A 222,672-nucleotide genomic window follows, 5' to 3' on the forward strand; every position below is an offset into this window, starting at 1 on the left:
CGAAGCGCTTCGAAGGCACCAGCTCCTATATCGCCACCGATGACCTCAAGGTCGCCGTGGATGCGGCAGTGACGCTGCGCCGCCCGCTGCTGGTCAAGGGGGAGCCGGGTACCGGCAAGACCGTGCTGGCCCACGAAATCGCCAAGGCTATCAATGCCCCCTTGATTGAATGGGGCATCAAGTCGACCACCAAGGCCCAGCAGGGCCTCTATGAATACGATGCGGTCGCCCGCCTGCGCGACGGCCAGCTCGGCGACGAGCGCGTCCATGACATTTCGAATTACATCAAGAAGGGCAAGCTGTGGGAGGCTTTCACCTCTCCCCAGCTCCCCGTCCTGCTGATCGACGAGATCGACAAGGCCGATATCGAGTTTCCGAACGACCTGTTGCAGGAACTCGATCGCATGTCGTTCTATGTGTACGAAACGCATGAAACGATCACGGCAGTCGAGCGCCCGATCGTCGTGATCACCTCGAACAACGAAAAGGAACTGCCCGACGCCTTCCTGCGCCGCTGCTTCTTCCACTACATCAAATTTCCCGATCGCGAGACGATGCAGGACATCATCGACGTGCATTTCCCCGGCATCCAGAAGATGCTGGTGAAGAAGGCGATGGATGTCTTCTACGAAATTCGCGAAGTGCCGGGCCTGAAGAAGAAGCCTTCGACCAGCGAATTGCTCGACTGGCTCAAGTTGCTGCTGAACGAGGATATGCCGCTCGAGGTGTTGCAGGATGCCAATCCGAACAGTGCGATCCCGCCGCTGCATGGCGCGCTGCTCAAGAACGAACAGGACGTAATGCTGTTCGAACGTCTTGCCTTCATGGCGCGGCGGCAGAGCTAGGTCAGCTCACTGCGAAGCAGGCGATCCCTGCCTGTTTCATCGCCGTGCATCTTGCGTGCGCATCTGCGGAATAGGCGCGCAAGCGATAGAAGCCCTGTCCGCCGACCACTGCGTGTTCGATCGCGCGTCGCATCTCGCCGATCTCGGGGCGCTGCCTCACGAGCGATTCCCAGAGCGAAGATGCCTCTGCCGACGATAACGCGGCAGCTAGCTGGATGCCCTGTTCGCCCTCTCGGGGCGTTCCAGTCCTGCCGGGATCGGGTGGCCGTGCCTTTGCGAGCCGGGCACCTTCGGCAAGCCTGATCGCCTCCGCCCATTTGGGATCGAGCACAGCCGGGTCGATGGGAATTGTCCCGCCGGTGGTTCTGGCGAGCCGAAGCGCTTCCTGCCCCGTGCCCACCGGTTCATCGGTGACGATCACCCCGGTCGTGGTGAACCCGGTCAGGTCGAACAGCTCCTTCGCAAAATCGGCCGGCAACCGGATGCAACCGTGCGAAGCAGGGTAACCGGGTACATGCCCGGCATGGATGGCAATGCCGTCCCACGTCAGTCGCTGCATGAAGGGCATCGGCGCATTGCTGTAGACGTTGGAGCGGTGGAAGGTCTTTTTCTGCAGTATTGCGAAGACACCGGATGGCGTCTCCTTGCCCTTCTTGCCGGTCGAAACCGGACTGCTGCGCCAAAGTGCGCCATTGGCAAAGACATGCATCTGCTGAGATGGCTTGCTGACGATTACGACGACGCCGGTCTGCAACGCGTCGGCAAAAGTTTTTTCCGGCGGCGGTTCAGGCGTGGCAGCCGCCACGGGTTTGGGCGGAACTGGCCTTGGAGGTATCTCTTGAGCAGGAACGATCAGGCTCGACAGCATGATCCATACTGTTACCCAGCCTGCCGTCCTCCCGATATTCTGCACCGCCCCCTCCGTTAGTCCGCTCGGCTAACAGGTTAGGTGCTCGCCCCTATGGCATCAAGTGCGGCTTTTCTACGATGCCCCGCTCGGGAACAGCTTGGCGCTTGGCTCAGAAAGCGTAGGCGAGCTCGGAATCGCCCCACCGACGTCCGTTGATCACTAGCGGCACGTAGACGTTGCGGACAACTTCGTAGCGTTTCCCATCGCCTTCCTGGCGATAGACCGCCATCATGAAGGGATCGGTGCTCTGTTTGGCTTTGAGGTCGATGGCACCGAAGAGAATGCGCCCGTTGCGGCAGTACTTGGTGTCATGCGCCAAGTCGCCAGTGGGACGGCGCGATCGCTCGGAAATGTGGGTGGGCAGGAAGCCGTTCATGTCTGCCGGGGAGGCGATCTTCACGGCCCCCGCTTCTGCCACCATGGCATCGAGAATGGGGCGCCAATTGCGATCAGCCCAGTCGCTCAGACGTGTTCTGTAAAGTTCCGGATTGCTGCCCGGGACCAGCTGGTAATCCTGATCGAAAAGGTCGTCCATCCGGAGTGCCCCGGAAGCTATTGCCTCTTCGGCGATGGACGCGAGACGTTCGGCATGGGCCTGCGCCTTCGCAACCATTTCGCTGTCGCGCGGCGACAGCCCGGCCTTTACGATACTGTCGAACATCTCGCTGGCGGTAAGTTCGAGGTCTTCCATCCGCTCGTGCGCGCTTTGCAGTTTGCGTTCATTGGCCAGCGCCGCCGTATCGAAGCTGACCAGCACATCCTGAACCTTGGTAACATGACTGCTGATGGTGCCGGTTGCGCGAGCGATCTGATCGTTCTGGCGGTCGACTTCCTCGACCAGTTCGGACACGCCCGAAAGCGTGTCCTCAATCTTCGCGACCGATTCCTTCGCCTCGGAGGAAGCCGCAGCGCCGCCTTCGATCTGTCCGATGACGGCCCTCGCCTCACCCTCGAGGGTTTCGATGGTGCGCGAAATCTCCTCGGTCGCCTTGCGGGTGGCGCCGGCCAGGCTCTTCACTTCCTCTGCTACAACGGCGAATGCACGGCCGGCTTCGCCTGCACGCATGGCTTCGATTGTCGCATTAAGGGCCAGGATATTGGTCGTCTCGGCAATATCCTCGATCCGCTGCGAACTGCGCTTCACTTGCTCCATCGCGGATGCAAAGCCGGTGACATGACGCGTCAGCGTCTCGACAAGGTCGAGCAAGTTGGTGATCTGGGATAGAGACGAACGGATCAGCGCATTCCCGTCGCCCAGGCGCGCAATCGCCCTTTCCGACAGCAGCCTGGCCTCGTCGCTCGCTTCGCTGACGCGGGCCTGATCTGCTTCCAGCGCGGCTATGGTCCCGTGCAGTGCCGTGTGCTCCTCGCGCAGCTTTTCCGACGACTGGATGACGGCTTCGACCACCCCGGCGACATCGGTGCAGCCGACGGTCACGTCGCCGCACTTGGCCGGAATCAGGTCCAGCGCGCTCTGGTCAGCGGAGACAATCTTGCTAAGTTCCATGCGATCCCTCAAAGCTTGTTCTGCTCGCCTAGAGGCACATGGTTACCATGACGTAAAACAGGCTGGAAAAGGCTGCCGGGATGTTCTTCAATTTCATCGACGAGCTGCGCGAGGCCGGGATCGGGGCCAGCTTTAAGGAACATCTCGTCCTGCTGGAAGCGCTCGACAGGGATGTCATCGAGCAGACGCCCGAGGCGTTCTACTATCTGTCCCGCGCCACCTTCGTGAAGGACGAAGGCATGCTCGACCGGTTCGATCAGGTCTTCAACAAGGTCTTCAAGGGGCTGCTGACGGACTACGGCCAGAACCCGGTCGACATTCCCGAGGACTGGCTCAAGGCGGTGGCAGAGAAGTTCCTGACCGAAGAGGAAATGGCCGCGATCGAGAAGCTCGGTAGCTGGGACGAGATCATGGAGACGCTGAAGAAGCGGCTCGAGGAGCAGGAAAAGCGCCACCAGGGCGGCAACAAGTGGATCGGCACCGGCGGCACATCGCCCTTCGGCAATTCCGGCTACAATCCGGAAGGGGTGCGGATCGGCGGTGAGAGCAAGCACAAACGCGCCGTAAAGGTCTGGGAAAAGCGCGAATTCAAGAATCTCGACAACACCAAGGAACTGGGCACGCGCAATATCAAGATGGCGCTGCGCCGCCTGCGCCGCTTCGCCCGCGAAGGAGCGCAGGACCAGCTGGATATCGACGCGACGATCGAAGGCACCGCCAAGCAAGGGTGGCTAGACATCCACATGCGCGCCGAGCGCAGGAATGCGGTCAAGCTGCTGCTATTTCTCGATGTCGGCGGGTCGATGGACCCCTTCATCAAGCTGTGCGAGGAACTCTTCAGCGCGGCGACGACCGAGTTCAAGAACCTGGAGTTCTTCTACTTCCACAACTGTCTCTACGAAGGCGTGTGGAAGGACAACAAGCGTCGCTGGCAGGAACGCACCAAGACATGGGACGTGCTGCATAAATACGGCCACGATTACAAGATCGTATTCGTCGGCGACGCGGCGATGAGCCCATACGAGATTACCCACCCCGGCGGCAGTGTCGAGCATATGAACGAGGAAGCGGGCGCGGTGTGGATGCAGCGCGTGACCAACACCTATCCGGCGACGGTATGGCTCAATCCGGTGCCGGAAAAGCAGTGGGGATACTCACAGAGCACCAAGATCATCAAGCAGCTGGTGGGCGACCGGATGTATCCGCTGACACTTGACGGTCTCGACGATGCAATGCGAGAATTGAGCCGCAAACACGGACAATAATCAGGGAGATCTTCCATGTGCCGGATCGCCTACATTTCCGCCGCTCTGGCCCTTGCGGGTGCTACCGATCTGGAGAATGGCACGGTTGTGGCTCCGTCCTTCGATAATCCTGCTTACGTCACACCCAACGGCCCATGGAAAGAGGTGCCGGCAACCGATTTCGATGAGGCCAAGAAATGCGCCGACACAATCCGCGAAGCAAGGGACAGTGCAGGCCTGCCTGCGCTCGACAGGCGTACGGCTGCGCCTGATAAGCCAGAATTGATCTGGGCGGTCGATCATCGGCGCGACGGATGCGGCGTGCTCGTAATGCGTGGTGACCCGCAAGATATTCGCCCCATCCCCGAACCTGCTGATGACGCAACCATCATTCCTGCCGGGTCGGGCGAACAGTATTGATGATACACACGAAGTTCTTGCAGCCGCAGTGACTCTTGCGGTCTTTGCGTCCGTCAACCTTTCCGATCGAGTTCGGCGTTTAGCCTGAGGCTTGCGCGCCAGAAGAAGAATGCCGGGATAAACCCGAGCCATGCGGCGCCGAAAAGAACCCAGCGGACGCTTTCGGTGCCAGCCATGGGCTGGAGCCAGTCCGACAGCGCGCCGAACACGAATGGGCCGAGCCCGAGGCCGATCAGGTTCTGCCCGAACAGCATTACCGAGGCGGCAACGGCGCGCAGTTCCTTGCGCACCAGCCCCTGTACGCAGGCGTAGGCTGGCCCGTAGTAGGCCGCGTTCAGGATTGTCGGAACGAGGATCAGCAGCCCTGCCACCCACCAGACGGGCGCGCCATATCCGAAGAACTGGATTGGCGCGGCGATGGCCATGCCCACGGCAGGAAGCGTCAAGATATGACGACGGTTCGTCTGGCCGAAGCGATCCGCCGCCCATCCTCCCAACCAGGTTCCGAACACGCCCGCAATGCCCAGTGTGACCGAGCCGATCAGCCCCACTTCGGTGGTGGTCATGCCGTGGCTGCGGATGAACAGCGACAGGGTCCAGAGGCCCTTGCCGTAGCTGAGGAAGGCCGCGAAGGAGGCGGCGAAGAGCAGCAGTACATAGGCTCGCGAGGTGAAGACCTCGGCGATCGCCTCGCGGACCGGCATAGGCGGTGGACCGACCGGCACGGCATCACCCTTGACCAGTCCCAGGCGGCGTGGCTCGCGTAGCAGCAAGGGCAGCAGCAGCGCGAGCAGGATGCCGGGAGCGCCGACAAGCATCAGCGCCGCACGCCAGCCCCAGATGTCGTTCACTACCCCGCCAATGACGAGACCCAGGAGAGTTCCGATCGGTACGCCCATGCCATAGAAGGCGATGGCGGACGCCCGCTTCTCCGGCGCAACCGCATCGCTGATCAGGCTGTGCGCGGCTGGCGTGCATCCAGCCTCGCCGACGCCGACACCGATCCTCGCCAAGGCCATCTGCCAGAAATTCTGGGCGAAGCCGCAGATCACCGTCATCCCTGACCAGACCACAAGCGATACCGAAATCAGTGAAATCCGGTTGGTGCCGGAGCGATCGGCATACCGCGCGATGGGAATTCCAAGAACGGCATAGAACACGGCGAAAGCGGGGCCAGCGAGGAGCCCCAGCTGGGTATCGCTGAGCCCCAACTCGCCCTTGATCGGCTCGGCCAGGATGTTGAGGATCTGGCGATCGAGGAAGTTGAGGATGTAGACCAACAACAGGACCCACAGGGTCAGGCGAACCGAGGGTGCGGTATCGGCTGTGCGCGTCGCTGCGGTCATATTGCGGGGTCTCTCCTCATGCGCGGATGTATCCGTCGCGAAAAGAGAAGGTTGCCGACGCTGGCAGCTTCGTCAACACTCAAGCGCCCGGTCAATAGAGCAAATGCTCCCGCACCCCGGCGATCCATGCCGCTTCGTCGACCGTTGCAAGCGCGTCGAGATCGTGCGGAGTGGAGGCTTGATCGTCGACCCATTCGCGAAGGGCCGGACCACCATTGATAACATCGATTGCCAAAACACCCTCGGTGTATTCGTACTTGAAGTCGGTGCCGCGCCAGATCGGGTAATCGGGATACAGGTTGCGGATCGCCTTGAAGGCAAGCGCCTGCAGTCGCCATGGACGGAACGCATCGTGCCGGTAATGCGGGCCTTCGGCATGGATCATGAGGGCCTGGCAGAGGCTTCCCCGGTGTTTGTGGAAGGTCGGCTCGAACCAGCATTCGCGGATCGCGCAGCCGGCAAGCCAGTCGGGTGCCAATTTCGCCATCTGCGCGTGCACTGCGCGCGCGTCGATATCGGGCGCGCCGAACAGGACCTCAAGGGGGCGGGTTGTCCCCCTGCCCTCGCTCAACGTCGCGCCCTCGATCATCACGGTGCCGGCGTAGGCGCGGGCCATGTTCAGGCTGGCGGCGTTGGGCGACGGGTTGATCCAGATGCGGCTGTCCGGCCAGCCGAAACCGGGGGCGGATTCCGGCAGCCAGTAATGCATGTCAATGACCCGGTAATCGATATCGAGCCCGAAATGCCGGATGAACCAATGGCCCATTTCGCCCATGGTCAATCCGTGCCGCATCGGCATCGGCGCCGCCCCGACAAAACTTTCGTGGCCCGGCACCAGCAACGTTCCTTCGACGGGGCGACCGGCAGGGTTTGGCCGGTCGAGGACCCAGACGGTCTTTCCGTGCTTCGCAGCCTCCTCGAGAAGGTAGAGCAGCGTGGTGACGAATGTGTAGATGCGGCAGCCCAGGTCCTGCAGGTCGAACAGGAAAACGTCGGCTGTGGACATCATCTGCCCGGTGGGACGGCGCACTTCGCCGTACAGGCTGAACACCGGAATGCCGTAAACGGGATCCGTTTCGTCGGCCGTTTCGACCATGTTGTCCTGCTTGTCGCCCTTGAGCCCGTGTTGCGGGCCGAAAGCGCTGGTGACGTTGACGCCGGCGGCAATCAGCGCATCGAGACTGTGCGTCAGATCGGCCGTCACGGATGCCGGATGAGCCACCAGCGCCACGCGTTTTCCTTCGAGCGGCTTGCGCAGTTCGGGCTCGCCAAGAAGGCGGTCGATGCCGAACTTCATCGGTCCTGCTCCAGAGTGAGCGCCCGGCAGACCGTGCTGTGGAACTCCGGCTTGCCGTCTTCGAATGCGAGCGCCCAGAACTGGATGTTGCCGTGCCTGTCCTCGACGATGGCGTTAAGGGCAACAGCGGCGGGAAGAGGCAACTCGCTAGCGATGTCGGCCGCCAGATGCAGTTCGTGATTGTTGGCCGAGAGCGCAATCGCGATGGCGCCAACCGGCGCATCGCGGCTGTTGAGCCGGAAATCGTCGAAGTCATAGCACGCCCAGCGTGATGACGGGCTGAGATTGAACTCGCGATAATAGGTGTCGCCGGCCGGTTGCCAGAATATCTCGAAGCAGGTCGTCTTCCAGAGATAGTCGGTTCGCAGGGATTGCGCCGGCTCCGGGACCTTGATGGCCGTTATGTCGCCCTCGAACCGGAAATCGGCCCGGCACCCCTGCGATGTTGCAAGGATGGTGGCGGAAACGCGCTTTATCGGCCCCGGCGTGCAATCGGGGTGAAGGACCAGTTCATGCATGGCTTTCGTATTGCCTGCGCCCCGCCCTCCCCGCAAGTGACTTGGACGGGCTTCTCCCCCCTGCTAGGGCCCGCCCACCATGCAGACCTTCGAATCCGATCTTCTTCGCCTCCTCGACGAGCGGGGCTACATCCACCAGCAAACCGATGCGGCCGGCCTGGACGCTCTGGCCGCGCGCCAGGTGGTGCCGGGCTACATCGGGTTCGACGCGACCGCGCCTTCGCTCCATGTCGGCAACCTCGTGTCCATCATGCTGCTCCGCCGGCTCCAGCAGGCCGGTCACAAGCCGGTAGTAGTCATGGGCGGAGGCACCACCCGCATCGGGGATCCCACCGGCAAGGATGAAGTCCGCAAGATGCTGACTGACGAGGCGATCGAAGCGAACATCGCCTCGATCCGGACTGCGTTCGAGCGGTTCCTGACGTTCGGCGACGGTCCGACCGATGCGGTGATGGTCAATAACCACGACTGGCTCGGCCAGCTGGGTTACATCGAGATGCTGCAAAAGGTCGGCACCCATTTCACCGTCAACCGCATGCTGTCGTTCGATTCGGTAAAGCTCCGGCTCGAGCGCGAGCAGCCGATGACTTTCCTCGAATTCAACTACATGATCCTGCAAGGCTACGATTTCCGTCATCTCTGCCAGACCATGGGCGTGCGGCTGCAAATGGGTGGCAGCGACCAGTGGGGGAACATCGTCAACGGAGTCGAGCTCAGCCGCAGGATGGACGGGGTGGAAGTCTTCGGCCTGACGACGCCGCTCATCACCAAGGCTGACGGCAGCAAGATGGGCAAGTCCGTTTCGGGGGCCGTGTGGCTGAACGAGGCGCAGTTGCCGAGCTACGACTACTGGCAGTTCTGGCGCAATACCGACGATCGCGACGTAGGCAAGTTCCTGCGCCTGTTTACCGACTTGCCGATTGAAGAAATCAGTCGCCTCGAATCCTTGCAGGGCAGTGCTATCAACGATGCCAAGATCGCACTGGCCAATGCCGCCACTGCGCTGTGCCGGGGCGAGGAAGCGGCCCGTTCGGCTGCGGCGACCGCACTGGCGACCTTTGCCGGGGGCGGTGCCGGCGGCGACCTGCCCGGCCTTGCCGTCGGACCGGCGGGAATGGCGCTGACCGCGGTGCTGACGGGCCTCGGGTTCACGGCATCGAACGGCGAGGCCAAGCGGAAAATCTCCGAAGGAGCGATCAGGCTGGACGGGGAAACCGTATCGGACCCGGTATTCATCGTGACAGTGCCTGAAGGCGAAGAGCGCAAACTCAGCCTCGGCAAGAAAAGACACGCAATTCTTACCCGGTAACCCCGCAAGCGCCGCAGAAATCAGCCGAAATGTGCCAAATCAGGACATGCGCGCTTAACCGAAAATTGGCGATTTTTCATTATTTCGAAACTCCGAACCAAAGCTACGGAGGGTCGTCCAAACATGGCAAACGGAGCTCAGCTCTCGGTAACCGATCAGCGCCGCGCGACGCGGCACCCGGTCGATTTCCCGGTCATTGCCGAACATCATTCGCACGGCGACCTGAAGATGCACATCAGCAATCTTTCAGCGCATGGCTACATGATCGACAACGCCCAGGGCCTGTCCCGGGGGGATCGCGTGATTGTTCGTCTGCCCGTTATCGGCCGTATCGAGGCCTATTGCATCTGGGTGCGCGAAAACCGCGCCGGATTCCAGTTCGAGCGGATTATCCGGCTGGACGATTTCGTGAGCATCATCGACGAACTTCAGCCGAACCCGCGCCTTCGCCGTCCGCGCTAGGCCGGTCACCGCCTAAAGAACAACTTGCTTCCCTCGCACCGGCGCGCCTGCCAAGGCTGCGCCGGTGAACGAGTCGACCGCCCAGGCGTCCCACCCCTTCAAGGTCGCGGATTTTCGCGCCTACTGGCTGGCGCGTCTCGCAATGACGCTCGGCCAGTATGCCATGATGCTGGTGATCTCGTGGCAGACCTACGACATTTCGCGAACTGCAGGAATGAGCGTCCAGGGCGCTGCCGGCCAGCTCGCATTGATCGGCCTGCTCCAGTTCGTACCCCTATTCCTGCTGACGCCCTTCACGGGCCTTGCCGCCGACCGTTTCGATCGCCGACGACTGGCGCAGGCGACGATCATGCTGCAGTTCGTTTGTGCCATCACCTTGGCCTGGCTGACATGGAACGGGGCGATTACGGTCCCATGGCTGTTCGCCATCGCGGTCGTGCTGGGGGTCGTCCGGGCGTTCAACGGACCCGCGCTGTCGGCCCTGTCGCCCAATCTCGTTCCCAAGGCCATCCTGCCCACCGCGATCGCGCTGAGTTCGATTTCGTGGCAGGTCGGGATGATTGTCGGACCCGCGCTCGGGGGATACCTCCATGCGATCGTGCCGGCCCTCCCCTACGGGATTGCGGCCACCCTGTTTGCGCTCGCCTTCCTTGCCCTGGGCACGATCAGGAAGGTGCCGCAGGCCAATATCGTCGGTGTTGCGCATCCCGTTCGCCAGATGGTCGACGGCTTGCAATATGTGGTCAGGAACAAGATGGTCCTCGGTTCGATCACGCTCGACCTCTTCGCGGTTTTCCTGGCGGGCGCGACCGCCCTGTTCCCGGTCTATGCGCGCGACATATTGAACGTCGGCGAAGAAGGGCTGGCGCAGCTCGCCATGGCGCCTGCCATCGGGGCGACACTTACCGGCCTGTTCTTCTCCTTCCGTCCGCTCGCCAATAACGTCGGGCCGGCCATGCTCATCGCCGTGGCCGTATTTGGCGTTGCCACCATCGTGTTCGGGCTTTCGACCTCGATGCCGCTCAGCCTTGCAGCCCTGTTCGTCGTGGGATCGGCCGACATGTTCAGCGTGTACATCCGGCAGTCGCTTGTCCAGCTGCACACGCCGGACGACAAGCGTGGCCGGGTATCGTCCGTCAGCCATCTTACGATCAGCGCCTCAAACGAGTTCGGCGATTTCTTCTCCGGGACGCTCGCCTGGCTCATCGGCCCGGTGAGTGCGGTCGTGCTAGGCGGGGCGGGCGCAATAGCCACCGTCGCTATCTGGAGCCGGATCTTTCCCGTGCTCCGCACCACACGCACTTTCGACCCCCCTGTCGAATTGCTAGATACCATTCCAGAAAACACACCGAGGAGCCTGCCATGAAAGCCGACACCATCCTTCAGACCATCGGCGGAACACCGCATGTTCGCCTCAGTCGGCTCTTCCCCGATCATGAAGTCTGGGTGAAGTCCGAACGCAGCAATCCCGGCGGTTCGATCAAGGACCGCATTGCGCTCGCGATGATAGAGGATGCTGAGGCCTCCGGCGCGCTCAAGCCCGGCGGTACGATCATTGAGCCGACCAGCGGCAACACCGGCATCGGGCTGGCGATGGTCGCTGCGGTCAAGGGCTACAAGCTGATCCTGGTCATGCCCGACAGCATGAGCATTGAGCGGCGCCGTCTCATGCTGGCTTATGGTGCCAGTTTCGACCTGACCGATCGGGCCAAGGGAATGAAAGGCGCCATCGAACGCGCGACCGAACTGGTCGAGCAGACCGACGATGCGTGGATGCCGAGCCAGTTCGACAACGAAAGCAACTGGAAGGTCCACGTCCGCACCACTGCGCAGGAAATCCTCGCCGACTTCCGGAACACGCCCATCGATGTGATGATCACCGGCGTCGGCACCGGCGGCCACCTGACCGGTTGCGCCGAGGAATTGAAGCGGCACTGGAGCGGGATGAAAGCCTACGGCGTCGAGCCCGAGCTTTCGCCGGTCATCAATGGCGGCCAGCCCGGACCGCACCCGATCCAGGGCATCGGTGCAGGCTTTATCCCGGCCAACCTCCACACCCAGTCCATCGACGGGGCGATCCCTGTCGATGCCGAAGCGGCCAAGGAAATGGCGCGCCGCTGCGCGCGCGAAGAAGGTATCCTCGTGGGAATTTCCAGCGGCGCGACGCTGGCGGCGATCGCCAAGAAGCTGCCCGAGCTTCCGGCGGGCGCGCGCGTGCTCGGCTTCAACTACGACACTGGCGAGCGCTACCTGTCGGTGCCGGAATTCCTTCCGGAGGAGTAAGATTCTAGCCAATTGTACATACCGAAGGCGGGTTGCCGCTGATCGGTAGAGACGGGCGGCCACGAAAACGCTGTCTGATCGAGCTCTGTCATGACCCGCCTTTGTCCCGCTAGAGCAGGCGGAAGGTCAGGCTGCGCGCGGAAGACCATTCGCTGTGGAACTGTCCGTCCCCCTTCGCGCGGAGGTCGTAGATGCCGAATGGTGTGACCAGGCCTGCGCGCGAAAGGCCACCGTCGAAGCCGAGACCGATAATCCTCATCGTCTTGCTTGTCGGTTGAGGGCCGCGATCGAAATAGGATCCCAGAGCGCCGCCAATTTCAAGCTCGCCCTGGCAGATGCCATTGACCATTTGAAAGCGCGCCGAACCGCCAACCGCCTCTCCCCCCAGCGTGCCTGTGAACTGTTTCGACAGCACCGGGCAAGCGGCAGGAACCAGGCCTTGCGGTACATCGCGAAACGGTGCCGCCAGCATCTGGCTTGTCGAGTCTATCGACGATGTCCACGATGCGTTGGACAGTATGGCTGCGGCGGTATTTTCCTCGCGCCACAGCACCAGCGAGGAGCGTGCGCCGATTGCGGTGCCGTTGTGGAAGGTGATGGGATGCCCGTCGCCATCCTTGGCAATGCGCCAGCCGAAGCCGACCTCATATTCACTTTCCCCTGCAGTTTTGCCTGATGCCATGACAAAAGGTTTCGTCATGTCGTCGAAGGTCTCTTTGCCGACGATCCTGTCCTGAAGCATCGCCCCACCGAACCGGACGAGCCCTTCGACGCTGGCCATGAGGCCGCCGCCGCCCCAGGTGTAGCTGTAGTCATGCGACGAAGCAGGCTGGGGCTCGCTGCCGACAAACTCGTACGCCCTCGTCGCCCGGGGATCGCCGGTATCGGTCGTGTCCAGACCGATATCGAGACCGGGTGTGATCGCGGAGGCGAGGTAGTCTTCGAACGCTTGGCCCGATACCTCCTCCACCAATGCGCCCAGCAGCGTGTAGCCCCAAGAGGAATAGCTGTATCGCGTACCGGGTTCGGACAAGAGGGGTCGGTCCGAGAAGAGCGCAACTGCCGCGCGGCCCGTGGGGTAGCGGACGGCTCCGCGGCCCGCGTCGATGTCCTGGTAGTGCGGCAGGCCGGAGGTGTGGGCGGCAAGTTGCCTTGCGGTGATCGCAGGCCAATCGTTTGCCAGCCATGGCAGGATCGACGAGACGGGGGCGTTCAGATCGATCTTCCTGTCTTCCGCAAGTTTCGCAAGGGCCGTCACGGTCACCAGCTTGGACACGGAAGCAAGCCGGAAGCGGGTGTCCCGTCGGACAGGCTCGCCTTGCTCGAGGTTGCTTGAGCCGGCCGTCCCGCTCCAGACGATTGACCCGTCGCGCCAGACCGCGGCGGACATACCGGGTACGCCGCTGACTTCCTGCACCGCGTCGAGCATCGCTTGCGAGATGGCAGCGGCTTCGGCCGGCCTGGCAGGCTCGGCGCGAACATGGCCAGTCCATAGAATTGAGAGGGCACCAAAGGCGGCAAGTCTCGGAATCATCATCGCTTGTCCCCGAACAGCAAAAGGCGCCCCCGGACTAGACCGGGGGCGCCTCGTTTCCAGCCTCACTGTGTGACGGCTTGTCGCCGCGTGTATCAGGCCGCTGTTGCGAAGGCTTCCGCGCCCAGTGCCATCATGCTGTCCGCGCCGGTTTCCAGCTTGCGGCGCAGCGCACCGGCGTCGGGGAGGAAACGGTCCATGTAGTAGCGGGCGGTCGCAATCTTGGCTTCGTAGAACGCTTTGTCGTCGCTGCCGGCAGCGAGCGCCGCTTGCGCCACTTTCGCCATCCGCAACCACATCCAGCCCAGCGTCACGATGCCCATGATTGTCATGTAGTGATGCGCGCCCGCGCCCAGGTGGTTGGGGTTGGTCATGGCATTCTGCATGAACCACATGGTCGCCGCCTGCTGCTGGCCGAGCGCCTTTTCGAGATCTTCCGCCAGCGGGCCGAGCTCGGCGTCACCCTTCGCCGCAGCGATATCGTCGCCAACGGCCTTGAAGAAGGCCTGGATTGCCGCGCCGCCGCCCTGGGCGAGCTTGCGCCCGCATAGGTCCATCGCCTGCACGCCGTTGGTGCCTTCGTAGATCATGGCGATGCGGGCATCGCGCACGAACTGGCTCATGCCCCATTCTTCGATATAGCCGTGGCCGCCGAAGACCTGCTGCATGTTGGTGGCGACGTCATAACCCTTGTCGGTGCCGTAGCCCTTGATGACTGGGGTCAGCAGGCCGATCATCGCGTCCGCTTCGGCACGCTCTTCCTCGGTCGGGGCCTTGTGGCTGAGGTCGACCAGCAGGGCGCCCCAGAGGCACAGGGCGCGCATGCCTTCGGTGAAGGCCTTTGCGTCCATAAGCATACGGCGGACGTCGGGGTGCACGAAGATCGGGTCGGCCTGCGCGGTGGGATCGGCCGGGCCGGTCAGCGCGCGACCCTGGCGACGATCGAGCGCATAGGCGACCGCATTCTGGTAGGCGGCTTCGGCCTGCGACAAGCCCTGGATACCGACACCGAGACGCGCAGCGTTCATCATGATGAACATGGCGGCAAGGCCCTTGTTCTCCTCGCCGACGAGCCAGCCCTTGGCGCCATCGTAGTTGAGGACGCAGGTCGAGTTGGCGTGGATGCCCATCTTGTGTTCGATCGAACCGCACATCACGCCGTTGCGCTCACCAAGCGATCCGTCGTCATTGACGAGGAACTTGGGCACCACGAACAGCGAGATGCCCTTGGTGCTGTCGGGCGCGCCCGGCGTCTTGGCAAGGACGAGGTGGATGATGTTCTCGGCCATGTCGTGCTCGCCGGCCGAGATGAAAATCTTGGTGCCGGTGATCGCATAGCTGCCGTCGGCCTGCGGTTCGGCCTTGGTTCTGATCATGCCGAGGTCCGTGCCGCAATGCGGCTCGGTCAGGTTCATGGTGCCGGTCCACTCGTTGGAGATCATCTTGGGGAGATATTTCTCCTTCTGCTCCTGCGAACCCTTGGCGATCAGGGCAGAGACTGCGCCGTTGGTGAGACCCGGATACATGCCGAACGCCTGGTTCGAGCCCGAGATGAACTCCTCCATCACCATGCCGAGGACGTGCGGCATACCCTGCCCGCCGAATTCCTCGGGGGCCGACAGCGTGCCCCATCCCGCGGCGCGGAACTGGTCGAAAGCTTCCTTGAAGCCCTTGGGCGTGGTCACCGAACCGTCGGAATGACGGGTGCAGCCTTCCTGGTCGCCGGACTGGTTGATCGGGGCGAGCACTTCGGAACAGAAGCGGCCACCTTCGTTGATTACCGCGTCGGTGACATCGGGAGTGGCCATCTCGAAGCCAGGCAGGTTGCCGTAGCTGGCGAGATCGAGGACTTCATTGACGATGAAACGGGTGTCGCGAGTAGGAGCGGTATAGACAGGCATCGGGTGGTCCTTGCAGCGTGGGTGCGAAAGAGATTTCAGGAAAGGTCGAGGTTTTCGATCAGGTTTACGAAATCCGTAAGTTCCTTGATCGAGGAATCGATGTCGGCGCGCTGGCGCTTGAGCTTGGCGATGTGGTTGCGGCACTTTTCGACCGTGACCCGGCGCTGTTCGACACGGCCGTCGCCCAGGTCATAGAGATCGATCATCTCCTTGATTTCGCCCAGGCTGAATCCGACGTTCTTGGCCCGCATGATCCAGGCCAGGCGAGCCCTGTCGCGCTTCGAATAAACCCTGGTCAGGCCGACGCGGGATGGGTTGATGAGCCCTTCGTCCTCGTAGAAGCGAAGCGCGCGGGCCGTGCACTCGAACTCCGTCGTCAGGTCGGAGATCGTGAAATGTTCGCGGTCGAGCTTATCCGGCCGGTCGAGATGCGCCCCTGCGTGGGGCTGCTGGTCATTGGTTGCAACATGCGCCATGACCAGCGCCTTATCTAACCTTTACGTAAAGGTCAAGTGTTGACGGGAGCGAGAGACTCCTTGCCCAACGCTCGGTAGAAGCAACTCTGTGCGCCCGTGTGGCATGTAGGCCCAGCCGGCAGTGCTCGAACCAGCAAGGCGTCCTGGTCGCAGTCGACCCTGATCTCGACCACTTCCAGCACGTTTCCCGACGATTCGCCCTTTTTCCAGAGCCTGCCGCGCGAGCGTGAATGGAAGTGGGCAAAGCCGGTCGCACGGGTAGCGGAGATGGCCTCGGCGTCCATGAAGGCGACCATCAGGACTGCCCCGGTTTCGGCATGCTGGACGACAGCCACCAGCAGGCCGTTGGAATCGAACTTGGGCAGGAATTCGACGCCCTGTTCGCGCAACTCCTTGCCTGTCGTGTCGGTCACTGCTGGAATCTCCGGTCGTCATTTGCATCATTGCGACAGATTTGTTGCAATTTCAGCACAGCCCGGTGCCAAAACGGAACGGGTGTGGCAATGCCCCTTTTCTGTCGCTCCGATGAATGGAAGACATCGGCACACGGCCACTCCAGCCGTCCACCGGAATTCCGGCCCGCAAGAGGTCAGGTTCAGGGGGTTGGCCGGGAACGATCGCATCATGGGGGTGATGCTGTTCCCGGAACAAAGACGATGAGGGAGTGGACCCTCGTGCGGCCATCGGGGGACGGCCGCCGGGTCCCACGAATTTCGTCACGAGGCGCCCGAGGTCCCAGTGGCCTCGGGCGTTTTGATTCCAGCCGTGCGAGCAGTCCGAGGCAAGCCTTCCTCCAGCACCCTGGCAAAACAGGCGATGCGCACGCTCGATGCGCCGTCGCGCAGCAGCACGCGAGTGCAGGCGGCGGTTGTTGCGCCGCTTGTGAGCACGTCGTCTACGAGAATGACCGGACGCCTTGCGATGAGCTCGCGTCGTCGCGGGTTGACAGTGACCGCCCCCGCAAGCGCCTTCTGCCGGGCCTTCCGGCCGAGGCCACCGAGGGCCGGCGTCGGCTTTATTCTCAGGAGCGCGTCGACGCATGTCTCGCGATCGGTAAGCCGCGCAATCTCGTGCGCCAGCAGCGCTGCCTGATTGTATCCCCGCCGCCACAGCCGCCAGCGATGCAGCGGCACGGGAACCAGAAGGGCGTCGACCGGAACCGGCCCGAGTTGCGCGACCATCTGGCGCGCCATGACCGTTGCGAGCGAGATGCGGCCGCCATGCTTGAATCGGAGGACCAATTGGCGCGAAGTGTCGTTGTAGATCGTCGCTGCGGCGATGCCGGAATGTTTCGGTGGTGTTGCCAGGCAGGAAGCGCACAGCGCATCCGCAAGCGGGCCTGTCGCGATAGGACGCTGGCACTGCGCACAGCAGGGTTCCGACGGAACCAGCAGCCCGTGCCAGCATGCTGTGCAGAGACCGGTTTGTGCCTCGATACCGTCACCGCACAGCGGACAGCGCGGCGGATATAGCAAGTCCGTGATCGGCCGGAGCGCACTGGAAAGTTGCTTGAGCAAGTTCATGGCAATCCGCCCGGCGCCGGCCTTGCCAGAACCCGCCGCGTGCGGCAGGGCGCGGCCATGCCGTCCGCGCGCATCCCCAACATCTTCTCGCGCCAGCGCACTCTGGCCAAGCTGGCCCGTGCAGTGACCCGGCAAAGGCGACCCGGCGCGGCGACATATGTCGCTGACGCGATTGCGGAGGACATCATCGAACGCCTCGAATTCATGCGCGCGGAGCCGAGAAACGCGCTGGTAATCGGGGATACGACCGGCAAGCTGGAGCAATGGCTAGTCGAGCAAGGCGGGGTAGGAAAGGCCTTTGATCTCGGCAGCTTCGACGAGGCACAGCCCTGGCCGGAAGGCGGATTCGATCTTGTTGTTCACCTGATGGGGCTCGGGCATGTCAACGACCTGCCGGGTGCCTTGCTCCATGCCAGGGGTGCCCTTGCAGCGAATGGCATTCTGATGGCGGCTTTCCCGGGGGCGGGTTCCCTGCCGGCCTTGCGCCGGATCATGCTGCAAGCCGACGGCGATCGGCCCGCTGCGCGGATGTATCCCCTCGTCGACAACCAAGCCGGCGCCGCCTTGATGCAGAGGGCGGGGTTCAAGCGACAGGTGGTCGACAGCTATCCCCTTAACGTGCGCTTCGGCTCATTCCAGCGGATGGTGAGCGACCTGCGCGACCAGGGACTTACCTCGGCGCTCGCGATCGATCCTGCCCCTTTCAACAAGGCAGCCTTCGGGCGAGCGACGGAAGCCTTCGATGCCCTCCGCGACGAGACCGGCAAGGTCCGCGAAACCGTCGAGATATTGACCCTGACCGGCTGGCGTTAGGTCACTTCCTCCGCAGCGAAGCCTGCGCCGCCGCCAGCCGCGCGATGGGAACGCGGTAGGGCGAGGCGCTGACGTAGTCGAGCCCGATCTCCTCGCAGAAGGCGATGCTCGCCGGGTCGCCGCCATGTTCGCCGCAGATACCGAGCTTGAGGTCGGGCCGCGCTTCGCGGCCGCGTTCAGCGCCCATCCGGACGAGCTGCCCCACGCCTTCGACGTCGAGGCTGACGAAGGGATCGCGGGCGTAGATGCCCTTGTCCACATAGGGCGTCAGGAACCGGCCGGCATCGTCTCGGCTGACACCGAGTGTGGTCTGGGTCAGGTCATTCGTGCCGAAGCTGAAGAAGAGTGCCTCCTCCGCGATTTCGGCTGCCATCAGCGCGGCGCGCGGCAGTTCGATCATGGTGCCGACGAGATAATCAACCTGCTGGCCCTTCTCGGCAAAGACTTCCTCCGCCACCCGGTCGACGAGTGCCCGCAGGATCTCGAGCTCGCGCCTGGTGCCGACCAGCGGGATCATGACTTCCGGCACCGGTGCCTCGCCCGATTCTGATGCGACCTCGCAAGCCGCCTCGAAGATGGCGCGGGCCTGCATCTCGTAGATCTCTGGATAGGTGATGCCCAGGCGGCAACCACGGTGGCCCAGCATCGGATTGAATTCGTGCAGCTCGTCAGCGCGGCGGCGCAGGTGTTCGACGGGGTGGCCGGTCGCATTTGCCAGGTCCGCGAACTCGGCATCGCCATGCGGCAGGAACTCGTGCAGCGGCGGGTCGAGCAGGCGGATCGTGCACGGCAGGCCGGCCATGACCTCGAAGATCGCCTTGAAGTCGCCGCGCTGTTCCGGGAGCAGCTTGGCCAGCGCCTCGCGCCGTCCGGCCTCGTTGTCGGCCAGGATCATCTGGCGGACCGCGCTGATGCGGGCGGCGTCGAAGAACATATGCTCGGTGCGGCACAGGCCGATGCCTCCCGCCCCGAACTGGCGCGCCATGCGGCAGTCGGCGGGCGTTTCGGCATTAGTGCGCACGCCCATGCGGCGGTGGCGGTCGGCCCATTCCATGAGCGTGCCGAAGTCGCCCGCAAGCTCGGGCTCGATGGTCGGCACTTCGCCCGCCATGACCTGCCCGTTGGAGCCGTCGATGGTAATGACGTCACCTTCGCTGAGATCGCGGTTACCGATCTTCAGCGTGCGGCCCTCACGAGCAATCATCACGCCCGACGCGCCGGAGACGCAGGGGCGGCCCATACCGCGGGCCACCACGGCGGCGTGTGACGTCATGCCGCCACGCGCAGTGAGGATCCCCTTGGCCGCGTGCATGCCGTGGATGTCTTCGGGGCTGGTCTCGACGCGGACGAGGATGACGCTCTCGCCCCGCCCGGCCCAGAGCTCGGCGGTGTCGGAATCGAGCGCGATCTTGCCGCTGGCCGCACCCGGCGACGCGGGAAGCCCGGTGGTGAGCACGTCGCGCGGCGCCTCCGGGTCGAGCGTGGGGTGCAGCAACTGGTCAAGCGCCATCGGATCGACCCGCAGGATCGCCGCATCCTCGCTGATCAGGCCCTCGCCGACCATGTCGACCGCCATCTTGAGCGCGGCCTTGGCGGTGCGCTTGCCGCTCCGGGTCTGGAGCATCCACAGCGTGCCGCGTTCGACGGTGAATTCGATGTCCTGCATGTCGCGGTAGTGCCGCTCGAGCAGGTCGAACACGCGGGCGAGCTCGGTGAAGGCCTCAGGCATGGCTTCTTCCATGCTGGCCTTGTCCGCCCCGGCATTCTCGCGCGCAGCCTTGGTGAGGTATTGCGGCGTGCGGATGCCCGCCACCACGTCCTCGCCCTGGGCGTTGATCAGGAACTCGCCATAATAGGCCTTCTCGCCCGTCGCCGGATCGCGAGTGAAGGCGACGCCGGTAGCCGAGGTGTCGCCCATATTGCCGAACACCATCGCCTGGACGTTCACCGCCGTGCCCATGTCGTGCGGTATGTCATTGAGACGGCGGTAAACCTTCGCCCGCTCGCTGTCCCAGCTGTCAAACACGGCGCGGATCGCGCCCCACAGCTGTTCGGTCACATCCTGCGGGAAGGGTTTGCCGTCGCGCTCGTCTTCGGCGATCTGCTTGTACTCGGCGACGAGGGCCTTCCAGTCTTCAGCCGACATCTCGGTATCGGCGTAAAAACCCTTGTCTTCCTTGGCGATCTCAAGCGCTTCCTCGAACAGGCCGTGGTCGAGCCCGAGGACCACGTCGGAATACATCTGGATGAAGCGGCGGTAACTGTCCCAGGCGAAGCGCTCGTCGCCGCTGACCCGCGCCAGCCCCTCGACAGTCTCGTCGTTGAGGCCGAGGTTGAGGACCGTGTCCATCATCCCGGGCATCGACTGCGCCGCACCGGATCGGACCGAGACAAGCAGCGGATTTTCCTTGTCGCCCAGACGCTTGCCGACGGTTGCTTCGATATGGCCAAGCGCTTCGGTGACATCGGCGCGCAGCTTTTCGGAGAAGTCAGCGCCCTTGCGCAGATACTCCAGGCATTCCTCGGTGCTGATGGTGAAGCCCGGGGGGACCGGCAGGCCGATCGAGGCCATTTCGGCGAGGTTTGCACCCTTGCCGCCGACAACGGTCTTGTCCTTCTGGCGCGGGTCCGAATGGTCGGCTGACCCGCCGAAAGTGTAGACCGTCTGCTGTGCCATGTCGGCTCCTGTCAGGGTTACGAAGGTTACAGCGCGTAACCTTCAAGTCTGTCGCTCATCAATCTCAAAAGTAACGCGAATATCTGGTCCAGAGCAAGCGGCGGACAGCTCGTCGGGCAGTCATCCTTCGATCCGGCTGAAATCGGCGACCCGGTGCACCGCGTCGCGGAAGCGCGCCAGCAGGCCCAGCCGCGCGGTGCGCTTCGTCTCTTCCTCGGCGTTGACAATCACATCTTCAAAGAACCGGTCGATCGGCGCGCGCAGGCTTGCCAGCGCAGACATGGCGGCGGCGAAGTCCTCCGCCGCAATCGCCGCGGCAGCGCGCGGTTCAGCCGCATCGAGCGCATCGATAAGCGCCTTTTCTGCCGGTTCGGGGGTGTAGGAAAGCGATTTCGCATGACGCTCGGCCATCTTCGCGTCGATCACCGCCTTCATGTCGGGATTGTCAACCAGCGCCAGCGGGTCTTCCTCGCCGGTGCGGCTGATCTCGCCCTCGATGCCGTGCCAGTCCTCCTTCTTGAGGATATTGGCCGCGCGCTTGTAGCCGGCAAGGAGGTTGGCACCGTCCTCGGTGGCCATGAAGGCCTGCAGCGCATGGACGCGGGCGAGCAGGCGGACGAGATCGTCCTCGCCGCCGAGTGCGAAGACAGCGTCGATCAGGTCGTGACGGACCCCGGCTTCACGCTGCTGGACCTTGAGGCGGTCAATCAAAATTGCGCTCAGTCCCTCAACAACTTTCGGCTCGGGCACGATATTCGCGACAACTCCAGGAGTAACGCTTCCCGAGGCCGAAATAAGTTTGGTACCTATGTGAATTTTGAAGTTTTTCGAATCTTTAAATTCGAAAACGACATCATCGCGACTTCGGACTAGCTCCAACCAGTATTCGTGCCGAGGCGCGTCTTTGAAGAACTGACCGCCGATGACGTTGAGTTGAGTAATCCAAGCCAGTGGTCGAAACGCTGCCACAAACATTGATACGAAAGAACCCCGAACAGCTGACGATCGAATCAGAGAAACAACGCCTAGAATGGCTCGACGGAGAGCGAAGGGGTCCTTCGAACCACTCGGTCTCTCATCGATTGCGAAGAACCCGACCAGCGTATCCAGCTTATCCGCCAAGCTCACCGCCACCGTAACCGGCGCGGTCGGTACGTCATCGCCCTGCCCGACCGGCTTGTAGTGGTCGCGGATGGCGTCGGCGACGGCGTCCGGCAGGCCCTCGGCGCGGGCGTAGTAGCCGCCCATCAGGCCTTGGAGCTCGGGGAACTCGCCGACCATCTCGGTGACGAGATCGGCCTTGGCGAGCCGCGCGGCCTGTTCGGCTCGGTCCGGGTCGGCGCCCTTGACCACACCCTCCTCGACCAGCCAGCGGGCCAGCTTCGCCACCCGCTCGACCTTGTCGGCCACGGTGCCGAGCTTCTCGTGGAAGGTGATCCGCTCCAGCTTTTTGGCGTGCTCGGCCAGCGGGGTCTTGCGGTCCTGCTCCCAGAAGAAGCGCGCATCCGACAGCCGCGCGGCGAGGACCTTGCGATTGCCATCCACGATCGCCGCCCCGCCGTCCGCCGCCGCGATATTGGCGGTGCAGACGAAGGCGTTGGCGAGTTTTCCGGCGCTATCTTCGCAGACGAAATACTTCTGGTTCACCCGCGCAGTCAGCTGGATGACCTCGGGCGGAACGTCGAGATAGGCCTCGTCGAAGCGCCCAAGCAGTGGCACAGGCCACTCGGTAAGGCCCGCGTTCTCGATAACCAGGCCTTCGTCCTCGACCAGTGTCAGGCCCGCATCGGCAGCAACTTTGGCAGCGCCGGTGCGGATGATGTCCTGTCGCTCGGCATGATCGACGATGACATGGCAGGCCCGCAGCTTTTCGGCATAGTCATGCGCGCCGCCGATGGTGATTTCGCCCGAATGGTGGAAGCGGTGGGCCATGGTGGCGTAGCCCGAACGGATGCCGTCAACCTCGCACTCGACCAGCTCTTCGCCAAGGATGGCGACGATGCCCGAAAGCGGGCGGACCCAGCGCAAGGACTCGGTGCTGAGCGAGGCCGCGCCCCAGCGCATCGACTTGGGCCAGCTGAAGGTGCGGATGATCGCGGGTATGGCGTCGGCGAGGACGTCCTTCACCGCGCGGCCCGGCTTCTCGATCACGGCGAACCATGTGCCCCTGCCTTTCACATCGCGCAGGGTCAGCTGGTCGCGCGTCACGCCGTTCTTGCGGCAGAAGCCGTCGATGGCGGCATCGGGCGCGCCTTCGGGCGGGCCCTTGGCTTCCTCGCTGACGGCCTCGGTCGCCTGCGGCAGGTCAAGCGCGATCAGCGCGAGGCGGCGCGGCGTCGACCAGACAGTGAGATCGCCGACGGAAACACCTGCAGCCTCCATCTCGCGACGGAACAGGCGGGCAAGCTCGTCGCGCGCCCCGGCCTGCATCCGGGCGGGGATTTCTTCGGAGCGGAGTTCGAGGAGGAAGTCGCTCATTTCGACCACTCCGGATACTTCTCGGCCCAACCGGCGGCTTCCTTCGCCATATGCGCTTCGCAGCTGCCGCGAGCGAGGTCGCGCACCCGGCCCATGTAGCTGGCGCGTTCCTGCACGCTGATCACGCCGCGCGCTTGCAACAGGTTGAAGATGTGGCTCGCCTCGACCGCCTGTTCATACGCCGCGATGGGGACCTCTGCGGCGAGAGCATTGCGGCACTCGGCCTCGGCCTTGTTGAACAGGTCGAACAGGGCATCGGTGTCAGCGACCTCGAAGTTCCACTTCGACATCTGCTTCTCGTTCTCGAGAAACACCTCCCCGTATGTGACCCCGCGCCCGTTGAAATCGAGATCGTACACGTTGTCGACGCCCTGGATATACATCGCGAGGCGTTCAAGGCCGTAGGTCAGCTCGCCTGCCACGGGCTTGCAGTCGAAACCGCCCATCTGCTGGAAATAGGTGAACTGGGTCACTTCCATCCCGTCGCACCAGACCTCCCAGCCGAGGCCCCAGGCGCCCAGCGTCGGGCTTTCCCAGTCATCCTCGACGAAGCGGATATCGTGCTTGAGCGGGTCGATCCCGATCACCCGGAGGCTTTCGAGATAGAGTTCCTGGATGTCGGGCGGGCTCGGCTTGAGGATCACCTGGTACTGGTAATAGTGCTGCAACCGGTTCGGGTTCTCGCCATAGCGCCCGTCGGTTGGGCGGCGACAGGGCTGGACGAAGGCGGCGTTCCACGGCTCCGGCCCCAACGCGCGCAGGGTGGTGGCGGTGTGGAAGGTGCCCGCGCCCATGCGCATGTCGTAGGGCTGCAGGATGAGGCAGCCGTTCGCGCTCCAGAAATCGTGGAGCGCGAGGATTATGTCCTGAAACGACTTTTGCGGATTCCGGTCCATGGCGCGCGCTTTGGCGGAGCGGCGAAAACGCGTCAATGCCGCAGTGCAGCAACCGCAGCTGTGGGCTTGCCTTGGCGCCAATGCGCGTTACGACTGCGGAATGCTTGGAATCCTGCGGTCGCTCGCCCTTCCCGCCCTTATCCTGTTCGCGTCGCAACCGGCGCTGGCCGACGCGCCGGACACACGCGAGAAGAACCTGCCGGCCGAGGCCTGGCAGCCACCCGAAAAGCCTGCGCCGCCGGTCATCGTCCAGGACTACGAGCCCGATCCCGCCATGTGGCGCCTGGCGGACGAGGATACCACGCTGTATTTCTTCGGCACCTATCACGTCCTGCCCGAAGGCTTCCGCTGGCGCAGCGCCTTGCTGGAGAAGGTCATTGGCGAAGCGGACGAAGTGGTGTTCGAATCCCGCAGCGACGACGAAGAGGAGATCGATTTCGAGGCGATCTTCGGCGGGTCGGCGGAAAGCATATTCGCGCGCGAGCCGGTTTCGGCCAGCCTGTCGGAAGAAAACCAGCAGAAGTGGCGCAAGCTCGCCTCCGACATGGAGATGCCCTTCTTCATTTTCGATCGCATCCCGCCGGTCCTGACGATGCTGTTCGTCGGGGTCTCGATTTCCGAGATGGAAGGTTCGCAAAGCGAACTGGGCGTCGAGACGATCCTGGAGAACGAGTTCAGGACTGCAGGCAAGCCGATATCCGCGATCGAGGACCCCGAGCAGGTCATGCGCAATGTGCTGGCCATCGACGAGCAATCGGCCATCGCCCTGCTGGAACAGACGCTGACGGAATGGGACGGGGAATCGCTGCGCGCCTTCACCGGCGACGAAGCGGCGGAACAATGGGCGATGGAGCACAGCTGGGCGCGCGGGAGGCTGGAAGACGAAGGCTTCGAGGATTGGGGCGAGGATCCCTTCTCCCGCACGCTCTACCAGGTGTTGCTGGTGGACCGGAACCGCGAATGGGCGGGCTGGATCGAGGAACGGATGAAACGCCCGGGCACAGTCCTCGTAGCAGTCGGCGGCGGGCACTTCGTGGGGCCGGATTCGGTCCAGGCCATGCTCGAGGCGCGCGGGATGGAGGTCGAGCGGCTGAACCCTGCCCCCGCCGTGCCCGAAATCGAGATCGTGCCCGTCGCTCCCGACGCGGGTTAGGCGCTACTCGGCGGCTTCGCTGGCGGCAGCGGGCTCCACCGACACAGGAGTTCCGTTAAGCACGGCATTACCGGTCAGCCTGTCGTAGCGATCGGGGTCCGTCAGGTCGTTGAGCGATACACCGGCATGAGCGGCGGCGGTCTGCCAGCTCACCCCTTCTCGGTGGTGGCCCCAGCCATGCGGCAGGCTGACGACGCCGGGCATGATGTCGTCGGTCACCTCGACGGCGACTTCGACCGCGCCGACGCGGCTTGCCACGGTAGCGAGTTCTCCGTTCTCCAGTCCCCGCGTGGCCGCATCGCTCGGGTGGATCATCAGCGTGCAGCGGTCCGGCCCCTTCACCAGCCTTTGCGCATTGTGCAGCCAGCTGTTGTTGGAGCGGACATGGCGGCGGCCGATCAGGCTCAGCTCGCCCTCGCCGCGTTCGCCGAGGCGGGTGCGGAACCGTTCGATCTCTTCGGCTAAATCGTCGGAAAGGACGTTGATCTTGCGGTTGTCGGTCAGTAGCCGGTGCTTGAGGCAGGGCTGCAGCGGGCCGAGATCGACCCCGTTGGGCTGCGCCTCGACCTCGGCCAGCGACATGCCGGCAGGCGAGGCGCGCAGCATGGCGTCGAGCCGTTCGCGCGGGGTCTCGAAATTGGGCACTGCCTTGCCGCGTTCGGAGAAGATCGCCTGCGCCAGTTCGCCTGCAATCTGCCAGTCGGCCTTGGCGCCTTCCTCCATCGGCAGGGTGGCGGGCGAATAGGCCCCGAAATTGCGCACCGCGAGCGGGCCGAAGAAGAAGGTGAAGTGATCTTTCTCCAGCGGCCCGCAAGGCGGTAGGATGTAGTGCGCGTGGCGGCTCGTCTCGGTGACCTGCATGTCGATACTGACCATCAGGTCGAGATTGGCCAACGCCTGCTCGGTGCGTCGGCCGTCGGGCGCGGAAAGCACAGGGTTGCCCGCAACGACGAACAATGTGCGGATGCGCTGGTCGTCCTCGCGGCTGAGTTCGTCGGCGAAGGCGATGGTCGGGATCTCGCCCATCACCGACGGCAGCGGGCCGCGCGCGGTCTCCACGGTCTTGACCCCTCCACGCCCGACCTGCCCCACGAGGTCGAGCAGCGGCTGCGGAAACATCGTCCCGCCCTCGCGGTCGAGATTGCCGGTGGCGAGGTTGACCAGCTGGATGAGCCACTGGTTGAGCGCGCCGAACTCGCAGACGGAAACGCCCATGCGGCCATAGAGCGCGGCAGGCTGGCCATTCGCAAGCTCGCCCGCGAGCCGGCGGATGGTGTCGGCAGGGATGCCGCAATGGGCGGAAAGCGCATCCAGGTCGAAGCTGTCGACCAGCGGCTTGATCCGCCCCCAGCTGTCGTCGACCAGCTCGGCAAGACCCGGTCGCAGCGTGTCGCCATCCGCCAGCACGCATTGCAGCAGCCCGATCAGCAGTGCGGTGTCGGTGCCGGGAACGACTGGATGCCATTCGTCCGCCACCCGCGCGGTTTCGGTCTTGCGCGGGTCGATGACGACGAGCCGGCCGCCGCGAGCCTGCATCTCCTTTACGCGGTTGCGAAAGTCGGGGACGGTCCACAGGCTGCCATTCGACGCCATCGGATTGCCGCCGACGATGACGATCAGTTGCGAGCGATCGATATCGGGCACCGCCGCCAGGCTGACATGGCCATAGAGCTGGTATTGCGCGTAATGATGCGGGATCTGGTCGAGCGTCGAGGCCGAGAACGTCCCTCTCGCCCCTGCAGCGCGCTGCAAATAGCCCGACTGGGTCGAGAGCGCATAATCATGCGCCCCCGGATTGCCGCGGTAGAACGCGGCCCGTGCACCTTCGTTTTGCAGCGCCACGACCTTCTGCGCGATTTCCCGGAAGGCTGTGTCCCAGCCGATTTCCTGCCAGCCATCGGCGGTTCGCCTGACGGGCCGGCGCAGGCGGTCGGGATCGTCCTGAAGATCGGCGATTGCGGTCGCCTTGGGGCAGATATGCCCGCGGCTGAGCACATGGTCGGGATTGCCCCTGATCGAGACGACCCTGCGCCCGTCGAGCTCCACCAGCACTCCGCAATTGGCTTCGCAGATGTGACAGGTGCGATGATGGACGATGGTCATGGCGGGCTCTCCTCAAGGCGGCGATACCAGAGCCCTGGCCGCAGCGCCACACGACAATAAGTCAGCTCGATGCGACTTTTTGTCAGGTAGTGTTGACATGGTCAGCGAATCGCGACATATAGTCAGGACAACCTGACAAAAAGGAAGGTTGACGCAACCACTGGACCCAATATCCATCTGGAGAACCGACATGAACAAGCCTGCCATTCTGATCGCCGCTGCCTTGGCCGTTTTTACGGTTCCCGCCGTGGCTGGAGAGGCCACGACGATTACGGTCAGAACGGGCGATCTCGATCTCAACAAGGCTTCCGATCTCGATAGGCTCGACCTCCGGATCAACCGCGCCATTCGCAGCGCCTGCGGCACGGGCAGCAGGAGGGTCGAGGATATTCGGGCCGAGCAAGCCTGCCGCGCGACGCTGCGCAACGCCGCCGAGGTCGAGGTCCGCCTTGCCGTGTCCGCCGCGCGCGAGCAGCGCCTGGCAGTGCTTTCCGTTTCGAACCAGGGCTGACTTGCTTCACCCATCCCGCGCCGGGACTTCACATCCCGGTCGGGAGCGAAAGCGAGCATCAATTACCGATCTGCAAGGACACGTTTCGATGACCAAAATTCCGCTGACCCTTCGCGAAAAGCGGGTGCGCCGACACAACTGGGCAACCGGGATCGCCTTGCTGTCCCTGACGGCGTTCGGGGTGCTCGCGGCAGCGCAGGTGGGCGGCGGTTTCCGCGGATTTGCGCTGGTCCTTCTTTTCCCCTCGGTCGTCATCATGTTTCTGACCCGCGATGCCGACGAATATATCGCTGCAATCTGGCAGTATGGCACGAGCGTCGCGTTTGTGGTGACGGTAGGCGCGATGCTATTCGTGCCTGCAATCGAAGGCTTTCTGGACGGCCTGTTCGAAGGCTTCACCGAACGCCCGACAGAGCAGGACATCGACATAATCGGGCTGACGCCCGTGATAGGCGTGGCCTCGTTTTTCCTCGCGAGCGCATGGGCGCGTATCCGCGGAACAGCGTGACCGTTTGACACTGGTGAACCACGGTCTTTCGGTCGCGCATCTCTAGGAAGCATTCTCATGCCTTATGATCCCAACCCCAAAGTAGATAAAGCTAGTCTCGATGCCCAGCAGCGTGTCCGGGTTTACTGGATGACGCTGGTGAGCGGCGCTGCCAATGTGCTCGCCCTGGTGCTGCACCTGCAGTCGATCGATGACTTCGCCCTTCGCGGTCCCCTGGTTGGCGCGGTAGCGGGTGCGATCATCCTGGCGGGGATCAGGGGCAACACCGACGGCTATTACCAGCAACTCGTCAATATCGGTGTCCGGTGGACCATGATCGCACTCGGCATCGCCGTGCTGGTCCTGTGGGCGCATCGCGAGACTTCGCTGGTCGGCCGGCTCCTGCCCGGAATCGAGCGACTGGCTGCAGACCCCTACCTGCTAGCGCTGCTGCTGGGTGTCATCTTCCACGCAGGTTACGCCTTTGCGTATGTGCGCGACCTCGCATCGGACGCAGGTGATTCATGAACAACCGCCTCAAGGTCCTGCGCGCGGAGCGCAACTGGAGCCAGGCCGAACTCGCCGGGCATCTGGATGTTTCGCGCCAGGCGGTCAACGCCATCGAGACCGGCAAGCACGACCCGTCCCTGCCGCTCGCCTTCCGCATTGCCCGCCTCTTCAACATGCCGATCGAGGAGATCTTCCAATGCGGCGAGTGAATGGGGGCGGGACTCGCCATATCGCGCCGCCTCCGATTGTTATCCCTTCCCCCACCAACCCCTGACGAGTAGGAATTCTGCCATGATCTTTCGCAAGTTGACCTTTGCCGCAGCCGCCTCTTGCTTCGCGCTGGCACTGTCTTCGCCTGTGTCGGCCGAGACAGTGGAGACACCCGCAGCCCCCGGCCCTGCCCTGTGGAAACTCGCCGACGAGGACACGACCATCTATCTGTTCGGGACGGTCCATATCCTGCCCAAGGACAAGGTGTGGTTCGGTCCGGTGATCGATCAGGCGCTCGACAGTTCCGACGTGCTGGTCACTGAAATCCCGTCGGGGCCGGAAACCGACGCGAAGGCCGCAGCTCTGATTGCCGAGAAGGGTACCCTGCCCGCCGGCACCACCGTGCGCAGCCTGCTCGATCCCGAGCAACTGGCCACTTACGAGGCAGCCATGAGCAAACTCGGCATTCCGGCCGAGTCGTTCGACAGCTTCGAACCCTGGATGGGAGCGCTCAACTTCAGCCTGCTTCCTTCGATGATGGCGGGGTATTCGCCCGAAGTCGGCGTGGAAACGGTGCTGGAGCGCGAGGCCGCCCCGACTGTCGGACGCGGAGCTCTCGAAACGCTCGAATTCCAGTTCTCCGTGTTCGACGAACTGCCGATGGAAAAGCAGGTCACCTACATGATCACCGCTGCCGAAATGGTGGACGAGATGGCACCTTTCCTCGATTCCATGGTCGCCGAATGGATTGCCGGGGATGCAGAAGGGCTGGCCGAACTGATGAACGAAGGCATGGACGACGACCCCGTCATTGCCGAGCGATTGCTGTTCAGCCGCAATGCGAACTGGGCCGAGTGGATCGACCAGCGGATGGACCAGCCAGGGACCGTGTTCATCGCGGTCGGTGCCGGCCATCTCGCGGGCGAGCGCAGCGTGCAGGACCTGCTCGAACAGCGCGGCTTCACAATCGACCGGGTGCAATGATCGCCCACCGTTTGCAGGCAGCACTTGCAGCCATGCTGCTGGCTGCCTGCAGCGGTGACCCCGCGCCCCCGCCCGCGCCAACGGCAGATAATCCGCTGCTGTGGGAAATTGCCGGTGCCGACGGCCGGGTCGAGGGTTGGTTGTTCGGCACCATTCATGCCCTTCCAGACGGCACCGAATGGCATAGCGGGGCCGTTGCCGAGGTAACAGGCAAGGCGGATTACCTGGTGCTCGAAGTTGCCGCTCTCGACGATAGCGACGCCATTCGCCGCAGCTTCATGGCGTTGGCGCAATCGCCCGGGCAGCCGCCCCTTGCCCTGCGCCTCGATCCCGGCAGGCGCCAGGCACTCGGCGACCTTATCGCCAGTACGAGCTATGACGCCGACGATTTCGAGACCATCGAAACCTGGGGCGCCGCCCTGATCATGGCGCAGGCGATAGCGTCGGATGCCAAGCCGGCAAATGGCGTCGACCGGGCCCTGCAGCGGCATTTCGCCGGTCGGCGGATCGAGGAATTCGAAGGGGCGTCGGCACAGTTCGCCATCTTCGATCGCCTGGCGGAGGAAGACCAGCGGGCGATGCTGGCAGCCGTCGTGGACGAAGCCGGCCTGAGCAAGGGGCGTCGTTCGCCGGCCCAGATCTGGCTGGCTGGCGATCTCGCCGCGCTGGAGAGGGAAACGACGTCGGGCATTCTCGCTGACCCCGAGGTGCGCGAGGCCCTGCTGGTCGAACGAAATGCCGCCTGGGTGCAGCGGACTGTGAACCTGCTGCGCGCTGGCGAGCAACCCTTGATCGCGGTCGGCGCGGCGCACCTGCCCGGTTCCGACGGGATGATCGCACTGCTGGCGGCAGAGGGGTACACGCTTCGCCGGATCGGACAGGGCCCTTAAGTCTTGCATCGCACAGCCCTTCCCTCTAAGGGCCCGCCCTTCGGACGCCATGGTCATCCCTGGAGGCGTGGCGGATCCGGATTGAACCAAGCAAAGCAATTCGAAAGGTATGTGACATGAGCGACGCTCTGACCCTGCCGGCCGAAGCGCGCGAACGGGCAGGCAAGGGAGCCTCCCGTGCACTGCGTCGCGACGGCCGTGTACCCGCTGTGATCTACGGCGGAAACGAACAACCGATGATGATCCACGTCGAAGCCAAGGAACTGGTCCGCCAGCTGGGCACCGGCCACTTCATGAACTCGATCGTCAACATCGAAGTGGGCGGCAAAACCATCCGCACGCTGCCCAAGGACGTCGCTGTCCATCCCGTATCCGATCGCCCCGAACACGCCGACTTCCTGCGCCTGTCGAAGGATTCGAAGGTCGAAGTGAACGTGCCGGTCGTCTTCATCAACGAAGAAAAGAGCCCCGGCCTGAAGAAGGGCGGCGTGCTCAACATCGTCCGCCACGAGCTCGACCTGTTCTGCGAGGCCGACAAGATCCCGAGCGAGATCGAGATCGACGTGACCGGCAAGGATGTGGGCGATGCCATCCACATCAGCGAAGTCACGCTCCCGGCCGGTTCGGCCAGCGCGATCACCGACCGCGACTTCACCATCGCCACGCTGGTCGCCCCGTCGGCGCTCAAGAAGGCCACCGGCGCTGCCGCTGCCGAAGGCGAAGCGGAAGAGGCCGGCGAAGAGTAAGCTCTTCCCCGTTCGAGAATGCATGCGCCGGGCTTCGCAGGAAGTCCGGCGTTTTGCTTTTCAGGGAGAGAGCATTAGGGGACCGTCATGCAAATCTGGGCAGGCCTTGGAAATCCCGGACCGGGATATGCGATGCACCGGCACAACGTCGGTTTCATGGCGTGCGACGTCATTGCCGAGATGCATGGCTTCGGTCCGGTGCAGAAGAAGTTCCAGGGCTGGGTCCAGGAAGGGCGGATCGGTACTGAGAAGATCCTGCTGCTCAAGCCGGCGACCTTCATGAACGAAAGCGGCCGCAGCGTCGGCGAAGCACTGCGCTTCTACAAGCTCGATGTGGACGCGCTGACGGTCTTCCACGACGAGCTCGACCTCGCTCCGTTCAAGGTCAAGGTAAAGCGCGGCGGCGGGACCGCCGGGCACAACGGCCTGCGCTCGATCGACAAGCATCTCGGCCCGGAATTCCGCCGAGTACGGATCGGCATCGGTCATCCCGGGCACAAGGAGCGTGTGCACGGCCACGTGCTCGGCAACTACGCCAAGGCGGAAATGGACAACCTTGTCGCCATGCTGGGCGCCATCGGCAGCGAGGCGGATTGGCTGGCCCGGGGCGACGATGCCCGCTTCATGAGCGAACTTGCGCTGCGACTGCAGGATTGACCGCCGCGCAACTGTCTGTATCACCGTATTGTATCGGTAATACGGAGTAGGCTTGGTATGAGTTACGTTCAAGGGATCATCACCGGCGCTGCGCTGGTCGGAATGGCAGTCGCATTGGTCGCTGCCGCAAAGCCCCGATCGGGCAAGACTATCGATGTAGAGCGCATCAATATCCGCGAGCCGGACGGAACCCTGCGCATGGTCATCTCCAACCGCGATGGTTTTCCGGGTTCCTTCTACAAGGGAAAAGAAATCGATCGGCCTGACCGAAGGCACGCAGCTGGACTGCTGTTCCTGAACGACGAGGGCACGGAGAATGGCGGACTGATCTGGGCTGGCAAGACCGTCGATGGCAAGCCCGATGCCGGTGCCAGCCTTACCTTCGACCGGTACGAGAACGATCAGACGATCCAGATCTTGCAACGCGATGGCGGTGATCGGGATCTCGCGGCGCTGATTTTCAGTGACCGGCCGGCGGAGCCCCTGTTCGAGATCAAGGATGGCAAGGCATCGGTTCGCGAATCCGCCGGCAAGGGCGCGCCCCGCATGTTCATCGGCAAGTCGATGGACCGTGCCTCGGTCGTGATGTTGCAGGATGGGAACGGAACCCCGCGGCTGATGCTCAAGGTCGACCCCGATGGAACCAGCTCGATCGAGTTCCTCGACGAGCAAGGCAAGGCAGTCAAAACCATCGGCCCGAACGACTGACGCATCGAGCTTGTCGCCCTTGGCTGCGCAGCGGTCTATGACGGGGCGTGCCCACGGACCGGAGCCACGCCGACCCATGCAACGTGTGATGATCATCGGCCCCTGCGGATCGGGCAAGAGCACGCTCGGGTTCGAGCTGGCGCGCCGGCTCGAGCTACCGCTGGTCCACATGGACAAGCTCAACTGGCAGCCCGGCTGGGTCGAAAGCCCGGACGACGTTCTCCTTACCCGAGTCCGCGAGGAAGCGGCGCGCGAGCGCTGGCTGATCGAGGGCAATTACGGCGGCACGATGGGCCCCCGGCTCGAGCGTGCCGACACGGTAATCTATCTCGATTACCCGGTGCCGCTGTGTTTCTGGCGGATGCTGCGCCGGGTATGGCATTATCGCGGCACGGTCCGGCCGGATATGACCGAAGGCTGTCCCGAACGCTTCGATCTCGAATTCATGTGGTACCTCGCCAACTGGAGCCGCGGGCCGCGCCAGCGGACTGAGGCCCGACTCGTGGGGCACGAGGACAAACTGGTCCGATTGCGCAGCCCCCAGGCGCTGGCACGGTGGCTGGACAGCTTGCCGCCTGATGCGGCATCCTAGGCTCCAAAAAGGAGACGCCTCATGCCAGCCATCGATCGCCGCACCCTTCTCGCAGGTGTAGCAGCCACTACCGCGCTTTCCGCCACCTCCCCTGCCCGCGCTGCCGCACAGGCATCGGGTGTCGATCCCGAGCTTTCCGGCAAGAGCATCCTCATCACCGGCTGTTCGTCGGGTTTCGGCCGGCTGGGGGCTGAACACTACGCACGCCTCGGCGCGCGGGTGTTCGCCACCATGCGCAATTTGCCCCGGCCCGAAGCGGATGAACTGGTGGCGCTGGCAAGGGATGCGAAGCTCGACCTCCATGTGCTGGAACTCGACATCACCAGCGACGAGCAGGTTCTTGCCGCGGTGGCGGAGGCGGAACGGATCAACGGCGGCGGGCTGGATGTGCTGGTCAACAACGCCGGGATCGGCATCTCCGGCCCGGTCGAGGTACAGGACATGGAGGCGACCAGACTCGCCTTCGACACCAATGTCTTCGGCTGCCACCGCATGGCCCGCGCGGTTCTTCCGGGCATGCGGGCGAAAAAGAGCGGGCAGATTTTCCAGATCTCGAGCCAGCTTGGCCGCGTCATCGTGCCCTACGGCGGGCATTATTCCGCCACCAAGTTCGCCCTCGAGGCGATGGGAGAGCAACTGGCTTACGAGCTTGTCCCGCACAATATCGAGGTCACCATCGTCGAGCCGGGCGGCTATCCGACCAAGGTGTGGGTCAACCGAAACGCCTACACCGGCGCGCTGCGCGACCGTGCGGAGGAGCGGCACACGGCCGGATACGAGCAGGTGGTCGCGCGCATGGGAACCGAGGACGGTTCCGGTCGCACCGCCGATCCGATGGATGTCCCGCGCGCTATCGCCGCGGCCATTGCCATGCCCGCGGGGACGAGGCCGCTTCGGCTGCCGGTCAGCGGCGGCACGATTCCCCAACTGCGCATCAACGAGGTGACTGCTGAAACCCAGGTTCAGTGGCTTGGCGGCAGCGGCCTCGGCCCGTTGATCAGGGCGGCGCACAACGTCTGACTGGCATTGGAGGTGAGGCACCGCTAAGGGCGCCCCATATTCATTTCCGGAGTTTCTCATGGGTTTCCGTTGCGGGATCGTCGGTCTGCCGAATGTCGGCAAGTCCACCCTGTTCAATGCACTGACCGAAACGCAGGCCGCGCAGGCCGCGAACTATCCGTTCTGCACCATCGAGCCCAATGTCGGGCAGGTGGCGGTCCCGGACGAGCGCTTGCAGAAAATTGCCGCGATTGCCGGCAGTGCCAAGATCATCGAAACCCAGTTGGGCTTCGTCGACATCGCCGGACTGGTGAAGGGCGCGAGCAAGGGAGAGGGACTCGGGAACCAGTTTCTCGGCAACATCCGCGAGGTCGACGCGATTGTACACGTGTTGCGCTGCTTCGAGGACGACGACATCCAGCATGTCGCCAACCGCGTCGACCCGCTGGCCGACGCGGAGGTGGTCGAGACCGAGCTGATGCTGTCGGATCTCGAAAGCCTGGAAAAGCGCGTCCCCGCCGCGGCAAAGCGCGCCACCGGCGGCGACAAGGAAGCCAAGCTCATGGCCTCTGTTCTCGGGCAGGCGCTGGAACTGCTGCGGGAAGGAAAGCCGGCGCGCCTGACCGAGCCCAAGGACGACGAGGAAGCACGTATTTTCCGGCAGGCCCAATTGCTGACGGCAAAGCCTGTCCTCTATGTCTGCAATGTTAGCGAAGAGGACGCGGCGAACGGCAATGCCCTGTCAGCGCAAGTGTTCGCCAAGGCAGCGGCCGAAGGGGCCGAGGCCGTTGTCGTTTCTGCCGCGATCGAGGCCGAACTGGTCGGGATGGAGGCCGGGGAACGCGCCGAATACCTCGAATCGCTAGGGCTCGAGGAAAGCGGACTGTCCCGCGTGATCCGCGCCGGCTACAAGCTGCTCGGGCTCAAGACGTTCTTCACCGCAGGACCGAAGGAGGCGCGCGCCTGGACCTTCCATGACGGCGCCCGGGCCCCGCAGGCGGCGGGTGAAATCCACACCGATTTCGAACGCGGCTTCATCCGTGCCGAAACCATCGCCTACGACGACTATGTGACGCTCGGCGGCGAGAGCGGGGCCAAAGAAGCGGGCAAGCTGCGCCAGGAAGGCAAGGAATATGTCGTGCAGGACGGCGACGTGATGCTGTTCAAGTTCAACGTCTGACCCCTCGCCCGATCCGCACCTCTCAACCGGATCGTTCCGGCGATCCGGAACGCTTTGCCCCGTTTTGCCGTTGGGCCTGAAAGCAACGGCATCGAGGCGCAGTAACATGGTCGACAAATCGGAAAAGTTCAGCTGGCTCGTACGGCTGGGATATGCTGCGCGCGGCGTCACCTATGTCCTGCTGGGCTATATCGCCCTCAGCACCGCCGGCGAGGTCCAGTCGGGCGCGGCGGCCGTTTACGACTATCTTCAGGAAGTGCCCTTCGGAACCCCGCTGTTGTGGCTGATGGCAATCGGCTTGCTCGCCTACGGCCTGTTCAAGCTCTTCTCGGCCATTTCCGACATCCAGAATCGCGGCGACGATGCGAAGGGGCTGCTGGTCCGTGTCGGTGACGGTGCCAGCGCGGTTGCGCACTTCTTCCTTGCCTTCGCCGCCTATCAGTTCGCCAACGGGACAAAAAATTCCGCAGCGGGCGAAGGCAGCGGCAGGGAAATGGCCGGCTCGGTGCTGTCGATGGAACTGGGGGCCATCGTCATCGGCATTATCGGGATCGGTTTCCTGGTCGGAGCGGTCATGCAGGCGAAGAAGGCATGGACCGGCAGCTTCATGCACCACATCAGCGGACGTGCACCCCAGGGGGTGCGCACGGCTGGCAAGATCGGCCATGCGGCGCGCGCAGTCGTGTTCCTGCTGATCGGCTTGTCAATGCTCGAAGGGGCATGGCTGTCCAGCGAAGGCAGGGTCAAGGGCCTCGGTGAAGCTATCGTGTCGTTGCGCGATACAGGCGCGCTCTACACCGCCGTGGCAGTCGGCCTTGTGATGTTCGGCGTCTTCAGCCTCGTCACCGCCCGCTACCGCATCATCCCGGATGTCGACCGCCAGTCGCTGAAGCCGAGCCTGCCCGGCTAGCGCCCTAGTGGCGACCGAACAGCTTCTCGACATCAGCCATGCTGAGCTTCACCCACGTCGGGCGACCATGATTGCACTGCCCCGAGCGCGGGGTGCGCTCCATCTCGCGAAGCAGCGCATTCATCTCGTCGACGCGCAACGGGCGACCTGCCCTGACCGACCCGTGGCAGGCCATGGTGGCGAGCACCAGGTCCAGCTTCTCCTCCAGCAGCAGCGCCTCGCCATGCTGGGCAAGATCGTCCGCAATGTCCTGCAGCAGCTTGTGCGGATCGCTGCCGGCCAGGGCGTGGGGGAGCGAGCGCACGAGCATCGCCGCCGGACCGAAGCGTTCGATCGAGAGCCCCAGACTGTCGAGCCGGGCGGCAGATAACTCCAGCCGGTCGCAGGCCGGCTCGTCCAGTTCGACCACTTCGGGTAGCAGCAGGGCCTGGCTGCGCGCGACAGCATCCCCGGCCCCTGCGGCCTTGAGCCTTTCCAGCACCAGCCGTTCGTGCGCAGCATGCTGGTCGACCAGCACCAGTCCGTCTTTCGCTTCGGCAACGATGTATGTGTTGGCGACCTGGCCCCGGGCGATGCCGAGCGGGAAATCCGTCACCTCGTCGGGGATCGTTCCGCTCTCGACCGCCCTGCCCTGCGGTGCGGCCATGACGCCGGCCTCGTATCCGCGCCATTCGCGTGCGGCATCGCGCACCGTGGCCGAAGGCGCCGACCAGTCGCGACCCTCGAAGATCGATCGTAACGCGGGCGCCGGCGCCTGCCCTTCCCACGCTCCTTTGTTCGCGGCGATGGGTTCCTGCTGCCACCTTGACATGGCCCCGGCATCGGGTGCCTGTGCACTGCGGCGATCGCCCGTCGATAGCGCCTGACGCAAACCAGAGACGATGAAGCCGCGTACGGCCGCCGCATCGCGGAACCGCACTTCGGTCTTTGCCGGATGGACATTCACGTCGACGTCGCCTGCGGGAATATGCAGGAACAGCGCCAGCACAGCATGGCGGTCGCGGGCCAGCATGTCGGCATAGGCCCCGCGGACAGCGCCGACGAGCAAGCGGTCCTTGACCGGGCGACCGTTGACGAAAAGATACTGGTGATCGGCCACGCCGCGATTGTAGGTCGGCAGCCCCGCGATCCCGGTCAATGCCATTTCGTCGCGTCGCATATCCAGCAGGACGCCGTTTTCCCTGAGTTCGCGGGCGACGATCCGGGCTACGCGGTCGGGCAGGTCCTCGTCCGGCTGGACCGCCAGCGTCCGACGTTCCTGCCCTTTTGCGCCATGATCGAGCGTGAAGCCGATGTCGGGCCGGGCCATGGCCAGCCGGCGCACGATATCGAGGCAGGCCGCATACTCGCTTCGCTCCGTACGCAGGAACTTGCGCCGCGCAGGCACCTTGGCGAAGACCTGCTCGATACGCGCCCGCGTGCCGGGCGGCAGGGCGGCAGGCCCTTCCTCTACCAGCACGCCATGATCGACCACGCGGCGCCATCCCTCGCCCGCATCGTGCGGACGGCTTTCCAGCGTGAAGCGCGAGACGCTGGCGATGGACGGCAGGGCCTCGCCGCGGAAGCCCAGGGTCGCCACCCGTTCGATCGCCTGCGCCTCGCCGATGAGGTCTTCGGGCAGCTTTGACGTTGCATGCCGTTCAAGCGCGAGGGCCATGGCGGCGGGATCCATCCCGCATCCGTCGTCGGTCACCTCGATACGGGTCAGCCCTCCATCGACCAGCCTGATCGCGATCCGCGAAGCGCCGGCGTCGATAGCATTTTCGACCAGTTCCTTCAGCGCGGCGGCAGGCCGTTCCACCACTTCGCCCGCGGCGATGCGGTTGACGAGTTCTTCCGGAAGTCGGCGGATCAGTGGCATCGCCCATGCCTAGCGGCGAGCGGACGGCATTTCGAGCCGAACGGCGGATTTTTACGCGCCCTTGGGGATAATTTTTTTCCCTTTTCGCGTGCGACTCGGTAAGGGGCGCGTTCCCTCACATCAGGGATTGCCTCCATCGCTGCTTTGCGCAGGCATATCCCGCCCAAGGCTACGGATTCCCGATCGCGATGAGCTTCTTTTCAAACCTGCTGAAATTCGGTTCCCAGAACATGGCCATCGACCTGGGTACCGCCAACACGCTGGTCTATGTGCAGGACCAGGGCATCATCCTCAACGAACCTTCCGTGGTCGCGATCGAGACCATCAACGGCCAGACGCGCGTCAAGGCCGTGGGCGACGATGCGAAGATGATGATGGGCAAGACGCCGGACAATATCCAGGCGATCCGCCCGCTGCGCGACGGTGTCATCGCCGACATCGAAATCGCGGAAGAGATGATCAAGCACTTCATCCGCAAGGTGCACGGCAAGAAGAGCCTGTTCCGCTATCCGGAAATCACCATTTGCGTGCCCTCGGGCTCGACGTCGGTCGAACGTCGCGCGATCCGCGATGCGGCCAGCAATGCCGGCGCGAGTGCGGTGTACCTGATCCTCGAACCGATGGCCGCCGCGATCGGTGCGGACATGCCGGTCACCGAACCTGTCGGCAGCATGGTGGTCGACATCGGCGGCGGGACGACCGAAGTCGCTGTCCTTTCGCTGCGCGGCCTGGCCTACACCACCTCGGTTCGCACCGGCGGCGACAAGATGGACGAATCGATCGTCTCCTACGTCCGCCGCCACCACAACCTCCTGATCGGGGAAGCGACTGCCGAGCGGATCAAGAAGGACTACGGCATTGCCGTCGCCCCGGCCGATGGCATCGGCGAGACGATCACCATCAAGGGCCGCGACCTCGTCAACGGCGTTCCCAAGGAAATCACCATCAACCAGGGGCACATCGCGGAAGCGCTGAGCGAACCGATCGGCGCCATCGTCGAAGGTGTCCGGATCGCGCTGGAGAACACCGCGCCCGAACTGGCCGCCGATATCGTCGACCAGGGCATCGTCCTGACCGGCGGAGGTGCGCTGATCAGTGGGCTCGACGAACATCTGCGCGAGGAAACCGGCCTTCCGGTCAGCATCGCCGAAGACCCGCTGTCGTGTGTCGCGGTCGGCACGGGACGGGCGATGGAGGATCCGATCTATCGCGGCGTCCTGATGACCGCCTGAACCGAGGGAGGAGCAGGACATGGCGCCGCCTTCCGCACGGCGCTCCGGGCATTCTCGCAGGGCGCAATACGGACAGTTTACCGGCTACGTTCTCGCCGCCATCGGTGCGGTCGTGGGCGCCATCCTGCTTGCCATCTCGCTGTTCAGCCCGGGGGCTTTTGCCGGCATGCGCGGCGCGGCGACGGAGACAGTCGCGCCGGCCGGACGCGGGGTGGCGGTGGCCCGCTCGGAAGGGCGCGGCCTGATCGACAGCATTGCCGGCTACTTGCGTGCCGGCAGTCAGAACGCCGCGCTGAAGCAGGAGGTCGAGATCGCCCGCATCCGCCTCGCCGAAGCGAAGGCGCTGCAGGAAGAGAATGCCCGCCTCAAATCCCTGCTGAGGCTCGAATCGGGCGATCCGGAGCCGATCGTCGCATCGCGCGTGGTCGGGGCAACCGCGGCCAGTTCCCGCCGTTATGCCTACCTTGGCGTCGGTTCGAGCGACGGGGTCCGGCCCGGGATGCCGGTGCGCAGCCCGCGCGGCTTCATCGGGCGCGTGCTCGAAGTCTCTCCCAACACGGCCCGCGTGCTGCTCTTCACCGATACCGAGAGCGTCGTCCCCGTGCGCCGCGCGGAAGACGACCTGGTGGCCTTCGCCGAGGGGCGTGGTGACGGGCGGATCAATATCCGCCTCATCAATCTCGGCATCAATCCGCTCAAGGTCGGCGACATATTCGTGACCAGCGGCGCGGGCGGTTTCTTCCGGCCCGGCGTGGCGGTCGCGATCCTGTCCGAGAAGACCGATGACGGCGGCATTGCCCGGATCATCAGCGACCCGGCGGCGACCGATTTCGTCGTGGTGGAACCGGTGTACGAGGCACGCGCGCTCAAGGCGGCGCAGACCCCGATCGAGCGCGATCTCGGCCCCACCGCGCCCGGGGCCGCCCCCGGATCAGCGCGCGTGCCGGCGGACCAGTAGGGCGGAGCGCGGCGATGGATCGGTACCAGCACGCCACTGCGCGACGCGACCAATACGGAAGCCGCATCAACCGCGAGCCTTCGCCGGTGCTGCTGGCGCTGGTGCCATGGGGCTCCATCATGCTCGCGGCGATCGCACCGTTCTTCTTCCTGACATCGGCCATACCGCTGGTGCCGCCGCTGGCGCTGCTGTTCCTGCTTGCCTGGCGACTGGTCCGCCCCGGCGTGATCCCCGTCTGGGCCGGTCTCCCGCTCGGTTTTTGGACCGACCTGTTCAGCGGCCAGCCAATAGGATTTTCGATCCTGGTGTTTTCGTTGTCGCTGCTAGCCATCGAGATCCTCGAAAGCCGTTTCCCGTGGCGCGATTTCTTGCAGGATTGGATGACGGCCACCCTGGCCATCGTTGCCTATGTATTCTTCGGCGTCATCTTCTCCGGCGCCAATGTGACGCCCGTCACGATTGCGGCGACGTCGCCGCAGGCCTTGCTCTCAATCCTCGCCTATCCCATTGTCGCGCGCATGGTCGCTGCACTGGATATCGTCCGCCTGCTGCGCGTGAAAGTGATCGACTGATGCCGCTTGGCAAGGGCAAGCTGCCGGTCAGTTCCACGACGCTGAGAAACCGGTTCGATCGTCGCAGCATGCTGCTCGGCGGTGTGGGCGCGGGCGTCGGCATGCTGCTGGCATCGCGCATGGCCTATCTCGCCATTGCCGAGAACGAGAAATACGCGACGGAAAGCGAAAGCAACCGGGTCAACCTCACCCTGATCCCGCCGCGCCGGGGCTGGATCCTCGACCGCGACGGCTCGCCGCTGGCTTCCAACCGGGCTGATTTCCGGGTCGACATCATACCGGAGCGCATTGCCGACCGCGAACGCACGCTGTCCACGCTCGCCTCCCTCCTGTCGCTGGAGCCCGACAAGCTGCGCGACCTGCGCAAGAAAATGGACGAATCGCGCGGATACGCGCCGATCGAAGTCGCCAGCGGCCTCGCCTATGACCAGTTCGCTGCGGTGTCGCTGCGCCTGCCGGAGCTGCCCGGTGTAGTCCCGCAACGCGGCTATTCGCGTTATTACCCGACCGGGCCGTCCGTCGGCCATCTGATCGGCTACGTCGGCGCTGCTTCGGCGGAGGAATACGAGAAGGAGCCAAACCCGCTGCTCATCACGCCCGGCTACAAGACTGGCAAGGACGGGATCGAGAAGCAGTTCGAGCTGGTCCTGCGCGGCGAGCCGGGGGCGCGGCGGGTCGAGGTTACGGCATCGGGCCGCATCGTGCGCGATCTCGAAAGCCGGGCCGACGTCCAGGGCAATCCGGTGCAACTCACCATCGACGGGCCGCTGCAGGACTATGCCGCGCGCCGTATCGGCCTCGAATCCGGATCGGTCGTGGTGATGGACTGCACCAATGGCGACGTCATGTGCATGGCGTCCATGCCCAGCTTCGACCCCAACAGCTTTTCCGACGGCATCGGCAGCGTCGAATACGCCATGCTGGGGGACGACGAGCGCGTGCCGCTGCGCAACAAGGTGCTCAAGGGCCTCTATCCGCCCGGTTCGACCGTCAAGCCCATGGTCTCCATGGCCTTCCTGAAGGCCGGGATCGACCCAGAAGAGACGGTTTTCTGCGGCGGTGGCCTCAGGGTCGGCAACCGCGTGTTTGGGTGCTGGAATCGCCGGGGGCATGGCGCGGTCAACATGGCGAAGGGCATCTACCAGTCCTGCGACGTCTATTTCTATGCGATGGCGCAGCGCATCGGCATGGATCCCATCGCCGACATGGCACGGCGATACGGCATGGGGCAGGAATTCGAGCTGCCCGTGATCAGCCAGTTCTATGGCACCGTCCCTGACCCCGCCTGGAAAATGAAGAAATTCGGCCAGCCCTGGGCTGCGTTCGACACCGTCAATGCGACCATCGGGCAAGGCTACATGCTCGCCAATCCGCTCCAGCTGGCGGTGATGGCGAGCAGGCTTGCCACCGGCAACTTCGTCACGCCGCGCCTGATCAAGTCCCGGAAGAATCCCGCATTCCGTTCGGAGGGGTTTCCGGAAGAGCAACTGACCTACATCCGCCAGGCCATGAGCGATGTGGTGAACGGCCCGGGCACGGCCGGTCGCGGGCGTTTGCCGCTCGAAAACGTCAAGATCGCCGGCAAGACGGGCACGGCACAGGTCGTCTCGCTGAGCATATCCGACGGCAAATCGGGCCCGTGGAAGTATCGCGACCACGGGCTGTTCATCTTTTTCGCCCCGTTCGACAAGCCGCGTTACGCCGGCGCCGTCGTGATCGAGCATGGCGGAGGGTCAGGTGCTGCCTATCCCATCGCGCGCGATGTCATGACCTACATGTTCGATCCGGCCAAGGGGCTGGAGGCGCTCAATGCGCTAGAGGCGCAATGGGGCGGCAACGCCCAGGAACGGCTCGCCAGGCGCTATGCGACCTACGCTGCCGCTGCGGGCGAAAGCGTGCCTGCGCCGCCGCGCCGGGACGAGGATATCTTCGCGCGCGTCGATGCCGAAGCCCGTGTAGCAGCGGCCCAGTCCGAAAAACTGGCCAAGACGGCAGGTGCGGTTCGGCCGGAGAATATCGTCGACGATGCCGCAGCCACGAACGGACCGGAGCCGCGATGAACTCCGTCATCCCGGCTCCGATCGCCCGCCAGCCCTGGGCCATGTTGATCCCGCTCCTGCTGCTCGTCGGTTTCGGCGCGCTGGTGCTGTTCTCGGCCGCCGGCGGCAATTTCCAGCCCTTCGCCTCGTCGCACTTGCTGCGGTTTGCCATCTTCATGGTCATGGCGATCGTCATCGCGCTTATGCCGCGCGATTTCATCCGCTGGGCGGCCTATCCCGCCTACGGGGTGGTGCTGCTGTTGCTGCTCGCGGTCGAGGTCGTCGGGGCGGTCGGCGGGGGTAGCCAGCGCTGGCTCGAAGCGGGGCCGATCCGCATTCAGCCGTCCGAGCTGATGAAACCCGCCGTCGTGCTGGCCATGGCGCGGTTTTACGAAACCCTGCCCGTCGGCATGATCGGCACCTGGCGCTCGCTCGTGCCGGCAGGACTGCTGATAGCGCTGCCGATCGGCCTCGTGTTGATGCAGCCGGACCTCGGCACGTCCGTCGCCATCGCCTTCGGCGGCGTCATCGTCATGTTTCTCGCGGGCCTTCCCCTGTGGTGGTTCCTATGCGCAGGGGGAGCGGCCGTGGCGGCAGCGCCGCTGATCTACTTCTTCGCCCTGCACGATTACCAGCGCGCCCGCGTCACGACCTTCCTCGATCCCGAGAGCGATCCGCTGGGTGCAGGCTATCACATCGCCCAGTCCAAAATCGCCATTGGATCGGGCGGTCTCACCGGCAAAGGGTTCAATGCCGGAACCCAGAGCCATCTCAACTACCTGCCCGAACCGCATACCGACTTCGTGTTCTCCACCATGGCGGAAGAGTGGGGCCTGCTCGGCGGGCTGTTCGTGCTGCTGATGTACGGCCTGATCCTGCGCTGGGGCATGGGAGTCGCTGCACGGTCGCAGGACCGGTTCGGATCGCTTCTGGCAGGAGGGGCGACCGCCACGATCTTCTTCTACATCGCCATCAACCTGCTGATGGTCATGGGCCTCGCTCCTGCCAAGGGCATCCCGCTGCCGTGGATGAGCCATGGCGGATCGTCGATGATGACGAACATGATCTGCATCGGCCTGCTGATGATGCTGTACCGCTGGCAGGCCGGTCGCGGCCGGAACTGACCGGGAAATTCTTCAGTCACGCGTTTCCGTGGCTAGATGTGGACGATGCCGAGTTTGAGCGCACGCACCACGGCACCGATGCGGTCGTGCACGCCCAGCTTCTGATGGATCCGCGCGCGATAGGTTTTGACCGTTTCCGGAGAGATATCGAGGATGGTGGCAATGTCGGCGATGGATTTGCCCCGCGCCATCCATTCGAGCACGGCCCCTTCCCGGTCCGACAGTTCGACAGCGGTGCGATCCTCGTCGATCAGCTTGCACAATCGCTGGTGCCCCATTTGGGCCATGGTGCGGACCTTTGCCAGCGTCTCCGGTGCGATTTCCCGCAGCGGTTCGCCGAAGTCCATCGATGCATAGGCTGTCCGACCGCGGGGACCGAATAGCGGCAGGCCAAAGCCGTGCTGCAGGCCCTCGGCCCGCATGGCGGCGAAATAGGCTTCCTCCTCCGGAGAGTTCTGCCAGCGCTCCATGGCATCCACCCAGGGTAGCAAGGTGCCGTGTTCAATCGTTCGTGCCGGTACCGGGTCGTGCTTGCGGAAATCCGCGCGCTCGTAAAGTGCCAGCCACTCGGCGGAAAAGCCATCGGCGTGCACCACTGTCCGCAGCGATGTGGGTTCGTCGAATATCGGGGAGAAATGGTAACTCTGACGGATGACCCCGAGCGCGCGGCACACATCGCGCGATTGTTCGAGGACCGATGTGAGGTCATTCAAACGGTCGTATCTGGCGATGGCGTCCCACATGATACATCGTTTTACCAGATGTCCCCCGGTTGGGCGACTGGAAGCATTGGCCCATCGCCAATATCTCGTCGCCGCTGCCCGGGTCGCAGGAGAGGTGTTCCTGCCGGAAACCGTCTCTCCGGGCGCAGAGTTTCGCCGTCGACCGGATTTCCCTCTTTCACCGGTCGTCGGCGACTTTGCCGGTTGATGGGGTGACGATCTTGGTCCTTTTCCGGAATAGCGCCTGGCGTCAGCTCGCGATGCGATTGACGGGGTTTTCCCGCGACCGGAACATTCCCGCCCGGCTCGGCAGCGAGGAAGTCTCGGTCTTGGTGGCGGTGTACCGGATGCAGTCGATGGGGCAACGCCCCTGTCTCGAAGACCTCCGGCGTGTCACGTCCATCGACGGGGAAGCCGTTTCGCAATTGGTGGCCGGTCTCGAGAAGCAGCAACTGCTGACGATCGACCGCTCTTCCGGAGACGGGAACGCTCTGCAAGTAGCGATAACCCATGGCGGTATCCGCAGCATCGACGGTCACTTGCCGGGCTAGATTTGCCCCTTTTCATTGCCGTCGGGGTCGCTATATGCAGCGCCTCGCGATTCGAACGGCACGGCCATTCCATCGCGCAGGCAGATTTGCCGGTGTGGACGCATAGCTCAGTTGGTAGAGCAGCTGACTCTTAATCAGCGGGTCCTAGGTTCGAGCCCTAGTGCGTCCACCACTCCTTTCCAACATCATAGGCTTGAAATTCCGCTTTTGCGATGTGGTGCCTCACATTATGATGTGATGAAGATCACTTGCCATCACATTATGATGTGATACACCTCTTGCATGAACATATCGACTATCGAAAAGGTGCGCCAGATCGTCGCGACCGGTGCCATGACCAAGGCGGGCCTTGCCCGCGCGGCAGGGCTTCACGCCAATACCTTGCGCGATTGCGGCGAAGCCGACTGGAACCCTACCGCCGAAACCCTCGCCAAGCTGGAGGCTCTGCTGCTGGACCAGGACGACCGGCCGGTGCTGGTCGGGGCCGAGGAGATCATCAACGAAGCGCGCAACGGTCGGATGTACATCCTCGTCGACGACGAGGACCGCGAGAACGAGGGCGACCTGATCATCCCCGGGCAGATGGCGACGCCGGATGCGATCAATTTCATGGCGACCCATGGCCGCGGGCTGATCTGCCTTGCGCTGGACAAGGCGCGCGTCGACGCTCTTGGCCTCCAGCCGATGAGCCGCAACAACAAGGAATCGATGCAAACCGCCTTCACGATCTCGATCGAGGCCAAGGAGGGCGTGACCACCGGTATTTCCGCCGCCGACCGGGCGCGGACCGTGTCGGTCGCGATCGATGCGAGCAAGGGGCCGGACGATATCGTGACGCCGGGCCACGTTTTTCCCCTCGCCGCGCGCGACGGCGGCGTGCTCGTTCGCGCCGGCCATACGGAGGCGGCCGTCGATATCTCGCGCTTGGCGGGACTCAATCCCTCGGGCGTGATCTGCGAGATCATGAACGAGGACGGCACCATGGCGCGGCTCGACGATCTCGTCCGTTTCGCTCGCAAGCACAGCCTCAAGATCGGGACCATCCGCGACCTGATCGAATACCGGATGCGTCACGACCATCTGGTCAAACGGGTCGACGATAGCGCCTTCGAATCCGATTACGGCGGTCAGTGGCGGATGCTGACCTATCGCAATACCGTAGATGGCGGCGAACACTACGTGCTGCAGAAGGGCCATGTCGTCTCCGGAACCCCGACCCTCACCCGGGTCCACCCGATTTCCATTTTCGACGACATCCTGGGCAAGCGCGGTCCGCGAAAGCGCACCTTGCAACGCGCGATGCTGGCGGTTGGCGAGCATGGTTCGGGCGTCATCGTGATCATCACCGGTCGCCGCGCCGCGGGATATGCGCCCGAAGACGAGGTTCGCAATGTCGGCATCGGCTCGCAGATCCTCGCCGATCTCGACGTGCACGAGATGATCCTTCTCAGCAACACGCAGCCAAACGTGGTGGCGATCGAAGGCTATGGCCTTGATATCGTCGGCCATATGCCCATCCCGGAGTAACCCATGGCCCGTTTCCTGATTGTCGAAGCCCGTTTCTACGACCACCTCAACGACATGCTGGTCGCCGGTGCCCGCACTGCGCTGGAGGCTGCGGGCCATGAGGTCGAGGTCGTGACCGTTCCAGGTGCGCTGGAAGTGCCCGGCACTATCGCCATGGCGGCCGAAAGCGACCGCTACGATGGTTTCGTCGCTTTGGGCGTGGTCATTCGCGGCGAGACCTATCATTTCGAGATTGTCGCCGGCGAGAGCGCGCGCGGAATCATGGCGCTGACCATGGACGGCATTGCCATCGGCAACGGCATCCTCACCACTGAGAACGAGGCGCAGGCGATCTACCGCGCCGATCCGAAGCAGGCCAACAAGGGTGCCGGTGCTGCCGAGGCGGCCATGGCGCTGCTGGCGATGCAGGAAAAGTTCGCATGAGCGGGCCCGATTTCATCGCCGGTATTCCACTGGTTCTCGGCGGGAATGTCTTTGGCTGGACCAGCAAAGGCGACGAGGCCCTCGCGCTGCTTGACGCCTTCTACGACGCGGGCGGGCGGATGATCGACACGGCCGATGTCTATTCGGCCTGGGTACCCGGGCACAAGGGCGGCGAATCCGAGTCCGTGCTGGGCGAATGGATGGCCAGCCGCGGGGTGCGGCCTGATATGCGCATTCACACCAAGACCGGAATGCTGGGCGGATCGGAGCTCTATGGTCCCGAGCGGATACTGCAATCGCTCGACGCCTCGCTCGAGCGGCTGCAATGCGAACACATCGATCTCTATTACGCGCACAAGGATTATCCCGATCTGGACATCGGCGCGATCGTCGATGCCTTCGATGGCGCGGTGCGGAGCGGGAAGGTCAAGGCGCTCGGGGCATCGAACTTCGATGCCGCGCGGCTTGGCGCCGCGCTCGATCATGCCGAAGCGACTTGCGCGAGGCCCTTCACCGCCTTGCAGAACGAATATAATCTCGTGGCTCGCAGCGCCTACGGCCCGGATTTGCAGGCGCTCGCCACGTCGAAGGGTATCGCCATGCTGCCCTTCTTCGGCCTCGCCTCGGGTTATCTGACCGGCAAGTATCGCACCGACGAGGATTTCGCCCAATCGATGCGCGGCGGCCGGGCCAAGGAACTGGCCGGGAGCAATGGTCCTCAGGTCCTTGCGGTGATGGACGAAATCGCTGCCGAAACGGGCGCGAGCCTGTCAGCTATCGCCCTCGCCTGGCTGGTGCGGCAGCCGGGCATTCCCGCCCCCATCGCCAGCGCGCGCACAGTGAAGCAGCTTCACGAGCTGCTTGAATTCACCCGGGTTGAGCTGAGCGAGGATCAGCTCGCTAGGCTCACCGCCGCAGCCTAGGCCGGGCCAGACAGTCCCTTTAGGCCCAGCGGCGCATAATCGCCGATTGCGAGTTGCTCGAACACGCCCATACCCACCTCGCCGCTGTCGCTGGTGACCCGGCACAGCATTTGCACGTGAAGGTGGTCGGGCCGCACGGGATCGCAGCTGCCGAGATCGATATCCTCGCGCTCGACCTCCAGCGTTCCGTGGTCGAGGCCGTGGTTCCACCTGGGAGAGGTGTAGCCCAGCCCGCGCATCTGGAACCTTCCGACCGGCTCGAAGGTGAAACTCTCTCCGCCCATCCTGAGCGTGCCGCCCGAAGGCCAGCGGGTGCCTGCCTCTAACGGAGTCACCATTTCCGGCTCGTGATGATCGGTAAAGGCTTCGGGCCCATTCCCATCGGGCGCCACCACCCCGCGCGTGTTCCAGGCCGTGCCGTCGGCGTGTGCATTGAGGTGGTAGTACAGGCTGCGACCCGGCAGGTTGACCGGGGTCCATTGCCAGAAGAACTGTGGCACAGCCGAGCCATTGCTGAATTGGGGATCGGACGCGCCGACTGGGCGCACGCCCCAGCTGCGGTCCCGCGTGCCGGCAGTTCCGGCGACCAACACCTTGCGCTTGCCGTCGACCTCGATCCAGCCTTCGTAATGGCCGTTCTGGGTCAGGCGGGTGTAATCCATCACTGTACGCGGGCCGACACGCCAGACGAAGCGCGGCTCCTCTATCGGGAACGCCCGACCGGTGAATGTGATGTCTGCCGCGAGCCCTTCACCTTCCACGACCACCCGCAGCTTGTGCAGCGGCTCGACGATCTCGATCCGCACCGGGCCACAGGCGAGGTCCATCCGCTCCATCCCCAACTTGCGACTGGCGTGGAGGCAGTGCTGCCTGCCGTTGCGCACGACGCAGAAATGCGCGTCGGCCACATCGAGATGCGGATAGACACCAAAGGCAACGGCGAAGAACTCTTCGCCAGCGGGCCCGTAGCCGTTGAAGAAATAGCGGTCGTAGAAATTGCGATCTGTGCCCGAATAGGCGACCGGCTCCGGTGTCTGGTGAATCGGATAATCGTCACCCTTGGTCAGGACCATCAATTCTCTCCCTTGAGCGCGCCGAGGCTGTCATGAGCGAGGGCCAGCGCGCAGGCACCCCGGGCCATGGACAGGAAATTGGCATCGCCCCGATCGGTCCGTTCGACGAAGGCCGCGCTGAAGACCGCCGTCGTCAGCCCGTGAAGCGCGCCGCGGCGGTAGTCGTCCCAGATCTCGCCACGGTTGAGCTTGACCCCGCGCGCCGCCATTTCGGACAGCCACAGGTCGATCAGCCGATCCTCGTGCTGGCTGCGCAGTTCGTCGCCGATGCCGCAGCCGAGGAAATAGCCGATGTCGGTCATCGGATTGCCGATGGTGACGGTCTGCCAGTCGAGCACCGCAATGGGTTCCGCACCGTCGTTGATGTCGAACAGCATGTTGTCCAGCCGGAAATCGCCATGCACCAGGCTGACAGGTGCGGGCGGCTCGGGGGTGAAAACGGTCGCGGTATGCTCCGCGACCGCCTCGCACAACTGCATGAATTCGGGCTCGAGCGTATCGGCATAGCGTTCGCGCCAGATCGCCTGCGCTTGCGGATAGAGCGTCCGGATCTGGGCGGAGACTTCGGGTTTGGTGACGAGCCAATCGGTGTCGAGTATCGCACGGTTGTGCCAGCTCGGTGCATGGATCGCCGCTGCCTGGCGGATCGCATGCTCGGCGTCGGCAAGGTCGCAGCCTGCGATCTGGTTGCCGCCACGACAGGGACCGAGATCCTCGAACAGCAAAACGAAGTCGCCGCCGTCGTCCGCCAGCCCGGAAAAATAGACATGGGGTACACGGACATCGAGGTGCGGTGCGATATCGCGATAGAAGGTCACTTCTTTCGCATAGAGCCCGAACATGGCCGCGGTGGAGCGGCTTGTCGGGTCGGCTGCTGGGAACTTCCCCGCCAGTGACGATAAAACCCTGTTTCCATCAGGGCAGGACAGGCGGAACCTTACGCTGTCGCCGACTTGCCCGGTGCCGATCGCTTCCCACGAGACGTCATATATCGGCCAGCCCGCGACCTTTGTCAGCCACTCGGGCGTAACGTCGGCCGGATGCGACGGAAAACGCTCCATGTCCCCTCCCTCTCTCGCGTGGGACTATGGCCTGCAGGGAAGGACCTGCCAAGATACCTCCGTATCCGAGGCATCGGCGCTCGCCAGCGGGGCCATCTCGCGCCATCGTCCTCCGTGGGACGCATGATCGCAAGTTGAGGACTGACGGAAATGGGTTTGATCGCACCCTCATCCGCCGTGCAATCGCACGCGGAAAAATTGCTGGCGCTTGCCGCCGTGCTCGAAGACGCGCTCGCATCGCTCGACCGGATGGGCGCACACATCGCGGCGGCGCATCTGGATGCGGCGATAGCCCGTATCAGGGCCGATGCAGCCTCGGGCTGAGGGTCAGCGCGCTAGCCGTCCGAAGCAAGCCGCACCGGCGTAATGCGCGCTGGCGCCCAGCTCTTCCTCGATACGGATAAGCTGGTTGTACTTGGCGAGCCGGTCCGAGCGGGCGAGCGAGCCGGTCTTGATCTGGCCGCAGTTGGTGGCGACGGCGAGATCGGCGATGGTCGCGTCTTCCGTCTCGCCCGAACGGTGGCTCATCACGCTGGTATAGCCGGCACGGTGGGCCATATCGACTGCCTCCAGCGTTTCGCTGAGCGTGCCGATCTGGTTGACCTTGACCAGCAGCGAGTTGGCGAGGCCTTTCTCGATCCCCATGCCGAGACGCGCGGGGTTGGTCACGAACAGGTCGTCGCCGACCAGCTGGACCTTGTTGCCGATCTTGTCGGTCACCGCCTTCCAGCCTTCGAAATCGTCCTCGCCCATGCCGTCCTCGATCGAAACGATCGGATAGTCGGCACACAGTGCGGCGAGGTAGTCGGCCATTTCCACCGGGCTGAGGGAGAGCCCTTCGCCGCTGATCTCGTACTTGCCGCCGTGGAAGAACTCGGTCGCGGCGCAGTCCAGCGCGAGCTGTATGTCGGTTCCCGCATTGAAGCCGGCCTTGCCGATCGATTCCATGATGAAATCGAGCGCCGCCCGGGTGCTGGAAAGGTTGGGCGCGAACCCACCCTCGTCGCCCACCGCCGTTGCCAGGCCCTTGTCGTGCAGGCCCTTCTTCAGTGTGTGGAAGACCTCCGAACCCCAGCGGACCGCCTCGGCCAGGGTCGGCGCGCCCACCGGCATGATCATGAATTCCTGGAAGTCGATCGGGTTGTCGGCATGTTCGCCGCCGTTGATGATGTTCATCATCGGCACCGGCAGGACATGCGCCGAAACCCCGCCGACATAGGCATACAGCGGCAGGCCGCGTGCCGCCGCAGCAGCCTTCGCCACGGCCAGCGAAGTGCCGAGCAGCGCATTCGCCCCGAGCTTCGCCTTGTTGTCCGTCCCGTCGAGGTCGATCAGCACGCCGTCGATATCCCGCTGATCCTCGGCATCGAGGCCCAGCAGCGTGTCGGCAATCGTGGTGTTGACCGCATCGACCGCCTTGAGCACGCCCTTGCCCAGGTAACGGCTCTTCTCGCCATCGCGCAATTCGACCGCTTCGTGCGCGCCGGTCGAGGCGCCCGAGGGGACAGCTGCGCGCCCGAAACTGCCATCCTCCAGCAACACGTCGACTTCCACCGTCGGGTTGCCTCGGCTGTCGAGGATTTCGCGGGCGTGAATGTCTATGATAGCGGTCATCGGGATTGGCTCCGGCGGACTGGTGTTGTATTATTCTAAGACACCACCATATGGTGGTGGTGCAGGTTGGCGGTGCTCTATGCGGCGGAACGGACCGGTGCAAGGCGCGTTCAAGACCTGCATGCGTATTCGCTTTGGCCCTGTCGGCGGATATGCTGAGCCAACGTGACAGCAAGGGATCGAATCATGGCCAAGACACCCACCGGCGGCGCCGTCGGCAAAACCCCCGCCGGCAAGACCCCCGCAAAGCCTTCCGCGGCGAAATCTGCCGTGAAGGCACCCCCCATCAAGCCCGTCCCGGCTAAGGAGCCTGAAGTGACCAACCGTGAAGAAGCGAAGTCCCGATTCAACGCCGCTTTGGAAGAGGCAAAAGCAGGTGCCGCTGCCCTGAAGGCTGAAGCCGGCCTAGTGGTCGGCGGATACCGCGACCAAGCCAAGGGCAAGAGCACGGATCTCGTGTCCGAAGCCCGCGTCTATGGCGACGAAGCCAAGGCGCGCGCGGGTGAGCTGGCCGTTGAAGGCAAGGCGAAGGCCAGCGACGCGCTCGCCGCTCTGGGCCAGCTGGTCGCCGACAATGCGGCCAAGATCGACGAGAACTTCGGCCCGCAATACGGCGACTATGCCCGTACGGCAGCCCGTAGCCTGCAGGAAAACGCAGCGAAGCTCGAAGCCAAGAGCCTCGAGGAACTCGGCGAGGATGCCAAGACTTTCGTGCGTGAAAAGCCGGCCACTGCCCTTGGTATCGCCGCCGTTGCAGGGTACCTCCTGTCGCGGATTTTCCGCCGTTAAGGATATGATCGGGGGGCTGCGCCAATGCTAGAGGATACACCCCGCACGGCGCAGTCCCCCGCCGATCTTGACGGACGTGATCCGTCCCACGTAGATGTGCCGGAGGGCAAGCCTTCGCTTGCCGACGATATCGGTGCCCTGGTCGAAGACGGGAAGACCTATCTCGCGGCCGAATTTGGATACCAGAAGACCCGGGCAGCCTATGCAGGGGAGCAGACCAAGCAGGCTGTCATCGCGGGATTGGCGGCGCTCGCCTTCCTTCATCTCGCGTTGATCGGGCTCGTCGTCGGACTGATTTTCTCGCTCGCTTCATGGTTGACGCCGCTCGGTTCGACTGCGCTTGTCGTCGGCCTGCTGCTGATCGGGGTGGCAATTTTCGGGCGGCAGGCGCTGCGCAGGGCCCGTGCGCTGGGCAAGGCTTTCGAAGAACACGAGCATGACGCGGCTTGAGGAACAATTGCGCGCCGACCGGCAGCTGCGCGACCAGGCGCGTTCGCTGGTCGAGGCTGATTTAGACCGGGTGCGCAGCGAGTGGAACGCACGGCCCCTCGGATCGCGCGCTTTCGACCGTATCAAGGACGGCGCTGCGGAACTGATCGAAACCGCGCACACCAAAACGGAAGGCAAGGCTGGCGTTGCAGCCCTTCTGTTCGGCGCGGTTGCGCTGTGGTTCGCGAGTAACCCCATTCGGGAAAGGTTCAGCCGCGATGGCCAGGATGAACCGACCCCTCCCCCATCCCCCGAAAGCGACGGAGACGCTACATGAGTGCCAGCGACAGCAGAGATGCCCTTCGAGCCAGGATCGAAGAGGGACAGGCGCGGTTGCAGCAACGCGATCTGGTCCGCGCCGCCGGCGATGCCGCCAAGAGTGCAGGTGATTTCGTGAAAGCCCATCCCGTTGCGTCGGTTGCTGGCGTCGCGGTTGTGGCCCTGCTCATCGGCGCAATGACCCGTCCCGGTCGCCGCTTCTCGAGCCGCGCCGCGGGTGTCGCGGGCTACGCGAAAGAGGCAGGCATCGCTTACGCCCTGGGCTTGCTCGATACTGTGGGCGATGCCGCCAGCGATGCGCGAAGGACCGGAGGCGACAGCCTGCAGGATGTGGGCGACCGGATCGACCGGACAGCGCGCAAGGCCCGGCGCGAGGGCCGCTACCTTGCGGCTACTGCGCGCGACGCAGTCCATTCCTTCGGGCGCACCGCCGGTCGCAAGGCAGGCCGTGCCATCCGCGACGGGCGGAGCGGGTTCAGCCGCTAGACTTCCTTATCCGATGGAATGGCGGCGCGACGGTATCTTTGCCTTCGCGCCGGGCTGGGCTATGGGCGCGCGCAGATTCCCTCCCCAGGAAAGACATTATGGAAGAAACCACTCCGAGCCAGAAGCTCCACCTCGTCATGGGCGGCCGCGTCAAGGATCCGCGTTCGCTTGAGTTCCAGGATCCGGAAAGCCTGCACGTTGTGGGCGTTTTTAGCAGCTACGATGCGGCGGTGGACGCCTGGAGGGCCCAGGCGCATCGTACGGTGGACGATGCGGAAATGAAATATGTCGTCGTCCATATCCATCGCCTGCTCACGCCGGACGACTGATCCGGCGATGACCTATGTGCTGCGTCCGTACCGCCACGCCGACGCGCACGCCCTCGCGGCGGTTACGCTGGCGGCGATCCGGCAGGTCGGGGCCGTTGCCTATACGCCCGAACAGGTCGCTGCCTGGGCGGCACGGCACCCGGGGCCCGGCAGGTTCGTGGAAAGGGTGGAGCGCGGCGCGACCATCCTCGTTGCAGCCGGAAAGAACGACATTCCCGTAGCCTATGCCCTGCTCGAGGTGGTAGATGGCCGCTCCGGCCATCTCGACATGCTTTATTGCGACCCAGGCCATACGCGCCAAGGGTTGGCCGACCGGTTGCTCGCAGCATCGGAGGAAGAGGCCCGTTCGCGTGAGCTGGTCAGGCTGTTCACCGAAGCGAGCGAGCTTGCCCGTCCGGCCTTTGCGCGCGCGGGCTATGCCGTCACCCACCGCCGCGATTTCGAGATCGACGGCGTGCCGATCCACAATTACGCGATGGAAAAGATGCTGGATTGAGCTAGCGCGACCGGAGCGCTGCGAAAACGCCGACAGCGGTCGCGATCACGATGGCACCTGCCAGCCTGCTGCGCCTGAAGCCCTTGCGGCGGTCCCAGGCCTGTTCGTCCAGGTACCAGCGGTCGCGACCGGCAGGACGGAGAACCTCGCTGCCTTTCAACCGGTCGAATGCGCGCCTTTCCGGCAGTCCGGCTGAGGCTTGATAGGGAATGGCGTCGGCCGCGCTGACCGCGCGGACGGACAGGAAATGCTCGACGATCCGGCGTTCCGCTTTCGCTTTAACCGGAACTGCCATTCCGCAAGCCCTTTCGGATCAGATGAATTCGATCTTGTCGACGAGGTAGAACTTGTCGCCCGACGGCACCGTCACCTCGATATCCTCGCCGACAGTCTTGCCGATCAACGCGCGGCCGATAGGCGAGTTATAGGAGATGCGTCCCTTGCTGGCATCGGCCTCGGTCTGGCCGACGATCTGGTAGCGGACCGGCTTGTCGTCTTCGTCGAGCAGGGTCACGGTGGCGCCGAAGACGATCCGGTCGCCAGAAAGGGTCGTCGGATCGATGATCTGCGCCCGGCTGACGCGGTCCTCGATGTCGGCGATCTGCGCCTCGATCTGGCCCTGGCGTTCCTTGGCCGCGTGATATTCGGCATTTTCCGACAGGTCGCCATGCGCCCGTGCTTCCTCGATCGCATCGACGATCTTGGGTCGTTCCGCCCGCAGCGCCTTGAGATCGGCGGTCAGCCGCTCGTAGCCTTCTGCCAGCATCGGCACCTTTTCCATTCCGGTCCCCGTTTCTTTCGTTGTTGGCCCTGCCCCACCACGGGCTACCGTCAATTCGACCCTTTGCCGCGCTTTGTTACGCGCGGACCAGCGAGCCGAACTGTGGGGGAGGAGCTTTGTTAGTCCGCGCTATAATAGTCTTGCAGCGAGCGTACTTCAAGCTTGCTCGCATTCGTGGTCGCAATCGCCTGCGCCACGGCGAGGCTGGCGGGCGCCGTGGTGTAGTACGGGAGCTTGGCTTCCAGTGCGCTGGCGCGGATCGACTTGCTGTCCGCGAGGCTCTGCCAGCCTTCGGTGGTGTTGAAGATCAGGTCCACCTCGCCATCGATGATGGCGTCGACGATATGCGGCTGGCCCTGCGCCACCTTGTTGACCCGCTCCACCGGGATGCCCTGCTCCGCGAGATAATCGTGCGTGCCGCCGGTGGCGATGATGCGGAAGCCCTGCTCGACCAGCGTCCTGACCGCCGGGACAATGACCGGCTTGTCGCTGTCCTTGACCGACACGAACAGCGTGCCGCTTTCGGGCAGCGCCATGCCGACGCCGAGCTGTGACTTGAGGAAAGCCTCGGGGAATGCCCTGTCGATGCCCATCACCTCGCCGGTCGATTTCATTTCCGGCGACAGCACGGGGTCGGCACCGGGGAAGCGCGCAAAGGGGAAAACCGCCTCCTTCACCGCCATGTGATCGGGGCGCAGGTTGAACGGCTCGAAATCGGCAAGCTTCTGCCCGGCCATGACGAGGCTGGCGATCTTCGCGATCGGTCGGCCGATTGCCTTGGCGACGAAGGGCACGGTGCGCGAGGCGCGCGGGTTGACCTCGATCAGGTAGACCGCACCGTCCTTGACCGCGAACTGCACGTTCATCAGGCCGACCACCTTGAGCGCGATGGCCAGTTCCTTCGCCTGCCGCTCCATTTCGGCAATGATGTCGTCCGGCAGGCTGTAGGGCGGCAGGGTGCAGGCGCTGTCGCCCGAGTGGACCCCGGCTTCCTCGATATGCTGCATCACGCCGGCAATGCGGACCTCCGCGCCATCGGAGACGACGTCCACGTCGCATTCGATTGCGTCGCGCAAGTACTGGTCGACCAGCACCGGGCTGTCGCCCGACACGTTGACGGCGGTCTTGATGTAGTCGTCGAGCTGCGCGAGGCTGTCCACGATCTCCATCGCCCGGCCACCGAGGACATAGGAAGGGCGCAGCAGCACCGGGTAGCCGATGCGCGCTGCCACGGCGGCTGCCTCGTCGCGGCTGTAGGCGATGCCGTTGTCGGGCTGCTTGAGCTTGAGCTTGTTGACCAGCTTGGCGAAACGCTCGCGGTCTTCGGCAAGGTCGATGGCGTCGGGTGAAGTGCCGAGGATCGGGATGCCGGCGTCTTCCAGCGCCTGCGCCAGCTTCAAGGGTGTCTGCCCGCCGAACTGGACGATCACGCCGACGAGCTCGCCCGATTGCTGCTCGACCCGCAGGATTTCCAGCACGTCCTCCGCCGTCAGCGGCTCGAAATAGAGCCGGTCGGAGGTGTCGTAATCGGTCGAGACAGTTTCCGGGTTGCAGTTGACCATGATCGTCTCGAACCCGGCCTCGCTCAGCGCGAAACAGGCGTGGACGCAGCAATAGTCGAACTCGATCCCCTGCCCGATCCGGTTGGGTCCGCCGCCGAGGATGACGATCTTGCGGCGGTCCGACGGCATGGCCTCGTTCTCGGGCTCGCCGAAGGTCGGGGCCTCGTAGGTCGAGTACATGTAGGGCGTGATCGCCTCGAACTCGGCGGCGCAGCTGTCGATGCGCTTGAAGACCGGGTGCACGCCCAGCTTGTGCCGCAGCTCGCACACTTCCTTCTGGCTGGTCGCCCCGGCCATGACCTTGAGCGCATCGTGCAGCAGGCCGCTGCGGCGCGCCTGCGTTTCGGCGAGGCCGCCTGCTACCCCGACCGATCGCACCGCCAGCGTTGCGAGCCGCTTGTCGGAAAAGCCCATCGCCTTCAGCCGCCGCAGCCCCGCCGCATCCTGCGGCAGGCCATTGGCGCCGATGTCCTTCTCGGCATCGATGATCGCCTCGATCTGGCGCAGGAACCACGGATCGTAGCTGGTGACCGCGTGCACTTCCTCGACGCTCAACCCTTCGCGGAAGGCCTGGGCGACCTTGAGCAACCGGTCGGGCGTCCGCTTGCTGAGCGAGGCGGTGATGGTGTCCTTGCCCACACCCTCCAGCTCGACCACGCGGTTGAAGCCGTCGAGATCGGTTTCCAGCCCGCGCAGCGCCTTCTGCATCGATTCCTGGAAATTGCGCCCGATCGCCATGACTTCGCCGACCGACTTCATCGCGGTGGCGAGGTTGTTTTCCGCGCCCTTGAACTTCTCGAAGGCGAAGCGCGGGATCTTTGTTACGACATAGTCGATGGTCGGCTCGAAGCTGGCAGGCGTCGCGCCGGTGATCTCGTTGGTGATCTCGTCGAGCGTGTAGCCGACCGCCAGCTTGGCCGCGACGCGGGCGATGGGGAAGCCGGTCGCCTTGGACGCCAGCGCGGAGGAGCGGCTGACGCGCGGGTTCATCTCGATCACGATCAGGCGGCCGTCCCTGGGGTTGACCGCGAACTGGACGTTGGAGCCGCCCGTCTCGACCCCGATCTCGCGCAGCACAGCGATGCTGGCGTTGCGCATGATCTGGTATTCCTTGTCGGTCAGCGTCAACGCCGGGGCGACAGTGATGCTGTCACCCGTATGGACGCCCATCGGATCGACGTTCTCGATGCTGCAGATGATGATCGCGTTGTCCTTGCGGTCGCGCACCACCTCCATCTCGAACTCTTTCCAGCCGAGCAGTGATTCCTCGATCAGCACTTCGGTGGTGGGCGAGGCGGCAAGCCCTTCGCGCACGATCCGCTCGAATTCGGCCTTGTTGTAGGCGATCCCGCCGCCAGTGCCGCCCAAGGTGAAGCTGGGGCGGATGATCGAGGGCAGGCCGGTGGTCTCCAGCACCGCGAACGCCTCTTCCACCGTATGCGCCACGCCGCTGCGCGCGCTTTCGAGGCCGATCTTGTCCATCGCCTCGCGGAAGCGCTGGCGGTTCTCGGCCTTGTCGATGGCGTCGGCCTTGGCCCCGATCATCTCGACCCCGTATTCGGCGAGCACGCCCATCTCGTCGAGCTTCAGCGCGCAGTTCAGCGCGGTCTGCCCGCCCATCGTCGGCAGCAGCGCGTCGGGGCGTTCCTTGGCGATGATCTTGGCGACGATTTCGGGCGTAATCGGCTCGATATAGGTCGCATCCGCCATCTCCGGATCGGTCATGATCGTGGCCGGGTTGGAGTTGACGAGGATGACCCGATAGCCCTCCTCGCGCAAAGCCTTGATCGCCTGCGTGCCGGAATAGTCGAACTCGCACGCCTGCCCGATGATGATCGGGCCGGCGCCGATAACGAGGATGGAGGAGATGTCAGTGCGTTTGGGCATTAATCAAGCCGCTTTCGGTCAGGATTATTCTCGAGATCTTCGAAATCTGATCGGTCGATTTTGCTCGTGTGGAGAGAGGGATCGTTTCCGGTACCCACGTTGAAATGCCTTGAGGTAGCTTTCAGGAAACACTCCACGACTGCGCGATCGTTCTGCGTCGAATGTGTTACAACGTGTGTGCTGTGCGACCAGACCGCGAGAAATTGCGGTTCAACAGCTCCACAACTTTCCAACAGGGCCGTTACCTCCCGCCGGGGACCAGATGATTCTGACGCCTCGCCCCGAAAGCGCCCGACGCCGCCTCGAACACCGTCTGGGAATTCGAAGATCAAATAACGCGTGGAATCACTCATTTTTTGCTTCGATGTCGTATCAGCAATTTCGTCACTTCCGCGTTTAATCGCCGGGCCATTTTCATCTTCTGACTGACTACAAGACAGAAGTGCACATGCCGCAATGATGGACAGAATATATTTCACCCCAACATCCCCACAAACTTCTCGAACAGGTAGAAGCTGTCCTGCGGCCCCGGGCTCGCCTCCGGGTGATACTGCACCCCGAAAGCTTTCTTGCCGGTGATGCTGATCCCGCAGTTGCTGCCGTCGAACAGCGAGACATGGGTCTGCTCCACACCCGCCGGCAGGGTGCCCGCATCGACCGCGAAGCCGTGGTTCATGCTGGTGATCTCGACAAGGCCGGAGGTCTCGCCCCAACCCTCGCCCACCCGCTGGACCGGGTGGTTCGCGCCGCGGTGGCCCTGGTGCATTTTGACCGTCTTCGCGCCCGCCGCCAGCGCCAGCATCTGGTGGCCGAGGCAGATGCCGAACAGCGGGATATCGCGATCGAGCAGCGCCTTGATCACCGGCACCGCATACTCACCCGTCGCCGCCGGATCGCCCGGCCCGTTGGAGAGGAACACGCCCGCCGGTTCCAGCGCGAGGATATCCTCGAGGCTGGTCCGCGCCGGGACCACCGTCACCTTGGCCCCCGCTTTCACCAGGTTGCGGAAGATATTGTCCTTTGCGCCGTAATCGATCGCCACGACATGCGGCTTGTCGTGCCAGTCGGCCCGGCCATAGCCGTGGCCCAAACGCCAGTAACCGCCGCCCCAGTTCTCCTGATGCTCGCGGCTGACCTTCTGGGCGAGGTCCATTCCCTCCAGCCCCGGCCAGTCCTGCGCCCGCTTGAGCAAGGCGGCGAGATCGAACTTGCCGTCCGCCGCATGGGCGATCACGGCGTTGGGCGCGCCGTTGAGGCGGATGAAGCGGGTCAGCGCACGGGTGTCGATCCCGGCAAGGCCGATCTTGCCGTTCGCCTCCATCCACCGGGTGAAATGTTCGGCACTGCGGAAATTGCTCGGCAGGGTCACATCCTCGCGCACCACGCAGCCGAGGGCACTCGCGACCTTGCTCTCGACATCCTCGGCATTGGTGCCGACATTGCCGATATGGGGGAAGGTGAAGGTCACCACCTGCCCGGCGTAGGAGGGATCGGTCATCACCTCCTGATAGCCGGTCATGCTGGTGTTGAAGCACACCTCGCCCACCGCGCTGCCTTCCGCGCCGAAGCCCTTGCCCCACAGGGCAGTGCCGTCGCTCAGGAGCAGGAGTCCCGTCGCACCTTTGGGTTGCGCAGGCGTAATGTCGGCGGTGGCCATGGGGCTCTCCGAGTCAGGGGTTTTCCGGCGATGTCGCTAAGCGTCGGTCGCTAGGGGCACCCTCCCCTTGCGTCAAGGGCCGTGCGGGGCCAATTGGGGGGCAATCCCGAAAACTCCGGAAAATCACAGGACGAACCATGTTGAGAGACGACATCAAGGCCGCCACCGTCACTGCCATGAAGGCTGGCGACAAGGACCGCACCGCCGCGCTGCGGCTGATCGGCGCCAAGATCAAGGACCGCGATATCGAGATGCGCACCTCGTCGAAGGAAATCGCCGACGACGACCTGGTGGTGGACGTGCTGCAGAAAATGGCCAAGCAGCGCCGCGAATCGATCCAGATGTTCGAGGACGGCGGTCGGCAGGAACTCGCCGACAAGGAAAAGGGCGAACTGGCCGTGATCGAGGAATTCCTCCCCGCGATGCTGAGCGAGGCGGACACATTGGCCGCGATCGAGGCGATCAAGACCGAGCTCGGCGCCTCGACGCCCAAGGACATGGGCCGCGTCATGGCCGAGCTGAAGGCCCGCCACGGTTCACAACTCGACATGAGCAAGGCGAGCGGGCTGGTGAAGGCGGCGCTTTCCTAATACGGTCGGGTGATGCTCTCACCCCAATGGCTTGACGAACTCCGCGCACGGGTGACGCTCTCCAGCGTCATCATGCGCACGGTCAAGCTGCAGCGGGCTGGCCGGGAATGGAAGGCGTGCTGCCCGTTCCACAACGAGAAAAGCCCGAGCTTCACGGTCAACGACGCCAAGGGGTTCTACCACTGTTTCGGGTGCGGCGCGCATGGCGACGTCATCCGCTGGATGACCGATCAGCGGGGCCTGCAGTTCATGGATGCGGTGAAGGAACTCGCGGCCGAGGCGGGGCTCGAAGTCCCCGCCGCCGATCCGCGTGCCGCGCAGCAGGCCAAGAAACGCGCCAGCCTGATCGACGTGACCGAAGCGGCGCAGCAGTGGTTCGTCCGCCAGCTGCAGGGCACCGAAGGAACGAGAGCGCGGGAATACCTCGCCTCGCGGGGGTTCTCGGACAGCGTCGTGCGCGAATTCGGGTTCGGCTATGCGCCTGAGGGGCGGCAGGCACTCAAAGGGGGGCTTGCGCAGTTCGACGAGGCAATGCTGGTCGAGGCCGGCATGCGGATCGAGACAGATCAGGGCGACCACTACGACCGATTCCGCGAACGGCTTATGCTGCCGATCCAGGACACGCGCGGGCGGGTGATCGCTTTCGGTGGGCGCATTCTCGACAAGCGGGACGGTGTCGCCAAGTACCTCAATTCGCCCGACACCCCGCTATTCGACAAGGGTCGCACGCTCTACAATTTGCACCGCGCGGGACCGGCCAGTCGCCAGAGCGGCCGGATGGTGGTGGTCGAGGGCTACATGGACGTGATCGCCCTCGCCAATGCGGGGATTGCCGATGCGGTCGCCCCGCTCGGTACTGCGCTGACCGAGCGGCAGATCGAGCTGCTGTGGCGCATGGTCGAACGGCCCATCCTGTGTTTCGACGGCGACGCTGCCGGCCAGCGCGCAGCCATGCGCGCGATCCAGCGCGCCCTGCCATTGCTCCGCCCGGCCCATTCGCTTGCTATCGTCAGCCTTCCCTCCGGTCTCGATCCGGACGACCTGTTGAAGCAGCGCGGTGCAAAGGCGATGGAGGAACTTCTCGCCAGCCCAGACAGCCTGCTCGAGACGCTGTGGCGGTTCGAGCGCGATGCGCAGCCGCTGGGCAGCCCCGAGGCCAAGGCAGGGCTCAAGGCACGGCTCAATGCGCATGTGGAAACCATTGCCGACCCCGACATCAAGGTACTTTACCGACGTGAATTGATGGACCGATTTTCCGCTTTCGCCTTTCCCCAGCGCGAACGCACGGCCTGGAAGCCGGGTGGTTTCCGCAAGGGGGCACCACACCCTCCCAAGGCTGATCCGGCCGCAATCCGCCGCCTCCAGAAACTCGCCAGCGGTGGCGGGCGCGACCGGCTCGCCAGCGCGGTTGTGGCCGGGCTGATCCGGTTTCCCGACCAGATCGACCGGCACGCCGATGCGCTGTCCGAAGCTGCCGAACGTGACGGGAAAGTCGCAAACCTCGTCAATCCGCTGCTCGACATGGCGGAAATGCTTGAACATGGCGGCGCATCGCCCATATCTGGCGACACAGGCCCCTCGGCCGCCCCGGATAAATCCCGTTTCGCCTTCCTGTCGGAAGCAACAGATCCGGAGGCTGCGCGCGAAGACCTGGCCGAAGCCGTATCGTTGCTGGTCGAAAGGCCTGCGCTGGAGGCTGCGCTTGCCGCAGCGACCGCGCGGTTCGAGATCGACCCCGAAGGCGCTTTCGCAGAGCAGCAACGGCTGCTCAAACGAAAGCTGGAATTCGAGGCGCGACTCGGCCAAATGGCGCAATTGAGGGCTGCACGCCGCACCAAGCGGACGCAGCCGGAAACGGGACATTCGCCGCAGCCGGAGCCGGCAGGCGACAAGGAAACGGACTGAAACGGAAATTATGGCGTCCGAAGCAAACAGCGCACAGAATGACGATGCACCGCTGATCGACCTCAACGAGGCTTCGATCAAGAAGCTGATCGCCAAGGCCAAGCGTCGCGGTTACATCACCTATGACGAACTGAACGAGGCACTGCCCTCGGGCGAAATGAGCCCCGACCAGATCGAGGACATCCAGACCGCCATCAGCGAGATGGGCGTGCAAATCGTCGAAAGCGACGAGGACGCCGAGGAAGGCGAACAGGACGAAAACGACGTCGACGAAATCGCCTCCGACGGGGACGATGACGACGAGGACGACGATAGCCCCAAGAAAGAGGCGCGGAAGGCGACCGCGGCCAAGAAGACCGCGACCGGCGACCGCACCGACGATCCGGTGCGGATGTACCTGCGCGAGATGGGCGCCGTCGAACTGCTCAGCCGCGAAGGCGAGATCGCCATCGCCAAGCGGATCGAGGCCGGCCGCGACACGATGATCATCGGGCTGTGTGAAAGCCCGATCACCTTCCACGCCATCATCCAGTGGTCGGAAGCGCTCAACAACGAGGAAATGCAGCTGCGCGAGATCCTCGATCTCGATGCCATGCTGTCCAAGGAGCCCCCCGTCGACAAGATGGAGGAAGGCGCCGAGGATGACGACGACGGCGAAATCTCCGAAGAGACCGCAGGTCCCACGATCCGCGACGACGACGAGATCGAGGAAGAGGAAGAAGAGGGCGCCGACGAGGACGAGGACGGCGAAGACGGCGAACGCAAGCGGCGCGACGACGACGATGAGGAAGACAACACCATGTCCCTCGCGCAGATGGAGGCCGCGCTCAAGCCCGAAGCCCTCGAACGGTTCGCACGCATTACCGACCTGTTCTCCAAGTTCGAAAAACTCCAGGCCGAGCGGGTCGAGACGCTTGCCGCCGGCAATGCCTTCCCCCCGGCCAAGGAAAAGAAATACGAACAGCTGCGCGAAGATCTCACCGCCGAGGTCGAAAGCGTCCAGTTCCACGCGACCAAGATCGAATTCCTGGTCGACAACCTCTACGCGTTCAACCGCCGCCTGACCGCGCTCGGCGGTCAGATGCTGCGCCTGGCCGAACGCCACAAGGTGAAGCGCGCCGACTTCCTCGGCAGCTACATCGGCAATGAGCTCGACGAAGACTTCTTCAAGGAAAAGGCCGCCAAGGACAAGAAATGGGCCGCCTTTGCCGAGAAGGAAGCCGACGCGATCGAGCGCATCCGCGTGGAAATCGCCGATATCGCCAGCCAGACCGGCATGTCGCTTCCCGAGTTCCGCCGCATCGTCAACATGGTCCAGAAGGGGGAGCGCGAGGCGCGCATCGCCAAGAAGGAAATGGTCGAGGCGAACCTGCGGCTCGTGATCTCGATCGCCAAGAAATACACCAACCGCGGCCTGCAATTCCTTGATCTCATTCAGGAAGGCAACATCGGCCTGATGAAGGCGGTCGACAAGTTCGAGTATCGCCGCGGCTACAAGTTCAGCACCTATGCCACCTGGTGGATCCGGCAGGCGATCACCCGCTCGATCGCCGACCAGGCGCGCACCATCCGCATCCCGGTCCACATGATCGAGACGATCAACAAGCTGGTCCGCACCAGCCGCCAGTTCCTCCACGAACAGGGCCGCGAACCGACGCCGGAGGAAATGGCCGAGCGTCTTTCCATGCCGCTCGAAAAGGTGCGCAAGGTGATGAAGATCGCCAAGGAGCCGATCAGCCTCGAAACGCCGATCGGCGACGAGGAAGATTCGCATCTGGGCGATTTCATCGAGGACAAGAACGCGATCATCCCGGTCGATGCCGCGATCCAGGCTAACCTCAAGGAAACCGTCACGCGCGTGCTGGCCTCGCTCACCCCGCGTGAGGAACGCGTGCTGCGTATGCGGTTCGGCATCGGCATGAACACCGATCACACGCTCGAAGAAGTCGGGCAGCAGTTCTCGGTCACCCGCGAACGCATCCGGCAGATCGAGGCGAAGGCGCTCCGCAAATTGAAGCACCCGAGCCGTAGCCGCAAGATGCGCTCGTTCCTCGATCAGTAGTCTGGGTTCAAAGCCTCGTCGTCCACCACTGCGATGCGACGGCGAGGCCAGCCTTTACCAGCACGGCATTTTTCAAATCGTCGGCCGCGGGGCTGACGACTATCAATTGCTCCCAGCCTGATTCCTCGGCCTTCTGCCTGATCGCGGCAAGAAGGGTTCTGCCGATATCATCCCACCGCGCGTCGTCCGCGACACCAAAATCGTCGAGTGTTCCCGTCTTGCCCGGCGCGTAGACCGGTGGTGCGGGTGTGTCGTATGCCAGAGCAAACCCGGCCACTTCATTGTGCACCTCGGCGACCAGAAAAATCGTCCCGTCCTTCTCGACCTGAGTTCCGAGAAAGAATGTCGACATCGTTGCAGCACCTGTCGCCGGTTGCCAGAATTGCGGTGACCAGCGGGCGAGCTTTTCCCGATATGCGCTCAGGATCGTGACGATTGCCGGAATGTCCGCCATTGTCGCCCGCCTGATAGTGGGGTTTGTCCCCGACGGCTTCGATGAAGGCATATTGCAGCTCCCGACCAAAATGCTTGCGCCAAGCAATGCAAGAACGTCGCGTCTCTGGCTGGAAACAAGCATCTCGATATCTTCCACAAGGTGCCCGGGAAGCGCCAGCCCAGCTTGATAAACTGGCAAATCCGGTCGATAGAAGTAGCCGGAGAGGCCATCTACGAATTTGCTGAGGGGTCTGTTTCCATGTCCGTCATCGCCATTATCAGCCAGAAGGGCGGGTCCGGCAAGACCACCCTCGCCCTGCACCTTGCCGCCAGCGCGACACAAGCAAAGCGGCCGGCCTGCATCGTCGATACCGATCCGCAGGCGACAGCGTCCGCTTGGGGCGACTGGCGCGGCGATTTCCTGCCAATCGTCGTCACCAGCCCGCCGGCGAGGCTCGCCAAAACCATCGAGCGAGCCCGCAGCCAGGACGATATCGAGGTCGTGATAATCGACACCCCGCCCCATGCCGAAGCGGCCATGCGCGAGGCGATCAAGGCGGCCGATCTGGTACTTATCCCGTCACGCCCGCGTGCTTTCGACCTCCATGCTCTGGAGGGTGTCGCCGACATGCTAAGCAATGCCGCTACGCCCGCCTTCGTGGTGTTCAATGCGGTGCCCGGCGGGGCTACCCGGCAGGTGGCCGATGCGTCGGAGGCCGCGAAGGCGCACGGTCTCGAGGTATGTCCCGTAACTTTCGGGGAACGCGCCGATTTTCATAAATCCTCGGCCAAGGGCGAGGTGGCATCCGAGATTGATGCCGATGGCAAGGCGGCAAAGGAAGCGAAGAAATTGTGGAAGTGGGTGGCGAAACAGCTGGGCTGACGCTCAACCCGGCTTGAGCGGCTCGTACACCGCCACCGTGGGCGGAACGGGATCGAAACGCACATACAGCGCCACCACCACTGCGGCGAGCATCAGGGCTGCGGCAAGCCAGCGCCATTTCGGCACCCCCTGCCACAGGGGAAGCCACATCAGCATGGCCAGGGCCATAAGAACGGTTGTGACCCAGGGCATGCTCGGGCCGACACCCTGCATGGCGAAAAAGCCCAGCGCGAGCAGGTAACCGGTCACTACCGCAGCGATTGCCGCGCATGCGCCCTCGCCCGCGAGCTTGCTTCCCAAAGTCCGGATTGCTTCGCCCAGTCCTGCCAGCATTACGGGTATGACCAGGAAATACGCCGCTGTCGGGGCAAGCGCCTGCATGGCGACAGCCAGCAGGATGAGCGGGATTGCCGCTCCGACCCGGCTCGCAAATCCGCTTCGCCTTTGCCCGAAGATCGCGATCGCGATGCCCGTCAAGGCGAGCAGCACCATGGCGATGAGCTTGGGAATGGCGGCCAGACGGTCGTAATATCCCGCGCCTGTCCCCGCACCGGATATCCAGTTGAGGGCGAAGAGCGCGATCCCGCCCAGCAACAGCAACGCCGTCATCCTTGAAGCGCCGGCCACGACGCTTCCCGAACGCTGCTTCCGGCGGGTCCATGCCGCCGCATAGGCCGCCGCGCCGACCAGCAGCATGACCCACCCCCATCCCGGGGCATAGACCACGACGAATTCGCCGAAGACATCGAAGAACACGGCGTCATGCGACTGGGGGGGTAACGGCTTCGGCGAAACCATCGCGCTCGTCAGCTCGAAGACATTGCCGAGCATCTGGTGGATCGAGCCGCGATCGACATTTTCGGGGATCGACAGCGGCGAATGGTACAGGCCGGACCGGCCGATGAAGGCGATGTTGTAGGCGGCATAACCGCCGCGCTCCAGCGCCGGGGAGAGGTCGGTATCGTTGGGCAGGACGGAATAGACGAAGGCGGACAGCGACGAGGTTGAGGGATGGCTGACCTCGCGGGCATAGAGCCGGGCTATCCCGGCATTGCCCGGCGAAGTCTGGAACATGTTGGCGATGCCGCCACCCCCCCGGGCCTCGACGTTGATGATGGCCCCGATCCTTCCTGCCAGAGAGTGCTTTGCATAGAAATCGCGCGCACCGTTGAGCCCCAGTTCCTCGGCATCGGTCAGGATAACCACGATGTCGCGCGCTTGCGGTCCCCTTGCCGTGATTGCCCGGACCGTTTCCAGGATGACCGCCACCCCGGTCGCATCGTCCGCCGCGCCGGGCGAACCCCAGACGCTGTCGTAATGCGCCATGAGCGCCACGGCCGGGAGCTCGCGATCCTTGCCCGGCAATGTGGCGATGATGTTGACAAATTCGGTCAGTCCGGAGGATTTTTGGCCGTCCCAGTGATCGAGCTTGTCCTGCGCCCGCCGGTCGATCGTGCCCGTGGTCGTCTCCACCGTCAGCCCCATCTTCTCCAGCTCGGCAACGAGATAGGCGCGCACCCGTGCATTCGCCGCGCTGCCGGTCGGGTGCGGCTCCTTCGCGATCTCCTCGATATGGGCAAAGGCGCGGCTTGCCGACGGTTCGGCGGGATTGCCGCTGGGCGTGGCCGTCGGCTCCGGCGGTGTCGTCGCCATGATGGCCAGAACCAGCGCCGCCACCAATGCGCTGCCCAACCACAACCACCTTGCTGCCATTCGATGTCCCTTCCTTGTGGGCACATGGGACGCCAGCCTGCCCGTGCTGTCAATAACCGCTATCCCCCGCCCGTCGAAAAGCTTCGCCGCAGGGGTGGAGAGAATCGCCGCCCTCGCCTATGGGGCCGCCATGCGTATCGCTATCGCCTCGGACCATGCCGCCCTCGCCCTCAAGGCGGAGTTGCGTGAATGGTTGATCGAACAGGGCCACGAGGTCGCCGATCTCGGGCCGGACAGCCCCGACAGCGTCGATTATCCGGATTTCGGATACAAGCTGGCCAGCGTCGTCGCGGATGGTACTGCGACGCGCGGGATTGCCCTGTGCGGCAGCGGGATCGGTATTTCGATCTCGGTCAACCGCAATCCGGCCGTCCGCTGCGCGCTGGTGTCAGAGCCGCTCTCAGCCGCACTGGCCCGCGAGCACAATGACGCAAACGTCCTCGCCATGGGCGCACGCCTGACCGGCAGCGACATGGCCAAGGCTTGTGTCACGGCCTTTCTCGAAACCGACTTTGCCGGCGGCCGTCACCAGCGCCGCGTCGACAAGCTTTCCAATCCTGAGGTCTGATCCATGAATACCGCCGAACAGACAAGCGCCGATATCATGCACCGTTTCTGGCACGACGATCTGGCCACTGCCGATCCGGAAATCGCCGAGGCCTGCGCCAGGGAATTGAAGCGACAGCAGGACAAGATCGAACTGATCGCCAGCGAGAACATCGCCAGCAAGGCCGTGCTCGAAGCCGCCGGCAGCGTCTTCACCAACAAATACGCCGAAGGCTATCCGGGCAAGCGCTATTACGGCGGCTGCGACTATGCCGATGTGGTCGAGACGCTGGCGATCGAGCGGGCCAAGGAGCTGTTCGGCTGCAACTTCGCCAACGTCCAGCCCAACAGCGGCTCGCAGATGAACCAGGCGGTGTTCCTCGCGCTGCTCAATCCGGGCGACACCTTCATGGGGCTCGACCTCAATTCGGGCGGCCACCTGACCCACGGTTCGCCGGTCAACATGAGCGGCAAGTGGTTCAACCCGGTTGCCTATGGCGTGCGCAAGGACGACGAGCGGATCGACATGGACGCCGTCGCCGCTACTGCGCGCGAACACAAGCCCAAGCTGATCATCTGCGGCGGTACCGCCTATTCGCGCACCTGGGATTTCAAGCGTTTCCGCGAGATCGCGGACGAGGTCGGCGCTTACCTGCTCTGCGACATGAGCCATATCTCCGGCCTCGTTGCTGGCGGCGCGCACCCATCGCCCTTCCCCCATGCCCATGTCGTGACGACCACTACGCACAAGAGCCTGCGCGGCCCGCGCTCCGGCGTTATCCTGTGGAATGACGAGGAGCTGACCAAGCCGCTCAACATGGCCGTCTTCCCCGGCCTTCAGGGCGGCCCGTTGATGCACATCGTCGCCGCCAAGGCCGTTGCCTTCCGCGAAGCGCTGCGCCCCGAATTCAAGGCCTATGCCCGCGCCGTGGTTGAGAACGCTCGCGCGCTGGCCGCCAGCCTCGAGGAAAATGGCCTGCGGATCGTTTCCGGCGGCACAGACAATCACTCGATGCTGGTCGATCTCACCGCCAGGGATGTAACCGGCAAGGATGCGGAGAAGGGCCTGGATCGCGCCTGGCTGACCTGCAACAAGAACGGCATCCCCTACGACACCCGCAGCCCCTTCGTAACCAGCGGCATCCGCCTCGGTACGCCAGCTGGCACTACGCGCGGCTTCGGCCCGGCCGAGTTCCGCAAGGTCGGCGCACTTATAGCGGAGGTGGTCGACGGTTTGTCGAAGAATGGGCCCGAAGGCGATGCGCAGGTCGAGGAAAGTGTTCGGCGCCGCGTCAGCGAGCTATGCTCGCAGTTCCCGGTCTATCCCGGGAATTGAGGAGACTGCAGATGCAAGACGACGAACCCAGAGAACCCAGGCACCAGGACCACCAGTTGCTGCCCGACGCCAAGGCCGAGGTCCAGGCCATGATGAAGGACGGTATGCACCACCCCTCGACCAAGCCGGTCTTGACCGGTGCGGCAGTCGGCGCGGTGGCCGGTTTCGTACTGCCCGTCGTCGGCCCGATCATCGGCGGGGTCGTTGGTGCCGGCTTCATGCTTTACAAACGCCTGCGGCCATGACGGATCTGCCCTGAATGCGCTGCCCTTTTTGTGCGCATGACGACAGCCAGGTGAAGGATTCGCGCCCGGCCGAAGACGGCGGGGCGATCCGCCGTCGTCGCCAGTGCTCGAGCTGCGGCGCACGCTTCACGACCTTCGAGCGGACGCAATTGCGCGAAGTGACCGTCGTGAAAACCGGCGACCACCGCGAGGCATTCGACCGCTCCAAGATCGAACAATCGGTCGCCCTTGCCTGCCGCAAGCGTGGGGTGACGCAGGAACAGATCGACCAGCTCGTCAGCGGCATCCAGCGCCAGGTCGAAACGACCGGCGAGAGCGAGATACCGTCCTCGCGCATCGGCGAGCTGGTGATGGACGGCCTGCGCCTGATCGACAGTGTCGCCTATATCCGCTTTGCCAGCGTCTACCGCGACTTCAGCGAAGCCCGGGATTTCGAGGAATTTGCCAGCACAGTGCAGGATGCTGCCCAGAACGGGCACGGGCGCGACTGACATGGCCGCCAAGCCGATCATGGTTCTCGTGCGCCCGCAGTTGGGCGAGAATATCGGCAAGGCGGCCCGCGCGATGCGCAATTTCGGACTGACCGAAATGCGGCTCGTCGCTCCGCGCGATGGCTGGCCCAATCCGGCGGCGGGTCCTGCCGCGGCCGGCGCGGACGACGTGCTTGAACAGGCCAGGGTGTTCGAAACCGTTGCCGATGCCGTCGCCGATTGCGCCCATGTCTATGCCACGACCGTACGCAAGCGCGGGGTTACCAAGCCTGTCGTCACACCCGAGCAGGCAGCGCGCGCAATCCATTCCGGGCCCGGTCAGTCGGCGATCCTGTTCGGTCCGGAACGCTCGGGACTGGAGACCGAGGATGTCGCATTGGCCCGCGCGATACTGACGGTGCCCATCGATCCGGAGTTCGGCTCGCTTAATCTTGCCCAGGCCGTGATCCTGTGCGCCTACGAGTGGTCGAAGAATGCCGGGCTCGTCCAGCCCACGCGCGAGGACCTGCTCCCCCCTGCGCCGCAGGAAGATCTTGACGGGCTGGTCGCCCATATTGAGGGAATGCTGGAGCCAAAGGGCTATTTCATGCCCGCGTCACGCGCGGCGGCCACCCGCCTAACATTGCGCAATGTCCTGACCAAGCCGGGCTGGAACCATCTGGAAATCAGGACCTTGCGGGGCGTGCTGTCCTCGTTGCAGCGGCAAGACTGGGCCGAGCGCAATGGCGACAAGGAACCGCTCGACACTTGCCCGGTTCCTGAATAGCCTCTTTGCCACCCCCATTTCGCACAGGAACGATTCGATGCTCTCGACCGTGGTCGCCCTTTTTCTTGTCGCCCTCGAACCGGCCGATGCGCCTGCAAGCCAGCCGGCGGAAAAGCCCGCCCCTGCGGCCGGCGCCGAACAGGTCGAGGAGAAAGTCTGCCGCTATATCCGCAAGGATCCGAGCAGTCGTCGCAAGGACAAGGTCTGCCTCACCGCCGAACAATGGAAGCAGCAGAACCAGGGCGAATAGCCCCGGTCCCCATCAGGCGTCGCTGCGCACCCTGTCCCACTCGCCGAGTTCATAGGCGATGGATGCTTCGACGAGTGCCTCCCAAATGACGGCTATGTCCTCAGCCGGAAGGCCCCGTGCCATGGCATCGGAGCGTGCGGCCTCGATGACCTGCCGTTTGCGGGCTTCGTCGCGCACGGTGCTCCGGTCCGTCTTGATCCGCGCCGCTGCACGCATATAGCCGAAGCGGCGGTCCAGCAGCTCCATCAGGGCACGGTCGGTGGCATCGACGCCGGCTCGCACTTCGGGCATGGACTGGCAATCGTCGGGACGCTTGGGGTCGGTCATGCCCGGCCCTGTGGCTGGCATGAGCGCCTTTGTCGAGGGGGCAATAGAGCCACGTGCCGGCTTGACTTGCCCGCGGCAAACGCTAAGGCGCGCCCTTCACTTCGGCACCGCGTGTTCCGCACGCGTCCGATTGGCCCCGCATCCCGGTGAAGCGGTGGCCGCATCCGTCCCAGTGGCTGGTGGTGCGTACCGGGTTCAAAGGTTGCCATAGGGCCGACCTCGCAAATCGAAGGAAAGACTTATGTCGAAGCGCAAGAGCGCCAAGTACAAACTCGACCGCCGGATGGGCGAAAACATCTGGGGTCGTCCGAATTCGCCGGTCAACAAGCGTTCCTACGGCCCTGGCCAGCACGGTCAGCGCCGCAAGGGCAAGATGAGCGACTTCGGCCTCCAGCTGCGCGCCAAGCAGAAGCTCAAGGGCTACTACGGCGACGTCACCGAAAAGCAGTTCAAGCGCACCTATCAGGAAGCGTCGCGCATGAAGGGCGATACCAGCCAGAACCTGATCGGCCTGCTCGAACAGCGGCTCGACATGGTCGTGTATCGCGCTAAGTTCGCCCCGACCATCTTCGCTGCCCGCCAGCTCGTCAGCCATGGCCATATCCGCGTCAACGGCGTGAAGTGCAACATCGCCAGCCGCCGTATCGTGGTCGGCGACGTCGTCAGCCTGGGCGGCAAGGCCAAGGAAATGGCGCTGGTTATCGAAGCCCAGAGCCTGCCCGAGCGGGACATTCCCGACTACGTCGCTCCCGACGGTAACGACAAGGTGACCTTCACCCGCGTGCCGAAGCTCGACGAAGTGCCCTATCCGGTCACCATGGAACCGAACCTGGTCGTCGAATTCTATTCGCGCTAAGCGACTGGAAGCACCGAATTCAAAAGGGCGGTCCTGCGGGGCCGCCCTTTTTCGTTCCGTCAGGCTGCCCTGACCCAGGCCATGGCAGCATCGAGACAGCGGTCGGTTCCCGCCGCGATGTCGACTGCGGTTCGCGGCACGAACACGTCGGGGTCTACGCCCGCATCAGGGCGAGTCCCTTTGGGATAATAGCCGATCAGCGGCACGTCGAACTCGATGCCCGTTCCTGGTAGCTGGACGAAGAAGTAGGCTCCCCCGTTGATCCCGCGCAGGTTTCCGCCTGAGGTTTCGCCGAACAGCCGCACCAGGCCCGACTCTTTCGCTCGCCGCGCGAAGGAGAAAGTCGCCGAACTGCAAACCGGCGAAATAAGCGCCGCCACGGGCACCGTGATGCGCGGGGCCTGCGCCGGAATGAAGTCGGTCGGTTCGGTTTCCTCCGCCATGCCGTAGAATCCGCCCTCGACCTCAACCCCGCCTTCGCCAATCGTGCAGAAACTACGGTCCCAGGTGTCGAGATAGGGATCGAGCCATTCCGGCGTGCGGCGATAACGGACCAGCTGGCGATAACCCGGAAACCGCAAGTCGCGGTCGGTCAGGCGCGAGAGAATGGCATTGCCGCATTCGTTGCCGCCCTCATTATCGCGTAGATCGATCACCAGCCCGCGCGCACCGGAAAGACTGGCGAGCCGCTCGTCGAGCCAGCCCTGCCAATCCCATTTGGTGTTGTACATCACCCAGGTCGGCATGGTCAGCAGCGCCACATCGCCCCGCATTTCCCATGTCCAGAACGGCCCCGGGCCTGAACTGTCTGCTGCCGTGCGTAGGCTGGCCTGCCTTTGCGCGAAGGTCCATACCGGCAGTTCGGCGGTGAATTCGGTCCCGTCCGGACGCCGCCCGGTGATTCGGTGGCTCTCCCCTTCAGGGGGCAGCAGCAGGCCCTGATAGATATCGAAATAGTCGAGCCGGTCGGTGTTGCGCATCTCCAGCTGCACCCGCCGTTTCGCGTCATTATGCCCGTCGGCCCGGGTCAGGGGCAGCAGGCAGTTGAGCACGTCCGATGCCGGAAGCCCGTTGAGCGACTCGATCTGGGTGCCCGGCATCAGCTGGCCCGTGCCGCTCAGATCCTGCGTCACCACCATGTCATTACCCAGCCAGGCAAAGGCAAAGGGCAGACGCGTGGGACGATCGAACAGTTCGGAGACGATGGCATCCGACTGGTTGTAGAAATTGCACTGGGTATGCCCGCAGCGTACCGTCGAGAGGAACCGCTGCAAAGTGACGAAGCTTTCGGCCCGGCTTTCGCTGCGGCCGAGGGCGACTTCAAGGCAGGCCAACCTGTCCTCGATTTCCGCTGGCGTGTTGTAGCGATAGAGCCCCGGATGCAGCGCCAGCGCGCCGCGGATGATCGCCATGTCGTCCGGCGCCGCGCTGCCCTCGATCGCCGCTGCCAGCGCGCCCGGCGTTGCCGCCAAGGCCGCGCCGCCTGCCACCAATCGTCCCACCCCGCCAATGAACCGCCTTCTGCTCAGCATGCCAGTCTCCTTCCGGGAGAGTGCTTGCCAGCAACCGCATGCGGCTGCGCTGCAAAAGCTGAAAATATTCGCCTATTCCGTTTTTGAGACGTGCGCCTTGCGGTACTCCGACGGTGTTACCCCGTAGCAGGCGAGGAAAGCGCGGTTGAAGCTGGCCTTCGAACTGAACCCGGCCTCCAGCGCGAGGTCGAGCAGGTCGTCCGCCCGGTTAGTATCAATCGCAGCGGCCACATCTTCGCACCGCAGGCGGTTGACGAAGGTTGCGAAGTTCATGCCCAGCCCGTCATTGAGCGCGCGCGAGAGATAGGCGGTGTTGGTGCCGAGCCGCCGAGCGAGCAGCGACAGGCTAAGCTCGGGATCGGTGTGCCAGCCGTTCTGGCGCGTCGCCGCAGCCCATTGCTCGCCCAGTGCCCGCCAGTCGCGTGGCGGCAATTCGGCCGGTTGCGGCTCCCCCATCGGGAAATGCCTGTCGGCGTGGCGCAGGCCCTGTATGCCGAGGAACAGCGCGATGACGGCAATGGCGACATAAAGCCCCATCAGCCCCCGGTAGCCGAGCGGCGTGAGCATATCCCATGCGCCGTAGAGCGTCCACACTGCCAGGAGGACGAACAAGGCCGCCATGGCTTGGCTGAGCCAGCGGGCGGCATAGCGGTGCTCGTCGCTGACCTGTTCGGGCAATTGCTGGCGATATTTCAGGATCAAGGCACGCGCTCGCAGTCCATAGCCCAGCAGACCGGCAATCACGCCGATGCCGGTCACGAGGCCGTAAACCTCCGACTGGCGGCCCAGCCATTCGTTCTTGAACGGCTGTTGCAGCAAGGCAAAGCATATGGCGAGGTAGCCGAACTGTAGTAACGCCGGGACAAGATGCCACCCACCGCGCCGGGGCCAGTGCCCGCGCACCAGCGCATGGACATAGAGCCAGAACAGCGGCGCCACTGCGAGCGTGATCGAAACCGGCACGAAGCTCAGCCACTGCCAGCGGTCGTAGAAGCCCGCGAAGCCGATCATCCACGGCGCGATGATTCCCGCCAGCACCAGCAGCAGCAGCGCCAGCGTGCGGTTGGCTCGCCGGTTCTCCAGCACGCGCAGCACGGCCGCAGAGATCAGCAGAAGCTGGACAAAGGGCACCAGCAACACTGCCGTGCGCCAGCCGAAGGAGAGATCGCTCAGCAAGGGGGAGAATCTGACAGTGGCTGGAGCCGAGGAATCATCGCTTACTCATGCACGTTTCCTTATGCGCGGGAAACTGCTCGCTGACTGCCACGTCTAACCGCCGAGATTGGTCTCCAGAAACTCACCAATCCGCTTCAGCATGATGCCGCGCGCCTGGCTATGCAGGAGGCTGTGATCGAGTCCTTCGAATTCGAGATACTCGACCGATTTGCCTGCCGATTTCAGCCGATCCTCCATCAGTTTCGACTGTTGCACCGACACGTTCATGTCCATCGTGCCATGGACGAGAAGGACCGGTGCCGCGAATTTTTCCGGGTGACGCGCCGGAGAACCTGCCGCCACGTGCGGACCATTCCCGATCATCCGGTCGACGGCGGAAAAGCTGGTATATTTGCGGTTCTCCTCTCGCAGGGCTTCCAGGTCGGTAACGGGCGCTATTGCCACCACCGCCTTGAACAGGGCCGGATCAAGCACCTGCGTCTGCAAGGCAGCATATCCACCGTAAGACCAGCCCAGCGCTGCCATCCTGTCAGGGTCGGCAATCCCCTGGGCAACCAGCCAGCGGCCTGCGTCGTTAATGTCACCGATCGCCCGATCCCAGCTCTGGAAGGCATTGTCGCCGACCCACGCCTCACCGAAGCCGGTCGAACCGCGATAATTGGGTTGCAGCACGGCATAGCCGCGCGCGACGAGGAACTGGACCAGCCAATCGAAGCCCCAGACGTCGCGAGCTGTCGGACCGCCATGCGGCAGGACGATTGCCGGCAGCTTCTTGCCCTCGCTAGCCGGCGGTAGGGTCAGGTAGCCGGGGATCTGCGTGCCGTCGGCTGCCGGATAGGTGACGGGGGCCATCTTGCCCATTTCCCGCCCTTCGAGCGGGAGCCGGATGGACAGCAGTTCGCTCAGCGCCTTCGTGTCTTTCTCGTATAGATAGGCGCGGCCGGGGTCCGTATCGCTGGAGGCGATAAGCACGAGCTCGTTCTCGTCAGCACTCGCGTCAGCGATGGCGACCTGCGGCTTGCCCGGGAGCGCCTTGGAAAATGCCGTTGTAAGCTTGTCCAATTCCGGATCGAAATACCGGATGTAGTTCTTGTCGGTGGCGTAGACCGCACCCACCGGTCGTTGCTGTCGGCCGATCCGCGCCACGCCATCAACGTCCACGCTATCGTTGGCGTAGACCAGCGTCTTGGTCCCGGAACCGTCGAGCGCGTAGGAATACAATGCGTCGAAACCATTGGTCCGTTCGAGACCGTAAACCAGATCCTTGGCGCTATCGATCGCCAGCGGCAGGAACCCGTCAAGCAAGGGCTGGCCGGCATCGACGGAGGATAGCGGATACCACTTGTCGGTATCCTTGCGGCGGTAGAGGTAGCGATAATCACTGCCGTCGTAGCCGCTGGCCAGCGTGTCCGTGACCTGCATGATGCGCACTCGCCCGGCATCGTCCGCCATATAGGAGACTGCCTTCAGGGCGGCATCCTCGACCGGTTTGCCGTTCCCGGTAGTTACATCGACTGCGTCTACTCCCAGACCCTCCTTGTCATTGAAGAGGCGAGTATTGCGGCTGTCTTCCTTGATGTAGCGCTTGGTCATCAGGATCTTGCCGGGGTTTCCGGGAACATCGAGTGCCAGCACATCGCCGCCGTCCTGGAGGATCCCGCGAACCTTGAAGGTCTGCGTCGGGGTCAGCATTTCGGTTTCCGAACCGTCTGCCGAAACGGACATGATCCGGGTAAAACCGAGCAGGATGCCACCGGCATCTGCATAGCCGTAGATCTCGCAAACGATCCGCTGTTCGTTGGCCCAGCGGCACCAGTTCAGCCGCGCGGTCGCTTCGTTGAATGTGGCAATCGCGGTGGGCGAACCACCCTTCGCCAGATCGACGACATAGATCGTCTCGTCGGACTGGGCGCCGGGCTGAATATAGAGGATGCGGTCGCCCGAAGGTGAAATGGAAATCCAGTCGACCGATTCCCGTGCGCCGAACGCGGCAGCATCTTCAGCCAGCGTGCGCGCATAAATCGGCGCAGCAATACTGGCAGCACACAACGCCGCCAGCGAAACAATCATTCGCATGAACAACCCCCCTCAAATCAAGCCTGGCAAGAATAACCGACACCAAGAGATTGGAAAGAGGGTATTTTCGAAAATCATCCGCCTGCGAAATAATCACGGCGAAAAGCTTGTACGAAAGCCTTGAAGTTGCGCTCGGCAATGGCTGTTCGCATCCTTGCCATGAGTTGCTGGTAGAAACCGATATTGTGCTCGGTCATCAGCATGGCCCCGAGGATTTCCTGCGACTTGACCAGGTGGTGCAGGTAGGCCCGGCTATAGGTCGCGCAGGTCGGGCACGCGCATCGTTCGTCGAGCGGCCCCTCGTCCTCGGCGAAGCGGGCGTTGCGCAGGTTGAGCGGGCCGTTCCAGGTGAAAGCCTGCCCATTGCGGCCCGAACGGCTCGGCAGCACGCAGTCGAACATGTCGACCCCGCGCTCCACCGCGCCGACGAGGTCGTCCGGTTTGCCGACCCCCATCAGGTAGCGCGGGCGGTCCGCCGGGAGCTGTCCGGGCGCGAAGTCGAGCGTGGCGAACATCGCCTCCTGCCCTTCGCCCACCGCCAGTCCGCCGATGGCGTATCCGTCGAAGCCGATCTCGGTCAGTTTCTGGGCGCTGATCCGGCGCAGCTCCTCGTCGAGCGCACCCTGCTGGATGCCGAACAGGGCCGACCGCGCGGCATGTTCCTCGCCGCTGTCGAAGCCGTCGCGGCTGCGCTTCGCCCAGCGCATCGACATTTCCATGCTGGCGGCGATCACGTCGCGGGGCTGGTCGGCGCGAGGGCATTCGTCGAAAGCCATCACGATGTCGCTGCCGAGCAGACGCTGGATTTCCATGCTGCGTTCGGGTGTCAGCATATGCTTCGAACCGTCGAGATGGCTGCGGAATTCCACCCCTTCCTCGGTCAGCTTGCGCAGTTCGCTGAGGCTCATCACTTGGTAACCGCCGCTGTCCGTCAGGATCGGGCGCTGCCAGTTCATGAAGCTGTGCAGCCCGCCCAGCTTCGCTACCCGCTCCGCGCCCGGGCGCAGCATCAGGTGGTAGGTGTTGCCGAGGATGATGTCGGCCCCGCTTTCCCGAACGCTTTCGGGCTTCATCGCCTTGACCGTGGCAGCGGTGCCGACCGGCATGAAGGCGGGCGTGCGGATTTCGCCGCGGACCATGGTGATGGTGCCGGTACGGGCGAGACCGTCCGTGGCGTGGATATCGAAGGAAAATCGGGTGCTCATGTGCAGCGCCGCCTAGCGAGCCGGTCGTTCGCTGTCACGCAATCAAAGAGCCATGAAAAAAGCGGGGCCGGCACTGTGGCCGACCCCGCTCCGATCACAAAACCTGAAACCTTGCGGGCATCAGAACTTGAACAGGACACCGGCGGTCAGGCGGGTCGAGTCGAAAGCGATCGTATCGGCAGCAAGGCGCAGGCCGACGGGGGAATCGCCAAGAGCAATATCCGCGCCGACGCCGACGATGTAGTCGCCGTCGGAATCGTCGGTACCCGGAGGCGGGTTGCCGCCCAGCACCGAGACCAGGTCAAAGTCGACTTCCTGGTAACCGGCCTTGGCGTAGAGCTTGGTGCCACCGGCCAGCTTCACGCCGGCACGGGCGGCGATGCCGTACTCGTTGTCGATCACGCCGTCGCCGAGGTGATAGTTGCCCTCGGCACCCAGGAACAGCTTCCCGCCGACAGGGAAGTCGACGCCGGCAACCGCGCCGTAGATCATGCTGTCGTCACCATCGACGCCGACGCCGATGTCGTGATAGCCGACCGAAGCGCCGACATAAGTGTCGGCACCTGAAGCGTCCTGTGCCAAGGCTGGGGTCGCAAAGGCGAAGGCGGCAGCAACAGCCGCGCCGGCCGTTAAAATCTTGCTATTCATTTGTTTTCCTTGATTGTCTGCCCTGAATCGGACCCGAGCCATATGGCGGCTTGTAAATTTCCGTCAACTGAATGGCAGGGTCAGGAAAAAGACAATCGGATGAACCACCAACTGTCCTCGACCAAGGGCCTGTCAGGATCGTAGTCGCCAGCCGGTGCGGAATATCCACGCAATTACGGCAACACAAACGGCCAGGAAAAGCACGGTCAGGCCGAACGAGATCCTTATGTCGACATCCGCCGAGCCATAGAATGTCCAGCGCAGGCCACTGACGAGATAGACGATCGGATTGAAGAGCGCGATCGTGTCCCATGGTTCGGGGAGCATGTCGATCGAATAGAAGGTGCCGCCAAGGAACGTCAGCGGGGTGAGGAAAAGCATCGGGACGATGCCCAGTTTCTCGAAATTGTCCGCCCAGATGCCAAGAATGAACCCGAAGAGGCTGAACGCTGCTGCGACAAGCATGATATACCCGACTGCCAGCAGCGGATGGGCGATGGAGTAGTCGACGAAGAGCCGCGCGGTGACGAGGATGATCACAGCGAGGATGAGGCTCTTGGTCGCAGCCGCACCGACGAAGCCGATGAGTGTTTCGGCAACGCCCACGGGCGCCGACAGCAATTCGTAAATCGTCCCGGTGAACTTGGGCATGTAGATGCCGAAGCTGGAATTGCTGGTCGTTTCGCCGAGCAAGGTCAGCATCAGCAGGCCGGGAATGATGAAAGCGCCATAATCGACCCCGCCGAGGTCTGGCATCCGCCCGCCGATCGCCGCGCCGAAAACGATGAAATAGAGCGATGTCGTCAGCACTGGCGCCAGCACCGACTGGAAAGCCGTGCGCAGGAACCGCATCAGCTCGCGTATATAAATCGACCAGGCGGACCGCAGGTTGATCATGTTGCCGCCTCCTCGCCCAGGAGCGATACGAAGATGTCTTCCAGACTGCTCTCGTGCGTCTCGATACCGGTGTAATCGATGCCGGCTGCAACGAGCGCCTTGGTAAGCGCGGCGACCTCGGCCTTGCCCTGCCCGCTGCCGTCGCCGCCGCGATACACCAGCCGCGTGCGGCCCTCGTCGAGCTCGACCGGGAAATGGGCGATGGAAGGAGGAATTCCGGCGAGAGGATCGGCAAGGGTAATGTGCGCCTCGGTCCGGCCGAGGCGTCCCATCATCGCGGACTTGTCGTCGACCATCAGCAACCGGCCGCGATTGATGATGCCCACCCGGTCGGCCATCAGTTCCGCTTCCTCGATGTAATGGGTGGTGAGGATGATGGTCACGCCCCGCGTGCGCATTTCGCCGATGATCTGCCACATGCCCTTGCGCAATTCGACATCGACCCCGGCCGTCGGCTCGTCGAGGAACAGCAGGTCCGGTTCGTGCGCCAAGGCCTTGGCGATCAGGACGCGCCGCTTCATCCCTCCGGACAGGGCCCGGATCTGCACGTCTTTCTTGTCCCACAGCGAAAGCTGCCGCAGGATTTGCTCGATCCGGCCCTTGTCGGGGGAAATGCCGAAGAGGCCGCGTGAATAGCTGACCGCTCGCCACACGGTTTCGAACATGTCGGTCGCCATTTCCTGCGGCACGAGTCCGATCCTGCTTCGCGCGCGCCGCCAGTCATGCGCAAGGTCCAACCCGAAAGCCCTGATCGTCCCCGCGCTCGGGCGCACGAGCCCGCATACAGCCCCTATCAGCGTCGTCTTGCCCGCACCGTTCGGACCCAGAAGCGCAAAGATTTCGCCCCGGCGAATGGACAGGTCGACCCCGGCGAGGGCTGTCAGGCCACCGGGATAGGTCTTGGTCAGCCCTTCGATCTCGAGGATCGTGTCGTCCATCTGCGCCCGCCTGTTCAGTTGCAATTTGCTACGTAAGCTCTTCGCCCGGAATTAACAGCGAAGAATCGCCGTAGGAGTAGAACCGGTAGCCACCGGCGATGGCATGATCGTAGATTTCCAACACGCGATCCCGGCCCATCAGCGCACTCACCAACATGATCAGTGTCGATTTCGGCAGGTGGAAGTTGGTCATCAGCCCGTCAATCGCCCGAAATCGGTATCCCGGGGTGATGAAAATGTCGGTGTCGCCTGAAAACGGACGGATTACACCGTCCTCACCGGTCGCGCTTTCGAGCAACCTAAGGCTGGTGGTCCCTACCGCAATGATGCGTCCGCCGGCGGACCGGGCCGCGTTAAGGCGGTCGGCCAAGGAGGCATCGATGCGGCCCCATTCGGAATGCATCCTGTGATCGTCCGTGTCGTCGACCTTGACCGGGAGGAATGTTCCAGCCCCGACATGCAGGGTCAGCGTCTCGCGCCCGATCCCCGCTGCATCGAGAGCCTCGATCAGCCGCGGGGTAAAATGAAGCGCGGCCGTTGGCGCAGCGACCGCCCCCTCTTCCCGCGCGAAAAGTGTTTGGTAGTCCTCGCGATCGCGTTCGTCGGTAGGCCGCTTGCCCGCAATGTAGGGTGGCAGCGGCATGGTGCCGGCCCGGTGCAACAGCACCTCGACCAGCTCTTTGCCCTCGAAGGCCAGGACGAAGCTGCCGTCGGCCAGCCTCTCTTCTGCGACGGCCGTCACATCGTGGCCGAAATCGATACAATCGCCGGCGCGCAAGCGCTTGGCGTTGCGGACGAACGCCTGCCAGCGGCGCAGGTCGAGCCGCTTGTGCAGGGTTGCGCCAATGGTGGCCTCGCCGCGGATGCCGGTCAGCTGCGCGGGGATGACCTTGGTATCGTTGAACACCAGCACATCGCCACGCCGCAAGGATCCGGGGAGGTCGGATACGTTGCGATCGGTGATCTGGCCCGATTTGCCAGAGACCAGCATTCGCGCACTGTCGCGCGGGCTTGCCGGACGCAAGGCGATGAGATCGGGCGGCAGGTTGAAATCGAAAAGGTCGACCTTCATTCCGCCGCGTTAGCTTTCCGTGCCGGCGTCGTCACCCGCAAAGGCGCATTACTGGCCAATAGGCGCGTTGAGCTCTTCCAGCGTGATTTCCGGCTCGGCTGCAACCGGCGTCAGCACCGGTACGGGCCGGTTGTCCGAAGCGAGCGATGCCTGGACGATGCGTGTCGGATCCGCCGGCGGTTCGCCGCGCGTGATCGCATCGACGGCCGCCATATTCGCAATGACCCGGCCGAAGTTGGTGTATTTCTTGTCGAGGTTGAAGCGCGGGTAGAAAACGATGAAGAACTGGCTGTTGGCGCTGTCGTCGGATTGGGCACGCGCCATTGAAACCGTGCCGCGAACATGCGGCATCGGGTTGAATTCGGCCTTGAGGTCCGGAAGCGGCGAACCGCCCTGCCCCGTCCCGGTCGGATCGCCGGACTGCGCCATGAACCCTTCGATCACCCGGTGGAATACGATGCCGTCGTAGAAACCCTGACGGGTCAGCGTCTTGATCCGTTGCACATGTTCGGGCGCCCAGTCGGGCATCAGGCGGATGGCGACGCGCTGCCCGTTGGAAAGATCGAGCAGCCAGATATTCTCGCGGTCCTCGTTGAGGTTGTAATCGACCTTGGCGTACTGCATCGGTCCGCGAACCGTTGCGGGTACGGATTCTGCCGGCATGGTATCTTGCGCCGCGACGGGCGAAGCGACGGTGGAAAGGAGGGCAAGGGCTGCAAGCAGGCGTCTGGTCATGTCGGTCCTGGAACTTTTGGCGAGCGTCTGGCGGCGCAATACCGCCACGGCTCTGTCGCTGCAATGAATAGGGCTGGCGAGCTCAATAATCACCCCGGCGGCCGATTTCCTCCACCCTTGTTTCCACCAGCTTCCTTACCGGCGGGCTGACAAAGGGCGTGATATCGCCTCCATATAAGGCGATTTCCTTGACCAGTTTCGATGCGATTGGTTGCAACGAGACATCGGCCATGAGGAACACCGTCTCGATGCTGTGATCGAGCTGCTGGTTCATCCCCGCCATCTGGTATTCGTATTCGAAGTCGGCCACGGCGCGCAGGCCACGCACGATGACGCTGGCCCCTTGGGCCTTGGCAAACTTCATCAACAGCGCATCGAAGCCCACGACGCGGGTGTTGTCCAGGCCCATGTCGGCCAGCTCGTCGGTGACCATGCTGATCCGCTCGTCGGGTGTGAACATCGGGTTCTTGGACGGGTTGGTCGTGACACCCACGATCAGCGTGTCGACCAGCTTGGCGCCGCGCCGGATGATGTCGCGATGGCCGCGCGTGATCGGATCGAACGTGCCCGGATAAACCCCGATACGATGCGCCATCAGTGATCCCTTTCGACGATGTACCGCGCCAGGGCCCGCAGCACAGCCGCATCCTCGCCATATTGCGCGAGATGGCCGACGGCCTGCTCGACCAGGGCGCTGGCCTGTGCCCTAGCGCCGTCTATCCCCATGAGCGTGACGAAGGTCTGCTTGCCTTGCTCGTCATCCTTGCGCAGCGCCTTGCCGGCAAGCGCCTCGTCGCCTTCGGCGTCGAGAAGGTCGTCGGCTATCTGGAAGGCGAGGCCGATATCGCGGGCATAGGCGCGGAGCGACGACCTGCCCTCCGGCGGAAGCTTGCCCATGATCGCGCCCATTTCCACAGACGCTGCCAGCAGCGCACCGGTTTTCAGCTGCTGCAGCCGGGTAATGGTGCGCAGGTCGTACGCAGCGCTTTCGGCGGCCATATCCATCATCTGGCCGCCGGCCATTCCATCCATGCCGCTGGCCATGGCAAGGCAGCGGACGAGTTCCGCCTGCGTGAAGGGATCGGTCGACGTTTCCGCATCGGTCAGGATCTCGAACGCTAGGGCGTGTAGCGAATCGCCGGCAAGAACCGCCGTTGCCTCGTCGAACGCCCTGTGCGTCGTGGGCCTCCCGCGCCGCATATCGTCATCGTCCATGCACGGCAGGTCGTCGTGGATCAGCGAATAGACGTGGATCGATTCGACGGCGCAGGCCGCCCGGAGCGCCCGATCGCGGCCGACCCCCAGCATTTCCGCAACGGACACGAGCAGCAACGGCCGCACGCGCTTTCCGCCATCCATCGCGGCGTAGCGCATGGCTTCGATCAGCCGTGCCCTCGTATCGTCCGGAACGGGCAGCAATGCATCGAAGACCGCGTCGACATCCCGCGCAATCCTGTCCAGTGCATCGGCAAGCCTCGCTGCGTCGTTATCGACGATCTGCATGTCAGACATCGGAATCGAAGGGCCTTGTGCCACTGGCCTGCCCGCGGGAATCCTGGACGATCGCCTCGATCCGCGCTTGCGCCGCGTCGAGGCGAGCCTGGCAATGCTGGCGCAAAGCCTCGCCGCGTTCGTACAGCGAAATCGACTGGTCCAACGCGACATCCCCGCTTTCGAGCTGGCGGACGACCTGCTCCAGCGCGCGCAACGCGTCCTCGAAACTCAGTTCGGAAATTTTGCCCGCGACGGCGGTTTGTTCCTCATCCATAAGCAGCAGCATTGGCCTTGGCCCCGTCGCGGGTCAAGCCGTGTGCAGCAGCAGGGGAGAGAATATGAGCTGGATCATTGCGTACGCAGCCACAGCTGTCGTCTTCGGCGTGCTCGATGCCATCTGGCTCAGCTGGGCCGGAAATAATTTCTACCGCCCCGCCCTCGGCGACATTCTTGCCGACGAGTTTCGCATGGGGGCAGCAATCCCGTTCTACCTGTTCTACGTCGCCGGTATCGTCTGGTTTGCGGTGCGACCGGGGCTAGAGGGCGGTCTCGGCGCCGCTGCCCTCAATGGCGCGCTTCTCGGGGCGTTGTGTTACGCCACATTCGACCTTACCAACCAGGTCATCATGAAGACCTGGCCGACCTACGTTACGGTGACCGATATACTGTGGGGTGCGTTTGCAACCTGCGTCGCCGCCACGGCGGCGACCTGGGCGGTCGGACGTTTCGCCTGATGTTCATCGGGCATTGGGCTCCGGCTTTTCTCGCGGCGGCAGCGTCTCCCCGCGCCCCCAGACTGGGCACCCTTTTCGTTGCCGGGCAATTGGTCGATTGGGGGTTTTTCGGCCTTTCGATAGTCGGCGTCGAGAAAATGCGGATGGTGCCGGGCGCGACTTCCATGAACGCCATGGACCTGTACCATATGCCCTACACGCACAGCCTGCTCGGCAGCGCAGTCTGGGCGATAGCCTTTGCCGCCATACTGGTGCTCTGGCGGCGTGACCTTGTCGGAGCCCTGATTGGCGGTGCGGTCGTGTTATCGCACTGGCTGCTCGACCTGCTGGTGCACCGCCCCGACCTGACCCTTGCCGGTTCGCCGCCGAAGCTCGGGTTCGGCCTTTGGAATTACCCCTTCGTCGCGATACCGCTGGAACTCGGGCTGACGGGTGCATGTTTCTGGCTTTACCTGCGCAACACCAAGGGCCCGGTGGGGCCGCCGGTTGTCCTCTTCGCCCTGTTGCTCGCGCTGCAGGCCTTCAACTGGCTTGCGCCCGAGCCGGAGGCCTGGAGCATCGCCGTGCCGATCCTCGGCTTTTTCGGCTTCGGCCTGCCGACGCTGATTGCCGTGTGGGTCGGATCGACGCGTCGGCACCGACGCGCTGCATAAAAGCCCGGCACGGGCTGGCGATTGCAGGCCCGCTTCGCTAGGGGCGCTGCCATGCCCAGCACCAGCGAATCGATCACACCCGAAGTCGTCGAACAGCACGGCCTCAGCCCTGAAGAATACGAGCGCGTCCTGCATGCGCTGGGCCGCGAGCCGAACCTGGTAGAGCTCGGCATCTTCTCGGTCATGTGGTCGGAGCATTGCTCGTACAAGTCGAGCCGCCTGCACTTGAAGAAGCTGCCGACGGAAGCGTCGTGGGTCATCTGCGGTCCGGGCGAGAACGCAGGCGTGATCGACATCGGTGACGGGCAGGCGGCCATCTTCAAGATGGAGAGCCACAACCACCCGAGCTACATCGAGCCCTATCAAGGCGCGGCGACCGGCGTGGGCGGTATCCTGCGCGACGTCTTCACCATGGGTGCGCGGCCGGTGGCGAATGCCAACGCGCTGCGCTTCGGCCGGCCGGAACATCCCAAGATGCGGCATCTTGTCAAAGGCGTGGTCGCGGGGATCGGCGGCTACGGCAATTGCGTCGGCGTGCCGACCGTTGCGGGCGAGACGAATTTCCACCCTGCCTACGACGGCAACATCCTCGTCAACGCGATGACCGTGGGCGTGGCCGATGCCGACAAGATTTTCTATTCGGCGGCCACCGGCGTCGGCAATCCGATCGTTTATGTCGGTTCGAAGACCGGCCGCGACGGGATCCACGGCGCGACCATGGCCAGCGCGGATTTCGGCGAGGATGCCGAGGCCAAGCGCCCAACCGTGCAGGTCGGCGATCCCTTCACCGAGAAGCTGCTGATCGAGGCCTGCCTCGAACTGATGGCGACCGATGCCATCGTCGCGATCCAGGACATGGGCGCGGCGGGACTCACCTCTTCCTCCGTCGAAATGGCGACCAACGGCAAGGCCGGTATCCGGCTCGACATGAACAGGGTGCCCTGCCGCGAGGAAGGCATGACGCCCTACGAGATGATGCTGAGCGAGAGCCAGGAGCGCATGCTCATGGTGCTGAAGCCCGGCAAGGAGCCGATGGCCGAGGCGATCTTCCGCAAGTGGGAGCTCGACTTCGCGGTCATCGGCGAAGTTACCGATACGCGGCACATGGTGCTGGAGTGGAACGGCGAGGTGGTCTGCGACATCCCGCTGGGTCCGCTGGCGGCCGATGCACCCTTGTACGACCGGCCTTACCTGTCGAAGCAAGAGTACAAGGCCTGGGCCAAGGTCGCACCGCTGGGCGACGTCCCCGAAAGCACCGACATTTGCGCCGACTTGCTGAAGCTGATGGGCACCCCCGCCCTCGCCTCGCGCCGGTGGATTTCGGAGCAGTACGACAGCCAGGTCGGGGCCGACACGCTCCAGACCGGCGGCGATGCCGGCGTCGTGCGCGTGCACGGCACGAAGAAGGCGCTCGCGATCACCACGGACTGCACCCCGCGCTATGTCTATGCCGACCCGTACGAAGGCGGCAAGCAGGCGATTTCCGAGGCCTATCGCAATCTCTGCGCTGTCGGCGCGAAGCCGCTGGCCGTGACCAATTGCCTCAACTTCGCCAATCCGCAGCGGCCCGAGATCATGGCCCAGCTGGTCCATGCGCTCGAAGGCATGGGCGACGCCTGCCGCGCGCTCGACTTCCCGATCGTTAGCGGCAACGTCAGCCTCTACAACGAGAGCAAGGCGACTGGCGGCGGTTCCGCGATCCTGCCCACCCCGGCGATCGGCGGCGTCGGCATCATCGAGGATCATGCCACGATGATGACCATGGGTTTCAAGGCCGAGGGCGAAAATATCGCGGCGATCGGCGCACATTATCCGGAGATGGGCCAGTCGCTGTGGCTGCGCGAGATCCATGGTCTCGAAGCAGGCGATCCGCCCCGGGTGGATTTGCAGGACGAACGCCTGATGGGCGAAATCATCCGCAAACTTATCGCCGAGGGCAAGGTAACCGCCGTGCACGACATCAGCGACGGCGGCCTCGCCGTAGCTCTTGCCGAAATGGCGCTGGCGAGCGGGATCGGCGCGAAAGTGGATGCGATGACTGGTTCCTTCGCCTTCAACGAATGCCAGGCCCGCTACCTCGTCACCTATCGCAACGAAGTTGATCTCGACCGGGCCGAAGTGCCGTTCGAAAAGATCGGCACAACTGGCGGCGATGCCGTCTCGATCGGCAGCAGCCGCGTGTCGATTGCCGATTTGCGCGAAGCCCATGCCAGCTTCTTCCGCGACTGGATGGAAGCCTGAACCGGTGGCGTCGGGCTATTCCGGCACACCGCTCGCAAAGAAGCTTTCCCTGCGCGACGGGCAGCGGTGCTGGTTTCATGCCATGCCCGATCATGTGCAGGACGAGATCGACGAATATGCGCTGGAACTGACTTTCGTGGGCGATCCTGCCGAAGGGATCGACACTGCCCATATCTTCGTGACCGAACATGCGGAGCTGCAAGCTCTTCTCGCCATATTGCGCAACCAGATTGCCAGCGACGGTCAGATCTGGGTCAGCTGGCCCAAGAAGGCATCCGGCGTCGAGACCGATATCACCGAGGACACCATCCGCGAAATCTGCCTGCCGATAGGCCTCGTCGATACCAAGGTCTGCGCGATCGACGAGACCTGGTCCGGCCTCAAGCTCGTGATCCGCAAGGAACTGCGCTGACCCTCAGGCTGCCTTCGCCAGCCGTTCTTCCAGCGTTCCGTAGTGCGGGTTGATCTGCCGGAACATGTCGAAGCACCGGTAATAGGCATGAGGGGTGCCGATGTTGAGTTTACGGCGCACCGTGTCGATATCTTCGGGCATCATCGCGAGCAGATCAGCGTGGGCCAGCTTTCTTGCCTCCCGGCCCAGTCTGCGTCCTTCGCGGATTGCAGCGTCCACGGGTTCCGACAAGCCGCTTTCCTTCTTCGTCTGGCGTGCACCCATCAGCGTGATGAACAGGACGCCGGGCGAATGGTTCTGTTCGTAACTGAAGCCGAGCAAGCACAGTTCGCCCAGACCGTCGCGGCTGTATCCGGTCAACACGTGAAACAGGTCATGCGTATCGCGCAGCCGCTCGATATACCATTCGTAGAGGTCGGCATGCCGCTGCGACTTCGGTTTGAAGCGATAGCTTTCCTCGACCAGACCCTTCGCCGTCAATTGCTCGCGCTGCATGAACTGGACATACCGGCGCGCGAGCGAGTTGGGCGCGCAGCCCATCCAGCGGGCGTGGTCGTCGAGCAGGGCGGGGAGCTCTTCGTTACGCTCCAGCAGCGCCCGAGCCTCGTCTGTCGCGAGGAAGGCTTGCATCTGGCGCAGGTTTTTCCTCGATTTGAGCGCATCGATGATGTGAAATACCTGCTCGGTGTCTTCCTTGTCCTGCACCAGCTTGCCGAAATGCCTGAGCGCCTTGAACGGGCGGAAGCCGGTAATCTTGCGATCGGGATGGACGAGCGGGCGTTCCAGCAACGACATGGGCGATCTCCTCTGCCGGAAATCTGCGACTAACTTACATCACTGTCAATATTGCGCGGTCGCCACGGGCTTTCCCTTCCTGTTCAAAGGCGCGATACGGAAGTGATGAAACACCACGACACCCTGCCCTACACCCTGCCCGTCATGACCGACGACGAGCGCCTCGTTGCTGCCCGCTCCATGCGCGATACCCTGAACAGTCGCCGCAGCTGCCGGTATTTCAGCAATGTCCCGGTCCCGCGCGAGATCATCGAGCTAGCGGTTCTTGCAGCAGGCAGTGCGCCGAACGGTGCCAACCACCAGCCGTGGCATTTTGCGGTGATATCCTCGCCCGACAAGAAACGCGCCATCCGCGAAGCCGCTGAGGCGGAGGAACGCCGCTTCTATGGAGAGGATGGCGGCAAGGCAAAAGCGGGGGAGGAATGGCTCGATGCGCTCGGTCCGCTCGGCACCGATGCGGACAAGCCATTCCTGGAGACTGCGCCCTGGTTGATCGTGGTTTTCGCCCAGCGCAAGGGCGGGATCGAAGAGGATGGCTCGACGCAAAACTACTATGTCAACGAAAGCGTTGGCATCGCTTGCGGGATGTTGCTGACGACCCTTCATGCCGCCGGCCTGGCCACCCTTACCCACACGCCTTCACCGATGGGTTTCCTGCGCAGCCTGTGCGGCAGGCCCGAGCATGAAAAACCCGCGATGATCGTGGTCGTGGGGCACCCGGCTCCCGATGCAACCGTGCCGGCTCATGCGCTGCGCAAAAAGCCGTTGGAACAGATCGCCAGCTGGCTGTGAAACTCAGGCGGCGGTCGCCACGCTGGCCAGCAAGTTGTACGGGTCGATGCCGTGCTCGCGCCAGGTGCTGTGGCAGGCGTGGTACCGGTCGATCCGGCCGATCTTGAGCAGCGAGCGCGCATCACCAAGCGGCATCTTGAGAAGTTGCCTGACAGGCATTTCGGCGATGCACGGCGCCCCCGCCCCCATTCGGTGAGCCTGGCGGACCGCGCCAAGTACCGGGGCTGCGTTGCCTGCTCCGCGCTTCACGTTCAACGCGCCCAGGTAGGCGATGAACAGATGAGCGAGACCACCCGCCTGACCATAGGTAAAGGCCAGCACGCATTGTTCCCCGAGCGCGTCGCGACCGTAACCTGTCAGCACATGAAGCAGGTCATGCGTGTCGCGTCGACGGGCTGCATACCATTCGATGAGATCGCCGTACCTCGGCCTGTCGGGCCATGCCTTGGCGCCTTCCTCGACCAGCCCCGCGGCCGTCAGGCCTTCCTGTTCCATGAAATCGCAATAGGCGTGCGCAACGCTTCCTGCCGGCATGCGGCGAAGCGCGTCGTGGTCATCGAGGATATCGGGGAGGAATTTTTCGCTTTCGCGGACCCGCTGGCCTTCCCGGCTCAGCGTAAAGGCCCGCGCCATCGGCAGGAACCGGCCGGACGGCAGCGCCTCGAAAATCTTGAAAACGTGGCTCGTCTCTTCCTTGTCCTTCAGCAACTCGCGGAAATGATACAGTGCGGCGCGAAGATTGCGGCGGGGCGCCGGTCGCTCGGGATGCCGGAAGAGGGTTCCGTCGGGCGCGAGATCGACCAGGGTGCCGGGTGGAAAGGATCGAATCGTATCGTTCATGTCGCTTGCCTAAGGGGACAATGTGACTTTTCTATTTTCGGCTGAGCTACCTGGATAGGACCAATGCGGCATCAGGCACTAGGCGATCGTCCACTCTTCCCGGGGAATTCCGAGCAGGATGAGGATAGAGGTCAGATCGCCCCGGTCGATCCAGCAATGGGCCGCCGCTCGTGCTCCAGGTTTTGCATGGTAGGCAACACCGCAATGCGCCGCTTCCAGCATCGGGATGTCGTTGGCGCCGTCGCCCGCCGCCATGCCGACTGTCCCGGCACCACCTTCCCCTACCAGGCTCAGTAAAGAGGCTTTCTTTGTCGACGCGTCGACGACCGGCCCTGCCAGCGACCCGGTCAGTATGCCGTCGCGAACGTCCAGCCGGTTCGCAACCACGTGCTCGAAGCCCAGCAGGGATGCGACCGGATCGGCGAAATGATGGAACCCGCCCGTGACAAGGGCCGTCCGGCAACCGCGAGCCTTGAGCGTTCCGACAAGAATTTCCGCACCGGGATTGGGCCGCACGCGTTCCGCAAGGCAGCGATCGATGGCGGATTCCTCGAGCCCTGCCAGCAGGGCCACGCGTTCCCGCAACGCATTCTCGAAGTCGAGTTCGCCTTGCATGGCGCGCTCGGTGATTTCCGCGATCTGGGGCTTGATCCCGGCGTAATCGGCCAGTTCGTCGATGCACTCCTGGCCGATCATGGTCGAATCCATGTCGCTTACGAAAACTTGCGGCACGGCAATGGTCCCGTCGGCGATAAGCCCGTCGGTACCGGCAAACTGGCTGTCGAGGGCGGCGCGAAGAAGCCGCGTGCTGCCTGAAAACGTCTCGATCTCTACCAGCACGCCTTCGGGTATGGCTTCTGCCGTGACGGCCAGCGGCAAGCCTTCGGGTTCGAGCGCGTGCTTCAAGGCTTCGATACGGCTCAACAGTCCGTCAGGGTCTGCTATCAGGCGGGCGATGAGCACGCAGCTTTCTCCAGAATCGGGCAACGACCTGCCGCCGCTGGCGCTGATTGCAGGGCCGACCGCCAGCGGCAAGAGCGATGTCGCGGTGCGTCTGGCGCTTGCCTTGCGCGAACAGGGGCGCGAGGCGGTCGTGATCAACGCCGATAGCGCACAGGTCTATGCCGATCTGCGAGTATTGAGCGCCCGCCCCTCCGAAGACGACATGCATGGTGTGCCGCACCGTCTTTTCGGAGAATGGGACGGTGCGCAGGCCTGCTCGGGAGCCGATTGGGCCGGGCAGGCGAAACAGGAAATCGAGGCGGCCCAGACCGCAGGCATTGTGCCCATCCTTGTCGGCGGAACCGGTCTTTACATCCGTACGCTGCTGGACGGAATCGCTCCGATCCCGCCGATCGACCCGTATATCCGGCAGGCGGTGCGTGCACTTTCGCAGGCCGAGGCGCGGTCTGCGCTCGAAATGGAGGATGCGGCAGCTGCGGCACGGCTGGCTCCGGCAGATGCGGCGCGAACCGCGAGGGCGCTCGAAGTGGTGCGATCGACCGGCTGCACGCTCGACCGATGGCAAGAGCGCAAGGAAGGTGGGATCGGCGACCGGGTCCAGCTCTTTCCCTTGGTCCTTCTTCCGGATCGCGACTGGCTCTATGCCCGCTGCGACAGGCGCTATGCGATGATGCTGGAGTTGGGAGCCGTGGGTGAGGTCGAAGCGCTGCTTGCGCGCGGGCTGGACCCCGCCCTCCCCGTCATGCGCGCCATCGGCGTCGCGGAAATCGCGCCGATGCTGAAAGGCGAGCTTGACCGCGCACAATGCATCGCCGCTGGCCAGCAGGCGACGCGCAATTATGCCAAGCGGCAATACACCTGGTTCCGGCACCAACCGCCGGAAGGCTGGCCACGGATCAGCAGCATAGATTTCAATCTGGAAGAGGTTTTTGAAGGATTATTTCAAAATTAGCGTTTGACAGGACATAAACAGACTCGTACACGGGCCTTGGACAACCCCTGGGCCCGACGTTCTCTCAAGGAACGCCGGGCCCGGTTTTATCAGGAGACCGCAAATGCCTGCCCCCACCGAACGCAGCGGAGCGGCGATCCTCGTCGATTGCCTCGTGCGTGAGGGCGTCGAGGTAATCTTCGGCTATCCCGGCGGCGCGGTGCTGCCGATCTATGACGAGCTGTTCGGCAGCGAGCGTATCCGCCACATCCTCGTCCGCCACGAAGCTGGCGCGGCGCATGCGGCGGAAGGCTACGCCCGCTCGACCGGCAAGCCAGGCGTCGTGCTCGTCACCAGTGGCCCGGGCGCGACCAACGCCGTCACCGGCATTGCCGATGCATACATGGACTCGATCCCGATGGTGGTCATCACCGGGCAGGTGCCGAGCAGCCTGATCGGCAGCGACGCCTTCCAGGAGGCGGACACCGTCGGCATCACGCGCCACTGCACCAAGCACAACTACCTGGTGAAGAACCCCGACCAGCTGGCAGCGACGATCCACGAGGCGTTCCGCATTGCCACCTCGGGCCGTCCCGGCCCCGTCCTGATCGACATTCCCAAGGACGTGCAGATCGCGATGGGCGCGGTTGACGCCTCGGAGAAGGCCAAGCCGCTCGCCTCGGCCCGCTACCAGCCCCGTACGGTTGCCCACGCCGATGAGGTGCTGGAAGCGGTCGACATGATAGCGGCGGCCAAGTGCCCCGTCTTCTATACCGGCGGCGGGGTCATCAACTCCGGCCCGCAGGCCAGCGAAGCGCTGCGCCAGTTGCAATTGCTCACCAACGCGCCGCTCACCTCGACGCTGATGGGCCTCGGTGCGTTTCCTTCGGACCATCCCGACTGGCTCGGCATGCTGGGGATGCACGGCACCTTCGAAGCCAATATGGCGATGAACAAGGCCGATCTCATCATCGCCGTCGGCGCGCGCTTCGACGACCGGGTGACGGGCCGTCTCGATGCCTTTGCGCCGGATTCGAAGAAGATCCACATCGATATCGACCGTGCCAGCATCAACAAGATCGTGCCGGTCGACCTCGGGATCGTCGGCGATTGCGGCACGGTGCTTGAACAGGTCATCGCTGCCTGGGGGGATCGCCGCGCGCAGGACATGGGCGAATGGAAGGCCCGCATCGCCGGTTGGCGGGCTCGCGAATGCCTCGCCTATCCCGAAAAGGGTCCGGCTCTCATGCCCCAAAAGGCCGTCGAGCGACTCTATGCCTTGACCAGGGACCGCGAGCCGATCATCACCACCGAGGTCGGCCAGCACCAGATGTGGGCGGCGCAGTATTTCGGCTTCGACAAGCCCAACAAATGGCTCACCAGTGGCGGCCTCGGCACGATGGGATATGGCCTGCCCGCAGCGATCGGCGCGCAGCTGGGCAATCCCGATGCGCTGGTGATCGATATCGCCGGCGAAGCGTCGATCCAGATGAACATCCAGGAACTCGGTACGGCGAGCCAGTATCGCCTGCCGGTCAAGATCTTCATCCTCAACAACGAGTACATGGGCATGGTCCGCCAATGGCAGGAACTGACCTATGAAAGCCGCTATTCGAACAGCTACTCCGACAGCCTGCCCGATTTCGTCCGCCTTGCCGAAGCCTATGGCTGGAAGGGCATCCGCATCGAGGACGAGGCCGGGCTCGATGCCGGGATCGAAGCGATGCTGGCGCATGACGGGCCGGTGATCGTCGATTGCCTGGTATCAAAGGACGCCAACTGCTTCCCCATGATTCCGAGCGGCGCGGCGCACACCGACATGCTGCTGTATGGCGACCATGTCGAAGGCACGATGGACGATGAAGCCAAGGCGCTGGTGTGATGGGAACTTACACAATGAGAAAACCCTTATTCGGTATACTATTGTTGTCCCTGGCTGCGTGCAATCAGACACTTGATGTGGACGCCAAAGGCGATAGTCCAATTGAGTTCACAGATGTGCAAACTGTGGTCCCAGGAACCATTTTTGCGTCGATCAAGGCAGACGCATCTTACGAAGCAATTCAAACCGCATCCAAATCGGCGTGTGGTGACGAGGCCATTTGCAAGGTCATTGTATTTCCCGAAGGAACCGTTCTCCCAACGGCTTTTCCAATGACAGATCGAGAAGTTTCACAGTCCATTGGGAACTATACGCTCAACCGAAACTCTGGCGCAGATGAGCTTTTTGCGAAGTGTGCGGTAGTAGCTGACACTCCCCAAGAATTTTGCATGGCAACCGATTAAAATATGAAAATCACCGAAAAAGCCGCCGAACGTCACGTCCTTGCCGTGACCGTGGACAACGAGCCGGGTATCCTCGCCAAGATCACCGGGCTGTTCACCGCACGCGGTTACAACATCGACAGCCTGACCGTGGCCGACATCACCGAGGACCATGCGATCAGCCGGATCACCATCGTCACCAACGGCCCGCCCGAAGTGATCGACCAGATCCACGCTCAGCTCGAACGCCTGGTGCCCGTGCACAAGGTCACCGACCTGACCGAAGCCGGCCCGCATGTGGAACGCGAGCTGGCGCTGGTGAAGGTCGCGGGCACCGGCGAGAAGCGGGTCGAGGCACTGCGCCTCGCCGACATTTTTCGCGCCCGCCCGGTCGACACCACGACGGAGAGCTTCATCTTCGAGATCACCGGCCCGCCCGACAAGGTCGACAGCTTCATCACCCTGATGCGCGAGCTCGGCCTGGTCGAAGTCGGCCGTACCGGCATCGTTGGCATGATGCGCGGGCCGGAGGGGGTTTGACGTTACGATATGACACCAATCATCGTCATCCCGGGCCTGACCCGGGATCGCGCTTCTCTCTTGCACCATCGCAGGAAAAGCGGGACCCCGGCGCGAGGCCGGGGTGACGGCAGACATCAAAGCGAGGATATGACGTGAAAGTATACTACGACGCCGACGCCGACCTGGGCCTCATCACCGGCAAGAAGATCGCCATTGTCGGCTATGGCAGCCAGGGCCATGCCCATGCTCAGAACCTGCGGGACAGCGGTGTAAAGGACGTCGCCATCGCCCTTCGCGAAGGGTCGGCCACCGCCAAGAAGGCCGAAACCGCAGGCTTCAAGGTGCTGAGCAACAAGGACGCGGCCGCCTGGGCCGATATCCTGATGATCCTCGCGCCGGACGAGCACCAAGCGGCGATCTGGGAGAACGACCTCAAGGGCAATATGAAGCCCGGCAGCGCTCTTGCCTTCGCCCACGGCCTCAATGTCCACTTCGGCCTGATCGAAGCGCCATCGGATATCGACGTTATCATGATCGCGCCCAAGGGCCCCGGTCACACCGTGCGCAGCGAATACCAGAAAGGCGGCGGCGTGCCGTGCCTTATCGCCATCCACCAGGATGCCAGCGGCGCGGCGCATGATGTCGCCCTTGCCTATGCCAGCGGCGTTGGCGGTGGCCGTTCGGGCATTATCGAGACCAATTTCCGCGAGGAATGCGAAACCGACCTGTTCGGCGAGCAGGCTGTGCTGTGCGGCGGGATCACGCACCTGATCCAGGCCGGGTTCGAGACGCTCGTCGAGGCCGGCTACGCCCCCGAAATGGCCTATTTCGAGTGTCTCCACGAAACCAAGCTGATCGTCGACCTGCTCTATGAAGGCGGCATCGCCAACATGCGCTATTCGATCAGCAACACCGCCGAATATGGCGACATCACCACTGGCCCGCGCATTATCACCGCCGAGACCAAGGCCGAGATGAAGCGCGTGCTCGACGACATCCAGTCGGGCCGCTTCGTGAAGAACTTCGTGCTCGACAACCGCGCCGGCCAGCCCGAGCTCAAGGCCGCGCGCAAGCGTGCCGAGGCGCACCCCATCGAACAGACCGGCGCGAAACTGCGCGCCATGATGCCGTGGATCAGCGCCAACAAGCTGGTCGACAAGGACAAGAACTGACTTGGCAGCAAGGAACCGATGCCGCGGCCTCCGGTTGACGAGGCGACGGGAACATTCAGGAGGATCGCATGAAGAAAGGCCTTATTGCCCTCGCCCTGCTGGGCTCGTCCGCATTTGCCGTGACCTCGATCGCGGCGCAGGAGGCCGGAGTGCCCGGCGCCGCGCAGGTATCGCGGGTGACTGCCGGCACCTACATGGTGGATCCTTCGCACACGCAGGTCGGGTGGCGGGTAAGCCATTTCGGCTTCAACGATTACCTTGGTCTGTTTGGAGACGTGACCGGTACGATGGAACTGGATCCCGCCAACGTCGAGGCCGCCAAATTCGACCTCACCATTCCCATAAGCTCGCTGGCGGTTTCGAGCGCCGGACTGAAGGAACACCTTCTGCGGCCCGGCAAAGACGGCGCAGCGCCGGACTTTTTCGGGCCTGATCCGGCCGCTGCAAAGTTCGTTTCCACCGATGTCCGGCGGACCGGGGAGACAACCGCCCTCGTTACCGGCCAGTTGACCATGAACGGCAAGACCGGGCCGGTCGCGATCCTGGTGGAGTTGACGGGTGCCGGCACCAATCCCTTCAACAAGAAGGCAACCGTCGGGTTCGAAGGGCGGGCGGTAATCGACCGGACCCAATGGGGCATTGCCTATGCGGCACCGGCCATCGGTCGCGATGTAACGCTGGACATCAGCGTCGCCTTCGAAAAGCAATAAGCCGGTCGACATCCGGGCTGTGGCGCTTCACAGCCCGGCAGACATGCGTGCCGTCCGTTTCAATGCAGTGATTCTCGCACTGTGCGCGCTGGCATGGATTGCGATCGTAGTCCGGGGCACCATTCGCGCGCACGATAATCCCCATACCGGCCGTGATCCCGTCGCGAGCGACGAAGCCATTGTCGCTTTCGCCCGCACGTCACTGGACGGTATCCAGCGCCGGTCTTTCGCCGAGCGCAAGGAGTATTGCGGCCTCATTCTCGAAGACGACGCCGGACGGCTCGATATCTCCTTCGTGGTCGAAGGTCGGGAAAGCGAATGCGCACTTCCCTGGCTATCGCCGAAAGGGCAATATCCGGTGGCCACCTTCCACACCCACGGTGCCTACAATCCCTCGTTCGACAGCGAGGTGCCGTCCACGCTGGACATGGAGGCGGACATCCACGAACAGATCGATGGCTTCGTGGCCACTCCTGGCGGACGTCTCTGGAAAATCGATTGGCAGGACGAAGTGGCAGAGCAGGTCTGCGGCCAGGGCTGCCTGGCAGTCGATCCGAGGTATCGCGCGCGGCCCTATGACGATATTGCCGTGCGATATACGCTGCCCGAACTTGAGAGGCGTCAGCCATGATCGACACTTTACGCTTCGCCTGCGCCTGTGGCGCCGTGAGTGGCGAGATCGAGCGTGCGGATGCGGTCAGTGGCGATCATGTCGTCTGCTGCTGCTCCGATTGTCGCGACTTCGCCAGGTTGTTCGACAAGGAAGACCGCCTGCTTGAGCCTCATGGTGGTACGCCGCTCTATCAATCGCGTTGCGCGCGCGTGCGCATCGACACGGGAAAGGAGCAGCTGGCCTGTTTGCATATGACAGAGCGGGCAACTACGCGATGGTACGCCGCTTGCTGCGGCTCCCCCATGTTCAACAGCTACAAAAACGGGCGCATACCCTACATCACCACACTGCTCGGAAACTGCGACGCGGGTGATGTCGAGCGGCTGTTGGGTAAACCTGCCGGATACTTGTTCCTCAGTGAAGCGAAGGGGGACGTCAGCGACCTGCCTGCCATGTCAATGGGAAAGCTGATGCGGCGCTTCTTCAAACGCATGCTGGCCGACATCATCACCGGCGACCGTCGACGGTGCGAATTGTTCGTCAGCGGAACACTGCAACCAATCGTCCAGCCACGACGCCTGACGCTGCAGGAACGGCAGGCATTGGGCCGCGCATGAGGCTGTCCGACTGCCACAACATCGACGATTTTCGCAGGCTGGCAAAGGCACGCCTGCCCTGGCCGGTGTTCGACTATATCGACGGGGCGGCGGATGACGAGCGGACCAAGGCGCGCAACACGGCGGCGTTCGACGATGTCGACCTCGTGCCCGATGTGCTTGCCGGTGTCGCCGAGATAGACACCGGCTGCACCATCATGGGCCGCAAGAGCAATCTGCCGCTGCTCCTGAGCCCCACCGCCGTCCAGCGGGCCTTCCACTGGCAGGGCGAAACCGCGGTGGCGAAGGCGGCCGAGAAGTTCGGATTGTGGTTCGGCATCTCCAGTCTCGCCACGCGCAGCATCGAGGAGATTGCGGCGCTGACCGGTGGGCCGAAACTGTTCCAGCTCTATGTCCACAAGGACAAGGGCCTGAACGCCAGCATGATCGAGCGCTGCCAAGCCGCGCAGTTCGACGCGCTGGCGCTGACGGTCGACACGATAGTTTCCGGCAAGCGCGAGCGGTGCCTGCGATCCGGTTTCACCACCCCGCCCCGCTTTTCCCCTAGTGCCGTGTGGAGCTATGCCACTCGCCCCCGCTGGACACTCGATTACCTGCTGCGCGAGAAGTTTCGCCTGCCCAACCTCGATACCCATGTCAGCGAGGGCAGCGGCAAGGCAGTAAGCATCGCCGAATATTTCAACACCATGCTCGATACCTCGATGGACTGGGATACGGCCGCGCGGATCCGGCAGGACTGGGGTGGCACTTTCTGCCTCAAGGGCGTGATGAGCGCCGCCGATGCCCGCCGTGCGGTCGAGATCGGGGCGGATGCTATCATGATCTCCAACCATGGCGGCAGGCAACTCGACGGCAGCCGCGCACCCTTCGACCAGTTGCGGGAGATCGTCGATGCGGTGGGCGGCGAAATCGAAATCATCTGCGACGGCGGCGTGCGGCGCGGGACGCATGTGCTCAAGAGCCTCTGCGCCGGTGCAACGGCGGCGAGCGGCGGGAGGCTGTACCTCTACGCCCTCGCCGCAGCGGGCCAGGACGGGGTCGAACGCGCCATCGGCATCCTCAAGGACGAGATCGAGCGCGGGATGCGGTTGATGGGTGTCACCGGCGTCGACCAGCTTACTGCCGACCGGTTGCGCTGGCGCTAGACCATCTGCGAGAAACAGGCGCGCAACTCGCCCGCGAATAGCTCCGGCTGCTCCCAAGCGGCGAAGTGTCCGCCCTTCGGCAAGTCGTTCCAATACACGAGATTGGTGTAGCGCCGCTCGGCCCATTTGCGCGGGGCGGGAATGATTTCCTTGGGGAAGGCGCTTGCTCCCGCAGGAATGGCAACCTGACCCTCACCGAATTTCGCAAAGCTTTCCCAGTATAGCCGTGAGGCCGAGGCACCGGTCGCGGGCAGCCAATAGAGCATGATGTTGTCGAGGATCGCAACCTTGCTCAGCGCATCGAATGGCGAGCCCGCATTGTCGGTCCACGCATGCATCTTCTCGAAGATCCACCCGGCAAGGCCGACCGGGGAATCGACCAGCCCGTAGCCCACTGTTTGCGGGCGGGTGCTTTGCTGCTTGGAATAGCCGGAGTCCCATTCCTGATAGTATTGCAGAGCCTTGAGCGCTTTCAGCTCGTCTGGCGAAGGATTGGCCAGATCGTCCGGGCCGGGCCGACCGATGGGCATGTTGACATGGATACCGATGCAGCCCTGTGGAGCCTGCGCGCCGATGGCTGTAGTCACTGCCGAGCCCCAGTCGCCGCCCTGCGCGACCCAGCGGGTATAACCGAGCCGCTCCATCAGTTCGGCCCAGGCCCGTGCGATCTTCTCCACGCCCCAGCCCGTCACCGCCGGTTTGCCGGAAAAACCGAAACCGGGCAGCGACGGGATCACGAGGTGGAAGGCCTGTTCGCCCTCGCCCGGTTCGGTCAGCAGCGGGATGACCTCGAAGAATTCCCGGACCGAACCGGGCCAGCCATGCGTCATTATTAGCGGCAGCGCGTCGTCGCGCGACGAGCGGACGTGCAGGAAATGGATGTCGAGCCCGTCGATCTCCGTCACGAACTGCCCGAAACCGTTGAGTTTCTCCTCGCAGGTGCGCCAGTCGTAGCCGTCCCGCCAATAGCCGACGAGGTCCTGCAAGGCGGCGAGCGGCGTGCCCTGCGACCAGTCGCTTACCGGTTCGGACTCGGGCCACCGGGTGTCGTCGATCTTGCGATGCAGGCGATCGAGTTCCTCTTGCGGGACGTCGAGAACGAAGGGCCGTATCGCACTCATGCGGTTGCGGCCTCGGACGCGGCGAGCACCCGCGCCTTGTCCGCCAGCAGGATCGTGCTCGTCGCCTTTGCCAGGACAGTCCCGTCCGGCGATTTGAGATGCCCCTCGTAGAAGCCGGTCCGCTTGCCGTGCCGCTCGACCCAGCCTTCGGCGATGACCATTCCCGGGCGTGCGGGCGCGAAGAAGCTGACCTTCAGCTCGAGGCTCATCGGCACTATGTCCTGGCCGTTTAGCGCAATCGCCGCATGCGCCATCGCTGCGTCGATCCAGCCCGTGATGAAGCCGCCCTGCACCACCCCGCCCGAATGGCACATGCCGGGCCGCGCCTCGTATTCGAGCGTCGCCCTGCCCGCCGGGTCGAGTTCGACTACCCGCACGAAGCCCAGCGACTGCCCGAGTGCGTCCGATTGCACTGCCATAGCGATCCTTCCCCAAACGAAACAATGTTGCCGGCGATGCCCGTGCCGCTTTGCCTTTACAAGCCCCGCCGCAGTCCGCATAGGAGCGGCATGGTTACGAAGACCGGCCTGCTTATTCGACTTACACGCCCTTGGGCGTGACGACTGGCGTGCCGGCAGAGCGCGTCACGCGCTCAAGGGGCTAGCACGACCGACCCGACATTTCTCGAAAAGCCGAACCGATGACCAGCCAGCGTAACATGCTCACCGATCCCTCGACCAAGTATCGCGCCTTTGCCCAGGTGCCGCTGCCCGACCGGCAATGGCCGAGCCGCACCATCACCGCCCCGCCCCGCTGGCTCAGCACCGACCTGCGCGACGGCAACCAGTCGATCATCGACCCGATGGACGCGGTGAAAAAGAACCGCTTTTTCGACCTGCTGGTGGAAATCGGGGTGAAGGAAATCGAGGTCGGCTTCCCCAGCGCGGGCGCGACCGAATTCGACTTCATCCAGGGGCTGGTCCGCTCGGGTCGCATTCCCGACGATGTGACGGTGCAGGTGCTGACACAGAGCCGCGAGGAGCTGATCCGCACCAGCTTCGAAAGCCTCGACGGTGCGCGGGCGGCGATCGTCCATCTCTACAACGCGGTCAGCCCCGCCTGGCGCGAGATCGTGTTCGGGATGACGCGCGAGGAAGTTATCGGCGTGGCTGTTGCGGGCGCACGCGTCCTGGCCGACGAGGCCGGGAAGCGCCCCCATACCGAGTGGCATTTCGAGTATTCGCCAGAGACGTTCTCAACCGCCGAACTCGACTTCAGTATCGAGGTCTGCGCCGCGGTGATGGACGTCCTCCAGCCGACACCCGAAAGGCCGATCATCCTCAACCTGCCGGCCACGGTCGAGGCGGCGACCCCCAATATCTACGCCGACCAGATCGAGTATTTCTGCCGCCACCTGCCGAACCGCGAAAGCGCGGTGATCAGCCTGCATACCCACAACGATCGCGGCACCGGCGTCGCCGCGGCGGAGCTCGGCCTGATGGCGGGCGCGGACCGGGTCGAAGGCTGCCTGTTCGGCAATGGCGAGCGGACCGGCAACTGCTGCCTCGTGACCATGGCGCTCAACATGTACACGCAGGGGATCGATCCGGGCCTCGACTTCTCCGATATCGACCGCGTGATCGAGACGGTCGAGTACTGCAACCAGATCCCCGTCCACCAGCGCCACCCCTATGGCGGCGAGCTGGTCTACACCGCCTTTTCCGGCAGCCACCAGGATGCGATCAAGAAGGGCTTTGCCGCCCATGCGAAGCAGAACGACACGCTGTGGCGCGTGCCCTATTTGCCGATCGATCCGGCCGACCTCGGGCGCAATTACGAGGCGGTGATCCGCGTCAATTCGCAGAGTGGCAAGGGCGGCTTCGCCTGGGTGCTGGAGCAGGACAAGGGCCTCAAACTGCCCAAGAGGATGCAGGCCGACTTCAGCCCCCATGTCCAGCGCGTGGCGGACGAACTGGGCCGCGAACTCAATGCAGGCGACATCTGGGACGCTTTCCGCCACGCCTATTACGTCAAGATGGAGCCGCGCCGCTTCCGCCTCGTCGATTACGAGGAAAGCCGCGCCAGTGACGGCACGCGCCTGTTCGCCGGAACCATCGAGGTCGATGGCAAGGCGCAGAGCGTATCGGGACGCGGCAACGGCCTGATCTCCAGCGTCATGACGACCCTGCGCGAAGCCTTCGGTGTGGAGCTGGAAGTCGTGGACTATACCGAACATGCGCTCGGCGCCGGCACCAATGCCAATGCGGCGGCCTATCTCGAGTGCCGCACGCCCGATGGGCGCACGGTATGGGGCTGCGGGATCGACGAGGATGTTGCGACCGCATCGGTCAGAGCCGTGCTCAGCGCAGCCAATGGTGCGGAAGCTTAGGGACGAGTTCGAAAGGAGCCGAGAAGGATGCGGGGACTGGTCAGGATATTGCTGGCGCTGGCGGCCATCGCCGCTCCTGCCATGGTCCATGCAGCGCCGCGCATACCATTGTCGGATATCGAGCAAGCCTCGCCGCAGATGCCGCCCATCCTGCCGATGCGCGAACGGGCGGAACTGGTCGACCGGATCCTGGCCGAACGCCTCGATACCGTTATCCCTGCGATCATGCGCGAACAGGGCATTGACCTGTGGGTGCTGATGTCGCGCGAGTATTTCGAAGAGCCGGTGCTGGCCACCATGCTCGACGCCGAAAACATGCATGCGCGGCGACGGACGATCCTGATCTTCCATGATCCCGGCGACGGTCAGCCTGTCGAGCGATTGACGGTGAGCCGCTATGGCCTGGCCAACCTTTTCGGCTCGGCCTGGGACCCTGCCGAGCAGCCCGACCAATGGCAGGCAGTTGCCGCTATCATAGCCGAGCGCGACCCCCGCAAGATTGCCATCAATACCTCGGACATCACGGCATTCGGCGACGGCATGACCCTGAGCCAGTACCAGGCCATGACAGCGGCCCTGCCGGAGAGATACCGCCAGCGGATTGTCTCGGGCGAGACGCTATCGGTGCGCTGGTTGGAGAGCCGCACGCCGCTGGAGCTGGAAATCTATCCCGGCATCGTGCGGATGGCCCATGCGCTGATCGCCAGGGCGTTCTCGCGCGAGGTCATCACTCCGGGCAAGACGACCGCTGCCGACGTGCAATGGTGGTACCGCGAGACCCTGGCCGGATTGGGCCTCGAGCCATGGTTCCACCCCTCTGTCGGCATCCAGCGTCAGGGCGTCAAAGGTATGCTCGACGGTGACACGGTGATTCAGCCCGGCGATCTGCTGTGGACCGATTTCGGACTGACCTATCTGCGGCTCAACACGGACACACAGCATCTCGCTTACGTGTTGAGGCCGGGCGAAACTGCGGCGCCAGCCGGGCTGGTCAAAGGGTTGGAGGGAACCAACCGGGTGCAGGATATCCTGATCGCTTCGTTCCGCGCCGGGGCAAGCGGCAACGAGATCCTCGCTGTCGCGCGCCGCAAGGCTCTGGCGGAAGGTCTGGACCCGTCGATCTACAGCCACCCCATCGGCTTTCACGGCCACGGTGCCGGATCGGCTATCGGTTTCTGGGACAACCAGAACGCGGACCCGCGCGGCGAGTATCCGGTCCATGCCGGCACCACCTGGTCGATCGAGCTGACGAGCTATGCGGCCGTGCCCGAATGGGGCGGCCAGCGGGTCGATTTCCGTTCCGAAGAAGACGCCTGGTTCGACGGTGAGACGGTGAGGTACCTCGACGGCAGGCAGACCGTCCTGACCCTCATCCCTGCGGAATGATCCCGGCGGTGTGCGAGGCATTTCCTACAACGGCCAAAGCAGGCATTGTGGAGCGATGAACAGCATAGCCCCTCATCACTCGACGAAAGCGCCCGCCGAAAGAGGGTCTGTGAAAAGTCACACCGCCACTTGGCAAATGCACCGCAAGTCTATGACTTCCTTGGAGATTGGCGAAAGGTCACGGTTTCGATTTCCGCAATCGGGGTCAAGCTGTGACAGGGATGGAGAGAGCCTGACATGACGACCGAAGCGATTCTGGAACCCGATCTGCCGATCATCGATCCGCATCACCACCTGTGGGACCTTCGGGCAATGCTGCCGATGTTGCAGGAACCGCACCACGATTTCGTCGCCGCGCTCGTCGATGCGGCCTATTACACTTTCGACGAATTGCAGGCCGACACCAAGGGCGGGCTGCCGGGCGGCCACAACATCGTCGGCACCTGTTTCATGGAATGCGGCGCGTTCTACAATGCGGCCTATGGCGAGGCGAAGAAAGTCGTAGGCGAGGTCGAGTTCGTGAACGGCGTCGCGGCGCAGGCGGCGAGTGGGCTGTACGGCGACTACCGCCCCTGCCACGCGATCCTCGGCCATGCCGACCTGACATTGGGGGATGGCGCGCGGCCGGTGCTCGAGGCTCTGATGGCAGCGAGCCCGCGCTTCAGGGGCATCCGTCACCAAGGCGCATGGGACGCCGACCCGAGCGTACTCGGCGCACCGTTCCATGCGCCCGAAGGTCTCTATCGCGACAGCACCTTCCGCGAAGGCTTCCGGCACGTGGGCGAACTGGGCCTGACCTTCGACGCCTGGATACTCGAACCTCAGATCGGCGACGTCACCGATCTTGCCCGCGCCTTCCCCGACCAGCCGATCGTGCTCGACCATTGCGGAACACCGCTCAATATCGCCAGCTATCGCGGCAAGCTGCACGAGAACTTTGATCGCTGGCGGCGCAGCATCCACGAGCTGGCCGAGTGCCCCAATGTGAGCGTGAAGCTCGGCGGGCTGGCCATGGCTTTCTGCGGCCTGCCCGAGGACGGCCCGGCCAAAGGTTACGGCTCGGAGCACCTCGCAGCGCTCTGGCGACCCTATATCGAGACCTGCATCGAAGCCTTCGGGCCTGAACGCGGGATGTTCGAGAGCAACTATCCGGTCGACCGCTGGGGCGCGAGTTACGATGTGCTGTGGAACACGTTCAAGCTGCTGGCGCGCGGCCATTCCGAGGGCGAGAAGCGCGCACTCTTCGCCGGAACTGCGGCTCGGGTCTATGGCATCGAGGACCTGCTCGCCTAACCCACTCGACAAGACCTGCCCTGCCGCATAAGCGCAGGGTCGATTGCAAAGAACAACCGGAGTTCATGGATGCCGCTTCCCGCCCCGTTCGATCGCCTGCGCCTGCCCGTCATCGGTTCGCCGCTGTTCATCGTCTCCGGCCCGGAACTGGTAATAGCGCAGTGCAAGGCGGGGATCATCGGCAGCTTCCCCGCGCTCAACGCGCGCCCGCAGACCTTGCTCGACGAATGGCTGCACCAAATCACCGAGGAACTGGCGAAGCACAATCGCGAGAACCCCGATCGCCCGGCCGCCCCCTTCGCGGTCAACCAGATCGTCCACAAGTCCAACGACCGGCTCGAAGCCGACATGGCGACCTGCGAGAAATGGCAGGTGCCGATGGTCATCACCTCGCTCGGCGCGCGGGAGGACATTTTCGCCGCGGTGAAGAACTGGGGCGGGATCACCATGCATGACGTGATCAACAACCGCTTCGCCCACAAGGCGATCGAAAAGGGCGCGACGGGGCTGATCCCGGTCGCGGCGGGTGCCGGCGGCCACGCGGGGACGCTTTCGCCCTTCGCGCTGATGGCGGAGATCCGCGAGTGGTTCGACGGGCTGGTGGCGCTGTCCGGTTCGATCGCGCACGGCCGGTCAGTACTGGCGGCACAGGCGCTTTCCGCCAACTTCGCCTACATCGGCAGCGCCTGGATCGCGACGCATGAGGCGAATGCGGACCAGGGCTACAAGCAGGGCATCGTCGACGGCAGCGCCGAAGGGATTGTCTATACCAACCTCTTCACCGGGGTGCACGGCAACTACCTGCGTTCCTCGATCGAGAGCGCTGGGCTCGACCCGGACAACCTGCCGGTCAGCGATCCGTCGAAGATGAACTTCGGCAGCGGCGGCAACACCAAGGCCAAGGCATGGAAGGACATCTGGGGCTCCGGCCAGGGTGTCGGCGCGGTCAAGGCAGTTGAGTCGGTCGAAGAGCGCGTCGTGCGCATGGAGGCCGAATATCACGCCGCCAAGGCTGCGCTCGACCTGGCTACTGCGCCCTTTCACTGAGGTCCCCTAGCCTGCGAGAACCCTGACCAGCCGTCCGTCGGGCGTAGGCTGGAGGCTCAGGGGAAGTCCGGCGGTGGAAACCAGATGTTCGGGCTCAGCCAAGGTGCCGCGATACATCATTTGCTCGGCGATACGCAAAGCGAGCCTGTCTGTCTCCGCCCGGTCGCCAGCACAAACAGTACGATCGACCAGCAATTCCTGCCCCGTGAAATACGCGAGGCCGAAGGTCTCCGTCATACCGTCCGGGCTACTTCTCACTGATATGAAGAAACGCGCCGGGATCGGGCCACCTTCAGTCCAGCGTTGGATGGCATCGACGAACGCCGGCCGGTCGATCACCGCCCCCGAGGCGGTCCAGCAGACGCTGCGACATCCACGGAGCGTTCCGGCGAAATCGCTCGCCAATTGGGCGAGGCTACGAAAAATGGTAGGACTCGATTGTCCCCCACGCAAATGCGGGCCCAAGGTGAGGCCGATGCAGGGCATTCCTGCATCCGGCCGATCCGCGCCCTCGCCGAACCAGGTGGCATCGGAAGGCAACTCGTGCGCGCGTCCCGGCGCAAGTCCCGTGCAGTCGAAGGTCAGACCATCCCGGCACAGCTCGAGCCAGAGGATGTTGTTGCAACCTTCCGTGGAGATCGTGGGTAAAGCTGTCGTCCGGTCCAGCGTTACGGCCACGTCGGCCAGTTGATCCACCGCCCGGAGAAATGCGGCACCATCCGGCCGCTGGTCATGGTCGAATGCCAGCATCAGATCCGTGCGCGTGTGCGCCGGATGGTCCGTTCCCATTTGCGGTTCGATCGCCCGACCCTCCCTTAACCGGAACCCTCTATCTGGCGGAAAGCCGTTCGCTAGTCGAGGCCAACAGCTTGTAAAATCTCCGGAATGGACCAAGCAGTCAGAAGATACCCAGACGCAGCCCTTCAGCCATGGCGCTGCCGAGCGTGCGGCATCGGGCAAGATCCGGGGCCGCAACCTGTTTCGCGGCCAGTATGGCATCGGCATCCTGCGCCCCGGTGCAAATGATAAGCGGTTCGGCCACACGGCGGAGGCGCCAGCCTGTCGCGATCCGGTCGATTTGGCGCTGTGCACCCTCGCCGTCCGATCCGGCCGCTATCGCGGTCGCATAAGGCCGACCCTGGATACGGCCCAATACGGGGTAATAGCAGCGGTCGAACATTTCCTTCATCGCGCCGCTCATGCCGGCCAGGTTTTCCGGACAGGCGAAGATGTATCCGCCCGCTGCGACGAGATCTCCGGACTCTACAGCTTCGGCTGCCAGCAATTTTGCCACGGTGCCAGCCCCATCCGCCGCCGCAGCAGCCATAGCTCGGGCGGTCCCGGTGCGGCTGTGCCACACGATCAGCAGGTTCGGCTCGCGTGCCATGGACCATCGCTCGAGCCGCAAGGGGCAAAAGTCAATGGTACGCCATTTGCGCGGTGCCGCTGCTGGGGTACAACGCGCGCTATGGCATCGCGCACGCATTCCTGTGTCTTCGGGGTTTCGACGTCCCTTTCCGGCAAAACGTGGCAGTGGCGCGGCGGGAACATGGATCTCGGCGGAGGGGTTGCTGGGCTGGAGGATGACATCGTCACCCAGTTGCTGCTGTCGCGTGGTGTCGAGCGGGAAGAACTGGAGCTGCACCGGTCCCCCACACTGAGCGCCTTCCTCCCGGACCCGTCTTGTTTTCGCGACATGGATGTCGCGGCCGAGAGGATTGCGCAGGCGATACTCTCGCGCGAAGCGGTCACGATTTACGGCGATTACGATGTCGATGGCGCGACCAGTGCCGCCTTGCTTGTAAAGTTGTTTCGCCTGCTCGGGCACGATGCGCGATATTACATCCCGGACCGTCTGCTGGAAGGATATGGACCGGGCGGCGAAGCGCTGGTGCGGATCGGTCAGGGCGGATCGAGCCTCGTCGTCACGGTCGACTGCGGCGCAATGGCCCATGAGGCACTGACGATGGCGCGGGACGCCGGCGTGGATGTGATCGTGGTCGACCACCACAAGTGCCCGCCCGACCTGCCCCCTGCGATCGCGCTGGTGAACCCCAACCGCCTCGACGAAAGCGACTTGGCGGCATCGCATGGTCACCTTGCCGCCGTAGGGGTAGCGTTCATTCTCGCCATCGCAGTAGTGCGCACCTTGCGCAACTGCGGCTATTTCGCCGAGCGAGCCGAGCCGGATATCCGGGGGCTGCTCGATCTGGTGGCGCTGGGAACAGTCGCGGATGTCGCTGCGCTGCGCGGGCTGAACCGCGCTTTCGTCTCTCAGGGTCTCAAAGTCATGGCGCGGCGCAACAATATCGGGATGAGTGCGCTCATCGATGCCAGCCGGCTCAAGCGGGCGCCTGTATGCAGCGACCTCGGTTTCGCTCTCGGTCCCCGGATCAATGCAGGTGGACGGGTCGGGGAATCAACTCTCGGCGTGCGGTTGCTGACGACCGAGGATGCCGATGAAGCGCGGGAGATCGCAGCGCAGCTATCGGCGCTTAATGAAGAGCGTCGCGCGATCGAGGCTGAGGTGCAGGAGGCCGCCGAGCAGCAACTTGCAGCCCAGCACAATCGGTCGGTGCACATACTTGCCGGCGAGGCCTGGCATCCCGGGGTCATCGGCATCGTGGCCGGGCGGATCAAGGAAAAGACCGGGAAGCCGAGCATCGTCATCGCGCTCGACAAGACTACCGGTCAGGGCAAGGGGTCCGGCCGCTCGATCGCAGGCGTCGATCTCGGTGCTGCAATCATCGCTGCGCGGGAACAGGGCTTGCCCGTGGCCGGGGGCGGTCATGCCATGGCGGCAGGGCTGACTGTCGCGGCGGACGGCGTCGAGGCTCTTGCGGACTGGCTGGAAGAAAGGCTGGCTGCAACGGTTGCAGGCGCCATCGCCGGTCAAACGCTGGCGCTCGACCTCGCAGTGGCGCCTAAAGGGCTGACGCCCGACCTCGTCTCTTCGCTGGAACGGGCCGGCCCATACGGTATGGGCTGGCCCGGTCCGCGCGTTGCCGTAGGACCAGTGCAGCTTGTTAAGGCTGACACGGTCGGCAACGATCACCTGAGGCTGATAGCAGCAGGTCCCGACGGCGGCTCGATCAAGGCGATCGCGTTTCGGGCAGCCTCGACCGACTGGGGACAAGCGATTCTCCACAACGGGCGCGGCCGCAAGTTGTGGCTGGCAGGGCGCGCAAAGATTGACGATTGGGGCGCGCGCCCGGCCGCCGAACTGCACCTCGAAGACGCTGCCTGGGCAGACTGAGGAAGGCGAGTTTCGCGAAATGGAAAATGTGGGGTTGACCGGTCCGGTTCACATCCCTAGTAGCGCGGCTCGCCTCCGGGACCGGACCATTTGGCCCGTTCGTCTAGCGGTTAGGACGCGGCCCTTTCACGGCTGAAACACGGGTTCGATTCCCGTACGGGTCACCACCCGGAGGCGCATTTCCATTCGATCGAGCAACACGGCTGCGTCCGCATACCTATATTCGGTGCGCGGTTGTTGGCATTCGTCTGGCGTAGCTTCGACAGTCCTTCTAAGGCGCGGCGGTGATGGACGATTCTTCCTTCTCGTGGGGTGGTTTTGGGCTTGCAGCCGCCACTTCCGCTGTCCTGGTGTTTGCAGGTCTCCAGCCGCTTCTGGCGCTTCTGCTGCTGATCGTGTGGGCGGGAACGCTCTGGCTCGCCATGCCTGCCCCCAAGATCGCGCCGGCTCCCGTAGTGGACACCGCCTTTTCGCGCTCTGGGCTCGCGGACATGATCGAGCATTCCGGCACACCGCTGATGCTGAGCGAACGCAGCCGTGTCATCATCGCCAACAAGGCCGCGCGCGAGCTGCTCGGCAACCACATCCTCGGACAGGACGTCAAGGTTGCCCTTCGCCATCCGGATGCGATCGCGCTTACGGAAAAGGGTACAAGCGGCGAGGCGATCATTACCGGTCTCGTTCGGCCGAAGGATATCTGGCAGGTCAGCCGATACCAGATGGATGCCGGGCTCGCGGTCATGGAGCTCATCAACAAGACAGCCGAAGCCGACATCAGCCGGGCCCATACCGACTTCGTTGCCAATGCGAGCCACGAATTGCGCACCCCGCTCGCCTCCATCATCGGCTATGTCGAAACCCTGCTCGAAGATCCTGCTGGCATGCCGGTAGAAACACGGACGCGTTTCCTCGAAACGATCCTTCGCGAAGCAAGGCGGCTGCAAAGCCTTGTGGCGGATCTCATGTCGCTTTCACGTATCGAAGCGGAAAAGCACGAGCGGCCGCAAACACCGGTAGCTCTGGAAGCTGTCGTCGAGCACGCAGCCCGCGATGCCGCCGCGCATGATGGGCGGTTCGACCGGTTGGAACTGGACATCGATTGTACCGCGACCGTGGCGGGCGACGCGCAGCAACTGGAGCAGGTCGTCCGCAATCTGGTCGACAATGCGTTCAAGTATGGCAGCCAGTCCGAGCCGGTCACCGTCCGATTGGCAATCGTTCAGAACGGCGATGCGCAGATAGACGTTATCGACCGCGGTGTAGGTATTGCGCCGGAACATATACCGCACCTCACCCGGCGCTTCTACAGGACGGATCCGGGTCGTAGCCTTGCTTCGGGGGGTACCGGGTTGGGTCTCGCCATCGTCAAGCATATCGTCCAGCGCCATCGCGGCCGGCTCGATATCGCCAGCAAGGTCGGGGAAGGCACGCGGATATCCATTCGTCTCCCGGTGCTCGCGCTTTCCGACAATGGGGCCGTGCTGCGACCGCGCGACGTCGAACGGAGCCGCGGATGATGGCGGCCATAAATTGTCACGAATGTGCCATAAATCTCCCCCATCGCCGCGCTGAGCCTGCCGTTTTTTGCGGGCGAGAAGCACTCGTCCATCCCAGGGGCCAATCGGACCAATGTCTCCAGCATTCCTGATCCTGCTGGCCCTCGGGCTTGGTCTGCTCGGCTGGCTGGCCGGCCGGGCCCGGGCGTGGTCGTTCCTCAAGCAGCCCGCTGGTCCCCACGTCGTGTCGAGGCCGGGTTATCATGCCTGGTACGTCGCGCTCTGGGTGGCGGTGCCATTGCTGCTTTTCGCCCTCGTGTGGGGCCTGCTGTCGCCATATCTCGTGCTCCAGTCCGTGCTCGCCGATCCGGCGGCGGCCAACCTGCCGGCCTTTGGTCTCCAGCGTGAAACCATGCTGGCCGAGGCCCGGGCCGTGGCAACGGGGAATGCGACAGCCGTGTTCAACCAGGGCGCGCAAGGCCTGGTCGAGCCCTATCGCAGCGCGCTCTCTTTCTACGGGTTCGTCGGCGCGGCGCTTGCAGCGGCAATTGCGGTGGTCTGCGGTATATGGTCCTACACCCGGTTGAAACCCGCTTTCCATGCCCGCCACCGGGTGGAAGGCACGGTGATGGCAATCCTCCTGATCGCATCGCTGGTGGCCATCCTCACGACCTTTGGCATCCTCGCAAGCCTTGTCTTCGAGACCATCCGTTTCTTCGGGATGGTCTCGCCGGTCGATTTCCTATTCGGGACGACCTGGAACCCGGATCCGATGTCCAGTGCGACAGCCCCCCAAGGCGATCGCTATGGCGCTCTGCCGCTCTTCTGGGGGACGCTGTTCATCGGTGCGATCATCGCCATGATCGTGGCCATCCCGCTGGGCCTTATGAGCGCGATCTATTTGACGCAATATGCCCCCCCGGCGTGGCGGCGGTGGCTCAAGCCGGCGCTGGAGATCCTCGCCGGCGTACCGACGGTCGTCTATGGCTATTTCGCCGCGCTGACGGTGGCCCCGGCCATTCGCGAACTGGCGCAATCGGTGGGCATCGCTAATGCGTCGAGCGAGAGCGCGCTGGCTGCCGGGCTTGTCATGGGAGTGATGATCATTCCCTTCGTATCCTCGATGGCGGACGACAGCATCGCCGCCGTGCCGCAAGCCATGCGCGACGGCAGCCTGGCGATGGGGGCAACCAAGTCTGAAACGATCAAGCGGGTCCTGATCCCGGCGGCCCTGCCCGGTATCGTCGCGGGCATCATGCTGGCCATCAGCCGCGCGATCGGAGAGACCATGATCGTGGTCATGGCCGCTTCGACGGCCGCCAACCTTACGGCAAATCCGCTCGAAGCGATGACGACCGTCACTGTGCAGATCGTCGCCCTGCTGACGGGCGAAGGCAGTTTCGACCATCCCGCCACCCTGTCCGCCTTTGCCTTGGGCTTCGTCCTGTTCCTCGTCACCCTCGGCCTCAATTTCTTCGCTCTGAGCGTCGTCAAGCGGTTCCGCGAAGCTTATGACTGATCAAGCTGCCACTCCCTTAGGGCCAACCCGTACCCCGGCGTTCGAGCAGCGGCTGCGCAAGCGCTATGCCGCCGAGCGCCGCTTCAAATGGATCGGCTTCGGGGCCATCGGTTTTTCGATCGCGATCCTCGTTTTGCTGCTGGGCAATATGCTAGCCAATGGCATCGCCGGCTTCCAGCGCGACGAACTGAGGGTAACGATTGATTTTGCCTCGTCCGGCATTTCCGGCGATCCGTCGGTGCTGGCGTCCGATGGGGCAATCCAGACACTTCAGCTCCAGGGTTTGCCGCAGGTCGTCGAAGCTGCGGCTGTAACCGAACTCGGCGCCGCAGGGGCCGCAGAGCTGAGCGGCGAAGCTTGGCGCGAGGTGGCACAAGCCATCGTGGCCGACCCTGCGCTGCTCCAGAAGAGCACGACTTTCTGGTTGCCAAGTTCGGGCGATCTTTCACGCGGCATCGACGGCGAGGGCTCGCCCGAATTGCAGCAACTGGCGCGCCAACTGGTCGCAGACGGCAAGCTCGAATCGAATTTCGACAGCGGTTTCCTGGCGCGGTCGGATGCGACCGATCCCCAGATGGTGGGCATCTGGGGTGCGCTGAAGGGATCGATCCTCACTATGATCGTCACCTTGGCGTTCGCTTTCCCCATCGGGGTCATGGCGGCGGTCTATCTCGAGGAATACGCGCCGAAGAACCGCTGGACCGACATTATCGAGGTTTCCATCAACAACCTTGCCGCCGTGCCTTCGATCATCTTCGGCCTGCTGGGTCTGGCAGTGTTCCTCTGGATATTCCCGAACATGCGGTCCGCCCCGCTGATCGGCGGCCTCACCCTGGCGCTCATGACCATGCCGGTCATCGTCATTTCCGGCCGCAATGCGATCAAGGCGGTCCCGCCTTCCATCCGTGACGGGGCGCTCGCAATCGGTGCCTCGCCGGTGCAGGTCGTCTTCCACCATGTCCTTCCGCTCGCCCTGCCCGGGATCCTTACCGGTACGATCATCGGCATGGCACGGGCACTGGGGGAAACGGCGCCGCTGCTGATGATCGGGATGCGCGCCTTCGTCGCGACACCCCCGGACGGCTTCACCTCGCCGTCGACTGTGCTGCCGGTCCAGATCTTCCTGTGGTCGGATGAAATCGACACGGGGTTCATCGAGCGGACCAGTGCCGCCATCATCGTTCTTCTGCTGTTCCTCCTCGTGATGAACGGCCTCGCCATCTACCTCCGCAACAAGTTCGAGAAGACCTGGTGACCCGCATTCACAACATGGAACAACCGTCCAATCCCAAGATGAGGGCGACGGACGTCTCGGTCTATTATGGCGACAAGCGGGCGATCAACAACGTCTCGATCGCCATTCCGGCCCAGTATGTGACCGCCTTCATCGGGCCGTCGGGGTGCGGGAAATCCACCTTCCTGCGGGCGCTCAACCGGATGAACGACACCATCCCGTCGGCGCGTGTCGAAGGGCTGATCGAACTCGACGGGGAGGACATCCACGGCAATGCGATGGACGTGGTGCAGCTTCGCGCCCGCGTCGGCATGGTGTTCCAGAAGCCGAACCCGTTTCCCAAGTCGATCTACGACAACATCGCCTACGGTCCGACCATCCACGGTCTTGCCAACGACAAGAGCGAACTCGATGCGATCGTCGAACGGTCGCTGCAGAGGGCCGGCTTGTGGAACGAGGTGAAGGACCGGCTGCAGGAATCGGGTACCGCGCTTTCCGGCGGGCAGCAGCAGCGCCTATGCATCGCGCGTGCCATTGCCGTCGATCCCGAAGTGATCCTGATGGACGAGCCCTGCTCCGCTCTTGACCCGATCGCCACCGCCAAGATCGAGGAGCTGATCGACGAATTGCAGGGCAATTATGCCATCGTGATCGTCACCCACTCCATGCAGCAGGCCGCGCGCGTCTCGCAGCGCACCGCGTTCTTCCACCTCGGTGAAATGGTCGAGTACGGACCGACCGAAGAAATCTTCACCAATCCGCTCGAAGAGCGTACCAAAGACTACATCACCGGACGATACGGATAATGAACGACCATACTGTCAAAGCCTTCGACGAAGACATCACCCGGCTGCGCGGCCTGATCGCGGAGATGGGCGGTCTGGCCGAGATCGCACTCCAGGAATCACTCGCGGCGCTCGTCAGCGGCGATGTGGAACGCGGAACGAAAGTCGTGAAGAGCGACAAGGCGATCGATGCCATCGAGGCCGAGGTCGACAAGCTCGCCGTTCGGATTATCGCCCTTCGGGCCCCGATGGCGGACGACTTGCGTGAAGTCATCGCCGCCCTGAAGATCGCCGGCGTGATCGAACGGATCGGCGACTATTCGAAGAACATCGCGAAGCGCGTCGGCCGTATCGAAGGCCACGAGCGCTTCGAGCCGCTGACCTTGCTGCCCGCCATGGCCGACATCGCGGCTGAAATGGTCCACGATGTGCTGACGGCCTACTCCGCCCGCGATGCGGCGCTTGCGGTTGAGGTCATCGCGACCGACGAGAAGGTGGACGCATTCTACAACAGCATATTCCGCAATCTGGTCAGCTACATGGTCGAGAATCCCGCGACCATCTCTAGCGCGGCGCAGCTGCTTTTCATCGCGCGCAATATCGAGCGTATCGGCGACCATGCGACCAATGTGGCAGAAATGGTGCACTTTGCCGCGACCGGCGATTATCCGGCCGATAAGGACTGATCGCTGACGCGGAACTGTAACGGGTGCAATATTCCTGACGCCGGATTGCCATAAAGGCCATTCCCAAGCTAATTGTATGGGGTGGTACAGGTGCCGTCAGCGAAGCTCCTCCTGGTAGAGGACGATCCTGCTCTTTCGGAGCTGTTGGAATACCGTTTCAAAAACGAGGGGTACCACGTCCGGACCACGGCCGACGGCGACGAAGCGCTTTTGATGGCAAGTGAAGACGTCCCCGACCTGATCCTGCTCGACTGGATGATCGAGGGAACCAGCGGGATCGAGGTGTGTCGCCGCTTGCGCCGTGACAAGACGACAGCCCATGTGCCGATCATCATGCTGACCGCCCGGGAGGCGGAAGACGACAGGATCAGGGGGCTGGATACCGGCGCGGACGATTATGTCACCAAGCCGTTCAGCCCGCGCGAGCTTCTCGCCCGGGTCGCAGCGGTCATGCGCAGGATCCGACCCGCCCTCGCCGGCGAGTCGGTCCAGGTCGGCGATATCCACCTCGATCCGGTGGCGCACAAGGTGAAGCGGCGGGGCGAGGTTCTGCAACTGGGCCCCACGGAATACCGCCTGCTCAAGTTCTTCATGGAAAGCCCGGGGCGTGTCTTCAGTCGCAACCAGCTGCTCGACGGTGTGTGGGGCACCGGAAGCGATATCGAGCTGCGAACCGTCGACGTGCATATCCGGAGGCTGCGCAAGGCCATCGAACTGCCGGGTGCAGACGATCCCATCCGCACCGTCCGGTCGGCCGGCTACGCGCTCGAGTCGACCTGAGCGCCCACGGCGTTTTCAGCGGCAAACTGACGAGAAGCCCCAGGCCTTCTGGTCAAGATGGAAATGATCGGCGTGGGCGGTATTGTAATCCGGTGACAGGACAGTCCCGAACGCGTCGCATGCCGATGCGCGGACTTGCCTGAGAAATTTCGCCTCGGGTCCCGAGCCCGGCCAATCCGCCAGCACGGATATGCGCCTGCCGTCGGCCAGCACGAAGCCAGCGATGTCGATCGCGTTGCCGGTCGCATGTTCGCTCCAGGGGCCTTCGGATCCGCCATAAAGCCGTCGGCAGCTGTAGGAGCCGAAATGCTCGATCTGCGCGACCTCCTCTCCGAAAATGGTTCGGGCGGCCGGCTGCACCCCTCGATCAAGCCAGATTTGTAGTCCCGCGGCAACGGCGCACGTGGTCGGCGGCTCGGCGGGAGACAGCGGGTATTCCGTCAGTATCGTGCGGTCCGCCCGGCGGCACGGTCCGTCTCCTGCCGGCCCCAGCACTGTGAACGCGACGGTGCTGCGTTCGAGCACGGCGCGGCACAATGCCGCATCGTCGCGCAGGGCGACTAGCTTGCGCTGCGTTGCCCAGCCCGGTGGGTCGCGCAGGTCCAGCGGTGCCCAGGGATTGTGTCCGGGATTGTCCCTGATCCATTCGCGGGCTGCGAGGCCGAGCGCCACCAGCGCGGCCAGCACGAGCGCAATCCTTAAGAGGCGCAGCACGGGCGAGGGCTTGCTCAGTGGAAGTCTCGCGATCTTGGGATGATGCGCGCATTGCGGGGATGGCCGCGAGCCTCCGGCAACTGGTCGATCAGGTCGCGTGGCCGGAACTTGTCGGTTCCGGCCTCCTCCTGCCAGGGTTCGACCGGATTGTACGCGGACCCAGAAACGCCTTCCAACATACTGGAAGCTTTGTGTTTTTGTGGCAGAGGATTGTTGACATGGTCCGCCCTCGCAAGCGGCGCACGCAACATGTCTTCCGACAGCCGGGCAAGCTGGTGCGTCGCGTCCGTCATGTGCTGGGCGATGACATGGATCACTTCGTCGTCATACTCCACCCGGCCGCGGACCTCCATCAGGCGCGAACCCATGACCACACGGCGTTGTTTTTCCTTGAGATCGGGCCAGACGACCAGGTTCACAACCCCGGTCTCGTCCTCCAGCGTGATGAAGCATACACCCTTGGCGCTGCCGGGCCGCTGCCGGATCAGGACCACGCCGGCCACCTGCACCATGGAGCGGAACTTGCGCTCGCGCAGGTCGGCGGCGCGCACGAAGCCGCGCTCGGCCAGTTCGGGCCGCAGAAACGCCATCGGATGTGCTTTCAGGCTGAGCCGCGTCGTCTGGTAATCGGCGACGACCTCTTCGCTGAGCGGCATGGCGGGGAGCATGGTGGCTTTACGCTCGGCCCCCTCGTCGCGTTCCTGTGCGGCGCGGAACAGCGGCAGGTCGGGCGCGGCAACCAGGCTGCGCGCGTCCCACAAGGCCTGGCGCCGCGACAGTCCCATCGATCCGAAACAGTCCGCGCTGGCGAGCCGTTCGACATGCGCCGGGCCGATGCCTGCACGGTCCCGCAGCGTCATGACGTCATCGAAAAACCCCAGACTTTCGCGGTTTTCGACAAGCTTTGCGGCAACATGCTCGGGCAGGCCATCGATTTGCCGCAGGCCGAGGCGCAGGGCGATGTGGCGGTCGAAGCGACCCTCGCGTGCCTCCTTAACCTCTCCCACCTGCTCCAGCGTGCAGTCCCATTGCGACCGGTTGACGTCAGCCGGCAGCACCTTGACGCCATGTTCCGCCGCGTCGCGCACGATCTGTGCCGGGGCGTAGAAGCCCATCGGCTGCGAATTGAGCAGCGCGCAGGCAAACGCGGCGGGGAAATGGCATTTGAGCCAGCTCGAGACGTAGACCAGATGCGCGAAGCTTGCCGCATGGCTTTCCGGGAAGCCGTATTCGCCGAAACCGCGGATCTGGTTGAAGCAGCGCTCGGCAAAGTCGGGATCGTAGCCGCGCTGCACCATGCGGCCGACCATCATGTCCTGCAGTTCGTCGACCATGCCCCGGCTGCGAAAGGTGGCCATGGCCTTGCGCAGACGGTTGGCCTCAAGACTGGAGAACTTCGCTGCGTCGAGCGCGATCTTCATCGCCTGTTCCTGGAAGATCGGCACCCCCAGTGTGCGGCCGAGGATGCTGGAGAGCTCGTCAGGCGGGCCATGCTCTGGCGATGGCGCGGGGATCTGCACCTGCTCCGCCCCCCGGCGCCGCTTGAGATAAGGGTGGACCATGTCGCCCTGGATCGGCCCCGGGCGGACGATGGCGACCTGGATGACGAGGTCGTAGAACTCGCGCGGGCGCAGGCGCGGGAGCATGTTCATCTGCGCACGGCTTTCGACCTGGAACACACCCAAGGAATCCCCCTTGCGCAACATGGCATAGGTTTCGGGATCCTCGCGCGGGATGCTGGCCAGTTCGAGCCGTCTTTCGTGATGGTTTTCAAGCAGGTCGAGGCATTTCCTGATGCAGGTGAGCATACCCAGCGCGAGCACATCGACCTTAAGGATGCCGAGCGCCTCGATGTCGTCCTTGTCCCATTCGATGAAGCTGCGATCGGGCATGGCGCCGTTGCCGATCGGCACGGTTTCGGTCAGCGCCCCTTCGGTCAGGATGAAACCGCCGACATGCTGCGACAAATGGCGCGGCATTCCAATCATTTGACGGGTGAGATTCAGCACCCGCCTAAGCTGCGGATCGGTAACGTCCATGCCGGTTTCGCCGACATGCTTCTCGCCGATCTCACGCCCCCACCCGCCCCACACGGTGCGGGCAAGCGCGCTGGTGACATCCTCGCTCAGCCCCATTGCCTTGCCCACCTCGCGGATCGCCATGCGCGGGCGATAGTGGATCACCGTGGCGCACAGGCCCGCGCGGTGACGGCCGTACTTCTGGTAGATATGCTGGATAACCTCTTCTCGCCGCTCGTGTTCGAAGTCGACGTCGATGTCCGGCGGTTCCTTGCGTTCCTCCGAAATGAAGCGGTCGAACAACAACTGGTGCTTGGCCGGATCGACGCTGGTGATGCCGAGCACGAAGCACACGGCCGAATTGGCCGCGCTGCCCCGTCCCTGGCACAGGATCGGCGGGTCAACACCTTCGCGTGCAAAATCAACGATATCCTTGATGGTGAGGAAATAGCGCGCGAGGTCGAGCTTCTCGATCAGCGCCAGTTCGCGGTGCAGGGTCTCCCGCACAATATCGGGTAAACCATTGGGATAACGCGTTTTCGAGCCTTCCCACACCGAATGTTCGAGGAACTGCTGTGGCGTCATGCCGTCAGGGTAGATCTCCTGCGGATACTCATATCTCAGCTCTTCGAGATTGAAATTGCAGGCATCCGCCACTTCGCGCGCTGCGCGGATGGCATGCGGCCAGCGGGTGAAGAGGTGGCACATCGTCTCGGGCGGCTTGAGGTAGCGTTCGGCATTGCCGTGGAGCAGGTGCCCCGCCCTCGCTACGGTGGTCTTGTGCCGGATCGCGGTCATGACATCCTGCAAGGGACGCCGCTCAGGTGCATGATAATGCACGTCATTTGTTGCCAGCAGGGTAAGGCCATTGGCCTTCGCCAAGGCATCGATCCGGTCGATCCGCGCAACATCGTCGCCGCAGTACAGATAGCTGGCGGCCAAGTGGCGGAGGGTCGGCAACTGGCGGACAAGGTGGGGGAGAATATCCGGGAAGCTCCCTTCAAGCATCACTTTCGCGTCACCCCGGCCTCCGAGCCGGGGGCCCGCTTCCTCTTGCGGAGCACCCGAAGAAAAGCGGGACCCCGGGTCAAGCCCGGGGTGACGGAAGGGAATGATATTGCTCGGGACGGCAATGGTGAACTTGCCCTCCAGGTCATCGGGCGGCAGCAGGATCAGCTGTACCCCCTCGCCATGTTCGGCCAGCATGGCGAGCGAAATGTCGCATTGCCCCTTGGCCTGCCATTCGCCGTCGAGCGTCGCCATCCGTCCGGCGCTGATCAGGCGGCACAGCCGGCCGTAGGCGGCGCGGTCGCGGGGGTAGGCGAGGAATGCGAGCCCCTCGACCGTCTCGATCCGCGTGCCGATCACGGGGCGCAGTTTGAGCGTCTGGGCCTCGGTATGGATGCGCACCACGCCCGCCATGGTGTTGGTATCGGCGATCCCGATCGCGTCGTAGCCATGGCTGCGAGCGGTCATCACCAGGTCGACCGCATCGCTCGCCCCGCGCAGGAAGCTGAAGCAGCTGACCAGCCCCAGCTCGACGAAGGGCGCGCGGCTTGGCGGGTCTATCGCATCGGGACCGAGCTCGATCCGGCGCTTGTCAGGGGTGAGCGGTTGGTCGGGCATGTCACGCCGCCAGCTCCGCCAGGCGCGCCTTCACCGTCGCCAGATCGCGCGCGAACAGCGCCGCCTGCTCCTCCGCCGCTGCACCGTCGAGCCGCAGCAGGTAGGACGGGTGCGCCGTCACCCACAACTCGCTGCCATCCTCGAGAGCGATCGGCGCGCCGCGCACCTTGGCCATGCTGACCGTCTTGCCGAGCAGGCTGCGCGCCGCGCTCGCCCCCAGCGCCAGCACCAGTTTCGGCTGCACCAGCGCGCGTTCGCCCTCCACCCACCAGCGGCAGGTGTCGATCTCCTTCGCGGTCGGCGACTGGTGCAGGCGGCGCTTGCCGCGCATGACGAACTTGAAGTGCTTGACCGCATTGGTGAGATAGGCGCTGCGCCGGTCGATCCCGGCGCGTTCCAGATGACGGTCGAGCAATTGCCCCGCCGGCCCGACGAACGGCCTGCCCTGCTGGTCCTCCTGGTCCCCCGGCTGCTCGCCGACGATCATCAGGCTGGCCGTGGAAGGCCCCTCGCCCATCACCGCCTGGTTGGCGAGGCACCCGATCGCGCACTGGCGGCACTGATGGATGGCCCGCTCGATCGCTGCGAGGCTCTCGGGCCGATCCGCCAGCTCCCGCGCACCCGCCGCCACCATTGCCGCCTCGCGCGATTGCGCCCCGGCGATGAGTTCGGGAATGAGCGAGGCTTCGGGCAGGTTCTTCCAGTACTTCTTGGGCATTTCGGAGAGCATCGCCCCGACCTTCAGCCGCGCCGGATTGAAGATCGAGGCATAATAGGTCCGCCACAGATCCTCTGCCGGATCGCCCTGCGGTGCGTCGGACTTCTGCGCCGGCGGGCCTTCGCGCATCGTCTCGCCGTCCCAGTGCAGCGTCCCGCGCGGGGTCAGGATCGACCAGCGCATATTGGCGAAGCGACGTTTGAAGAAGCCCGCATTGGCGCGCAGGATGTGATGATCGGGCTCGAACCAGGCGACGTAATGCTCGCCGCCCTCATCGTCCTGCACCTGCCGGAAACGGACGAAGGCGTGCATCTTGTGGCTGTCGCGCCGCACCGCCTTGGCGAGATCCTCGATCCGGCGGACATCGGCATCGGCGCCGTCCTCCAGCAGGCGCGGGTTCGACTGCTGCCGCCAGACCAGGCGATAGAGCAACGCGAACCGTTCCGGATCGGAATGCAGCGCGGCGTTCTGGACCAGGCTGAGGAAGCGCTTGCTGACCCGGATCGGCCGCGCATCGGCAGGCGGCACCGGCAGGCGCGTATCACCTCCGAACAGATTGCCCGCCCCGCCCGGTTCGATCCACGCCACCCGGTCGGGGGGAACGTCGCATTGCACCAGCTGCCGCGCCCGCTCGCGCCAGAAAGCGAAATCGTCGGGCCGCGGCAGATTGACCGCGTAATAGGCACCGAGGCGGACGTTCTGCATCACGGTCATGCCGCCTCAAATCCCACCTCGTCATTGCGAGCGAAGCGAAGCAATCCAGAGCGTATCGCGCGACCACCTTGGATTGCCGCGTCGCTTCGCTCCTCGCAATGACGGCGAAGAATGAGGGTCATGCCGCAAACAGCTCCAGCTGTTCCTCCTTCGGGGCCAGCATCCGGCGCAGGTCCGCACGGTCGGTGAGGTAGGTCGGGCGCCAGTCGCAGGTGACGATGAACGGGCGCACCTTGGCCAGCGAGACCGTCAGCAAGGCGACATCGTCGAGCCGCAGCGTCCGGTGCCGCCGTGCGGCGAGGATGCGCCCCACCGCCCGCGTCCCCAGCCCCGGCACGCGCAAGAGCTGCTCTTTCGATGCGCGGTTGACGTCGACCGGGAAGTTCTCGCGGAACTTCAATGCCCAGGCCAGCTTGGGATCGATATCGAGCGGCAGGTTCCCGTCGGCCTCCGCCGCCTGCACGATCTCCCCCGGGCGGAAGCCGTAGAAGCGCATCAGCCAGTCCGACTGGTAGAGCCGGTGTTCGCGGATCAGGGGCGGTCGCCGCAGCGGCAGTACCGCGCTCGCATCGGGGATCGGGCTGAAGGCGCTGTAATAGACCCGCCGCAGCCCGAAAGCGCCGTAGAGCCTGCTCGCCTTGCCGACGATATCGGCATCGCTCGCCCCGTCGGCCCCGACGATCATCTGGGTGGATTGCCCGGCCGGGGCGAAACGCGGCGCATGGCGAAAGCGCTTCCTCGCATCCTTGGCCTCGACGATGGCCGCCTTCGTCCCGCCCATCGCACCTTCGATCTGCTTCGCGTCCTTGTCGGGCGCGAGCCGGGTCAGCCCGGCTTCGGTCGGCAGCTCGACATTGATGGAGAGGCGATCGGCATAGAGCCCGGCCTGGCGGATCAGTTCCGGGTCCGCCTCCGGGATCGACTTCAAATGGATGTAGCCGCGAAAGTCGTATTCCTCGCGCAGGATCCGCGCCGCTTCGACCAGCTGCTCCATCGTGTGGTTGGAGCTCTTGATGATGCCGGAGGAGAGAAACAGCCCCTCGATATAATTGCGCTTGTAGAAGCTGATGGTGAGGTCGGCGATTTCCTGCGGAGTGAAGCGCGCGCGGCGGACATTGCTGCTCTTGCGGTTGATGCAATAATGGCAGTCGAAGATGCAGTGGTTGGTCAGCAGCACCTTGAGCAGGCTGATGCAGCGACCGTCCGGTGCGTAGGCATGGCAGATGCCCATCCCCTCGGTCGAGCCGATACCCTTTCCGCCGAGCGAGTTTTTCCTGGCCGTGCCGGACGAGGCACAGGAGGCATCGTACTTGGCGGCATCGGCGAGGATTTCGAGCTTCTGGAGGATGGTTTGCGACGACATATGTTCCTTATATGTTCCATCTCCGCGTAAAGCCAGAACATATGTTGGATTTCAGGCCCCCAGCCCCTGCAGATACCAGTCCGGCAAGCCCCCGCGCCCGTCGCCGATCAGGCCGTGGCGATAGATCCAGTAGCGGCGGCCCTTGCTGTCCTCGATCCGGTAGTAATCGCGCAGGCGGACCGTCGAACGTTCGCGCCACCATTCGGGGGCGATCCGTTCCGGCCCCTCGACCCGCACCACTTCATGCACCTCGCCGCGCCAGCGGAAGCGCTGGGGATAGCCGTCGGGCGTGGCATAGAGCACCGCGATGGGTTCCGCCCGGTCGAGCAGCTTGAGCGGGCGCGTGTGGAAGCGCAGTTCCTCCTGCTCCGCCGGAGGAGGCGCGAGCGGCGGTTGCCAGCGTTGGGCGCGTTCGGGGATATGGCTGCCGAAGGGCACCGGGCGCTGCACCGCGCGTGGGCCTAGCCGTGTGGTCAGCCGGTCCACGAAAGCCGCCAGAGAGGTGCCGTGCTCCTCTGCGGCGGCTTCGATATCGCCCTGCGCCAACGCCAATGGCTCGGCCCAGCTGGCGCGCAGGCGGACGGTCTCGATCCCGAAGCCGGCATCGATGCCTTCGAGCTTTTCCGAGAACAGCCGGCAGATATGCGCCGCATCGCGGGTTGCGGCGGCGAGTTCGAGCCGCCTGACCACGACCTCGCCATCGACCCGCCACAGGCCGAGTTCGAGCCGCCGCGCGCCTTTGGCCTGCCCCTCCAGCTCGCGCGCCATGTCGGCGGCGAGGTCGGCCAGCACCTGGTCGAGCAGGTCGCGGTGGCGGATCGGTTCCATCAGGCGGCGCTGCACCAGCGGGTCGTGTTCCGAGACGACCGGCAACAGCGGTTCCGGCACGCGGCCGAGCAACTGGTCCATGCGGATCAGCGGATTGGCGGCGGGCGAGCGGCGGTTGCGGAACCGGCGCATGATCGCGTCGCGGCCAACCGTTCCGAGCTCGCCCAGGCGTTTGAGGCCAAGGCGGCGCAGGATGGTGATGACATCGTCGTCGAGCCGCAGCGCCGCGACCGGTAGGTCCGAGAGCCGCGCCTCCACATCGTCGCCGGGCGCAAGGATGCTGCGCGGCGGGCCGTAGTGCGCCAGCGCCCAGGCCGCCCCGGCGGTGGGCGCGATGGCGAGCCGGGCGGCTATCCCGCGCTTCTCGAACAGCGCCTGCGCATCGGCCAGCAGCTTCGCCTCGCCGCCGAACAGGTGGGCGACGGCAGTGACATCGACGATCACCCCGTCAGGCGGGTCGAGCGCGCTCCACGGTCCCCAGCGCTGCGCCCACAGCGCGAGGCGTTCCAGCGCGTCGAGATCGCCGGCGGGATCGGCAGAGGCAACCTTGAGCGATGGACATAGGGTGCGCGCATCGGCCAGCATCATGCCCCGGCGCGCGCCCGCAGCCGCGCCGGCATCGTTGGTGGCGTCGATCCGGGGGCCGTGGGCGGTTTCGGTGATCAGTGCCAGCGGCTCGGCATCCGCGCCCTCGCGGCGGGCGCAGCCTTCAGCCAGCCGCCAGCGGTCGATCGCGAGACGCGCGCACCAGATGGAAAGGATTCGCCGCGGCGGCGCGCCCTTCCCCGCTGCCATGCGCACGCCCGGCGACAAGTCCTGTGCCGTCATCGTGCAATGTCCATTCGCCCGGCGCGTGGGAGCGCGCGCGGAACAGTTCGGCCTTCCAACTGGGTATGCCAGGTGCCTGCGGGTTCCATTCGGGTGCCGGCGACGGCGTGCTGTGCACCTCCCAGCGCAGCCTTGCCGAAGACAGCTCGCGCGCCGCGTCGAGCCGCACCAGCCACAGCGCCGAGCCGTGCTTTTCCGCGGCGAGGCTGAGGCGGCGCGAAGCGGTGAAATCGAACGCCTTGGGGTTTCCCGCCAGTTCCCCGATCACGCAGGCGATTTCGCGGCAGCGCAGCCCCTCCTCCAGCGCGAACAGCAGGTCCTGCGGCTTTTCCGCGAGGACATGGATCAGCCGGTGGTGCACCGCCTGCGGCAGGCCGGGGCGATAGGGCCGCCCGGTCAGCCGTGCCGCCGCCCGGTCCTGTACCCACAGGATGGTGCGGCGATCCTCCCTCTCCGCGCCCTCGCCCACTGCCTGCGAGCGCAATTCGTCGAGTGCCAGCGACAGGGCCAGCCCCGCCCCGCTGCCATCACGTCCGCTGGCGAAGACCTCGCTATTCCGCGCGAACTGGCCCTGCCCGGCGAGGCCTGGTCGCCAGCGATTGCTGCGCACGGCAGACAGTGCCGCCATATCGGCCGCAGTCATGCGGAAATGGCTGCGAGAAGCAGGAGGGGACATGGCGGAACGACTCATATGTTCCTTTTATGTTCCATATTGCCCGGCTTTGCAATTCATCGCGCTACGGCCCTCCGGTCAGGTCCGGAACAGTCGCCCGTGCCAAAGGTTGGTAAATAGCAAGAAGGAGAATCCCCGATGACCGAACAAGCAACCCCCGACGAACTGAAGCAGAAGTTCTGGCACGCCCTGGCAGACTCGCCGTTCCTGTTCCTCCAGCTCGATGGCCGATCCGACACTGCCGTTCCGATGTCGGCCCAGCTCGACAAGGACGCCGACAGCGCCATCTGGTTCTTCACGCAGAAGAACAGCAGCTTCGCCCAGCTCGGCCCTGTCACCGCGAGCTTCGCCGACAAGGGACACGACCTGTTCGCCCGCTTCAACGGCACGCTGGCGGTCGAAACCGACCAGGACCAGTTCGACAAGCTGTGGAACAACTTCGTCGCCGCGTGGTACGACGGCGGCAAGGACAATCCTGATATCCTGTTCCTGCGCATGGACCTGGGCAATGCCGAGATCTGGAACGGCGATCTCGGCCTCGTCACCACCGCCAAGATGGCGCTGGGCATGACGGTCCACGACGAAGCCGAAAAGCAGCACGTGGCCGCAGTCGCGCTCTAACATCACCTGCAACGAAAAAGGGCCGCTCCCCGGGGAGCGGCCCTTAGTGTTTATGCCCGAGGCGTTCAGGTCTTGGGATCGATAGGCAGCATGGTCTCCTCGCCAGCCACATCGTCCACCACCTCGACAATACCGCGTCCCAGATGGCTCCGGCTGCGACTGTAGCCGAAGTAGACAAGGCAACCGACAGCCGTCCAGATCGGCAACACCAGCATGGCATCCAGTGGCAGGTTCAGGAACAGGAACAGGCAGCCGGCGATGGTCAGCGGACCGATGATGGCAAGACCGGCAACCTTGAAGGGGCGTTCCCGGTCCGGCGCCTGCTTGCGCAGCAGCATGACCGCGATGGCCACCATGAAGAACGCATAGAGCGTCCCCGCATTGGCGATATCCGCCAGCGCGCCGACCGGCAGGAACGCCGCCGCTACGGCCACGACGAGCCCGGTGATGCCGGTGACGATATAGGGGGTCTTCCAGCGCGGATGAACTTCGGCCAGCTTTTCCGGCAGCAGGCCGTCGCGCGCCATCACGAAGAAGATGCGGGTCTGGCCGAACAGCAGGATCAGGATCACCGAAGGCAAGGCAAGGAAGGCAGCGATGCCGAGCATGTTGCCGATACCCGAGAACCCGATCTCGCGCAGGACGTGGGCAAGGGCCTCGTTCGAACAGACGAGCTGACTGGCATATTGCGGCAAGGCGCACTGGCGGGCAAGTTCTTCCGAACCGGCAGGGAACGGGATACCGTTCGGCCCCATGATCGGTTGACCGCCGATGGTGCCGACGGCACCGGCAGCGACGAGGATGTAGAAGATAGTGCAGATCAGCAGCGATCCGACCAGTCCGATCGGGACGTTGCGCTGCGGGTTCTTGGTTTCCTCGGCAGCGGTTGAGACCGCGTCAAAACCCACATAAGCGAAGAATATCGTCGCCGCCGCGCCGACCGCGCCGATGCCGGTACCGAAGCCGCCGAACACGCCGGCAGGGAGGAACGGGTTGAACTTGTCCGGGTCGAAATAGGCACTCGTCAGGGTAAGACCGATAAAGGCGGTAAGCGCCGTAATCTTGATCGCCACAAGCACGGCGTTCACGCGCGCGCTCTCGGTCGTCCCGATCATAAGCAGCCAGGTCACCAGCAGCGCGATGACGAGAGCCGGCAGGTTGATGAAACCACCTGCAGCACCGCCAAGTGCGAGCGGCCCGGCGCTGAGCCAGGCGGGCAATTCTATTCCCAGGAACTCGTTCAATATCGTCCCGGTAAAGTATCCGGACCACCCCACCGACACGGCCGAAGCGGCAATCGCGTATTCCAGCACGAGAGCCCAACCGACGGTCCAGGCGAGAAATTCGCCCATGGTGGCGTAGCTGTAAGTGTAGGCCGACCCGGCCACCGGGATCATTGCGGCGATTTCGGCATAGCACAGGGCAGCGACGATGCACACCGCCCCGGCGATGATGAAGGCAAGCATCAGACCCGGTCCGGCCTTCTGGGCCCCGGCCGATGTAAGAACGAAAATACCGGTGCCGATAATGCAGCCGATACCAAACAAGGTCAGCTGCAACGCGCCGAGCGAGCGGTGCAGCGACTTCTTCTGCGCTGTCGCCAGAATGGCGTCGAGCGGTTTGATCCTGTCTAGGAACATCCAGATTTCCCTCATTGTTGCGCACAGGCCCCCGCCTGCGCGTCGGATGGCGCTGCACGCTAGCGATTGGATTCGCGAGCACAAGGCGAAACTGCGGGGTTTCCCCGCTTTCGCTGGCGGTCTAATACCCGGCCATGTCGACGACATTCCAGCTCGATACGAGCACGAGCCGCGCGAACCCCACGCCCGCCCCCATGAAGCGACTGACCGTGCCCGGCGTGAGGGCGCGCAAGAAGGACGGGGTGACGGCCGAGCCGCTCGTCATGCTCACGGCCTATACGGCGCGCCAGGCGCAATTGCTCGATGCCCATTGCGATATCCTGCTGGTCGGGGATTCGCTCGGGCAGGTCATCTATGGCCTTCCCTCCACTATCCCCGTGACCTTGCGGATGATGGCCGATCATGCCGCAGCCGTCGTGCGGGGCAGCTATCACTCGGTGGTTGTGGTCGATATGCCCTTCGGGTCCTACGAAGCCTCGCCGCAGCAGGCGTTCGAGAGCGCCAGCTTCCTGCTCAAGGAAAGCGGTGCGGCAGCGGTCAAGCTGGAGGGCGGCGCGGCAATGGCGGAGACCGTTGCCTTCCTCAACCAGCGCGGGATACCCGTAATGGGGCACGTGGGACTGACCCCGCAAGCGGTTAATGTCCTCGGCGGATATGCCGCACGGGGGCGCAGCGACGCCGAAGCCGACAAGATCGTCAGCGATGCAAAGGCGCTCGACCAGGCCGGCGCCTTCGCCATCGTAGTGGAAGGGGTGGTCGAACCCATCGCGATTGCGGCCACAAACGCGGTATCGTGCCCCACCATCGGGATCGGTGCATCGGCCCGGTGCGACGGGCAGGTGCTGGTGACCGAAGACATGCTGGGAATGTTCGAGCGTGTTCCGCGGTTCGTGAAGAAGTACGGCGATATAGCCGGCGTCATCGAAGCGACCGCCAAGACCTATGCCGAGGAAGTCCGTTCCCGCCAGTTCCCCGGAGCCGAACAGACCTACCAGCCCAAGTAGTTGCCGTGAGCCCGACATTCGCCTAGCGGGCCGCGAACTGAATAACTCGGGGCACCCATGCAAACGCTATATCGCTACTACGGATTCTCGTTGGTCTTCACCATCGTCTGCCTCGGCCTCGGGCTGTGGTACGGTTGGGAAAGCACAGGCTCGGTCGCGGGCACGGCGAGCATGCTGTGGATCATCGTTGTCCTATCCGTGCTGGAGATATCGCTCAGCTTCGACAATGCGGTGGTAAACGCGTCCGTCCTGAAGGACATGGACGAGGTCTGGCAGAAACGCTTCCTGACCTGGGGCATTGCCTTCGCCGTCTTCGGCATGCGCATCGTGTTCCCGCTCGCCATCGTCGCCATTGCCGCAGGCATCGGCCCGCTCGAGGCAATCGACCTGTCCCTTAACCAGCCCCAGGAATACGAGCGCCTGGTAAACTCCGCCCATGTCGGGATTGCCGGCTTCGGCGGCGCCTTCCTCGCCATGGTCGGGCTCAAGTTCTTTTTCGATGCCGACAAGGAAGTGCACTGGATCGGTACGGTGGAACGCTTCCTCGCCCGCTTCGCCTCGCTCCCCGCGGCCGAGATCGCGATGCTGCTGCTGGCCATGTGGGGCATCTCCACCATGCTACCGGACGCCGATGCGCTGACCTTCCTTGTTTCAGGGTTGCTTGGTCTCGTCACATTCATCGCCGTAGAAGGCGTCAGCACGATGCTGGAAATGAAGGAAGAGGCAGCGCGGCTCCAGGGGGCGGTGGTCCGCAGCGGCTTTGGCGGCTTCCTCTACCTCAATATTCTCGACGCCAGTTTCAGCTTCGATGGCGTGATCGGCGCTTTCGCACTTTCGAACAACATGATCGTCATAGCGCTCGGCCTGTCGATCGGCGCCATGTTCGTGCGCTCGATGACGATCCACCTGGTCAAGCAGGGGACTCTTGCCAACTATCGCTACCTCGAACACGGCGCGTTCTGGGCGATCATCGTCCTCGGCGCGATTATGCTGCTGTCGGCACGCTGGCACATCCCCGAAACCATCACCGGCCTGATCGGCGCGATCCTTATCGGGCTCAGCCTCTGGTGGTCCGTGCGGCACAACAGGGCAAACGGGGCTAGCTAGTCCCTCCGCGCGCGAGGGACGCTGCCAGTGGTGCAGCCGCGACAAGCTGCAGCAGGTGATACAGCAGCAGAGGCGCCAGCACGAAGCCGGCTGCATTGGCCGGAAGCAGCAGGGCCGCCAGTGGGGCGCCCACCGCGACGCTTTTCTGGCTGGCGGAGAACAGGAATGCTATGCGGTCAGGCCGGAGGAAGCCCAGCGCCCCTCCGGCCAGCCACGCGCCTGCATGGGCGGCAACCAGGTAAAGCACCACCAGAGTGACGAGGCCAGCCCATGTGGAGGCGTCCATGGTGCTGGCAATGCCTTGTTCGACCGCTCCCGAAAGAGCGACATACACAGCGAGGCCGATCACGATCCGGTCAAGCCAGACCGTCTGCGACCGGTGCCTTTCGATCCATCCGCCGAACCATCCCTGCATCGCCTGGCCCAGGACAAAGGGAAGCAGCAGCAGGGCGGCAACGCGCAGTATCACGCCTGTATCGAAAGCGATATCGACGCCTCCGCCAAGAACGGCGAACAGCGGCGCGGAGATGACCACGCCCGCAATGTTGAGCAGCGCAGCCCCAATGACGGCGAGCGAAACATTGCCCCCTGCCATGACGGTATAGGACGTAGCGGACTGGACCGTGGACGGTAGCGCACCGAGAAAGAGGAAGCCGAGTGCGATCGACGCCGGTAGCCATTGCGCGGCCCAGTACGAAAAGCCGAGACCCAGCAATGCCATAATGCCGAAGACCCAGAGCGCCAGCGGCAGGAAGAAGCGCCAGTTGCGAAGGCCGGCTGCGATATCGCTCCTGCGTATGCGCAGTCCGTTCAGGTAGAACAGCAGGAAAATGCCGGCGCTCGATATCCAGCTGGCTGCTAGCTTGCCGGAACCGGTGGCGGGTATCGCCAGGGCACCAAATGTTGCCACGGCAAGGACCGCAATCATCGGATCGCGCAAAATGCCGAGCAAGCGAAGCATGGCCGTTCTGTGCCTAACGCCGGACCGCTTGTCGAGGACGCAGCGTTAGCGCATCGCGATGCGCGCGGTGCCGCCGGATTTGCCGAGTTTTGCCAGCAATGCTGTTTTGAGGCGGCCGTTGCCGACCAGCGCCATGGCCTGCACGCTGGCGGGATGGCCGGGCTGCAATGCCATAGCCCTTCTGGCCATGCTGTCCGCCACGTCCCGCTGGCGCATCCGCATTGCGACAACGGCTCGCAATGCGAGGATTTCGGGATCGCTGCCGGCTCCTGCAGCAAGGGCGTGATCAAGCAGTGCGGCCGATGCTGGCAGATTTCCGCGATCATGCTCCACGCGGGCCAGTACGACCGCCGCTTCGACGGCGCCGGGATGCCCTGCAAGGTAGTTGCGGAGGATGGCGATCGCCTCCTCCTTGCGGCCCACCGCCTGAAGCGCTGCAAAGCGCTTGCGCGCAAGCAGCCACGGTTGACGGATGGTTGCCGATTGGCGGTAATAACCCAGCGCGGCCCCGACATTTCTTGACGCCAGTTGCGCGTCGCCGGCCAAGGCGAGGGCGTCGGCAGAACCGGGAAAGCTAGCCAGAAAGCGGTTGGCTGCTTGCACCGCACCTGCCGGATTGCCGGAACTGATAAGCGATCGGACCGAGGTGAGTGCGTCGAGCGCATTTGCCGGATTTCCCGGCATGATGGTGGCGGTGTCCCGTTCGGGCGCCAGCGCAATCAAATTGCCTGTCTGCGGCCTGTTGGCCAGATCGAGCAGCGAAGCCGCTTCCTTGCGCTGCCCGAGCGCTTCGTGCGACCGCGCAACGAGTGTCCGGAAATAGGGCGATGCGCTTTCGAGCCGCGCCGCCTTGTCGAATCGGTGAACCAGCTCCCGATGGTTGCCCGCTGTCGCAAGGGCCCGGGCGAGCAAGTCGCGCACGCGGCGATTCTCAGGCTGTTGCCGGTGCAGACGGTCGAGTTCCTGCGCCGCGCTGGCAAAATTGCCGTTTTCCAGGTCCACGATACCGGCAAGCAGGCTGCCGGCCGCACTAGCTTTCACATCGCTGCCGGCGCGGGCCAGCAACCTTTCCGCCAGGGAAAAGTTGCCGGACCTCGCTGCCAGCACCGCCTGCAGGAAATAGGCGCGCTGGTATCCGGGATTGCGCTCGGTGATGGCGCGGAGCACCTCGAGCATCTTGGTAGCCTTGCCAGCCTCGCCGAGCGTTGCTGCATATTCCGCCTGTATGTCGAGATGGCCGGGCTGCGCTGCCATCGCTCTCTCGAACCACGGGAGGGCGGCATGGGCGCCTTGCGAATCCCGCGCGAGTTGCCCGCGGAAGAGAAGCGCATCGGGCTCTTCGGGACCCAGTGCAACGGCTTTGACCGCTGCATCGACTGCCATCGCCTGTTCGCCGCCGCGATATCTCAACCGACCGATATCGACCCATAGCCGCGCGCTTTCGGGCGCGAACTGCAAAGCGCGATCGAAGGCCTGACCGGCGGCCGGCAAATTGCCTTCGCGCATTTCGAGCCGTCCGAGAATGTGAAACCCACGGCCCGCATCGGCCGGCGAGAACTGTCCGCTACCAAGCCAGTGACGCGCTTCGACCAACTGCCCCTGCAACAGTTCGGCTTCGCCCATGAGTGCGGCGATTTCGACCTTCGGGGTTCCGGCATCCAGCATCTCGCGCAGTGCCAGCTCAGCGCCGAAGCCGTCGCCTGCTGCCAGCGCGGACTTCGCGCGATCGAGTGGCTGCTGCGGGGCCTCCGCCCGGTCGCAGCCGCCGCTCACAAGCAGTGCAAAGAGGACGAACCAATACCGCACGCGCGATCCTCAGGCCTGGAGATCGTATTGCTTGAGCAAGTCGTACAAGGTCGGACGACTGATGCCGAGCATCTTGGCCGTGCTCGAAATATTGCCTTCGCTGCGTGCCAGTGCATGACGGATGACACGGCGATCGGCCAGTTCGCGCGCGGCCTTGAGGTTCAGCACATTGCTGCCGTCGCCATTGTCCAGCGGCAGGTCGAGGTCGCTTGCGCTGACCAACCGGGCATCGGCCATGATGACGGCCCGCTTCACGCGATTTTCCAATTCGCGCACATTGCCCGGCCAACTCCAGCCGTCGATCGCGGCCAGCGCATCGGGCGCAAAACCTTTGACCTGCGGGTTCATGTCGCGCGCGAACCGGTTAAGGAACGCCTTCGCCAACAGAGTGGCGTCGCCCGGCCGGTCGGCCAGCGAGGGAACCTTGATGACGATCTCTGCCAGGCGATAGAACAGGTCTTCGCGAAACGTGGCGGCCGCGGTCATCGCTTCGAGATCCTGATGCGTCGCGCACACGATCCGGGTGTCGACAGCGATTTGCATGCGCCCCCCGACCCGTTCGATCGTCCGCTCCTGCAGGAACCGCAGCAGTTTGACCTGCAAGGGCAACGGGATGTCGCCGACCTCGTCAAGAAACAGGGTGCCGCCATGGGCTTGCTCGATCTTGCCCTCGGTCGTCTTGACCGCGCCGGTGAACGCCCCCTTTTCGTGCCCGAACAATTCGCTTTCGAGCAGGGTTTCGGGGATGGCGGCGCAGTTGATGGCAACGAAATTCGCATCGCGCCGGTTGCTGGCTTCGTGCAGGCCGCGCGCGAGAAGTTCCTTGCCGGTGCCGCTGGCGCCGAGCAAGACCACCGATACGTCGGTATCCGCAACCCGCTCGATCGTGCGGGCGACCTTGGCCATCTCCGGGGCGGCGGTGATCATGGTGCCCAGCACCTTGCGCTCTTCGCCGATCTTTTGTGACAGTCGCCGGTTCTCGCGCTCGATCGCATGCAGGGCAAAGGCACGGCGCACGATGAGCCCGAGCTGATCGATATCGACCGGCTTCTGGTAGAAATCATAAGCGCCGTGAGCGATGGCCTCGAGGGCGCTTTCCTTTGCGCCGTGCCCGGATGCAACGATGACCTTGGTATCGGGCTTCATCGCCATGATCGCATCGAGCACGGCAAAGCCCTCGCTGGTCCCGTCCGGATCGGGCGGCAAGCCCAAGTCGAGGGTCACAACTGCGGGTTCGTCTGCCCGCAAGGCCGCAAGGGCCTGCTCGCGCGTGCCGGCGATGACGACATCGAAATCTTCGTAAGCCCATTTGAGCTGGGCCTGGAGGCCGGGATCGTCCTCGACGACCAGCAGCTTGGGTTTGCTGTCTGTCATTGCTTAAGCGACCTCCTGCGATGGGCCGGTTTTCAGGAACCGCGCCGCCTGGGCGAGCGGGATGGAAATGGTGAAGCGCGTGCCGATTCCGGTGCGGGACTGGACATCGAGCCGCCCCCCCATCGCGCGCACGAGTTCGCGCGCTTCGAAGGCACCGATGCCGAAGCCGCCGTCTTTCGACGACACGAACGGCTTGAACAGCCGGGTACGGATGAATTCGGCATCCATCCCGCAACCGCTGTCGACAATCTCGATCCGTGCAATGAGACCGTCGGTCGACACGTCGATGCAGACCGGGATATCCGCGTTGCTGGCGTCGACCGCATTCTGCACGAGATGCACGATCGCCTGTTCGAGCGCGTCGGGATCCGCCAGGACGCAGCAGGGATCGAGCCTTGTCGCGGACACCTGGTGGACCCCTTGGAATCGCTCGGCAACCCGAACGGCCAAAACCCCGAGATCGGTTTCAACCAGTTCGGCAGGCTGCCCGGTCCCCGTACCGTAGCGGCCGAGGCGCGCGAGCAATTGCGTGAGCTTGTCGGATCCGCTCCGCAGTGTGATCAGCATATCCTTGCGAAATTCCGGATTCTCCGCGTGCCGCTCGGCGTTGCGGGCGAGCAGGGAAAGCTGGCTCGCGAGGTTCTTGATGTCATGCATGACGAACGCGATCCGCCGGTTGAAATCGTCGAATTTCGCCGACTCCATCAGTGCGCCGTGGCTTTCGTGTTCCGACAGATAGCTGGCCAACTGGCGACCGACGACCTTGAGGAGGTCGAAGTCCTCCCAATCGAGCGCGCGGTGGTGTGGGGAACGGGCAAGAAGCATTACCCCGCCGAGCCGGTCGAAGTGGATGAGGGGCACAACGACCCAGGCCTCGGCCAGGGCTTGTATCGTGTCGGGCAGGACCGGCATATCCTTGCCCGCAAGTTTCCCATGCGCGCCGATCTCGATCACAAAATCCTCGCGCTCGAGCCAGCTGGTAAAGTCGGCTGGCAGCGCCGGCAGTTCCCGGTCGGCAGTCGGCCAGTTCCAGTTTGCGGCTTCGCGAAACATGCCGTCTTCGCCCGGCAGGCACAGGATAGCCGCAGGACTGTCGACGATATCTGCCATAGCCTTGGCCGAGCGTTCGAACAGGCTCTGGCCGCCTCGGCCGTGATGGCTGATCGTACGGGTCAGCCGCATCCATTCCTCTCGGTAGTCGTACCGATGCTGGAACAGGTGCTTGAGGGCAGTCACCCGCAGCCATCCCCGCAGTCGCTTGGAGGGAAGCCACAAGAGCGTGACTGTCGCCGCAGTGAGCAGGAACGCCACTTGGGCCAGTCGTCCCAGGTCACCGCCGATCGTGGCCACCAGCTCGGCCGCGACGAACATGACAATGAGATAGACACCAATCACCAGGAGCGAGAGGCTCTGGAAGGCGACCGACTGGCTGGCGCGGAGCTTCCTGCCCGCCAGGCCGTTGCTGACGCCGAGAACCAGCGGAACCGCCATGAGGCCGGCGATTGCTCCGCGAACCGCGATGAATTGCGGGACAGCTGCGCCTGCCAGATAGGAGACGACGTAGTGGTTCAGTTCGAAGGCCCAGAAGCCTGCCAGTCCCGACGCGCTCCAGCGCACGGCATCGCGGGTATCGGCCGCCGCACCGACGTACAGGTTGTGCAGCAGCACAAGAGCGCCGACGGCGACGAGAATTTCGAACAGCGCGCTGATCTGCCGTGTTGTTTCGACGATTGCGGTGCTGAGCGGCCATTCTATGGACACGAACAGCAAGGCCGGCTGCATCATTTCCACAAAAGCAAGTGCCATGACCACCGGTCGCACCTCGGCCATGCTGAGGTCGCGACCGTCGTGTGCGAACAGGCGGTAAACCACGAGCAGCCAGGAGAGGTCCCGCGCTGTCTCAGCTAGCGAGGCCGAGGCGGACTCGGGGCCGTAGGCTGCGACCAGGGCTGCCCACACGCAGGTGAGCGCGAGCGCCATCATCGTCGGCCGCCGGTCGCTGCGCTTGGCATGGGGCCGGCGCACTAGCCATACCAGCGCGAGAATGCAGGCAGCCGCGCCGGCCAGATGCAGCGCCTGGGAGGCCAGTATCCAGATGCCGGGTACGCCCGTCATCGCGCCCCTTCCGACCAGAGGATGACGCGCAGCGTCTGCAAGAGGATCAACAGGTCAAGAAACGGCGTGTAGTTCTTGGCATAGTAAAGGTCGTATTCCAGCTTGTGACGCGCATCCTCGATGCTGGCGCCATAGGGGTAATTGATCTGCGCCCAGCCGGTTATGCCCGGTTTCACCATGTGACGTTCGGCATAGTACGGCAGTTGCTGTTCCAGCTCGTCGACGAACTTGGGCACCTCGGGCCGAGGACCGACGAAGCTCATTTCCCCTTTGAGCACGCTCCAGGTCTGGGGCAACTCGTCGATGCGGACCTTACGTATGAACCGACCGAGGCGGGTAATGCGCGGATCGTCTTTGCTGGCCCATTTGGCGCCATCTTTCTCGGCATCGGTCCGCATCGAGCGCAGCTTGATGACATCGAAAACCTGGCCGTAGAGGCCGATGCGCGGCTGCCGGAAGAACGCGGGTCCTTTGCTGTCGAGCTTAACGGCCAGGGCAAATATCGCGATGACCGGGAATGTCAGGGCCAGCAGCAGGCCGCTCGCAAGAATGTCGAATACACGCTTGGCAGCACTGGAAAGGGTTCTCCCGGCGCTGAAGCCGTCGGAGAAGATCAGCCAGCTTGGATTGACGGTATCGAGGTCGACCCGCCCCGTCTCGCGCTCGAGGAAACTCGAAAACTCGTTGACGTGAACGCCCTTCGTCTTGATGCGCAGCAAGTCCTTCAGCGGTAGCGAATTGCGCCGCTCTTCCAGCGCCAGCACCACCTCGCTGGCCCCCAGGTTGCTGACAAACAGGCCGAGATCATGAATGGCGTCGCGTGCAATCGCCTCCGGCACTTCGCGCACTGCATCGGTCATGGAGATATAGCCAACGATGACGAAGCCGCTTTCGGGCCGTGCAGCGAGATCGGCGAGCCGCTTGGCGCGCCCCCCTGCCCCGAGGACGACGACACGGCGACGGAACGCGGATGTGCCGAGCAGGCTCGCAAGGATCAAACGGTTCACGATGAGCACGCCGATCGACAGCATCATCGCGTAGAACAGTGTGGAGCGCCAGAGAGCCGAACCCGGTAAAATGAAGTCGAGAACGGCCATGGCGATTATGCCGAGGCTGATGGCGACCAGCAGCCTGGTGCCGGCATATTGCATAGACCGCAGCGCCTCTGCTCCGTAGACGCCGACCGCGATCATGGCAGTCCAGACGATCATGGCGAAGTTGAGCAGCGGCCATATCCGTTCCGAGAACGGTCCTGGGTCAATGTCGATCTGCGAAGAGCGCACGACCCATGCGATCTCGCCAGCCAGCAGGAGCAAGGCAAGGTCGAACAGTCCCAGAAGAAGGACTGCGTGAGGTATGTAATGCTTGAACAGGCGGATCATCTCTCTGCCCTGCACTCCTTGCCAATCGACCGGAGCACTAGGGCAGAGAAATGAAATGTCGGTAAATTTTACAGCGTCCGCGTCGCTCCAGCAATCTTGCCGGGATCGATGGTTAAGACGGCCTTACTCCGCGGGGGCGAGCTCGTCGGCTGCGTCGGAAACGGCCTGACCGGCGTCCTGGGCAGCTTCGCCCACTTCGTTGGCAGCCTGGCCGACTTCTTCGGCAGCGTCGGTGATTGCCGCGTCCTTGGCAATCTCGGAGTCAGACATCTGGGTCAGGAAATAGGCCCCGCCCACCAGCGCCACCAGCAGCAGGATTATGAGAATCCATTTGCCGGCGCCGCCGCTCTCGCTACGGTCCGAGATGACGGTGGTATGGGTGGTCGAGGTGGTACCGTCTGGGTTTTCGGTACGGACAATGCGTTCTTCGGTCATAGGGTTTCCTCCAAGACCGCCTAAACGGTCGCGCTGGAAACTTGGTTCCGGACGTGCGCACGGAGCTTTTGCGGTGTCCCGCTTCGGATCAGGTGCCCGCTCCGGATCAGGTGAATGTGAAGGGCCGGTCGGATCGAGCGATCAACTCGAAGCTCAGCGGTGCGCCTGCAGGCGGCAGCGCGCGCTGGCGGCACTCGGACCAATAGCACCGAGCGCATCCGAGCCCGATCCGCGTGGCATCCTCGGGCCGGAGCGAGATACCCCGTGCCATGGCGAGATCACCTGCCAACCTTGCTTCGATCCCCAGGACGATCGCGAATTGCCCCGACGACGCACCCTCGGCAGATGCCACGGCGTAACTCATCGTGACCCAGTGCGTGGGCCCGCCCGCGCTTTCTTCGAGCAGGACGGGCTGCACAAGCCAGCCGTCGCGGCGGCCGAAGGCCTGATGCACCTGCCACAGCGGGCAGCTGTGTTCGGATTCAACCAATGCCGCACCGCTGGCACCGGCAAAGCGTTTCGAGAATTGCCCGGCCCGATCGATGCGCGCCATGAAGAACGGCAGCCCGCGTTGCCCGACCCGCTGCAGGGTGGTCAGGCGATGGGCTACCTGTTCCACGCTGGCTCCGAACCGGCGGGTCAAGACCTCGAGATCGTAACCGGTGGACTCGCAAGCCCGCAGGAAGCGGGAGTAGGGCATCATCAGTGCCGCGGCGAAATAGCCCGACAGATGCCGTTCAAAGAGCTTGCGCGCCGTATCGTCGGCAAAGCCCGCACCGGCCGCGATCGCAGCGATGGTCGGGCCCTGCTCCAATTCGGCGATTTGCAGGGCGAGCTGGAAGCTGCGCGAGGCAGGCGACAGCATTTCCGAAAGCTGCACCTGGCGGGCATGGAAATCGAGCCGGCGGATGGTTCCGGGAAGGACTTCGCGTGGAAGTATGCGGATGGCGAGATGGTGGCGTTCGCGCAGCCTGTCGCTGATGGCCGCGAAGACTTCCTGGCGCGAGAGGCGCATTTCGTCGGCCAGTTGCTCGGCCGCTGCGTCGAGATCGGCGAAATGGTTGCGCCAGCGTTCGATTTCCCGGCGCGACGCGGCAAGCGGATCGTCATCCCCGGCGCTCGCACTTCCCTGCGCATCAAATAGTCGGGCAAAGGCAGCCGCGGCCTGCGGCGCATTCGAGAGGAAGTCGGACACTTCGTCTCGATCGATTCCCAGATCAGCGAAGCGCTCGTCGCCTAGGCGGCGAAGCAGCCCTTCGAACCCTCCGATCGCATCGTGTTCCTTGAGGCCCCGCGCATCGAAGTCGAACTGGTCGACCAGCCGCACGATGACCCTCGCCGACAGGGGGCGCTGGTTGCGCTCCATCAGCGTCAGGTAGCTGGCTGAAATGCCGAGCCGCTGGGCCATGGCGGTCTGCGTCATGCCTTCGCGTTTCCGTAGGCGCCGCAAAGCCGGACCGGCGAACAGAGACCCTTCTGTCATTGTAACTTTCCTTACAACATTACACCGATTAGTTGCTGAACTAGCGCAATAGGACAAGAAAGTCTGTAAGAATCTCTGGTTTCGTCACATTCCTGGTGGCATTTGGCTCGACAGCACTCGTCCAATCAGGAGTTTCCTCGTGACCTATCAGCAAGCCATCACCGCCCTGGACAAGACCATTGCGGCCAACGGCGCGCCCTGGAATGCCATCGATGCTGAATCGGCGGCCCGGATGCAGATCCAGAACCGGTTCCCCACCGGCCTCGACATCGCACGTTACACGGCAAAGATCATGCGCGAGGATATGGCTGCCTATGACGCTGACCCTGCCAATTACACCCAGTCGCTGGGTTGCTGGCACGGGTTCATCGCCCAGCAGAAGTTGATCTCGATCAAGAAGCATTTCGGCAGCACCAAGCGCCGGTACCTCTATCTCTCGGGGTGGATGGTCGCCGCGCTGCGCAGCGAGTTCGGCCCCCTGCCCGACCAGTCGATGCATGAAAAGACGAGCGTTCCGGCGCTGATCGGCGAACTCTATACCTTCCTTCGCCAGGCCGATGCACGCGAACTCGGCGGCCTCTTCCGCGAGCTCGATGCGGCCAAGCAGGCCAAGGATGCGGTCAACATCCATCGCTTGCAGCGCAAGATCGACGAGCACCAGACGCACGTCGTGCCGATCATCGCAGACATCGACGCCGGCTTCGGCAATGCGGAAGCAACCTACCTGCTCGCCAAGAAGATGATCGAGGCAGGTGCCTGTGCGCTCCAGATCGAGAACCAGGTCTCGGACGAGAAGCAGTGCGGCCACCAGGACGGCAAGGTCACCGTTCCGCACGAGGAATTCCTGCAGAAGATCCGTGCGATCCGCTACGCCTTCCTCGAACTCGGCGTTCCCGACGGGATCATCGTCGCGCGCACCGACTCGCTCGGCGCCGGCCTGACCAAGTCGATCGCCTACACCAAGGAAGAAGGCGATCTTGGCGACCAGTACAACAGCTTCCTCGATTGCGAGGAAGTGGACCCGGCCGACATCCGGAACGGCGATGTCTTCATCAGCCGCGAAGGCAAGCTGCTGCGTCCCAAGCGGTTGCCCAGCAACCTCTACCAGTTCCGTGCCGGAACCGGCGAGGACCGCTGCGTGATGGACTGCATCGCCTCGCTCCAGCATGGCGCCGACCTGCTCTGGATCGAAACCGAAAAGCCGCACATCGGCCAGATCGGCGGTATGGTCCGCCGCATTCGCGAGGTGATCCCCAATGCCAAGCTGGTGTACAATAATTCGCCGAGCTTCAACTGGACGCTCAATTTCCGCCAGCAGGTCTACGACGCCTGGGCCGAAGCCCGGAAGGACGTATCCGCATACGATCGCGACCGCTTGATGAGCGTGGATTACGATGCGACCGATCTGGCTGCGGAAGCGGACGAGCGTATCCGGACCTTCCAGCGCGATGCGGCGCGCGAGGCAGGAATTTTCCATCACCTGATCACGCTGCCGACTTACCATACGGCTGCCCTCAGCACCGACAATCTCGCCAAGCGGTACTTCGGTGACGACGGGATGCTGGGCTATGTCAAGAACGTCCAGCGCGAGGAAATCCGCCAGGGAATTGCCTGCGTCAAGCACCAGAACATGGCCGGCTCGGACATCGGCGATGATCACAAGGAGTATTTCGCCGGCGAAGCCGCGCTCAAGGCCGGCGGAGCGCACAACACGATGAACCAGTTCGAAGCTGCCTAGGAGAGGAGCAATGACGATGACCGATACCGACACCAAGCCGACGGAGCCGGGCCGAGCACGGGCGCTGCTTTCTACGGCCGACTTCAAGCTTCTGCGCCGTGCGCTCGAGAGCCATGCAAAGGCGACCGAGGACCGCGAAGAACTGGCTAAGATCAACGCCCTGCACCACCGCCTGGGTAACTACGGCTGAGGGAATAGACCGAATCTCCTGGGGAGGAGATCACGGCCGTCGGGGAACCATTCCCCGGCGGCCGTGACAATTCCGGCCTTTGGCCGCTCCCGCACTTGCGAATGATTAACCGCTTTGCGCTAAGGACGCGTCATGGTCCGCAATCGCAAGCACCAGAAAACCGACCCTGCGAAGCTGTACCGCCACTTCGCGGTGTTTACCGTCGCGGCCACGGCGCTGGTCGGCATCATGGCGGACGGCGAGGCTACCCAAGCCCTGGAAGACAAGGTGCGGGCGCAACAGGAACGCACGCAGCTTCAGGAAGAATCCAAGAAATACAGCACCAACCGGGAAATCATCCGCCGCGATGGCGCCTCGGGTGGCGGATCGTTCGGCTCGAGCAATTCGATCGCCATCGCAGGTGTCGGCACCGGCATTGGCTCCGTGGACCCCAACAATTTCATCACCGTAGCCTCCGTTGAGAAGAACGGGAAAACGGTCTGGGGCAGGCTCGGGTTGTCGGAAGAGGACTGGTTCAAGCTGCCCAGCGAAGTGCGCAAGTCGCTCGCCGGCACCAATGACCCTATGGTCATCGGGACGCCGGAAGAACGCCGCGCCGCGATGAAGAAATTGGCGGCGGCTTCGCGCAGCAGGGCCCGGCCGGACCTCTCGGTGGCCGGCAACGCTATCGTGCTGGAAGAGTCGATGGACGAGTAGGCTCAGCCGCCCTTGCGGGCCATGAGATCGAGCGTCGCTGCCGCCATCGCTTCGCTGGCCGTGGCAATCACCTTCTCCGCGTCGGGAGCCCAGAAGGGGCTGTGCAATGACGGCAGCACTATCTCCCCACGCTCGGCCGCCGCCATCTGGTCGTGCGGTACACCGCCGACCCAGAAAATTAGCGATTCCACATTTTCGCGGTCGGCACGATAGAACTGGCTGAAGTCCTCGCCGCCCATGACGGGCGGCACTGCAGCAACCCGCTCCGGGCCGAAGCGGGTTTGCATGGCAGCCATGACGCGCGCGGTCAGCTCGGGCGTATTGTAGGTCGAGGGGGTGTAGGTCTCCTCGATCTTCACCACCGGCATCCGGTCCTCCGGAATGCCTGCCGCAATCGCTTCGCCGCGAACGATGCGCGCAATGCCGTCGAGCAACTGCTTGCGCGATTCGTCGCTATAAGACCGCACGGTCAATTGCAGCCTGGCTTCGTCGGGGATGATGTTGTGCTTCGCACCTGCCAGGAAGCTCCCCACGGTCACGACAGCGGGCTCCAGCGGCGATTTCTCGCGGCTGACGAGCGTTTGCAGCTTCATTACGATGGCGCTGGCAAGCACGATCGGGTCACGCGTCGTATGCGGATACGCACCATGCCCACCGACGCCCTTCACCAGTATGTCGACGCTATCGACATTGGCCAGTGCGTAGCCTGAGGTAAAACCGAGCATTCCTGCAGGGAACTGGGCCGCATCGTGGAAACCGAGCACGTAGTCGGGCTTGGGGAAGCGTTGGTAAAGGCCGTCTTCCAGCATGGCGAGCGCGCCGAGACCGATCTCCTCCGCCGGTTGCAGGATCATGACGAGGGTTCCCGACCACTGATCCTTGCGCTCGACCAACGCCCGTGCGGCGCCGACCCAGGCGGCCATGTGCGTATCGTGCCCGCAGGCGTGCATGACGCCGGTCGTGACCCCCGACGCGGGCGTTGCAGTGACCTTGGAAGCAAACGGCAGGCCCGTCTGTTCGATGACCGGCAAACCGTCCATGTCGGCACGGAGCATGACTGTCGGGCCATCGCCGTTGCGCATCACGGCGACGACGCCCGTCTTGCCGACTCCTTCGGTCACCTCGAAGCCCAGTTCGCGAGCAATCGCGGCGAGCTTGGCAGCGGTCCGCACCTCCTCGAAGCTCAGTTCGGGGTTGGCGTGGAGATCACGGTAGATTTCCATCAAGCGGGGCATGTCCTGCGCCACATCCGCGCGCAGGTCGTCCGCGCTGGCCGGGCATGCCGAGAATGCCAGCGCTATCGCTCCGGTAACGGCCCAGGTCTTCGGCATCGATTACTCCCCCTTGCTTGACACCCGCCTGGCGCACCTATGCCATGCCGGGATAGGTCAGCACCAGCAGGATCGATAATGTCGTCACCATCAGGATGACAAGTGGCACGCCCGTCCGGATGTAGTCCCTGAACTGATATGAGCCCTCGGACATAATGAGCATGTTGGTCTGATAGGCAATCGGCGTTGCATAGCACAGGTTGCAGCCGAACAGCACGGCCAGCACCAGCGGCTCCGCTGGCAGCCCGAGGCGTGTGGCAATGCTGTAGGCGATGGGCGTGCCGACGGTAGCGGCAGTCGCGTTCGATGCAAAATTGGTCAGCGCCGTCACGAACAGCATGATCGCTGCCAGGACAAACGCGGGCGCAAGATGCTGGAGGCCGCTCGCGAGGACAAGGCCTAGCCAGTCTGCCGCGCCGCTTTCGTCGATGATCCGGCCGATGGCGATACTGGCTGCGACCAGCACGATGACCTTGGCGGATAAGGCTCGCCCTACCCGGTCAAACTTGACGCATCCCGTCACGAACATGAGGATCGCCCCCGCAAGGGCGGAAATGGCGATCGGAAGCAGGCCTGTCGACGCAAGCCCGACCGATCCAACCATGATCGCGGCGGCCAGCAGCGCTTTCGACTTGCGCGGCAGCTCCCTCATCCCCTCGAGCTGGAGCAGGCTGTCGGCACGGGCGAATGCCTGCAAATCGGCGGGAATTCCCATCACCAGGAATACGTCGCCTTCCGCGATCAGGAGGTCGCCAGCGGTGGAATACTGCGTCCGGTCGCCGACGAGCCGGTCGGGCCGGTGGATGCCGAGCACGGCAACACCGTAAAGATCGGCAATCCCGGAGGTCGGCATGGACCGGCCGATCAGGCGCGAATCGCCCGTGACCGTCATCTCGACAACCGCGATATCCTCCCTAGTTTCGACGGATTTGCGGCGGATCCTGTCGATCACCCAGACTGGCGCCACCTCGCCGCCGATGACCCGCATCGCCTCTTCGAGACCGTCGTGGGTGCCGGAAATCAGCAAGCGCTGCTGCGCGTCGATGGCCCCTTCGACAGTGTCGTGAACGGTAATGTCGGCTGGCAGCTTGCGCAGCAGCTGGGCGACGTCCTGCCCCACCAGTGACGACCCTTCGCCAATCCGCAACCTGGTGTAGAACCGCCGCTTCTGGTGCGGGTCTTCAACCCTGTTATCGCCCAACATCCTCGGCATCACCAGCCAGAGGTAAGGCAACGCGATTGCGGCGGCGACCAGGACGATCGGCGTGTAATGGAACACCCCCATCGGCTGCATGCCGAGGTCACTCGCGATCGAAACCACCAGAATATTGGTCGACGTGCCGATGGTGGTGGCCATCCCGCCGATCAATACCGCCGCGTTGACGGGGATGAGCGTCTTCGATGCGGGCATGCCGCCGCGCGCCGCCAGCGAGACGAGGATCGGCAGCAGCAGGACGAGCACCGGCGTGTCGTTCACCCCCATGGAGAGCAGGAAGGCCATCAGCAGGCTCACCAGCAAACCGAGCTGCAGGTTGTACTTGAAGACCCGCTCCAGGAAGTGTGCAGCAGGCTCCAGCGCCCCAGTCACCACCAGGCCCCGCCCCATGATCATCAGCGCGCATATCGTAATGAGCGCGTGGTGGCCGAAGCCGGAAAAAGCGATTGCCAGACCGTCCGTTGGCCGAGTCTCGGGCAAGGGGAAGAAGTACAGCCCCACGGCGATTACCGCGATGGTCATCAAGGACACGATCTCAACCGACATGCGTCCGCGCGCGAAAGCGACGAACATCGCAATCGTAACCACCATGGCGGCAAGAGCGTGCGGGGATGGGGCAGCAATCATGATGCGCCACGGGGTTAGCCCCGCTTGCGCGGAACGGCAATGGCTAGACCGGCAGGCTCATCCCGCTTCGCGCCTCGCCAGGATAAGGTTAGCCAGTATTGCCGTTGCAGACGTGCCGGCAGCGCCCGCCGGGAAAACCCAGGCCATGCCGCCCGCCATACCGAGCAGGCCAAGCCCGGCAGCGACCAGCCCCGAGACAATCCCCAGAGTGGCAAGCAACTTGCCCAGCCGCGTGCCTGACCTCCACATTCCGAAACCGAGGCCCAGTGCCGCGATGCCGAGCATGGCCTTGCCATGGAAATAAAGGAAGAATGCACCGGCGAGGACGCCAGCAAAAACCTTCGGATCGGCCGCTTCCCCGGCCGGACCGAACTGCGCCAGCCCGATCCCGACTTGCAGAATATTGACCAGACCGGCCAGCGCAACGGCCGACCATACCAGGGGCATGGAACCGCGGGCGACCAGCGCCAGAGCGCATACCGACATCAGCGAAAACGCAGCCATCTCGGTCAACCAGGTGATCTTCCGAAGAAGGGCGTCGTCTGCGGGTGAGACTACGGCAATGTAGAAAAGCTGTGTCGCCACAGTTGCAAGCAATGCGATGACAACCATCGTGGATGCGCCGCGCGGTGTGAAGTTCATGACCGTTCCCCTGTTATCTAGAAACAGGTTCGTACCACGAGGGGTACGGTTACGGCGATGCACGAAGAATGGTGCCCCTGGCCCGACTCGAACGGGCACTCCGTAAGGAACTCGATTTTGAGTCGAGCGCGTCTACCAATTCCACCACAGGGGCTAACCGTGGGAGAGGGGCTGTTAAACCCGCTTGCCCATTACTTCAAGGCGTTCGCGAGAAGCTTGTGCAGCTTCGAATGCAAGGCATCGTTTGCGGCCAGTACCTGCGCCGAATGCACGGGTTGCGAACGGCCGCGATAATCGGTCACGAAGCCGCCGGCCTCGCGCACCAGCAGGCAACCGGCAGCGGTATCCCAGTCATTGAGGCCGCTTTCCCAGAACCCGTCATAGCGGCCGGCGGCAACCCAGGCGAGGTCGAGCGATGCCGCGCCGAACCGGCGGATACCCGCGACCTCCGGCCCTATCGCACCGAAGATGCGGCTCCATTCAGCGAAGTCGCCATGGCCCTGGAATGGGATCCCGGTGGCAACGAGCGCTTCGGGGAGCGTGCGCCGCGCCGAAACGCGCAGCCGCGCATCGTGCAGCCACGCGCCACGGGTTTTCTCCGCCCAGAAGGTCTCGTCGGTGATGGGCTGGTAAATCACACCGGCGGTTACCTCACCCCAGCCCGAACCGTCGAGTTTTGGTTCCTGCACCGCGATACTGATCGCGAAATGCGGGATGCCGTGGAGGAAGTTGCTGGTCCCGTCGAGCGGATCGATGATCCAGCGCGGTTTGGTCGGATCACCTTCGATGATGCCCGCCTCTTCCAGCACGAAGCCCCAGTCGGGGCGAGCATGGAGCAGCTCGTCATAGATCGTACGCTCGGCAACCTGGTCCGCCTTCGACACGAAATCGGCCGGGCCCTTGCGGCTCACTTGCAGGTGCTCGATCTCGCCGAAGTCGCGACGCAGCTTCCCGCCCGCCTTGCGTGCGGCTTTCTCCATCACGCGGATGAGACCCGATACGGCTGCCATTGGTACTGTTACTTTCCTGTCAGTCGAACGCGACGCGGATCGAGCCCGCGGTCAGTTCGATTTCGCCCCAACCGCTGTCGATGTGGGCATAATCTTCCGTGATCATCGCCGAATGGATGACGCTGAGGTCCTGCTGCTCGCCTTCGACCACCTTGGTCTTGCGGATATGGAAATCGTCGAGATCGGCAAAGCGGACGAAGCCCTGCTTGTAGCATCCGTCCTCGCCCGGCTGCGGCGGGACGAAGTCGGGATGGTCAGCCTCGAGCCGGAAGTCCATTTCCAGCGCCAGCGACTTGTCGTCGTAGATGACGCCCAGAATGAAACTGCGGTCGAGATCGATCTTGTCGAGCTTTGGATGCTTGTCCGCCATGGCAGCCTCGGTTCGCGTGGTTGGATCAGCCGGCCTTGCCGACATAGCTTTGTTCGTAGACGTCGACCACGATGCGGGTGCCGCTTTCGATATGCGGCGGCACCATGATGCGCACGCCGTTGTCGAGCATGGCAGGCTTGTAGCTCGACGATGCGGTCTGACCCTTCACCACTGCATCGGCTTCCACGATCGTCGCTTCGACATGATTGGGCAGTTCGACCGAGATCGGTCGCTCGTCCCACAGCTCCAGCATGACCTCCATGCCGTCCTGCAGGAACGGGCGGGCATCGCCCAGCAGGTCGCTCGGCAGGTTGATCTGTTCGTAGGTGTCCTTGTCCATGAAAACCAGCATGTCGCCGTCTTCATAGAGGAACTGGTAGTCCTTGGTATCGAGCCGGACCTTTTCGACCGTATCGGCGCTGCGGAAGCGGATGTTGGTCTTGCGGCCGTCGATGAGGTTCTTCATCTCGACCTGCATGTAGGCCCCGCCCTTGCCGGGCTGGGTGTGCTGGATCTTGGCGACCTTCCAGATGCCGCCTTCATATTCGAGGATGTTGCCGGGACGGATGTCCACGCCGCTGATTTTCATGTCGAAGAGCCTTTAGTGGGATGTGTGCGCATCGGCGCAGCACGGTATTTCGAGCGCCCCATAGCGATGTGCTCACCTGCGGGCAAGGTTGGTGGAACTAGGGGCGCGGGCATGATATCGATTCACCGCATGAAGCCCGCGACCCTTTCGTCTGTTGCCTTGTGCCTTTCTGGCTGCCTGCTGGCATTTCCCGTGCTGCCCGCACTTGCCCGCACCGCCGATAGCTTGAGTACGCTGCCGGTGGGTCGGTATCAGTGCTCGCTTCCGGGCGATGCCGGGGGTGCGGCCTGGGTGCCGATCGAAGGCAAGCGGTTTTCGATCAAGAACGCTTCGCGCTATCTCCATCCGGATGGCGACGGCACCTACCTGCTCGCCGGTGACGAACTGGTGTTTACGCGCGGCCCGCTCAAGGACGAACGGTATCGACTGGTCGGAACCACGATGCTCCGCCAGATCAATTCCGACCGGTCGCTGTCGCGGGCCCGTTGCGTCCGCACCGGGCCGCTGCAATAGGCGTTGGGATCATCGCGGCGCGGTCAGCAAGGGATAGGGATTGATCGGGTTTGCCGGTTCCCACCAATCGGCATCGGCTGTGGTCCGCATGATCGCGAAATGCAGGTGCGGCGCATCTTCACTCGCATTGCCCGTCCAGCCGACAGCACCGAGCGGTGATCCCGCCTTGACGATCTGACCTTCACGCAGACCGGCGGCGTAACGGTCGAGGTGGGCATAATAGTAGATCGTCTGGCGGTCGGGCGAACGCAGGTAGACCGTGAGGCCGCCTGCAGCCGAGCGGAAAAGCCTTTCGACCGTTCCTTCTGCGGCTGCGATAACCGGCGTGCCAGTGGGCGCCATGATGTCGATCGCTTCGTGCAGGCGGCTGCCCTCGCCGCGCGCATCGTAGAATGTGTCCACCAGCGCGGCCGGCTCTGTTCCAGCCACGGGAATGATAAGCTCCAGATTTCCGCCGGCTGTCGGCAATTCCTCCTTGCGCGTTTCCAGCGACCGCGGCGCGGCTGCCGGTCCATCCGGGGTGCCAGAAGTTTCGTCGATTTCCGGGACGGAACCCGGCCCGCGCTTCAATTCAAGCAGGCCCGAGGTGCCTGCGTACCAGAGGCCGGAGGTGACGGCTGCAGTTACGACAATCGTCGCCAGCCGGTCGAGGTTCCCCAGCGCGCTCATGCCACGAACTGTACCTTCGTGTCCTGCGACACCATCTGTGCAAGACGCGCCGCATCCCAGTTGGTCAGCCGCACGCAACCGCTGCTCTGCGCGCGCCCGATCGTCTCCGGGTCGGGCGTGCCATGAATGCCGTAATGCTCCTTGCTCAGGTCGATCCAGACGACGCCGACGGGTGAATTGGGACCTGGCGGCAGTTGGTAGCTCTTGCCGTCTCCCTTGCCGAGCACTTCGGGGTCGTAGGCGTAAGGCGGATTGAAGGCTTCGCCTAGGATCTTCCAATCGCCGAGCGGTAGGGGAAATTCCGACGATCCGGAGCTGACAGTGAACAATGCGACAAGCCTGTTACCGGCATAGGCCTTCAGGGTCTTGCCTGCCTTGCTGACCACCACGCGGTCCACTTCGGGCTGCTCGGTCCCGACCCCGAGCGAGGCGAGCGTCATCTGCCAGTCGCGATTGTCGAGCGATCCCGGGGTGATCCGGTCGCCGCCTATGTTAGGTACCCTGATCTGCTGGCCAGCCTGGAAATAGCTGGGTTCCTCGCCGTCGGGACGTCCGATGTCGGGCGTCGGCGTGGGCTGTGGATTGGGGCCCTTGCCCTGCGGGGCACCGGCAGGCTGGCCACCCGGATTGAGCATCCGGAGCACGGCGATCGTGGTGTGAAATCGTTCGGCCAGACGTTCGTCCAGCGAACGATACCCCATTTTCCCGACTTTGGCTTGCTCCGCCGGATCTTCGGGAATGGCCTTGTAATCGGCTGTGCCCCAGCTTCCCGGTATTGTTACGACGCGGGTGGCCGGGATGCGCTCCCATTGAGCGAGGGCGGATTGCGTCGGTTCATCGAGCTTGCCCGTGATCTCCAGCGCATTCGCCTCCTGGAACCCGCGCAGGGCATTTTCAGTGCTCATCCCCATCTTGCCATCGATCACGCCCGGTCCGAAGCCGATCCGGTCGAGCACGACCTGCGCCTGCATGATCGGGCGTTCGTCGGAATCGGGGAGTCCCTGCCCGGACATCGCGCCCTCCATGTAGGCTTCGTCGTTCGAGGCCATGGAGTCGGCGAGGTTGTCTCCGCCGTAGGTGTCGTACCCGAAGTCGTCGGGAGCAGCCTCTGCCGTTTGCCCGGCCTCCCCTTGCTTCTCGCGATCGGTACCATTGAGACCGCACGCAGCGAGAGCGAGTGCCGAAGCGATTGGCAGGCAATGGAATTTTCTCAAGCGCATGTGTCTCTCCGCAGCCGCGAACCGTCTGGCCGCGTATGCGCAATCAACTCACGCGTTCGAGATTTGCTCCGAGAATGCCTTGATGGCCGCGACTTCATCGCCATTCCAGACAGCGCCCGACACGGCGAGGAAATCCGCTCCTGCCTCGATCAGCGGCCGGCAGTTCTCCGGAGTGATGCCGCCGATTGCCACGCAGGGAATCTCGAACAGCGATGCCCACCATTCGAGAAGTTCCGGTTCGGGCCGATGATCGGTTTCCTTAGTCGACGACGGGAAGAAAGCGCCGAAAGCGACGTAATCCGCCCCGGCCTCGCCCGCTTCCATGGCAAGATGCCGCGACGCATGGCAGCTGACCCCGATCTGAGCCTCACGGCCGAGCTGCGCCCGCGCATCTTTCGGATCGCCGTCGCCTTGCCCCAAATGCACCCCGTCGGCACCTAGCCGTTTCGCCAGCGCAATGCTGTCGTTGACAATGAAAGCGACGTCGCGTGCAACGCAGATCGCTTGCAAGGGTTCGGCAAGGCGTGCCGCATCGTGCTGGTCCATCCCCTTCACCCGGAACTGGAAGGCGGTCACGATGCCCTCGCCTGCATCGAGGGCACGTTCGAGCCGGGCGGGAAACTCCTCGCCGACTTCGAGCGGGGAAATCAGGTAGAGCTGGCAATCGGTCATGGCGCGCTCCGTATCGCCAATGGCGCGGTTCGTCGACATTCAGATTGAGGCAAGCCGAGGGCGCGCTATCTGCGCTGCATGAAGCGCCTTACCCTTTTCGTCCTGCCCATCGTGGTTACCGCCCTTGCGGCCTGCGCAGTGATACCCGACGCGCCCGTCGTGGAGGGTCGACCGCGCGCCGAACTGACGCCGGTTGCACTCGACCAGCCGGTCCAGGCGGGCGCCGTCGTCGTCACGCCCAAGAGAGTGGTCGAGGACAGCCGATGCCGGATCAACGCGCGCTGCGCCTGGGCCGGCAGGTTGATCGTGGAAACGCGGGTCGACGGCGCGGGATGGCGGGATACGACCAACATCACGCTGGGCGAAACCTACGCCACCCACGGCCACGTCATCGCGCTCGTCTCGGGCGAGCCGGGCCGCACAACAGGCGCGGAAATTGCCCCGGCTCAATATCGCTTCGTCTACGAGCCGCGCTGAAGTCAGGCGGAAGCAGTCGCGATCTGGTCGATCGCCTTGCCCAGCACGCCGTCGAACTCCTCGTCGGTCTGCCCCTTGCGCAAATCCTGCAACAGTCCGCGGCTGAAGCTGGCAATCATGCCAGGGTTCTTCGCAAGCTCCTCGCAAGCCTCGTCGGTCGAATAGCCGCCCGAAAGCGCCACCACGCGCAGCACCTTGGGATGGGCGGTGAGTCCCGTGTAAAGGCCTGCGGTCTTCGGGATCGAGAGCTTGAGCATGACCTGCTGCCCCTCCGGCAGGGCGCCCAGCCCTTCGTGGATAGCTTCGAGCATTACGGCCTCACCCTCCGCGCGGTCCGCAGCGGTGATGTCGTATTCGGGTTCGAGAATGGGCATCAGGCCGCTGGCGATGATCCGCGCGCCTTCCCCGAACTGCTGGTGCACCACGGCCTTGATCCCGGCGGGGTTGTTCGCCTTGATGACCGAGCGCATCTTGGTCCCGAACACGCCCAGTTCCCTAGCCCGGGCGCACATGTCCTCGAGGCCGGGGTTGGGCTTCATCAGTTGCGCGCCGTCGCGTTCGTCTTCCAGGCCTTTATCGACCTTCAGAAAGGGGACGATGCCGCGTTCCCTGAGCCGCTCCGGGACAGGCTTGCCGCCGCTTGTCCCTTCCATGGTTTTCTCAAACAGGATCGCACCGATGACCTTGCCATTGCCGAAGCACGGACTTTCGATGATGCGGCTGCGCATGGCATGGATCTGGGCAAACATCTCATCGTCGCCCGACCATTCCTCGTCGTCGACACCGTAGCCCCGCAGCGCCTTGGGGGTCGAACCGCCCGACTGGTCCAGCGCGGCGATAAAGCCTTGTCCAGTGGCGATGCGGGCGGTCATCTCTTCGAAAGTCATCGGGTTCCAGTTCCTGTGGGCAAGGTGTGCATACGAATGCGCGGGCCTTTAGCCAGAGCGGATGCCCCGGGCAACTGGGTTATGGCGCGTTTTGCGCTTTCAGCGCGGGGATAAGGTTGATGGCGACGGAAATGCGGCTGCCCCTTCCCGCGAAGGGACGAACGGCGTGCTGCAGCCAGCTAGGGAACAGCACGATCATGCCGGTCGCCGGCCGGATCGACAGCTCGTTGTCTTGCGCCTGACCGTCGGCATCCACCATACGCAGATCCGGTGCCGTCATGCGCACCATCGGCATGCGCGGATCGAGCAACTGCAGCTCGCCGCCAAGAACCGGGTCTGCATCGCCATCATAACCGTCGTCGATATAGGCGACTGCCGACCAGAAGCTACCCGGATGGAAGTGGTACTGGTTGGCATGACCCTTGTGGCTGATGTTCGCCCACATCTCCGGGATCCAGCCGAAGCGGCTTGCCTGCGGGCTCTTTGCATCGATGGTCTGGGCATCGGCCATCTGCATCGCCTTGAAGGCCAGGGCGCGCGCCGCCTCCCCGCCCCAGTGCAGCATCTGTGTATTGGAATGCCACCCGCCGATATTGGAAATGGAAACGCCTTGCTGGTCGCGGGCGTGCTCCGCCTCGATGGCCTGCCTTAGCGCCGCGAGCCCCGCCGCGCTCTGCAGTGTGTCGATCACGAAGGGCGTCGAGAACAGGCGGCGGGTTTCGGCCATGGTCAGTGTGTCCGGCGTCCGACCTTGCGAACGATGCCGTTGAAACGGAGCGACGGCTTGCCGTCGGCAGTGACGATGCCGGCGACGAAGATCGTCTTGCCGCCACCACGGACGACCTCGCCCCGTGCTTCGACCAGTTGGCCGACATAAATGGGTTCCAGGAAATCGCCGGTCAGGCTCAATGTCACCGCGTGATGGTCGAGCAATTCGTCGCGCGCGATGGAAAAGAGCGCGCTGTCGGCAAAGGTCATCAGGCAACCGCCATGCATGAAGCCGGCGCCATTCATGTGACGCGGCTCGGCGCGCATGGCGACGAGCATGCTGCCGTCGTCGAGTTGCCGTTCATAGAAAGGCCCGGCACGGTCCTCGAATGGATCGCCGTGCCAATATGTCCAGCCGGCGAACTCGCCTTCGGTGCAGGGCCTGCGTCCGCCGGCATTCTCCGGTGGCTGCTCGCTCACGCCTCGAGAGCCTTTACGCCCGGCAGTTCCTTGCCTTCCATCCATTCGAGAAAGGCCCCGCCCGCGGTCGAGATGTAGGTCACATCGTCGGTGACCCCGGCATGTGCGAGGGCTGCGACGGTATCGCCCCCGCCCGCGACCGAGACCAGCGAACCGTCCTGCGTCAGTGCAGCCGCAGTGCGGGCGAGCGCCACGGTGGCGGCATCGAAAGGCTCGATCTCGAACGCGCCCATCGGCCCGTTCCACACCAGCGTGCGGCAGGTCTTGAGCACATCGCCCAACGCCTCGACCGCCTGCGGGCCGACATCGAGAATCATCTCGTCGGCGGCGACTTCATGGACGTTGCAGGTGCGCAAGCTGGGCGGGTTGGCGGCAAATTCCTTCGCTACCACGACGTCATAGGGCAAATGCACCGTACAACCGGCATGGTCGGCCGCGTCCATGATAGCGTTGGCGGTGTCGGCCAGGTCGTGTTCGCACAGGCTCTTGCCGACATCGACCCCGCGCGCGGCGAGGAAGGTGTTCGCCATGCCGCCGCCGATGATGAAGTGCTGCACTTTGCCGACGAGGTTCTGCAGCACGTCGAGTTTGGTCGAGACCTTGGCCCCGCCCACGACTGCCGCGACCGGGGTCTGCGGATTGCCGAGCGCAGCGTCGAGCGCCTTCAATTCCGCCTCCATCGCCCGCCCTGCATAGGCCGGAAGCACATGGGCCAGCCCTTCCGTCGAGGCGTGGGCGCGGTGGGCGGCGCTGAAGGCATCGTTGACGTAAAAATCGCCATGCGCCGCGATGGCCCGGGCGAAGGCGGGATCGTTTGCCTCCTCGCCCGGCCAGAAGCGGACATTGTCGAGCAGGCCGATGTCACCTGGTCCGAGGATGCCGATCGCCTGATCGACCACGGGGCCGCTGACTTCGGGGATGAACATCACTTCCCGGTTGAGCACGCGCTCGACGTCGCCCTGCACCATGCTGGTGCTCATGGTCGAATGCCGCGCGCCCTTGGGTCGCCCGAAATGGGCGAGCAACAGAACCTTGGCACCCTTGGCCGACAGTTCGAGGATGGTCGGCTTGACCGCCTCGACGCGCGTCACATCGCTCGCCCGGCCCTCGTGCATCGGCAGGTTCAGATCGACGCGGACGAGCGCGACCTTGCCGCTGATGTCGCCAAGATCGTCGAGGGTTTTGAAGGCGGCCATCAGTCGATCCCCTTAAAGGAAGCTCGCCACCACGCCCGAGGTGTCGATCATTCGGTTCGAGAAGCCCCATTCGTTGTCGTACCAGCTGACGACGCGGGCAAGCTTGCCTTCGAGCACGGCGGTTTCGAGGCTGTCCACGGTCGAGCTGGCCGGATGGTGGTTGAAGTCGGTGCTGACCAGCGGCTGCGTGGTGTAGTCGAGCACGCCCTTCATCGGGCCTTCGGCGGCAGCCTTCAACGCGGCGTTGAGTTCCTCGGCGGTAGTTTCGCGGCCCGGAACGAAGGTCAGGTCAATCAGGCTGACATTCGGGGTCGGCACGCGGACCGACGAACCGTCGAGCTTGCCCTTGAGGTCCGGGAGCACCAGGCCGACGGCCCGCGCAGCACCGGTGGTGGTCGGGATCATGTTCTGCGCGCCGCCACGGGCCCGGCGCATGTCGCTGTGCATCTGGTCGAGCATACGCTGGTCGTTGGTGTAGCTATGGATCGTGGTCATAAACCCGCGCTCGATCCCCACCAGCTCGTGCAGCACCTTGGCCACGGGGGCGAGGCAGTTGGTCGTGCAGCTGGCGTTGGAGATCACGTCGTCGTCGGCGGTCAGCGTGTCATGGTTCACGCCATAGACGATCGTCTTCGACACGCCGGTCGCCGGCGCCGAGATTACGACGCGCTTGGCGCCTGCGGCGATGTGCGGCCGGGCCGCTTCGTCCGACTGAAAGAAGCCGGTGCATTCCATCACCAGTTCGATGCCCATGTCCTTGTGCGGCAGGTCGCCTGGATTGCGCTCGCTGGTCACATGGATGCGCTTGCCGTTGACGACGAGGTCATTTCCATCGACCTCCACCGTGCCGGGGAAGCGGCCATGGGTGCTGTCGAACCCGAACAGCAGGGCGTTGGCCTTGGTATCGGCGAGGTCGTTGATGCTGACCAGTTCGAGATCGTGATCGGTTCGCTCCAGCAGGGCGCGCGCGACGAGGCGGCCGATGCGTCCGAAACCGTTGATGGCAACCTTGGTGGTCATGGGAGAACTCCTGATGAATCAGCCCAGGCGGGCGAGAATTTGAGGAACGATGGCTTCGACCGAGAAGCCGAAATGCTTGAACAACTGGTGGCCGGGGCCAGACGCCCCGAACGTGTCGATGCCGATGGTGAGGCCGTTGCCGACATACTTCTGCCAGCCCAGCGTGACCCCGGCTTCGACGGATACCTTGAGCACCCCTTCTGGGAGCAAATCCGACCGGTAGGCTGCGTCCTGTTCGTCGAACAATTCTGCGCACGGCATGGAAACCACGTCGGTCCCGATGCCCTTGGCCTCCAGCGCGGCCGCAACATCAACGGCAAGCGAGACTTCCGAGCCGGTCGCTAGCAGCACCACCTGCCGCGGCGCATCCGCGGCCTTGAGGCGATAAGCCCCGCGGGCCGATTTCATTTCGGCTTCGGTCCGCAACTGGGGGAGATTCTGCCGCGTGAGGGCAAGCACCGACGGGCGGTCAGACTGTTTCAGTGCCAGAGCCCAGCACTCGGCGGTTTCGATCGCGTCAGCCGGACGGAACACCAGTAGGTTCGGGATCGCCCGCAAGCTCATCACATGTTCGATAGGCTGGTGCGTCGGCCCGTCCTCGCCCACGCCGAGGCTGTCGTGGGTCATGACGTAGATTACGCGGGCGCGCTGGATCGCCGAAAGGCGGATCGCATTGCGGCAATAGTCGGCAAAAACGAGGAAGGTACCGCCATAGGGGATGATGCCGCCGTGCAGCGCCATGCCGTTCATTGCAGCGGCCATGCCAAACTCGCGAATGCCGTAATAGACGTAGCGCCCGCCGTAGTTGTCCGGCGTCAGCGGATCGGTCGAGGCCGTCTTGGTCAGGTTGGATCCGGTCAGGTCGGCCGAGCCACCTACCAGCTCGGGGATCGATGCGGTCAGCGGCCCCAAAGCCATCTCGCTCGCCTTGCGGGTCGCAACCTTGACCGGCTCGGCAACGAGGCTGGCGAGGTATTCCCGCGCCGCACCTTTGTCGGCAGGCAATTCGCCGTTCATCCGGCGCGAGAATTCGGTCCCTTCCGGATGGGCCGAGAGCCGCCCTTCCCACTCCGCCCGGGCCGCCGCCCCGTGTGCGCCGAGCGAGCGCCAGTCGGAAAGGATCTTGCCCGGTATCTCGAAAGGTGCTGCGCTCCAGCCCAGGTGTTCGCGCGCGGCGGCAATCTCGTCCGCGCCGAGGGGCGCGCCGTGCACCGAATGACCACCCTGCTTGTTGGGCGCGCCCTTCCCGATCACTGTGCGACAGGCGACGAGCGAAGGGCGCGGATCGGCTTGGGCTTCGGCCAGCGCGCGGGCGATGTCGGCGAAGTCGTGGCCGTCGCATGACGTCACATGCCACCCGGTCGCCGTGTAGCGTGCGGCGATGTCTTCGCTGGTCGACAGGTCCGTATCGCCGTCGATGGTAATGCGATTGTCGTCCCACAAGACGTTCAACCGCCCCAGCTTGAGGTGCCCGGCAAGACCGATCGCTTCGTGATTGATCCCTTCCATCAGGCAGCCGTCACCGGCGATCACCCAGGTCTTGTGATCGACCAGATCATCACCGAACGCGGCATTGAGATGCCGCTCTGCCAGTGCCATGCCGACAGCCATTGCCAAGCCCTGACCCAGCGGACCGGTCGTGCATTCTACCCCGTCGAGCTCGAAATTCTCGGGATGTCCGGCACAAACACTGCCTAATTGACGGAAGTTGCGGATGTCATCCATCGTCGGCGCGGCGTAACCGGTCAGGTGCAGCAGCGAGTATATCAGCATCGAGCCATGGCCGGCGCTGAGCACGAAGCGATCACGGTCCGGCCACTTGGGCGCTGCGGGATCGAATTTCAGGAACTGCGACCACAGCACCGTCGCCACGTCGGCCATGCCCATGGGCATTCCCGGATGGCCCGAATTCGCCGCCTGCACCGCATCCATCGAAAGCGCCCGGATGGCATCGGCCATGGGGGCAAGGCGGGCGGGGTCGAGGCTCATGGACAGGTGGCTCCGGTAACGCGGCACGCGCGGCAGGACGGGAGGGTGCGATTCGCTCGCGCGAACCCTTTGCGGAGGCGTCCGGCAAGGTCAAGGACAGCGGCGCTGGGCTCCACATGGCCAGGCACTACACCGAGCTTGCAAGACTTATCAACAGGCCGCAGCAAGGCTTTGCCTCGGCGTCCGTTTGGCGATAAATCCACGCCCATGGAAGGGGATCGTATCGAAGCCGCAGTCCAGCGCATCGAACAGGCGCTGGCACGGATAGCCGCCATTGCCGAACGTCCGGCGGCACCTGACGGCGCCAGCCCCGCCCCTGCCGCCCCGCCACCCAATGTGATGCAACTCGTGTCGCGGCATGAAGCTCTGCGGGAAACGGTCCTCGACGAAATCGGCCGGATCGATGCATTGATCAGGAAGCTCGAGGGATGAACACGCTTACCCTCGTCATCGGCGGACGCAGCTTCGCCCTCGCCGTCCAACCGGGGGACGAGGAGCATGTGCGAGCCCTGGGTGAGCAGATTGATACCAAGTTCCAACAACTTGCGCCGCGTTATTCGCAAAATCTCCTGTTCGCGACGTTGCAGCTGGCCGACGACTTTCATCGCGCCAAGGTCGCCTGGGAGCAGGGTCGCGAGGAGCATCAGGCCGCAGCGAACCGCGCGGCGGAGGCCGAGCGCCTGGCGATGCTTGCGACGGGAAAGACCGATGCGCTCAAGGCAAGGGTTACCGAACTCGAAACCGAATTGAGCAACCTGCAGCGCTCGATCCAGCAGGAATCGAACAAATACAACGACCTGATTGCCGATAACGAACGGTACAAGGTTGCGGTCATGGACGCCGATGTCGAGAACAGCAGGCTGCAAGGGGAGCTTGCGACTGTGCGCCGGGAACGCGACGCGTTCGAGCGATCGCTCTCGGAAGCATCGGCGAAAGGCGGAGGCGATGCTCACGGGCCGGGCGCGGTTTCGGCAATTCCGCTCGACCCGGATTTGGCACCGGCGCTGGAACGTTTCGCAGAGCTGCTCGAAAATTGCGTCACCAAGCTTGAGCGACAGCCGCGGGCATCCTAGATAGTCTTTGGCGGGACTGCCCGGCACGAGCCTACCGAATATCCCTGAGGCTATAAGCAATCCATGGGAACTGTCCCTGCTCCGGTTAACGGGCCAATGCATTCCTCGGAATGGACCCTGGGGGCTGGAGTAAACGGTGCCCACCTGACGTTAGGCGTCAGAGGATTTCACTGGCAAACGACCCATGGTGGTTCCGCCACTGCCATCCGGTCCGGCCGAAAGAGGAACCGGTGACAACCAAGTCTGAAATCAGGTCGAGACTGCGCCGCTTGCGCCGCGAGCATGTCGCTGGGCAGCCTCCTGCGATAAGGTCGCTTCTCTTCAATCGCCCGCCCGGTCCCCTGCTCGATCTGATCCCCGAAAATGCCGTCATCGGGCTGTACCATGCCACTGCCAACGAAGCGCCGACGGCATCCTATGCCAAGTTCTTCTTCGAACGCGGACACCGCCTCGCCCTGCCACGGTTCGCGTCGGAGGCCAGCGAGATGGCTTTCGCCAGGTTCGACGATCCATTCACCGAAAGCGATCTGGTCGAAGGACCGTTCGCCCTGATGCAGCCGCCAGGGAACGCTGCCGAAATCCTGCCGGATGCGGTCATCGTCCCCTTGGTCGGCTTTACCGCCACGGGTCTCCGCCTCGGCCAGGGCGGCGGCCATTACGACCGGTGGCTCGAACGGCATCAGGGGCGGACCAAGGTCGGGCTTGCCTGGGACGTGCAACTGGCCGAAAGCCTGCCGGAGGAGGCGCATGACCAGCTGCTGGACGTGGTCGTGACGCCGACCCGGATGTACGGACCCTTCGCATGAGAACCGAACCGACCTGGCGCATCCCCTTCGGAATAGCCGTGCTGATTGTCGCGTTGCTGGCCTATGCCATTGTAATCGCGCGCTATGTGCCCGACCTAATCGGCGGTTGGCATGCTGTCTTCCAGGCCATTGTCTATCTCGTCCTCGGCCTCGTCTGGCTCTTGCCGCTCAAGCGCTTCCTGCTCTGGATGGAGAACGGCAAGTCCGGGTGATTGACGCAGGCTCCCAAACCACTAGCGTGGTGACGGGAGACGAGCGCTGGACATCACGACGGCAATCAAGCAGCCGGACGATCCGGGATTGGGAACGAAGCTCGCCTACGGCTTCGGCAGCGTCGCTTTCGGGATCAAGGACGGCGGGTTCAACTACTTCCTGCTGCTGTTTTACGGCACGGTTGTCGGACTGGAACCGGGGCTCGTCGGCCTCGCGATCCTTATCGCGCTGGTGCTCGATGCGATCAGCGATCCGCTGGTCGGGTACTGGTCGGACAATTTCCATTCGCGCTGGGGCCGCAGGCACCCATTCATGTATGCCTCCGCCTTGCCCGTGGCGGCGACGTATTATCTGCTTTGGAACCCGCCGGAAGGACTGAGCCAGGGCCAGCTGTTCGCCTATCTCCTGGGCCTCGCGGTCCTCATCCGGACTTTCATCACGTTTTACGAAACACCCAGTTCCGCGCTCCTGCCCGAACTTACGACCGATTACGAACAGCGCACGAGCTTGCAGAACTACAGGATCCTGTTCGGCTGGTTCGGCGGCAATGCCATGACCGTGCTGATGTTCGCGGTTCTGCTGGTTCCGACGACAGAGTATGCCCATGGCATCCTCAACCGCGCGGGCTATGCCACCTACGGCGTCATCGCCTCGGTACTTATCTTCCTGGCCATCGCGGTGTCGGCGCTCGGCACCCATCGCACGATCCCTAACTTGCGGCAGCCCCCGGCCAGGCAGGCTTTTTCTCTGCGTCGCCTCTTCGGCGAGATGTTCGAGACCTTGCGCGAGCGGAGCTTTTTGGCGCTGTTCTGGGCCACCGTCATGGGATCGGTCGCCGCGGGCCTGTCGGCGGCCCTTGCCTTCACCATGCTGTCCTATTTCTGGGGCTTCTCCAGCGAGCAGCAGTTCTACTGGACCGCGCTGGTGTTCGTTTCCGCGCTGATCGCATTTGTCGTGGCGCCTGCGGTGGGCAAGCGTTTCGGCAAGAAGAAGGCGGTGATCGTGCTAGGCATCGTCGCGTTCACCGTAGCGCCAATGCCGGTGGTATTGCGCTTGCTGGGCCTGATGCCGGAGAACGGCGATCCCATATTGTTTCCGCTGGTGGCGGCGATCAATACGATCGATCTCTCGCTGATCATCGCGCTGCAATCGATCCTCTATTCGATGATCGCCGACCTGGTCGAAAGCAGCGAGCTGCGAACCGGGCGGCGTTCGGAGGGCGTGTTCTATGCCGCCGTCACCTTCACCCGCAAATGCACTGTCGGACTCGGCTCTTTCGCAGGAGGATTGATCCTGTCGGCGATCCAGTTTCCGCAAGGCGCCAATCCGGGAACCGTCGATGCCGATACGCTGTGGTGGCTCGGGCTGCTCTACGCGCCGACGCTCTCGTTGCTGTGGTTCGCCATGCTGTTCTGCATCAGCCGCTACACCATCACCAAGGAGGATCACGAGGCCAACCTGGAGCGGCTCGCCTCGCGCCGGTGATCAGGCTGCCTGCAAGCGGTTCAGGCGGGCGATGATGTCTTCCGCCTCGCGCATGATCCGGTCGATCAGCTCCTTGCACGTCGGGATATCGTGGATCAGCCCTGCGACCATGCCGCAGCTCCACGCGCCCGCGTCCATGTCGCCTTCGGTCATGATGCGCGGATAGACCCCGGCAACTTCGCCGATGATGTCTTCGAACTTCAGCTTGTCGCCCAGCGCGCGTTCCTTTTCCAGCAGGCGCTCGACCGCTTCGTTGGTCATCACCCGTTCGGTGTTGCGCAGCGGACGCATGACGAGGCGCGTGTCGAGCTCGCTCGCGGCGACGATCGCACGCTTCACGTTCTCGTGCACCGGCGCTTCCTTGGTGGCGATGAAGCGGGTTCCCATGTTCATGCCCGCGGCGCCCATGGCGAGCGACGCGACGAGGCTGCGCCCGTCGGCCATGCCGCCACTGGAGACGAAAGGGATTTCGAGCTCGTCCGCAGCGCGGGGCAGGAGGATGAAGTTCGGCACGTCGTCCTCGCCCGGGTGCCCGCCGCATTCGAACCCGTCGACGGAAACCGCGTCGCAGCCGATCTCTTGCGCCTTGAGGCTGTGCCGCACGCTGGTGCATTTGTGGATCACCTTGATCCCTGCATCCTTCAAGGCGGGCATCACCTGCACCGGGTTGCGCCCGGCGGTCTCGACCGCTTTCACTCCGCCATCGATGATGGCCTTGACGAGGCCGGGGTAATCGGGCGGCGTCAGGCTGGGCAGGAAGGTCAGGTTCACGCCGAACGGCTTGTCGGTCATGTCGCGGCACTTCGCGATCTCGTTTGCAAGCTTCTCGGGCGTTCCCAGGGTCAGGCCGGTAATGATGCCGAGGCCGCCGGCGTTGGACACGGCCGCCGCCATTTCGGCAAAGCCGACATAGTGCATGCCGCCCTGGATGATGGGGTGCTCGATGCCGAACATTTCGGTGATGGCGGTTTTCATGACGGTCCTCTCCTCCGGTTGCTTGTTGCAACGGACCCTTGCCGCAGAAGCGGCAAAGCTCAAACGAAATTTGGGTTGGAGCGGGAGAGTTGCGACTTCCGGGAAGGAAGTGGCGAGAGTGACGGGACTTGAACCCGCGACCTCCGGCGTGACAGGCCGGCGCTCTAACCAACTGAGCTACACCCCCGCATACCACGGCGCCGATAGCGGCGTTCCTGCGTGGGAGCGGCGCAACTAGGGCAGGCCTTCGAGGCTGTCAATAACCCTTGAGCGCAAATTTCTCGGACCGAAAACATACCGTCGCGTTAACCATATTTTCGGCTCTTTCAGGCAGGTCTCCGGGTGACGCAATCCGCTGGCAACCGGGGGAAATTCTGCCGTGCGAAAGCTTGTACTGACTGCCGCCCTTGCCTTCCTTGCCTGTGGCACGCTGGCGGCCCAATCGACCGTCGACATCCGCAAGTCGGTCTATCGCGAACGAGCCGAGCGAATGGGTGACCGCGTGGTGCGGGCCCTGGAACCGGCCACGACCCTGCGCAAGGGCGACTCGGTCGTACTCATGCTGAGTTGGAGGGCACCCGTTCGCAGCGAGCGGTTCACGGTCGCCAGCCCTGTACCGCGCGACTTGGCTTTCAAGCGCATGGGTGGACGTGCTGCGGAAGTTTCCATCGATGGTGGCAGGACGTGGGGCCAGCTCGCCGGGATGCGGATCGGTGCTCGGCGGGCAACGCCGGAGGATGTGACGCACCTACGCTGGCAAGTGAGCCGCGACGAGGCCGGCCGCGGCAAAGGAATTCTAAGCTTCAGCGCAACCGTGCGCTGATCAGCAATTTTCGTACTTCCAGTTCCGCTTCTTGCCTTCGGCCAGCCATGCGAGCGCGGTCGCCATACGCCTGGCGCGAGTTTCCTCGCGCTTGGCTTCGGTAATCCATTCAAGATATTCGCGCCGGTGTGACGGGGCGAGCCTGTCGAAGTTCGCTTTCGCCTTGGCGTTGCCGGCCAAAGCGTCGGCGAAGTAATTCGGCATCGGGATTTCCGCTTTGGGCTTTGGGGTGCCGCGGCCCTTGGTCGCGCTGCCATGGTTGGCGACCCGATCGCGCGCTGCATGCAACGCGGTTATCACCTCTGCCTCGGCCGGCATCTCGTCGAGGCTTGCGATCTTGCCGTAGCCGCCCATGCCCTCCCCTTGCCTGTTATCGCCATGGATCACCAGCGCGCAATGCGCTTTGAACGCAGCCATCCCGCCGATGTTCTTCCCGGCGACGAGGAAGTGCGGCATGCCCCATTTTATGTCCTCGACACCCTCGGGCAGCGCCTTGTGCGCGATTTCGCGCAGGCGCATGAGGATTGGCTGCGCGAATGGTGCGGCCTTGGCGATATAGGCGTCGATGCGCGGATCCCTCTCCATGCGGAGAGGCATATCACATCAGCTGGCGAGAATCAGCGCAGGCTTTTCGAGCAGTAGCTTGAGCGCTTGGACGAAGCTCGCCGCATCGTAGCCGTCGACCACACGGTGGTCGCAGCTGATCGAGATGTTCATCAGCTTGCGCTTCTCGATCCGCTCGCCGCCCATCCCGTCGGGAACGAACATCGGACGCTCGATAATGCGGTTGGGACCGATGATCGCGACTTCGGGACGGTTGATGACCGGCGTGGTCGCCACCCCGCCCAGCGGGCCGAGCGAGGTCACCGTGAGCGTGCCACCCGAGAGCTCGTCCGACTTCGCCTTGCCGGTGCGGGCCGCCTCGGCAAGGCGCGTAATCTCGTTTGCCAGCTGCCACAGGTTCTTGGCCTGCGCATTGCGGATCACCGGGACCATCAGCCCGGCATCGGTCTGCGCCGCCATGCCCAGATGCACCGCGCCGCTGCGGGTAACCACACCCGCCTCGTCGTCGTAGCGCGCGTTGATCATCGGGAAATCGGGCAGCGTCTTGCAGATCGCCGTGATCAGCAGCGGCAAGATCGTCAACTTGGGCCGGGAACCGCGTCCTGCATTGAGCTGCGCGCGAATGGCCTCGAGGTCGGTCACGTCGCATTCCTCCACATATGAGAAATGCGGGATATGCCGCTTCGATGCTGCCATGTTCTCGGCGATGCGGCGACGCATCCCGATGACCTTGATTTCCTCGTCGCCGCGCGTCGGCGCAGCGCTGGAGAAGCCGCCGTTGTAGGACAGAAATGCGTCCAGGTCCGCGTGGCGGATACGGCCGTCCTCGGCTGCCTTCACGTCGCCCAGATCGATTCCGAGATCGCTGGCACGGGCACGGACAGCCGGGGATGCAAGGACTTTTGCTTCGGCCCGTGGAGCCGGCGCAGGAGCGACTGGCTGAGGCGGAGCTGGCTCCGGATCGGCAGCCATCGCGTCATCTGCATCGCTCGCATCAGGCGTCTCGACTTCAATCCGCTCTTCGACGATTTCGGCTGTCGGTGACAGTGCCGCCTCGACAGGTTCCTCGACTTCGATCACGAGCAGCATCGCGCCGACCGAAACCACATCACCCGGATCGCCGGCCACTTCGAGCACAGTCCCCGCCACCGGGCTTTCGATGTCGATCGTCGCCTTGTCGGTCATCACGTCAACCAGGTGCTGGTCTTCCTCGACCCGGTCACCGACCTTTACATGCCATTCGACGACTTCCGCCTCGGCAACGCCTTCGCCCACGTCGGGCATGTTGAATGTGAACTTGGCCATCAGGTCAGTCCTTCAGAAGTCGGTCGATCGCTTCGCCAAGGCGAACGGGGCCGGGGAAATAAGCCCATTCGAGGCTGTGCGGATAAGGGGTGTCGAAACCGGTGACGCGTTCGATCGGGGCTTCGAGATGGTAGAAGCAGCGTTCCTGCACCAGTGCGGAGAGCTCTGCACCGAAGCCGGAGGTGCGGGTCGCCTCGTGCACGATCATGCACTTGCCGGTCTTCTTGACCGAGGCCTCGATCGCTTCGATATCGAGCGGCACGAGCGTCCTCAGGTCGAGGATTTCGGCATCGACGCCCTTTTCGCGGCATACCGCCTCGGCGACGTGGACCATGGTGCCATAAGCCAGCACGGTCAGCGCCTCGCCTTCGGTCACCACCCGCGCCTTGCCCAGCGGCACCTTGTAGTAGCCTTTCGGCACGACGGAATCGTGGTGCTTCTTCCAGGGTTCGACCGGCTTGTCGTAATAGCCCGAGAACGGCCCGTTGTAGATCCGCTTGGGCTCGAAGAAGATCACTGGATCGTTGTCTTCGATGCAGCTGATCAGCAGCCCCTTGGCATCGTGGGGCGTGGACGGGATCACCGTCTTGAGACCCGCCACATGGGTAAACAATGCCTCGGGGCTCTGGCTGTGGGTCTGGCCGCCGAAGATGCCGCCGCCAAAGGGCGAGCGCACGGTCATCGGCGCGATGAAATCACAGGCCGAACGATACCGCAGCCGAGCCGCTTCCGAGATGAGCTGGTCGAGGCCGGGATAGATATAGTCGGCAAACTGGATTTCCGGCACCGGGCGCAGGCCATAGGCCCCCATCCCCACCGCCGCGGCGATGATGCCGCATTCCGAAATTGGCGTGTCGAACACCCGGTTCTTGCCGTGTTTCTCCTGCAAGCCCGCAGTCGCGCGGAATACGCCGCCGAAATAGCCCACGTCCTCGCCCATGATGATGACGTTGGGGTCCCGCTCCAGCATGATGTCGAGCGCTTCGTTGATCGCCTCGATCATGTTGAGGCGGCGGTCTGTTGCCACCGGTGCGTCGCTGATCATCGCTTCGCTCATTGGTCGAGGCTCCCCGGCCATTTCGTCTTTCGTTCGCGGATCGCCTGCTCGGCCTGTTCCTCGAGATGCCAGGGCAGTTCCTCGTACACGTCCTCGAACATGGTGTGGAACGGATGATGCATTCCGTGGCCGAGAATTCCGTATTTCTCGGCCTCCTTGGTGGTGGCCTTGACCGTTTCGGCGGCTTCCAGATCCATCGCCGCCTGGCGTTCCTCGTCCCATTCGCCGATGGCGATAAGATGCTTCTTGAGCCGGTTGACCGGATCGCCCAGCGGCCATTCCTCACGCTCTTGCGCGCTGCGATAGGCGCTGGGATCGTCCGAGGTGGAATGCCCCTCGGCGCGATAGGTGAAATGCTCGATCAGGGTCGGGCCCTTGTTGGCACGGGCCCGGTTGGCGGCCCATTGCTCGGCCGCATAGACCGCCAGCGGATCGTTGCCGTCTACCCGCAGCGAGGCGATGCCGTACCCCAGGCCGCGCGCCGCAAAGGTCGTGCGCTCGGCCCCGGCAAACCCGGAAAAGCTGGAAATCGCCCACTGGTTGTTGACGACATTGAAGATCACCGGCGCGTTGTAGACAGTGGCGAAGGTGCAGGCGGCGTGGAAGTCGCCCTCGGCGGTGGAACCTTCGCCGACCCAGGTCGCAGCAATGCGGCTGTCGTTCTTGGAGGCGCTGGCCATCGCCCAGCCCACCGCCTGTGGCAGCTGGGTGGCGAGATTGCCGGAGATCGAGAAGAAATTGTGCTCGCGGCTCGAATACATGATCGGCAGCTGCCGGCCCTTGAGCTTGTCCGCCTTGTTCGAGTAGATCTGGTTGATCATCTCCACCAGCGGATAGCCGCGCGCGATCAGGATGCCCTGCTGGCGGTAGCTGGGGAAGATCATGTCGTCGGCGGCCAGTGCCATGGCGGCGGAAATGCTGGTCGCTTCCTCGCCGGTGCACTTCATGTAGAAGCTGGTCTTGCCCTGCCGCTGGCCACGAAACATGCGTTCGTCGAAGGCGCGGACCATGGAGAAATGCCGCAGCATGGTGCGTAGCGTGTCGGGCGAAAGCTTCGGGTCCCACGGGCCGTGCGCCCTGTCGTCGTCGCCCAGGACGCGGATCAGGTCATGCACCAGCGGCGTGGTCTCGCGCGGGTCGCAGGCCTCGTCGGGGCGCGGCTGCGCGCCGGCCGGCGGGATATCGAGATACGAAAAATCGGCCTTGTCGCCGGGCCGGTACTTCGGCTCGGGCACGTGCAATTCTAGGGCGGGCTTATTCTGCCCCGCGGCCCGGTCGGCCATATCGCGCTCTCCCAGCTACCAAGGGCGGTAGTTGCATTCTTACAATTGCGCGCACATTTATTGCGCAGAAGGCAAGTGGTCAAGCTTATGGACCCTTGGAAAGCTAAACCGCAACAGGCGCCTTGATCGGAGGGTGCGGCGTGTAATTTTCGACCACGAAATCCTCGATCCGATAGCCGAAAATGCTGTCCGGCCGACGGACTATTTCAAGCCGCGGCCGGCCCTGCGGTTCGCGCGCCAGTTGCTCGGCAATCAGTGCCGCGTGATTCAGGTAGAGATGCGTGTCCCCGCCCATCCATACCAGCTCGCCGGTCTCGAGATCGGTTTGCTGCGCAATCATCCGCTGCAGTAGCGCCGCCGACCACAGGTTGAACGGCAGGCCCAGCGCGACGTCGCAGCTGCGCTGATAGAGCAGGCAGTTCAGCCGGTTGCCTGCGACATGGAACTGGTACGTCTTGTGGCACGGCGGCAAGGCCATCCGGTCGAGTTCGGCGACGTTCCAGCCTTCGATGATATGGCGGCGGCTGCCCGGATTGGTGCGAAGGCTCTCGACGACTTCGGCAACCTGGTTGATCCCCTCGCCCTTCTCATAGAGTCCGTCCTGGCGGTAGCGGTAGGTCGGCCAGTCGACCCATTGCTTGCCATAGACCGGGCCGAGATCGCCCCATTTGGCGGCGAAGGCCTCATCGTCGGCGACGCGCTGGACGAAACCGTCGAGCGCGATGGCGTCGCCGGTTTCGCGAACATAGCGCGCGTGCGGCCACTCGTTCCAGATCTTGACGCCCTGTAGCACGAGCGGGCGGATATTCGTATCGCCGGTCAGGAACCACAGCATCTCGCGCGTGGCGGTCTTCCAGTAGACCCGCTTGGTGGTGAGCAGCGGCATCGCCCCACCCGCCAGATCGAATCGCAGCTGAGCCCCGAACACGGAGCGCGTGCCCACGCCCGTCCGGTCCACCCGTTCGCTGCCATGCTCCCAGATGTGGCGCATCAGGTCGAGATATTGCTGGTCCGGATGGGATCCGGCGGCAGAATCGAAGGGCAACGAGGCGGTAGCCATGCAAAGTCCCATACCCTGCAAATGCCCGCTTGCCACCCCGCCCGTCCACACCTATAGGGCGCGCCTTGCCTCGACCCGCGGTGGCTTCGGCCCGGCGGGAACGACATCGGTCGGGGAGTAGCTCAGCCTGGTAGAGCACTGTCTTCGGGAGGCAGGGGCCGGAGGTTCGAATCCTCTCTCCCCGACCAGTTTCCTCGTACGCGAGGTTTAGTGACGCTCCATCGCGAGCAGTGCCAGCGCCACGCTGAGCCCGCCCAGCCCCAGCGACAGCCGCCAGCGCAGCGTCATCCAGTCGCGGCCGCCAAGGCCTAGCTTGCGGTCGACCAGCGGCGAAAGGCAGATGAGCAGCCCGAGCCATAGCAGCGACGGCCCCGGCCATTCCGAGCCGAAGGTCCACGGCAGGAACAAGGCAAGCCCGATCAGGCTCGGCAGCACGGCGACGGCGAGGGCCCAGCGCGGTGCGGCGGGCGTGGCGATGGCTTGTCCCCACCAGACCCCGCCGAGGAAGCTGAAGATCAGCGCGGCGTAAGCATAGCTCGAAGCCAGAGCGATCCACGACAGCGATCCACCCTGCAGCACCAGCGCAATGGCGATGATCTGCGGCAAGAGCCCGGCGTAGCCGAGCCACAGCGCCGCGGTTGGAACCGACCTGTCTTCCACCGGTTTTTCGTTCATTCCCCTTCGATCCCTGTTAAGCGCCCCGCCACCATGCATGACGACGACAATCCCTCGCGCCACCGCGCGGTTCCCAGCGGGCGGCTCTCGCGGCTTGCCGGATTCGGGCGGCTTGCCGGCGGCGTCGCTGGCTCGGTGCTGGGCGAAGGTGCCAAGCGGCTTGCTGCGGGCGAGCGACCCCGGCTGGAAGACCTCGTCCTGACTCCTGCCAATGCCAAGCGACTGACGGACCGGCTGGCCCATTTGCGCGGCGCCGCGATGAAGCTGGGGCAGATGATCAGCATGGATGCGGGCGATATGCTCCCGCCCGAACTTTCGCAAATTCTCGGCACGTTGCGGGACCAGGCCAATTTCATGCCGCCCCAACAACTCGACAAGGTGCTGGCAAGCGAATGGGGCAAGGACTGGCGCACGCGCTTCCGCCGCTTCGAGCCCCGCCCCATTGCCGCCGCCAGCATCGGTCAGGTGCATCGTGCCCTGACCCGCGACGGCGAAATGCTGGCGATCAAGGTGCAGTATCCCGGCGTCGCGCAGAGCATCGACAGCGATGTCGACAATGTCGCCACCCTGCTCAAGGTCTCGGGCCTGCTGCCGAAGGAGCTCGACTATTCCGCCCTGCTGGCAGCGGCCAAGTCGCAGCTTCACGAAGAGGCCGACTATCGCCGCGAAGGGCAACAGATGCAGCGGTACAAGGCGCTGCTGGCCGACCAGCCCCAGTTCGTGGTGCCGGACCTTTACGCTCCGCTGACCACCGACCGCATCCTCGCCATGAGCTTCGAGGAAGGCATCGCCATCGAAAGCCTGGAGCAGGAGCCGCAGGAACTGCGCAACAGCCTGTTCGCAGAACTGATCCGGCTCGTCGCGCGCGAATTGTTCGAATTCGGGGTGATGCAGACCGACCCCAACTTTGCCAATTTCCGCTACCAGCGGAGCACGGGCAGGCTGGTACTGCTCGACTTCGGGGCGACCCGCGATGTCGATCCCGCGATCCAGGCAGCCTATCGCCGATTGCTGCTGGCAGGGCTGGCGCAAGACGCAGATGCCGTGCGGCGCGAAGCGCTGGCGGCGGGCTTCATCAATGACGCCGTAGTAGAGCGGCATCCGGACAGGCTTGCCAAGATGATCGATATCATCGTGGGCGAAATGGCCCGCGACAGTGACTTCGACTTCGGCGACCGCTCCTTCGTCCCGCTGCTGCGTGACGAGGGCATGGCCATCGCACAGGACCGGCAGAGCTGGCACCTGCCGCCGGCCGAGACGCTGTTCGTCCAGCGCAAGGTCAGCGGAACCGCCCTCCTCGGTGCGCGGCTGAAGGCGGTGGTCAACATCCGCAAGATCGTCAACGACGTGCTGGAGGCGACCGCATGAGCCGCAAACCCGCCGTCCTCTTCGTCTGTCTCGGCAACATCTGCCGCTCCCCGCTGGCCGAAGCGGCCTTCCGCAAGGCGGCGGAAGAGGCCGGGCTCGATGCCGAGGCGGACAGTGCCGGTACCGCCGCCTACCATGTCGGCGAACCGCCCGACCCGCGCAGCATTGCGACCGCCGCCCGATACGGTATCGACATCGCCCACTATCGCGGGCGCCAGATTGAGCCGGCCGATTTCGAGCGCTTCACCCACATCCTCGCCCTCGACCATTCGAACCTCGCCAATATCCGGCGGATCGCCCCGGATGGCCATTCGGCCCATGTCGCGCTGGTCATGGACATGGTGCCGGTCCGCGAAGGCGCAGCGGTGGCCGATCCCTATTACGAGGGCGAAGAGCAGTTCGAGTATACGTGGGAAGATGTGTGGCGGGCGGCGCAGGCGCTGGTGACGCGCCTATCCGCCGCGCAATAGCTGTACGCCCCAGTCGCGCTCGAACAGGTAGAGCAGCACACGCGCCGCCTCGCCTCGGGGCGAGCTGAGGCCGCCGTCGCGTTCCACCAGCAGGCGCGCGTCGTCATGGGCGACGGGCAGCAGGCGCGTGATCTGTTCGAGATCGGCCACGCGGAACGGTGTATCGCCCGACTGGCGCGTGCCGAGCAGTTCACCGCCGCCGCGCAAGGCGAGGTCTTCCTCGGCGATGCGGAAGCCGTCCTGCGTCTCGCGCATCAGGGCGAGCCGCTTCCGGCCCGTTTCGGACAAGGCCTCCCCGCGCAAGAGCAGGCAGACGGATTTCTCCGACCCCCGCCCGACCCGGCCGCGCAACTGGTGAAGCTGGGCGAGGCCGAAGCGCTCGGCCTGTTCGATCACCATCAGCGTCGCTGCCGGGACATCGACCCCAACCTCGATCACCGTGGTCGCCACCAGCAGCTTCGCCTCGCCGCTGGCAAAGCGATCCATCGCCCGGTCCTTGGCAGCGGGGTCGAGCTGGCCGTGGACCAGCACCACACTCTCGCCAAAGCGCTCCTTGAGCGCCGCGTAACGCGCCTCGGCAGCGGCAAGATCGCTGGTCTCGCTGTCATGCACCATCGGGCAGACCCAATAGGCCTGCTGCCCGCCCTCGATATGGCGCCCGACGGCCTCGACTACCTCGGCGGTGCGGTCCTGCCAGACGACTCGCGTGTCGATCGCCTGCCTCCCCGGCGGCATCTCGTCGAGCTTGCTGACATCCATCTCGCCATATTGTGCGAGGGTCAGCGTGCGCGGGATCGGAGTCGCGGTCATCGCCAGCGTGTGCGGCGTGCGCTTGCCCTTGCGCGCCAGTTGCAGGCGCTGGGCCACGCCGAAGCGGTGCTGCTCGTCGATGACAACAAGACCTAGGTCGCGGTAGTTCACCGTATCCTGGAAGATCGCATGGGTGCCGACGACGATGTCGATCGACCCGTCGAGCAGGCCAATGAGAATGCTCTCGCGTGCCCTGCCCTTGTCGCGGCCCGTGAGCAAGGCAACCTCGGTGCCCGTCGGGCGGGCCATGGCGCGCAGCGTCTCGAAATGCTGGCGGGCGAGGATTTCTGTCGGGGCGAGCAGCGCAGCCTGTGCACCCGCCTCGACCGCGACCAGCATCGCCTCCAGCGCCACCACTGTCTTGCCGGCGCCGACATCGCCTTGCAGCAGCCGCAACATCGGCGCTTCCTGCGCCATGTCGCCCTCGATCTCGCGGATCGAACGTTGCTGCGCGCCAGTGAGCGGGAACGGCAATTGCAGCTTGCCCCGCCGCGATCCGTCACCCGCTAGCGCCCGCCCGCGCCGCTGGCGATTGTCCGCCCGCACCAGCATCAGCGCCAGGCTGTTGGCGAGCAGCTCGTCATAGGCGAGACGGTCGCGCGCCCCTGCGTGCTCGCCCTTGTGCGCCAGTTTCAGCGCATCGGACCAGATCGGCCAGCCAGCCTTGCCGAATTGCGCGGGCTCGATCCATTCGGGCAGTTCGGGCAGCCGCGCCATCGCCTGCGCCACGAGGCTGGCGAGCTTGGGCTGGGTCAGCCCTTCGGACAGGGCATAGACCGGCTCGCACAGGCGCTGCAGGCTCTCGCCGCCTTCTTCCAGCACATGGTCGGGATGAACGATCTGCAGCATGTCGCCATATCGTTCGAGCTTGCCGGCGACCCAGCGCCGCTCGCCGACCGGTAGCAGCTTCTTGGCGGAATAGGCCGCACGTCCGAAATAGGTCAGCGCGCAGACGTTGCCGATCGAATCCTGCGCCAGCACGCGGTGCGGCCCACGGCCCGAGCGCGGCGCGCGGTGCTCTATCGGGGTAAGCGCAAGTACGATTTGCTCGCCCTCGCCCGCCTCGTCGAGGCTTTGCACCGCCCGCCGGGTGACGAAGCGTTCGGGCAGGTGATAGGCGACATCGCGCACCCTTGTCAGGCCCAGTCTGTCGAGCGGCTTCTTCAGCTTCGGCCCGACACCTTCGAGCGTATCGACCTCGGCGAACAGCGGGTTGAGGATCTCCGGGCGCATGGCATTCCTATAGCCGCTTGCGCCTGCAATGCGAGTGCCCTACCCGCCCGCCCATGCCCGATGCACCCGACTTCGCCACCCGTCTCGCCCGCGCCAGATTCCGCGGCTGGCACCGCGGCACGCGCGAGGCGGACTACATGATCGGCGGCTTTTTCGACCGCTACTCCGCCGGCTGGGACGAAGCCGGACTGGCCTGGTTCGAGATGCTGCTCGATGAAGACGACGTCGATATCATGGCCTGGGCGCTGGGCACGCAGCCGATCCCCGACCATGTCGCTGGCGAGCAGATGGAGCTCATGCGGCGGCTCGATTACGTCGATATTCCGCGCTGACCTTTCGGCGGGGTAGCGCATCGGCGCGCTCGTCCCTATGTCCCGGCGAACCATTCACCCCCTTCCCTTTCGGGCAGGGGGCCATCGCCTATGCCGGATAGCCCCTGACCATGCCCGACCTTGCCCGCATCCTCAAAGCCACCACGCCGCTGACCCTCGCCTCGGTCGCGCGCGGGGCGCAGCCGATGGTGATGGCAGACTTGGCGCGCGCTGCGACCGGTCGAGCCGTCTTCATCGCCCCGGACGAGGCCGCCATGCACGCCGTGGCCGAGGCGGCGCAGTATTTTGCGCCCGAGCTGGAGGTCATCGAGTTCCCCGCGTGGGACTGCCTGCCCTACGACCGCGCCAGCCCGGCGCTTAGCGTGAGCGCCAAGCGGCTGGCGGCGCTGCACCGGTTGCAGGCGGGCAAGAGTGGCTCGCAATTGCTGGTCACCACCGTCAATGCCGCGCTCCAGCGTGTGCTGACCCCGTTCCGGATCCGGGAAAGCGTGCGCGAATTTGCCGTCGGGACGGAGATCGGGATGGAGAGCCTGTCCGCCCTGCTCCGCCGCCAGGGCTATTCGCGCGTGGATACCGTCGTCGACGCGGGCGAGTATGCCATTCGCGGATCGATCGTCGATATCTTCCCGTCGGGGCTGGAACAGGGCCTGCGGCTCGATTTCTTCGGCGACGAGCTCGAAAGCCTGCGGCTGTTCGATCCCTCGACGCAAATGAGCACCGAGGTCATCAAGTCCCACCTGCTCCTGCCCGCCAGCGAGGCCCTGCTCGACGAGGACAGCATCAAGCGCTTTCGCAGCCGTTATCGCGAGCTGTTCGGCGCGGCGGCCACGCAGGACCCGCTCTACGAGGCTGTCAGCGATAGCAGGCGTCTTGCCGGCATGGAGCACTGGCTGCCGCTGTTCGAGGAGCGGATGAGTACGCTGTTCGACCATCTTGGCGACAACGACTTGGTGGTGATGGACAGCGCCGCAACCAGCGCGGTCGAGGAGCGGCTTAAGGATATCAGCGACTATCGCGAAAGCCGCGCCAATGCGACGGGTCAGGCCAAGGGCGGCTATCGCCCGCTCGACCCCTCCGCACTCTACCTGGGCGCGAACGAATGGAGCGTGCATCTCGCCAAGGCACCCGCGCACCGGACCACGATCTTTGCCGAGCCAGCCAGCGACACCGTGGTCGACTTCGGCTTCAGTTCCGCCCGCGATTTCACCCCCGAGCGCGGGCGCGGCGACAATGTCTACGAGGTCGCGGCCAGGCACCTCAAGGCGCTCGGCAAGGCGGGCAAGCGTCCGCTGCTCGCCGCCTATTCCACCGGCAGCCGCAGCCGCATTGCCTCGATCCTGTCGGAAGCCGGGTGCGAAACCAAGCTGGCCGACAACTGGCAGGAAGCGCTCGGCCTCTCGGCCAATGGCACGCCCGTCGCGCTGGTGCTGCCGGTCGAAACCGGCTTCGCCAACGACCAGCTCGAACTCTTGACCGAGCAGGACCTGCTCGGTGACCGGCTGGTCCGGCGCAAGAAGAAGCGCAAGGATTCCGATGCCTTCCTGGCCGAACTCCAGACGCTCAACCGCGGCGACCTCGTCGTCCATGTCGAGCATGGCATCGGCAAGTATCTCGGCCTCGAGCCCATCGCCGTGGGCAAGAGCAAGCACGATTGCGTGATGCTGGAGTACCGGGGCGGCGACAAGCTCTACATTCCGGTCGAGAACATCGATGTGCTGAGCCGCTACGGCAGCAGTGAAGACGCGGTCATGCTCGACAAGCTCGGCGGCGAAGGCTGGCAGCGCCGCCGCGCCGCGCTGCGCGAACGGATCCGGGCCATCGCCGGCGAACTGATGCGCACCGCAGCGCTGCGCGCCCTGCGCAAGGCACCGGTGCTGGAGGTCGACGAATCCTCCTACAACCAGTTCCTCGACCGCTTCCCCTGGTCGGAAACCGACGACCAGGAACGCGCCATTGCCGATGTGCTCGGCGATCTCGAAAGCGGCCGCCCGATGGACCGGCTGGTCTGCGGCGACGTCGGCTTCGGCAAGACCGAGGTCGCGCTGCGTGCCGCGTTCGTCGCGGCGATGGGCGGGCAGCAGGTCGCGGTGGTGGCGCCGACCACGCTCCTCGCCCGCCAGCATTTCGAGAACTTCAGCGCGCGCTTCGCCGGCTTCCCGCTCAAGATCGGCCGCCTCAGCCGCCTCGTGCCGGCGAAGGAGATGACCGAGACCCGCGAGGGCCTGAAATCGGGCGATATCGACATCGTCGTCGGCACCCACGCGATCCTCAGCAAGTCGACCGCGTTCAAGAACCTCGGGCTCGTCATCGTCGACGAGGAGCAGCGCTTCGGGGTCAACCACAAGGAAAAGCTCAAGCAGCTGCGCGCCGATGTGCACATGCTCACTCTCACCGCCACGCCGATCCCGCGCACGCTGCAGATGGCGATGAGCGGTCTGCGCGAACTCAGCACCATCCAGACCCCGCCGGTCGATCGCCTCGCGGTGCGCACATATGTAATGGAATGGGACGACATGGTGATGCGCGAGGCGCTGCTGCGCGAGCATCACCGCGGCGGACAGAGCTTCATCGTCGTGCCGCGCATTTCCGACATGGAAGGCGTCGAGGAATGGCTGCGCGAGAATGTGCCGGAAATCAAGGCGATCTCCGCCCACGGCCAGATGGGCGCCGCCGAGATCGAGAGCCGCATGAGCGCGTTCTACGAAGGCAAGTACGAGGTGCTGCTCTCGACCACCATCGTCGAAAGCGGGCTCGACCTGCCCAATGCCAACACCATCATCATCCACCGCGCCGACATTTTCGGCCTTGCCCAGCTCTACCAGCTGCGCGGCCGCGTTGGCCGGGCCAAGCTGCGCGCCTATGCCTACCTGACCTACGCCGCCGACACGCAGTTGAGCGAAGTGGCGGAGAAGCGCCTAAAGGTGCTCGGTGATCTCGATTCGCTCGGCGCGGGATTCCAGCTGGCCAGCCACGACCTCGACATTCGCGGCGCGGGCAATTTGCTCGGCGACGAGCAGTCGGGTCATATCCGCGAGGTAGGCTTCGAACTTTACCAGTCGATGCTTGAGGAAGCGATCCTGGCCGCCAAGGCAGGCGATGCCGGAATGCTGGAGGAACGCGATCCGCTCAGCCCGCAAATCACTGTCGATGCGCCGATCATGATCCCCGAAGACTACATCCCCGATCTTGCCGTGCGCATGGCCCTCTATCGCCGCCTCAACCAGGCGCAGGGCAAGGCCGAACTCGAGTCGCTCGCGGCCGAGATGATCGACCGCTTCGGCCCCCTGCCCGCCGCCACCGCAAACCTCGTGAAACTGATCGAGATCAAGCATCAGGCGATCGAGGCCAATATCGCCAAGATCGACGTCGGCGCACGCGGGACGCTGGTCACCTTCCACAAAGACGATTTCCCCGACGGCCCGGGGCTGCTGGCCTATGTCGACAGGCTGCAGGGCACGGCCAAGCTGCGCCCCGACATGAAGCTGGTGATCAACCGCGAATGGAGCGACCCGCAGAGCCGCCTCAACGGGCTGTTCCAGCTGACGAAGGGTTTGAGCGGCATCGTACGCCGCAAAGGCAAGGCTCAGAAGGCGGCCTGAGCCAGCGCCAGTTCGCGGAACGCGGCGGCCGGCATCGGTGCCGCGCGCAGGAAGCCCTGGTAGGCGTCGCAGCCCTCGGCCGCGACGATGTCGCGCTGGTCCTGCGTTTCGATACCCTCGGCAATGACGCGCAGGCCCAGCGCCCGGCCCATGGCGACGATCCCGCGCAGGACCGCGAGGTCGCGCTCGTCGGTGGCAATCCCCTCGACCATGGAACGGTCCAGTTTCAGGTAGTCGAGCGGGAGGATTTTGAGATAGCGGAAATTGCAGAAGCCCGCCCCGAAGTCGTCGAGCCCTATCCGGATTCCTGCCTCGCGCATGGAGCCGAGCGTGATCGCCGCCTTCGACAGGTCGCCCAGCAATACCTCTTCGGTTATCTCGACCGTCAAGCGCGCGGGATCGATGCCTGCCCTTGCCACCCTGTCGAGGAACCCGGCGGCAAAATCGTGCGCGGCCACTTCCTCCGGCAGGACATTGACCGAAAGGCGCACCTGTGTAGGCCAACGGGCGAATTCGGCCAGGGCGTTGGCGACGATGCGGTGGGACAATCGCGTCGTTACGCCTTGCTCTTCGGCCATCGCGAACAGCGGGCCTGCCCCGATCTCCCCCAGTTTCGGATGGCGCCAGCGCGCCAGTGCCTCCGCCCCGATCAGTCGCTCCTCCGGAAGGGTGAACTGGGGCTGGTACACGGTTTCGATTTCGCCGCGCAGGATGGCGCCGGCGAGGTCCGGACCGCAATCGAGGTCACGCGGCGACAGGGAATCACGGGGGGACGAATCGGACATGGCAAGGGCGATAGGCATTTGTAACATCGCCGTCGCGCGACGATTGTGGAGCGTTGCCAAATGGCACGGTCCCCCATAGGGATGGCGCACCAAAGGGACCGGAGGGGCGCATTGGCTCGGGATAACCAGTTCAAGACCTTGGCCCTGCAGGCTGCCGATACGGAACGGGCCGAGGCGGCCGCTGCGGACCTCGCTAGGGAATTCGACTTCGCCCCCATGGCCGAAGCCGATGCCGTGGTCGTCCTGGGCGGTGACGGTTTCATGCTGCAGGTGCTGCACCACATGCTCGACGACGGCGCGGTAAAGCCCGCATACGGCATCAACATGGGCACGGTCGGCTTCATGATGAACCGCCCGCGCAAGCGCGCCGATTTGCTCGGGGTGCTCAACCGGGCGTCCCTGCGCTCGGTTGCGCCGCTACGGATGACTGCTACCGCACAGGACGGGACGGAATATTCCGCCGCAGCCATCAACGATGTGTCACTGCTGCGCGAAACCCGCCAGACCGCCAAGATCGAGGTGTCGGTGGGCGGCAAAGTACGGATTGCCGAGCTGGTCTGCGATGGCGTGCTCGTGTCCACTCCGGTCGGATCGACAGCCTACAACCTGTCGGCCAACGGCCCGATCCTCCCGCTCGATTCGCAGGTGCTGGCGCTGACGCCGATCAGCCCCTTCCGCCCCCGCCGCTGGCGCGGGGCCATCCTGCCCGAATACACCGAGATCAACTTTCGCGTCCTCGAACCGCGCAAGCGCCCTGTGGCGGTCGTTGCGGATCAGAAGGAGTATCGGGATATTGCCGAGGTATCGGTGGCCATCGAGCGGTCCTCCGAACTCACGCTGCTGTTCGATCCCGGCCACTCGCTTGACGAGCGCATTGTCGCAGAGCAATTCGTCACCTGAGGGGCTTGCCAAACGGAATCGCCCCCAATATAGGCGCGCTTCGCCCGGAAACGGGCTGCTCCCCGATAGCTCAGCGGTAGAGTAGGTGACTGTTAATCACTTGGTCGTTGGTTCGAATCCAACTCGGGGAGCCACTCTTTCCTAGGCTCCGATCAGCAGCCTTCCCCCCACCCAGATCGTCAGCGCCGCCGTCAGCCAGCGGATAATCCGCGCCGGGAATACCTTGAGCGCCAGCAGGCTGCCGATCTGGCCGCCGACCACCACCGCCAGCATCAGCGGCAGGCCGTAGGCGACAGCTTCGCCGAAAACTTGCGCGCCGTTCTTGAGCAATTGCCCGGCCAGACCGAACAGCGAGTTCACCAGGATGAACAGGCTGGCGGTCGCGGCGATGGCCCTCGCCTCGTTCCAGCGCGTCAGATGCAGCAGGGGTGCGAGAAATATGCCCCCGCCGATCCCGACCAGGCCCGACAAGTAGCCCAGCGGCAGCGCGATTATCGGCATGAGCTTCGCCAGTCGGGCGGGCTGGTCACCGCCGGAGCTTTGCGGCACGAACAGGGCCAGCCCCGCCAAAACGAGGCTGGCACCGAGCAGGGTGAAAAACGCCCCCTCTCCGATGGGCGTCAGACCGCCGAGCAGGGCCGCCGGTGCGGCAATCGAGGTCAGGACAAGCGCGCCCTTCCACGGCGTCACCCCGGCGCGGCCGAAGCGGATGGTGCTGCCGGTCACGACGGCGATATTGCAGACCAGCGACAGGACCGGCAGCAGCTTGTAATCGAACCCGTAGAGCGCCAGCAGCGCACTGTAGGTCGATCCGCCGCCGAACCCTACGCTGGCATAGAGTAGCGCAGTGGCAAAAAATCCGGCGATGAGGAGGACGGGCATGACCGCTCCCTATACGCAAGCCCGACCCGCTGCTAGCCGTTGGATGGAGCGGAGGGGACCATGACAGCGGACGATATCGACCTGGGCGAGGATTGCCGCCGTGCCGGCCCGGAGGAAGCCAAGCTGGTCGGCACCATCACCGCCGACGCCTTTCGCAACGATCCCTTCAACCGCTGGCTGTTCGGCAATTTCGCCGGTATCCGCAACCTGTTCCATTTGCAGGCACGCAGCATCTATACCCCGCGCGGCTATTGCTACACGGCGGGCGAGGAAGGCGCATGCATGTGGATGTTGCCCGGCGGCGACACGAGCTTTTCCAACTGGGACTATCTTCGATTCGCCCTGCCGACTGTCCTGCTGTGCGGTCCGGGCGCGGTGAAGCGCGGGATCAGGACCGGCGAGGCGATGGAGGCGCGTCACCCGGCCTTCGAGCATGCCTACCTGTTCAGCATCGGCGTGCGCCCGTCCGCGCAAGGCAAGGGGCTTGGCCGCAGGCTTATCCAACCCGTGCTCGACGCGTGCGACCGCAAGGGCCTGCCCGCCTATCTCGAGAATTCGAACCCGGCCAACACCGGGTTCTACCAATCCTGCGGCTTTGCTCAGCTGGGCGACCCGATCATTGTCGAGCCGGGTGCACCGCCACTGGTGCCGATGGTACGGGAACCCCGCCGCAGCTAGCGCCGGGGTCCGTCGGCGCGCGCGGGTTACACCGCTGCCCCATGGCAGTGCTTGTACTTGTTGCCCGACCCGCACGGGCACGGGGCGTTGCGGCTGATTTCCTCGCCCGCCCACGGATTGTCTGCGGCACTTGCCGCTCCGCCCGGGCCGAAGGCCGCACGCGGCGAGCCAGCCAGCGAACCGAACAGGTCGGGCCGCATGTCGGATCCGTCTCCGTCGGCGGAATTGTCGAGCCCGGTGAGCGGGTCGATATGCCCGGTCAGGAAATCCGGCAGGTCCGGCAAGGCCTGCGGGGAAGGCGGTGGCGCAATGCGTAGCTCGCTCTTCAGCAGAATGCCGGTCACGTCTTCGCGCAGCTTTTCGAGCATGGATTCGAACAGGCCGAACGCTTCCTGCTTGTATTCGTTGATGGGCTGCTTTTGCGCATAGGCACGCAGGAACACCACCTGGCGAAGGGCATCGAGCGTCGCGAGGTGTTCCTTCCAGAAATGGTCGAGCCGCTCGAGAAGGATGCTCTTCTCGACACGCTTCCACACGCCCGGGTCGGTTGCCGCGATCTTCTGTTCCATCCGCTCGTTGGATAGCGCCAGCAACCGTTCCTCGAAGATTTCGGGCTCGATCGCCTCTTCCTGCAACCACTCGTCGAACGGCGGCGTCAGGCCGAGCACTTCTTCGACCCGTGCCTTGAGGCCTTCGATATCCCACTGTTCCGGATAAGATCCGGGCGGGCATGCCTCCCCGACGAGATTGTTGACCGTGTCCTGGCGCATGTCGGCCACGACATCGTCGACGGCCTCGCTATCCATGATCTCGGCGCGCTGTTCGTAGATGACCTTGCGCTGGTCGTTCATGACGTCATCGTATTCGACGACCTGCTTGCGGATGTCGTAGTTCCGGGCCTCGACCTTCTTCTGCGCCGTCTCGATGGCCTTGCTCAGCCACTTGGAGCCGATTGCTTCGCCGTCCTGGAGGTTGGAGTTCATCATCCGGGCAAACAGCGTGTCCGGCCCGAAGATGCGCAGCAGGTCGTCCTCGAGGCACAGGTAGAAACGGCTGAGGCCCGGATCGCCCTGGCGGCCCGAGCGCCCGCGCAGCTGGTTGTCGATACGGCGACTTTCGTGGCGTTCCGTTCCGAGGACGAACAGCCCGCCCGCTTCCAGCACCTTCTCGCGCTCCGCCCTGACCTCGGCCTTGATCCGCTCGATCGCAGCATCGCGGTCCGGGCCTTCTTCCATGTCGCGCAGCTCGTCCTGGATACGGAACTCGACATTGCCGCCGAGCTGGATGTCGGTGCCGCGGCCGGCCATGTTGGTCGCGATGGTGACGGCGCCCAGGCGTCCGGCCTGCGCCACGATGTGGGCTTCGCTCTCGTGGAAGCGGGCGTTGAGCACCGCGTGCTTCACACCTTCCTCGTCGAGAAACTGGCTCAGCAATTCGGACTTCTCGATCGAGACGGTGCCGACCAACACCGGCTGGCCGATCTTGCTCTTTTCCGCGATAGCCTTGGCGATGGCCTGGAACTTGTCCTGCGTATTCTTGTAGAACTCGTCTTCCTCGTCGATCCGCTGCACGGGCACATTGGTCGGGATCTCGACCACGTTCATCTTGTAGATGTCCCAGAACTCGCTCGCTTCCGTGGCGGCGGTACCGGTCATGCCCGACAGCTTGGGATACATGCGGAAGTAGTTCTGGAAGGTGATCGAGGCCATGGTCTGGTTTTCCGGCTCGATCTTGACGCCTTCCTTGGCCTCCACCGCCTGATGCAGGCCGTTCGACCAGCGGCGACCGTCCATCATGCGACCAGTGAACTCGTCGATGATGACGACCTTCTCGTCTTTCACGATGTAATCGATATCGCGCTTGAACATGATGTTGGCGCGCAGCGCCTGATCGAGGTGGTGAACGACCTGCGTATTCTCGACATCGTAGAGATTGTCGGTCTCGAGCAGGCCGGACGCCTTGAGCAGTTCCTCGATCTGCTCGTTGCCCTCTTCGGTCCAGCCGATGTTCTTAGTCTTCTCGTCGGCTTCGTACCACGACGGGTCGATCTGTTTCACGATCGCATCGACCGACACGTAGAGGTCGGTCTTGTCTTCGGTCGGCCCGGAAATGATCAGCGGCGTGCGGGCTTCGTCGATCAGGATCGAGTCCACCTCGTCAACGATCGCGTAGTTGAAGGGACGCTGCACCATCTGGCCGCGGTCGTGCTTCATGTTGTCGCGGAGGTAGTCGAAGCCGAATTCGTTATTGGTGCCGTAAGTGATGTCCGAGTTGTAGGCCTCGCGCCGCTCGAACTCGTTGAGCCCGGGGACAATCACGCCGACCGACAGGCCCAGCCAGTTATGAAGCTGGCCCATCCATTCGGCGTCGCGGCGGGCAAGGTAGTCATTGACGGTGACGACGTGGACGCCCTTGCCTTCGATGGCGTTGAGATAGGTCGCCAGCGTGGCCACCAGCGTCTTGCCCTCGCCGGTGCGCATTTCCGCGATTTCGCCCCGGTGGAGCACGACGCCGCCGACCATCTGGACGTCGAAGTGCCGCATGCCCAGAACACGGATCGAGGCCTCGCGGACGGTCGCAAAGGCTTCGGGCAGGATGTCGTCGAGCGTCTGGCCCGCTGCGAGAAGTTCGCGGAACTTGGCGGTTTGCGCCTTCAGCTCGTCGTCGGAGAGCGCCTTGATCTGGTCTTCCAGCGCATTGACCTGGTCGACGACCTTGCGGATAGACTTGACGTAGCGGTCGTTCGACGATCCGAAAACGGATTTCATGAGAGTGTTGAGCATTGTCTCTGCCTGACGGAATAGGAATGGAAAATACGACAAGCGCCCCGGCCAGGGAGGCAGGGGCGCGAAAACCGGGATGTCGTCTAAGCGCTATTCCAGCGAGAAATCGCTGCCGAGCATGACAGTCGGCAGGATGATCCTCACCGCTTTCGGCGGCGGGCACTCCTTGACATCCTCACGCCGGACCGGGCTGCGTTCGCGCTCCTTGCGCTGGCGGCATTCCTCCCGCCGGTCGTCATTGCGGGCTGTCTGGCCCGCCTGCACCTGCGCCCCGAACAGATCGCCGACGGCCGCACTGGCGGGCGTGCCGAAAGCGGCGAGCCCGGTGAGCAATGCAAGAAGGGCGAGTAATTGGCGACGCATAGATAGAGGCATATAGGCCCGCTTCTGCGTCAAGTCCACCAATGCGCGCGGGCCGTTACCAGCTAATTCGGCTGCGTACCGTTCGCGCCACAGGCTGGCCCGCTTCGTCCAGCGCGATGGAGGGGCTTTTAAGTGCCTCGAGCCGCTTACAGGTTTCCGCATCGAGCAAGGCAGAGCCCGAACTGCGGGTGATGCGGCAGGAAGTTATGGTGCCGTCCGACGAAATCTCGACCTCGAAACCGACCGTGCCCCGCTGCTTGAGCTTCTTTGCCTCGGTCGGCCGCTTCCAGCCGAAATCGGATGCTTGCAAGGGCTCCGATATGCGCCACACCACCGCCTGTGTATACTGGCTCACGATTGGCTTGCCCTGGTAATCCAGGGCCGGATCGAAACGGGCACGCTGGGTCACGAGCCTGCAGGTTAGCTCGTCCAGCCGTTTGAAGCCGCTTGAATCGAGGATCGAACAGCCAGAAACCTCGCCCGAGACGTCGACAGTGGCCCGGAACTGGCTGCGACCGGCTTCGTCGAGCAGCATCGAGATCTTGGGATAATCGTCCGACACGACCCATGATCCCGGATTGTTTCGCGGCTTGGGAACACTCGAAAAACGGGGCGGCTGCGGCGGCAGCGGAATGGTCACCCGCGGAGGCACCGCCGGCTGTACCATCGGCGGCGAAGCGCGAGGTGGCTCGCCGGGCGGTGGCGGAGCCGATAGCGTCGTTGTGGCTTGGAACAGAACGTAGGCAATAATCGGCATGGGGCGACCTCCGGAATTCACCGTTCTTTCCCGCCTCCTGCCAGAATGGCAAGCTTGCAGCGGCAAATGCGGGTCCCTAGGGCGCAAGGATGATTCAGCATCGCTCGCCCCTCGCCCGCCCGTTTCCGGATCTGCCCGCCATCGCCGGGGTGACGCTGCGCACGGTGCGCGCGGGATACAAGGCGTGGGATCGTGCCGACCTGACGCTGATCGAGCTGGCCGAAGGCACCAGCGTCGCCGGCGTTTTCACCAAGAGCGCCTGCGCCTCAAGTGAGGTCGAGCTGGGCCGCGAGTCCGTCCGGCAGGGCATGGCCCGCGCGCAGGTGATCAATGCAGGCAATTCCAACGCCTTCACCGGCTATCGCGGGCGCGAGGCGGTGGAGCGGATCGTGGAGAAGGTCGCCGTCCATCTCGGCTGCCCGGCCGGGCAGGTATTCGTCTCCTCCACCGGCGTCATCGGAGTGCCGCTGCCGATCGATATCGCCGATGCCGGGCTGGAAATGGCTTTCGCCGCCGTGCCGTGCACGTGGGAAGACGCCGCGCGCGCCATTTCCACGACCGACACCTTTCCCAAGGGCGCCCATGCCTCCGCCATGCTTGGCGGGACGCGGGTGGAGATCTGCGGCATCGCCAAGGGCAGCGGCATGATCGCGCCCGACATGGCCACGATGCTGGGCTATATCGCCACCGATGCAGCGGTCGCCCCCGCCTTCCTGCAGCAACTGCTCGAAGCGGCCAACAGGCGGACCTATTCCTGCATCACCGTCGACGGCGACACATCCACCAGCGACACGGTAATGGCCTTCGCCACCGGCAAGGCGGGCAACGTCCCCCTCGCCTCGTTCGACGACCCCGGGGCCGATGCCTTTGCCGCCGCGCTGGAGGACGTCTGCCGCCAGCTTGCCCAGCTCGTCGTCCGCGACGGCGAAGGCGCATCGAAGTTCATCGAGGTTCGCGTGTCCGGTGCCGTCAGCGACGAAAGTGCGCACCGGATCGGCATGGCCATCGCCAATTCGCCGCTGGTGAAGACCGCCATCGCGGGCGAGGACGCCAACTGGGGCCGCGTGGTCATGGCTGTCGGCAAGGCAGGCGAACCGGCGGATCGCGACACGCTCTCGATCGGCTTCGGCGGTCACTGGGCCGCGCGCGACGGCCAGCCCGTCCCCGATTTCGACGAGACTCCGCTCGCAAAACATCTCAAAGGCGAGGATATCGTGATCGATGTCGAGCTCGGCCTCGGCGACGGGCGCGCCACCGTGTGGACCTGCGATCTCACGCACGGATACATCTCGATCAACGCCGATTACCGGTCATGAGTTCGCGGATGAACTCCCTCGACCGGGGAATCCATGCATTGATGCAGCGCGTCAGCCGCGACATCATCCTGCCGCGCTACCGCAACCTGTCGGACGGGCAGATCATCGAGAAGGCGCATGACGACCTCGTGACGGTGGCCGACCGCGAGGCGGAGGAAGCCTTGCACGAAGGTCTCGCCGCGATCGACGCGTCGCTCGCCATCGTCGGCGAGGAAGCCGCCCACGCCGATCCGTCCGTGCTCGATGCGCTATCCGGCGATTGCTGGATCATCGACCCGATCGACGGGACCCACAATTTCGCCCATGGCAAAGCGCCGTTCGGTATCCTGCTGGCGCAGGCATCGGGCGGCGTGTGCCGATCGGGATGGATCTACGACTGTCTCTCGGGCCGGTTCTGCTCGGCACATCTCGGAAAAGGCGCCTTCGTCGATGGCGAGGCGATACGCTCGAGCGCAACCGGCGAGACACCTCCGGTCGCGGCCATTTCCGTGATTTTCCTCGATGACGCGCGGCGCCGGGCAGTAAATGCACATATCGCCCCGAATTACCGCGTTGTCGAAACGCCGCGCTGTGCAGCCGAGCAATATCCGCGACTGGCCTTGGGCCAAAATGACGTTTCGTTTTTCGAACGCACACTTGCCTGGGACCACGCGGCCGGTGCGCTGTGGGTCAACGAGGCAGGCGGAATGGTCGCCCGGCCCGATGGATCACCCTACCGTGTCGACGAGCATGGTCGCACCGGGATGATCGGAGCCGCCAGCCCCGCGCTGTGGCAGGGACTGGCGGACCATTATCGCAAGCTCGATTAAAGCTGCTGTTCGAGCCAAGCCTTGAGCTGGCCCTTCGGCGCTGCGCCGGTCATTTCGGCCACGCGCTCACCGCCCTTGTAGAGCGCCAGATAGGGAATGCCGCGAACGCCAAGCTGGCTCGGCGTATCGGTGTTGGCCATGATGTCCATCTTGGCGATGGTGACCCTGCCCGCCAGCTCATCGCTGATTTCTTCGAGCGCCGGAGCGATCATCTTGCACGGGCCGCACCAGTCGGCCCAGAAGTCGACGAGGACGGGCTTGTCCGCGTCGAGCACGTCGGCTTTGAAGCTGGCATCGGTTACATTGACGGTGGCCATGGGAATCTCCTGTTGTTGGTCCGGTATCTAGGAGACGCTTGCGGTGCCTCCAAGGGACCGGCGGCAAAGCTTTCCTGCTACAATTGCAACGCTGCTTTGTGCGGGGCAAGCATTGTCTCGGGCAGCGCGAACAATTGCGGGATGTGGGTGTAGAGCACCGCAGCGCGGACACTTCGACCCGGATAGATCATTTCCAGCGCGGCTGCATAGGCTGCCATCTGCCGCACGATCCCCTCGGGGATTTGCCCGAGGTCCTCCGGCGGACGCCGCGCAGTCTTGAAGTCTACGACTACGATCTCGTCCTCGGTGACCAGCAAGCGGTCGACGGTTCCGGCGATGACCTGCCCGCCGACGGTGGCCGCCAGGGGCACTTCAGCCAGGGACTCCGGCCCGAATATGGACGCGAACCGGGCATCGGAAAGGACCGCCAGTGCGCTCGACAGCAGCTCGTCGCGCAAGGCTTCGGGCAGGTCGCCGGCCTGCCGCGCAAGCCACTCCCTGCCAGCAGACTCCCGGGCATCCGCGGGCAGCACCGGCATACGTTCGAGGAGTGTATGCAGCAGGACACCGCGCTGCGCCGCAAGCGCCAGTGGACCCGGCGGGAGCGGAGGGTCGGACGTACGATCCTCGCCCGCGGAACTCGGTGCAAGCGGGCGAGGAGGGCGAGGCTCCGGACCGACCGGGGTGGTTGCCCAGAGCGGGAGTGTCTCGGTCGCCATTGGAGTGACATCGCGCGCCGAAACGACCGGCGGCGGCAACGCGCCCCACTCGCGCCTTCCGAACCAGATATCGTCTTGCAACACTCCATCCGGCATCAGCGGTTCGAGCCTTGCATACCAGCTGTCCTTCGCCGGTCCCTTTTCCTCGTTCTTCCGGCCCAGGGCACCGCCGATATAGAGCGCTTCCTCGGCGCGCGTCATGGCCACGTAGAGCAGCCGCCAGTGTTCTTCCATGTCCGCCGCCTTGGCGGCCTCCACCGCGGCTGCCACCGGGCCGGTGAGCTCTTCTTTCCTGAAGGGCAGCATGGGCACCGATTTGCCGCTCGACTGCTCCGTCAGATCGACCGGGCGCGCCCTGCTTTCTGAGGGATCGCCGGCCGCGTCGGCCAGGATGACAATCGGCGCCTGGAGGCCCTTGGAACCGTGCACGGTCATGACGCGGACCAGCCCGGCCTCGCCACCTGCCTCGCGCTTGACGTCGGCATCGCCTGCGTCGAACCACTGGATAAAGCCCGCAAGGGTCGGCGTATGCGCCGCCGAATAGGCAATTGCGGCGTTGAGCAGTTCGTTCACAGGGTCGTTGACCTCGCGGCCGAGGCGCGCAACGAGTTTGCGGCGTCCCTGCCACGGGCCTGTCAGCATCCAGTGGATAAGCGCTTCGGGCGGCTCGAAATCGACGCGTTCCAGCAAGCCGCGCAGTTGCGCGATGGTCGCTGCGACAAAGGGATCGTCGATCCGCCGCAAGTGGTCCCAAAGTCGCACGCCCTTGTCGCGCCACGCGTGCCGGAGGAGGTCGTCCTGCGTCCACCCCCCGAGCGGCGAGACCAGAACATTGGCGAGATTGAGATCGTCGAGCGGCTGCGCCGCGAACCGCAAGGCCGCAACAAGATCCTTCACCGCAAGTGGAGCGCCGAGGCGTAGCCGGTCCACTCCTGCGACGGGTACGCCGGCCGCATGGAGGCGCGCCACGATCAGCCCGGCCAGTTCCTTGCGCTTGCGGACCAGCACCATGATATCGCCCGGTCCGGCATTACGGCGCTCTCCCTTGGCCAGTGGATGGCCATGGTCGAGCCACTGTCTGACCTGCCTGGCTATGTTGTCGGCCATCTTCCGGTCGGAGGGCGGAAGCCAGCCTTCCTCTTGGCCCTCACTATCGTCGTCGCTCGCTGTGGTGCTGCTGACCGGGTTCCACAGGGTCACGATGCCGGGCCGTCCAGAATCCCCGACGTGCGGCTCGTCCGTATCGTCGAGACCGATATTCTCGCGCCCGATGGAAGCAATGGCCGCGTCGACAAAATCGAGCACCGGTTGCGAAGTGCGGAAGCTGTGCCCCAGTCCGAGATCCTGCAAAGAGCGCAAGGCAACAGGCACATTGGTGCGGCTGTCCCGCGCCATCGCATTGGCGTTGGCGATCGCGTCTTCGATTTCGGCCTGGTAGGCCTTCTTCTGATCCCGGAAGTTGTGCGGGCTGGTACCCTGGAAGCCGAAGATCGCCTGCTTGTAATCGCCAACGACGAAGATCGTTCGCAACTTGCCGTCGTGCTGGCCGTGACCGGCGAAGAAATCGCCTGTCAGCGCACGGATGATTGCCCACTGCGCTTCATTCGTGTCCTGCGCTTCGTCGACGAGAATGTGGTCGAAGCGGCGGTCCAGCTTGTACCTGATCCATTCGCCGAAATCGGCGCGGGTCAGCAATTCCGCCGCACGCCTGATCTGGTCGTCGAAGTCGATCAGCCCGTCGCGCTTCTTGCGTTCGTCCCACGCCAGCGCGAACTTGCGCCCGAGGGTGAGTGCGGGGACAAGCCGATCGGTTGCATCCAGGAGCCGGGACAGTTCGATCACGGCGCCGATCTCCTCGCTCGCCGTTTCGCTCAACTGCCCGAAGCCGGGGACTTTCTTCGTAACATTGGCGGCATACTTGGGCGCGCCCTTGTCGTTGAAGATCGCGCCATAGATATCGCCGATCGTGGCGAAGCGCTCGGCGGCACTCGCTGCCAGCCATTCCGACAGGGGCGCGGCGATCTTGCCTGCGCTGTCGGTGCCCCATGCATTGTAGGCATCGCGGACGCCCCGTACGGAATCGACAAGCGCGGTGTCGTCGGCGCAGGCTCCGGCCAACGTTTCCGTTGTCGCTCCCGCTGGCAAGCCGAGCAGCGTCAGCACGCGATCGCGCAAGGGCGGCTGCCAAGCCGATGCGCCGCTCCACAGCTCGATCGCATCGGCGCATCGCATCAGCCACGCCTGAGCCCCGTCAGGGCCGTATTGGACCGAGAGCTCGGCCAGCGCACCGCGATCGGCAGCATCGCCTGCGACAAGCAACTCGGACAGCACCTCGCGCGAGAGCACGACCTTCTCACGATCTTCCAGCGCCCGGGTGCCGGGGACCAATCCGGCCTCTTCCGGGAATGCTGCGAGCAACCATTGCGCGAACGCATGGATCGTGTCGATCCGCAGGCCGCCGCCCGGGCAATCGAGCACCCTTGCAAAGAGCGTGCGGGCACGAGCACGTTCGGCGGGACCACAGGCTGCGCCGATGGCCTTCAGCTCGAGTTCCAGCGATACCTCGTCCAGCCTGACCCAGCGGGCAAGGACATCGTTCACCCGGGTCGCCATCTCGGCAGCACCGCCCTTGGTGAATGTCAGGCACAGGATGCTGCCGGGCGGGCAGTCATCCTGCAGCAGCAATCGCAGCACCCGGGCCGAAAGGACCTGCGTCTTGCCGGTCCCGGCGCTGGCGGACAGCCAGACACTGTCGCGCGGGTCGACGGCTTTTGCCTGCTGGTCCTTCAGCGGATGGACGAGCTTCTTCTCGTTCATGCCTCCCTCCCGAACCATTCGTCGAGCCGCATCAACTGGTCATAATTGTTGTAGACCTTTGCGTCGGGATTGATCCGGGCGGTGAAACCTTCCGTGCCGAGGATCCAGCGCTCGAGCGCCTCGTCTAGATGCTCCTTAACCCGAGGAAGGAATTCCTCCGGCGTGAGACCGGTTTGCCGCGCCGTGAGCTTCAGAGGCGAGGAGACGTAACCGAATCCCGGCTCAGCCCTCCTTTTCGCCAGCGACCAGTATTCGAAACTGGTAGCCTCGCCGACGATCCCCTCACTGGCGAAACCGCCCATCCCGACCATCAGGCCCAACGTTCCGAGCTGAAGCGCGAAACCATCCGTCACCTGGGCCGTGGAGGGCGGATGGCCGGTCTTGTAGTCGACGACGGCGTAATTTCCGTCGGCGAGCCTGTCGAGCCGGTCGATCCTGCCGAACACGGTCACGCCGCGGTGTTCGACTTCGCCCCATTTTTCCCACAATACCGGTTTGCGGGTCTTGTCCTCCGCAATCTCGCCCTCGACCCATTGCAGCCCTTTAAGCAGTCGCGGTTCCCACAGGAAGCGTGTCAGCGGGTGATGGTCCATCTGCTTCAGCTTGTCGCTGGCGATGGTCACCAGATCGCCGCCGTGTTCGTGCCAGTGTTCGAGGATCTCGTGCGCAACTTGTCCCTGCCATGCGGCGGTGGGCTCTGCATCGAGAAGTTCGATCTCCTTCAGCTTCAGGATTTCGCCGGCATAGAACTGGTACGGATCCGATCTCAATCGGTCGAGCGCAGTGACGCTTATCCGCTGCCGCCGCTGCTCGGCCGACGGTTTTGGATCGGGTTTTTCGTAACGCGGTGCGAGCGGTGGATCGTCAAGGGCATGGGCCAGAGCAGGCAGCGCAGTGTCCCTATGCCGATCCAGCAAATCGCCCAGGAGCGCCTTGACCCGCAACAGGAATCGAGAGGCGATGGCAGGACCGTCGGCGTCGCGTTCGGACCGGCTCAGGATGACCTCGGGTGCGCCCAGCGCCCCTGCAAGATCGTGCGCAGCGAGCCCGATACGGAAGTCTGCGCCGGGTACCCCCAGTGCGCGCAAGAGCTCGGGCGCTAGCAGGGGATCGACCGGGGGCCTTGCAGGCCAGGTGCCTTCGTTGAGCCCGGCACAAATGACGAGATCGGCGCGGGCCATGCGTGCTTCGAGCAGTCCATAGATAGCGACACGCGAATGTCCGCCATAGGCCGGGCGGACCGCGACCGTATCCATGGCTTCGGTCAGCACCCCGTGCACGTCTCGCGGATCGAGCGTGGTTCCGACTGCCCGGGCGTGGACCCGAAGATCATCGACGAACGCGGCGAGGCAGCGGCCGTCCGCCTGGCCCCACAAGGAATCGCCGCACATCGCCTCGCCGGTCGCAACGAGTAGGTCGAGCAGCTCGCCCAGCCCGGCCTCGTCCGGCAAATCGCACAAGGGCTCGATGAGCGTCTCGACCTCTCCCCACCAGTCTGCGACGCCCGCCTTCCCCGCCACTTCCCGCAACGGCCTCAACCCCGTTGCAGGGCGAGGTCCGCGCAGCTCCCGTTCGAAAATGCGCAGGTTGCGCAGCCATCGGCGACGTTCCTCGTCGCGTCGGACGAGCGGATGACCAAGCAATCCGACAAGCGGCACCGGGGCTACCCGCTTGGCAATCAATTCCGCCAGGAGCAGGAAAAACCGTCCCGCCGGGGTTTGCGACAATGGCAAGCCGGCAGAGTCGTCCGCCTCTATATTCCACCGGCGAAGGTGGTGGATAATCCGGCGTGCCAGCGACCGATCCGGCGTCACGACCACGACCCGCCGTTTCGGTGTTTCCAAGGCTTCGCGGACGGCGAGTGCAATGGCCTGCGCCTCGGCCTCGGGATGAGGTGTTTCGAGCAGGCGAATGCCCGTCAGGCGGCGCTTTGACGCTGCCAGCGAGACCCATGTCTTGCTCGCTTCGGGAGGCAGGAACACGGCGCCGACCGCATGGCTGCGCTCGGGCCGCGCGGCACCGTGCCCCTTACGATGCCACGGTTCGACCTCGCCGCGCGCAACTCCCATGCGATTAAGCAGCAGCTTCAGGTGGTATTGCGGATGGGTGACCGCATCGCCCTTCGCAAAGGGTGGCCCGCCCGGCTCTGCCGGTGCCCCAGCGCATCCGAGCTCGTCCCACACCGCATCCTCGATCGTCAGGTCGAAGTCGGGAAGGATGACCGCCCCATCGGGAAGTTCCGAGACGACGCGTAGCAGGCGTGCCAGTGCCGGAGCCGCGCTCGTAACCCCGGCGGCAACAATGGGCGTGGTCGGCGGCGCTTCCTTCCATCGCCGCGCGGCATGATCGAACAGGCGGTTACGCCGGGCCGCCGTATCGATCCGGCCTTCCGCTTCCAGTTCGGCAAGCCAGAGCCGTTGCACGGTGGCGAAGCGGTGGAGGGAATCCTGCCAGTGCCCGGCAAGATTGCCGAAGAGGTCGAGTACGCGATCCTGGAGCAGCTCTTCTGGTCCGATGCCTTCGACCAGCAGCCGGTCCATCGTCCTGGCGGTTTCCCGCGCGAGCTTGAACAGCGCCGGTCCCTTCGGGGCAGCCTGGTCCAGATGGGCTTGGAGCAATTGCGCCAACCGCAACCAGCGCCGCGTCGGGTCGATTGCGGGAGGGATATCGGCCGCACCCAGCGGATCGAGCAGCGGGCCGAGTGTCTCGTCGAGGTCGAGGTCGCCCACCACCGCCATGCGCGGCATCAACAGGCCCGGTGCCGCGCCCTCGCCGAACTGCCGGATGAAAGCCTCGGTAACGGTGCGCGCGGCCCGGCTACTGGGCAGCAGCAGCGTGAGGCGCGCAAGGCCGATGTCGGCCTCCGCGTAACGCGGTAACAGTCCAGCCACCAAGGCATCGGCAAAACCGCGATGGGCCGCAATCGAATAGATCCTGGGTCGGGGTCGTTCAGCCACCGGCCAGCGCCGCCTCGGTCGGGCGGATCGCCTGCGGGGTGCCGACTTCGAACCACAGTCCGGTGAAGGGCAGGCCGTACAGACGCTCTTCCGCGATTGCGCGTTCCCAAAGCACCATGGTGCCGAACGGCCCGTCGGGAGCATCGCGCAGCAGCCGGTGCGAGACTACCTGGATACCGGTATAGATGAAGGGCGCTATCCGGCCCGACCTGCGGCGCGTGATCCGGCCGACCGGATCGAGGTGGAAATCGCCCTTGCCGTCGAAATTCACCGCCCGGACGTGGGGCACGACGAGAAGAAGCGCATCCATCGCATCAGGGTCCCACCGTTGGGACAATTCGGCAAAGGCATTGCCGGGGCCGTCCAGCCAGATGTTGTCGGAGTTGAGGCAGAAGAACGGGTCGGGCAGCAGGTGCTGCGCCTTGATCATGCCCCCGCCCGTTTCCAGCAGCGCGCCCCGCTCATCGGATATCGTAACGGTCGGCACCTTGCGTGCCGTGATATGGGCTTCGAGCGCATCTGCGAGGTAATGCACATTCACCACCGCCTTGCGCACCCCCGCTGCCGCGAGCCGGTCGAGCGTATGGTCGATCAGCGGCTTGCCCGCGACCCGGACCATGGGCTTTGGCTGGGTGGCCGTCAGCGGGCGCATCCGCTTTCCCAGCCCCGCTGCCATCACCATGGCGGTATCGCTGACGAGTTCGGTCACGAAATTGTCCCGCCCAGCGATTGGCGCAAGTCGTCCGGAATATTCGCGTCGAACCATCGCGCCACCGGGGCCAGTGCCGGGTGGGCAAGATCGCGCTCCATCGCCGCCCAGACACGCGGCACGAAGTCGAGATAGCGCGCCTTGCCGTCGCGCTTGTAGAGCCGGGTGAAGATCCCGACGATCTTGGCGTTGCGCTGCGCTCCGAGCAGGGCGTAGTCCGCGTCGAAATCGTCGCCGACGTCGACTTGCGACCTGTACCGGTCCAGCATCGACGCTTCGAGATCGATCGAAACGTCGCGGCGGGCATCCTGCAGCAGCGACACGAGATCGTAGGCCGGATGACCGGCCAGCGCGTCCTGGAAATCGATCAGGCCTTGCGCACCCGAACCGTCCGTCGCCGGGCCGAGAAGCATGATGTTCTCGGCATGGTAGTCGCGCAGCACCGTCACGCCCTTGCCTTGGCGGGCGATGAGTGGGCCGAGCGCGTTCTGCCACGCCTCGATATAGCCGTCGGCATCGACCGCCAATCCCATCGCAGGGGCATACCATTCCGTCAGAAGGTTGGCCTCGCGAACATAGGTCGGCCAGTCGTAGTGCGGGAACGGCCCGGCCCCGATCCGGTGCAGGGGCACAAGGGCATCTACGGCTGTGGCGTAAGCCCCTGCTTCGCCGCCCGGGTTGAGGTCCAGCCAGTCGCGCATCCGGTCATTGCCCAAATCCTCGGTCAGCACCCAACCGGCAGCAGTATCGTCGGCATAGATTTCAGGCGCCCGGGCGCCCTGCCGGGTGAGCCAGCGAGCCACGTCGAGAAAAGGCTTGGGATCCTCGTGGGGAGGCGGGGCGTGCATGAGCATCGCGGAGCCTCGCCCGCCCGTCAGGCGAAAGTACCTGCGAAAGCTCGCGTCGCCCGGGATGGCTTCGATCGTGCATCCTTCCCAACCGGAGCGGTGCAGGAATCCCTTTCCGCCGACGGGCAACACATTCGCTGAATCGGTCATGGCATCCGCCCTAGCCAATCTGCCCCGCCTTCGACAATCGCCCGGCGCCCCTTTCCGGCACTTTCGAGCGTTATGGAAAGGCAGGCTGCCTCGTGCCCGAACCCTCCTGCCCGGCCGGGCCATTCGGCGAGCAGCACCGCTCCTTCGCGATAGTCGTCGAGGCCCAGTTCCTCGGTTTCCGCAGGATCCTCTAGCCGGTAGAAATCGGCGTGGACCACGCGCGGTTGCAACAGATCATAGGTTTCGATGATCGTGAAGGTGGGCGACGGAACCTCGCCCTCGTGACCGAGCCCCGAAAGGATCGCGCGGCACAAGGTCGTCTTGCCCGCCCCAAGTCCGCCGGCGAGGGAAACGACGTCTCCAGGCTTCAGTTGTGCCGCGATACGAGCGCGCAGCTGCTCGACTGCCAAAAGGTCCGGCAACTCGATTATCATGGCAGCAAGATCATCGCTGCCGTCCCCACCTTCTTGCGCGATTCCATCGAGAGCGTCCCGCCGTGCGCTTCAACCAGTTGCCGGGCGAGCGGAATGCCCAGCCCCTGCCGCCGTTCGAGCCCCGTGCCGTCGGCGCTCTGTCGCAATCCTTCCATCGCCCGGTTCAGTTCCTCGGGCGACATGCCGCAGCCATTGTCGGAGATTACGATGCGGGTCCCCTCGGGCTTCTTCGACAGATCGACGAGGATCTTGCCGCCAGCATCGGTCGCTACGATCGCATTGTCGATGAGGTGCCCGATCGCACGTGCAAGTTGCCGCCTGTCCGCATCGACCTTCAGGTTGTTCCCTCCACGCAAGTCGAGCGACAGGCCCTTGCCGGCAATTTCCTGCTCTCTTTCGCGGACGACCCGCGTCACGAAAGGAAGCAGCTCGAGCCGTTCCTTCTGGATCGGCAACAGGCCCGCTTCGCTTTGCGATAGGTCGAGCACGTTTTCGACCTGGTCCGTCAATCGCCCGACGGATTCGATGATCGCGGAGACATATTCCTTGCCCTGGTCCGACAATTCGCCAGCGACCCCGGCCTGCAGCAATTCGGCAAAACCGCCAATCGATGTCAGCGGCGTACGGAATTCGTAGGACATATTGGCCAGGAAGCGGGTCTTGACGCTGTCGGCCTGTTCAAGCGCCTGGTTGCGCTCCCTCAGCGCCGTTTCTGCCTGTTCGTTTGCAGTCACATCGAGCGTGGTAAGCAGTCCGTTCCCGTCCGGAAGTGGAATGCCGGCAAACTCAAGCGTACGTCCGTCGGCCAGCGTGACGCGGCCCGCCTGCTCCTTGCGATCGAGCGTAGCGGCGCGAATGACCTCGGCCAGCACCCTTATCCGCTTGGGACGGGCGAGATTGCCGGCAATCTCCTCGAGCAACAGGTCGATCGCCGGATGCTTGTCCAGCAGCGCCTGATCCACGCCCCACGTCCCCGCAAAGCTGCGGTTCCACAGCTGCAAATGGCCGTCGGGCGCAAAGACCGCCAGGGCTTCGAACAGGCTGTCGAGCATTGCGGTCCTGGTCCGAAGCAGCGTGTCGCGCGTGGCCGAGAGTGATAGCTGCTCCGTGCGGTCTTCCGCGATCAGGGCGAGGCCGCCGTCGGGCATCGGCTGCGCCACGATCCGAAGGTGCGTGCCATCGCCGAGATGCCAGGCTTCCTCCGTTGTCGCGCCGCTCGCGAACCACTCGATCCGTTCCGCCCGCCAAGCCGGGAAATCACGCACCTGCGGTGTCCGGCCGGCATCCCTTGCCTCGCTTAACAACCGCTCAAACAAGATGCCCTCGCCGCCAGATCCGGGGTTTATCTGCATGATCCGGCGCAGTGGCTGGTTGGCGAAGGTAAGGCGCCGCTCGGCATCGAATTGCGCAACCCCGACGGAGAGCCGGTCCATCATGGACCGCTGCGCCTCCGCATAGGCCCGGTGCGCCCGCGCCTGTTCCTCGACCTCCTGGATATCGACGGCGTAACCGGCAACGCCTTCCTCGGCCAGTGGCAGGTCCGAAACCCGCAGGGCCCGGCGCTGACCGGAGATCGTGGCCTGCACGATCCGCTCGATGGGCTGGTTGTGCTGCATGGCCTGTCCGGCCACCTGTGCAGCGCTAAGGCCATCGACGGCCTCGACCAGTTCGATCTGCTGCGCCACGACAGTCTCGGCATCCTTGGCCGCGACGGCCGCTACATAGGCACCGTTGACCAGCCTGAGCCTGGTATCCGTGCCGCGAAACCACATAGGCATGGGCGCAGCCTCGATCAGTCCGACCAGCGCGGCGAAATCGCCTTTTGCGCGCGCCGATTCCTCTCGCATGCGGCCAAGTTCGCTGGCGCTGTCGCTGAAATCGAAAACCCACACCAGCGCAGCCCCGCCCGGGGACACTTGCGGGTCGGCCAATTGGCCGCGCAGGGCCAGGCTGCGCTGCGAACCGGGCACCGTTATGCTCATGCGGAAAGGTGCCGCTGTCTTCTGCGCTCGCCGCACCCTCTGGGTCAATTCGGAGAGTTGTTCGCGCGCGAGGCCGCGGCCCTGGTCGCCGGCCAGTTCGCTCAGGAACTGGGGCAGGCGCTCGAACCCGAACCAGTGTGCCAGACGTTCCGATCCCTCGATGCGGCCATCAGCCCGAACCAGCATCGGTATGGCCGGCGCTTCGTCCAGCAGACGTGCCATCCGTCGTGCGGCGCGCCGGCTGCCATCGGCCGCCTTCGCCTTGCCGCCGGCCATAATCATCAGCCACGCGGCGCCCGCCGTCCAGGCGGCAAGCAGAAGGCCGAGCAAAGCCAGGAGTGTTGGGGACAGGTCCATGGAAGGTTGCAGCTATGCTGCGTGCGACCGCGATGCAACCGCCACAAAAAGGAAAAGCCCCCGCAATTGCGAGGGCTCCCCATGAATACGCGCCAAAGCGAAGCTATCAGTAGCGATAGTGATCCGGCTTGAACGGGCCTTCCACCGGAACGCCGATGTAATCGGCCTGGACCTGGCTCAGCTTGGTCAGCTTCACGCCAAGCTTGTCGAGGTGCAGCGCCGCGACCTTTTCGTCGAGGTGCTTGGGCAGGACATAGACGTCGTTCTGGTACTGGTCGCCCTTGGTCCAAAGTTCGATCTGGGCCAGCGTCTGGTTGGTGAAGCTGAAGCTCATCACGAAGCTCGGGTGGCCGGTTGCGCAGGCGAGGTTCACCAGGCGGCCCTGGCCGAGGACGATGATTTCCTTGCCATCGGGGAACTTGACCAGGTCGGTGCCCGGCTTGAGCTCGTTCCATTCGTAGTTGTTGAGCGCCGAGATCTGGATCTCGCTGTCGAAGTGACCGATGTTGCAGACGATCGCCTTGTCCTTCATCGCCTCCATGTGGGCAGCGGTGATGACATGCTCGTTGCCGGTCGCGGTGACGAAGATGTCGGCCTTGGTCACGGCCTCTTCCATGGTCACGACTTCGAACCCGTCCATCGCCGCCTGCAGAGCGCAGATGGGGTCGATTTCGGTGACGAGCACGCGCGCGCCGCCATTGCGCAGCGACTGGGCCGAGCCCTTGCCGACATCGCCGAAGCCGGCGACGCAAGCGACCTTGCCGCTCAGCATCACGTCGGTGGCGCGGCGGATGGCGTCGACCAGCGATTCGCGGCAGCCGTAGAGGTTGTCGAACTTCGACTTGGTGACGCTGTCGTTCACGTTGATCGCCGGGAACGGCAGCTTGCCCTGCTTGGCCAGGTGATAGAGCCGGTGCACGCCGGTGGTTGTTTCTTCCGACACGCCGACGATGTTCTTGACCGATTTGGTCAGGTAACCGGGACGGTCCTTGATGAATGCCTTGAGCGCGCGCTGGAATTCGATTTCCTCGGCATTCGCCGGCTCGGGCATTTCCTCGCCCGCTTCGATCCGCGCGCCCCACAGAGCGAACATGGTCGCATCGCCGCCATCATCGAGGATGATGTTGGTGGTGCGGTCGGGGTCTTCGTCGGTTGCCCAGTCGAAGATACGGCCGACATAGTCCCAGTAGTCGGCCAGGCTTTCGCCCTTCACTGCGAAGACCGGGATGCCCTGTTCTGCAATGGCTGCTGCGGCATGATCCTGCGTCGAGAAGATGTTGCAGGTCGCCCAGCGCACTTCGGCGCCCAGTGCGACCAGCGTTTCGATCAGCACCGCGGTCTGAATCGTCATATGCAGCGAGCCGGTGATGCGCGCACCCTTCAATGGCTGCGACGCGCCGTACTCGCTGCGCAAGGCCATGAGGCCCGGCATTTCGGTTTCGGCGATGGCGATCTCGTCGCGGCCGTACTTGGCGAGCGCGATATCCTTGATGACATAATCGTTGGCGGCAGCGAGGGTTGCCATGCGATGCTCCTTGAAACGGCTTGCACGCCGATGAGCAGGCGTGCGCGCGACAATAATGCCGCGCGCCTTAGCGACAGCGCCCGCTCAGGGCAAATATAAAGATATCTTTATATGATGATGCGAGCTGCCGTAAGAGCTGCCCCTACCGCGCGGCAATCATCCTCCCTGTCCCCGGCCCGTCTGCCAGCAGATAACCTGCGTCCGCCAGCAATTCGTCACCGCTTCTCCGGTCGGCAAGCTCGCGGGTGACTTCCTTTAGCTGCCGGCAATCCAGCCATGGATGACCGAGACCATACCGGTTCGCCATCTTTACGCTGATATCGTCCAGCATTCTCGTCGCACGTTTCGGACCGTGCGTGCGGGAAAGCCCGTCATGAAGCGTTCGATAGGCTCCGTTCAGCGTGCTCAGATGGCGGGCCGAAAAGCGCTCGTAATCGGCCTGGAAATTGTCTTCCCCGAAACGACATCTCAGCGAGCTCACCATCAGCATGATATCGAGCTTTCGCAATGCTTCCGCCTCGCCATGGGAATACATTGCCTGCGCCGGTACCGATGCCAGCACGGCCAGCACGACCCCAAGGGACGCCGCATGCGCCCGCAACCCGGTAATTTTCATGTTCAGTCTCCCCGCGGACCCCCTTCGCCCGCGAGACGGAAACTGCGCTCCCCCGTTTACCCGTTCTTAAACGTGGAAGGTAAACCGCGATTAACCAAGGTTCGTGTTGCAACCAGACCATTGCACAGTTTCCAATGCCGCCTATCTGTCGGGCTGGTCACCAATATGTCTAGCAGGAAGGAATTATCCGACATGTCGATCTCCAAGGGCGAAACGCTTCCCAACGTCACTCTCGTCAAACCGACCGAGTCAGGCCCGGAACAGGTCCAGTCAGCCGATTATTTCGCCGGCAAGAAGGTCGCGCTGTTCGCCGTCCCGGGCGCATTCACCCCTACCTGCTCCGCCAAGCATCTTCCCGGATTTGTCGAGAAGGCAGACGAACTGAAGGCTAAGGGTGTCGATGAAATCGTCTGCACCTCCGTCAACGACCCCTTCGTGATGGGCGCCTGGCAAAAGGCGGACGGGTCGCCGGACATCACCTTCCTTGCCGATGGAAACGGGGATTTCGCCAAGGCGATCGGCCTGACCATGGATGGTAGCGGATTCGGTCTCGGAACTCGCAGCCAGCGCTATTCGATGATCGTCGAAAACGGCAAGGTGACCGAACTCAATGTCGAAGCGCCGGGCGATTTTTCCGTGTCGAGCGCCGAGCACCTGCTGGGGCAGCTCTAGGAATAGGTCTCCTGCCGCCAAGGCCGTTAGTCCCTCGACGAAACAGGCCCGCCGGCGATCTTGTCGGCGGGCCTTTCTTGTTACAAGCTGTTCTGGAAGGGCAGCAGCGAGGGGCGACCGCAGATGGCGGAAACTGATTACTACGAGGTGCTCGTCGGGTGGGCCTTCGATGACTATGCCGACAGGGTGCTGTTGCGGTTGCAGAGCGCCCACCGCGATGACGGTGAACGGGTTATCGAGGAACGCCGGATCATGATCCGCAAGGACCAGGCCGTTCTCCTGGCGAATCACATGTTCCAGGTTTCCGGGCACATTCCGCCGCAGCGGAAACGACCGTCGTTCTGGCGGCGATTGTTCGCCGGGAGTTAGGGTATGGCGTAAGTGACGGTTGCCTGCGCGACCGGAGTATTCTCGCTGTCCTGCCACAGCCCCACATCGACTGTTGCCAGTCGTTTACCCAGCTTGATCAGATACGCATCTGCAAAGACCGGCTTTACTAGGACGGGGCGCAGGAAGCTCATGTTCAGATTGCTGGTCACGGCCATGGCGACCGGGCCGATGTGAGCGAGTATCACGGCATAGGCCACGCGGTCTGCCAAGGCCATTTGCGAAGGGCCGGACACGAGCTGGCCAGGTCGCAGCATATCGTCGGAAGGGATCATGGTAGAGCGCAGCCAGCCTGGCTCGATCCTGTCGAAGCGGTGATTCGTCTGGCCATGCGCCGGAAAAGCCTCGACGAAAAAGCTCGACAGCTCATCGAGTGTCATCACCGGTTCAAGCGCGGACATCCCGCCCCCTCCCGCGGACCGCTTCAGCCATAGCCCATCAGGCTCAGTACTTCTTTGCGGCTCCTGTGGTCTTCGAGGAAACACCCCAGAAGGCGGCTGGTTACCATGTTGACGCCGGGCGTGCGAACGCCCCGCCCCGTCATGCATCCGTGTTGGGCCTCAATCACCACCGCAACTCCGTGCGGGTCCAGATTGTCCCAGATGCATTGCGCGACTTCTGCCGTAAGGCGTTCCTGGATCTGCAGGCGGCGGCCGTAGCCGTGGAGGACCCGTGCGAGTTTGGAAATTCCTACGACATGACGCTTGGGAAGATAGGCGATCGCGGCCTTGCCCGTAATGGGTGCCATGTGGTGCTCGCAATGGCTCTGGAACGGAATGTCCTTGAGGAGCACGATTTCGTCGTAGCCCCCCACTTCCTCGAAGACGCGCGAGAGATGGACGGCAGGATCCTCGCTGTAACCCTGGCAATACTCCAGCCAGGCGCGTCCAACCCTTTTGGGTGTATCGAGCAGCCCTTCGCGATCCGGATCATCGCCTGCCCACTTAATCAGCGTCCTTATCGCGTTCTGCACCTCTTGCGGCACATCCGGTTTCGAAGAGACGCCACTACCATCGTGATCGGCATCGCAGCCCATACATTGCCCCTGTTATCGGGGATGGAAAATCCCTCCCCCTCTGGAGACATAGCCCCGCAGGGTCATGCCGCAAAGGGCCAGATAGGAAGCGACGGCCAGAGTGTAACCCGGTCCGAAAGACCGGGTACAAAGAAGGCTGTCGGGATCTCGGTTATGCCTTGGCCTCTTCCATCTTCTCGGGCGTTACCTCCGCCTCGGTTTTCTCGGCCTTCTTGCGGCGGTCGAACACCTCCCGCATGTGCATGACATCCTGATCGGTGAGATGCTTTGCGAAGTCGGGGAAATGTTCTTCTTCCTCTTCCTCGATGTGGTGGCGGTACTCGTGATCGAGATGTTTGAACTTTTGCAGCCACGCCGACGACGACATGTCCGTCGCGGCGAGATCGTTCAGCAGCTCGTCGAGCTCGTGGTGTTCGGCGACCGAGTGACGGGTTTCGTCAGTCGTGGCAGGCTTGCGCATCATCGTCGAATACAGTGCCTGTTCCTCGGCTGCGGCGTGCGCCTTCACTTCCTTGGTAAACTCCTCGAAAAGATCGCGACGCTCCTGCGTGTCGCCGCTGGTGTCGGCAATGCGGTCCAGCAGCTCCCGATGCTTGTCGTGGTCCGACTGGAGGCGGTCGAAAATGTCTTGGCTAGCGGCCATGGGTCATACTCCTGTGAGGGTTTGTAACAGCAACGGAGGTATGCCACGCCGGTTCCGCATCGGGCCCCAAACACGAAAGGCCGCCCTTCCAGAGAAGGACGGCCTTTGGATGGCGCACCCGGAACGATTCGAACGTCCGACCCCCAGATTCGTAGTCTGGTGCTCTATCCAGCTGAGCTACGGGTGCGCGTTGGAGGGCGGCACATAGAAGCGCCTTTCATCATTGGCAATCCCTTTTGAGGCGCTTTCATGCCGAAATCCGGGCGAGCTGGCGGACAAGCTCGGTGTCGAGCGGCGGCTTGGATAACGCGTTCACGGCGTCGGGCTCGAACCATTCGAGAATGCCCCCTTCTAGCGACACGAGGTCCCCCTCCCATTGCGTCACCTTGTAAAGAAGTATGACGATCGGACGCCGGGTGTCGCGTCTGTTCGATGTGGCAAAACCCACGGGATCCAGATCGGCCCGAGAAAGGTCGATCCCCGTCTCTTCGGCCATTTCCCTCACGATCGCTTCGGTTGGCATCTCTCCCTGTTCGACTTTTCCTCCGGGAAACTCCCATAATCCGCCGTGCTCCTTGTCGGGCGGACGCCGGTGCAACAGCCACCGCCCCTCGCCGTCGACCAGGACAGCGGCCACGACCAGCATGGGTGTAAAATTTTCTGTCATCGAAATACGCTCCGAAAACCAATTCTTAACCCTGCGGGCCGAAAACGCATGCGAACGGACTCTATGGGGTGGTAATTTGCATGCTCAAGCTGATCAAAAAGCTTCTGGACGACCGCTCCGGCGCAACTGCCGTCGAGTATGGTCTTATCCTCGCCATGGTATTTCTCGCGATGGTGGGTGCGGTCGCAAGCGTTGGCAACGCGACTTCGAACGTCTGGAACACTGTGACGAACACGTCCAGCGCGGCGATGAGCCAGGCCGGCTCCGTCTAACCGATTGTCAAAAAATCCAACATTAAGTCGGCGTTAGCCATTCGGCTTAACCAGTCGGTTCCACCTCCCGGGTAGAAGAGCTTTCAGCGACCTCGCAACCGAGCCCTTTTTATCAACCATTCCAATGACGGGAACACTCCATGAACCTCTTCCGCGATCTCATGCAGGACGACCAAGGTGCAACCGCTATCGAATACGGCCTTATCGCCGCACTGATTGCCGTTGCCGCCATTTCGGCCATGTCCGGCCTCGGCAACCAGCTCAAGAACACCTTCGGCCGCGTCTCGACCTCGATGGCGTCCGTCTGAGCCCAAATTTCCGCCATCCGCTTTAGGATTTTGTCAACCGCTCAACTTTACACCGAAATTCGCTCGATCCGGATCACTGGAAAGAGTCGGGTACCGAAGACTGAAACCAGGAGACTACAGATGACTTTCTTCAAGAACCTCATGCAGGACAACGAAGGCGCGACCGCCATTGAATACGGCCTGATCGCTGCCCTGATCGCCGTCGCCGCCATCACCGCGATGTCGGGCCTCGGCAACCAGCTGAAGAACACCTTCGGCGGCGTTTCGACCTCGATGGCTTCGGTCTAATCGACTGATAATCGACAAACGGAAAACGGCGGGGAGCAATCCCCGCCGTTTTTCTTTGTGCATGCGAGACGTGTGCTCAACGGCCCCGCACGACGAGCTTCACCTTCTGCCCTGCCTGCAATTCCTGCGTACCGGACAGGCCGTTAAGCACCCTGAACCGTTCGACCTGCGCATTGTCATAGGCCATCCGCCGCGCGAGCGAGGCTACGGTATCGCCGCGGCCCACAGTGACAACCTCGATACGGCGCGGAACCACAGCCGCGGCTTCCGTCGTCGAGATACGGCGCAGGGAACGGAACATGTTCGTAAAGACATCGCTTCGGCCGGCGGCAGTCACCGCCTGGAAGTGGAAGGCCTGGTTAGGCGAGAACTCGTAAGCGAATACGGTTACGTCCACCTGGCTCGAGCCATTATTGACCCGGGCTGTGCCATAGGCCGCTTTCAGTCCGTTGATGGTCGTGCTCTGGACGGATGATGGCGCAAGCTGTTGCTGGTTGCCGCCCAGAGCTGCAAAGGCTGCCCGGACGTAGCTGTCAAGATTGCCGCTATAGGCAGCGGTAGTAAGCTGGGCCTGCCCCGACTGGCCGTTGATGCTGACCGCCCGCGTCCCGTTGACCATGTAGAAGCCGTTGGGAGCGGTGAAGCGCAGACGCAGGTCCGGATGGATGAAATCCTGGCCCTCGATCACGCCCTGCGCGGGATCATCTCCGTAAAGAAGTCCGTTGATGCGCGTGAGGAAAGTGTCACGGTTGGTGACGGTCCCCGGCAGACCTTGCGCCTTCTGGCTGGCGCTGGTGACGCGACTCGCAGGATCGGGATGGGTGGATGCCCACTCCGGGATCGAGGCGTTGCGCCCTTGAAGCTGTGCATCCAAATTGTTTTGCAACGCCAGGCTGCGAAGGACAGTACTCATCGCCTGCGGATCATATCCGGCCTGTGACAGGTACCTGATGCCGAGGTCGTCAGCTTCCAGTTCCTGCGTACGCGAGAACCGTAGTGTGAGCAGTTGCGACCCTTGCTGGAACACATTGGAAATAGTGTTTCCGAGGCCGGTGTCGCCAAGAAGGACGCTGGAGGCGATCGTGCCCAGAAGTCCGATGATCGAGTTGCGCTGCGCAGTCTGCTGGCGGCGCTGCGAGTGGCGCGCCGCCACGTGACCGACTTCGTGCCCGAGAACAGCGGCCAGTTCGGCCTCGTTGTTCATCAGCGTGACGAGTTGCCGGGTGGTGTAGATATACCCTCCGGGGATTGCGAAAGCATTGTTGACCGAGCTGTTGACGAGGCTGACGGTGAAACTTTCGCGCGCGTTGCCGAGACCCGACTGGACCGCGACGTTCTTCCCGATCTGCTCGACATAGCTGGCCTGAGGGCCGGTCATGGCACCGCCGAATTCGGCCAGCAGCTGCGGATGGGCCTGGGCACCCTGCTGCGCCTCGCTCTGGGTGATGGGCGCAGAAGCGCTCGGGATCGACCCTCCCCCGCCCATGCATCCGCCGAGTGTCACGGCTGCAGCAGCGGTGGCGAGTAACCCTATTTTTCTGTTTCTGAACATCTGCGGCGTCTCCTCCTGTTCGGTCTTCCAAGGATCAAGAGGCCATTTCGGGCCTTTCGGACCCATAAACGCAGCAAAGTCGATTAGGCTCCAATGCGGAGAAAGCGTTCTTCCCGCATGCGCCGCAGGCCATCGGGAGGCAGAGCACTGAGAGAGGTCAGTTCCTCGTCGATCGCGCTGCCCAGCGCTGCGGATGCCGCAGCCGGGTCGCGATGTGCACCGCCCACAGGTTCTTTCACGATACGGTCGATCACACCGAGATCCTTGAGATGCTGCGCCGTAACCTTCATCGCTTCGGCGGCATCGGGAGCACGCTCTGCGGTGCGCCACAAAATGGAAGCACAGCCCTCCGGCGAAATTACGGAGTAAACAGCGTGTTCCAGCATCAGCACCCGTTCCGCGCTTGCTAGTGCCACGGCGCCGCCCGAGCCGCCCTCGCCCACGATCGTCGCCACCATCGGTACGCCCAGGGCAAGACATGCCTCGGTCGATCGCGCGATAGCTTCTGCCTGCCCCCGCTCCTCAGCTTCGACACCCGGGAAAGCGCCCGAGGTATCGACGAGGGTCACCACCGGAAGGCCAAAACGGTCGGCCAGCTGCATCAGCCTGATCGCCTTGCGATAGCCCTCGGGCTTGCCCATGCCGAAATTGTGCCGCAGGCGGCTTTCCGTGTCATGACCCTTCTCATGGCCGATGAGGACAATCTGGCGGCCGTTGAGGGTGGCAAATCCGCCCATGATGGCTTCGTCGTCACCGTAGAGGCGATCCCCGCCCAGCGGCACGAAGCGGTCGAACGCGTGGGCGACGAAATCACGGAAGTGCGGGCGTTGCGGGTGCCGCGCCACCTGCGTCTTCTGCCACGGGCTGAGGGCAGCGTAGGTGCTGGCGAGGAGTTCGGCACTCTTGCGCTCAAGCCGCCGCAGCTCGTTGGAAATGTCGACCTCGTCGCCCTCGGCTGCGGCGCGCAATTCAGCGATGCGCGTTTCCAGCTGGGCGACAGGTTTCTCGAAATCGAGGTAAGCGTTCATGGTGCCGCGCTAGTCCCCCTGATGCCTTTCCGCAAGCGGGTGCCGCTCATTGACGAGCGCAACAAGACGCGCGGAATCGACATGCGTATAGATTTGCGTGGTCGCAATATCGGCATGACCGAGCAAGGTCTGCAGGACCCTCAAATCGGCTCCTCCTTCCAGGAGATGCGTGGCAAACGCATGCCGCAAGACATGCGGACTGACTTTTGCAGGGTCGAGACCTGCCCGCGCGGCCAGGTCCTTCAGGAGCTGGTACAGCCTGATCCGGGTCAGATGCTTCGCGCCCGAGGGAAACAGCCAGGGCGACTGGTCCGTCCGGCCAGCGAGCCAATGCGAGAGCGCTTGCATCGCCCTCCGGCTTACCGGTGCCATTCTCGCCTGCCCGCCTTTCCCCATGACCGTGACGAAAGGTGCGTCGCGAGGCACTGCGGAAAGCGGGAGTGAAACCAGCTCCGTCGCCCGTAAACCAGAACCATACAACAGTTCGAGAAGCACCAGCTGGCGCAAGGCTGTCTGCGGCGCATCCGGACGGTCGGCTTCCCCCTGTGCCTGTTCGAAAAGCCGGTCGATTTCATCGTGAGAGAGAATCTTGGGAAGCGGTCTTCGTGCGGCAACGCGGGGAAGCGCGCCGGAGACATCCTCCGAAGTAAGTCCCTCGTCCACGAGAAAGCCGAAAAACTGCCGCAATGCCGATGATTTGCGCGCTACCGTCGAAGGAGCGAGCTTCGCCCATGCCCCGCCAAGTCTCGCGAGGTCCGCTCTGGACACCTTCGCCAGCGGGCCCAGCATTTGTTCTGCTGCAACCAGGTCTCGTCGATAGGCGTCAAGCGTGTTCGCGGTCGCCCCGCGTTCGGCAGCCAGCATGGCGAGAAATTCATCGATCTCAGCGGAGGCCCGATGCATTGCTCGTCAGCCTCGGGCGACAGCCTCCGCAGCGATAAGCCGCGCCTCCGCCCCCAGCCCGGCGGCATTCAATGCGCGAACGATCGTGTAGAGATGAAGCGGCGTCATCTTGTCCCACCCGTCGCCCTGCATCCCAATACCCGCCAGGTATACCGTCAGGGGCTGGTTACGGAGTTGCGCAGCGCGAGAAATGAGGCGGGTCCAGCGGGTCTGGCGGTCAAGATCCATGCCGAGCGTTTCGGACAGCTCTGCGGCGGCACCGGCTTCGAGCCGGTCCAGGCCGGCAAGGCCGGCCACGAGAAAAGCGGACCTCCGTTGGCCTTGGCTTGGGTCGTCGTCCATGAAATTCTCGATCGCGCTGCTTGCGACCGGGTTGGAGCGGCTGGGCTGCACCAGGACGAGCTGCGCCCATGCTGAGCTTCCTTCGGGGACTATTGGCCCCCATTCCAGCGCATCGCGGTCCAGGCCTGCGGACAGCATCGACGCGACCAGCGCGTCGGAATCGTTCACCAATGCCTCCGTCACCGGCATTCTGCCAGCAGCATGCGACGTAAGAACCAGCCGCGAATACCGGGGCGAGTCGCCATCCCACAGCGACTTCATCGCGGCGAGGCGGGCCGCAGGATCGGCTGCCAGGTAAGCCGTCCGCAATTGCCCTGCCATGCCTCCGAAATTCCCCTCGCTGCCATTGGCTGCCCAATATTGGGAGTAAAGGTCGATCAGAGCATTGGAAGACAGGATCCCTTCGGACGCAGCGAGGTCTGCCGCGGCAAGCCTCTGCGCGACTGGCAGGGCTGGGTTCCTGGCCGCCACGCGCTGGTAATAGGGTTGCGGATTGTCGGTCAGGCTTTCGGGAATTTCCGCACCCAAGGCAACCGCAAGCCCGTAGCGCCAGGGATTGAGTTCCTCGACCTTGTCCCATTCTAGATTGACGGCACTCCGTCCCCGACCTGCCGCACCGGCATATCGCTGTGCGAGCAGCACATCGATGGCGGGTGCCTTTCCCTGGCTTCTCATGCGGATTAATTCGCTGCGAGCGCTGGCGCTTTCCCCTGCAAAGGCCTTACAGATCGCGCCCAGCATCTGCCATTCGGCATCCTTTCGCAGCGCAGTGCGGAACCTCACTGCGGGACAGGCAGCGGTAATGTCCCCTGTCGCAATCGCCGCATCGACGGCAGCGTTGGTCAACCCTACCGACCAGTTGCCCACGTCGACGTCCTGCGCCACCGCGCGGGCGGCCTCGAACTCTCCGATTGCATTGAGCGCCTGGGCCCGCAAACCGGCAAACTCCGCCGGGGCCATTCCTGCGGGCGCCTTCAGGCGACTGGAAAGGGCCCGACGCAACAGGATATGGCCCCACCGCGACACCATCGGCTGGCGAAGTCCTGCGAGCGAGGCGCGCACCAGTCCTTCGGGCTGGTTGCCGAGCGACCGGGCAGGCAACCCGCCCTCGCTCTGGCCCAAAATGCCGACCCGCTCCATCGAGCGGCGGGCACCCGGCGGCATGTCGAACTTCGGCTTGAGACCGAAAAGTTCGTCGAGCTCGTCAGGGCTCATGCGTTCGAGTTCGCGCAACGAAGGAAGGTTTGCCGGAATCGACGCTGGGGATGGAGGTGCAACCGCGCCGGAGACGCCACTGGGCACGCGGACATCCGGGGAAGGCGCTGCTGGCGCCGCAGCACCATTCGCGGACGAGGGTCGGGGAGCCGGCGCAGGCCGCGGCGTGGGCGCCGGCGTAGGATCGTCGAACCCTGGCGGCAAAAGCGATTCAGGGCTGGCGCTGGCACCGGCCACGGCGGTCGTCAGAGCCAGCGCACCCGCACCTGCCATCAACCCGCACACAACCCATCGCATCATTCCATATTCTCCGGTACCGGGACTGCCTGCTCGATCGGACGGAGCGGCGTCCGCCCCGCATCCCACCATGCCCACAGCAGGACTAGAAGCACCAGGCCAAGCGCCGCCATGGCAACTCGGCCGGGGCCCATGCCCGTCCGCCTGCGACGCATAGAGGATTCCGCTTCCAGCAAAACTTACCCTTTGTTGCCTTCGCCCTAGCCCATCTCTAGGCCGTGCGGCAATGCAAGAGCGAGCCGACCCGCCCGGCACCGTCCGGATTGACCAGATAGCGCCGCGTATCGACCGACCGATCGTGCTTGTCGGCATGATGGGTGCGGGAAAGTCGACCGTCGGACGGAGGGTGGCCAATCTCCTCGGTCGCGATTTTGTAGATGCCGACGAAGCGATCGAGCAGGCAGCCCAGATGTCAGTCTCCGAAATCTTCTCGCAGTTCGGTGAAGCCTATTTTCGCGACGGCGAACGCCGCGTGATCGCGCGCCTTATCGAGCAGGGCCACGGCGTGATTGCCACCGGAGGGGGTGCCTTCGTCAACGACGAGACCAGGGCCCTGATCCTCGATCAGGCCATTGCCGTCTGGATACAGGCCGACCTTGCCACGCTGGTCGAACGCACGTCGCGCAGGAGCACGCGGCCGCTTCTGAAGAACGGGAACCCGGCCGAAATCCTTTCACGACTGAGCGAGCAGCGTGAACCCTATTATGCCCAGGCGCCAATCCATGTTCGCAGCGACGAGGGGCCACATTTGTCAACGGCAACCCGTATTCTGGAGGCAATAGACCAATGGCTGTGATTCGTGTCGAGCTTGCAGGCCGAAGCTATGATGTTTTTGTGGAGCGCGGGCTGTTGTCGAAGGCAGGCGCCCTGGCTGCGCCGTTTCTTCGGCGGCAGGCGGTGCCGGTCGTGGCGGATGCCAATGCCTGGGCGCATCACGGCGAGACGCTGACGGAAGCACTCGGGGAAGCGGGACACACGGTCGAACTGTTCCTTGTGGCCCCGGGCGAAGATTCGAAGAGCTGGAGCGGGTTGCAAACCCTGACGGACTGGCTGCTTGCGCGCGGAGTCGAACGCGGCGATCATGTCGTCGCGCTCGGAGGTGGTGTCGTGGGTGACCTTGCCGGCTTCGCCTGTGCAATCCTCAAGCGCGGCTGCGGCTTCATCCAGATTCCCACTACCCTGCTCGCACAGGTCGACAGCTCGGTCGGCGGCAAAACCGCCATCAACACCGCAGCGGGAAAGAACCTGGTCGGAGCGTTTCACCAGCCTTCCCTCGTCCTGGCCGACACCTCGACCCTGGCAACGCTCGCTGAACGCGAAATGCGGGCTGGCTATGCCGAAGTGCTCAAATATGGCCTCCTTGGCGATCAAGAATTTTTCACCTGGCTCGAAAAGCATGGCGCGGCCGTCCTTGCCGGAGACGAACACGCACTCGAGTACGCTATTACGGCAAGTGTAGCCGCCAAGGCGCGGATTGTGGCTGAAGACGAGCGGGAAACGACGGGTGCACGCGCCCTTCTCAACCTAGGCCACACCTTCGGCCATGCACTGGAAACGGAAACCGGCTTTTCCGACCGCTTGCTACACGGGGAAGGTGTAGCACTCGGCTTGGTGCTCGCCGCGCGTTACTCGGCGCGGCGCGGGGACATGACCCACAAGGATGCACGCCACGTAGCGGACGTCATCGCTGCATGCGGCTTGCCATGCGATGTGCGCGATCTCGGCATGGACGCAGACGGTGCGACGCTGGTCGGGCATATGCTGCACGACAAGAAAATGGACGCCGGCACCCTCCCCTTCCTGTTGCTGCGCGGGATCGGGCAAGCCTATCTCGCAAGGGACGTGTCGCTGGACGATGTCGCACGCTTCCTCGACGAGCAGCTTAGTCCCGATTGACGCGTTTGTCGGCAAGGGCGATGATGCCCGCGTGACGCGCTTCATCGACCTTTCGATCCCGATCACCAACGATGTCGTCTCCGACCCCGAAGTGATGCGTCCGAAGATCGCCTACATGACCCATGAGGATACCTGGCAGCAGATCGCCATGTTCTTCCCGGGGCTGGAGAAGGCGGACCTTCCCGACGGCGAAGGCTGGGCTGTCGAGATGCTCGAACTGAGCACCCACAACGGCACCCATATGGACGCGCCGTGGCACTATCATTCGACCACCGACGGCGGTGTCGCCCCGGCCCCGAGCATCGACGAAGCGCCGCTCGACCGGTTCTTTCGCCCGGGGGTGAAGCTCGATTTCAGCCATTTGCCGCACGGCCATGTCGTCAGCGCCGCTGAGGTCGAGGAGGCATTCGACCGGATCGGCTATGACCTGCAGCCACTCGACATCGTGCTGGTCCGGTCGGGCGCGATCTACGGCACGGAGAACTTCACCGACCAAGGCGTCGGCCTTGGCGCGGAGGCCACGCTATGGCTGACCGAACGAGGCGTCGAAGTCGTCGGCACTGATGCCTGGAGCTGGGATGCGCCCTTCAGCCACACTGCCCGCCGCTGGGCCGAGACGCGCGATCCGGCAATCATCTGGGAAGGCCACAAGGCAGGCCGCATCCGGCCCTATTACCAGATCGAGAAGCTGACCAATCTTGCCGCCCTGCCCAGCCATGGCTTCACTTTCAGTTGCTTCCCGGTGAAGATAGAGCGCGCCAGCGCGGGCTGGATCAGGGCCGTCGCAATTCTGCCGGACTGACATGCAGACCGAAATTGCCGATCTCGACGACCCTGAAGTCCGCGCCCTCGTTGCCTACCATCAACAGGCCATGCAGGACGGCTCGCCACCCGGGATGAGCTTTGCCTTGGACCTGTCGGGCCTGAAGCATCCGGCGGTCACGGTTTGGGCGGCGCGGCTCGATGGCCGGATTGCGGCAATCGGTGCGCTCAAGCGCCTTGGTGGCGGGCGCGGCGAGGTAAAGTCGATGCGCACGCATCCGGACTTCTTGCGGCGCGGTGTTGCGGCTGCGTTGCTTGAAGAAATCATCAACCTCGCGCGAGCGGAGGGATTGGCAGTGCTGAGCCTTGAAACGGGAAGCGGTCCTGCTTTCGAACCGGCGCTGTCGCTGTATCGGAAGCGCGGCTTCGTCAACGGCGCGGCCTTTGCCGACTATCGACTGACCGACTTCAACCAATGTCTGCACCTGGCGCTGACGTAATCAGACAGTTTTGCGTCCGTCGATGCTCGTCACATTCGCGGCCGCCATTGCTTCTGCCAGTGCCGCCTGTTCCTTCAGCTTCATCGCATCGTAGTCCGCAAACAGCGCTTCGATCTCTGCCCTGCGTTCGAGCAGCATGTATGCGATACCGGGTGCGAGACTTTCGCCATCCCCGATCTTGCCCAGCAACGCGGCAAGATCGGCGACCGTCGCCTCTTCGGGGGTCTTGTGGAAATTGCCGCGATTGTCGAAAAATGCCGTGCCCACTCTGGCCATGGTCAGCTCCATCAGTTTCCCTGCGACCAGAAACTGTTGTTTTCTTGAAAGCTATATACCGTAAATCCGCGCATCTTTGCGCGTGAAACTTCGGGAAAGATTTTCGTTTTCTTATGTTGGGTTAGCGCCGCATCGGAAAGTTCAGAACAGCCTCGACCCGTCGGGAACCAGCGAATCAGGGGCGAACAGAACAACATCCCCTCCTGCGTCGGCAAACCCCAGGGTCAGCACTTCAGACATTGCCGGCCCGATCTGCCGCGGTGGGAAATTGACAACCGCCGCCACCTGACGCCCGACCAATTCGTCGATATGATAATTGGCTGCAATCTGGGCGCAGCTCTTCTTGTGGCCGATTACCTGGCCGAAATCGATCCGCAGCCTGTAGCTCGGCTTGCGCGCTTCGGGGAATTCCTCCGCCGCCACGATGGTACCGATGCGGATATCGACCTTGAGGAAGTCGTCGAAGGCGATTTGCTCGGCAGCCGGGGCATCGGGATCGTGGCAAAGATGCATTACTCCAGCTCGAGAATCACCGCATCGACCGCCAGGCTGTCACCTTCGGCAGCGTTGATTTTGGCAACCACGGCCTGCTTTTCGGCACGGAGGATGTTTTCCATCTTCATGGCTTCCACCGTAGCGAGCGGCTGTCCGGGCTGGACCTCCTCGCCCTCGCCCACATGCAATTTCACCAGCAGGCCCGGCATGGGGCAGATCAGCAGGCGAGAGAGATCGGGCGGGATCTTCTCGATCATATGACCCGCCAGATGTGCAATGCGGGTCGGGAGGATACGCAACTGGTGGGTCGCGCCGCGGGTGGTGATGGCATAGCCGGTACGGGTGGGCTTGAGCTGGAGTGTCAAGACATCGCCTGCCGTCTCTTCATCTCCGCCCCATTCGACATCGACCATCGCCTCGCCGGGCGTGTACTCCATTTCGAGCGCCACAGGCTCTCCATCGACCGTGATCGCCTCTTCCTCGAGGCTCACGACATAGTCACGCTCGCCGATTTGGACGGTCCAGTCGCCCGGCGGCAGCATCTGACCGTCGAGTTGCTGGTCGATCCGCCGCGCCCGATCCGCATCGGCGGTGGCGATCACGCCGCCAATCGCTGCCAGCGCCCGCAGCAAGTCATCCGAAGCCGCAGCACCGTGAAAACCGTCGGGATATTCTTCGGCGATGAAACCGGTGGTCAGTTCGCCGGAGCGGAACCGGGGATGCTGCATCAGCGCGCTGAGGAAATCGACATTGTGTCCCAGCCCTTCGATACGGAAGGCATCGAGCGCCCGGATTTGCAAGTCGGCCGCCTGGTTGCGGGTCTCGCCCCAGGTAATGAGCTTGGCGATCATCGGGTCGTAGAACATGCTGACTTCGCCGCCTTCGTAGACGCCGTCGTCGATGCGCACACCACCGACACCGCGCCGGCCATTGGCGCTGCCATCATCGGTCCAGCCCTCGAGCGGCGGCCGGTAGCGAACCAGGCGGCCGGTGCTGGGCAGGAACCCGCGATACGGGTCCTCGGCATAAACGCGGTTCTCGATGGCCCAGCCATCGATACCGATATCGTCCTGCGTCATGGCGAGTTTCTCGCCCGCTGCAACGCGGATCATCTGCTCGACCAGGTCGATACCGGTGATGGCTTCGGTGACCGGGTGTTCGACCTGAAGTCGGGTGTTCATTTCGAGGAAGTAGAAGCTCTCCCCCGTCGGGTCCGCGCCGCTGACAATCAGCTCCACTGTACCCGCAGAGTGGTACCCCACGGCTCGCGCCAGAGCGACGCACTGCTCGCCCATCGCCTTGCGCATCGCCGGCGTGACGAAGGGCGACGGCGCTTCCTCGACCACCTTCTGGTGGCGGCGCTGGATGCTGCACTCGCGTTCGTTGAGGTAGAGGATGTTGCCGTGCTGGTCGCCGAGGATCTGGATCTCGATGTGGCGCGGGTTGAGGATGAACTTCTCGATGAAGACGCGGTCATCGCCGAAGCTGTTCAGTCCCTCACGCTTCACGCTCGCGAAGCCTTCGCGCACATCGGTCTCATTGTAGGCGAGCCGCATGCCCTTGCCGCCGCCGCCCGCGCTGGCCTTCATCATCACCGGGTAGCCGATCTCGTTAGAGATGCGCACCGCGTGCTCGGTATCCTCGATCTCGCCGACAAACCCGGGAACGACGTTGACCCCCGCTTCCTTCGCCAGCTTCTTGGATTCGATCTTGTCGCCCATCGCCGCGATCGCACCCACCGGCGGGCCGATAAAGGCTATGTTCTCGGCGGCCAGCGCCTCGGCAAAGCTGGTGCGTTCGGAGAGGAAACCATAGCCCGGATGCACCGCCTCGGCCCCGGTCTGCTTGGCGGCGGCGATGATCTTGTCGGCGACGAGGTAGCTCTCCGCTGCCGGAGCCGGTCCGATATGCACCGCCTCGTCCGCCATTTTCACGAAAGGCGCCCGGGCATCGGCGTCCGAATAGACGGCCACGGTCTGGATACCCATTCGGCGGGCGGTCTTGATGACGCGGCAGGCAATCTCGCCGCGGTTGGCAATCAGTATCTTGGAAAACAAACGGGCCTCCGGAGCGGTGACACTGGGCGAAGAACCCATGCCGCAGCGGAGGCCCGCAAGCAAGTTAAGCCGTCAGGCTCATTCCCCGGTGTCGATATGGCCGATATGGGTCTGCTGATCCTGGATGCAGTCCTCGAACTCGGCGAACAGGGCCTTGGCCTTTTCCTCGCCGCCGTTGAGTTCGGCGAACTTCTTGTCCCAGGCATCGCCGTCGGGGTTGGATTTCCAGCCCATCTGGGCAATTCCGCCGCGCATCTTCACCGCGACGATCGAATGCCAGGGGCCGGTCGTCATGTGAAAGTCCATCACGTCGTTCCAGCCCATCGCCTTGTCGGTCGCTTCGAACAGCTCGATGATCTCGTGCGCCCGGGCCCGCTTGCCCGCCTTCCACTTGATCATGTGGATTTCGTACCAGTCGACTTCGCGCAATTCCTGCGTTTGTGCGACCGTGGATGCGACCGGCCCGACACCGGTCAATGTGATCAGCGTGGCCGCAACGGCGGCCAAGGTAAGCTTCTTCATCAGTCAACTCCCTCATAAAGGAATGCGACCCAGAGAAGCGATCCGTATGTTTTGAAGCTGATGTCCCCCCAGCTGCCGCAGACAAAAGCCTTTTGGCGTGAAGAGTCAAGCCGAGGCGTAACCGAGCAAGGCGGGGAGATAGGCTTGTATGCCGCGCCGTTCACGCTCGCCAGCAGGGATCGCCTTGACGGCTTCGGCAAGCCAATGGATTGCGTCGGACGGCAGCGCTTCCAAGGGTTCGACGTAGACACCGATGGTGAAGAGAATTGCGCCAGTCTCCGGCAATCGTCGCAAGGTCTGGCGTTCGCAGCGGGCGAAGAGGCGCTCCCCGGCGTTTTCGGCGGTGACACCTGCGAACAGCTCACGCTCGCCCGGCAAGTGACACAGGCTGCCGCTGTCGACGACGAACCAATTGCTGCGGCCGTAAAGCGAACCGGGCTTCAGCTTGGCCATGAACCGGTCGACGCCTGTGGCGAGCTGCTCGGCATAGCCGTGGATCGGGGCGTGCATCATGGCGAGCGGCAGGCCCATCTTGTGCTCGACGCGCCAGTCGGTCGGGAACGCGACTGCTGCGCCGATCAGTCGATAGATATCTTCGTCGGGCTGGCGGGTCAGGAGGCACATGTCCTCCCAATGCGCATGTGCAGCCTCGCGCAAGCCGCCAGACAGACCGAGCATGGCGGCAAGCTCCGCGCCGGGTGCCTCGGCCTCGTCGGTCAACTGGATCGCTTCCGGGCGTGAGTCGAAAGCGGCCGCGCGCGCGGCGAGGTCGGGATGAGGGTGTAGCCACTCGTCCTCGCTCAATGCGCGCAGACCGATCTTGAGCTTCTCGCCATTACGCGCATGCGGGAGCAATTCGCGGACGGAGAAGCCGAGGGTCACACCCTACCCCTTCACGTCACCCCGGACTTGAGCCGGGGTCCCGTTACCTTCTGTGCCCCTCTTCGAGAAAAGCGGGACCCCGGCTCGAGGGCCGGGGTGACGAGAATGTAAGCTCTTCACTCCGCCGGCACCGCTTCACGGTCTGCCCGCATCGGCTCCTCGCCCTTCAGCGCCGTCAGGCCGAGCTTGGCGAACAGCGCGGCGTCGCTGTCATCGCCTGCGTTGGGCGCGGTCAGGAGCTTGTCGCCGGTGAAGATCGAATTCGCGCCTGCAAGGAAGCACAGCGCCTGGGTCGCCTCGCTCATACTCTCGCGCCCGGCGCTGAGGCGGACCATGCTTTTGGGCATGGTAATGCGCGCCACCGCAACGGTGCGGACGAACTCGATATCGTCGATCTTCGCCAGCGGGGTGTCGGCCAGCATATTCCCCAGCACCGTGCCCTTAATCGGCACCAGCGCGTTGACCGGCACGCTTTCGGGATGCTGCTGCAGCGTGGCGAGCGTGTGGACGAAGCCGACCCGGTCCTCGCGCGCCTCGCCCATGCCGATGATCCCGCCGCTGCACACGTTGATCCCCGCGCTGCGCACATGGTGCAGCGTATCGAGCCGCTCCTGCATCGAGCGGGTCGAGATGATCCGCTCGTAATACTCCGGGCTGCTGTCGATATTGTGGTTGTAGTAGTCGAGCCCCGCATCGGCCAGCATGCCCGCCTGTTTCGGTGTCAGCATGCCCAGCGTCATGCAGGTCTCCAGCCCCATGCCGCGCACACCCTTCACGATCTCGACAATTGCGGGCATGTCGCGGTCCTTGGGATTGCGCCACGCCGCGCCCATGCAGAACCGCTGGCTGCCCGCATCCTTGGCCTGCGCCGCGCGCTGGAGCACGGCCTGCACGTCCATCAGCTTGGTCGCCTCGACGCCGCTTTCGGCATGAACCGATTGCGAGCAATAACCGCAATCCTCCGGGCACCCGCCGGTCTTAATCGAGAGCAGCGTGCACAGCTGCACCTGCTCGGGCGGATGGAACTCGCGATGGACCGTAGCGGCCTGGAATAGCAGTTCGGTGAAGGGGAGATCGAAAAAGGCCGCGATTTCGGTGCGAGTCCAGTCGGTGCGGATGTTGGTCATCTGTTTCCGTTCAAAATTGGAAGACGGTCTTCTTCAGAGAGACTTGCGTCAAGCGCAACGAGCTTTGTCAGACTAACGCAACGTTGCCCTGTCCATTGATCGGGCAGTAGCGAAATAACTGGCTCCTCAGGCCCATTGTAGATGACCTCTCCCATGCAAGCGTCGTAATCAAAATGAAAAACCAACAAGTGGTCGGCTCTCGTCTCCACTGGTCGGAATGCCGGACCTCGACGAGTGCCACTCGCTTTGACCTGAACAGAGCGGTTGTTGGGCGCATACCCATCGATGCCTTCGTTGCTTCGGCCCGTAAGCTTCAATCCGAACAATTCTGCCGCAACAGCTTCTCCTAAATCACCCACAAGATTTCCGTCGAAGGTGAAATGGAGATCACATTCGGAGAAATGGTCTTTCAATCGGTTGCGAGCTTGAACGAGTTCACCGACATAGCTGGGGAGCTTAAACTTGTGTTTCATTCCGCCGCCTCGTCCAGCTCATCCCCAGCAGGCGGCATATTGTGGCCAAGCAGACGCAGCATGTCCGCGCCGCATTCGACCACGTTCGAACCCGGGCCATAGATGCCCTGCACCCCCGCCTCGCGCAGGAAGTCGTAGTCCTGCGGCGGGATCACGCCGCCGGCGACGACCTTGATGTCGCTCCGCCCGGCCTCGCGCAGAAGGTTGATCAGTTCGGGGATCAGCGTCTTGTGCCCTGCCGCCAGCGAGCTTGCCCCGATGGCGTCGACGCCGTGCTCAAGCGCCATTGCCATCGTCTCTTGCGGCGTCTGGAACAGCGGGCCGGAAATCACCTCGAAGCCCATGTCGGTGAAGGCGCTGGCGATCACATTTGCCCCGCGGTCGTGGCCGTCCTGGCCCATCTTGGCGACCATAATCTTCGGCTTGCGACCCAGGCGGCGCTCGACCGCCTCGACCCCGTCCAACACCTGCTGCCAGCGACGGTCGAATTCATAGGCCGATTTGTAGACCCCGCGCACCGGCTTGGGCGTCGCGTCGTGGCGGCCGAAGACTTCCTCCATCGCCGCCGAAATCTCGCCCAGCGTCGCATCGTGACGCGCCGCCTCGACCGCCAGCGCCAGCACATTGGCCCCGCCCGCCGCGCCTTCGGTGAGCGCTTTGAGCGCCGCCCGGCACGCTGCCTCGTCGCGTGCATCGCGCACTGCCTTGAGCCGAGCGATCTGGCCGTGGCGGACCTTGTGGTTGTCGACCTCCAGCGTCTCGATCTGCTGTTCTTCGGCCAAGCGATACTTGTTGACGCCGACGATCACCGTCTCGCCCCGGTCGATGCCGGTCTGCTTCTGCGCGGCGGCGGTCTCGATCGCGGCCTTGGGCGCGCCGGTGGCGACATAGGCGGTCATCCCGCCGGCCGCCTCGACCTCCTCGATCAGCGCCCAGGCATCGTCCACCAGCTGCTGGGTCAATGCCTCGATGTAGTACGAGCCACCGAGCGGATCGACGACATTGGTGATGCCGCTTTCTTCCTGCAGCACCAGCTGCGTGTTGCGGGCGATCCGGGCGGAGAAATCGGTCGGCAGAGCAATGGCTTCGTCGAGCGCATTGGTGTGGAGCGACTGGGTGCCGCCCAGCGTCGCCGCCAGCGCCTCCACCGTGGTGCGGATGACGTTGTTGTAGGGGTCCTGCTCCTGCAAGCTGACACCCGATGTCTGGCAATGCGTGCGCAGCATCTTGGAGCGTTCGCTCTTGGCCCCCAGCCCGTCCATCACCCGCCACCACAGCGTACGCGCGGCGCGCAGCTTGGCGATTTCCATGAAGAAGTTCATGCCGATGCCGAAGAAGAAAGACAGCCGCCCGGCGAAGGCGTCGATATCCAGCCCGCTCGCCATGGCGCGGGTGGCGTATTCCTTGCCGTCGGCGATGGTGAACGCGAGTTCCTGCACCGCCGTCGCCCCGGCTTCGTGCATGTGATAGCCGCTGATCGAAATACTGTTGAATTTCGGCATATTGGCCGAGGTGTAGGCGATGATGTCGCTGACGATCCGCATCGAGGGTTCGGGCGGATAGATATAGGTATTGCGGACCATGAACTCCTTGAGGATGTCGTTCTGGATGGTCCCGTCGAGCTTGTTCTGGCTGACCCCCTGCCGCTCAGCCGCGACGATGAAGAATGCCAACACGGGGATCACCGCGCCATTCATGGTCATGCTGACCGACATCTGGTCCAAGGGGATGCCGTCGAACAGGATTTCCATGTCGCGGACGGCGTCGATCGCGACGCCGGCCTTACCGACATCGCCGACGACGCGCGGGTGGTCCGAGTCATAGCCGCGGTGGGTGGCGAGGTCGAAGGCGACCGACAGCCCCTTCTGCCCTGCGGCAAGGTTGCGGCGGTAGAAAGCGTTCGATTCCTCGGCGGTCGAGAAGCCCGCATACTGCCGGATCGTCCACGGGCGGCCGACATACATGCTGGCCTTCACACCGCGCGTGAAGGGCGCGAAGCCGGGCAGGCCGGGGTCGATATCAGCCGTGTCCTCCGCCGTGTATAGCGGCTTGATCGCGAAACCTTCGGGGGTGTGCCAGTCGAGATCGCGGCCCTTCACCTCCTTGTCGGCCAGGGCCTTCCAGTCGGCGGGAGTCGGTTTCTCGGTCATTGCAGGTCCTTCAGGCGGCGGCGCTGGGCCGCGCGCTCACGCGTTCGTGCCACGCATGCAGCGCTGCACAATCTTGCGGCGCGCCGCAACCCACGAAACCGGCAAAATCCATCGTCGTCAGCAGCACGATGTCCGCCATGGTGTAGGAGTCGGTGGCAAGAAACTCGCGGCCCGCCAGCGACTGGTCGAAGAACCGGAAAGCCTCCTCCACCCGCGGACGATTGGCTTCGCCCCATTCGGCATTGCGGCCCGGCAGGCGGGCGGTGAAGGCGTGGGTGTGGAGCCAGACGGCCCCGATGGGCGCCATGAGGATCATCTCGACCCGGCGAGTCCACTGTTCGACATGCGCCTGTTCCAGCGGCGTGGTGCCGAACAAAGGCGGTTCGGGATACAGCGCCTCCAGATAGC

The 222,672-nt window shown here is 63.9% G+C and carries 220 protein-coding genes and 7 tRNA genes (2 of these 227 cut by a window edge); 109 read left to right on the forward strand and 118 right to left on the reverse strand.

Features of this window, described 5'->3' with window-relative positions:
• Positions 1 to 845 carry the 3' portion of an AAA family ATPase gene (locus WAB17_RS12220; RefSeq protein ID WP_435417618.1) on the forward strand. The gene continues 13 nt to the left of window position 1, outside the view, so the window shows 845 of its 858 coding nt (coding positions 14-858); its start codon lies beyond the left edge, outside the window; the stop codon is at positions 843 to 845.
• A gap of 1 nt (position 846) precedes the next feature.
• Here WAB17_RS12220 and WAB17_RS12225 read toward each other — a convergent pair whose 3' ends face one another.
• Both WAB17_RS12225 and WAB17_RS12230 read right to left on the reverse strand, forming a co-directional pair.
• Positions 847 to 1,650, reverse strand: coding sequence for a L,D-transpeptidase family protein (locus WAB17_RS12225; protein WP_435417619.1), 804 nt, complete (start codon positions 1,648 to 1,650; stop codon positions 847 to 849).
• Positions 1,651 to 1,864: 214 nt separating this feature from the next.
• Positions 1,865 to 3,262, reverse strand: a complete 1,398-nt coding sequence (locus WAB17_RS12230; protein WP_435417620.1) for a methyl-accepting chemotaxis protein — start codon at positions 3,260 to 3,262, stop codon at positions 1,865 to 1,867.
• 80 nt (positions 3,263 to 3,342) lie between these two features.
• Between WAB17_RS12230 and WAB17_RS12235 the strand changes: the two genes are divergently transcribed.
• Positions 3,343 to 4,527 (forward strand): vWA domain-containing protein, encoded by a 1,185-nt coding sequence (locus tag WAB17_RS12235; RefSeq protein ID WP_435417621.1) that lies wholly within the window; start codon positions 3,343 to 3,345, stop codon positions 4,525 to 4,527.
• A 15-nt stretch (positions 4,528 to 4,542) separates the two neighbouring features.
• Positions 4,543 to 4,926, forward strand: coding sequence for a hypothetical protein (locus tag WAB17_RS12240; protein ID WP_435417622.1), 384 nt, complete (start codon positions 4,543 to 4,545; stop codon positions 4,924 to 4,926).
• Positions 4,927 to 4,979: 53 nt separating this feature from the next.
• On the opposite strand, the gene WAB17_RS12245 is transcribed toward WAB17_RS12240, so the two are convergent.
• From WAB17_RS12245 to WAB17_RS12255, 3 genes are all read right to left on the reverse strand, one after another.
• On the reverse strand, positions 4,980 to 6,272 hold the full coding sequence (locus tag WAB17_RS12245) for a spinster family MFS transporter (protein WP_435417623.1): 1,293 nt from the start codon (positions 6,270 to 6,272) through the stop codon (positions 4,980 to 4,982).
• Positions 6,273 to 6,363: 91 nt separating this feature from the next.
• On the reverse strand, positions 6,364 to 7,569 hold the full coding sequence (locus tag WAB17_RS12250) for an exo-beta-N-acetylmuramidase NamZ family protein (RefSeq protein ID WP_435417624.1): 1,206 nt from the start codon (positions 7,567 to 7,569) through the stop codon (positions 6,364 to 6,366).
• Positions 7,566 to 8,087 carry a hypothetical protein gene (locus WAB17_RS12255; RefSeq protein WP_435417625.1) on the reverse strand — a complete coding sequence of 174 codons (522 nt, stop codon included), beginning with the start codon at positions 8,085 to 8,087 and terminating at the stop codon, positions 7,566 to 7,568. Before WAB17_RS12255 ends, WAB17_RS12250 begins: the two co-directional genes overlap by 4 nt.
• Positions 8,088 to 8,166: 79 nt before the next feature.
• On the opposite strand from WAB17_RS12255, the gene tyrS reads away from it, so the two are divergent.
• From tyrS to cysK, 4 genes are all read left to right on the forward strand, one after another.
• Positions 8,167 to 9,396: a tyrosine--tRNA ligase gene (gene tyrS / locus WAB17_RS12260; RefSeq protein WP_435417626.1), complete on the forward strand. Its 1,230-nt coding sequence runs from the start codon at positions 8,167 to 8,169 to the stop codon at positions 9,394 to 9,396.
• 123 nt (positions 9,397 to 9,519) lie between these two features.
• Positions 9,520 to 9,858, forward strand: a complete 339-nt coding sequence (locus WAB17_RS12265; RefSeq protein ID WP_435417627.1) for a PilZ domain-containing protein — start codon at positions 9,520 to 9,522, stop codon at positions 9,856 to 9,858.
• 64 nt (positions 9,859 to 9,922) lie between these two features.
• A complete protein-coding gene (locus WAB17_RS12270) occupies positions 9,923 to 11,224 on the forward strand; it encodes an MFS transporter (RefSeq protein ID WP_435417628.1) in 1,302 nt (433 codons plus the stop codon).
• On the forward strand, positions 11,221 to 12,141 hold the full coding sequence (gene cysK / locus WAB17_RS12275; protein ID WP_435417629.1) for a cysteine synthase A: 921 nt from the start codon (positions 11,221 to 11,223) through the stop codon (positions 12,139 to 12,141). Before WAB17_RS12270 ends, cysK begins: the two co-directional genes overlap by 4 nt.
• 109 nt (positions 12,142 to 12,250) lie before the next feature.
• On the opposite strand, the gene WAB17_RS12280 is transcribed toward cysK, so the two are convergent.
• From WAB17_RS12280 to WAB17_RS12300, 5 genes are all read right to left on the reverse strand, one after another.
• A complete protein-coding gene (locus WAB17_RS12280) occupies positions 12,251 to 13,570 on the reverse strand; it encodes a serine hydrolase domain-containing protein (protein WP_435417630.1) in 1,320 nt (439 codons plus the stop codon).
• A 200-nt stretch (positions 13,571 to 13,770) separates the two neighbouring features.
• Positions 13,771 to 15,576: an acyl-CoA dehydrogenase C-terminal domain-containing protein gene (locus WAB17_RS12285; RefSeq protein WP_435417631.1), complete on the reverse strand. Its 1,806-nt coding sequence runs from the start codon at positions 15,574 to 15,576 to the stop codon at positions 13,771 to 13,773.
• Positions 15,577 to 15,611: 35 nt separating this feature from the next.
• Complete coding sequence (locus tag WAB17_RS12290) at positions 15,612 to 16,052, reverse strand: MerR family transcriptional regulator (protein WP_435417632.1); 441 nt, start codon at positions 16,050 to 16,052, stop codon at positions 15,612 to 15,614.
• Positions 16,053 to 16,084: 32 nt separating this feature from the next.
• Positions 16,085 to 16,465, reverse strand: coding sequence for a phosphoribosyl-AMP cyclohydrolase (gene hisI, locus WAB17_RS12295; RefSeq protein ID WP_435417633.1), 381 nt, complete (start codon positions 16,463 to 16,465; stop codon positions 16,085 to 16,087).
• 303 nt (positions 16,466 to 16,768) lie between these two features.
• On the reverse strand, positions 16,769 to 17,575 hold the full coding sequence (locus WAB17_RS12300) for a double zinc ribbon domain-containing protein (protein WP_435417634.1): 807 nt from the start codon (positions 17,573 to 17,575) through the stop codon (positions 16,769 to 16,771).
• Positions 17,576 to 17,632: 57 nt separating this feature from the next.
• On the opposite strand from WAB17_RS12300, the gene WAB17_RS12305 reads away from it, so the two are divergent.
• Positions 17,633 to 18,388: a methyltransferase domain-containing protein gene (locus WAB17_RS12305; RefSeq protein ID WP_435417635.1), complete on the forward strand. Its 756-nt coding sequence runs from the start codon at positions 17,633 to 17,635 to the stop codon at positions 18,386 to 18,388.
• A gap of 1 nt (position 18,389) precedes the next feature.
• On the opposite strand, the gene ppdK is transcribed toward WAB17_RS12305, so the two are convergent.
• From ppdK to WAB17_RS12320, 3 genes are all read right to left on the reverse strand, one after another.
• A complete protein-coding gene (gene ppdK / locus WAB17_RS12310) occupies positions 18,390 to 21,065 on the reverse strand; it encodes a pyruvate, phosphate dikinase (RefSeq protein ID WP_435417636.1) in 2,676 nt (891 codons plus the stop codon).
• Positions 21,066 to 21,185: 120 nt separating this feature from the next.
• Positions 21,186 to 23,543, reverse strand: coding sequence for a glycine--tRNA ligase subunit beta (gene glyS, locus WAB17_RS12315; RefSeq protein ID WP_435417637.1), 2,358 nt, complete (start codon positions 23,541 to 23,543; stop codon positions 21,186 to 21,188).
• Positions 23,540 to 24,439 carry a glycine--tRNA ligase subunit alpha gene (locus tag WAB17_RS12320; protein ID WP_435417638.1) on the reverse strand — a complete coding sequence of 300 codons (900 nt, stop codon included), beginning with the start codon at positions 24,437 to 24,439 and terminating at the stop codon, positions 23,540 to 23,542. The genes glyS and WAB17_RS12320 overlap by 4 nt, the downstream gene beginning before the upstream one ends.
• Before the next feature lie 100 nt (positions 24,440 to 24,539).
• Here WAB17_RS12320 and WAB17_RS12325 point away from each other — a divergent pair, with 100 nt between their 5' ends.
• Complete coding sequence (locus tag WAB17_RS12325) at positions 24,540 to 25,592, forward strand: TraB/GumN family protein (RefSeq protein ID WP_435417639.1); 1,053 nt, start codon at positions 24,540 to 24,542, stop codon at positions 25,590 to 25,592.
• Positions 25,593 to 25,595: 3 nt separating this feature from the next.
• On the opposite strand, the gene WAB17_RS12330 is transcribed toward WAB17_RS12325, so the two are convergent.
• A complete protein-coding gene (locus tag WAB17_RS12330; protein ID WP_435417640.1) occupies positions 25,596 to 27,695 on the reverse strand; it encodes a molybdopterin-dependent oxidoreductase in 2,100 nt (699 codons plus the stop codon).
• Positions 27,696 to 27,885: 190 nt separating this feature from the next.
• On the opposite strand from WAB17_RS12330, the gene WAB17_RS12335 reads away from it, so the two are divergent.
• From WAB17_RS12335 to WAB17_RS12395, 13 genes are all read left to right on the forward strand, one after another.
• Positions 27,886 to 28,206 carry a UrcA family protein gene (locus tag WAB17_RS12335; RefSeq protein ID WP_435417641.1) on the forward strand — a complete coding sequence of 107 codons (321 nt, stop codon included), beginning with the start codon at positions 27,886 to 27,888 and terminating at the stop codon, positions 28,204 to 28,206.
• 88 nt (positions 28,207 to 28,294) lie between these two features.
• Positions 28,295 to 28,714 (forward strand): hypothetical protein, encoded by a 420-nt coding sequence (locus WAB17_RS12340; RefSeq protein WP_435417642.1) that lies wholly within the window; start codon positions 28,295 to 28,297, stop codon positions 28,712 to 28,714.
• Positions 28,715 to 28,771: 57 nt separating this feature from the next.
• Positions 28,772 to 29,221, forward strand: coding sequence for a hypothetical protein (locus WAB17_RS12345; RefSeq protein WP_435417643.1), 450 nt, complete (start codon positions 28,772 to 28,774; stop codon positions 29,219 to 29,221).
• Positions 29,218 to 29,412 carry a helix-turn-helix transcriptional regulator gene (locus WAB17_RS12350; protein WP_435417644.1) on the forward strand — a complete coding sequence of 65 codons (195 nt, stop codon included), beginning with the start codon at positions 29,218 to 29,220 and terminating at the stop codon, positions 29,410 to 29,412. Before WAB17_RS12345 ends, WAB17_RS12350 begins: the two co-directional genes overlap by 4 nt.
• 82 nt (positions 29,413 to 29,494) lie before the next feature.
• Positions 29,495 to 30,397, forward strand: a complete 903-nt coding sequence (locus WAB17_RS12355) for a TraB/GumN family protein (RefSeq protein ID WP_435417645.1) — start codon at positions 29,495 to 29,497, stop codon at positions 30,395 to 30,397.
• Entirely contained in the window at positions 30,394 to 31,287 is an 894-nt protein-coding gene (locus WAB17_RS12360; protein WP_435417646.1) for a TraB/GumN family protein, read from the forward strand. Before WAB17_RS12355 ends, WAB17_RS12360 begins: the two co-directional genes overlap by 4 nt.
• A gap of 116 nt (positions 31,288 to 31,403) precedes the next feature.
• Entirely contained in the window at positions 31,404 to 32,033 is a 630-nt protein-coding gene (locus WAB17_RS12365; RefSeq protein ID WP_435417647.1) for a 50S ribosomal protein L25/general stress protein Ctc, read from the forward strand.
• A gap of 87 nt (positions 32,034 to 32,120) precedes the next feature.
• Positions 32,121 to 32,690, forward strand: coding sequence for an aminoacyl-tRNA hydrolase (gene pth / locus WAB17_RS12370; RefSeq protein ID WP_435417648.1), 570 nt, complete (start codon positions 32,121 to 32,123; stop codon positions 32,688 to 32,690).
• Positions 32,691 to 32,747: 57 nt separating this feature from the next.
• Positions 32,748 to 33,398, forward strand: a complete 651-nt coding sequence (locus WAB17_RS12375; RefSeq protein WP_435417649.1) for a hypothetical protein — start codon at positions 32,748 to 32,750, stop codon at positions 33,396 to 33,398.
• A 76-nt stretch (positions 33,399 to 33,474) separates the two neighbouring features.
• On the forward strand, positions 33,475 to 33,990 hold the full coding sequence (locus WAB17_RS12380; protein WP_435417650.1) for a topology modulation protein: 516 nt from the start codon (positions 33,475 to 33,477) through the stop codon (positions 33,988 to 33,990).
• A 21-nt stretch (positions 33,991 to 34,011) separates the two neighbouring features.
• Entirely contained in the window at positions 34,012 to 35,010 is a 999-nt protein-coding gene (locus WAB17_RS12385) for an SDR family oxidoreductase (RefSeq protein ID WP_435417651.1), read from the forward strand.
• A 58-nt stretch (positions 35,011 to 35,068) separates the two neighbouring features.
• Positions 35,069 to 36,169, forward strand: a complete 1,101-nt coding sequence (ychF, locus tag WAB17_RS12390) for a redox-regulated ATPase YchF (protein ID WP_435417652.1) — start codon at positions 35,069 to 35,071, stop codon at positions 36,167 to 36,169.
• A gap of 106 nt (positions 36,170 to 36,275) precedes the next feature.
• The gene (locus tag WAB17_RS12395; protein ID WP_435417653.1) at positions 36,276 to 37,079 is read left to right on the forward strand and encodes a DUF1206 domain-containing protein; all 804 of its coding nucleotides are present in this window, start codon (positions 36,276 to 36,278) and stop codon (positions 37,077 to 37,079) included.
• A gap of 4 nt (positions 37,080 to 37,083) precedes the next feature.
• On the opposite strand, the gene mutL is transcribed toward WAB17_RS12395, so the two are convergent.
• Positions 37,084 to 38,940: a DNA mismatch repair endonuclease MutL gene (mutL, locus tag WAB17_RS12400; protein WP_435417654.1), complete on the reverse strand. Its 1,857-nt coding sequence runs from the start codon at positions 38,938 to 38,940 to the stop codon at positions 37,084 to 37,086.
• Positions 38,941 to 39,128: 188 nt separating this feature from the next.
• Between mutL and WAB17_RS12405 the strand changes: the two genes are divergently transcribed.
• From WAB17_RS12405 to rodA, 5 genes are read left to right on the forward strand one after another with little or no spacing between them, the layout of a single operon-like run.
• A complete protein-coding gene (locus WAB17_RS12405) occupies positions 39,129 to 40,172 on the forward strand; it encodes a rod shape-determining protein (protein ID WP_435417655.1) in 1,044 nt (347 codons plus the stop codon).
• Positions 40,173 to 40,191: 19 nt separating this feature from the next.
• Positions 40,192 to 41,130 carry a rod shape-determining protein MreC gene (gene mreC / locus WAB17_RS12410; RefSeq protein ID WP_435417656.1) on the forward strand — a complete coding sequence of 313 codons (939 nt, stop codon included), beginning with the start codon at positions 40,192 to 40,194 and terminating at the stop codon, positions 41,128 to 41,130.
• 14 nt (positions 41,131 to 41,144) lie between these two features.
• On the forward strand, positions 41,145 to 41,702 hold the full coding sequence (mreD, locus tag WAB17_RS12415; RefSeq protein ID WP_435417657.1) for a rod shape-determining protein MreD: 558 nt from the start codon (positions 41,145 to 41,147) through the stop codon (positions 41,700 to 41,702).
• Entirely contained in the window at positions 41,702 to 43,762 is a 2,061-nt protein-coding gene (mrdA, locus tag WAB17_RS12420; protein WP_435417658.1) for a penicillin-binding protein 2, read from the forward strand. The genes mreD and mrdA overlap by 1 nt, the downstream gene beginning before the upstream one ends.
• Entirely contained in the window at positions 43,759 to 44,865 is a 1,107-nt protein-coding gene (gene rodA / locus WAB17_RS12425; RefSeq protein WP_435417659.1) for a rod shape-determining protein RodA, read from the forward strand. The genes mrdA and rodA overlap by 4 nt, the downstream gene beginning before the upstream one ends.
• 32 nt (positions 44,866 to 44,897) lie before the next feature.
• On the opposite strand, the gene WAB17_RS12430 is transcribed toward rodA, so the two are convergent.
• Complete coding sequence (locus WAB17_RS12430) at positions 44,898 to 45,608, reverse strand: autoinducer binding domain-containing protein (RefSeq protein ID WP_435417660.1); 711 nt, start codon at positions 45,606 to 45,608, stop codon at positions 44,898 to 44,900.
• A 46-nt stretch (positions 45,609 to 45,654) separates the two neighbouring features.
• On the opposite strand from WAB17_RS12430, the gene WAB17_RS12435 reads away from it, so the two are divergent.
• The 6 genes from WAB17_RS12435 to WAB17_RS12460 all read left to right on the forward strand — a co-directional run bounded on the left by WAB17_RS12435 (position 45,655) and on the right by WAB17_RS12460 (position 49,011).
• The gene (locus WAB17_RS12435) at positions 45,655 to 45,795 is read left to right on the forward strand and encodes a hypothetical protein (protein WP_435417661.1); all 141 of its coding nucleotides are present in this window, start codon (positions 45,655 to 45,657) and stop codon (positions 45,793 to 45,795) included.
• Between the two features lie 58 nt (positions 45,796 to 45,853).
• The gene (locus WAB17_RS12440; RefSeq protein ID WP_435417662.1) at positions 45,854 to 46,138 is read left to right on the forward strand and encodes a hypothetical protein; all 285 of its coding nucleotides are present in this window, start codon (positions 45,854 to 45,856) and stop codon (positions 46,136 to 46,138) included.
• A gap of 96 nt (positions 46,139 to 46,234) precedes the next feature.
• Positions 46,235 to 46,310 (forward strand) — tRNA-Lys (locus tag WAB17_RS12445).
• A 110-nt stretch (positions 46,311 to 46,420) separates the two neighbouring features.
• Entirely contained in the window at positions 46,421 to 47,665 is a 1,245-nt protein-coding gene (gene ribB, locus WAB17_RS12450; protein ID WP_435417663.1) for a 3,4-dihydroxy-2-butanone-4-phosphate synthase, read from the forward strand.
• A gap of 3 nt (positions 47,666 to 47,668) precedes the next feature.
• Positions 47,669 to 48,088, forward strand: coding sequence for a 6,7-dimethyl-8-ribityllumazine synthase (ribH, locus tag WAB17_RS12455; RefSeq protein ID WP_435417664.1), 420 nt, complete (start codon positions 47,669 to 47,671; stop codon positions 48,086 to 48,088).
• A complete protein-coding gene (locus tag WAB17_RS12460) occupies positions 48,085 to 49,011 on the forward strand; it encodes an aldo/keto reductase (protein WP_435417665.1) in 927 nt (308 codons plus the stop codon). The genes ribH and WAB17_RS12460 overlap by 4 nt, the downstream gene beginning before the upstream one ends.
• Here the strand turns inward: WAB17_RS12460 and WAB17_RS12465 are convergent.
• Together WAB17_RS12465 and WAB17_RS12470 are read right to left on the reverse strand one after the other, a co-directional pair.
• A complete protein-coding gene (locus WAB17_RS12465; protein ID WP_435417666.1) occupies positions 49,008 to 50,084 on the reverse strand; it encodes a hypothetical protein in 1,077 nt (358 codons plus the stop codon). The genes WAB17_RS12460 and WAB17_RS12465 overlap by 4 nt on opposite strands.
• The gene (locus WAB17_RS12470; RefSeq protein WP_435417667.1) at positions 50,084 to 51,145 is read right to left on the reverse strand and encodes a phosphotransferase; all 1,062 of its coding nucleotides are present in this window, start codon (positions 51,143 to 51,145) and stop codon (positions 50,084 to 50,086) included. The genes WAB17_RS12465 and WAB17_RS12470 overlap by 1 nt, the downstream gene beginning before the upstream one ends.
• A 150-nt stretch (positions 51,146 to 51,295) precedes the next feature.
• On the opposite strand from WAB17_RS12470, the gene WAB17_RS12475 reads away from it, so the two are divergent.
• On the forward strand, positions 51,296 to 51,469 hold the full coding sequence (locus tag WAB17_RS12475) for a hypothetical protein (RefSeq protein ID WP_435417668.1): 174 nt from the start codon (positions 51,296 to 51,298) through the stop codon (positions 51,467 to 51,469).
• Positions 51,470 to 51,472: 3 nt separating this feature from the next.
• Here WAB17_RS12475 and eno read toward each other — a convergent pair whose 3' ends face one another.
• Positions 51,473 to 52,759: a phosphopyruvate hydratase gene (gene eno, locus WAB17_RS12480; RefSeq protein WP_435417669.1), complete on the reverse strand. Its 1,287-nt coding sequence runs from the start codon at positions 52,757 to 52,759 to the stop codon at positions 51,473 to 51,475.
• 186 nt (positions 52,760 to 52,945) lie between these two features.
• On the opposite strand from eno, the gene WAB17_RS12485 reads away from it, so the two are divergent.
• From WAB17_RS12485 to WAB17_RS12510, 6 genes are all read left to right on the forward strand, one after another.
• Complete coding sequence (locus WAB17_RS12485; protein ID WP_435417670.1) at positions 52,946 to 53,548, forward strand: hypothetical protein; 603 nt, start codon at positions 52,946 to 52,948, stop codon at positions 53,546 to 53,548.
• Positions 53,549 to 53,572: 24 nt separating this feature from the next.
• Entirely contained in the window at positions 53,573 to 53,998 is a 426-nt protein-coding gene (locus WAB17_RS12490) for a phage holin family protein (protein ID WP_435417671.1), read from the forward strand.
• A complete protein-coding gene (locus tag WAB17_RS12495) occupies positions 53,985 to 54,314 on the forward strand; it encodes a hypothetical protein (protein WP_435417672.1) in 330 nt (109 codons plus the stop codon). Before WAB17_RS12490 ends, WAB17_RS12495 begins: the two co-directional genes overlap by 14 nt.
• The gene (locus WAB17_RS12500; protein WP_435417673.1) at positions 54,311 to 54,802 is read left to right on the forward strand and encodes a hypothetical protein; all 492 of its coding nucleotides are present in this window, start codon (positions 54,311 to 54,313) and stop codon (positions 54,800 to 54,802) included. Before WAB17_RS12495 ends, WAB17_RS12500 begins: the two co-directional genes overlap by 4 nt.
• A 98-nt stretch (positions 54,803 to 54,900) precedes the next feature.
• Positions 54,901 to 55,131 (forward strand): DUF4170 domain-containing protein, encoded by a 231-nt coding sequence (locus WAB17_RS12505; RefSeq protein WP_435417674.1) that lies wholly within the window; start codon positions 54,901 to 54,903, stop codon positions 55,129 to 55,131.
• Complete coding sequence (locus WAB17_RS12510) at positions 55,088 to 55,627, forward strand: GNAT family N-acetyltransferase (RefSeq protein WP_435417675.1); 540 nt, start codon at positions 55,088 to 55,090, stop codon at positions 55,625 to 55,627. Before WAB17_RS12505 ends, WAB17_RS12510 begins: the two co-directional genes overlap by 44 nt.
• A 1-nt stretch (position 55,628) precedes the next feature.
• Here the strand turns inward: WAB17_RS12510 and WAB17_RS12515 are convergent, their stop codons facing one another.
• The 5 genes from WAB17_RS12515 to carA all read right to left on the reverse strand — a co-directional run bounded on the left by WAB17_RS12515 (position 55,629) and on the right by carA (position 61,514).
• Positions 55,629 to 55,922 carry a hypothetical protein gene (locus tag WAB17_RS12515; protein WP_435417676.1) on the reverse strand — a complete coding sequence of 98 codons (294 nt, stop codon included), beginning with the start codon at positions 55,920 to 55,922 and terminating at the stop codon, positions 55,629 to 55,631.
• Between the two features lie 18 nt (positions 55,923 to 55,940).
• Positions 55,941 to 56,408, reverse strand: a complete 468-nt coding sequence (gene greA, locus WAB17_RS12520; protein WP_435417677.1) for a transcription elongation factor GreA — start codon at positions 56,406 to 56,408, stop codon at positions 55,941 to 55,943.
• 119 nt (positions 56,409 to 56,527) lie between these two features.
• Complete coding sequence (carB, locus tag WAB17_RS12525) at positions 56,528 to 59,857, reverse strand: carbamoyl-phosphate synthase large subunit (protein WP_435417678.1); 3,330 nt, start codon at positions 59,855 to 59,857, stop codon at positions 56,528 to 56,530.
• A complete protein-coding gene (locus tag WAB17_RS12530; RefSeq protein ID WP_435417679.1) occupies positions 59,857 to 60,336 on the reverse strand; it encodes a hypothetical protein in 480 nt (159 codons plus the stop codon). Before WAB17_RS12530 ends, carB begins: the two co-directional genes overlap by 1 nt.
• Positions 60,333 to 61,514 (reverse strand): glutamine-hydrolyzing carbamoyl-phosphate synthase small subunit, encoded by a 1,182-nt coding sequence (carA, locus tag WAB17_RS12535; protein ID WP_435417680.1) that lies wholly within the window; start codon positions 61,512 to 61,514, stop codon positions 60,333 to 60,335. The genes WAB17_RS12530 and carA overlap by 4 nt, the downstream gene beginning before the upstream one ends.
• A 137-nt stretch (positions 61,515 to 61,651) precedes the next feature.
• Between carA and WAB17_RS12540 the strand changes: the two genes are divergently transcribed.
• The 3 genes from WAB17_RS12540 to rpoD are packed head-to-tail and all read left to right on the forward strand — an operon-like array spanning position 61,652 to position 66,071.
• Positions 61,652 to 62,104 carry a GatB/YqeY domain-containing protein gene (locus tag WAB17_RS12540; RefSeq protein ID WP_435417681.1) on the forward strand — a complete coding sequence of 151 codons (453 nt, stop codon included), beginning with the start codon at positions 61,652 to 61,654 and terminating at the stop codon, positions 62,102 to 62,104.
• Positions 62,105 to 62,116: 12 nt separating this feature from the next.
• Complete coding sequence (dnaG, locus tag WAB17_RS12545; protein WP_435417682.1) at positions 62,117 to 64,009, forward strand: DNA primase; 1,893 nt, start codon at positions 62,117 to 62,119, stop codon at positions 64,007 to 64,009.
• A gap of 10 nt (positions 64,010 to 64,019) precedes the next feature.
• Positions 64,020 to 66,071: an RNA polymerase sigma factor RpoD gene (gene rpoD, locus WAB17_RS12550; protein WP_435417683.1), complete on the forward strand. Its 2,052-nt coding sequence runs from the start codon at positions 64,020 to 64,022 to the stop codon at positions 66,069 to 66,071.
• A 7-nt stretch (positions 66,072 to 66,078) separates the two neighbouring features.
• Here rpoD and WAB17_RS12555 read toward each other — a convergent pair whose 3' ends face one another.
• On the reverse strand, positions 66,079 to 66,525 hold the full coding sequence (locus WAB17_RS12555; protein WP_435417684.1) for an N-acetyltransferase family protein: 447 nt from the start codon (positions 66,523 to 66,525) through the stop codon (positions 66,079 to 66,081).
• A 240-nt stretch (positions 66,526 to 66,765) separates the two neighbouring features.
• On the opposite strand from WAB17_RS12555, the gene WAB17_RS12560 reads away from it, so the two are divergent.
• Positions 66,766 to 67,389 (forward strand): AAA family ATPase, encoded by a 624-nt coding sequence (locus WAB17_RS12560; protein ID WP_435417685.1) that lies wholly within the window; start codon positions 66,766 to 66,768, stop codon positions 67,387 to 67,389.
• 3 nt (positions 67,390 to 67,392) lie between these two features.
• Here the strand turns inward: WAB17_RS12560 and WAB17_RS12565 are convergent, their stop codons facing one another.
• A complete protein-coding gene (locus WAB17_RS12565) occupies positions 67,393 to 69,066 on the reverse strand; it encodes a M20/M25/M40 family metallo-hydrolase (RefSeq protein WP_435417686.1) in 1,674 nt (557 codons plus the stop codon).
• Between the two features lie 166 nt (positions 69,067 to 69,232).
• Between WAB17_RS12565 and rpiB the strand changes: the two genes are divergently transcribed.
• The 6 genes from rpiB to WAB17_RS12595 are packed head-to-tail and all read left to right on the forward strand — an operon-like array spanning position 69,233 to position 72,736.
• Positions 69,233 to 69,670 (forward strand): ribose 5-phosphate isomerase B, encoded by a 438-nt coding sequence (rpiB, locus tag WAB17_RS12570; protein WP_435419388.1) that lies wholly within the window; start codon positions 69,233 to 69,235, stop codon positions 69,668 to 69,670.
• 3 nt (positions 69,671 to 69,673) lie between these two features.
• Positions 69,674 to 70,984, forward strand: coding sequence for a serine hydroxymethyltransferase (gene glyA, locus WAB17_RS12575; protein ID WP_435417687.1), 1,311 nt, complete (start codon positions 69,674 to 69,676; stop codon positions 70,982 to 70,984).
• 11 nt (positions 70,985 to 70,995) lie between these two features.
• The gene (locus tag WAB17_RS12580) at positions 70,996 to 71,229 is read left to right on the forward strand and encodes a hypothetical protein (protein ID WP_435417688.1); all 234 of its coding nucleotides are present in this window, start codon (positions 70,996 to 70,998) and stop codon (positions 71,227 to 71,229) included.
• 14 nt (positions 71,230 to 71,243) lie between these two features.
• The gene (gene nrdR, locus WAB17_RS12585; RefSeq protein ID WP_435417689.1) at positions 71,244 to 71,720 is read left to right on the forward strand and encodes a transcriptional regulator NrdR; all 477 of its coding nucleotides are present in this window, start codon (positions 71,244 to 71,246) and stop codon (positions 71,718 to 71,720) included.
• Positions 71,689 to 72,486, forward strand: a complete 798-nt coding sequence (locus WAB17_RS12590) for an RNA methyltransferase (RefSeq protein ID WP_435417690.1) — start codon at positions 71,689 to 71,691, stop codon at positions 72,484 to 72,486. The genes nrdR and WAB17_RS12590 overlap by 32 nt, the downstream gene beginning before the upstream one ends.
• A 37-nt stretch (positions 72,487 to 72,523) precedes the next feature.
• The gene (locus tag WAB17_RS12595) at positions 72,524 to 72,736 is read left to right on the forward strand and encodes a hypothetical protein (protein WP_435417691.1); all 213 of its coding nucleotides are present in this window, start codon (positions 72,524 to 72,526) and stop codon (positions 72,734 to 72,736) included.
• Between the two features lie 12 nt (positions 72,737 to 72,748).
• Here the strand turns inward: WAB17_RS12595 and WAB17_RS12600 are convergent, their stop codons facing one another.
• Positions 72,749 to 73,063 (reverse strand): chorismate mutase, encoded by a 315-nt coding sequence (locus tag WAB17_RS12600; protein ID WP_435417692.1) that lies wholly within the window; start codon positions 73,061 to 73,063, stop codon positions 72,749 to 72,751.
• 241 nt (positions 73,064 to 73,304) lie between these two features.
• Here WAB17_RS12600 and rpsD point away from each other — a divergent pair, with 241 nt between their 5' ends.
• Entirely contained in the window at positions 73,305 to 73,919 is a 615-nt protein-coding gene (gene rpsD, locus WAB17_RS12605; protein ID WP_435417693.1) for a 30S ribosomal protein S4, read from the forward strand.
• Between the two features lie 59 nt (positions 73,920 to 73,978).
• Here rpsD and WAB17_RS12610 read toward each other — a convergent pair whose 3' ends face one another.
• The 12 genes from WAB17_RS12610 to WAB17_RS12665 form a co-directional block, all read right to left on the reverse strand.
• Positions 73,979 to 75,451: a S41 family peptidase gene (locus tag WAB17_RS12610; protein WP_435417694.1), complete on the reverse strand. Its 1,473-nt coding sequence runs from the start codon at positions 75,449 to 75,451 to the stop codon at positions 73,979 to 73,981.
• Between the two features lie 72 nt (positions 75,452 to 75,523).
• Positions 75,524 to 76,627, reverse strand: coding sequence for a helix-turn-helix domain-containing protein (locus tag WAB17_RS12615; protein ID WP_435417695.1), 1,104 nt, complete (start codon positions 76,625 to 76,627; stop codon positions 75,524 to 75,526).
• Positions 76,628 to 76,720: 93 nt separating this feature from the next.
• Complete coding sequence (locus WAB17_RS12620; protein WP_435417696.1) at positions 76,721 to 78,697, reverse strand: alpha/beta hydrolase family protein; 1,977 nt, start codon at positions 78,695 to 78,697, stop codon at positions 76,721 to 76,723.
• 80 nt (positions 78,698 to 78,777) lie between these two features.
• Positions 78,778 to 79,908: a tRNA guanosine(34) transglycosylase Tgt gene (gene tgt / locus WAB17_RS12625; RefSeq protein ID WP_435417697.1), complete on the reverse strand. Its 1,131-nt coding sequence runs from the start codon at positions 79,906 to 79,908 to the stop codon at positions 78,778 to 78,780.
• A gap of 120 nt (positions 79,909 to 80,028) precedes the next feature.
• Positions 80,029 to 80,556, reverse strand: a complete 528-nt coding sequence (locus WAB17_RS12630; RefSeq protein ID WP_435417698.1) for an outer membrane beta-barrel protein — start codon at positions 80,554 to 80,556, stop codon at positions 80,029 to 80,031.
• 132 nt (positions 80,557 to 80,688) lie between these two features.
• Positions 80,689 to 81,453 (reverse strand): ABC transporter permease, encoded by a 765-nt coding sequence (locus tag WAB17_RS12635; protein ID WP_435417699.1) that lies wholly within the window; start codon positions 81,451 to 81,453, stop codon positions 80,689 to 80,691.
• Positions 81,450 to 82,391: an ABC transporter ATP-binding protein gene (locus tag WAB17_RS12640; RefSeq protein ID WP_435417700.1), complete on the reverse strand. Its 942-nt coding sequence runs from the start codon at positions 82,389 to 82,391 to the stop codon at positions 81,450 to 81,452. The genes WAB17_RS12635 and WAB17_RS12640 overlap by 4 nt, the downstream gene beginning before the upstream one ends.
• A gap of 28 nt (positions 82,392 to 82,419) precedes the next feature.
• A complete protein-coding gene (gene queA / locus WAB17_RS12645; RefSeq protein WP_435417701.1) occupies positions 82,420 to 83,463 on the reverse strand; it encodes a tRNA preQ1(34) S-adenosylmethionine ribosyltransferase-isomerase QueA in 1,044 nt (347 codons plus the stop codon).
• 48 nt (positions 83,464 to 83,511) lie between these two features.
• Positions 83,512 to 84,198, reverse strand: coding sequence for a peptidylprolyl isomerase (locus WAB17_RS12650; RefSeq protein WP_435417702.1), 687 nt, complete (start codon positions 84,196 to 84,198; stop codon positions 83,512 to 83,514).
• An 82-nt stretch (positions 84,199 to 84,280) separates the two neighbouring features.
• Positions 84,281 to 84,793: a pantetheine-phosphate adenylyltransferase gene (gene coaD / locus WAB17_RS12655; RefSeq protein WP_435417703.1), complete on the reverse strand. Its 513-nt coding sequence runs from the start codon at positions 84,791 to 84,793 to the stop codon at positions 84,281 to 84,283.
• On the reverse strand, positions 84,793 to 85,710 hold the full coding sequence (locus WAB17_RS12660; protein WP_435417704.1) for a polyprenyl synthetase family protein: 918 nt from the start codon (positions 85,708 to 85,710) through the stop codon (positions 84,793 to 84,795). Before WAB17_RS12660 ends, coaD begins: the two co-directional genes overlap by 1 nt.
• On the reverse strand, positions 85,703 to 85,966 hold the full coding sequence (locus tag WAB17_RS12665) for an exodeoxyribonuclease VII small subunit (RefSeq protein ID WP_435417705.1): 264 nt from the start codon (positions 85,964 to 85,966) through the stop codon (positions 85,703 to 85,705). Before WAB17_RS12665 ends, WAB17_RS12660 begins: the two co-directional genes overlap by 8 nt.
• Positions 85,967 to 86,030: 64 nt before the next feature.
• Between WAB17_RS12665 and WAB17_RS12670 the strand changes: the two genes are divergently transcribed.
• From WAB17_RS12670 to WAB17_RS12685, 4 genes are all read left to right on the forward strand, one after another.
• Complete coding sequence (locus WAB17_RS12670) at positions 86,031 to 86,426, forward strand: DUF2177 family protein (protein WP_435417706.1); 396 nt, start codon at positions 86,031 to 86,033, stop codon at positions 86,424 to 86,426.
• Positions 86,426 to 87,079: a hypothetical protein gene (locus tag WAB17_RS12675; protein WP_435417707.1), complete on the forward strand. Its 654-nt coding sequence runs from the start codon at positions 86,426 to 86,428 to the stop codon at positions 87,077 to 87,079. Before WAB17_RS12670 ends, WAB17_RS12675 begins: the two co-directional genes overlap by 1 nt.
• Before the next feature lie 51 nt (positions 87,080 to 87,130).
• Entirely contained in the window at positions 87,131 to 89,320 is a 2,190-nt protein-coding gene (purL, locus tag WAB17_RS12680) for a phosphoribosylformylglycinamidine synthase subunit PurL (RefSeq protein WP_435417708.1), read from the forward strand.
• An 82-nt stretch (positions 89,321 to 89,402) separates the two neighbouring features.
• On the forward strand, positions 89,403 to 89,732 hold the full coding sequence (locus WAB17_RS12685; protein ID WP_435417709.1) for a DUF3052 family protein: 330 nt from the start codon (positions 89,403 to 89,405) through the stop codon (positions 89,730 to 89,732).
• Positions 89,733 to 89,735: 3 nt separating this feature from the next.
• Here WAB17_RS12685 and WAB17_RS12690 read toward each other — a convergent pair whose 3' ends face one another.
• Positions 89,736 to 90,527, reverse strand: a complete 792-nt coding sequence (locus WAB17_RS12690) for a Coq4 family protein (protein WP_435417710.1) — start codon at positions 90,525 to 90,527, stop codon at positions 89,736 to 89,738.
• A gap of 105 nt (positions 90,528 to 90,632) precedes the next feature.
• On the opposite strand from WAB17_RS12690, the gene WAB17_RS12695 reads away from it, so the two are divergent.
• Positions 90,633 to 91,319, forward strand: coding sequence for a nitroreductase family protein (locus WAB17_RS12695; RefSeq protein WP_435417711.1), 687 nt, complete (start codon positions 90,633 to 90,635; stop codon positions 91,317 to 91,319).
• Positions 91,320 to 91,322: 3 nt separating this feature from the next.
• Here the strand turns inward: WAB17_RS12695 and WAB17_RS12700 are convergent, their stop codons facing one another.
• Positions 91,323 to 92,159: a Coq4 family protein gene (locus WAB17_RS12700; protein WP_435417712.1), complete on the reverse strand. Its 837-nt coding sequence runs from the start codon at positions 92,157 to 92,159 to the stop codon at positions 91,323 to 91,325.
• 78 nt (positions 92,160 to 92,237) lie between these two features.
• Entirely contained in the window at positions 92,238 to 93,122 is an 885-nt protein-coding gene (gene serB / locus WAB17_RS12705) for a phosphoserine phosphatase SerB (protein ID WP_435417713.1), read from the reverse strand.
• On the opposite strand from serB, the gene miaA reads away from it, so the two are divergent.
• From miaA to WAB17_RS12745, 8 genes are all read left to right on the forward strand, one after another.
• Positions 93,115 to 94,074, forward strand: a complete 960-nt coding sequence (miaA, locus tag WAB17_RS12710; protein WP_435417714.1) for a tRNA (adenosine(37)-N6)-dimethylallyltransferase MiaA — start codon at positions 93,115 to 93,117, stop codon at positions 94,072 to 94,074. The genes serB and miaA overlap by 8 nt on opposite strands.
• A gap of 103 nt (positions 94,075 to 94,177) precedes the next feature.
• Positions 94,178 to 95,935 carry a biosynthetic-type acetolactate synthase large subunit gene (gene ilvB, locus WAB17_RS12715; protein WP_435417715.1) on the forward strand — a complete coding sequence of 586 codons (1,758 nt, stop codon included), beginning with the start codon at positions 94,178 to 94,180 and terminating at the stop codon, positions 95,933 to 95,935.
• Positions 95,936 to 96,342: 407 nt separating this feature from the next.
• Positions 96,343 to 96,858, forward strand: a complete 516-nt coding sequence (gene ilvN / locus WAB17_RS12720) for an acetolactate synthase small subunit (protein ID WP_435417716.1) — start codon at positions 96,343 to 96,345, stop codon at positions 96,856 to 96,858.
• A 134-nt stretch (positions 96,859 to 96,992) separates the two neighbouring features.
• On the forward strand, positions 96,993 to 98,012 hold the full coding sequence (ilvC, locus tag WAB17_RS12725) for a ketol-acid reductoisomerase (protein ID WP_435417717.1): 1,020 nt from the start codon (positions 96,993 to 96,995) through the stop codon (positions 98,010 to 98,012).
• A 68-nt stretch (positions 98,013 to 98,080) separates the two neighbouring features.
• Positions 98,081 to 98,722 carry a YceI family protein gene (locus WAB17_RS12730; RefSeq protein ID WP_435417718.1) on the forward strand — a complete coding sequence of 214 codons (642 nt, stop codon included), beginning with the start codon at positions 98,081 to 98,083 and terminating at the stop codon, positions 98,720 to 98,722.
• A 43-nt stretch (positions 98,723 to 98,765) separates the two neighbouring features.
• Positions 98,766 to 99,353: a DUF4329 domain-containing protein gene (locus WAB17_RS12735; RefSeq protein ID WP_435417719.1), complete on the forward strand. Its 588-nt coding sequence runs from the start codon at positions 98,766 to 98,768 to the stop codon at positions 99,351 to 99,353.
• Complete coding sequence (locus tag WAB17_RS12740) at positions 99,350 to 99,952, forward strand: DUF6151 family protein (protein WP_435417720.1); 603 nt, start codon at positions 99,350 to 99,352, stop codon at positions 99,950 to 99,952. The genes WAB17_RS12735 and WAB17_RS12740 overlap by 4 nt, the downstream gene beginning before the upstream one ends.
• On the forward strand, positions 99,949 to 101,097 hold the full coding sequence (locus tag WAB17_RS12745; protein ID WP_435417721.1) for an alpha-hydroxy acid oxidase: 1,149 nt from the start codon (positions 99,949 to 99,951) through the stop codon (positions 101,095 to 101,097). Before WAB17_RS12740 ends, WAB17_RS12745 begins: the two co-directional genes overlap by 4 nt.
• On the opposite strand, the gene WAB17_RS12750 is transcribed toward WAB17_RS12745, so the two are convergent.
• Positions 101,094 to 102,218, reverse strand: a complete 1,125-nt coding sequence (locus WAB17_RS12750) for an epoxide hydrolase family protein (protein WP_435417722.1) — start codon at positions 102,216 to 102,218, stop codon at positions 101,094 to 101,096. The two genes, WAB17_RS12745 and WAB17_RS12750, sit on opposite strands and share 4 nt — an antisense overlap.
• A complete protein-coding gene (locus tag WAB17_RS12755; protein WP_435417723.1) occupies positions 102,215 to 102,637 on the reverse strand; it encodes a PaaI family thioesterase in 423 nt (140 codons plus the stop codon). The genes WAB17_RS12750 and WAB17_RS12755 overlap by 4 nt, the downstream gene beginning before the upstream one ends.
• Before the next feature lie 239 nt (positions 102,638 to 102,876).
• Between WAB17_RS12755 and leuA the strand changes: the two genes are divergently transcribed.
• The 4 genes from leuA (at position 102,877) to WAB17_RS12775 (ending at position 108,273) form a co-directional block, all read left to right on the forward strand.
• On the forward strand, positions 102,877 to 104,547 hold the full coding sequence (gene leuA, locus WAB17_RS12760; protein ID WP_435419389.1) for a 2-isopropylmalate synthase: 1,671 nt from the start codon (positions 102,877 to 102,879) through the stop codon (positions 104,545 to 104,547).
• A 27-nt stretch (positions 104,548 to 104,574) separates the two neighbouring features.
• Entirely contained in the window at positions 104,575 to 105,933 is a 1,359-nt protein-coding gene (locus WAB17_RS12765) for a M24 family metallopeptidase (RefSeq protein WP_435417724.1), read from the forward strand.
• A 237-nt stretch (positions 105,934 to 106,170) separates the two neighbouring features.
• Positions 106,171 to 107,226 (forward strand): amidohydrolase family protein, encoded by a 1,056-nt coding sequence (locus WAB17_RS12770; protein ID WP_435417725.1) that lies wholly within the window; start codon positions 106,171 to 106,173, stop codon positions 107,224 to 107,226.
• 69 nt (positions 107,227 to 107,295) lie between these two features.
• Positions 107,296 to 108,273, forward strand: coding sequence for an NAD(P)H-dependent flavin oxidoreductase (locus WAB17_RS12775; protein WP_435417726.1), 978 nt, complete (start codon positions 107,296 to 107,298; stop codon positions 108,271 to 108,273).
• A 6-nt stretch (positions 108,274 to 108,279) separates the two neighbouring features.
• Here the strand turns inward: WAB17_RS12775 and WAB17_RS12780 are convergent, their stop codons facing one another.
• Both WAB17_RS12780 and WAB17_RS12785 read right to left on the reverse strand, forming a co-directional pair.
• Positions 108,280 to 109,023 carry a hypothetical protein gene (locus WAB17_RS12780; RefSeq protein ID WP_435417727.1) on the reverse strand — a complete coding sequence of 248 codons (744 nt, stop codon included), beginning with the start codon at positions 109,021 to 109,023 and terminating at the stop codon, positions 108,280 to 108,282.
• A gap of 148 nt (positions 109,024 to 109,171) precedes the next feature.
• Positions 109,172 to 109,660 carry an NAD(P)H-dependent oxidoreductase gene (locus WAB17_RS12785; protein WP_435417728.1) on the reverse strand — a complete coding sequence of 163 codons (489 nt, stop codon included), beginning with the start codon at positions 109,658 to 109,660 and terminating at the stop codon, positions 109,172 to 109,174.
• An 81-nt stretch (positions 109,661 to 109,741) separates the two neighbouring features.
• Here WAB17_RS12785 and recJ point away from each other — a divergent pair, with 81 nt between their 5' ends.
• The 8 genes from recJ (at position 109,742) to phoB (ending at position 118,029) form a co-directional block, all read left to right on the forward strand.
• Positions 109,742 to 111,529, forward strand: a complete 1,788-nt coding sequence (gene recJ, locus WAB17_RS12790; protein WP_435417729.1) for a single-stranded-DNA-specific exonuclease RecJ — start codon at positions 109,742 to 109,744, stop codon at positions 111,527 to 111,529.
• Positions 111,530 to 111,621: 92 nt separating this feature from the next.
• Positions 111,622 to 111,696, forward strand: a tRNA-Glu gene (locus WAB17_RS12795).
• Positions 111,697 to 111,816: 120 nt separating this feature from the next.
• The gene (locus tag WAB17_RS12800) at positions 111,817 to 113,046 is read left to right on the forward strand and encodes an ATP-binding protein (protein WP_435417730.1); all 1,230 of its coding nucleotides are present in this window, start codon (positions 111,817 to 111,819) and stop codon (positions 113,044 to 113,046) included.
• Positions 113,047 to 113,158: 112 nt separating this feature from the next.
• A complete protein-coding gene (gene pstC, locus WAB17_RS12805; protein ID WP_435417731.1) occupies positions 113,159 to 114,544 on the forward strand; it encodes a phosphate ABC transporter permease subunit PstC in 1,386 nt (461 codons plus the stop codon).
• On the forward strand, positions 114,537 to 115,799 hold the full coding sequence (pstA, locus tag WAB17_RS12810; RefSeq protein ID WP_435417732.1) for a phosphate ABC transporter permease PstA: 1,263 nt from the start codon (positions 114,537 to 114,539) through the stop codon (positions 115,797 to 115,799). Before pstC ends, pstA begins: the two co-directional genes overlap by 8 nt.
• A gap of 14 nt (positions 115,800 to 115,813) precedes the next feature.
• Entirely contained in the window at positions 115,814 to 116,584 is a 771-nt protein-coding gene (gene pstB / locus WAB17_RS12815; protein ID WP_435419390.1) for a phosphate ABC transporter ATP-binding protein PstB, read from the forward strand.
• Positions 116,584 to 117,249: a phosphate signaling complex protein PhoU gene (gene phoU, locus WAB17_RS12820; RefSeq protein ID WP_435417733.1), complete on the forward strand. Its 666-nt coding sequence runs from the start codon at positions 116,584 to 116,586 to the stop codon at positions 117,247 to 117,249. Before pstB ends, phoU begins: the two co-directional genes overlap by 1 nt.
• A 90-nt stretch (positions 117,250 to 117,339) precedes the next feature.
• On the forward strand, positions 117,340 to 118,029 hold the full coding sequence (phoB, locus tag WAB17_RS12825) for a phosphate regulon transcriptional regulator PhoB (protein ID WP_435417734.1): 690 nt from the start codon (positions 117,340 to 117,342) through the stop codon (positions 118,027 to 118,029).
• A 15-nt stretch (positions 118,030 to 118,044) separates the two neighbouring features.
• Here phoB and WAB17_RS12830 read toward each other — a convergent pair whose 3' ends face one another.
• The 6 genes from WAB17_RS12830 to WAB17_RS12855 form a co-directional block, all read right to left on the reverse strand.
• A complete protein-coding gene (locus WAB17_RS12830; protein WP_435417735.1) occupies positions 118,045 to 118,743 on the reverse strand; it encodes an extensin-like domain-containing protein in 699 nt (232 codons plus the stop codon).
• Positions 118,744 to 118,757: 14 nt separating this feature from the next.
• Positions 118,758 to 122,387 carry an error-prone DNA polymerase gene (locus WAB17_RS12835; protein WP_435417736.1) on the reverse strand — a complete coding sequence of 1,210 codons (3,630 nt, stop codon included), beginning with the start codon at positions 122,385 to 122,387 and terminating at the stop codon, positions 118,758 to 118,760.
• Between the two features lies 1 nt (position 122,388).
• Positions 122,389 to 123,819, reverse strand: coding sequence for a UdgX family uracil-DNA binding protein (locus WAB17_RS12840; RefSeq protein ID WP_435417737.1), 1,431 nt, complete (start codon positions 123,817 to 123,819; stop codon positions 122,389 to 122,391).
• A 118-nt stretch (positions 123,820 to 123,937) separates the two neighbouring features.
• Positions 123,938 to 125,182, reverse strand: coding sequence for a putative DNA modification/repair radical SAM protein (locus tag WAB17_RS12845; RefSeq protein WP_435417738.1), 1,245 nt, complete (start codon positions 125,180 to 125,182; stop codon positions 123,938 to 123,940).
• 51 nt (positions 125,183 to 125,233) lie between these two features.
• On the reverse strand, positions 125,234 to 126,838 hold the full coding sequence (locus tag WAB17_RS12850; RefSeq protein ID WP_435417739.1) for a DUF6504 family protein: 1,605 nt from the start codon (positions 126,836 to 126,838) through the stop codon (positions 125,234 to 125,236).
• Positions 126,720 to 127,529: an ImuA family protein gene (locus tag WAB17_RS12855; RefSeq protein WP_435417740.1), complete on the reverse strand. Its 810-nt coding sequence runs from the start codon at positions 127,527 to 127,529 to the stop codon at positions 126,720 to 126,722. The genes WAB17_RS12850 and WAB17_RS12855 overlap by 119 nt, the downstream gene beginning before the upstream one ends.
• A 120-nt stretch (positions 127,530 to 127,649) precedes the next feature.
• Here WAB17_RS12855 and WAB17_RS12860 point away from each other — a divergent pair, with 120 nt between their 5' ends.
• Complete coding sequence (locus WAB17_RS12860; RefSeq protein ID WP_435417741.1) at positions 127,650 to 128,132, forward strand: pyridoxamine 5'-phosphate oxidase family protein; 483 nt, start codon at positions 127,650 to 127,652, stop codon at positions 128,130 to 128,132.
• Positions 128,133 to 128,197: 65 nt separating this feature from the next.
• On the opposite strand, the gene WAB17_RS12865 is transcribed toward WAB17_RS12860, so the two are convergent.
• Positions 128,198 to 129,772: an amino acid permease gene (locus WAB17_RS12865; protein WP_435419391.1), complete on the reverse strand. Its 1,575-nt coding sequence runs from the start codon at positions 129,770 to 129,772 to the stop codon at positions 128,198 to 128,200.
• Between the two features lie 134 nt (positions 129,773 to 129,906).
• On the opposite strand from WAB17_RS12865, the gene panB reads away from it, so the two are divergent.
• Entirely contained in the window at positions 129,907 to 130,776 is an 870-nt protein-coding gene (gene panB, locus WAB17_RS12870; protein WP_435417742.1) for a 3-methyl-2-oxobutanoate hydroxymethyltransferase, read from the forward strand.
• A 57-nt stretch (positions 130,777 to 130,833) separates the two neighbouring features.
• On the forward strand, positions 130,834 to 131,883 hold the full coding sequence (locus WAB17_RS12875) for a DUF475 domain-containing protein (protein ID WP_435417743.1): 1,050 nt from the start codon (positions 130,834 to 130,836) through the stop codon (positions 131,881 to 131,883).
• On the opposite strand, the gene WAB17_RS12880 is transcribed toward WAB17_RS12875, so the two are convergent.
• The 7 genes from WAB17_RS12880 to WAB17_RS12910 all read right to left on the reverse strand — a co-directional run bounded on the left by WAB17_RS12880 (position 131,876) and on the right by WAB17_RS12910 (position 141,439).
• Positions 131,876 to 132,844 carry a bile acid:sodium symporter gene (locus WAB17_RS12880; RefSeq protein ID WP_435417744.1) on the reverse strand — a complete coding sequence of 323 codons (969 nt, stop codon included), beginning with the start codon at positions 132,842 to 132,844 and terminating at the stop codon, positions 131,876 to 131,878. The two genes, WAB17_RS12875 and WAB17_RS12880, sit on opposite strands and share 8 nt — an antisense overlap.
• Positions 132,845 to 132,889: 45 nt before the next feature.
• Positions 132,890 to 134,617, reverse strand: coding sequence for a tetratricopeptide repeat protein (locus WAB17_RS12885; RefSeq protein ID WP_435417745.1), 1,728 nt, complete (start codon positions 134,615 to 134,617; stop codon positions 132,890 to 132,892).
• 42 nt (positions 134,618 to 134,659) lie between these two features.
• Positions 134,660 to 136,024 (reverse strand): PEP-CTERM-box response regulator transcription factor, encoded by a 1,365-nt coding sequence (prsR, locus tag WAB17_RS12890; RefSeq protein ID WP_435417746.1) that lies wholly within the window; start codon positions 136,022 to 136,024, stop codon positions 134,660 to 134,662.
• 3 nt (positions 136,025 to 136,027) lie between these two features.
• Entirely contained in the window at positions 136,028 to 138,139 is a 2,112-nt protein-coding gene (prsK, locus tag WAB17_RS12895) for an XrtA/PEP-CTERM system histidine kinase PrsK (RefSeq protein ID WP_435417747.1), read from the reverse strand.
• The gene (locus WAB17_RS12900; protein WP_435417748.1) at positions 138,136 to 139,521 is read right to left on the reverse strand and encodes a TIGR03013 family XrtA/PEP-CTERM system glycosyltransferase; all 1,386 of its coding nucleotides are present in this window, start codon (positions 139,519 to 139,521) and stop codon (positions 138,136 to 138,138) included. Before WAB17_RS12900 ends, prsK begins: the two co-directional genes overlap by 4 nt.
• A 123-nt stretch (positions 139,522 to 139,644) precedes the next feature.
• Positions 139,645 to 139,956: a hypothetical protein gene (locus tag WAB17_RS12905; RefSeq protein WP_435417749.1), complete on the reverse strand. Its 312-nt coding sequence runs from the start codon at positions 139,954 to 139,956 to the stop codon at positions 139,645 to 139,647.
• 106 nt (positions 139,957 to 140,062) lie between these two features.
• Positions 140,063 to 141,439 carry a helix-turn-helix domain-containing protein gene (locus WAB17_RS12910; RefSeq protein ID WP_435417750.1) on the reverse strand — a complete coding sequence of 459 codons (1,377 nt, stop codon included), beginning with the start codon at positions 141,437 to 141,439 and terminating at the stop codon, positions 140,063 to 140,065.
• Positions 141,440 to 141,578: 139 nt separating this feature from the next.
• On the opposite strand from WAB17_RS12910, the gene WAB17_RS12915 reads away from it, so the two are divergent.
• The 3 genes from WAB17_RS12915 to WAB17_RS12925 all read left to right on the forward strand — a co-directional run bounded on the left by WAB17_RS12915 (position 141,579) and on the right by WAB17_RS12925 (position 144,063).
• Positions 141,579 to 143,177 (forward strand): isocitrate lyase, encoded by a 1,599-nt coding sequence (locus WAB17_RS12915; RefSeq protein WP_435417751.1) that lies wholly within the window; start codon positions 141,579 to 141,581, stop codon positions 143,175 to 143,177.
• Positions 143,178 to 143,193: 16 nt separating this feature from the next.
• Positions 143,194 to 143,367, forward strand: coding sequence for a hypothetical protein (locus tag WAB17_RS12920; RefSeq protein ID WP_435417752.1), 174 nt, complete (start codon positions 143,194 to 143,196; stop codon positions 143,365 to 143,367).
• 132 nt (positions 143,368 to 143,499) lie between these two features.
• The gene (locus tag WAB17_RS12925; RefSeq protein ID WP_435417753.1) at positions 143,500 to 144,063 is read left to right on the forward strand and encodes a hypothetical protein; all 564 of its coding nucleotides are present in this window, start codon (positions 143,500 to 143,502) and stop codon (positions 144,061 to 144,063) included.
• Positions 144,064 to 144,065: 2 nt separating this feature from the next.
• Here the strand turns inward: WAB17_RS12925 and WAB17_RS12930 are convergent, their stop codons facing one another.
• From WAB17_RS12930 to efp, 7 genes are all read right to left on the reverse strand, one after another.
• Positions 144,066 to 145,394, reverse strand: a complete 1,329-nt coding sequence (locus tag WAB17_RS12930; RefSeq protein ID WP_435417754.1) for an amidohydrolase — start codon at positions 145,392 to 145,394, stop codon at positions 144,066 to 144,068.
• Between the two features lie 37 nt (positions 145,395 to 145,431).
• A complete protein-coding gene (locus WAB17_RS12935; RefSeq protein WP_435417755.1) occupies positions 145,432 to 147,237 on the reverse strand; it encodes an SLC13 family permease in 1,806 nt (601 codons plus the stop codon).
• A 57-nt stretch (positions 147,238 to 147,294) separates the two neighbouring features.
• Positions 147,295 to 147,879: a hypothetical protein gene (locus tag WAB17_RS12940; protein ID WP_435417756.1), complete on the reverse strand. Its 585-nt coding sequence runs from the start codon at positions 147,877 to 147,879 to the stop codon at positions 147,295 to 147,297.
• A gap of 69 nt (positions 147,880 to 147,948) precedes the next feature.
• Positions 147,949 to 148,033 (reverse strand) — tRNA-Leu (locus WAB17_RS12945).
• Positions 148,034 to 148,070: 37 nt separating this feature from the next.
• Complete coding sequence (locus tag WAB17_RS12950) at positions 148,071 to 148,889, reverse strand: inositol monophosphatase family protein (RefSeq protein WP_435417757.1); 819 nt, start codon at positions 148,887 to 148,889, stop codon at positions 148,071 to 148,073.
• A 19-nt stretch (positions 148,890 to 148,908) separates the two neighbouring features.
• Complete coding sequence (locus tag WAB17_RS12955) at positions 148,909 to 149,259, reverse strand: hypothetical protein (RefSeq protein ID WP_435417758.1); 351 nt, start codon at positions 149,257 to 149,259, stop codon at positions 148,909 to 148,911.
• A 25-nt stretch (positions 149,260 to 149,284) separates the two neighbouring features.
• Positions 149,285 to 149,848, reverse strand: a complete 564-nt coding sequence (gene efp / locus WAB17_RS12960) for an elongation factor P (protein ID WP_435417759.1) — start codon at positions 149,846 to 149,848, stop codon at positions 149,285 to 149,287.
• Positions 149,849 to 149,959: 111 nt separating this feature from the next.
• Between efp and WAB17_RS12965 the strand changes: the two genes are divergently transcribed.
• A complete protein-coding gene (locus WAB17_RS12965; protein WP_435417760.1) occupies positions 149,960 to 150,361 on the forward strand; it encodes an elongation factor P in 402 nt (133 codons plus the stop codon).
• 9 nt (positions 150,362 to 150,370) lie between these two features.
• Here the strand turns inward: WAB17_RS12965 and WAB17_RS12970 are convergent, their stop codons facing one another.
• The 3 genes from WAB17_RS12970 to thiE are packed head-to-tail and all read right to left on the reverse strand — an operon-like array spanning position 150,371 to position 152,961.
• Complete coding sequence (locus WAB17_RS12970; protein ID WP_435417761.1) at positions 150,371 to 151,030, reverse strand: M23 family metallopeptidase; 660 nt, start codon at positions 151,028 to 151,030, stop codon at positions 150,371 to 150,373.
• Positions 151,027 to 152,250 carry a L,D-transpeptidase family protein gene (locus WAB17_RS12975; protein ID WP_435417762.1) on the reverse strand — a complete coding sequence of 408 codons (1,224 nt, stop codon included), beginning with the start codon at positions 152,248 to 152,250 and terminating at the stop codon, positions 151,027 to 151,029. The genes WAB17_RS12970 and WAB17_RS12975 overlap by 4 nt, the downstream gene beginning before the upstream one ends.
• Positions 152,251 to 152,298: 48 nt before the next feature.
• Positions 152,299 to 152,961, reverse strand: a complete 663-nt coding sequence (thiE, locus tag WAB17_RS12980) for a thiamine phosphate synthase (RefSeq protein ID WP_435417763.1) — start codon at positions 152,959 to 152,961, stop codon at positions 152,299 to 152,301.
• A gap of 39 nt (positions 152,962 to 153,000) precedes the next feature.
• Between thiE and WAB17_RS12985 the strand changes: the two genes are divergently transcribed.
• On the forward strand, positions 153,001 to 153,399 hold the full coding sequence (locus tag WAB17_RS12985) for a hypothetical protein (protein WP_435417764.1): 399 nt from the start codon (positions 153,001 to 153,003) through the stop codon (positions 153,397 to 153,399).
• A 2-nt stretch (positions 153,400 to 153,401) separates the two neighbouring features.
• Here WAB17_RS12985 and WAB17_RS12990 read toward each other — a convergent pair whose 3' ends face one another.
• From WAB17_RS12990 to tkt, 6 genes are all read right to left on the reverse strand, one after another.
• Entirely contained in the window at positions 153,402 to 154,286 is an 885-nt protein-coding gene (locus WAB17_RS12990; RefSeq protein ID WP_435417765.1) for a fructose bisphosphate aldolase, read from the reverse strand.
• 79 nt (positions 154,287 to 154,365) lie between these two features.
• Complete coding sequence (locus WAB17_RS12995) at positions 154,366 to 155,013, reverse strand: 2OG-Fe(II) oxygenase family protein (RefSeq protein WP_435417766.1); 648 nt, start codon at positions 155,011 to 155,013, stop codon at positions 154,366 to 154,368.
• A gap of 2 nt (positions 155,014 to 155,015) precedes the next feature.
• On the reverse strand, positions 155,016 to 155,474 hold the full coding sequence (locus tag WAB17_RS13000; protein ID WP_435417767.1) for a PaaI family thioesterase: 459 nt from the start codon (positions 155,472 to 155,474) through the stop codon (positions 155,016 to 155,018).
• Complete coding sequence (locus tag WAB17_RS13005) at positions 155,471 to 156,670, reverse strand: phosphoglycerate kinase (RefSeq protein ID WP_435417768.1); 1,200 nt, start codon at positions 156,668 to 156,670, stop codon at positions 155,471 to 155,473. Before WAB17_RS13005 ends, WAB17_RS13000 begins: the two co-directional genes overlap by 4 nt.
• Positions 156,671 to 156,682: 12 nt before the next feature.
• Positions 156,683 to 157,690: a type I glyceraldehyde-3-phosphate dehydrogenase gene (gap, locus tag WAB17_RS13010; RefSeq protein ID WP_435417769.1), complete on the reverse strand. Its 1,008-nt coding sequence runs from the start codon at positions 157,688 to 157,690 to the stop codon at positions 156,683 to 156,685.
• An 18-nt stretch (positions 157,691 to 157,708) separates the two neighbouring features.
• Positions 157,709 to 159,679: a transketolase gene (gene tkt, locus WAB17_RS13015; RefSeq protein ID WP_435417770.1), complete on the reverse strand. Its 1,971-nt coding sequence runs from the start codon at positions 159,677 to 159,679 to the stop codon at positions 157,709 to 157,711.
• 207 nt (positions 159,680 to 159,886) lie between these two features.
• On the opposite strand from tkt, the gene WAB17_RS13020 reads away from it, so the two are divergent.
• From WAB17_RS13020 to WAB17_RS13040, 5 genes are all read left to right on the forward strand, one after another.
• A complete protein-coding gene (locus WAB17_RS13020; RefSeq protein ID WP_435417771.1) occupies positions 159,887 to 160,111 on the forward strand; it encodes a hypothetical protein in 225 nt (74 codons plus the stop codon).
• Positions 160,108 to 160,752 (forward strand): cell division protein ZapA, encoded by a 645-nt coding sequence (locus WAB17_RS13025; RefSeq protein ID WP_435417772.1) that lies wholly within the window; start codon positions 160,108 to 160,110, stop codon positions 160,750 to 160,752. Before WAB17_RS13020 ends, WAB17_RS13025 begins: the two co-directional genes overlap by 4 nt.
• 230 nt (positions 160,753 to 160,982) lie before the next feature.
• A complete protein-coding gene (locus tag WAB17_RS13030; protein ID WP_435417773.1) occupies positions 160,983 to 161,558 on the forward strand; it encodes a 5-formyltetrahydrofolate cyclo-ligase in 576 nt (191 codons plus the stop codon).
• The gene (locus WAB17_RS13035) at positions 161,555 to 161,770 is read left to right on the forward strand and encodes a DUF2842 domain-containing protein (protein ID WP_435417774.1); all 216 of its coding nucleotides are present in this window, start codon (positions 161,555 to 161,557) and stop codon (positions 161,768 to 161,770) included. Before WAB17_RS13030 ends, WAB17_RS13035 begins: the two co-directional genes overlap by 4 nt.
• An 88-nt stretch (positions 161,771 to 161,858) precedes the next feature.
• A complete protein-coding gene (locus WAB17_RS13040; RefSeq protein WP_435417775.1) occupies positions 161,859 to 163,256 on the forward strand; it encodes an MFS transporter in 1,398 nt (465 codons plus the stop codon).
• Here the strand turns inward: WAB17_RS13040 and WAB17_RS13045 are convergent, their stop codons facing one another.
• Positions 163,257 to 164,231 (reverse strand): NAD(P)H-dependent flavin oxidoreductase, encoded by a 975-nt coding sequence (locus tag WAB17_RS13045; protein WP_435417776.1) that lies wholly within the window; start codon positions 164,229 to 164,231, stop codon positions 163,257 to 163,259. It abuts the gene before it with no gap.
• Positions 164,232 to 164,341: 110 nt separating this feature from the next.
• Positions 164,342 to 164,418 (reverse strand) — tRNA-Asp (locus tag WAB17_RS13050).
• Between the two features lie 192 nt (positions 164,419 to 164,610).
• Between WAB17_RS13050 and WAB17_RS13055 the strand changes: the two genes are divergently transcribed.
• Positions 164,611 to 165,054 carry a hypothetical protein gene (locus tag WAB17_RS13055; RefSeq protein WP_435417777.1) on the forward strand — a complete coding sequence of 148 codons (444 nt, stop codon included), beginning with the start codon at positions 164,611 to 164,613 and terminating at the stop codon, positions 165,052 to 165,054.
• On the opposite strand, the gene WAB17_RS13060 is transcribed toward WAB17_RS13055, so the two are convergent.
• From WAB17_RS13060 to thyA, 5 genes are all read right to left on the reverse strand, one after another.
• Entirely contained in the window at positions 165,055 to 165,651 is a 597-nt protein-coding gene (locus tag WAB17_RS13060) for a YdeI/OmpD-associated family protein (RefSeq protein ID WP_435417778.1), read from the reverse strand. It abuts the gene before it with no gap.
• 6 nt (positions 165,652 to 165,657) lie between these two features.
• Positions 165,658 to 166,923: a dihydrolipoamide acetyltransferase family protein gene (locus WAB17_RS13065; protein WP_435417779.1), complete on the reverse strand. Its 1,266-nt coding sequence runs from the start codon at positions 166,921 to 166,923 to the stop codon at positions 165,658 to 165,660.
• A 4-nt stretch (positions 166,924 to 166,927) separates the two neighbouring features.
• Positions 166,928 to 167,980, reverse strand: a complete 1,053-nt coding sequence (locus WAB17_RS13070) for an alpha-ketoacid dehydrogenase subunit beta (RefSeq protein WP_435417780.1) — start codon at positions 167,978 to 167,980, stop codon at positions 166,928 to 166,930.
• Complete coding sequence (locus WAB17_RS13075; protein ID WP_435417781.1) at positions 167,977 to 169,263, reverse strand: 3-methyl-2-oxobutanoate dehydrogenase (2-methylpropanoyl-transferring) subunit alpha; 1,287 nt, start codon at positions 169,261 to 169,263, stop codon at positions 167,977 to 167,979. Before WAB17_RS13075 ends, WAB17_RS13070 begins: the two co-directional genes overlap by 4 nt.
• A 103-nt stretch (positions 169,264 to 169,366) precedes the next feature.
• On the reverse strand, positions 169,367 to 170,323 hold the full coding sequence (gene thyA, locus WAB17_RS13080; protein WP_435417782.1) for a thymidylate synthase: 957 nt from the start codon (positions 170,321 to 170,323) through the stop codon (positions 169,367 to 169,369).
• Between the two features lie 111 nt (positions 170,324 to 170,434).
• Here thyA and WAB17_RS13085 point away from each other — a divergent pair.
• Positions 170,435 to 170,511: transfer RNA gene (locus WAB17_RS13085), tRNA-Pro, on the forward strand.
• Positions 170,512 to 170,530: 19 nt separating this feature from the next.
• Here the strand turns inward: WAB17_RS13085 and WAB17_RS13090 are convergent.
• Complete coding sequence (locus WAB17_RS13090) at positions 170,531 to 170,998, reverse strand: DUF3429 domain-containing protein (protein ID WP_435417783.1); 468 nt, start codon at positions 170,996 to 170,998, stop codon at positions 170,531 to 170,533.
• Positions 170,999 to 171,031: 33 nt separating this feature from the next.
• Here WAB17_RS13090 and WAB17_RS13095 point away from each other — a divergent pair, with 33 nt between their 5' ends.
• Complete coding sequence (locus WAB17_RS13095) at positions 171,032 to 172,366, forward strand: ABC1 kinase family protein (RefSeq protein ID WP_435417784.1); 1,335 nt, start codon at positions 171,032 to 171,034, stop codon at positions 172,364 to 172,366.
• Entirely contained in the window at positions 172,363 to 172,836 is a 474-nt protein-coding gene (locus WAB17_RS13100; protein ID WP_435417785.1) for a low molecular weight protein-tyrosine-phosphatase, read from the forward strand. Before WAB17_RS13095 ends, WAB17_RS13100 begins: the two co-directional genes overlap by 4 nt.
• On the opposite strand, the gene recG is transcribed toward WAB17_RS13100, so the two are convergent.
• The gene (gene recG, locus WAB17_RS13105) at positions 172,819 to 174,879 is read right to left on the reverse strand and encodes an ATP-dependent DNA helicase RecG (RefSeq protein WP_435417786.1); all 2,061 of its coding nucleotides are present in this window, start codon (positions 174,877 to 174,879) and stop codon (positions 172,819 to 172,821) included. The genes WAB17_RS13100 and recG overlap by 18 nt on opposite strands.
• Before the next feature lie 53 nt (positions 174,880 to 174,932).
• Here recG and WAB17_RS13110 point away from each other — a divergent pair, with 53 nt between their 5' ends.
• Positions 174,933 to 175,211, forward strand: a complete 279-nt coding sequence (locus WAB17_RS13110; protein ID WP_435417787.1) for a succinate dehydrogenase assembly factor 2 — start codon at positions 174,933 to 174,935, stop codon at positions 175,209 to 175,211.
• A 110-nt stretch (positions 175,212 to 175,321) separates the two neighbouring features.
• Positions 175,322 to 178,810, forward strand: a complete 3,489-nt coding sequence (mfd, locus tag WAB17_RS13115; RefSeq protein WP_435417788.1) for a transcription-repair coupling factor — start codon at positions 175,322 to 175,324, stop codon at positions 178,808 to 178,810.
• Here mfd and WAB17_RS13120 read toward each other — a convergent pair.
• Positions 178,795 to 179,595 carry an EAL domain-containing protein gene (locus WAB17_RS13120; RefSeq protein ID WP_435417789.1) on the reverse strand — a complete coding sequence of 267 codons (801 nt, stop codon included), beginning with the start codon at positions 179,593 to 179,595 and terminating at the stop codon, positions 178,795 to 178,797. The two genes, mfd and WAB17_RS13120, sit on opposite strands and share 16 nt — an antisense overlap.
• An 81-nt stretch (positions 179,596 to 179,676) precedes the next feature.
• Here WAB17_RS13120 and WAB17_RS13125 point away from each other — a divergent pair, with 81 nt between their 5' ends.
• Both WAB17_RS13125 and WAB17_RS13130 read left to right on the forward strand, forming a co-directional pair.
• Complete coding sequence (locus tag WAB17_RS13125) at positions 179,677 to 180,495, forward strand: NAD kinase (RefSeq protein WP_435417790.1); 819 nt, start codon at positions 179,677 to 179,679, stop codon at positions 180,493 to 180,495.
• A 59-nt stretch (positions 180,496 to 180,554) separates the two neighbouring features.
• Positions 180,555 to 180,629, forward strand: a tRNA-Asn gene (locus WAB17_RS13130).
• 7 nt (positions 180,630 to 180,636) lie between these two features.
• Here WAB17_RS13130 and WAB17_RS13135 read toward each other — a convergent pair.
• Positions 180,637 to 181,377: a sulfite exporter TauE/SafE family protein gene (locus WAB17_RS13135; RefSeq protein WP_435417791.1), complete on the reverse strand. Its 741-nt coding sequence runs from the start codon at positions 181,375 to 181,377 to the stop codon at positions 180,637 to 180,639.
• A gap of 60 nt (positions 181,378 to 181,437) precedes the next feature.
• On the opposite strand from WAB17_RS13135, the gene WAB17_RS13140 reads away from it, so the two are divergent.
• A complete protein-coding gene (locus WAB17_RS13140) occupies positions 181,438 to 182,055 on the forward strand; it encodes a GNAT family N-acetyltransferase (RefSeq protein WP_435417792.1) in 618 nt (205 codons plus the stop codon).
• 26 nt (positions 182,056 to 182,081) lie between these two features.
• Here the strand turns inward: WAB17_RS13140 and secA are convergent, their stop codons facing one another.
• From secA to WAB17_RS13155, 3 genes are all read right to left on the reverse strand, one after another.
• On the reverse strand, positions 182,082 to 184,838 hold the full coding sequence (secA, locus tag WAB17_RS13145; RefSeq protein ID WP_435417793.1) for a preprotein translocase subunit SecA: 2,757 nt from the start codon (positions 184,836 to 184,838) through the stop codon (positions 182,082 to 182,084).
• A 90-nt stretch (positions 184,839 to 184,928) separates the two neighbouring features.
• Complete coding sequence (locus tag WAB17_RS13150; protein WP_435417794.1) at positions 184,929 to 185,201, reverse strand: hypothetical protein; 273 nt, start codon at positions 185,199 to 185,201, stop codon at positions 184,929 to 184,931.
• A 55-nt stretch (positions 185,202 to 185,256) separates the two neighbouring features.
• Positions 185,257 to 185,841: an energy transducer TonB gene (locus tag WAB17_RS13155; protein WP_435417795.1), complete on the reverse strand. Its 585-nt coding sequence runs from the start codon at positions 185,839 to 185,841 to the stop codon at positions 185,257 to 185,259.
• Positions 185,842 to 186,047: 206 nt separating this feature from the next.
• Between WAB17_RS13155 and argJ the strand changes: the two genes are divergently transcribed.
• Together argJ and WAB17_RS13165 are read left to right on the forward strand one after the other, a co-directional pair.
• Complete coding sequence (gene argJ, locus WAB17_RS13160) at positions 186,048 to 187,274, forward strand: bifunctional glutamate N-acetyltransferase/amino-acid acetyltransferase ArgJ (protein WP_435417796.1); 1,227 nt, start codon at positions 186,048 to 186,050, stop codon at positions 187,272 to 187,274.
• A gap of 8 nt (positions 187,275 to 187,282) precedes the next feature.
• A complete protein-coding gene (locus WAB17_RS13165) occupies positions 187,283 to 188,083 on the forward strand; it encodes an inositol monophosphatase family protein (RefSeq protein WP_435417797.1) in 801 nt (266 codons plus the stop codon).
• Here WAB17_RS13165 and trxA read toward each other — a convergent pair.
• The 9 genes from trxA to WAB17_RS13210 all read right to left on the reverse strand — a co-directional run bounded on the left by trxA (position 188,080) and on the right by WAB17_RS13210 (position 201,514).
• The gene (trxA, locus tag WAB17_RS13170; protein WP_435417798.1) at positions 188,080 to 188,400 is read right to left on the reverse strand and encodes a thioredoxin; all 321 of its coding nucleotides are present in this window, start codon (positions 188,398 to 188,400) and stop codon (positions 188,080 to 188,082) included. The two genes, WAB17_RS13165 and trxA, sit on opposite strands and share 4 nt — an antisense overlap.
• 77 nt (positions 188,401 to 188,477) lie before the next feature.
• Entirely contained in the window at positions 188,478 to 191,936 is a 3,459-nt protein-coding gene (gene addA / locus WAB17_RS13175) for a double-strand break repair helicase AddA (RefSeq protein WP_435417799.1), read from the reverse strand.
• Complete coding sequence (locus WAB17_RS13180; protein ID WP_435417800.1) at positions 191,933 to 194,893, reverse strand: PD-(D/E)XK nuclease family protein; 2,961 nt, start codon at positions 194,891 to 194,893, stop codon at positions 191,933 to 191,935. The genes addA and WAB17_RS13180 overlap by 4 nt, the downstream gene beginning before the upstream one ends.
• Positions 194,886 to 195,602: a nucleotidyltransferase family protein gene (locus WAB17_RS13185; protein WP_435417801.1), complete on the reverse strand. Its 717-nt coding sequence runs from the start codon at positions 195,600 to 195,602 to the stop codon at positions 194,886 to 194,888. The genes WAB17_RS13180 and WAB17_RS13185 overlap by 8 nt, the downstream gene beginning before the upstream one ends.
• Positions 195,599 to 196,600 carry an aminoglycoside phosphotransferase family protein gene (locus WAB17_RS13190; RefSeq protein ID WP_435417802.1) on the reverse strand — a complete coding sequence of 334 codons (1,002 nt, stop codon included), beginning with the start codon at positions 196,598 to 196,600 and terminating at the stop codon, positions 195,599 to 195,601. The genes WAB17_RS13185 and WAB17_RS13190 overlap by 4 nt, the downstream gene beginning before the upstream one ends.
• The gene (gene tsaE, locus WAB17_RS13195; protein WP_435417803.1) at positions 196,597 to 197,034 is read right to left on the reverse strand and encodes a tRNA (adenosine(37)-N6)-threonylcarbamoyltransferase complex ATPase subunit type 1 TsaE; all 438 of its coding nucleotides are present in this window, start codon (positions 197,032 to 197,034) and stop codon (positions 196,597 to 196,599) included. Before tsaE ends, WAB17_RS13190 begins: the two co-directional genes overlap by 4 nt.
• Positions 197,031 to 199,373, reverse strand: coding sequence for a PAS-domain containing protein (locus WAB17_RS13200; RefSeq protein ID WP_435417804.1), 2,343 nt, complete (start codon positions 199,371 to 199,373; stop codon positions 197,031 to 197,033). The genes tsaE and WAB17_RS13200 overlap by 4 nt, the downstream gene beginning before the upstream one ends.
• 106 nt (positions 199,374 to 199,479) lie before the next feature.
• On the reverse strand, positions 199,480 to 200,898 hold the full coding sequence (gene ahcY / locus WAB17_RS13205) for an adenosylhomocysteinase (RefSeq protein WP_435417805.1): 1,419 nt from the start codon (positions 200,896 to 200,898) through the stop codon (positions 199,480 to 199,482).
• A gap of 142 nt (positions 200,899 to 201,040) precedes the next feature.
• Positions 201,041 to 201,514: an S-adenosyl-L-homocysteine hydrolase gene (locus WAB17_RS13210; protein WP_435417806.1), complete on the reverse strand. Its 474-nt coding sequence runs from the start codon at positions 201,512 to 201,514 to the stop codon at positions 201,041 to 201,043.
• A 192-nt stretch (positions 201,515 to 201,706) separates the two neighbouring features.
• Here WAB17_RS13210 and WAB17_RS13215 point away from each other — a divergent pair, with 192 nt between their 5' ends.
• Together WAB17_RS13215 and WAB17_RS13220 are read left to right on the forward strand one after the other, a co-directional pair.
• The gene (locus tag WAB17_RS13215) at positions 201,707 to 202,186 is read left to right on the forward strand and encodes a peroxiredoxin (RefSeq protein ID WP_435417807.1); all 480 of its coding nucleotides are present in this window, start codon (positions 201,707 to 201,709) and stop codon (positions 202,184 to 202,186) included.
• Positions 202,187 to 202,309: 123 nt separating this feature from the next.
• On the forward strand, positions 202,310 to 202,555 hold the full coding sequence (locus WAB17_RS13220; protein ID WP_435417808.1) for a hypothetical protein: 246 nt from the start codon (positions 202,310 to 202,312) through the stop codon (positions 202,553 to 202,555).
• Here the strand turns inward: WAB17_RS13220 and WAB17_RS13225 are convergent.
• From WAB17_RS13225 to WAB17_RS13245, 5 genes are all read right to left on the reverse strand, one after another.
• Positions 202,552 to 202,974 carry a PaaI family thioesterase gene (locus WAB17_RS13225; protein ID WP_435417809.1) on the reverse strand — a complete coding sequence of 141 codons (423 nt, stop codon included), beginning with the start codon at positions 202,972 to 202,974 and terminating at the stop codon, positions 202,552 to 202,554. The genes WAB17_RS13220 and WAB17_RS13225 overlap by 4 nt on opposite strands.
• A 23-nt stretch (positions 202,975 to 202,997) precedes the next feature.
• The gene (folE, locus tag WAB17_RS13230) at positions 202,998 to 203,609 is read right to left on the reverse strand and encodes a GTP cyclohydrolase I FolE (protein WP_435417810.1); all 612 of its coding nucleotides are present in this window, start codon (positions 203,607 to 203,609) and stop codon (positions 202,998 to 203,000) included.
• 151 nt (positions 203,610 to 203,760) lie between these two features.
• The gene (locus WAB17_RS13235; RefSeq protein WP_435417811.1) at positions 203,761 to 204,252 is read right to left on the reverse strand and encodes a hemerythrin domain-containing protein; all 492 of its coding nucleotides are present in this window, start codon (positions 204,250 to 204,252) and stop codon (positions 203,761 to 203,763) included.
• 110 nt (positions 204,253 to 204,362) lie between these two features.
• Positions 204,363 to 204,439: transfer RNA gene (locus WAB17_RS13240), tRNA-Arg, on the reverse strand.
• Positions 204,440 to 204,499: 60 nt separating this feature from the next.
• Complete coding sequence (locus tag WAB17_RS13245; RefSeq protein ID WP_435417812.1) at positions 204,500 to 204,898, reverse strand: (deoxy)nucleoside triphosphate pyrophosphohydrolase; 399 nt, start codon at positions 204,896 to 204,898, stop codon at positions 204,500 to 204,502.
• 101 nt (positions 204,899 to 204,999) lie between these two features.
• Between WAB17_RS13245 and WAB17_RS13250 the strand changes: the two genes are divergently transcribed.
• From WAB17_RS13250 to WAB17_RS13260, 3 genes are all read left to right on the forward strand, one after another.
• The gene (locus WAB17_RS13250; protein WP_435417813.1) at positions 205,000 to 205,191 is read left to right on the forward strand and encodes a Flp family type IVb pilin; all 192 of its coding nucleotides are present in this window, start codon (positions 205,000 to 205,002) and stop codon (positions 205,189 to 205,191) included.
• Positions 205,192 to 205,331: 140 nt separating this feature from the next.
• Positions 205,332 to 205,499: a Flp family type IVb pilin gene (locus WAB17_RS13255; protein WP_435417814.1), complete on the forward strand. Its 168-nt coding sequence runs from the start codon at positions 205,332 to 205,334 to the stop codon at positions 205,497 to 205,499.
• 120 nt (positions 205,500 to 205,619) lie between these two features.
• Positions 205,620 to 205,787, forward strand: a complete 168-nt coding sequence (locus WAB17_RS13260; protein ID WP_435417815.1) for a Flp family type IVb pilin — start codon at positions 205,620 to 205,622, stop codon at positions 205,785 to 205,787.
• 76 nt (positions 205,788 to 205,863) lie between these two features.
• On the opposite strand, the gene WAB17_RS13265 is transcribed toward WAB17_RS13260, so the two are convergent.
• The 5 genes from WAB17_RS13265 to WAB17_RS13285 form a co-directional block, all read right to left on the reverse strand.
• Positions 205,864 to 207,339 (reverse strand): M48 family metalloprotease, encoded by a 1,476-nt coding sequence (locus WAB17_RS13265; RefSeq protein ID WP_435417816.1) that lies wholly within the window; start codon positions 207,337 to 207,339, stop codon positions 205,864 to 205,866.
• Between the two features lie 83 nt (positions 207,340 to 207,422).
• Entirely contained in the window at positions 207,423 to 208,367 is a 945-nt protein-coding gene (locus WAB17_RS13270) for an acetyl-CoA carboxylase carboxyltransferase subunit alpha (RefSeq protein WP_435417817.1), read from the reverse strand.
• 9 nt (positions 208,368 to 208,376) lie between these two features.
• Positions 208,377 to 209,270, reverse strand: coding sequence for a tyrosine recombinase (locus WAB17_RS13275; RefSeq protein ID WP_435417818.1), 894 nt, complete (start codon positions 209,268 to 209,270; stop codon positions 208,377 to 208,379).
• 6 nt (positions 209,271 to 209,276) lie between these two features.
• Positions 209,277 to 210,827: a hypothetical protein gene (locus WAB17_RS13280; RefSeq protein WP_435417819.1), complete on the reverse strand. Its 1,551-nt coding sequence runs from the start codon at positions 210,825 to 210,827 to the stop codon at positions 209,277 to 209,279.
• Between the two features lie 296 nt (positions 210,828 to 211,123).
• Entirely contained in the window at positions 211,124 to 211,258 is a 135-nt protein-coding gene (locus WAB17_RS13285) for a hypothetical protein (RefSeq protein WP_435417820.1), read from the reverse strand.
• Positions 211,259 to 211,350: 92 nt separating this feature from the next.
• Between WAB17_RS13285 and WAB17_RS13290 the strand changes: the two genes are divergently transcribed.
• From WAB17_RS13290 to WAB17_RS13305, 4 genes are read left to right on the forward strand one after another with little or no spacing between them, the layout of a single operon-like run.
• A complete protein-coding gene (locus WAB17_RS13290; protein WP_435417821.1) occupies positions 211,351 to 211,920 on the forward strand; it encodes a shikimate kinase in 570 nt (189 codons plus the stop codon).
• Complete coding sequence (gene aroB / locus WAB17_RS13295; RefSeq protein WP_435417822.1) at positions 211,911 to 213,020, forward strand: 3-dehydroquinate synthase; 1,110 nt, start codon at positions 211,911 to 211,913, stop codon at positions 213,018 to 213,020. The genes WAB17_RS13290 and aroB overlap by 10 nt, the downstream gene beginning before the upstream one ends.
• Before the next feature lie 31 nt (positions 213,021 to 213,051).
• Positions 213,052 to 213,822, forward strand: coding sequence for a cyclase family protein (locus WAB17_RS13300; protein WP_435417823.1), 771 nt, complete (start codon positions 213,052 to 213,054; stop codon positions 213,820 to 213,822).
• A gap of 1 nt (position 213,823) precedes the next feature.
• Complete coding sequence (locus WAB17_RS13305) at positions 213,824 to 214,282, forward strand: GNAT family N-acetyltransferase (RefSeq protein WP_435417824.1); 459 nt, start codon at positions 213,824 to 213,826, stop codon at positions 214,280 to 214,282.
• Here WAB17_RS13305 and WAB17_RS13310 read toward each other — a convergent pair whose 3' ends face one another.
• The 9 genes from WAB17_RS13310 to WAB17_RS13350 form a co-directional block, all read right to left on the reverse strand.
• The gene (locus WAB17_RS13310) at positions 214,283 to 214,570 is read right to left on the reverse strand and encodes a hypothetical protein (RefSeq protein ID WP_435417825.1); all 288 of its coding nucleotides are present in this window, start codon (positions 214,568 to 214,570) and stop codon (positions 214,283 to 214,285) included.
• Positions 214,571 to 214,699: 129 nt separating this feature from the next.
• On the reverse strand, positions 214,700 to 215,071 hold the full coding sequence (locus WAB17_RS13315) for a tRNA-binding protein (protein ID WP_435417826.1): 372 nt from the start codon (positions 215,069 to 215,071) through the stop codon (positions 214,700 to 214,702).
• On the reverse strand, positions 215,071 to 217,110 hold the full coding sequence (locus tag WAB17_RS13320) for a biotin carboxylase N-terminal domain-containing protein (protein ID WP_435419392.1): 2,040 nt from the start codon (positions 217,108 to 217,110) through the stop codon (positions 215,071 to 215,073). The genes WAB17_RS13315 and WAB17_RS13320 overlap by 1 nt, the downstream gene beginning before the upstream one ends.
• 78 nt (positions 217,111 to 217,188) lie before the next feature.
• Entirely contained in the window at positions 217,189 to 217,632 is a 444-nt protein-coding gene (locus WAB17_RS13325) for a hypothetical protein (RefSeq protein ID WP_435417827.1), read from the reverse strand.
• 105 nt (positions 217,633 to 217,737) lie between these two features.
• Positions 217,738 to 218,514 (reverse strand): heme-dependent oxidative N-demethylase family protein, encoded by a 777-nt coding sequence (locus WAB17_RS13330; protein ID WP_435417828.1) that lies wholly within the window; start codon positions 218,512 to 218,514, stop codon positions 217,738 to 217,740.
• Between the two features lie 116 nt (positions 218,515 to 218,630).
• Complete coding sequence (bioB, locus tag WAB17_RS13335) at positions 218,631 to 219,641, reverse strand: biotin synthase BioB (protein WP_435417829.1); 1,011 nt, start codon at positions 219,639 to 219,641, stop codon at positions 218,631 to 218,633.
• On the reverse strand, positions 219,638 to 220,114 hold the full coding sequence (locus WAB17_RS13340; RefSeq protein WP_435417830.1) for a DUF6998 domain-containing protein: 477 nt from the start codon (positions 220,112 to 220,114) through the stop codon (positions 219,638 to 219,640). The genes bioB and WAB17_RS13340 overlap by 4 nt, the downstream gene beginning before the upstream one ends.
• Positions 220,111 to 222,264, reverse strand: coding sequence for a methylmalonyl-CoA mutase (scpA, locus tag WAB17_RS13345; protein WP_435417831.1), 2,154 nt, complete (start codon positions 222,262 to 222,264; stop codon positions 220,111 to 220,113). The genes WAB17_RS13340 and scpA overlap by 4 nt, the downstream gene beginning before the upstream one ends.
• 10 nt (positions 222,265 to 222,274) lie before the next feature.
• Positions 222,275 to 222,672, reverse strand: the 3' portion of a protein-coding gene (locus WAB17_RS13350) for a glutathione S-transferase family protein (RefSeq protein ID WP_435417832.1). 214 nt of this gene lie beyond the right edge of the window; the window shows 398 of its 612 coding nt (coding positions 215-612); the start codon falls outside the window, past its right edge; its stop codon occupies positions 222,275 to 222,277.

Origin of the sequence: Parerythrobacter aurantius (assembly GCF_045291475.1) — a bacterium.
Classification (GTDB): domain Bacteria; phylum Pseudomonadota; class Alphaproteobacteria; order Sphingomonadales; family Sphingomonadaceae; genus Parerythrobacter; species Parerythrobacter aurantius.

What these genes read in the sequence shown, in the direction of transcription:
- WAB17_RS13235 (WP_435417811.1), bottom strand. Translation starts at nt 204,252, where the DNA reads ATGGCCGCTAGCCAAGACATTTTCGACCGCCTCCAGTCGGACCACGAC.
- ppdK (WP_435417636.1), bottom strand. Translation starts at nt 21,065, where the DNA reads ATGGCACAGCAGACGGTCTACACTTTCGGCGGGTCAGCCGACCATTCG.
- WAB17_RS13090 (WP_435417783.1), bottom strand. Translation starts at nt 170,998, where the DNA reads ATGAACGAAAAACCGGTGGAAGACAGGTCGGTTCCAACCGCGGCGCTG.
- WAB17_RS12670 (WP_435417706.1), top strand. Translation starts at nt 86,031, where the DNA reads ATGAGCTGGATCATTGCGTACGCAGCCACAGCTGTCGTCTTCGGCGTG.
- purL (WP_435417708.1), top strand. Translation starts at nt 87,131, where the DNA reads ATGCCCAGCACCAGCGAATCGATCACACCCGAAGTCGTCGAACAGCAC.
- WAB17_RS13110 (WP_435417787.1), top strand. Translation starts at nt 174,933, where the DNA reads ATGCCCGATGCACCCGACTTCGCCACCCGTCTCGCCCGCGCCAGATTC.
- WAB17_RS13070 (WP_435417780.1), bottom strand. Translation starts at nt 167,980, where the DNA reads ATGAGCGAAGCGATGATCAGCGACGCACCGGTGGCAACAGACCGCCGC.
- WAB17_RS13255 (WP_435417814.1), top strand. Translation starts at nt 205,332, where the DNA reads ATGAACCTCTTCCGCGATCTCATGCAGGACGACCAAGGTGCAACCGCT.
- ribB (WP_435417663.1), top strand. Translation starts at nt 46,421, where the DNA reads ATGAACATATCGACTATCGAAAAGGTGCGCCAGATCGTCGCGACCGGT.
- WAB17_RS13285 (WP_435417820.1), bottom strand. Translation starts at nt 211,258, where the DNA reads ATGGGCCCCGGCCGAGTTGCCATGGCGGCGCTTGGCCTGGTGCTTCTA.
- WAB17_RS13120 (WP_435417789.1), bottom strand. Translation starts at nt 179,595, where the DNA reads ATGTCCGATTCGTCCCCCCGTGATTCCCTGTCGCCGCGTGACCTCGAT.
- WAB17_RS12910 (WP_435417750.1), bottom strand. Translation starts at nt 141,439, where the DNA reads ATGACAGAAGGGTCTCTGTTCGCCGGTCCGGCTTTGCGGCGCCTACGG.
- WAB17_RS12230 (WP_435417620.1), bottom strand. Translation starts at nt 3,262, where the DNA reads ATGGAACTTAGCAAGATTGTCTCCGCTGACCAGAGCGCGCTGGACCTG.
- WAB17_RS12775 (WP_435417726.1), top strand. Translation starts at nt 107,296, where the DNA reads ATGCCGCTTCCCGCCCCGTTCGATCGCCTGCGCCTGCCCGTCATCGGT.
- WAB17_RS12620 (WP_435417696.1), bottom strand. Translation starts at nt 78,697, where the DNA reads ATGATTGTTTCGCTGGCGGCGTTGTGTGCTGCCAGTATTGCTGCGCCG.
- WAB17_RS12925 (WP_435417753.1), top strand. Translation starts at nt 143,500, where the DNA reads ATGGTCCGCAATCGCAAGCACCAGAAAACCGACCCTGCGAAGCTGTAC.
- WAB17_RS12780 (WP_435417727.1), bottom strand. Translation starts at nt 109,023, where the DNA reads ATGCTGGCATTCGACCATGACCAGCGGCCGGATGGTGCCGCATTTCTC.
- nrdR (WP_435417689.1), top strand. Translation starts at nt 71,244, where the DNA reads ATGCGCTGCCCTTTTTGTGCGCATGACGACAGCCAGGTGAAGGATTCG.
- WAB17_RS13220 (WP_435417808.1), top strand. Translation starts at nt 202,310, where the DNA reads ATGGCGGAAACTGATTACTACGAGGTGCTCGTCGGGTGGGCCTTCGAT.
- ilvB (WP_435417715.1), top strand. Translation starts at nt 94,178, where the DNA reads ATGCCTGCCCCCACCGAACGCAGCGGAGCGGCGATCCTCGTCGATTGC.
- WAB17_RS12660 (WP_435417704.1), bottom strand. Translation starts at nt 85,710, where the DNA reads ATGTCTGACATGCAGATCGTCGATAACGACGCAGCGAGGCTTGCCGAT.
- leuA (WP_435419389.1), top strand. Translation starts at nt 102,877, where the DNA reads ATGCTCACCGATCCCTCGACCAAGTATCGCGCCTTTGCCCAGGTGCCG.
- dnaG (WP_435417682.1), top strand. Translation starts at nt 62,117, where the DNA reads ATGCTCTCACCCCAATGGCTTGACGAACTCCGCGCACGGGTGACGCTC.
- WAB17_RS13150 (WP_435417794.1), bottom strand. Translation starts at nt 185,201, where the DNA reads ATGCGTCGCCAATTACTCGCCCTTCTTGCATTGCTCACCGGGCTCGCC.
- WAB17_RS12970 (WP_435417761.1), bottom strand. Translation starts at nt 151,030, where the DNA reads ATGAGCGCGCTGGGGAACCTCGACCGGCTGGCGACGATTGTCGTAACT.
- tyrS (WP_435417626.1), top strand. Translation starts at nt 8,167, where the DNA reads ATGCAGACCTTCGAATCCGATCTTCTTCGCCTCCTCGACGAGCGGGGC.
- WAB17_RS13275 (WP_435417818.1), bottom strand. Translation starts at nt 209,270, where the DNA reads ATGCATCGGGCCTCCGCTGAGATCGATGAATTTCTCGCCATGCTGGCT.
- rpsD (WP_435417693.1), top strand. Translation starts at nt 73,305, where the DNA reads ATGTCGAAGCGCAAGAGCGCCAAGTACAAACTCGACCGCCGGATGGGC.
- WAB17_RS12340 (WP_435417642.1), top strand. Translation starts at nt 28,295, where the DNA reads ATGACCAAAATTCCGCTGACCCTTCGCGAAAAGCGGGTGCGCCGACAC.
- WAB17_RS13260 (WP_435417815.1), top strand. Translation starts at nt 205,620, where the DNA reads ATGACTTTCTTCAAGAACCTCATGCAGGACAACGAAGGCGCGACCGCC.
- WAB17_RS12555 (WP_435417684.1), bottom strand. Translation starts at nt 66,525, where the DNA reads ATGGCGGACATTCCGGCAATCGTCACGATCCTGAGCGCATATCGGGAA.
- mreC (WP_435417656.1), top strand. Translation starts at nt 40,192, where the DNA reads ATGGCGCCGCCTTCCGCACGGCGCTCCGGGCATTCTCGCAGGGCGCAA.
- WAB17_RS13135 (WP_435417791.1), bottom strand. Translation starts at nt 181,377, where the DNA reads ATGCCCGTCCTCCTCATCGCCGGATTTTTTGCCACTGCGCTACTCTAT.
- WAB17_RS13095 (WP_435417784.1), top strand. Translation starts at nt 171,032, where the DNA reads ATGCATGACGACGACAATCCCTCGCGCCACCGCGCGGTTCCCAGCGGG.
- WAB17_RS13100 (WP_435417785.1), top strand. Translation starts at nt 172,363, where the DNA reads ATGAGCCGCAAACCCGCCGTCCTCTTCGTCTGTCTCGGCAACATCTGC.
- WAB17_RS13060 (WP_435417778.1), bottom strand. Translation starts at nt 165,651, where the DNA reads ATGCCTCTCCGCATGGAGAGGGATCCGCGCATCGACGCCTATATCGCC.
- WAB17_RS12235 (WP_435417621.1), top strand. Translation starts at nt 3,343, where the DNA reads ATGTTCTTCAATTTCATCGACGAGCTGCGCGAGGCCGGGATCGGGGCC.
- phoU (WP_435417733.1), top strand. Translation starts at nt 116,584, where the DNA reads ATGAACGACCATACTGTCAAAGCCTTCGACGAAGACATCACCCGGCTG.
- WAB17_RS13020 (WP_435417771.1), top strand. Translation starts at nt 159,887, where the DNA reads ATGGAAGGGGATCGTATCGAAGCCGCAGTCCAGCGCATCGAACAGGCG.
- WAB17_RS12900 (WP_435417748.1), bottom strand. Translation starts at nt 139,521, where the DNA reads ATGATCCGCCTGTTCAAGCATTACATACCTCACGCAGTCCTTCTTCTG.
- WAB17_RS12375 (WP_435417649.1), top strand. Translation starts at nt 32,748, where the DNA reads ATGAGTTACGTTCAAGGGATCATCACCGGCGCTGCGCTGGTCGGAATG.
- WAB17_RS12745 (WP_435417721.1), top strand. Translation starts at nt 99,949, where the DNA reads ATGAGGCTGTCCGACTGCCACAACATCGACGATTTTCGCAGGCTGGCA.
- WAB17_RS12685 (WP_435417709.1), top strand. Translation starts at nt 89,403, where the DNA reads ATGCCCGATCATGTGCAGGACGAGATCGACGAATATGCGCTGGAACTG.
- tsaE (WP_435417803.1), bottom strand. Translation starts at nt 197,034, where the DNA reads ATGATAATCGAGTTGCCGGACCTTTTGGCAGTCGAGCAGCTGCGCGCT.
- WAB17_RS12985 (WP_435417764.1), top strand. Translation starts at nt 153,001, where the DNA reads ATGAAGCGCCTTACCCTTTTCGTCCTGCCCATCGTGGTTACCGCCCTT.
- WAB17_RS13310 (WP_435417825.1), bottom strand. Translation starts at nt 214,570, where the DNA reads ATGGAGCTGACCATGGCCAGAGTGGGCACGGCATTTTTCGACAATCGC.
- rpiB (WP_435419388.1), top strand. Translation starts at nt 69,233, where the DNA reads ATGCGTATCGCTATCGCCTCGGACCATGCCGCCCTCGCCCTCAAGGCG.
- WAB17_RS13315 (WP_435417826.1), bottom strand. Translation starts at nt 215,071, where the DNA reads ATGCATCTTTGCCACGATCCCGATGCCCCGGCTGCCGAGCAAATCGCC.
- WAB17_RS12850 (WP_435417739.1), bottom strand. Translation starts at nt 126,838, where the DNA reads ATGACGGCACAGGACTTGTCGCCGGGCGTGCGCATGGCAGCGGGGAAG.
- WAB17_RS12320 (WP_435417638.1), bottom strand. Translation starts at nt 24,439, where the DNA reads ATGGACCGGAATCCGCAAAAGTCGTTTCAGGACATAATCCTCGCGCTC.
- WAB17_RS12355 (WP_435417645.1), top strand. Translation starts at nt 29,495, where the DNA reads ATGATCTTTCGCAAGTTGACCTTTGCCGCAGCCGCCTCTTGCTTCGCG.
- WAB17_RS13325 (WP_435417827.1), bottom strand. Translation starts at nt 217,632, where the DNA reads ATGAAGAAGCTTACCTTGGCCGCCGTTGCGGCCACGCTGATCACATTG.
- WAB17_RS12905 (WP_435417749.1), bottom strand. Translation starts at nt 139,956, where the DNA reads ATGACCGAAGAACGCATTGTCCGTACCGAAAACCCAGACGGTACCACC.
- WAB17_RS12380 (WP_435417650.1), top strand. Translation starts at nt 33,475, where the DNA reads ATGCAACGTGTGATGATCATCGGCCCCTGCGGATCGGGCAAGAGCACG.
- WAB17_RS13200 (WP_435417804.1), bottom strand. Translation starts at nt 199,373, where the DNA reads ATGGACCTGTCCCCAACACTCCTGGCTTTGCTCGGCCTTCTGCTTGCC.
- WAB17_RS12955 (WP_435417758.1), bottom strand. Translation starts at nt 149,259, where the DNA reads ATGGCGGACAAGCATCCAAAGCTCGACAAGATCGATCTCGACCGCAGT.
- WAB17_RS12505 (WP_435417674.1), top strand. Translation starts at nt 54,901, where the DNA reads ATGGAAGAAACCACTCCGAGCCAGAAGCTCCACCTCGTCATGGGCGGC.
- WAB17_RS12990 (WP_435417765.1), bottom strand. Translation starts at nt 154,286, where the DNA reads ATGACTTTCGAAGAGATGACCGCCCGCATCGCCACTGGACAAGGCTTT.
- pstB (WP_435419390.1), top strand. Translation starts at nt 115,814, where the DNA reads ATGGAACAACCGTCCAATCCCAAGATGAGGGCGACGGACGTCTCGGTC.
- WAB17_RS12735 (WP_435417719.1), top strand. Translation starts at nt 98,766, where the DNA reads ATGCGTGCCGTCCGTTTCAATGCAGTGATTCTCGCACTGTGCGCGCTG.
- WAB17_RS12405 (WP_435417655.1), top strand. Translation starts at nt 39,129, where the DNA reads ATGAGCTTCTTTTCAAACCTGCTGAAATTCGGTTCCCAGAACATGGCC.
- miaA (WP_435417714.1), top strand. Translation starts at nt 93,115, where the DNA reads ATGAGCACGCAGCTTTCTCCAGAATCGGGCAACGACCTGCCGCCGCTG.
- WAB17_RS12755 (WP_435417723.1), bottom strand. Translation starts at nt 102,637, where the DNA reads ATGGCAGTGCAATCGGACGCACTCGGGCAGTCGCTGGGCTTCGTGCGG.
- WAB17_RS13280 (WP_435417819.1), bottom strand. Translation starts at nt 210,827, where the DNA reads ATGAGCCCTGACGAGCTCGACGAACTTTTCGGTCTCAAGCCGAAGTTC.
- glyS (WP_435417637.1), bottom strand. Translation starts at nt 23,543, where the DNA reads ATGAGCGACTTCCTCCTCGAACTCCGCTCCGAAGAAATCCCCGCCCGG.
- WAB17_RS13065 (WP_435417779.1), bottom strand. Translation starts at nt 166,923, where the DNA reads ATGGCCAAGTTCACATTCAACATGCCCGACGTGGGCGAAGGCGTTGCC.
- prsK (WP_435417747.1), bottom strand. Translation starts at nt 138,139, where the DNA reads ATGACGGGCGTACCCGGCATCTGGATACTGGCCTCCCAGGCGCTGCAT.
- WAB17_RS12690 (WP_435417710.1), bottom strand. Translation starts at nt 90,527, where the DNA reads ATGTCGTTGCTGGAACGCCCGCTCGTCCATCCCGATCGCAAGATTACC.
- WAB17_RS12500 (WP_435417673.1), top strand. Translation starts at nt 54,311, where the DNA reads ATGAGTGCCAGCGACAGCAGAGATGCCCTTCGAGCCAGGATCGAAGAG.
- WAB17_RS12240 (WP_435417622.1), top strand. Translation starts at nt 4,543, where the DNA reads ATGTGCCGGATCGCCTACATTTCCGCCGCTCTGGCCCTTGCGGGTGCT.
- WAB17_RS12365 (WP_435417647.1), top strand. Translation starts at nt 31,404, where the DNA reads ATGAGCGACGCTCTGACCCTGCCGGCCGAAGCGCGCGAACGGGCAGGC.
- WAB17_RS12515 (WP_435417676.1), bottom strand. Translation starts at nt 55,922, where the DNA reads ATGGCAGTTCCGGTTAAAGCGAAAGCGGAACGCCGGATCGTCGAGCAT.
- WAB17_RS12765 (WP_435417724.1), top strand. Translation starts at nt 104,575, where the DNA reads ATGCGGGGACTGGTCAGGATATTGCTGGCGCTGGCGGCCATCGCCGCT.
- WAB17_RS13305 (WP_435417824.1), top strand. Translation starts at nt 213,824, where the DNA reads ATGCAGACCGAAATTGCCGATCTCGACGACCCTGAAGTCCGCGCCCTC.
- tgt (WP_435417697.1), bottom strand. Translation starts at nt 79,908, where the DNA reads ATGAGCACCCGATTTTCCTTCGATATCCACGCCACGGACGGTCTCGCC.
- WAB17_RS13140 (WP_435417792.1), top strand. Translation starts at nt 181,438, where the DNA reads ATGACAGCGGACGATATCGACCTGGGCGAGGATTGCCGCCGTGCCGGC.
- mrdA (WP_435417658.1), top strand. Translation starts at nt 41,702, where the DNA reads ATGCCGCTTGGCAAGGGCAAGCTGCCGGTCAGTTCCACGACGCTGAGA.
- prsR (WP_435417746.1), bottom strand. Translation starts at nt 136,024, where the DNA reads ATGACAGACAGCAAACCCAAGCTGCTGGTCGTCGAGGACGATCCCGGC.
- pstA (WP_435417732.1), top strand. Translation starts at nt 114,537, where the DNA reads ATGACTGATCAAGCTGCCACTCCCTTAGGGCCAACCCGTACCCCGGCG.
- aroB (WP_435417822.1), top strand. Translation starts at nt 211,911, where the DNA reads ATGGCTGTGATTCGTGTCGAGCTTGCAGGCCGAAGCTATGATGTTTTT.
- WAB17_RS12695 (WP_435417711.1), top strand. Translation starts at nt 90,633, where the DNA reads ATGAAACACCACGACACCCTGCCCTACACCCTGCCCGTCATGACCGAC.
- WAB17_RS12845 (WP_435417738.1), bottom strand. Translation starts at nt 125,182, where the DNA reads ATGTCGTCGCAAACCATCCTCCAGAAGCTCGAAATCCTCGCCGATGCC.
- pstC (WP_435417731.1), top strand. Translation starts at nt 113,159, where the DNA reads ATGTCTCCAGCATTCCTGATCCTGCTGGCCCTCGGGCTTGGTCTGCTC.
- WAB17_RS13270 (WP_435417817.1), bottom strand. Translation starts at nt 208,367, where the DNA reads ATGAACGCTTACCTCGATTTCGAGAAACCTGTCGCCCAGCTGGAAACG.
- WAB17_RS12750 (WP_435417722.1), bottom strand. Translation starts at nt 102,218, where the DNA reads ATGAGTGCGATACGGCCCTTCGTTCTCGACGTCCCGCAAGAGGAACTC.
- thiE (WP_435417763.1), bottom strand. Translation starts at nt 152,961, where the DNA reads ATGTCGACGAACCGCGCCATTGGCGATACGGAGCGCGCCATGACCGAT.
- WAB17_RS12255 (WP_435417625.1), bottom strand. Translation starts at nt 8,087, where the DNA reads ATGCATGAACTGGTCCTTCACCCCGATTGCACGCCGGGGCCGATAAAG.
- WAB17_RS12250 (WP_435417624.1), bottom strand. Translation starts at nt 7,569, where the DNA reads ATGAAGTTCGGCATCGACCGCCTTCTTGGCGAGCCCGAACTGCGCAAG.
- WAB17_RS13035 (WP_435417774.1), top strand. Translation starts at nt 161,555, where the DNA reads ATGAGAACCGAACCGACCTGGCGCATCCCCTTCGGAATAGCCGTGCTG.
- WAB17_RS12345 (WP_435417643.1), top strand. Translation starts at nt 28,772, where the DNA reads ATGCCTTATGATCCCAACCCCAAAGTAGATAAAGCTAGTCTCGATGCC.
- WAB17_RS12740 (WP_435417720.1), top strand. Translation starts at nt 99,350, where the DNA reads ATGATCGACACTTTACGCTTCGCCTGCGCCTGTGGCGCCGTGAGTGGC.
- WAB17_RS12950 (WP_435417757.1), bottom strand. Translation starts at nt 148,889, where the DNA reads ATGGCAGCCGTATCGGGTCTCATCCGCGTGATGGAGAAAGCCGCACGC.
- recG (WP_435417786.1), bottom strand. Translation starts at nt 174,879, where the DNA reads ATGCGCCCGGAGATCCTCAACCCGCTGTTCGCCGAGGTCGATACGCTC.
- WAB17_RS12770 (WP_435417725.1), top strand. Translation starts at nt 106,171, where the DNA reads ATGACGACCGAAGCGATTCTGGAACCCGATCTGCCGATCATCGATCCG.
- WAB17_RS13125 (WP_435417790.1), top strand. Translation starts at nt 179,677, where the DNA reads ATGGCGCACCAAAGGGACCGGAGGGGCGCATTGGCTCGGGATAACCAG.
- WAB17_RS12730 (WP_435417718.1), top strand. Translation starts at nt 98,081, where the DNA reads ATGAAGAAAGGCCTTATTGCCCTCGCCCTGCTGGGCTCGTCCGCATTT.
- WAB17_RS12855 (WP_435417740.1), bottom strand. Translation starts at nt 127,529, where the DNA reads ATGAGTCGTTCCGCCATGTCCCCTCCTGCTTCTCGCAGCCATTTCCGC.
- WAB17_RS12590 (WP_435417690.1), top strand. Translation starts at nt 71,689, where the DNA reads ATGCTGCCCAGAACGGGCACGGGCGCGACTGACATGGCCGCCAAGCCG.
- carA (WP_435417680.1), bottom strand. Translation starts at nt 61,514, where the DNA reads ATGGCCACCGCCGACATTACGCCTGCGCAACCCAAAGGTGCGACGGGA.
- WAB17_RS12485 (WP_435417670.1), top strand. Translation starts at nt 52,946, where the DNA reads ATGGCCAAGACACCCACCGGCGGCGCCGTCGGCAAAACCCCCGCCGGC.
- WAB17_RS13005 (WP_435417768.1), bottom strand. Translation starts at nt 156,670, where the DNA reads ATGGCCGCCTTCAAAACCCTCGACGATCTTGGCGACATCAGCGGCAAG.
- mfd (WP_435417788.1), top strand. Translation starts at nt 175,322, where the DNA reads ATGCCCGACCTTGCCCGCATCCTCAAAGCCACCACGCCGCTGACCCTC.
- WAB17_RS12475 (WP_435417668.1), top strand. Translation starts at nt 51,296, where the DNA reads ATGGGTTTGATCGCACCCTCATCCGCCGTGCAATCGCACGCGGAAAAA.
- WAB17_RS12305 (WP_435417635.1), top strand. Translation starts at nt 17,633, where the DNA reads ATGCCGTCCGCGCGCATCCCCAACATCTTCTCGCGCCAGCGCACTCTG.
- gap (WP_435417769.1), bottom strand. Translation starts at nt 157,690, where the DNA reads ATGACCACCAAGGTTGCCATCAACGGTTTCGGACGCATCGGCCGCCTC.
- WAB17_RS13265 (WP_435417816.1), bottom strand. Translation starts at nt 207,339, where the DNA reads ATGTTCAGAAACAGAAAAATAGGGTTACTCGCCACCGCTGCTGCAGCC.
- WAB17_RS12330 (WP_435417640.1), bottom strand. Translation starts at nt 27,695, where the DNA reads ATGACCATCGTCCATCATCGCACCTGTCACATCTGCGAAGCCAATTGC.
- WAB17_RS12540 (WP_435417681.1), top strand. Translation starts at nt 61,652, where the DNA reads ATGTTGAGAGACGACATCAAGGCCGCCACCGTCACTGCCATGAAGGCT.
- WAB17_RS12325 (WP_435417639.1), top strand. Translation starts at nt 24,540, where the DNA reads ATGCTTGGAATCCTGCGGTCGCTCGCCCTTCCCGCCCTTATCCTGTTC.
- WAB17_RS12880 (WP_435417744.1), bottom strand. Translation starts at nt 132,844, where the DNA reads ATGCTTCGCTTGCTCGGCATTTTGCGCGATCCGATGATTGCGGTCCTT.
- argJ (WP_435417796.1), top strand. Translation starts at nt 186,048, where the DNA reads ATGATTCAGCATCGCTCGCCCCTCGCCCGCCCGTTTCCGGATCTGCCC.
- glyA (WP_435417687.1), top strand. Translation starts at nt 69,674, where the DNA reads ATGAATACCGCCGAACAGACAAGCGCCGATATCATGCACCGTTTCTGG.
- cysK (WP_435417629.1), top strand. Translation starts at nt 11,221, where the DNA reads ATGAAAGCCGACACCATCCTTCAGACCATCGGCGGAACACCGCATGTT.
- WAB17_RS12560 (WP_435417685.1), top strand. Translation starts at nt 66,766, where the DNA reads ATGTCCGTCATCGCCATTATCAGCCAGAAGGGCGGGTCCGGCAAGACC.
- greA (WP_435417677.1), bottom strand. Translation starts at nt 56,408, where the DNA reads ATGGAAAAGGTGCCGATGCTGGCAGAAGGCTACGAGCGGCTGACCGCC.
- WAB17_RS12630 (WP_435417698.1), bottom strand. Translation starts at nt 80,556, where the DNA reads ATGAATAGCAAGATTTTAACGGCCGGCGCGGCTGTTGCTGCCGCCTTC.
- carB (WP_435417678.1), bottom strand. Translation starts at nt 59,857, where the DNA reads ATGCCCAAACGCACTGACATCTCCTCCATCCTCGTTATCGGCGCCGGC.
- WAB17_RS12940 (WP_435417756.1), bottom strand. Translation starts at nt 147,879, where the DNA reads ATGAACTTCACACCGCGCGGCGCATCCACGATGGTTGTCATCGCATTG.
- WAB17_RS12665 (WP_435417705.1), bottom strand. Translation starts at nt 85,966, where the DNA reads ATGGATGAGGAACAAACCGCCGTCGCGGGCAAAATTTCCGAACTGAGT.
- WAB17_RS12975 (WP_435417762.1), bottom strand. Translation starts at nt 152,250, where the DNA reads ATGCGCTTGAGAAAATTCCATTGCCTGCCAATCGCTTCGGCACTCGCT.
- queA (WP_435417701.1), bottom strand. Translation starts at nt 83,463, where the DNA reads ATGAAGGTCGACCTTTTCGATTTCAACCTGCCGCCCGATCTCATCGCC.
- mutL (WP_435417654.1), bottom strand. Translation starts at nt 38,940, where the DNA reads ATGCCACTGATCCGCCGACTTCCGGAAGAACTCGTCAACCGCATCGCC.
- WAB17_RS12935 (WP_435417755.1), bottom strand. Translation starts at nt 147,237, where the DNA reads ATGATTGCTGCCCCATCCCCGCACGCTCTTGCCGCCATGGTGGTTACG.
- mreD (WP_435417657.1), top strand. Translation starts at nt 41,145, where the DNA reads ATGGATCGGTACCAGCACGCCACTGCGCGACGCGACCAATACGGAAGC.
- WAB17_RS13340 (WP_435417830.1), bottom strand. Translation starts at nt 220,114, where the DNA reads ATGAAACACAAGTTTAAGCTCCCCAGCTATGTCGGTGAACTCGTTCAA.
- WAB17_RS12285 (WP_435417631.1), bottom strand. Translation starts at nt 15,576, where the DNA reads ATGCCTGTCTATACCGCTCCTACTCGCGACACCCGTTTCATCGTCAAT.
- WAB17_RS12965 (WP_435417760.1), top strand. Translation starts at nt 149,960, where the DNA reads ATGATATCGATTCACCGCATGAAGCCCGCGACCCTTTCGTCTGTTGCC.
- WAB17_RS12595 (WP_435417691.1), top strand. Translation starts at nt 72,524, where the DNA reads ATGCTCTCGACCGTGGTCGCCCTTTTTCTTGTCGCCCTCGAACCGGCC.
- WAB17_RS12675 (WP_435417707.1), top strand. Translation starts at nt 86,426, where the DNA reads ATGTTCATCGGGCATTGGGCTCCGGCTTTTCTCGCGGCGGCAGCGTCT.
- WAB17_RS13250 (WP_435417813.1), top strand. Translation starts at nt 205,000, where the DNA reads ATGCTCAAGCTGATCAAAAAGCTTCTGGACGACCGCTCCGGCGCAACT.
- WAB17_RS12335 (WP_435417641.1), top strand. Translation starts at nt 27,886, where the DNA reads ATGAACAAGCCTGCCATTCTGATCGCCGCTGCCTTGGCCGTTTTTACG.
- WAB17_RS12860 (WP_435417741.1), top strand. Translation starts at nt 127,650, where the DNA reads ATGACCGAACAAGCAACCCCCGACGAACTGAAGCAGAAGTTCTGGCAC.
- WAB17_RS12465 (WP_435417666.1), bottom strand. Translation starts at nt 50,084, where the DNA reads ATGGTCCTGACCAAGGGTGACGATTATCCGATTCACCAGACACCGGAG.
- WAB17_RS12385 (WP_435417651.1), top strand. Translation starts at nt 34,012, where the DNA reads ATGCCAGCCATCGATCGCCGCACCCTTCTCGCAGGTGTAGCAGCCACT.
- pth (WP_435417648.1), top strand. Translation starts at nt 32,121, where the DNA reads ATGCAAATCTGGGCAGGCCTTGGAAATCCCGGACCGGGATATGCGATG.
- ahcY (WP_435417805.1), bottom strand. Translation starts at nt 200,898, where the DNA reads ATGGCAACCCTCGCTGCCGCCAACGATTATGTCATCAAGGATATCGCG.
- ychF (WP_435417652.1), top strand. Translation starts at nt 35,069, where the DNA reads ATGGGTTTCCGTTGCGGGATCGTCGGTCTGCCGAATGTCGGCAAGTCC.
- scpA (WP_435417831.1), bottom strand. Translation starts at nt 222,264, where the DNA reads ATGACCGAGAAACCGACTCCCGCCGACTGGAAGGCCCTGGCCGACAAG.
- eno (WP_435417669.1), bottom strand. Translation starts at nt 52,759, where the DNA reads ATGACCGCTATCATAGACATTCACGCCCGCGAAATCCTCGACAGCCGA.
- WAB17_RS12580 (WP_435417688.1), top strand. Translation starts at nt 70,996, where the DNA reads ATGCAAGACGACGAACCCAGAGAACCCAGGCACCAGGACCACCAGTTG.
- efp (WP_435417759.1), bottom strand. Translation starts at nt 149,848, where the DNA reads ATGAAAATCAGCGGCGTGGACATCCGTCCCGGCAACATCCTCGAATAT.
- recJ (WP_435417729.1), top strand. Translation starts at nt 109,742, where the DNA reads ATGGCATCGCGCACGCATTCCTGTGTCTTCGGGGTTTCGACGTCCCTT.
- panB (WP_435417742.1), top strand. Translation starts at nt 129,907, where the DNA reads ATGTCGACGACATTCCAGCTCGATACGAGCACGAGCCGCGCGAACCCC.
- secA (WP_435417793.1), bottom strand. Translation starts at nt 184,838, where the DNA reads ATGCTCAACACTCTCATGAAATCCGTTTTCGGATCGTCGAACGACCGC.
- WAB17_RS13210 (WP_435417806.1), bottom strand. Translation starts at nt 201,514, where the DNA reads ATGAAAATTACCGGGTTGCGGGCGCATGCGGCGTCCCTTGGGGTCGTG.
- WAB17_RS13165 (WP_435417797.1), top strand. Translation starts at nt 187,283, where the DNA reads ATGAACTCCCTCGACCGGGGAATCCATGCATTGATGCAGCGCGTCAGC.
- tkt (WP_435417770.1), bottom strand. Translation starts at nt 159,679, where the DNA reads ATGAGCCTCGACCCCGCCCGCCTTGCCCCCATGGCCGATGCCATCCGG.
- coaD (WP_435417703.1), bottom strand. Translation starts at nt 84,793, where the DNA reads ATGGCGCATCGTATCGGGGTTTATCCGGGCACGTTCGATCCGATCACG.
- ilvN (WP_435417716.1), top strand. Translation starts at nt 96,343, where the DNA reads ATGAAAATCACCGAAAAAGCCGCCGAACGTCACGTCCTTGCCGTGACC.
- addA (WP_435417799.1), bottom strand. Translation starts at nt 191,936, where the DNA reads ATGAACGAGAAGAAGCTCGTCCATCCGCTGAAGGACCAGCAGGCAAAA.
- WAB17_RS12650 (WP_435417702.1), bottom strand. Translation starts at nt 84,198, where the DNA reads ATGACCAGACGCCTGCTTGCAGCCCTTGCCCTCCTTTCCACCGTCGCT.
- folE (WP_435417810.1), bottom strand. Translation starts at nt 203,609, where the DNA reads ATGGGCTGCGATGCCGATCACGATGGTAGTGGCGTCTCTTCGAAACCG.
- WAB17_RS13290 (WP_435417821.1), top strand. Translation starts at nt 211,351, where the DNA reads ATGCAAGAGCGAGCCGACCCGCCCGGCACCGTCCGGATTGACCAGATA.
- WAB17_RS12350 (WP_435417644.1), top strand. Translation starts at nt 29,218, where the DNA reads ATGAACAACCGCCTCAAGGTCCTGCGCGCGGAGCGCAACTGGAGCCAG.
- WAB17_RS12495 (WP_435417672.1), top strand. Translation starts at nt 53,985, where the DNA reads ATGACGCGGCTTGAGGAACAATTGCGCGCCGACCGGCAGCTGCGCGAC.
- WAB17_RS12610 (WP_435417694.1), bottom strand. Translation starts at nt 75,451, where the DNA reads ATGCTGAGCAGAAGGCGGTTCATTGGCGGGGTGGGACGATTGGTGGCA.
- WAB17_RS12635 (WP_435417699.1), bottom strand. Translation starts at nt 81,453, where the DNA reads ATGATCAACCTGCGGTCCGCCTGGTCGATTTATATACGCGAGCTGATG.
- WAB17_RS13190 (WP_435417802.1), bottom strand. Translation starts at nt 196,600, where the DNA reads ATGACCGATTCAGCGAATGTGTTGCCCGTCGGCGGAAAGGGATTCCTG.
- WAB17_RS12700 (WP_435417712.1), bottom strand. Translation starts at nt 92,159, where the DNA reads ATGAACGATACGATTCGATCCTTTCCACCCGGCACCCTGGTCGATCTC.
- bioB (WP_435417829.1), bottom strand. Translation starts at nt 219,641, where the DNA reads ATGACCAACATCCGCACCGACTGGACTCGCACCGAAATCGCGGCCTTT.
- WAB17_RS12470 (WP_435417667.1), bottom strand. Translation starts at nt 51,145, where the DNA reads ATGGAGCGTTTTCCGTCGCATCCGGCCGACGTTACGCCCGAGTGGCTG.
- WAB17_RS13025 (WP_435417772.1), top strand. Translation starts at nt 160,108, where the DNA reads ATGAACACGCTTACCCTCGTCATCGGCGGACGCAGCTTCGCCCTCGCC.
- WAB17_RS12360 (WP_435417646.1), top strand. Translation starts at nt 30,394, where the DNA reads ATGATCGCCCACCGTTTGCAGGCAGCACTTGCAGCCATGCTGCTGGCT.
- WAB17_RS12460 (WP_435417665.1), top strand. Translation starts at nt 48,085, where the DNA reads ATGAGCGGGCCCGATTTCATCGCCGGTATTCCACTGGTTCTCGGCGGG.
- WAB17_RS12395 (WP_435417653.1), top strand. Translation starts at nt 36,276, where the DNA reads ATGGTCGACAAATCGGAAAAGTTCAGCTGGCTCGTACGGCTGGGATAT.
- WAB17_RS12245 (WP_435417623.1), bottom strand. Translation starts at nt 6,272, where the DNA reads ATGACCGCAGCGACGCGCACAGCCGATACCGCACCCTCGGTTCGCCTG.
- rpoD (WP_435417683.1), top strand. Translation starts at nt 64,020, where the DNA reads ATGGCGTCCGAAGCAAACAGCGCACAGAATGACGATGCACCGCTGATC.
- rodA (WP_435417659.1), top strand. Translation starts at nt 43,759, where the DNA reads ATGAACTCCGTCATCCCGGCTCCGATCGCCCGCCAGCCCTGGGCCATG.
- WAB17_RS12490 (WP_435417671.1), top strand. Translation starts at nt 53,573, where the DNA reads ATGCTAGAGGATACACCCCGCACGGCGCAGTCCCCCGCCGATCTTGAC.
- WAB17_RS12865 (WP_435419391.1), bottom strand. Translation starts at nt 129,772, where the DNA reads ATGTTCCTAGACAGGATCAAACCGCTCGACGCCATTCTGGCGACAGCG.
- WAB17_RS13075 (WP_435417781.1), bottom strand. Translation starts at nt 169,263, where the DNA reads ATGGCCGACCGGGCCGCGGGGCAGAATAAGCCCGCCCTAGAATTGCAC.
- WAB17_RS12995 (WP_435417766.1), bottom strand. Translation starts at nt 155,013, where the DNA reads ATGGCCGAAACCCGCCGCCTGTTCTCGACGCCCTTCGTGATCGACACA.
- WAB17_RS13215 (WP_435417807.1), top strand. Translation starts at nt 201,707, where the DNA reads ATGTCGATCTCCAAGGGCGAAACGCTTCCCAACGTCACTCTCGTCAAA.
- WAB17_RS12280 (WP_435417630.1), bottom strand. Translation starts at nt 13,570, where the DNA reads ATGCTCGACGCGGTGCAGGAAGTCAGCGGCGTACCCGGTATGTCCGCC.
- WAB17_RS12265 (WP_435417627.1), top strand. Translation starts at nt 9,520, where the DNA reads ATGGCAAACGGAGCTCAGCTCTCGGTAACCGATCAGCGCCGCGCGACG.
- WAB17_RS12840 (WP_435417737.1), bottom strand. Translation starts at nt 123,819, where the DNA reads ATGACCGTGATGCAGAACGTCCGCCTCGGTGCCTATTACGCGGTCAAT.
- WAB17_RS12300 (WP_435417634.1), bottom strand. Translation starts at nt 17,575, where the DNA reads ATGAACTTGCTCAAGCAACTTTCCAGTGCGCTCCGGCCGATCACGGAC.
- WAB17_RS12785 (WP_435417728.1), bottom strand. Translation starts at nt 109,660, where the DNA reads ATGGCACGCGAGCCGAACCTGCTGATCGTGTGGCACAGCCGCACCGGG.
- WAB17_RS12290 (WP_435417632.1), bottom strand. Translation starts at nt 16,052, where the DNA reads ATGGCGCATGTTGCAACCAATGACCAGCAGCCCCACGCAGGGGCGCAT.
- WAB17_RS13245 (WP_435417812.1), bottom strand. Translation starts at nt 204,898, where the DNA reads ATGCTGGTCGTGGCCGCTGTCCTGGTCGACGGCGAGGGGCGGTGGCTG.
- WAB17_RS12930 (WP_435417754.1), bottom strand. Translation starts at nt 145,394, where the DNA reads ATGCCGAAGACCTGGGCCGTTACCGGAGCGATAGCGCTGGCATTCTCG.
- WAB17_RS12640 (WP_435417700.1), bottom strand. Translation starts at nt 82,391, where the DNA reads ATGGACGACACGATCCTCGAGATCGAAGGGCTGACCAAGACCTATCCC.
- ribH (WP_435417664.1), top strand. Translation starts at nt 47,669, where the DNA reads ATGGCCCGTTTCCTGATTGTCGAAGCCCGTTTCTACGACCACCTCAAC.
- WAB17_RS12800 (WP_435417730.1), top strand. Translation starts at nt 111,817, where the DNA reads ATGGACGATTCTTCCTTCTCGTGGGGTGGTTTTGGGCTTGCAGCCGCC.
- thyA (WP_435417782.1), bottom strand. Translation starts at nt 170,323, where the DNA reads ATGGCTACCGCCTCGTTGCCCTTCGATTCTGCCGCCGGATCCCATCCG.
- WAB17_RS12875 (WP_435417743.1), top strand. Translation starts at nt 130,834, where the DNA reads ATGCAAACGCTATATCGCTACTACGGATTCTCGTTGGTCTTCACCATC.
- WAB17_RS12510 (WP_435417675.1), top strand. Translation starts at nt 55,088, where the DNA reads ATGTCGTCGTCCATATCCATCGCCTGCTCACGCCGGACGACTGATCCG.
- WAB17_RS12600 (WP_435417692.1), bottom strand. Translation starts at nt 73,063, where the DNA reads ATGACCGACCCCAAGCGTCCCGACGATTGCCAGTCCATGCCCGAAGTG.
- WAB17_RS13045 (WP_435417776.1), bottom strand. Translation starts at nt 164,231, where the DNA reads ATGAAAACCGCCATCACCGAAATGTTCGGCATCGAGCACCCCATCATC.
- WAB17_RS12920 (WP_435417752.1), top strand. Translation starts at nt 143,194, where the DNA reads ATGACCGATACCGACACCAAGCCGACGGAGCCGGGCCGAGCACGGGCG.
- WAB17_RS13225 (WP_435417809.1), bottom strand. Translation starts at nt 202,974, where the DNA reads ATGTCCGCGCTTGAACCGGTGATGACACTCGATGAGCTGTCGAGCTTT.
- WAB17_RS12430 (WP_435417660.1), bottom strand. Translation starts at nt 45,608, where the DNA reads ATGTGGGACGCCATCGCCAGATACGACCGTTTGAATGACCTCACATCG.
- trxA (WP_435417798.1), bottom strand. Translation starts at nt 188,400, where the DNA reads ATGGCCACCGTCAATGTAACCGATGCCAGCTTCAAAGCCGACGTGCTC.
- WAB17_RS12835 (WP_435417736.1), bottom strand. Translation starts at nt 122,387, where the DNA reads ATGCCCGACCAACCGCTCACCCCTGACAAGCGCCGGATCGAGCTCGGT.